This is a genomic window from Methanoregula boonei 6A8 (assembly GCF_000017625.1).
In the GTDB taxonomy this organism is placed as follows: Archaea; Halobacteriota; Methanomicrobia; order Methanomicrobiales; family Methanospirillaceae; genus Methanoregula; species Methanoregula boonei.
Genome location: NC_009712.1, coordinates 277,563 through 500,246, shown reverse-complemented (window position 1 = coordinate 500,246; position 222,684 = coordinate 277,563). Strand labels below are relative to the sequence as shown.

Below are 222,684 nucleotides of genomic sequence, written 5' to 3'. Positions count from 1 at the left end.
AACTGCGCTGCCCCAGATGAGCGTTGACAGGGCCCCGCTTCCTGATAACGCCCCGGATACAACAGAGCAAAGATCCGAGGTAAACGAGATGAGATGATCGCTTGCGATGGTTTGCTGGTACTGGACCAGGCCCCACTGGAGACCACACCGGATCCAGCCGGCACCATAATAGATATTGATCGGGAGGAGAAGGGCAAGGGAGGTAAAGATGAGCAGAGGATTCCGGGAACGGGTCATGGGGGATACCAATGCCATTATCGTGATTGGGTATTCAACGTGTCGAAATGGAGAGAGCGCGGGATATCCGGGTACCGCAATCTCACGCTATCAGCGCTGAAAGAATGCACCCGATAAAGATTGCGCCAAACATTCCTGATCCACCAATGCTAATCTGCGGCACTTCAAGGTCGCCTGCAATGGGCAGATGTGCAATGCCGGCACCCAGCAGGATACCAAACGTGGTACTGACAAACGCAATCACGCCCGCAGAAAGCCCAAGGCCCTGCGCAAACAGGATCCCGCAAAGGAGGGCCGCAATGCCCGGGACGAACAGGGGCGCACGCAGCCCGATCCCCACAACCGGCCGTGTCAGCACGTACGCTATGGCTGCAACTATCAGAGTTGCCGCCGCCACCTGAAGGTACAGCGTATCCCCTCCCATAAATGATGAGGCACGGTACAGGAGCATGCAGGCCATAGCCACGGGGATGATCGCCCCGCCGAGGTTCACGGCAATGGAGGTCTCCCAGAGACCACCGGTTTCGGTGGGCGCAAAGGCATCGGGAAACTGGTCTGCTGCACCATGCGGCATCCGGATCGTCTCTTTCCGGACCTTCCAGACAGGGATATTCACCAGACTGCAGAGCAGGATCAGAATCACAAGGGCTGTTGCCGTGAGCCATGACAAGCCGACAAGGTTGGTAAACGCCTTGCCCACGAGGCCCAAAAACAACAACGGTACAACAATGACCACAAGCCCGATGATGACCAGAAGCGCGATGATCGTCAGGGGACCGGCAGAATAAACGCGGATATTGTCTGGCATGGTACTTTTTTTCCGGAAACTGGTGAGTGTTATCTTGTGCACACGATAGCGGCGTGATCCTGGTGGTACGGGGCAAGCCAGGTACTCTCACGTACTGTGATCCCGGCAGAGATGAGGATATCGAGCGTGTCCCGGAAGATCTCTGCCGGCTCTTTGCGGATATCCACACTCCGGGTCTTGAGCATAAGGATGAGGTGTCCGCCGGGTTTGAGGAAAGCGCAGTTTGCAAGGGCAATCGCCGCCTGGTCGGGCTGGGCCACATCCTGGTAGAGGAGATCCACCGCTTCCACAAGCGGGGCATACTGCTCCGGGCGGGAAGCATCAGCCATTATTGGTATAACGTTGGTGCGCCTGCGGGCCACTTCCAGCAGGTCCTGCATGGGGCGCGGGGCAAACTCCACGGCATACACCACCTCCACGTAATCGGCAACATGGGAGACCGTGGTCCCGTTTGCTGCCCCAAGGTACAGGACTTTCATGCCCGGTATAAGATCAATACCGGTTCCCACCAGGTACAGGGCGGCAAGCTTGCTCCGGTACGGGTCCCAGACCCGGTACCCTTCAAGCATCCGCTCACCGTAGACTCCACCCTCACCTTTCGAGACAAGAATGTTACCGATACGGATCATGACCGCACCTCGCCCGGGCCGACTCCTGCCTGGTCGATACGTGCCTGGGCATTCTCAAGGAAAGCGGGATCCGGGTATCCCCGGTAATAATCCAGACGGGCGGCAATCGCCAGTTTCCCCGCAAGGACCCGGGCAACTTTTCCCCTCGTTTCCCGGGAGGCGTTATGCACCCGCCGGTGCTGGAAGATGATCCCATGCTTGGGTGAGGGGGCATTTGTCCTGATATGCGCAAAAAGGGCGGTCCGGGCCCCAAGCACCTGGATTACACTTGCAGGCAGCCGGGAGAGTTCCTTTAATCCCCCTGCCTGGGAGAGAAGCCGAGCCGCAACCAGCCCTCCAATAAGAGCACTCGTGTTGGGCATCACCTCGCAGGCCCGGGCCGATACCACCTTTGCAAGGGCAGTCCGGGTATCGGCAAGGCCGGTGATACCTGTCGCAACTTTCCCGAGAGCGCCCCCCCTTCCACCCATGGATCTGACCAGCACATGCGCCGGTGTCCTGCGGTATTTGCGGGAGAACGACGGGTGCCGGATCTGGTACCAGTCCGCGACCCGTTCGGACAGGAGGTTAATGACCGTGTCCATCTCGTCCAGGGTCCGCACCATCTGGAGCAGCTCCACATCCTTTGCCGCGTACTGCTCTTTTACCGCCTGCTCCGATCCTGCAATACAGACCTTCTGGAGCAGGATAAGGTATTCAGCACGGTCACGGCAGATCCCGCAGACCACGGCCTGCTGCCAGTCAATGGGTACAATGGCATCCGTGCTGGCCCGGAGCTCTTGGACACGGCGGGCGTATGCGGCGGCATCACCGGTAAACGGGGTGCATTTCCCTGCATCGATATCACCAAACCAGCAGGACTGCATGATACAGACTAAGGGGCGTCCGGCTAAAAAAAGAATGGCTCACGAATATCAGGGGATGGACCCTGCACACCGGGAATCAGACCCAGGCAATCCCAAACGAGTACAAGATTACCGGTACCATGATGGCCCCCATGCAGTAGACCCGCGAAACATTCGCAAGATGCGGCACGAGCCCGAGGATCGTTGCAAGGATAAGGACAACAAGCCCGAACGGTCCGGTGAGGACAATGCAGAGGCCCACCACAAAAAGGATCACAGCACGATTGAGCAGCCGGCCATTAATCCCATTGAGCCGCCCGGCAGAACGGGAGAGCCCCACGGTGACGATATAGGCAAGGCAGGCAGCAAGGACCCCGGCGACCGCCAGTTCGCTCATGGAAGGGAGGGGCAGTTCCGCAAGGGCAACCATCACGCCATTTCTCATCCGGGAAAGGGCAAAGAGCGCGGCAAGACCGATAAAGGCGTTGGCCGTATTTGCAGCGCTGGTCGCAAGGATGTAGGCACGGCGATCTTTCTCGTACCCGATGATGGATGCCAGAGCACCGTTCGCGGTGGCAGTCGAGAGCCCGGGAAGCCAGCCAACCGCAATGCCGGCCAGCGTACCAAGGGCCGAACTTTTTGCAATGGTTTTTGCATCCACCCGGAGGCCTAGGAAGTGCTGGGCCGGGAGCGCCCCCTGCGCGGCAACAAGCAGGACCGAGATCCCAAAAAGGCCGGTCAGGAGCGGCATGAGCACAGCCGTCTCCCCCCCTATCGTGTGCCAGCCGAGGAACGCGTAATGGAGGGTGAAAGCACCCAGCAGGCCGGAGACGGAAAAGATCGCAAGCGCCCACCCGGGGGATTCACTCATCACGATCATGTACCCGATAACGGCAATGATCAGGATTCCAATGCCCCAGTCAAAGAACGGCTGGAGTGCGGGAAGGAACAGGAAACAAAGAACGGAGAGGGGGACTGCAATAACCATGGCGCAAGCGCTCCCGAGCGCCGCGGTCCGGACCGCTTCCTCGCCGTTTCCTTCCAGGCAGAGAGCATGGGCCGGGAGGACGGAGAGTGAGGTATCAGCGTCGGGAATCCCCAGGAACGTGGAGGGGACGCTCTCAACAAACGTGTGCGTGATCAGGGCGGCAAAGAGCGTCCCGGCAAGGGCGAGCGGTCCCAGTACGTCAAGGAGGAGGACCTGCGCACCGAGAAGGGTACCGGCCAGGGTATTGACATGCACCCCGGGGATGAGTCCGCTTATGGTACCAAGGAGGACTCCCAAAAGCGTCCCGATCACGATCTCGATCATTATCCAGAAGGTACGGGAGAAGGGACATAAATCAACCGAAATGCATATCCTCATATCGTTCCGGGGTGAAGAATCCGTAAATGAAGATCGCAGTCACCCGTCTTGCAGGAAAGGAGGGCCGGGATGTGGCCCGGTGCGCAGCATTCGGGCATGCGTGCTACAGCATCCATCCCCTTCGATCAGAGATACGGGAGGATGTTGTTGCGGCATTTGCCGACGCTACCGACCGCGGGGAGTTCGACTGCATATTCTTTACGAGTGCACTGCCGGCAAAGATCCTTGCCCCGCGGCTTGAAAAGACCCCCCGGATCATCGCGATCGGCCCCGAGACTGCAAGGGAGCTGACGCAGTGCAGCATTGCCTGCGAGACCCTGCCCGGGTTCTATTCCCGGGATTTTGTCCCGTACCTGGGTGAATGGATCAAAGGGAAAAAGATCGGTCTCCCCCGGGCCGATGTCCCCAATGCCCCCCTTATCGATGCAATCGCAAAGGCAGGGGGGATACCACGGGAGTTTCGCTGCTACCGGCTTGTGCCCACCAACGAGTCGCTTGACCTGCACCCTGCAGAAGCCGTACTTTTTACAAGCGCAATGTCGTATACCAGTGCAGTCTGGACGCCGCGGCCAGACCTGCTGGTAATGGCAATAGGGGAAATTACTGCAGATGCGATGAGATGCGGGGGAACATTCCCGACCATCGTGGGGGATGGCTCGCTTGAAGGGACACTTACGGCATTGAACGAGTACTGCGGGAGGACCAGGATCATACGATGACCACAACGGGAGACTGCGAAAAAGCAGAAAAAAAGCCTGCCATGCCGCTCCGGCATGGCGCAGGCATCATCGTGATCGATAAGCCCCGGGGCCCTTCGAGCCACCAGGTTGCAGCGTGGGTGGGAACGATGCTCGGCTGCCCGGTGGGCCACGCGGGCACACTCGACCCCCAGGTTTCGGGCATCCTCCTTGTCATGCTCGGTAACGCCGTGCGCCTTGCGCCGCTGCTCTTAAAACACGACAAGGAGTACATCTGCCTGATGCGGCTGCATAAAGAGGTTGACCGGCAGCGCATCGATGCGATGGCAGAGGAATTTTCCGGCCGGATCTACCAGCGCCCCCCAAGGAGAAGCGCGGTCAAGCGCCTCCTGCGCATCCGTACCATCAAAAAACTGGAGATCCTCGACGTTCAGGGCCGGCTGGTGCTCTTCAAGGTGGAGTGCGATGCGGGCACCTACATCCGCTCGCTCTGCCACCACATGGGCCTTGCCCTTGGCACCGGTGCGCATATGCAGGAACTGCGCCGGACACGTTCGGGAGCCTTTGACGAGCAGTGCATGCACACGCTTCACGCGCTGCAGGATGCCTGCTGTGCTGCGGCCGCCGGGGACCGGGTCGCACTGGACTCGATGATCGTCTCAGTCGATGCCGCAGTCCCCGATCTCCCGGCGGTTACCGTGCGCGATACCGCAATCGATGCGCTCTGCCATGGGGCAGCGCTTGCAGGGGTGGGAGTTATAGATTGCGACGAGTTCAGGAAAGATCAAATCGTCGCTGTCCTCTCCCAGAAACGGGAATTTATCGGCCTTGGTAAATCACTCGCCCCGTCCGCCGCGTGGAAACCGGGGACACCCGGCCTTGTCGTTGCCATGACCACGGTTTTTATGGCGCCGGGCACCTATCCCCGGGGCTGGAAGAAACACAGCAGGCCGGAACAGGCCGGTTCTGCCCCTGCGAAAGGATAGCATTAAAAAAATACCCGGCAAATACATGGGATACACTTTTTGCTGAGGTAGTCTAGCGGTAGGGCGCAGGCCTGGAAAGCCTGTGGTGCGAAAGTGCCTCGGGGGTTCAATTCCCCCCCTCAGCGTTCTGACACTGGGTTGAGTTCTAATCTCAATTTTGGGCTTAATTTGCTTTTATTTTTATTTTAAATTTATGTGCATAAAAATGATCAGAGATACGCCTCTGATCATCTAGCGCGTTTTATCTTCTGACAGTATAAACCCTAAAGAGTGGTTGCTTCATTCTAGGCATTTTTTCTCATCAATGCGGAGAAACGCCCACAGAACCGCATGGCGGGGATCTTCTGCGGATTGTATGGCACCCACCAAAAAGAAACGAGATGTTATGATGGTGGTGTTATTGTTAAAGTCCATGGGCCGTTTGCAGTTACTTCTGCGTAATATGTATCGGTATCCAGATGCACCATTTTCGAATCAGTACTCGCATCGACAGTATTTGCAGCTAAACCAACCTCATATCCATTACTATCCTTAATCCAAACTACGAAATTTCCCTGTCCCGAATATGTGCTTGTAAATATATACGCTCCCGACTGCGGCGTGCCAAATTCCGTAATGTTGTCTCCATTCCCGGTCAGAACTAGGGGAGCACTTGAGGCGTAGGATGGCAAATTGTTTGGATCTACCGTACCGATTTTATAAGGGTTTTTGTTTTCAAGATCTACCCTATCCCATGAATCAACCGCATAAATAGTCGGATCTGTCCCGTGATACCAAGTCCCATCTAAACTCTGATCCACCCATGTAACAACGTAAGTATCGTTTGCTGGATTATATCCCTCGATAAGAGTTCCGCCCCCGCCCTCATTATCAGTCGAAACTATATCCCCTCTTTGGTATATTGGAGCTGCATGCGGCCCAATTTGTGCGGGTGATGGTATCGTTGATGCCGCCGGGTTTTCGCAAGTGTTAGTTGTGGAATTGTACGTGCTACCGGGATAATTCTTGGAACAATATGAATTCCAATCTTGGTTATTCCAGAGAGATATTGCGCCCGCAATTAGTATAACGACGACGATACAAACAATTACCCCATATAATATAATTTTCCGTCTTTTTCCGGCAGAACATGACGATATGATCGTTTCTGGTTGGGGGATTGGTGCAACCGGTGCCGAACGGAGATCCGCACCGCAGGAATTACAAAACGCGGCGTTGTCAGGATTCTCCTTTCCGCATTTCTGACAGAACATTATTTCCCACCTATTGCAGCTATTTCGGCCTGGAGCTCCTTGATCTCATTCTCCAGTTTCTTTTTCTCGTTTTCCCGGCTGGAACTCCACCAGATAGCCACTCCGATCATAATCGCACCGGGTATAATGTAAAGAAGTAAGCATGGGAGACCGAGCAGGCATAAAAGGATCGGACCAGTCTGGCTGATTCCCGCTATCTGGTCGCGTTTTGTCTGAATTTTAGCTTGGATAACTTTGTCTTTTGGTGATTCGCCTAATCTTACGATTTGTGTTCCGCACGAATTACAAAAAGCAGCATCATCGGCATTTTGTGCCCCACATTTCTGACAGAACATATTTCCTCGATGAATAAATTTGCCTGATTGAGAATCACCCTCGGAAAATATTAATGTAACTCATGTTAGTTACTTAAGCGAAACTTATGGTGATTATGTTGTACTGCCTGTGTTGTACAAATGAGCCGCAAGATGTCCAATGAAAAATCAAGGACTTCAACGGGTTATCGGATTCCGCCAGACATTGAAAAAAAGATGAACCAACTTATTGAAAGTGGAGAGTTTGATACCCGCGCGGATGTTATCACAACGTCCCTCCGTTTTTACTTTGATAATCGAAACAAAAACACAAAAGATGAAATAAAACTATTTCTCGCATCAAAAGATGGGCGTAAATTCATAGCGGATATCGTTGGCCAAATAGATCAAAATAAGAAAGAATAACCCCGTTTTCATTCATGGAACCATACATGATTCAAATCTAGGACTGATCTATCGCACCGAACATAAAGTACACTAACAAACAAAATTGCTCAACATAATGCAGTGCTATGCCACGATTTCGTCCTGTAACATTGACGGTCTGCATTTCTGTGTTTCCTTTTTTATGTACCCGCAAAAACTCAGGGTAGTACAAGTGTAGCGCTATCGATCGATATTCAGGGTATTTTCTGGAGTGGAATGAATCGAACCATGCTCCCCCAAAAAATATCCTGATAATCGCTACTTTCTGTATATTAAATGGGGACTTCATAGGGACAGTGTACCGCTATTGCACACCGTTGCGCGGTTCCAATCCGGCCTTACTTTTTTTATGGTGCCGTATAAATTCGGGATAAGATACCGCGAAATACTGCACGTTCCTCGTCTGTAACATCAATGGTTTACCGTTCCAAGATTCTTTTTATGGCACTCGGTAATTCGGGAAATTGCGCGCTATTGCGCGCTTCATACGCCGGATAAGTTGTCGCGATATGTCGCGTTATTGAACGATACTGAATGATATTTCGGGATTGTTGTCAGAAGGTAAACATATCATGAAGTCTTTTTTCTTCTGCGATCTTTGCCCGAATTGATGCGGGATCTAAGCTCTCTAGCGATGGTGCGCTGCTCCCTTTCAGAAGGGAATCATGGAGCGCGATGAGACTAACGAGAGTGCGCAGATATGCAAGCCGCTCCCTGTCTCCCTCCCGAACCCTGAACCGTTCACCGGATACCCGGTTATACGTCTCTTCGATAAGATCATCTGTCAGTTCCAATAATTTTTTCCTGCCAGAAATTACCTCCGAGGGTCTTGTTTCTAGAATTGCGTCTAATACCTGCGTTTTTACCTCTGTCGTTTGGCTCTTACCTGCCATTTGTTACCTCCTTTGAAACTGTCCCGAAATACCGCGATATTCCGCGAATCATCAGACGTAAAAATGTGTTTATTTCGATCCTCATTTCGCACCGCTCCGACTGAAGTGTTTTAAAATGGTTCGATATGGTTCGATTCATGAGACGTGAATAGCTGTTCATTGAATCGCTCCTGATGCGGTTGCCGGTGCCGGTCCCTGCTCCTGCTTGATCTCTGTCCCGGTCCTGAAGGATGATACAGGGGCACTCTTCGCTTTCTTTGTGCCGGTCGTGGTGCTGGTTTGCTGCTTTCCATCCCAGACCTTTGCCGCTTTCGTGTATGCGAGGTCTGTTTTTTTCTCGCACCTTGTCAACCGTTCCTTCATCCCCTGGATCTCTTTGAGTGCTTCCAACCCCACAAGACCCCCGGCTAGGGCATGGAAGAGCTCCGTTACCTCCCTAAGTGGTACTTCCCGCCTGTCTGCTATCTCCACCCTGGTGTAATACCCGTGCTGGTACGCTTTCAGGAGTAAGCCTTCGATGAACTGAAGGGAATAACTTGAATCTATCCGGTGCCTGTAGCTATCTATGTTTAGCTCCAAAGACTTGCATATCCAAGTATTATCCATGCCAAAATTCTTCAGATTGCCGATAAGCAGAATAGCCGCGTCCGGGCTGATGGGAGGTGCGCCATTTGCCGATATGCGGATAACCTGAGTGCCGTTCTGGTAATCGTCCCATGTTACCAGATGCCCGGTTTCTGTCTTCCAAGGAAAGGGTACGTTGGGGTGGGGTGTTGGTTGCGATAGGTCCGGGGGTGTCCCTTTTGTCTGTCCGAGTGCTATTTCAGAAAGGGACACTGCCCCCCCCTGTGCCCCCAAAGAGACAAACGTTAGGTTTTCAATTTTCCAGTTGCCGGATCGAACCAATGCTTGTAAACTGTCCTGCTCTTTGCACGGGTCATACTGGTACAATCCGTGTCCGACTTTTCGCACCGGACCAGATCCTTTTCTAGATGATGATAGGCGCAATAAGGTGCGTTTGACTGAGTTATAGCATCCCCCTGTCTGTTCAACCAGATCCCTGATCACATAGGCGCGTTCCGGCTCCGCTCGGAGAACCTCCACAATACACTGTGAAAGGGACAGTCCCCTTTTTCCGCTTTTGAGTGCCCCTTTTTCGTCCCCTTCCATGTCCTTTGGTGATGTTGTAGGGGATGCGGGAAGTGATTCCACCATGTCCTCAATCCGAAGCAAAATTCTCTATCAGTCTCCACCGACCGGTCCTGATGGCGATCTCTGCTGCTGCACGATGGAGTTCTGGGAGATGTTCCAATGTTTCTCGGTCGATGGTGAATCCAACAATTGGCCGGGGTTTTGGCGGTGTATTTATTGATTCAGAAGAAGCATTCTTCATTGTCCCTTACTCCTTCGTGGTGTACTGGACGGTGCAGCGGGCTGACTGGTTGGCGCTTGTTCAACCCCGCTGCATTCTTGTTCCACCTGATTGTCAGTGCTAGATAGGCATGCCGTTGTCTCGGTGATGGGAGCATTTTGGCCCCGTGCATAGCCTTCTTTAACTTTCTTTTCAAGTGCCGTTCTCAGCTCTTGAGACATTGATACACCCAGCTCCTTTGCGAGGTCCCTAAGCTGCCGGGGAATACTCACGTTCGTATGGATGTATTCTATCCCGTCTTTTCCGATTGTTACCGTTACCATTTCTCTACCCTGTGGAACACTCAAACCACTGTGATATGTATTATATTTAGGAAAGGGGTAACACTTCCATCCAAGAGATGATGTGTTAGATGGGAAGCACAGAGAAAAGCCACCCGAAGTTTCTGAAACATCGTTCCAATCCTCCGATAGAATTACCGGAAGAGATCAATAAATGGGAACTTTTTATTAATTCTCGGCGTAATGGACGGAAATTAGCTGAAGAAATACGTGATCTTCTTAACAAGAGTGAAACGCGGTTTGGTTGGGAGTGGGTTTCGTTCGCAGATATAAGAGAACATGTTAAAAAGTCTAACGATGTCACTGATGAGTGGATAGAGGCGATGTTGAAGGACATGCAGGAAGCACATCTCATAGAAAAAATGGCTAAAAATGATAAGGTATCATACAAAGACAAGGAAGGGACTTGTTTTCGGAAACGGCCTTATTATAGGTGGGCTATTTACGCCGAATTGAACCAAAAGACCGATAAGGGTTACATGAATGCTTATCGCAGATTGTTAACCGAAGATCGTGAATTGAAAAAAAGTTTTGACCTAGACGAATTTATCAAGAATCTACCCCCAAAACTGAGGAGGGGGCTAGATCAAATAAAACTTGATACCGGAAAGAGCGATTCTGAAATAATAAATTGTATACTGCAAGAAAAGGGAATAAAGCCAGAAACCGTGAGACAGATTGCAAAACAACTGATCGACAAAAAACAGGAGTAAAATAATTAATTTCCCGGTCTCTTTGCCTGCATCTGCAATAGTTCTGCCTTGAACCTGTCAAACATTGAGAAACCCCAGCACTGTGCAAATTGTAATACCGTGTGGCACATCATAGAAAATAAAATCAGGCTGATCCTTTCTGCATTGCGATGATCTGCTCCTGAAGATCTTTGATCTGTTTCTGCATCATAGCAAATTCCGGCAGCTGCTCAGCCTGTTGGGTCGCCGTCTTGACCTTCTCCGCTGCTTCTGGTGTCAATGCACATGAACACACCGGGCACCATTGCTGGGTCGGGCCTGCGATAGTGCCGCAGCGAGGACACTGCCGGGGCTCCAGAACCTTTGACCGGGGCTTGTCGTCAATCTGCACACCGGCGAGTCTTGCCATCTCTTTCTTGACATCTGACGGCCCGACATGCCCGTAGCATTTGTCCATCATATCAGTGCTGGTATGACCCCAGCCAAGGAGCTTGATCATCGATTCCTGGCATCCGTCTTGGATAAGATGAGTTATCTTGCTGTGGCGGAACAGGTGAGGAGTGATATGCTTCTTAATACCGGCGCGCTCGGCGATATTCCGGATCTGCTTGGCGATGCCTGAATACTGGAGCTGGTTGCGACCAGTACGATTGCGACCACCACCGGATGTCAAGAACACAAAGTTTTCTCCTATCGGTTCGCCTGGATAATCGTTGCGCCATTGTGCAAGGTATTCCCTCGCCATGAACAACGGGATCAGCCGGGTTTTCTCCGTCTTGAATTTGACCGTGATAGTGGCGTCGACATCGGTGAACACCACCTGATTCCACCGGAGTGTACCCAGTTCACCACAGCGAAGTGCTCCATCGTACAGAACGGCGATAATCGCCCTGTCCCTGCTGGTCTGGCAGGCTTTTAGCATTCCGAAGATATCCTCTTTCGTGAAGATCATGTCTGCTGTCTTGGTATCATACACGTAGTTGGGTGGTTTAATGTCCCTCAGTTTCTTCTCTGGGATCTCAGACTTTCCGTTCTCCGACAACCACATGAAAAATCGTTTCATGAATCGGATAAAATCGGCGACGGTATTTTGTTTGAACGGTGTGCCGCGTGCGGTTTTGGCCTGCTCAATCCGATCTCGGGCTGCATAGACATCCTTGATGACGCTCTCCCGGAACGGCTTCGGGAAAAACTCTCTCAAGCGAATCAGAACTGAGATGATCTTAAAATATCGTGCAGTGGTGATCTTCTTGCCGGTGGCCTTAGCTTCCTGCACAAATTCAAGGATGAGATCTGCATCATCCTGGGAGATCCTCTTGAGGTCTATAGCCTTCGTTAAGGCGCTGGATGAATACTCCCGGTATTTTGCTTCGGAAGTGTGAAAACGGCTAATACCGTCATGACTGGTTGGCGTAGTCATAAAAGATACTATGTCCAAGCAACTATATAAACTGCCCCGTTAGAACATAACCGTGTGATCATATGCTCCCCCTCAGCGTACCGCTGTTTTGCTCTGTTTCCTGCAGACATCCCCTCTTTTGGTTTCTGGCATCGGCCAGGAGGATCACTCTCTTCCATTCCTTCCCGGCCCGGGCGTCCCTTATCCCGTACTGGGGGGAGGGGGTGGGGGGCACCCACCCTCCCCATGGGACAAGATCACACACCCCTCCCCCCCACCTATCTCTTCTTTTCAGGAAACCACAGTATCGTCAAATTTTTCACAAAATCACCCGGGGATCCCAAAAACGGTAGAGGGGACACCCCCTGTATTCTGATGGCACGGGGGGGTGGGTGGGGTTGAGGGGGGCCCGTTAGATGCTAATGAGACCTCCCCCCCGCGCCGAAAAACAAAACCTGGATCAGGTACGGCCCGCCCTCAGGGCATCCCGGGCAAACGAGACATATTCCGGAACTACCTCAAAGCCAAGGAAGTGCCGGCATTCGTTGCGGGCCACTACCGCAACCGTCCCGGAACCAAGGAATGGATCGAGAACCAGATCGCCGGGATTACTGGAATACCGGATAATCTTCTGCACCAGCTCTTTGGGGAGCTTTGTCGGGGTCTTCTTCTTTCCCTTCCAGTATTCCCGGTTGATCACCCAGACATCCTCGGGATAATGGTCGAGTTTATTGAAGGTGTAGCGCTTCCTGTCTTTTACCACAAAGAGGATGTGGTAGTGGCTGGTGACGTACTTGTTTTTGGTAAACACCCCGAACTGGTACTTCCAGATCAGATGGTTGATCGTGACCAGACCTGCCGCATCAATGCCTTCAAGAATATCGCGGAGCCGGTTCCAGCCGGAAAACACATACATGCTCCCGGAGGGCGAGAGGGCCCGCGTCGCCTGTTTTATCCACCGGCGCGTGAATTTCCCATACTCCGCTGCCGGGATCTCCCGGTAGCCTTCGATCACGTTGCCCCCGGTCCGGTTGTAGTTGAGCCTTTGCGCGGTAAAATCGATGGCAAACGGGGGATCAGTCACGATGAGATCCACGGATCCCGCCGGGAGCTTCTTCAAGAGAGCACAGGCATCTCCCTCGTATAGGGTATCGGGCTCGAACGTGCCAAGCAATCCCATCAGTTCTTCCTGCCGGCCGCCCGCCCCATTTCGAAGGCCCGGGTATTCGCCTCGATGGTCTTTGGCGGGACCAGTTTTTTTACCGCTCCAAGCAGGGATTCTGGCTTTAAGGGGATCGACCACGAGGCCACACCGAGAATCACCACGTTCTGGGCAAGGATGCTGCCTGACTCTGCCGCAATCCGGTCCGCATCGATCAGGCAGGGATCAAAGCGCGCGAGCTGCCCGACGATCTCGTCTTCTGTCAGCACCGGGGCCTTCTGGGTAAAGACCGAAGTAGGAAGGACCATATGCCGGTTAACTACCATTTTTCCGCCGGCCTTGAGATAGTGGGAGTACCGCAGCGCCTCGAGCAGGTCAAATGAGATCAGGAGATCGGCAGTGCCGGGCACGATCAGCGGGCCGTACTGCCCGTCGATCCGTATATGGGTCTCAACCGATCCCCCGCGCTGCGCCATGCCATGCGTCTCTGCCCCTTTTACGGGCCGGCCCTCGCGGAGGCAGGCCTCGCCCAGGATGTTGGACGCAAGTATGGTCCCCTGCCCTCCGATCCCGACGATCAGGATATCGAAACCCGCGCTCATCTCCGCACCTCCAGGGATATCGCCCCGACAGGACAGAGCCGGGCACAGACCGCACACCCGCTGCAGAGCTCGTTGATCCGGGCCTTCTTGTCCACAAGCTCGATTGCCGGGCAGCCAAAGCGCACGCAGGTGCCGCAGCCGGTACAGATCTCCGGGTTGACGGCATAGCGGCCCCGTTTTACCCCGGTGCGTCGGGCCACGATCACGCACATCTGTTTTGCGATGATCACCTTAACGCCCTTTTTGGCCTTTGCATCCTCAAGCACCCGGAGCATGCCGGTCATGTCGTAGGGATCGACCGTTTCGACAAAGGTCGCCCCACAGGCGCGGCAAACCGCATCAAGGGAGACCGGAGGAGTCTCCACACCGGTAGCGGTTACCCCGGTATTCGGGTTGGGCTGGTGGCCGGTCATCGCGGTGATCCGGTTGTCGAGGATGATCACGGTCATGTTTGCACCGTTGTACACCGCATTCATCAGCCCCTGGATACCCGTGTGCAGGAACGTCGAATCGCCGATTGTGCAGACCACATCACGCAACGGATCGGAATGCGCGATCCCGCTCCCGACCGTGATGGATGCACCCATACAGATCGTGGTGTCCACTGCGCCCAGCTGGAGCCCCAGCGTGTAGCATCCGATGTCGCTTGGGTAGACTGCGGTCGGGCCAAAGACCTTCTTTGCCGCATAGAACGCCGCGCGGTGGTGGCAGCCGGCGCAGAGGATGGGGGGGCGCAGGGGAAGGTCCGGAACAGGGATGGGAGCGGCAAACGGGTTTTTCTCCAAAAACCCGGCCTTTACCATGATCCCGGCGACCACGCCCGGCGAAAGTTCCCCTTCGTACGGCGCGTACCCGTTGATCTTCCCAAAGACCGGAACACACCCGGCAACCTGCCGGACAGCCTCCTCGACCACCGGGGCAAGTTCCTCGATGACCAGGATCTTCTCGTGCTTTTTGGCAAATTCCCCCAACCAAGCCTCATCAATGGGGTATGCCCCGATCTTCATGAACGAAACGTTGGGAGGGAGGAGCTCCTGAACGTAGGCTGCCCCGATCCCGCTCGCGATGACAGCGGTCTTTCCGCTGATGGTGTACGCGTTGAGCCCCAGTTCGACAAGGCGTTTTTTGAGAGCGGGCTGCTTTTCGTTGAGTTTCTTGTGCAGGATCCGCGTGTGGGCCGGAATCACGACATATTGCCGGGGATCCTTATGGAACTCACCTTTTCGCTCATTCGGTACAACAGCGCCCAGCGCCACATCACCTTTGGAGTGGCAGATCCGGGTGGTGGGACGGAACAGCACCGGCAGGCGAAACTCCTCGGAAAGGGCAAACGCGGTACCGACCATATCGTGTGCCTCCTGCACACCTGCGGGATCGAGGCAGGGGAGCCGGGCAAAATGGGCATAGCACCGCGTATCCTGTTCGTTCTGGGAACTGTGTGCGAACGGATCATCGGCACTCAGGATCACAAGGCCACCGGTTACCCCGGTATAGGCGCTGGTCATCAGCGGATCAGCGGCAACGTTAAGGCCTACGTGCTTCATCGTGCAGATCGCCCGCAGCCCGCACCACGCGGCAGCGAGAGCATTTTCAAGGGCAACTTTCTCGTTTACCGACCATTCGAGATAAAAGGGCGGGTCTTTCTGCGCACGGAGCACATCGACCACTTCCGATGACGGGGTGCCGGGGTACCCGCTTACAAACCCGATGCCCGATTCAAGACAGGCGTGGGCTATGGCTTCATTCCCGAGAAGATAGTGTCGTTCCATGATCCCAGATCCGTTCAAGATTACGTAATTTTTGGCACAAAGCCCTATAGCATTATCCTGTCCGCCCGGCCATTCACAACCTATAAAAACTCTGATGGAATATCTAATAAGGTAAATTTCAGGCAATCCTTTTGGGCCCGTAGCATAGCCCGGTGGTGCGCCCGGCTGATAACCGGGAGGTCATGCGTTCGAATCGCATCGGGCCCATATCCTTGTTTTAATCTGTTTTTTCGATAAAAGAGCACGGGCTGTGCCAGGATTTTATGCAAAACTTTTACGAGAAAGATTCCAAAAAAGGTTCCCCGGTCAGGCCCGGGGTTTCGAGGCAAAAACAAAACCGATGACCTTTTCGAGAGCGGCAACAAGCTCCTGCTCGGTCTTGAGATACTCGTGCATGCCCTGGTACAGCATGAACAGGACATCATAACCGTACCGCTCAATGGCTGCCTTCGGCTCGATCTGGTTGAGGTACGAATCAGTAAGAAAACCATCGTTGCTGTACATCAGTTCGTACAACCTGCCCCGCTCAGAGAGGACGCAGAACTGGTCAGTGATCGTCTTTGCCGGGTCATCAGGACGAAACGGCGCCGGGTCGCACTTACCCAGAATGATCATCTTCTCTGTGAAATAATTAGGATCGTAGAGCTCACCCTTGGTGTCCTGCTTGCCGATCTTGAGCAGGTTGAGACCGACCGATTTGACCACCGGTTTTGCAAGCACGGTCATGCGCCTGAGGAGTTCCCCGTCGTTGGCCCGGATCTCCTCGGACATTTGGCCCTCAGTCTTTTTTAGTTCCTCGATCATTTTGGTCATTTTCGTAAAGCCGGCCTCAATCTCGTCCATATCATATCACCTTCGAATGCCACATGAGCGTAAAACAAGAGTGTAGTTTTTTGTTCCGGCTATAAAATCACTCGTCTTAATCGACCCCCCGCATATGAGATGGATCCCGGGAGAGGAGATCCCCCATAAAGAAGTACTTCCGGTCTTTTTTGAGCCGGACAACTGCAGCAGTCCCGACAGACAGCTCCTCACCGATGACGAGGCCCTGGTACGAGGCGGTCCGGGCCATGACCGAGCCGGGCCGGATCTTCTCGGTGACTACGCAGAAGACCATAGTCCCGAGAAGAGGACGGTTGAGTGCGACATACTGCTCCTCCGCGTACGCGTTCAGAATACGGGAGCGATCTTTTTTTACTGCATCCGGAAAGTCCTTTTCCTCAAACGGCCCGGTGAACGGCCGCGGCGAATATCGTGTCACATTAACCTTGGCGGGCCGGATCCGCCCGATCAGCTCAAGGGATCGGGAGAAGTCCTCTTCGGTCTCCCCCGGGAACCCTACGATGAAATCGGTTGCAATGGAGATATCCGGGTATCGCCCGCGGAATGCAGAGACGATCTCCTCGAATTCCCGGACCGTATAGCCCCGCCCCATCTGTTCGAGAATGCGATCGGATCCCGACTGGACCGGCAGGTGCACGAACCGGAAGAGCCGATCGCTGGCAAAGGCATCGATCAGATCGTCAAGGATACCCAGGGTAGTAGCCGGGTTCATCATTCCGACCCGGAGCCGGAAATTTCCCGGGATGGAAGAGAGAGCGGTAAGCAGATCCGGCAGGCGCTGCCCCGTATCCCGTCCCCATGCGCTGGTATCCTGTGCGGTCAGCTGGATCTCGTATGCGCCAGCCCTGACATATTCTTCGATTTTATTTCGGATCTCCTGGACAGGGAAACTCCTGAGAGGCCCCCGGGCCCTGCGCGTGATGCAGTAGGTGCACCGCCCAAGGCAGCCCTGGGCAATCTGGACGATCCCTACGCTTTCGGAGCCAACGGTCATAAGGGCCCGGGAGGCTTCGCGGATCGTATCCGGATGAATAATAACCGGTGAACAGACCGCAAGGATCGCTTCGCGCTGGACAAGCGGCATGCAGCCGGTAACAAAAAGCGGTTTCTCCTGCAATGCAGAAAGGCGGCGGAGCATGCGCCGTTCCGTAGGACCGACCACCGTGCAGGTATTGACCACGACCGCATCCGCGTCTTCCGGGGCAGGGACAACGGTACTTCCGTAGTGCTTAAGGACGGCAACCAGATTCGCCGTGTCGCCGAAGTTATAGCGGCACCCGTAGGTCTCGATATACACCCGTTTGCCGGCAAGACCGGCAAACAGATCGCCCGGATCAGGGCTGCCACGCGTAGATCGGTTCCCGTCCATCTGCTTCCCCGGATCGTTTTGGGCCCGGAGCAGTTAAAAGTCGTTTTCCTTTGAATTTTTTAAGGAGGATAACCATTAATCCATGACACCCATAACCTGTTTACTATGATGCGGATCGGGCTTTTGGGCTGCGGCAATATCGGGCATATCATCGCCCGGCACGCGGAAGGGTTCACGATCCCGGCAGTCTACGACACCAAACCTGAACGGGCAAAAGAGATCGCAGATCTCTGCAACGGGAAAGCATACGGGGACTTTGCAGCGTTCCTCGAAGCAGACACCGATATCGTGGTTGAGGCCGCTTCGGTGGGTGCGGCGCGGGCGCACGCACAGGAAGTTCTCGAACACAAAAAGAACCTCGTTATTATGAGCGTGGGAGCGCTTACCGATCAGGAACTCAGGGAGGGCCTTGTGGCTGTGGCACGGCAGACCGGGACAAAGATCTATGTCCCGAGCGGAGCGATTTTCGGGCTGGACAACGTAAAGATAGGGCAGATCTCCCCCATCTCGAAGCTGCTCTTAAAGACCACCAAGAGCCCGCAATCCCTTGGCCTCGATGCACCAATCCGCCGGCGGATCTTCTCCGGCAAGGCACATGAGTGCATCAAATTGTATCCCAAGAACGTGAATGTCTCAGTTGCCATGGGTCTTGCAGCCGGCCAGGATGCGGACGTGGAACTCTGGGTGGATCCGGCGGCAGACAAGAATATCCATGAGCTCTTCATTGAGGGAGACTTTGGCGAGACCTACATCCGGGTGACCAATGTGCCCAGCCCCGAGAACCCGGCAACAAGTTACCTTGCGGCACTCTCCATCCTCTCGCTCTTAAAAAACCTTGACAGCCCGCTGGTCATCGGGACATAAGAGAGGAAACGATCCGCTATGGTTTCGCTGGAATACCTGCTGAAATTTATTGATGAGGATGCGCCGTCCGGCGATGTGACTTCGGATGCCATTATTCCCGAGATAACCTGTCATGCAGTGATCCGGGCAGAGCAGGAAGGTGTTGCTGCAGGTCTTGAAGAGGCCGGGACGCTTTTTTCTCATTTCGGCGTGGAGGCGCGGCCGGAGACCAGGGACGGTTCAACCGTTAAGGCCGGGGAGGTTCTTCTCACGCTGTCTGGCCCGGCAAAGAAGATCCTGCTTGTGGAACGCACCGCGCTCAACATCATTGGCAGGATGAGCGGGATTGCCACGCAGACAAAAGCCATGGCAGATACGGTGAAGGCGGAAAACCCCCGCTGCCGGGTGGCCGGGACGCGCAAGACCTGCCCGGGGCTGCGCGCGCTGGACAAAAAGGCGATCGTGCTTGGCGGGGGTGATCCCCACAGGACATGCCTGAGTGATGGCATCCTTATCAAGGACAATCATCTGGCCCTCGTCTCCATCAGCGAGGCAATCGCCCGTGCCAGGGCCGCAAGTGCCTACCGTAAGATCGAGATCGAGACAGAGTCTGCCCACGATGCTGTCACCGCTGCCCGCGCAGGCGCGGATATCCTGCTTCTCGACAACATGTCTCCGGACAGTATCCGGGATACCATTGGCAATCTCGAATCTGTGGGTCTCCGTGACCGGGTCACCATCGAGCTTTCGGGAGGTATCACCGCAGGAACGATTCGTGATTATGCACAGACAGGTGCAGATCTCATCAGTCTTGGGGCACTCACCCACACCGTCAGGAATTTTTCGGTAACACTGGAAATCCGGAAATAATCTTTTTTTGTGCTGGACACTGCAAATTCGGCGTATTTGGCGGGATCATCTCCCAGGACGAACCTGAAACCAGGTACACTACAACGGAATTTACCGGATTTCCACAATATCCTCTGCCGAGTTAACGACAATCTCTTTCTTGCCTCGGTAGGTCTGGACCGTCCCGTAGAGCAAAACCGGGGTCCCTTTGGCAAAGGCCCGGTCACCCGCAACGATAGCGGGGATGAAGACCGAGGTATTGTTGACCGTGAGGATCACGTGACCCCCATTGGAGAGTACGGTCACCTGGTCAATGCTGCCCGTAAGGCTGACCAGGGTCCCATCTGCCACCTCATTGGAATACACTGTGGCAAACGGTGTTTTCCCTAAGGATAAGAGCACCACCTGCGCAAGAACGACCGCAAGTGCCACGGCGATCAACAGCAGAAGTGCGACCCTTTCCTGGCGACAGAACATAGGTGATGGTTGAAACCGGGGATATAAATTACCGACAGGTTGATATGTTAACACTGTTAACACTACGATCATGTATCAGCAGACATTACCCCCCTCATCACGGACGGTACTGGAGATCCTGGACATCGGGGGCGCCATGACCCACAAGGATCTGGTCACGAAGAGCCACCTTGCCCCGCGGACCGTGAGATATGCCTTAAAGAAACTCAAGGAACGCCACCTTATCATCGAGAAATTCAATTTCCGGGATGCGCGGCAGATTATCTACCAGAACAGGCCCGTAACCACCTCAGAATCCCAGCCGGCCATTGTATGACAAAGCATACCTGCACGCTCATGCACTGCGACAGCATGGTTCGTAACCTCCTGCCACCCATGAGGGCGGAGATGGTATCCAGGCTTGTCAACAACCAGGGCCTCAGCCAGAGCGATGCAGCAAAGAGACTGGGCGTTACGCGGGCTGCAGTGTCCCAGTACCTGAGCAGGAAAAGAGGATACGGTGCGATTGCGCTTTCTTCCGACCTTGATGCGATGATTGATCGCTGGGCACTTGCCGTGGTCACCGGAGAGAGCGATATCAACCTCTGCGATGTGTGCCAGTGCGCACTTAAGAAAGAATAGAATCTATCCCATCATCCCACATCGTGCGGTTCCGATTGCTGTTTTTGTTTTCGCTCAAAGCCACCTGCCAGCCCGGGCGCTCCATATAATACACTCATTCAAGACTTATCGCATATGCCGGTAATAATAGAGGAGCATAAGAAGGCCGATGACCGTAATGACACAGGCAATTTTCAGGTAATCGGTCGGGGGATGCGGAGAACGCACCGCAGGACTCCAGTCGGCATCGAAGACTCCGCGGAAATACATGGCCACCCCCGGTTGTTCAATAATCACACCAGCCTCCCGGTTGAAACCGGGAGAGTTTGTGTTCCAGTTAATGCTGCTGACAAGCACTGCACGGCCATCGACAATTACCCCTTTGTTATGGATCTTTTCAAGACCGGTTGCACCAAGATCTGCACAGCGTGCTTCAAGCGGCAGGTTTTCAGTTGCGGCGATCCGGTTGATGAGCGCCACCATCTCATCGTTATCAGCCTCGTCCTCTGTATTATACCAGTAAGAATCAAGGAGCACCCGCACCTGAACCCCGCGCCGTGATGCATTGATTGCTGTGGCAAGGTATGGGTTAAGACGGGTTTTCGACTCGTTGGTAATGTATGCCTGCTGGATCTCGATACTTTCCTGTGCGGAATTGAGGAGACCGGTGATCCCGGCGCTTGTATCCGGGGCGATGACCGGGGTCACCCGGGCCCCGGTAAACGTCACAGGTTCAAAGACCACCGGCCGGGAAATTATGGTGTAATTTTCCCCGGGTCCCGCTGTTCCATATACCGGAGTGATGGCCGAACCCGATGTATCAGTCTGGTACAGATCGGCAAAGTATGCCGCAAGACGGGGATCCTCCATCACGACTCCCCATCCCCGGTTCCCGGTCTCCCCTGCCGGGGGAAAACCGCTGTGCCCGAAGTTCTCGCTGGTCACCAGCACTGCGCGATCATCAATAATCACGTATTTTGCATGATCGTACCGGTACGGCACATGCCCTCCCTCAGATGAGGCCATTGCAAGAACAGGGATCCCGCTCTGGTTCAACACAGAAATTGCAGATTTCTCCGCTGCCGGGATCCCCCCTACCGGTCCACCCTCGACAAGAACAGATACATCCACCCCCCGTTTCCTGGCATAAGTCAGGGTATGGGTAATATTTGTGCTGGTCAGTTCGTAGACATTTGCCAGCACCCGGTGCTGCGCGGAGTCAACAGCACCGGAAAAGACCGCAAGGGAAGAATCAGGGGAGACAAAGGCGGTAACGGTCACATTTTCAAAGCTCGTCAGGGCCAGACGGGACTGGCCAAGCATGAGCGGCCGGGGATCCCAGGTACCTTCTTCGAGATAATGCACCTGGCCTTCCCGGGGCTTCACATCACCGGGCCAGGTGATCTTCTGCACGAGCCGGCTGTTCTCGTACACCAGCAGTTCGTCACGGGTGTTAGCCAGTCGAAGCTGGTTACCGGAGACAACATCCGGTACACTGGGAGAATAATCCTGCCATTCAAAATCCGGAGAGGTTCCATGAGTCTTTTCAAAGGCCGCACCATTCCGCGCGATCGTCAGGGTTCCATGGATAACCGTACCTTGCGGAAACCGGAAACCGCCGTGATTATCGGAGACAGCGACTCCATCAAGGGATCCATCCCCGGACAGGACAATGTACTCATCTGCATCATCGGGGAGATAGGGGTCCGGGCAGAATTCTATGATCTGCACGGCACTGCAGGTCACGACGCAAAAGCACAAGAAGAGGAAGGCAGCTGACAGGCGGGAAAAGGACACGGTACTTTCCTTTTTATAAGCAGGGGATATAATGGTTGGGAGATGAGATCGCAGGTCACACACGGGGGAGAAGAGGGAAGCGCACACCTTACGGTCGTAAAACTGGGAGGGAGCCTTGCACGCCATGCCAGGGAAATTATCCCGGTCATTCGCGCTGCCCGGCGTCCCTTGCTGATCGTCCCGGGCGGAGGGGTATTTGCCGATGCGGTCCGGCAATCGGAAGCCGACAGTGATACAGCTCACTGGATGGCATGTGCCGCCATGGATCAGTACGGCTGGATGCTCGCCGCGCAGGGAATAAAAACAACATCAAGGCTGGCATGCCCGGCAGGACCGCGTATCCTCCTGCCCTATTGTACAATGCGCCGCCATGATCCTCTGCCCCATTCGTGGGACGTGACCTCTGACACCATCGCGGCATGGGTTGCCGGCAGGCTCGGGGGGGATCTCCTTGTTCTCAAATCCGTTGACGGCATCACCGATGAAGGGAAACTGGTTCCCCGCATAAATAAGCCCAGGGTAACGGATGTTGTTGATCCCCAGTGTATTCCTTATGTACTCGAACACCGGATCCGGACCTTTATTCTCAATGGAACCGATCCTGCACGGATAGAACGATGGCTTCGCGGGGTTAAGGTCCCTGGCACCTGCATTGGTACAACCTTTTAAAGGTACTAAAAGAGATAGTATAGGAATCCATAAAGGGAGAGAATATTATGTCCGATAAAAAGTGTACATCCTGCAGCGCTCCGCTCGCAGAAGAGGGCTCAACGGCGTTCGCGTGCCCCGCATGCGGTGTCGAGATCACCCGGTGCTACCGGTGCAGGGAGCAGAGTATTCCCTACGTCTGCCCGAAATGCGGATTCGGGGGACCGTAAGGCATGGGAAGCGTTGTAGCCATTCTCAGGGTTATGCCGGAGTCCCCGGACATTGACCTTGAAAAATTAAAGAAAGCACTCAAAGATGCGCTGCCCGGTATCAAGGATATCCAGGAAGAGCCGATCGGTTTTGGGCTCAAGGCCCTCAAGCTTGCGGCAATTGTCAACGACGCCGGCGGCGAGACCGATGCTCTCGAAGGAAAACTCAACGCGGTTCCCGGTGTCGAGAGAGCAGAGATCATTGAAGTAACGCTGAATTAAAGCACAGGGATTTTCTGTCGTCCCTGGTACCAGGCTTTTTTCTCAAACCCCATCTTTAAAAACAGATAATTACACGCGGGTTTTTTTCTGCCGTTTCGGTGCTGCCGGTCCTATATCCTTATCGTTTTCCAGCTCGCCGATAATCTGGTGGATGGTGGCGCGGATCTTCTCAACCGATTCCCGGTAGGCAATAACCTCGGATTCATCGATCCTGATGGTCACCGGGAACGCACCGTTTTTGTTGATCCGGGCAGGAACGCCGATACAGACACCTCCGATCCCATGGACCTCGCTCTTCACATATGCAGATACGGTCAGGATCCGGTTCTCATCACCAAGGATGGTTTTAACCAGTGTCGCGATAGCCTCACCGGGGCCATAGACCGTGGAACCTTTGTTCTTGATAATCTGCTCACCGCTGGTCTTTACAGACTGGATAAAATCCTGCACCGGCAGATGCGCAAATGCCGGCAGGTTGGAGATCTTGATCCCGCCAATCGTGGTCGCTGACCAGAGTGGCACCATGCTGTCCCCGTGTTCCCCGATGATACGGGTATGGACCTCGCTGACATGCACTTTGAAATAACTTGCAATAAGTGACTTGAGCCGCATCGAATCCAGGTGCGTGCCAAGACCAAAGACCTGGTTTGGCTTAAGGCCCGAATATTTCAGGGCAACACAGGTCATCACGTCAACAGGATTGGTCACCATAATGATCTTGGTATCCGGGGCAATCGTGCCGATCGTACGGGCCATCGGGGCAATGATCCGCGCGTTCCCGAGCGCCAGGTCAAGACGATTCTGGCCCGGTCCGCGGGGAGTACCCGCTGTGATTACAACAATATCCGAACCGGCCACATCCTTGAGGCTCGTGGTCCAGGTAACCCGGATATTGGTTCCCCGTGCCGCAAAGGAATCGGCAAAATCCTGGGCAAGCCCTTTTAAGAAGGCTTCGCGCCCTTCACGGCCGTACAGCAGAATTTCATGAACATGGGGATCGACAGAAACTGCATAGGCAGCAAAGGTACCGACATTGCCGGTTGCACCGATGATGGTGACTTTGGACATAATATCACAAGAAACGGGGACGTGTCATCGGTCGACTGTACGTTGCTCCTTTCACCAAAGCACCCATCCTCCGCCCCGTTACCCCATGGGCGCCGGATGTCTGCGGTAAGTCTGCTCCCTTCCGGGCCTGAACCGGTTCCCGCAGCGACAGGTCGCCACTCCCTCCGGAATTTTGATCCCTGGCCATCGACCTCATGGGACGAGGTTTCAACGTCAGGACACACAGGATCCGGGAGATCGTTGCAGCCTTCTTCAGACTTCGCCCCCCGCGTACCGACGGTTTCGGGTAACAAGTGACGCCGAGCCACCCGGGCTAGTCCCCATATCACTTGAACTGCCGGTCAATAAATCCTTGGCATAATATGCGGGGAATTTTTCCCAGATAACTCCAAAGATCCGCCGGTTTCTCCCGACATTTCAGGGAACAAAGACCTCGCCGCCCACCCGGTCCTGCCAGTCGTGAAGAAGGGCAGCGACAGTGCCCCGATCCTGCTTGTCAAAAATGTCCAGCGCCGTTACCAGGTGCGTATCCCGGGGGATCACTGACATGAGGTGCCGGAAGTCTCCCTGGTACACCTCAAGGATCTGCTGCCCCCGGGCCTCGGCAATCTTTTCCGGCATCTGCACAACCGGACGGGTCGCCATCTCTGCGTACTGCACACTGATCTTCACGTCATCGATAGCAAAAAGGGCACGGTTAACACCGATATTGACGGCAGACCAGAACGCAGCGGCATACCACGCATCGTTCATAATGACATGCGGGACTCCAAGCCCTGCTGCGGCAAGGCCGAGCGTCCCGGGCCCCGAACAGGCATCGATAAAGAGAGGAACCGGGGGTTTTCCCGTATGGGCGGCGACTGCCCGTACCTTGGGATAGCCGGCGCGAGGAAACTCGACATGAATGACCGACTGCTGCTTGTACACGACAAGGGTACCCTCCCCCAACGGGAAGAGATCGGCCCGGACATCGCAGCCTGCAAGGAGCGTGTGGGCGCAAGGGACGGCACCCGGTTCATGGGATGCGAGACCCGGGATGCCCGGGATGGTTCTCACAACGCCTTTTACTTCGGGAACTTCGGCAACTATCCTGCGGGCAGTCTTCTGCGTTACCTTTCCCGAGAGCAGCAGGAGAGATTTTGTGGGGAGAAACGGGGGATGATCCAGGGCAAGCCCCGGATGGATGAGCGGGGAGCCGACTGCAATTAAGGGATCATGGGGCAGGAGATCGCCTTCCTCCCACATGATGACATACAGGTGTGCAAACACGCCATCGATAAATCGTCTCCCGCAGGAACAGGGTTCGGGATAGTCCAGTACCGGAAGAGGGGCACGTTTGTCAAGGACCTGCATCCGGCAGAAGGGACAGGGCACAAACAGCGTGGGAAGTGCTGCAAGTACCTCCTGCGCCGGACGTACACAGTCACCGCCACACACGGGACAGGCCATGAAGGTTGCTCTGTTGCCCGATCATAGATACTTTGTCAATTTGCCCGGGGCCAGCTGACGCTTTTTGCTGGCCCCGCACTTTTACCCTGCCTGACCCCCCACAGGTATTTCCCTATGTTACGAAGAAAAATCTTATATCCCGGCACTTTTGCACCACATGACCCCATGCAGGATCAGGCAAGACATGTGCAATTAACATGGAGATTACAGAAGAGAAATCGGTCTTCTCGTGCATAGGACTATAATGGGGGGTCACGCAGGGATATTTTGTTTTTACCCCGGTTACCTGCACCCGGCATGACGGAAAATGATACCGGAACGAACCTGCGGTCCCTGTCAGAAAAACTCATAAAAATGGGCAATGGGCCTGATGCGATTCGAACGCATGACCGCCCGGTTATGAGCCGGGCGCTCTAACCGGACTGAGCTACAGGCCCATAAGCGCCGCCAACAGGACTCGAACCTGTGACATGCTGGTTAACAGCCAGCCACTCTACCAACTGAGTTATGGCGGCAGCAGTTTCCTGCGCCTTAATAGATTCTTTGTGAGCCCTTTTAAAGGTAACGAAGGGCAGATCAGACCCGATCAACCGGCATCGGCAGTGATGCAGTGAGCACAAAATCAATAATCTGCGGGGGAATTGCCGGTCAGGGTCGTTTCATCGCGTTCACAAGGCGTATAATATCATCAAGATCCTCGTTTAAGTGAGCGAAGAGCTCGCGGGTCTGCGCAGTTGCGACTGCCCCTTCCGGTGACGCGCGGATGTAGCCCAGCTGTTCGAGCACATGGAGGGAATACCGGATACGGTGCGAGGGAAGGTCGAGGATCTCGGAGAGTTTCATGATGCCGATCGGCTGGTGCTCGGCTACGGTCCGGGCCACCTCAATGTGCCGGCTGAGAAGCTCGATCTCCTCCTTCATCTTCTTGAGCATACCCTAATCCTTGCGGAAACGCTCCCGCTTTACCCCTATAGTATTACCTTCATCTCAATGTTCATCAAGCCATGCCTTGGTCAAGCGGTAGCTCTTCACAAAATCCCAAGAGAGCACAAGGGCAAGGGCGAGCAGGACTATGAGTGCAGGGAGGCGGTACGGTTCCGGGGCAAGGAAAAAGAACAGGATCGCAAGCGCCACCAGAAGAATAATGGCATTGAGCTGGACTGCCAGCCGGTAGAATTTCCACTTGAACTGTTCCTTTGCAGTTTCGTCCATCACTCGTATGTTAGAATCCGGGAATAAAAGTACTTGACGTTTCAGCGCGTAGATGTATGGCAATGGATCCACTGGACGCTGCCATGAAGAAGTGCGGGGCGGATGCCTTTGTGCACTATGCTACAGGTGAAGAGGCGGACATGCGGTACCTTACCCGGTTCGTGATGCATGATCCCTTTGTCTTTTTTAAGCGGCGCAGGCAACCGGGCACCATCATCGTGCCCCAGATGGAGGCGGAGCGGGCATCACGGGAATCAACGACTTCGGTGATGACGCGCACCCAGGCAGGGCTCCCCGATATTGTCAAAAAAGAAAAGGATCCCTGGAAGGCCGCAGCAAAGATGATCGCCGGCCAGGCAGGAAAGAACCTGCTTGTTTCTCCTGCGCTTCCCGCCGCGCTCCTGCGCGCACTTGAGGAGCACGGCCATGTGATCGTTGACAATGGCACCGTAGAGAGAGTCCGGGCAATAAAGAGCCCCGGGGAGATCCGGCTCATGCAGGCTGTGCAGAAGAAGACCGAGCGTGCAATGGCGCTCGGGATCTCCCTCATCAGCCATGCCACCGTAAAAAAAGGCATCCTGTACCACAACGGCGCACCGCTCACCTCTGAACTTGTCCGTATTGCGATGCACAAGCAGCTGATGGATGAAGGGTGCCGCGCCGTGGAGACCATCATCTCGTGCGGAGAGGATACCGCCTTCCCCCACATTATCGGGAGCGGGGCCCTAAAGCCGCATGAGCCCATCGTGATCGACATGTTCCCACGGGATGAGGCATCGGGGTATTACGCGGATATGACCCGGACAGTCTCGAAAGGAAAGCCCAGCCAGAAGATCACCGAGATGTACGAGGCAGTAAAAGAGGCCCAGCAGATCGGTATTGCAACAATAAAAGCCGGGGTGTCGGGGGCAGATGTACATAACGCCGTGGTGGACTATTTCAAAAGCAGAGGATACGAGAGTGACACGAGGGGGTTTATCCATAATCTCGGGCACGGCGTCGGGCTTCAGGTCCATGAGCTCCCCACGGTCGGACCCGCAGGAGGCGCACTCGAAGCCGGGTCGGTGGTCACGGTTGAACCCGGCTTGTACTATCCCGGCGTCGGGGGCATACGGCTGGAGGATATGGGCGCAGTACGTGCCCGGCAGTTTGCCGGTTTCACGCAGTTTGAGGAGACGCTGATCGTATGAAAAAGATGAACGATGATGTACTGGATACGTATATTTCAGCAGGGAAACTTGCCTCTGTGATCCTCAGGGAAAGCGCACGTGAGATCAGGGCGGGGGGGTCCTTCCTGGAACTGGTCGAGTCTGTGGAGGCCCGGGTCCGGGAGAGCGGTGCTGACCTTGCCTTCCCTCTCAATGTCTCTTTAAACGAAGATGCAGCCCACGACACGGCTGCGCCGGGTGATGAGCGGGTCTTTGCCAAAGGGGAGGTGATCAAGCTCGATCTCGGGGTGCAGATTGACGGTTACATTGCGGACACCGCAACAACGGTCGACCTCGGGAACAACGCGCTCCTCCTTGATGCGTCCCGCGAGGCCCTCGAAGCAGCAATTCGCATTGTGAAGCCGGGAGTGACCGCAGGAGAGATCGGGGCAGTCATAGAAAAAGAGATTACCAGCCGGGGGTACCGGCCCATCGCCAACCTCACCGGCCATGGCCTTGGCCAATATATACAGCACCGGGACCCCACCATTCCCAACATCGCCATCAACGGCGGTTCCGTGCTTGAAGAGGGTACGGCTTTTGCAATAGAACCATTTGCCACAACCGGGAGCGGCCGGGTTGGGGAAAAGACCCGTATTGAGATTTATTCCCAGATCGCAGAAAAGCCGGTCCGGATCCCCTCTGCCCGCGCGGCCATGGAAAAGGTAAGGGAACGCCACGGGCTTCCCTTCTCCCGGCGCTGGCTTGACGATAAAAAGATGGTCCTGGCACTCCCCGGCCTCGTGCGCTCCGGGATCCTCCACGGGTACCCTGTCCTTGCCGACATCCCGGGCTCGCTTGTCTCCCAGCACGAGCATACCCTGATCGTAACTGCCGACGGCTGCATAGTCACGACCCGCTGATGGGATAGGTATAAGGATTCAGGCGTTAAATAATAAAGGTTACAGCCATGTCCGGAGATTTGGAAAGCCTGCGCATCATGGAAGTCCTGCTGACTGCAGAAATTTTCAACCAGAACCCGACTCTCGATCTCAATGACCTGACGCCGGCCTGTCGGGAGATCTTCTGCTCCGGGGATACCAAATCCATCAAACGGCCGGTCTATGTGAGCGACGGGCTGATGAAGCGCACGCTCAATATTGCGGATGCACACGATAAGATCGCTAAAAATCCGTTTGTCTCCTACGAGGAGTTCGGTCAGCGCCTGAAGATAACAACACTCCAGCCGGCGGCAGAATGGTTCCTTGCCCAAGGGGGAAAAGATCTCATCCGGCAGAACCCGGCGCTTGCCTTTTTCTTTGAATCGTTCAACGGTACGGGAGTTTCGTACCAGGATGTGCGCAAGGCCAACCCGCCCTACGAGGATACGCGGGCAAGCCTTGACACCAAACTCTCCAAGCTGATCGGAGAGGACGAAAAACTCCGGGGGGCGCTTGACCTGGTGATCGTGAGCGCGCCCGAAGAGATCGAGCAGCGCATGGAGGATCTCATCTGTTCACCGGAACAGACCGCGATTATCCACAAAATCCACCACGCACTTCACCACCGGGACTTCCTGAACCGGCACCGCATTTACGAGGTGGGAAAACTCCTGTTCGTTGGCCCACCCGGAACCGGGAAGACTTCCTTAGCGCTTGCCATGTCCCACTCCATGCACATGCCGGTCCTCGAGGTCAGGCTTTCGATGATCACATCCCAGTATCTGGGGGAGACCTCGAAAAACATCGACAAGATCTTCGAACTTGCAAAGAAACTTTCCCCATCTATTCTCTTTATCGATGAATTCGATTTTGTCGCAAAGAGCCGGGTCACCGACGACCATGGTGCGATGAAACGGGCCGTCAACTCACTCTTAAAAAACATCGATCGTATCAGCCTGGTAAAAAACGGTGTCCTCCTGATCGGGGCTACAAATCACCCGCAATTGCTCGATGAAGCAGCATGGAGACGTTTTGACGAGATAGTGGAATTTTCCCTGCCAAACGAGGAGATGCGCAGGGAGATCATAAAGAGCAGCACGTCATCCCTGTCCTGCACCTGTGATTACCAGGAGCTCGCGGCACTCACCGACGGATTCTCCGGAGCGGATATCCGGATAATGGTAAAAGAGGCACTGCTCTCGGCCCTCATGGACAAGCGCGAAAAGATCGACAGCGCGGACCTGGAAACAGGCATACGCATGATCAGGAACCGCGACGCGATCCGGAACCTGAGCTGGAAATAACATGAAAGTCCAGCTGCTGGGGACCGGGGATGCCATAGGCACACCCAAGATCGGGTGCGACTGCCCCCAATGCCAGCATGCACAGAAGACCGGCATCGGCCGGCTGCGGACCTCCCTTCTTATCGAACAGGACGGCCGCCATATCCTTGTTGACACCTCACCCGATCTCCGCCAGCAGCTGATCAGGTCAGGTTCACCCCATATCGATGCCGTGGTCTGGACCCACGGGCACTACGACCATTTCATGGGCTTTGGCGAGTTTTACCGGGTCCAGAAGTGTCCCCCGGTGTATGCCCCGGAGCCGGTGCTCCGGTACTGCGGCGGAACGTTCAGATTCCTTGAGTTCGAACAAAATCCGGTGGAGCCGTACGTACCGTTCGAACTTTTTGGTATCACGATCACGCCATTCCTCGTAAAACATCCCCCGGCATACACCTGCGGGTTTGTCTTTGAAAGGGGCGGTGTAAGAGTAGGGTACACCTCGGACACCAACCGGGATATCCCGCAAAAGAGTCTCAACCTGCTCGAAAATCTCGATCTCCTGCTTGTGGATGCACTCGTCCCCTCGCACATGACCATTACCAAGCATATGAACTACCTCGATGCCTGCACGCTGGCCGAAAGCCTGCACCCGAAGGCATTCCGTTGCATCCATATCAGTCATATGATGCCGTGGGAATACCCACACCTTGCCCATGATGGCGACATTTTTGAATTTCCCTAATGGGGCAGATTTTCTCCGCTGCCCTTCCCTGCTCACCCATACTTTAATAGTTCACAGGTTCCCAAACATAGGTGCATGATTGTAAAAGTACTTGAACTCGAAAAGGACAAGGCGCGACTCGTTATCCAGGGGGAGGGTCACACGTTCATGAACGCCCTTGTCGAAGAGATCCTGACCGACCCGGATGTAGACGTCGCAAAATACACTATCGAGTTCCAGTTCTCCGACCCCGAACTGCTGGTCACCACCAAAAACGCCAAGAAAAATCCCCTGACGGTCATAAAGAAGGCCTGCAAACGGATCTCCAGCAACTGCGACGATCTTCTCAAAAACCTTTCAAAGCAGAAGTAGATCCTGTAACAGATCTGCATTCCATACTTTTTTTAGAAGTGGGTCTGCACAAGCAGATATATTACTGTGATTATCTTTTTCTGACTCGCGAAAAAATGGGATGATGCCGGGCAGAAATTTAAAAAAAAAAGCCGGTTATAGGAATACTGCCCTATTCCGCTCTTTCGGTAAAGACAATCGATCCAGATATGCGGGAGATCTTGATCTTTACGCTCTGGCCGGGCTTTGCATTCGAGACATACATGATGTAACGGCCCATCTTCACGACACCATCGCCGCGCTTGGAGAGCGACTGGATCTCGACATCCAAAACCTGTCCCTCTTCAAGGTTTTCCGAAGCCGGTTCGGTTCTTGCCTTACGCTTCCGGACCGGGCGGTGACCGCCGCAGGCATCGCAGCGGAGGAGTAGAACCCGGTCGTCCTTGACCAGGCGGGTGTCCGGCTTGCCGCATTCAGAGCATATTACGTAATCATCCACGTAACTCTTGATGATCATCCGTATCTGGGAAATCTCGAACTTCCCGTTGAAGATCGCCCGGTTGCCCTCGATTTTGCCGGAGGTTCCCAGTTCACCGAGCATATACTTCATCAGGTGATCCTTGTCGCGACGGACGGTGTCAGCGATCTCTGCGAAATTCTCGAGGATCGTGGTCTTACCTTCCACGTAAGCCTTGGCCTCAGGGACCACAAAGCGCTCCGAAGAGGCACTTTTTTCAGAAATGTGGGAATAGGCTTTTTTCAAGAGATTTTCGTAGGAGTCCGTCATACCAGTATATTATAAGGGATGCCAGGGTGCAAAAGGCTTTCCCAGCATCCAAAAAAACGGGGCATTTGCCTGAATGGTACGTCAGTCCAGTTTTGGCACTGCGGATTTGACCAGAGTGATCAGCTCGGCATTTGCAGCAGCGTCCTCGATATCCTTCTCATTGACGGAAGTAAACCCGGCAAAATTCATTCCCCGTGCTTCGATCCATTTTTTGAAAACCTCACGGCTTCCGCCGGGTCTGCCGCCGCAGGTGACAAAGGCAACCGCCCGTTTTTTTTCGCAGTTCTCAAGCACATCGATGATGGAATGAATGGCCGGCGTTGGCTTGAATGCCCAGACCGGGGATCCAAACACAAGAAGGTCGTATTCTCTCACATTCAGGTGGGACGGTTCGATCTCAGTTTTATTCTCACCGCGTGCATCCTTGCACTGCGCAAGAAACCTGGTCAGTGCCATGTGCTGTGCGCGATCCGTTACTTCGACCAGGCGGCTGTCCGGGATGACCGAAGCTATATGCTGCGCCACATGCCGGGTATTGCCCGTTTCTGAATGGTAGATGATGCAGATCCTCATAAGAGTAATAGAACGTACCCCATGCCCAAAAACTTTTCATACAAATATCCAGCACGGATGAAACGGATTGTCGGGTAAAATCCAAACGTGAACCCGGGAAAAATGAGGATTTATTTCCTGAACTGGGGCATCATTGCCCGTACTTCTTTTCCGGTCTCCTCAAGGAGGTGTTCCTCATCAGCCTTCGTGAGCGCATTAAAGACCGGACGGTTAACCATATTCTCAAGCATCCATTCCTTGGCAAACTCGCCGCTCTGGATCTCGGCAAGGATCTCTTCCATTGCCTCGTAGGCCTCCGGCCCGATGACACGGGGTCCGCGGGTCATATCGCCGTACTGCGCCGTGTTGCTCACGTACTGGCGCATATTGGTGAGCCCGCCCTCATAGATCAGGTCAACGATCAGCTTGAGCTCGTGGCAGACTTCGAGATATGCCATCTCAGGTGCATACCCGGCATCGACCAGTGTCTCGAACCCCGCCTTGATAAGCGATGCAGTTCCGCCGCAGAGCACTGCCTGTTCACCGAAGAGATCGGTCTCTGTCTCCTCGCGGAACGTAGTTTCGAGAACGACTGCACGCGTTGCGCCGATACCCTTTGCATACGCAAGAGCTGTCTTGTGGGCTTTGCACGTGTGGTCTTGGTGGATGGCGATGAGTGCAGGGACTCCCTTACCCTCCTCGTACTGCCGGCGCACCATGAAGCCGGGGCCCTTGGGGGCCACCATGATCACATCCACATTGCCCGGCGGCTGGATCTGGCCGAAGTGGATGTTAAACCCATGGGAGAACATCAGGACCTTGTTCTCGGAGAGGTGGGGCAGGATCTCATTTTTGTAGACCGCTGCCTGGAGCTCGTCCGGCAGGAGGATTTGGATGATATCTGCTTTCTTTGCCGCTTCGGCAACGGTCATGACGTTCATGCCGTCCTTTGCGGCCGCATCCCAGCTCTTTCCCTTGCGCAGACCGATGATTACATCAAGGCCGCTGTCCCGTAAGTTCAGCGACTGCCCGCGTCCCTGTGACCCGTATCCGATCACTGCAATTTTTTTGCCCGAGAGCACCGAGAGATCGGCATCGGATTCATAGTATTTTTTCATCATAGGCTTATCCCTTTGATATCAGCAACAAAGCACATAAATATTATATGAAAAAACTAAAGAAGCACACTTGCGAAAACCAGCAGGGATGCGATGACCTATTAATCAGGTAACAGTGGATAAGGCCCCGGAACAGCCGTTCAGCGGGAAACTGCCTGACGTTCAGGCAACATCCCCCGATGTAAGGATTAACCTGACCAGGGTCGGGGTGAAAAATGTAAAAAAACTTGTCGAGGTTACCCGCCCCGATAAAAGACCGGTTGTTTTTATCTCGAACTTCGATGTTTATGTGGATCTGCCCGGAAGCCTCAAAGGTGCTAACCTCTCACGGAACTTTGAGGTGATCGATGAGGTACTCCAGCAGGCAATTGATGGCGAAGTCAACGAGATCGAGAACCTTTGCAGTGCTGTGGCACGCAAGCTGCTTGACCGGCATGAATATGCGGATCGCACGGAAGTACTCATGCGCAGCGAGTTCATGGTCAAGCGCGAGACACCGGTGAGCCACACAACATGCCACGAAGTGGTCAAGGTCCATGCCCGGGCAATTGCAAAGAGAACTTTCCGCGATCCCATTGTAAGAAAGAGCATTGGTGCCGAGGTTACCGGCATGACCGCCTGCCCCTGTGCGCAGAATATCATGAAGGAGCGGGCCAACCACGTTCTTGAAGGGCTGGGTATTGACCAGAAGACCATTGATGCCTTCTTTGCCGAAGTTCCCATGGCCACCCACAACCAGCGGGGCCGGGGTTTCCTCTGCATCGAGACCGATGACGACCAGCATGTGGACCTTGAAAAGATCATCAGGATCCTCAAAGAATCCATGAGCGCCGGCATTTATGAGCTCCTTAAACGCGGCGATGAAAGTGCCGTTGTGCTTGCCGCGCACAAAAATCCGCGATTTGTGGAAGACTGCGTCCGGGAAATGGCAAAGAAAGTTCTGAGCGGGTTTGATTACCTGCCGGGAGATGCCGTTGTCACCATCAAACAGACAAATGAAGAAAGCATCCACCAGCATGACGCGTACGCTGAACGGAGGGCAACGCTTGCAGAATTGCAGGATGAACTCAACGGCGATCACAAAACATCCTGCTGAAAAATACAAAAGAAATGAATAAAATGGCCCTGAGATAAAACAGGATCGCAGATATTCCCGGCCTTCCTGCGCGACAAAGAAAAACCGGCATTTTTTGTCTCTTTTTTATTTTAATTGCCAATTCTCCCTTTGATCTCCGTTTTCGGTACCGGGAAATTAAAACAAAAAACGTTATAAAATGGTTCGTTGTAGATACAGTTGAACGTACTTTGTACGGTCAATTATCTCTAGAGATGAGAGATGTATAGAGCAATTTTGTACCGCAATTCGAACAACGCAACATAACATGAGGCGATAATATTGTCGAAAGTTGTAGAGATTTCCCCAACCACAAGACATGAGGGACACTCCAAGATGGTCTTGAAGGTTAACGACCAGGGCATCATTGAGACGGGTAACTGGTGTTCCATTACCCCGGTGAGGGGCGTAGAGAAGCTTGCCGTCGGCAAGACCCCCGAACAGGTGCCGAAGATCGCATCCCGTGTCTGTGGTATCTGCCCGATAGCCCACAACCTTGCGGCTACCGAAGCGATGGAAGCATCGATCAAGTGCGAGATCCCCAAGGATGCAAAGGCGCTCCGTAATATCCTGCAGCTCGCAAACCGGCTGCACAGCATTGCGCTGCACGATATCCTGATCCTGCCCGATCTGTATATCCCGGGTACCGAGACCAAGATCAACCCGTTCACGGCAGAAGAGCCGGTGCGCACCGTTGCAAAGCGCATCCAGCGCCTCCGTGAGATCGGACAGACCATTGGCCAGATTGCTGGCGGCGACTGCATCCACCCGAGAAACACCCGTATCGGTGGTATGTACCGCAACTGCTCCGAGCAGGCCAAGACCAAGATGTACGACCTCGCCAAGGAAGGACTTGTCCTTGCCAAGGCCCAGATGGACTTCATGATCGCAGTCCTGAGGAACTACCAGGCACGCGAATCCGTCGATGTTGGCGGCATGAAGGTTCCCCTGCCCAAGACCCTCGGGTACCATAATCAGGGCTACATGGCAACCCATGCATTCTATGGCAGCTCGAGCCTTGACGAATGCCCCACATGGGACATCAACCGGTTCAAGGAAGTCCGGCCATGGGACTGGTACATGGGCGAGATGGAAGTTTCGCTCGAAGAGCCACGGTACCCCGTTGGCGGAACCACCAAGATTGGCACCAAGGTCAACCCCCAGATGGAGGCCTGCACCGGCATCCCGATGTACGATGGCCAGCCGGTAGAAGTCGGTCCGCGTGCCCGTCTTGCGACCTACAAGAACTACGATGAGAAGGGCACAGTAGGCCAGAATATTGCCCGTGAGATGGAGTACACTGACAGCCTGTACGAGATGATCGATCAGATCGATGCACTCGACACCTGCGGAAAGGTTGTTGCAGACTTTATCCCCGATGGCGACGGATCCCTTGGCTGGGCAACCAACGAGGCACCCCGCGGCTGCGATGCACACATTGCCCGTGTCAAGGACTGGAAGGTCCAGTACTTCAGCATGCTCGTACCGACCACATGGAACTTTGCAACCTGCAGTGCAGCCCTCACCGGCGCACCTTGGCAGCTTGCCGAAGTCATCATGCGCGGGTACGACCCCTGTGTATCATGTGCAACCCACATGATCGTACTGGATGAAGACAACAAAGTAGTGGCTCAGAAGCTCATCCAGTGAGTGTCACCTGATGATGCAGTCGGAGATCGTCATAGTAGGGTGTGGAAATCCCCTGTTCGGCGATGACGGTTTTGGTCCTGCGGTAATTGAGGAAATGGAGAAGCTCATACTTCCCGACAATGTAACAATACAGGACGGTGGCGCAGGAGCCCCGCACTTTATTTTTAATTTCCTTGATCCCGAAGTGACAAAGAAACTCGTTGTTGTTGATATATCAGATTTCAATGCAAAGCCGGGTTCAATCTCGAAAATCTCCGGGGATACCCTTAAGCCGGGTGCATACATTGACCCCCATTCATGGGACGGCGTAGATCAGCTCTGTCGTATCAGTGCAAAAATTGATACAACGGTTGTCATGTGCCAGCCGGCAAAGGCTATCAAAAAAGGAGATGCAGATGTTGAAATCGGGCTTTCCGAAGATGTGAAAAACGCGATCCCGAAGGCAATTCAGGTTATACTCGAAACGATTGGGGTGGATTATGGGACTACTATCAATCTTCAAAAAGAAGGAAGCCAGCGCGGAGCCGCAGAAACCTGTGGCCACCAAGAGCGCTGAAGTACCAAAACCATCAGAAACCAAAAAGGAGGTTAAGCCTGTGGCAGATAAGATTACAGTAGGTTACACACACCTGAGTGGGTGTACCGGTTGCACTGTGGCACTCGCAGACAACTATGCCGGATTATTAACACTCCTCGACAGATATGTCGACCTGAAATATATGCCGACCCTTGCAGATGTCAGGCACATCCAGAAGGTTGATGTCTCGTTCGTTGAGGGATCAGTCTGTATTAACGACAAACTCGCAGTAGAAGAGATCAAGGAGACCCGTGAGAAGTCCGCAGTGGTTGTCGCCCTCGGCGGCTGCGCCTGCTATGGCAACATCACGCGGTTTTGCCGCGGCGGCCAGCAGAACCAGCCGGCTCACGAGGCATTCCTGCCGATCGGCGACCTGATCAAGGTCGATGTGTTCATCCCCGGATGCGCACCCACGCCCCAGATGATCCGGAACGTCGCGGTCATGGCATACCTGCTCCTCAAGGGAACCAAAGAACAAAAAGACCTCGCAACTGCCTACCTGACCCCGCTCATGAAGCTCGCCGGAGGCTGCGAAGCATGCGCCTGCGACATCATGACCAGCGTGATCAACCAGGGCCTCTGCATGGGATGCGGCAGCTGTGCGGCAGCCTGCCCGGTCAACGCCATTACCATGGAGTACGGCAAGCCCCAGCTCGAGCGCGACCTGTGCATTAAGTGCGGTGCCTGCTCTGCGCAGTGCCCGAGAGGGTTCTTCAACACTGATGTTATCAGTGAGTACGAGGCGATCAACGAGGCCATTATGGCGGCACTCCAGTGAAGGTGATTGAAATGGGAGCAGAACTCGGTAAATACAAATCATGCGTCTCAGCCCGGAGCACCGACAAGGAGGTTCTCAAATACGCCCAGGATGGCGGCATTGTAACGTCCCTGTTCGGCTATGCACTCGACACGGGAATTATCGACGGCGCTATTGTTGCGGCAAACAAGGAATTCTACGCAAAATACCCGTCCAAGTGTATTCAGGACAGCTCAAACCTCGATATGATCGAGCCCTGGAGACCAATCCCGGCAATCGTCAACACCAAGGCTGAGCTGCTTGCAGCGGCCGGAACCAAGTACAACATCAGCCCGAACATTGCGCTCTTAAAGGAAGCAACCCGCAGCTTCGGTCTGGACAAGATCGGTATTGTCGGCACCCCCTGCCAGATGCAGGCAGTCCGCAAAGCCCAGCTGTACCCGGTCGGCATGCGTGACGTTGGCGCAAGCATTGCCCTTGCAGTAGGTATCTTCTGCATGGAGAACTTCCCGTACCAAAGCATCCTCCAGCTCGTGGAAGACCACGCGGCAATGAAGCTCGAGTCGGTCAAGAAGATGGAGATCGGAAAGGGCAAGTTCTGGGTCTACGGCAAGCGCGGACAGGTCGTTCAGCTGCCACTCAAGGTGACCCACAAGTACGAGCAGCCCGGTTGCCACGTTTGCCTCGACTACGTTGCAAACCTCGGCGACATCTCCACCGGTTCAGTCGGCAGCCCCGACGGCTGGTCCACGATCTTTGTCAGGTCAAAGATCGGTGAGGCAGTCTGGGCAAAGGCAATCGCAGACGGCGTCTTCGAGACCCAGCCGATCGAGAAGGTCAAGCCCGGCCTTGAACTTGTGACCAAGCTCGCAAACGAGAAGATCACAAAGAACAAGAACACGCTCGAGGCACGCAAGACCTTTGGTGTGGGCAAGGCTCTCCGGAACCCCTACATCTAACTTTTTTTATCCGTTCAACGGTAAACCGTGCTGAATAGCCGGCATACATAAAAGGAAAGAATCAAAAGACACTCCAGTTCTTGATCTCCCGGATCGAAGCGCCCGGCTTTAAGTGCAGGAAAAATCCCGCAACAGCGCCATTCAGCGCGGCTTCTTTTGAAGGATAGGTCCCCGAGTCACGATAATAATCGTTTGCGCCTTTCTCCCGCACGGCAAGGCTGGCAATTCCATAATACACACTGCCCGAGCGCAGGATCTTGATCCTGAGAGGAACTTCAACATCCTTTATATCTAGAGCATAGACTCCAACAAGCTCGCGCACATGCAGAACATCCGAGAATTCCCGGGTTAATTCGTCATCCGGTAACTGCATCACATTCGCATATGGACAGCCAAAAGAGAAAAAAGATCTGCTTTTGCACTTCAACTGCCCCGTTGCCAAAGGACTTTCCGGAAGATAGATATCCGGCCCGTACGCAAAATAAACCGCCGGTAGATTTATAATAACTATTGGTGTAACCAGCGTCTGTCCCTGGTAGAACGGGGAATGCACCGTCACAAAATCTGAAAACAGCAATTGCACCGGACACGACTGGACCAGAGTATTTATGGCAAACCGGCAGGTAATTTCTTAGAAGATCATGGCCAGGAAATGCAGGAACTGCGGAGCACCCGCCCCGGAAACCAATTCGAAGTTCTGCGATCTGTGCGGGGCACCGCTCATCGAAGAACCGGTAACACCGCAGGGGCTGCCGGTCTGTCCATCGTGTGGTGCCATTGTCTCGGATAAAAAAGCGCAGTTCTGCGATATCTGTGGAGCTCCTCTGGCAAAACAGGTCTGCCCTTCGTGCGGAACTCCAGCCCCGTCCTCCCGGTCAAAGTTCTGTACCCGGTGCGGTGCAACCTTTGGGCCGCCAGTTCCGGTCAAAAGCCGGGCAGGTACGATTTCTTCCGGTGCGGCAGAGCCAGAACCAGAGCCGGTGGTGGTCAGGTCACGGAAAGGACACAAGCCCGAACCTGGTCCTGTCCCTGCGGATGTTTCTGAGGAGTGGGACCCGTGGACCGACGGGGATCCGCTCTATGATGTCTCGGCTCCTCTGCCGATTCAGCCGCAACCGAGGCCGCTCACCGATCTTGAACGTATTGCCGCGGGAGTCCCCCGCCCCAAACCGGCCAAAGGGGAGAGTGAGGACCAGCACTCTTCTGGCCAACAGAAAAAGTATTCCCATCTCCCCCTGGTAGCAGATGAATTGCGCGAGGAGGCCGAACGCCGCCGCTCTGCGTACGACACCGGGGAGAGCAAGGGACCCAGCGGTCGCAAAGGAAAACAGGGGAAAAAAGGCGGGCTGTTTAAATTTTAACCGTAAGAAAAGATTTCATTCCACCAGGTCATCGAACAATTTTAAAAAAAAATTCAGAATCCACCCGGGCTTATTCAAAGTACCGGACGATATTTTTGAAGATTGCCATGTTGAGTGATTCTCCCGGGATCCGCTCACCCGATCTTCGCATCTGCTCCTTTAAGAGTGGCCAATCGTAAAGATTGGTAAACTCCATGGCCCGTTCAGGGTGCGGCATCATACCCAGCACCTTGCCGTCTTTTGAGGTAAGGCCGGCGATATCCTCCACGGATCCGTTCGGGTTGTAGGGATACTCGCCACCGGCAGGGCTCAGGTCATCCCGGCAGTACGTGAATGCGATCTGGCGATTTCTTTTGATTTCCTGCAGGGTCTCAGCAGAACAGGAAAGATTTCCCTCCCCATGGGAAACGGGGCACAAGATCTTCACAATCCCGTGCGTCCAGATAGTATCTGATGCAGGCCGGATCGTGACAAACCGGCACTCGAGCCGCCCGCTCCGGTTGGGCATCAGGGCGATTTCCCGTACGTACGACCGGTCAAAGGCAGGCACGAGGCCGAGGTTTGCGAGGATCTGGAACCCGTTGCAGATCCCAAGGACGAGGTTATCGCCATCAAGGAATTCCAGGAGATCATCCCAGAGGTTGTTTCTCACCCGGTTTGCATACGCATTGCCGGCACCGGTATCATCCCCATAGGAAAATCCGCCGGGAAAAACCAGGAGCCGGTAATCGGAGATGCTCACTCTTTTGGCAATCAGATCGTTGATATGCACAATCTCAGCATCCATGCCCGCCCGAAAGAGTGCCTCGCGTGTCTCCATCTCCGAGTTGATCCCGTACCCGCTCATGATCAGGGCTTTTTCCCCGATAAGACGCTGTGAAGGTGGTGCATGTGCAGATGGCATATCAAAACCCCCCAAATGATGACTTGTACGCCTTTTCCAGTGTAGCGATCTCCTGTTCGAAGAGGAACGTCCGGCCGGTGACCCGGAGCCGGCTTCCCCCGGTTGTTCCCAGCAACAGTGCATCGGCACCGAGCGCCTGCTCGAACGCACGCTTGTGATCCGGTGCCACCGTGACCACGAAACGGCCAAGCGTTTCAGAGAAGAGGAAGATATCCGGGCGCAGGGCACCGGGAAGGGTAATGTCCATACCGAGCCGGCCGGCGATAGCCACCTTTGCAAGGGCCACGCCAATCCCCCCGTGGCCAACGGGATATGCCGAGGACACGAGTTCATGGGCAATAGCATCAGAAAGTCTGAGGTACCGTACCCGTGCCGCCGCTGCATCGAGACAGGGCACCGTGCTCCCGCCGGCGCCAAGGAAGGCGAAGTACTCCGACCCGGCAAGCTCCTCCTCAGTAGTACCAATCACGTACACAAGATCCCCGGATATTTTGGCATCAAGCGAGACCGCTTTGGTCACATCGCTGTGGATACCTATGGAGGAGATGAGCAGGGTGGGAGGGACAGAGATCTTCACCCGGTTGTTCTCCGCATCGTATCCCGAGAAATCATTGAACATGCTGTCCTTGCCGGAGATGAATGGTGTCCCGAAGGCTTTGGCATAATCATAGCATCCGCGGGCCGCCTCCTTAAGCTGCCACAGGCGCTCCGGCTCATCGGATGAGCACCAGCAGAAATTGTCGAGGAGCGCAATCGACTCAGGGGAGATCCCGGTTGCGACCAGTCCCCGTATCGCAAGATCGATGGCAGCACCGGCCATACGGTACGGGTCGAGCTCTGCATAGGACGGAAAGAGTGCCTGCGAGAGCCCGACTGCCCTCTTCGAACCGGGCACGACTTTGGTGAGCGTGGCCACCGATTGTACCCGGCCTTTTCCCTGAACGGGGCCAAGCACATGGCCACCCTGCACTGTATGGTCGTACTGGATCGTTACAAATTCGGTAGAGCAGATATTCCGGCGCCCGATCATGGCCGCCAGCGTATCACCGAGCTGATCCGGGCAGGGGGGGAGGGGCCCGACAGCAGGCTCTGCCACCGGCGCCTGCCGGGTGACAAGATGCTTTTTGGGCAGGCCATCATGGAGGAACGCAAGCTCAATGTCCATCACGGTCTTCCCGCCATACTCCACCACGCACCGGCCCGTACCGGTAAATTTCCCTATAAGAGTGGCCTCGACTCCCCTCCGGGCACAAAGATCGATCAATTCCGCACTTTTTTCCGGGGAGACCGCAAGCGTCATACGCTCCTGCGACTCGGAGATCCAGATCTCCCAGGGGGCCATGCCGGGGTACTTTAAGGGAACCCTGTCCAGCTCCACATGGCAGCCATTGCATTCCTTTGCCATCTCGGCCACCGAGCAGGAGAGGCCACCTGCACCATTATCCGTAATGCTCCGGTACAATCCGAGATCCCGGGCTTCCTTGACAAGCACATCAGAGAACTTTTTCTGCGTGATCGGGTCGCCGATCTGCACTGCGGTTACCGGGCTGTTCGGGTCAAGGGCCTCTGACGAGAACGTAGCGCCGTGGATACCATCCTTTCCCACCCGTCCGCCCATCATCACGATGAGATCGCCGGGTTCTGCCTTTTTCTCGAAGAGGTTTTGGCCATTGTGTTCCCGGGGCATCACGCCGACCGTGCCGGCAAAGACGAGAGGCTTACCCGCATACCGGTTATCGAACCAGCAGAAGCCCTGCGGTGTGGGAATACCCGAGCAATTGCCTCCCACCCCGACTCCCCGCACAACGCCATCGAGAATCTGCCGGGGAGATATAATGGGATTTTTCCGGTCCCTGCCCCTGTAGAGGGCCGGCTCCGAAGCTGGGTCACCAACGCAGAACCCGTACACATTAATGCAGGGCTTGGCACCCAGGCCAAATCCGATCGTGTCCCGGTTCACGCCAACAATCCCGGTAAGCGCCCCGCCAAACGGGTCCAGTGCGGATGGAGAGTTATGGGTTTCAACCTTGTGGGTCACAAGATACTCATCATCAAAGACAATTGCACCTGAGTTATCGGTAAAAACCGTAACGCAGATATCGCGGTCTCCCTTCTCTGCCCGGATCTCGTTTGTCGCCGCCTGGATGAAGGACTTATACAGGCCTTTTGGGACATCATCGTCCATGGCCGATGCAAAGATCGTGTGCTTGCAGTGCTCGCTCCAGGTCTGGGCAAGGGATTCAATCTCCACATCTGTAGGCTTGCGCCCGGCCCGGTCGAAATAGTTACGGATCGCGTGAAGCTGGGCAAGATCAAGCGCAAGCGGACCCCGACGCTGGCCGGTCTGCGGATCAGAAATCCCCTCTTTCCCGAGCCTCAGCAGATCCTCGTCCGGGAGGGAGAGATCTACGATGCCCGCAGCGGGGATCTCGTGGAGCCGTACCTCCGGGATGATCCGATCCATACCTGTCTCGCCGTACTCCTGCCGGGTCTTGGTACTTACGCGGTTGATGAGCGGATTTGCAAGTGTGGCCGGGAGTTGGGCAAGGGCCTCAGGTGAAAGCCTGCCCCTGACCAGATAGAGCGAAGAGAAAGAAACCATCTCCCCCTCACCAAAAGTGATGCCCAGGTAGTCCTCGACCATCTGCCGGGCGGTTGTGCCCACGTTATCGGTCACGCCGGGAAGGAAACCGATCTCGATTGCGTAATCGAAAAGGGCATGCGTAGCTTCGTCCACCACGAAGTCCTGCACTACAGGGTTTGTGAGCCGGGCGCCAATCTCATCGAGTTCCGCCGGCAGGAGATCACGCTTGACCGTAGCGATCGTGTACACGTCCACGAGTTGCAGTACATCGATGCCAAAACCGAGCGCCCGGATCCTTTCTGTCCGGGTCTTCTCGCGGGGATCCTTTGAGTAGTGAACTTCTATGCGGTGGACAAAAGAAGCCATGCTTACTGGTGTACCGTAAAAGAAGAAAATACGTACCGTCCCCGGCCGGTATGTCTGCCGGCCCAATGGGGTGACATGATTATTGTTCTGACCGGGTGACGGTCACCTTATCGATCATCGCACTTATCACCAGATCAAAGGGCACTGTCCCGGTCCAGCCGGCCCGGGCAAACATGTCCTGGAAACAGACCCCGACCACTTTTACCCCGGTATGACGGGCGGCAAGGTCGCGGACCTGCTCTTTTGTCACCGGCATCAGGGGCATTGCAAGACCTCCCATGATAACAAGGACTTTTGGCCCGGTCACCGCAACCGGTTCTCCCCCGGCCTGCATCCCGACGTCGGGAACATCATGGATCGCGTGCGCTTTTGCCTCATCGAGCAGGGGTACGAACACCTGCCGAAGGTGAAAACCCCGGATCGCAACCGCGAGCAATTCGACAAACGGTGTGCAGGTTCCCACGCACCCGTAGTAAACAATCTGGTCACCCTCGTTGAGGCCAAGACTTTTTACATATTCCTTGAACGGACGCAGGATACCGGGAATTCCACGGAGGGCTTCACTTTCTGTCATAGTGTATCAGGGATCGGATGCAAAAGCAATGGAGCGTTCTCTTCCGCACCCTTCTGTATCTTCACTGGAACCGGTCGTCGGATTTCGCGTGCTGTGCATTATGCGCGACCGCACCAAGCCACCCGCTGCGTTCATCGGGATAGGAATCGAACGCCGGCACGTACGGCTTGATATCCAGAAGCGGTGTGCCGTCGAGGATATCGACATCCTCAATGGTAAGAGTACAATCGTCAATTCCCACGAGCCGCACAATGGAAAAGCCAATCGCATTCGGGCGCTTTGGCGATCGCGTAGCAAAGATTCCATGGGGTGTAGGGTCAAGGAATGGCGAGACTTTCAGGCTGTAACCGGTACAGCGGTGCAGGGAATAGAGCAGGATGATCCGGGAGAAACGCTCAAGATCGGCAAGCCCGCCCTTGAGATCGCTCCTGATCTCGATAGTGCCCCGAATGCCCCGGGCACCGGTGGGCTGGATGGGCATACCGACAATATCCTTAAATGGGGAATGTATCGTCCCAATAGGGGTATAGGTATAGTCTACGGGCTCCGGTTTCTCGCTCATGGAGAAATATCAGTGCGGTCTGGTAAAAAAGGCGATCCTCTCCCGGGAACTTCTTTAGGTACAACGATCAACGCTCCTTATACAGGAATGACCGCATGGCACGAGATACCTTTTACCGGGCAGATGGCCTCGAAATCATTAACGGGGATATTTTTTCCACCCGTGCCATCCCGACGCAGGGGATCGACCTTGTGGTCACCTCACCGCCCTACAATGTCGATATCCGGTACCACTCGCACGATGACGGGCTTACGTACGATGAGTACCTTGCATTCTCGAAGCGCTGGATGAAGCGCTGTTTTGGCTGGCTCAAGCCTGACGGACGGTTCTGCCTTAATATCCCGCTTGACAAGAACAAAGGGGGCCAGCAGAGCGTGGGAGCCGACCTCACTGCGATCGCAAAAGAGTGCGGGTTTGCCTACCATTCAACGATTATCTGGAACGAAGGGAATATTTCACGCCGGACCGCGTGGGGATCGTGGGCCAGTGCATCGGCGCCGTATGTGATTGCACCGGTGGAACTGATTGTTGTGCTGTACAAGGATTCGTGGAAAAAGACAAGCGGTTCGCGACAGTCCGACATTACCCGGGAAGAGTTCATGGAATGGACCAACGGCCTGTGGACGTTTAACGGCGAGCGCAAAACCCGGATCGGTCATCCCGCTCCCTTCCCGGTAGAACTGCCCCTGCGCTGTATGAAACTCTTCTCCTTTGTCGGCGACACCGTACTCGATCCCTTCATGGGAAGCGGCAGCACGCTCGTGGCCGCGTCCCGGTGCGACCGCAAGGCAATCGGGGTAGAGATCGATGCGCACTATTGCGAGCTCGCGGCGAAACGTATCGCCGCGGAGGATGAAACGAAATAAAATACTCAAGTGTGTCGTGCCGGTATATGCTGATGTAATGGAGTGATTTTTTTAAAATGTTTGGCGGATAAGCAACGCATTTTCCGGAATCTTTAGTGCGGGGCCCGCACATTTTTCAAAATCTTCGGCTGATAAGTCATTCTTTTTTGTAAATCCTCAGCAACAGCACCGGATTTTTTTGTGTACAATCGCTGGGGGCGTACGGGCTCCGGTGGAGAATGTGATGAGTATTAGTGGGTTGGCTGTTTTTGCTGCGAAACCATATCGATCTTTTCTGAGAATCTTCAGATTCCAACCTGCTCTTTTTTGAAAATCATCAACAGCGTGACCGAACATTTTTGAAAATCCTCAGCAGCTGAGCCGCATATTTTCCGGAATCTCTAGCTCCCGACCCGAGCTTTTTAAAAAAAACCGGAACATTTGTTACGATTAGAAAAATGGATAAGATCGCGTGTTTGAAATTACAGGAAAAGCACCCCCTAGAATCCGGACAGGTGCCACTTTCCGTCCTCGTCGCAAATAAAACCCTGTATAACTGCTCATTTTAAAAAATAAGCCCATTTTGAGCCCCATATAATGCCCATAATCGGCCACAGAAGCCCCAAAAACGGCCTCTGTTTGTGGGATCGACCGAACGTTTGAGATGAGATCAGGGCAGGAAAGGGCCTTTATGAGGTTCGTTAAAATCGTCCGATTGCAAAAATACGGCAGGATTAGGCTTATTTTGGAACGCGGGGAAACGGAGCCCGATAAGGGCTCCGATGGGATCCAAAAAGGGTCATCCGGGCTCAATTCGGGCCCGGATTAGGGCAGGTCTCTAATGGTAGATCGGGTCCGGGGGAGATATATGATACCTCAGGGAATAATAAGGCCGCACACCCTTTTCAGTAAAGATCCTGATCTTTTTCATTTCGATTTCTCATTGAGAGAGAACACCGAAAAAAACTTACAACATCATGAGATATATCACTATTATCATGGCCACAAATTCTGAATATGCAATTATTTTTTTCTTCCTTGCACTCTTTGTGGTTCTCGAATTTTCCCTTGTCATAATCCCTGCGATGCTCAACCGGTCAAAGATTAAAAGAAGGTACCGGCAGTCCGAATTCGATATCCCGCAGGTTCTCGAGCGGGGGGCATCCTTTGAAGATCGTGCAAGAATACGATCCTGGTACTTCGACCGGAATGACTCGCACTGGCATACCGGGACTATCCCCCATGCTCCACCTGCTCCGGTTCATTCCGGAGATCGGAATCTGGATTCCTTTGCCCTTCGTCCGGCACCCCGCCAGCTCAGTGCGGAGCCGGGAACGGTAGGGATAACCGCCAAGAGCCCCGACAGGGCAATTTCAAATGCACAAGCAGGAGTGCAACAGGCTGGTTTGGACGACCTGATGTGGATAGATGAGATCTCCGAGCTCAATCCACTTCTGTCCCCGGTAAAAAATGGTTCAGACGTTTCCGAAAAAAAACAATAATGATTCCCTTCGTGCTGGTTCCGAAGAGAGGAAAAGGTGCGCCGAAACTATAATTTCCTGTATACTATTGAGGTAAGCAAGGAAGCCTTCGTATATCTTCCCATAGAATCGAAGGATTTAATGACCGGAATATATAATAAACATTGATGGGGACCAAAGCCGATCCAACTCCATTCGATCAGAGGCTCTTTCTTATCTTCATTGTCACGTTTGCCTCGATGACGGCATTCGAGTTTATCGGCCAGTACCTCTATCCGTACGAGCCGGACTGGCGCTCGAACCTGATTATCAGCCTCTTTGCAAGTGGACTTGCGGTGATGCTTGCATACTTCCTCCTCAGCCCGTACTATGAGAATGTCAGTATCCTTGCAGAAGAAATAAAGAACCGGCACAGGGTGGAACGGGACCTGCGGGAGCGTGAGGAGCGCCTCCGACGGACTTTTGACCAGTCACCAGTAGGAGCCGCACTCTGTTCTCCCGATCTCCGGTTCATACGGGTAAATAATGCCCTCTGCACAATTTCGGGATATACCCCGGAAGAGCTCCTTACCCTGTCGATCCCTGCCATAACGGTTCAAAAAGAAAGTGCAGATCTTGCCGGTTGCGCTGAGGCCCTTATGTGTGGCAGGGCTGATCTCGATGAGCGCGACCTGCATCTGGTAAAAAAGAATGGCGACAGGATATGGGTGCGTCTTTCGGTCAGTCTTGTCCGGGATGTGGAAGGTGCTCCACTCTATTTCATCCCGATGTTTGTGGACATTCATGACCGCAAACTTGCGGAGGACGCTCTCCAGAAGACCAACAGGAAACTCTCGATACTCTCCTCCGTCACCCGCCATGACATAAAAAACCAGCTTACCGGCCTTGGCGTTTATCTGCAAATGGTAAGAAACGAGGTCCCGGACAACCCCATCCTGCAGGGATACATCAGCAAACTGGTGGCCTGCAGTGAAGCCATCGACCGCCAGATCGAGTTCACGCGCTATTACGAGGAACTGGGGACAGCAAATGCAGGATGGTTCGATGTATACCAGGGGATACTTGACCAGGCTATCCAGCTCCCCCTCGAGGGAGTCATGCTTGACCCGGGGAAAAAAGGTATCTATATTTTCACCGACCCGCTGATAGGCAAGGTCTATTACAACCTCATCGAGAACTCCATCAGGCATGGCGTGAATGTGAAAACGATCATCTTTGATGCACATGAGACAAATAACGGCCTTGTGATCCGGTACACTGATGATGGCATCGGGATCCCGGACGCGGAGAAAGAAAAGATTTTCCTCAAGGGATATGGGAAAAACACCGGCCTTGGCCTTTTTCTGATCCGCGAGATCCTCGCAACTACCGGAATAAGCATTGCCGAGACAGGCATGACCGGGAAGGGTGCACAATTCGAGATTCTTGTCCCCCGGGGGGAATACCGGTTATCCCCGAAGTAATATCCTGCGGCAGAATCCGGCAGGAAAATAAAAATGAACCGGTGCACCCTTACAGGGTAGCGGCCGGGGTTATCGTGGTTGTGGGTGAAGCGGTGGCAGTTGCTTTGGCCCGGTGCCCGGACCGGTAACTCTTGATGATACTTTCGAACTGCTTGTTGAGGGTTGCAAGATCCTGGTTTGCAGCCTTGATCGCGCTTTCATCGCGGTCAGTCAGTGCGGCATTTAATGCGGTTCCTTCCTGCTGAATCTGGTTTTCTACGGCCTGGGCACCAGAAACATCGATCCCCTTTGCGGTCAGGTTCGCAAGGACCCCGTTTCGTTTCTGGTCGTTTGTGGAAAACTCGTCCATGCGGGCGGTTTGCCGGTCCGTCCACCAGGTATTTTCCAGTCCCTGGAGGGTAGTTGCCTGCGCCATTACCGATGCATTGATGCTCTGCTCAAAGGCCTTTCCCGTTCCATTGTACTCCTTAAGATCGGATTTTGCCGTTGACATAAAGTCCGTGCGGTCAGTCTTGAGCTGTGACTCCGCCTGCTGGATCTGGGTGCCGGAGGTCATCGACTGGACCGAAGTCACCGTACCTTCAAACTGCGATTCGATGGAAGTGAGCGGGGTGGTGCCGGCACCGTTACTGATGGTACCGATGTAGCTGATCGCCCCATCCATCTGGGCCTGGCCCTTTGCGCCGGCGTACGCGACAAAGGCCTGCATTGCTGCAACGTGTTCAGTATTGGTGTTCCAAGCGTTTTCCCCGGTAGTGGGGTCTGCAGCTACCGGCATGATTGCCGCAACAAGGCAGATCATGCAGAGGCTGCCGATCAGGAAAATTCGTGTGTGGTTCATCTCTTTCTCACCTTGGTATTGTCTGGTGATGCCCCCGGCAATTTTTCCGCAGGGACGCATCTGCCCCTGATGTTGCCGGGTGGCGGGTATATATTTCCACGATTGCCCGGGTAGTGGCATTGAACCGGCAGGTTAGAGAAGATACGATCCGGGATATGCCACCGTTGAGGCAGGGTACAACGTGCATTTTACCGTTCCGGGTTCATTGGGGGCATCTTTTGCCGACAGGAAAGACTGTATACCCCCAAAGGAAACATAAAGGATCATGCAATACACAATCGTCCTCGAACCCGGCGACAGCGGCGGCATTGCTGCACGTTGCGTTGAGCTCCCGGGGACCGTCTGCCACGGTGCAGACAAAAAAGAAGCGCTCGCCCGGCTCAAAAAGGCGATCAGGAAGGTGCAGCAGACCTGGAAGACAGATCTGCACCACGCAATCCGGTCGCTTTCTTCCGAGATTATACGGATCGAAGTCACTGAGACTGCCTGAACGGGCGCGCAGGTACCGGGATGTTTCCCGGCAAAAATTTACAGCACTTTTTCAAGTATTTCTGCAGCGTCTCGAACGTACTGTGTACACTTTGTGCGGAAAATGTGGTTCTTCCGCGCAATGGCAAGCTGCTTTGGATCAGAGAGATTGAACCCGAGAAGATCCGTGCACCGGATAGCGTGATCCCGCCGCATGAATTCGGCGATGAACTCCTGGGCGACCGCGTAGGTTTTTTCTTTTCCTGCAGGGTTGCCCGCGTCCGTCATCCCGTACTTCATGCCGATCACCATGAGGGCACCGGTGACCGCGCCGCAGGAATTGTCCGTATGCGCCATACCTCCGCCAAAACTGCCAGAGAGCCGTAGCGCTGTTGTGCGATCAATGCCAAAGTCCTCCGCAAATGCAGCAGAGACCGATTGTGAACAGGAGTAACCTGCTGTAAAAAGGGCAGCCGCATCGTCCGCCCGTGTCAGGGTCATGGGTAGGAATTGTCTCCGAAAGGAAATAAGGCGTGTGAGGAGGGGATATTTGGGGAGGGACACGTTATTTGTACGGGAAGCGGCCAAAACATGTACAAAATGCCGCCCGATGATCCGGCCCGGTGAGACTATGACATTTGCCTTTGCCCGACGCATTCAGCATGCCCCGTCATCGTTTTTGGGGGAGCTGTTCCGGGTCTCTTCAGATCCGTCCATTATCTCGTTTGCCGGGGGGCTGCCCTCATCGGCGCTGATAGATACAGACGGGCTTCGCACCGCTGCACAGGATGTGCTTACCACCGACCCGCGCGCCGCCCTCCAGTACTCGACCACGGACGGTTACCGTCCGTTGCGGGAGTATATCGCAGCACGGTACGGGTCACGGCTGGGCGTCCCGGCCACCGCTGATGAGATCCAGATAACCAACGGCTCCCAGCAGTGCCTCGATCTTTTTGCAAAGATCTTCCTTGATCCGGGGGACTACGTGGGCATGGAGCGGCCGGGGTATCTCGGGGCTATCGAGGCGTTCTCGCTCTATGAACCGGCCTTTACTGCAGTTCCACTGGATCGCGAGGGTCCGAAACCGGAAGCATTTGCAAAGATGATGCACGATACACCGGTCAAATTCTTCTACGGCATCCCTAACTCCCAGAACCCCTCCGGCTGCACGTACTCACCGGAGCGGCGCAAGGAAATCGCGGAGATGATCGCAGGAACCAGTACCGTTTTTTACGAGGATGACGCGTTTGGCGAGCTCTTTTTTGACAAAAAATCTCGGATCCCGGTCAAAAAATTTATCCCGGAAAATACCGTTATTGCCGGATCGTTTTCCAAGATCATCGCTCCGGGGATGCGGATCGGATGGCTGTACGCCCCGCAGGAGATCCTGTCAGCCTTCAACACCGCCAAGCAGGCTGCCGACCTGCATTCGAATTTCCTCTGCCAGCAGATCCTGTACCGCTACCTCTCCACAAACGATCTTGACTCCCATATCCACAGGATCGTTGAAGTCTATTGCCGACAGTGCCGGTTGATGTGCGAGCTCTTCGATGACCTGATGCCGGCCCTTGCCCACACGACCCCGGAAGGGGGAATGTTCCTGACTGCCACGCTGCCACACGATCTGGACGCGATGGACGTCTTCTATGAGGGAATCCGACACAAGGTCGCGGTGCTGCCCGGGATGCCGTTCTTTGTAGACGGGGGAGGTACCGACACTATCCGGCTCAACTTCTCAAACGCTGACGAGGAAAAGATCGCGGAAGGAATGCACCGGCTCGTCGCGGTGATCCGTGAGCTGTCCTGACACCAGCCGGGTTCCCGGCAGTTCCATTCGATCAGGCAGGGACCCCTGACCTGCCCTAGTGAGACCGGAACGAATGTATCCGGTCTACATAAAATCCTATTTTTATTTATAGCATGATTTGCCAGATGTAATACTACAGGAAGGGAAACTGGTGAAAACAAAAGAGATTATCCTTATACTGGTGCTCACGCTCTGCCTGGTTGCTGTTGTCCCTGTTACTTTCGGGGACAACACTTCCGTGACCTATCCGCTGACACCGGTGATCACGGATGTTACCACAGAACCCACGTTTATGCCCACGGTAACCTCACCGGTCACGGAACCAACAACCATACCGACCACCGTTGAAACGACCAGTATGCCGGGACAAGACCAGGGCTGGATTGATGTATACTGTAATGTCGACGGGTCCCAAGTCTATTTTAACAATATTCTAGAGGGAACAACGGCCGGGGGCATCCTGTCTGTACAAGTGTCTGTATCGGGAACCCCGGTCCAAACGATCACTGTTACCCAGTCCGGGTATACCACCTGGACCGGCCGGCCATCCTCCATGCCGTCACCGGGCGGGCACGTCACGGTCTATGCAACCATAAACCCCCTCACCACCATCCCCACTACAATTCCCACTACTGTTCCCCCGGTTTCGACCGGCGCGATCTATGCCCAGTCAAATCCCGCAGGTGCAGCAATCTACATGAACGGGAACTTCTATGGGTACTCCCCCCTAACCATCCCCAACCTCGGACCGGGCACGTATTCGATGAAGGCCACGTTATCCGGTTATACCCCGGATACAACGCTGGTCAACGTGTATGCCGGGCAGACCGCTCCCTATTACCCGACACTCCAGCAGTCGCCCCAGCCCCGTCCGACCGGTTCGGTTAGTGTGACCTCAACACCTAATCATGCAGCGGTCTACATCGATGGGTCGTATTACGGGGTGACTCCGCTTACGGTCACCCTCTATCCAGGTACCCACCAATTCGTGCTCAAGTATTCAGGATATAACGACTATACTACAAATGTTGTTGTCTACGCCGGCCAAACCCAGGCCCTTCCGGTCTCGATGTCAACGGCCACCCAGGGAACCGTTGTGATCACGTCGATCCCGGGTGCGACGGTATACATTGACAGCAACGCAGTGGGCACAATTAGTTCCTCCGGGAGTCTCACGCTTGCCGGTATCAACATGGGCAACCACATCTTCAAGGTGACCGCAACGGGATACAATACGTGGCTCAATACCGTCTATATCCAGGCAAACACGGTCAACACGATCTCCGCACCCCTGACTCCACAGGGAGTCTCCCCGACGCCGGTCCAGCCAACAGGGAGTCTGGCAATCTCATCGTCCCCGTCAGGTGCGGAAACCTACGTGGATAATCTCTACCGGGGTACCACCCCGCTCACCGTAACCGATCTCGCATCGGGTGATCACCTGGTCCGGCTCTCGGAATCAGGCTACGTTGATTATACCACTACAACTACAGTAACAGCAGGTCAACTCATGCCGCTTGCGCTCACGCTGACCGCTGCCCCCACCCCAACTCCGACTCCAGTCCCGGCACCCGGGAGCGCACAGGTACTCTGCATTCTCGCTACCCTGGCAGGAATCTGCGGGTACATGAGGAGGAGATGCTGATATGGCACAAAACTGCTCACGAACAACAAAATGTATCGCTGCTGCCATTGTTGCGGTGGTGATAATCTCGGCGCTTACGGCGTTTGCCTACTACAAATCAAATGAAACGCTCAAAAATACCGCACAGTGGGGCCTTGAATCCACTGCCGGCGTCATGGCTACGCAGATCAACGCAAGCGAGATCCAGGATCTCAAACCGGGAGACGAGAACACGCCCCAATACCAGGCTGTTGCTGCAAAACTGAGGAATATGCGAAGTATGGACGACCACCTCCTCAATGCATATATCCTCAAGGTGAACACAACGGATATGTCAACCTCGTTCCTGGTAGACGATCTCTACCCGCTGGACCCGTCAGGATCCGCAAAGATCGGCGAGGTCTACAATCCGCCGGATAAGCGGGAGATCCTTGAGGCACTCTCGGGCCCGACCGCGTCTCCGGCCCCGTATACCGATCAGTGGGGTTCGTTTGTGTCGGCGTATGCCCCCATCGATGACTCTGCCCTGAATTCCAACGGCAACACGTATGCGGTCCTCGGCCTCGATGTATCGGCAGATGAGTACACCTCGGTAACAGACCAGGACACCTGGATTATTCTGTCCGGTGTAATCTCCATTATCGTTGTTCTTGGGTTAATCTTCATTCTTGGCCGCAAAGCAGCCGCAGATGAGACTTAGACCGGAACGCCCCTTTTTCCAAACTCTTTTTACGCCCGGAAAAGAACGGGTACCTCATGACGGCGCAATACCTGTTTATTGTCCTTGGCATTCTTACCTGTGCCCTGCTTTTTTCCTGCGGGTGCACTCAGCCTGCTACAACCCCGGTACAGACCGCAACCACTGCAGCACCGGAAAGTACCGTCTCAATATCTGCCCCAGATGCATGGGATCATGTCCTTCTTGAAACGAGCATGGGAAATATCACAATCGCACTTGATCCCGAAATGCCGATAACCGCTGGTAATTTCGAAAGACTGGCAAAAAGCGGGTTCTATGATGGTGTCATTTTCCATCGCGTCATCCCCGGCTTCATGATCCAGGGTGGCGACCCCACCGGCACTGGTGAAGGAGGACCCGGCTACACCATCCCTGACGAGTTTACCAGCCACAACCATAATCTCCGGGGCACGGTTGCGATGGCTAACACAGGAGAGCCCAATTCGGGAGGCTCACAATTCTTCATCAACCTCGTCAACAATACGTACCTTGATCCCAACTACCCGGTCTTTGGGACCGTAACCTCGGGAATGGACGTGGTGGATGCTATCGCGCAGGTTCCCACCGGGGAAAAGAACCGGCCGATCACGAACGTAACGATCCTCCATGCAGAGATGGTTTGAAAGGACAATCACACAGGAAAGAATACCTCAGAGAAACAATAATTCTTAGAGTAACCATGACATCCGTACAGGCACCCGAAAAAAGGGTACGGCTCGAAACGAACATGGGCACAATCATCATTGCGCTCGACCCGGATATGCCGATCACCGCAGGCAATTTCGAAACGCTTGCAAAGAAAGGATACTATGATGGCGTCATCTTCCACCGTGTGATTGCCGGCTTCATGATCCAGGGTGGTGACCCCACCGGCACCGGGAGAGGAGGACCCGGCTACGTGATCAATGACGAGTTTACCGCAAAGAACCGGAATGACCGGGGCACCCTCTCGATGGCAAACGCCGGCCCCAACACCGGCGGCTCACAGTTCTTCATCAACCTGGTCGGCAACAATTTCCTTGACGGAAAACACCCGGTCTTCGGGAAAGTCGTAGAGGGCATGGACATCGTAGACAAAATCGGGTCCACAAAGACCGACGCCGGTGACCGGCCCATCAGTCCGGTAAAAATCCTCCACGCCGTTGTAGAGTGACAGATCCCACTCTTTTTTTTGGCATTCCTCTTTTTTTTTTCATATGGTTTTACAAGGGCCCGGCTCTACGGTACTCTCCCGGGGGCACGAGCATCTCAAAACGTGCCCCCCGACCCGGTTCCCCGGTCTCCCGGATCGTAATGCCCGTGATCGCAAGGATCTCGCGGATGAAAAACAGGCCAAAGCCGGTGTTTTTCCCGTACCCGCGCTCGAATATGAGTTCCTTCTGGTTATGTGGGATGCCTGTACCGTCATCCTCGCAGACAACCATGAGCCCGGATCCGGTTTCGTAGGAGGAAAACCGGATCTGCCCAAGCCCAGGCCCACCATGCCTCAGCGCATTGTCCACGAGGTTGAAGAACACTTTCTGGAGAAGGGGATCGGCAAGGATCTCAAAGGACACCAGTCCCGTGGTCTCGATCTCTTTTCCGGTCAGATCCAAGCCTTGGATTCCTTTTTCCACGCAGCCGCAAACCTCCTGCCATACCGGATTGCCGGCTCCGAGCTCGCCATACTCCCGGGTAAAATCAATCTGGCGCCGGATGTTTCTGGCAATAAATTCCTCTTTTTCTATCATCGATTTTATTTCCGGGTTCTGCTCCATCATCTTTGAGAGGTCGATGTACTGGAAGAGGGCCGTGAGCTGGTTTCCTATGTCATGGCGGGTAATTCCCGTAAGGAGGTTGAGCATCCGGTTTGCCTGCCGGATCGCCATTTCTGCCCGTTTGCGCTCAGTGATATCCCGGGCAATGGCAAGGATTACCTTTTTTTTCTGGAGGGTAACCACACGGGTATTGATCTCGACAGGGATTACCGTACCGTCCTTTGCCACGAATTCAGTTTCAAATCGTGCCTGTCCCCGCGTACGCTGCTCCTCATAGATCTTTTCCCGAGGGGGATTGTGCTCTGCCGTTGTGATATCCTGCGGGGACCGTGCAAGTATCTCATCCCGGGTATACCCGAGCATCCGGCAGGCAATATCGTTAACGTCAGTGAACCTGCCGGGAGTACCGTCTGGCAAAATCTCATGGAGCTGGATGGCATCGGTAGTGTTATTGAAGATATCACGGAACTTCTCCTCGCTCTCCCGGAGTGCCTCTTCAGCCTGCCGCTGGCTGGTCACATCCTGGATGATGGAATGGAGGTACTGGTGGCCTTCCTGCGTGACAGGAGCACTGTATACCTCGACATCCCGGATCTCCCCGCTTTTTTTCAGGTGCCTGAAGCGGAAGACCGCCCCCTGCTCTACCTGAGCATGTGCCATATCTTTTTTTGTTTTGGCCGTATCCTGAACATTGATCTTTGTGATTTCCAGCCCTGCAAATTCCTGCCGGCTATATCCGTAGTACCGGCAGGCAGCGGCATTTGCATCCACGATCCTGCCGGCCACCGGATCAACTATGAACATCACGGCGTTGTTTATCTCAAACATATCTCGGTACTTTTTCTCACTTTCCCTGATGGCGGATTCTGCCTTCCTGCGTTCGGTGATATCCCGGCAGAGCGCAAGTATCTGAATGCCATCAACGGAAGGGATCACCGACGCGTTGATCTCAACCGGTATTATTATGCCCGATGAACCGGTGTAATCGATCTCGATATTGCGGACAAAACCATCTTTCAGGCATTGCCGGACCGCCTCCGCATTTCTCTCTTTATGGTACCCGGCAGTCCAGTCTGTCACCGTTCTCCCGGCAATTTCACCGAGTTCCTGGTGGCCGGTGAGGCGAATATACTCCTGGTTTGCATCGAGTACCTTTCCTGCACTATCGAGGATCACAAATCCTGTCCCGGTGGTTTCAAGCGCCACACGGTACTTCTTCTCCTGTTCCCTCCGGGCCCGCTCAGCTTTTTTATACTCAGTGATATCCCGGAGAATGACCAGTCCTGCAGGCTGGTTCCGGTAGCGGAAGAGTGCAACGGACGATTCCACCGGCACCGGTGTTCCGTCCATCTTCAGGTATACTGTTTCTTTGAGCCCAACCGGCTTGTGCTCACCGGTCACGATCCGGGCCCGTTCATGGATACCGGCGCGGTACTGCGGAGCGATGCGGTCATACAGCGACATGCCGATAAGCTGGTCAGCGGACACCGCACCGAGCAACCGAACCATGGCAGGGTTAACGTAAACAAAGCGCTCGCCAATGGAGATGTAGATGGCATCGGGAGCAGAAGTTACCAGGTTCTGGAAGTTCTCTGCATCGTCGCGAAGCTGCTGTTCGCTCCGCGCCAGCTCCTCATACTGCCCCCGCAACTCTTCCTCCGCTGCCGCAAGCTGCTCATAGGCTGTCTCACGCTCCCGCTGGGCTTTCCTGATATCCGAGATATCCCGGAAAATTCCCTCAACCCCCGCATATCTCCCCGCAGCATCGAGATAGGCATGGGAACTGGTGGAGACGGTGACGGGTGTTTTGTCCTTTCGTTTCAGCGTAATTTCCTGGTTGGTGACCACTCCCTCTTTTTTTATCGCAGTAAGAAAGAGATCCCGCTGGGCCGGATCTGCATAGTAATCCGTGGCTGGTCTCCCTATCATCTCACCGGTATTTGCGTACCCGAGAAGCAGGGCTCCCGAAGGGCTGAGCATAATGAGGGTGCCATCTTTATCCGTGCGGTAATAGATATCCTGAATATTATCGAGGATCGCACGGTACTGCTCTTCTGAGGCTGCAAGTGCTTTCTGGTTCTCTACCAGGGTATCGTACTGCCCCCGCAGTTCCTCCTCGGCAGCTGCCAGCTGTTCATTTGTTGCCGCAAGATCGGTCTCGATCTTCTTGCGCTCGGTGATGTCCTGGATGATGCCAAAGACTACCTGCTTTTCGGGGTCGTATGTGGCAACAGAGTGGATATCCCGGAACGTCCCGTCAAGCGGGCGCCGGATCCGAAAATCGATTCTGTAAGGTTCGCCGCGTTTGACCAGTCCATCGAGCGCCTGGTTCAGTGCCTGCCGGTATTCCGGGAGGGGGATTTCCAGGACATAAGCAATCGGCAGCTCGGTGGTATCCACACCATAGATCGCTGCAGCGTTTTCTGAGGCCGACATTGTTCCGGTCCCGAGGTGGAGCTCCCAGTGACCGATCCGTGCCACCTCTTCAGCCCGCCGGAGCCGGGACGTGCTTTCAGTGAGCATGCGGTACTGCTCCGCAAGCCTCTGCTCGGCCTTTTTTCTATCGGTGATGTCCCGGATGGATTCGATTGCCCCGGTAACCTGCCCGTTCTGATCATAGAGTGGTCCGGCCTTGCCCCAGAGAATCCGCGGTTTCCCCCGCACACGAGGAAGTTCGGTCTCAGCGGCAAGCATGGTCCCGTCCCGCACGATATGGGCATACTTTTTCCCGATCTCATCGGGAGGAGAGAAGATCAGGTCGATGAGGATCGGTCTGCGTTCCCCATACAGGGGCAGGGAGTACTCATAGTTCCCTTTTCCCACCATATCTGATGAGGGAATGCCGGTCAGTTCCTCGATGGCGCGGTTCCATGCAATCACGGTCCCGGTCGGATCGATAGCAAATGTGGCATCGGGCAGAAAATTGATGATATCGGCAAGCCTCTTCTCGGAGGCGATCCGCAGGATCTCTGCTGAGCGCCGGCCTACTGCCTGCCGGATCTTGTGGGCGAGCTCAGCAAACTGGGCCCGGGGGTCACCCCCTTTCTGGACATAAAAATCCGTGCCGCTGTCTATGGCTTTGATGACCACTTCCTCGCGGCCACGGCCGGTAAAAAGGATGAACGGGAGATGGCCATATCCCGATCGGATCATCTTAAGGAACTCAATCCCGTCCATCCCTGGCATCTGGAAGTCCGAGACCACGGCATCGTACGGTTTTTTTTCCAGGGCAGCAAGTCCTTCCTGTGCCGAGACCGCAGTGTCAAGGGAAAATTCACCGGTCGCCTCGAGGAAAAGCCGGCCTATGTCGAGGAGATTTGGCTCGTCGTCAACGTAAAGGACGCGGATCATGGCAACTCTGTATCCCTGTTGAGGGTATTAATCGACGGAAAATATAAAACGGTCGGTGTCTGCACGCGCCTTTTACCCAAAGGAACACCTATCTCCCGGGCGCGTGAGACTGTACGAGTACAGGAGCCATCATGAAAAAACATGCATCCGACCCGGATCTTGAAGCACATGCAACCGGGATCATCACCCGGCATCTTGCCCACAGGCCCAAAGCAAAAAAGATGTGGGCCCTTCTTTCAAAAGACCCGGAAGTGCAGACGCTCTGGCGGATGGCAAACTATGTTGCCGCTACAAAACTGGGGATGAACGACCATGGCCGGATCCATGCCACGGTCGCCACTGCGTCAGCACTTACTATGCTCGATTTGCTGGAAGGATCCTCTTTTACTCCGGATATCATCACCGGCGGGTTTGGCACCGGGGATGATGCGGCGCTCGTGGTAATGACCGCCATGCTCTGCCACGACCTGGGTAACACCGTCCACCGCGAAGATCATGCCGACATGAGCGTCGTGATCGTACTGCCGATCCTCGATCGGATCCTTCCGGAGATCTACGGCGACCCCGATCAGCGCATCGCAATCCGCTCGTTTGTCCTCTCGGCGATATACTCGCACCATGGGATCCCAAAGCCGCTTACCATCGAGGCCGCTCTTGTCTGCATTGCAGATTCCACCGATATGACCAAGGGCAGGGGCCGGGTAGCGTTCGAATCGGGCAGCATCACGATTCACTCGGTTTCGGCCCTGTCGATCGAGAAGGTGGAGATCAAAAAAGGGGAGGAAAAGCCCATCGCGCTCGTTATCCACATGTCAAGCCCGGCAGGGATCTTCCAGGTTCAGGAAATCCTCGCACCCAAAGTACGGGCCGGGCCGCTTGGGGACGCCGTGGAAGTGGTGGCTGTGACAACCGATGAAGCACATGCGGCGGGCAATGCGATCGTTTCCGGTATCCGTATGCAGGGAGGAAAGTTCGTGCCCCTGAAGGACGGAGCCGGCCGGTCCCGGAAGAGTGCGGCACACAACCGCTGAGGCCCGCCCCATTTTTTCAGGCCTTTTTCTCTGCAGTGTGCGGACGGAGCCGGCCCACGAACTTTTCGAGTCCTTCCCGTGCCCCGCGCCGATCTTTTGCTGAAACGGTCTTTGTCTCTGCTCCGGCGAAATGCTCCTGTGCTGCATCGGGTCGTGCGCCAACCTGGTTACATTTGTTGAGGAAAACGACAAAGGGGATCTTTTCTTCTTTGAGCGATGTGTGCAGGTGCTCCACGAACTCATCAACCGGGGACGTTGCATCTACGAGCAGGATGGCGCCGTCCATTCCTGCACCGATAATCTCCCGGGCAAACTCAAATCGTTCCTGGCCCGGTGTCCCATACAGGTAGATCCTTTTTTCCCCGAGCTGGACCCGGCCGTAATCGAGCGCAATCGTGGTTGTGCCACCGGCGCCCTCAGCCTCGATGTGCTTTGCCTGCGGATCAAGTGTCTGGATTAGCGTGGACTTACCCGCCCCAAATGCACCGAAAACGACAATCTTGTACTTTTCCTCTGCCATCATGTAAGTGGAGGGTATTGGGTGTGTTTATCGTTTCGGTCAGGAGGAACTACCCTTGTGGAAAGAAAACCCGCGGAAAAGAAACAGATTATATTAACTATAATTATAATAAATTGGACTTATGCCGAAATTCTGTCCTTCCTGCGGGATGCCCCTGCCAGATGAGAACGCACAGAACTGCCTTGAGTGCGGGGCGGTTGTCCGGCCTCCGGTACCTGAAAAAACAGAGATCCGCGATCCCTGGGTGGCGGTCATCCTGAGTTTTTTCTGTGCCGGATGGGGCCAGTGGTATAACGGGAGCACGTTAGGGGGACTGAAATTTTTCCTCGCCTCGCTGGGCCTTGGGATCCTTGCCCTCGCCCTGACCTTTACCAGCATAGTAAGCTCCCCGGTGTCCGGCATAATGGGCCTTGCATTCATCGCGGTCCTTGTCCTCCTCGGGGTCTGGATATACGGGATGTACGATTCCTGGACTATGGCAGAAAAAATTAACCGGGGTGAAACCGGATTTACCGGCAAGAGCGGTATGTTCTGGCTGCCGGTAATCCTGATTATCCTTGTCCCGGTACTCCTTTTTGTATCAGCTTTTGTTGCAACGATGGTCTTTGCCACGGCCGGTTCAGTGCAGCATACCAAGGTTGTGGCCGTGACTGCCTACCGGCCGGATGCAGGCCATATTGTTATTACGTACCAAGGTGGACAGGATGCTGCCTCCCTGCAATCGATCTCCGTTACCGATAACGGGGCAGTGGCTGGCGGGATAACTATCCCGGCAGGCAGGGGCCTTACCTCGCTCCCCGTGGGGATGAATACCACGGTTCCCGCATCCACGCAAGCGTCCAACCATATCGTGGTCACCGGCCTCTTCTCCGACGGAACAAGCCAGGTGATCCTCGATATTACATTATAACCGGGACGGGTACGTTTTTACCTTTTTTTAATAAACGTCCCGTTCTGGTACTCGGCAAACGCCCGCTGGAGTTCCTCCTCGGTGTTCATGACAATGGGGCCGCCCCATGCAATGGGTTCGCGGAGAGGCTTTCCCGAGACGAACAAAAACCGGACACCCTCTTTTCCGGCACGTACCTCTACCGATGTCCCGATATCGTCGTACAGGACCATGGCTCTATTGCCCATTGCCTTGTTTTGCTGCGGATCAAACTTTCCCGATCCCCCGGTGATATATGCTGCAGCCGCAAAACCGGGGTTCACCGCGTGGGAGAACAACACGCCGGGAGGGAGCGTGATGTCAAGATATTCCGGTTCGGCGATAATATCGCGCACAGGGCCGGTAACGCCGCCGATAGTCCCGCAGATGACCCGGAACTCAGCCCCGTTGTCCAGCGTGGCCCGGGGTATATCGATGGGCCCGATCTCCTGGTAACGCGGATCCGTCATCTTGTGGCTGCGGGGGAGATTTACCCAGAGCTGGAACCCGCCCATCCGGCCATGGACCGGCTTTGGCATCTCCTGGTGGACGATCCCGGAGCCCGCGGTCATCCACTGGACTCCCCCGGCCTCCACGCTGCCCGCATGCCCCATGCTGTCGCCATGCTCGACCTTTCCTTCAAGCATATAAGTGACCGTCTCGATCCCCCGGTGCGGGTGCCAGGGAAAACCCGCGAGGTAATCTTCCGGCCGGTCGGCCCGAAAATCATCGAGCATGAGAAACGGGTCAAATAGCGGGATCTGGGAGTAGCCAAACGCACGGTGGAGCCTGACCCCGGCCCCTTCAAAGGTCTCCCGGGAGACAAATACCCGGGAAATTTTTCGCACCTGTGGCATGATCCAGCCTTTGCAGACCGTAAGGATAAACATGGCGGAGATGCCAGGGGACCTGCTGACAGGATACCTTTAATGATATGATAGGGCAACAGGGAAGTATGGCCTTAATCTCATGGTCAGATGAACTGAGCGTCAGGGTAAACGAGATTGACGATCAGCACAAGAAACTCATCAGCCTCATGAACAACCTGCACGACGCTATGCGGGCAAAGCAGGGAAAGCAGGCTCTTGAAGCCACCCTCCAGGAGCTTGCAGCATACACCGTGTACCATTTCCAGACAGAAGAAAAATACATGCAGAAATTCCATTACCCGCAGTTTGCTACACACAAAGCGCAGCACGATGCCTTTGTCAAGAAAGTCTCGGACTTCCAGAAGGAGTTCGAGGCCAACCGGCTGGGGCTTTCCATCGAACTGATGAATTTCCTGAGGGACTGGGTCTCCAACCACATCAAGTCTACCGACAAGCAATATTCCGCAACCTTTGTCGAAAACGGACTCAAGTGAATCGAACTGAAATCCTGTCCTCACGTGTGACAGGACCGCGTGTCTTTTTTTGTAAAATCCCCTGAAAATACGCTCACATTTCCTTGATCGGATCGGGCAAACCGGTTCGCAAAAAAAGGAACATTTCCTTTCCCTTTACAAGAAAGTGCATCTTATGGGGTAATATCCCCCAGGTCAGTGCTGTCGCTTGACAGGTTCTGTGCCGCCGCCCCGGTGCTTGTATCAATCGGGGTATCAGATGCAAGCGTTACCTGACTCTGGTCCCCGGAACCGGGTGCACTTCCGGAATCATAGATGAATGCACTGTTATCTGAACCAGCCGACCCTGGTGTTGAAGCCGCCGTGGGGGTTGTGGTCACCTGCGGGTTTGCCGCGCTCGCAGTGGTTGTTTGTCCCTGGTCCGATCCCCCCGACTGAGATGTACAACCGGCGATCAGGATGAATGCGATAATGCACAAGGCGCAGATGCCGGTGCCGATTTTTATCAGTTTCATGCTCTTTTTCCTGCGAAAAAAATTATGAGGATCCGCTGGATGCGGTCCCGGTTGACCCGCCTGATGATCCACCGTTGTCGCGGTCATCGCGGATCTGCTGGCGGTTGTCCTGAATCTGTTCGCGGTCAGCCGCGTTTGTCTGCCGCAGCGAGATATCCTGCTGGCGGGTGGAATTGATCTGCGACCAGTCTTCGCGGCTTGCGTTCCTCTCATCGTGGATCTCCTCGTGGGTTGCGGCATTACCCTGCCAGTCCTGATGGATATCGGAGCGATAATCTGCGATCTGCTCTTCCTCGGAAGTCTGGTTGCCCGAATCATTCCTTATATCCTCGCGGTCAGCGTGGATGTCCTCCCGGTACCCGATATTATCCGAGCGGTTCTCAAGATCTGCCTGCTGATCGGAACGGACAGTGGCACGGTTACCCAGGATATCCTGGAAGATGTTTAGGTTGTCCCACCAGTTCGACTGGATCTGCTGGTCGTTAGCGTGGATGTCCTGTGTGAGGTTCTGGTCCTGGTGGCGCAGGCCAAGTATACTCTCAAAGGAGCCCAGCGGGTCAAAGCCCGGGACCGGGGCACTTGTGATGGTTGCGGCGGGCGTTACAGTCACCTGCGAGGCGTCATCGGCACTCGCAGGAAGCACCAGTGCAATCAGGAGCACGGCGCAGATGATGGATATGACAAACATGCGGGTTTTCATTTTGTTTCCCTCACTTTTTTTTGTACATATGCCCTTCTTCGGGCTTGCAATCAACCATGAGGCAGGATGTAATATATATTTGACAAATAGCCGGAGTAGTCCGCTCCAACCTGCAGGTTAGAGGGTATATGGCCGGGGATCTTCAGGAGCGGGAAGGTCCCAAGAAAGGAGTTGACGGTCGCCCGTTCCTCACGCCCGCAGCGTCCACCGGACGGTAATCGCTTGAACCGGGCAGAACTCATGGCACAAAAAACACATGCAGCAGAGCTGGCTCCTCTCCGGGTACACGCCATCCCCTTTGACCAATACAAAAACGCCCATCAAGCAGAGATCCATGCACTGGTGTTTTGTATGACAGTGACTGGACCGGTGACACAGGTACTGGTCAATGCACACTTCATTTCCTACCGTGATTGAGGGTCTGATCTCCACGAAAAATCTCCTGGCCTGCCCGGGCTCTTCGGTGATATGTGCCCGGCCTTCTTTTTTTAATTATTAATATATTTATTATGAATTATTATATCATCTTACTCTTGAATGAATATCCGCAGGAATTGTACAGAGCCAAAAGAAGGGGTGCGGGTCTGCGACACCGCATTACGGTTGCGCAGGCCGCCGGCCTTTCCAGAACCGGTAGCCGGCATACGCCACACAACCGACAATCGCGAGCGGCAAAACAGCGATGACAAAGACAATGATCGCGTCGATCACTGCAAAGAACCCGGCAATGCCCTCGTTTATTGCAGCAACAAAGTCATGGCCCTGCGTGCCTCCGACCGGTGCCGGTTCCTGCAGGGAGACGGAAATAGTTGAGTAGTCCACCTGGCTGTTGAGGTACTTCATGCGGCCATTCACCCGGTCCAGGCTGGTCTGCACCTGGTCAATCTGTTGCTGGACTGCCAAAACGTCCTCAACTTTGGTGGCATTCTTCATGATGAGATTGTACTGGGCGATCTGGTTTTGGTACGCGGTGATCTGAGCCTGTACATCCACGTACTCTTCGGTCACGTCCTGGCCCTGCGTGGATATGGATTTGACCGTCCCCAGTGCCTGCACCCCGGAAAGCGTGCTGTCGAAGTTTGCTGCCGGGATCCGTATGACCACGCTCCCGTATGGCTGGCCGGAATAGTCTGTCCCGATATTTGTGGTCGAGACATAGCCTCCCGCCCCGGTGCCAATCGCTGCTACGGTTGCCGCAGCGCTCGTGACATTCTGGACCTCAAGCGTGACATCCGCAGTCCGGATGATCTTGGTGTCAAAGCTTTGTTCATCTGCCCCAACGGAAGTAGGAACAGCTGTCGGCACCGGGGCGTATGCAACAAGTGACGTATCAGCCCGGGATGACGACCATGCCGGTGCGTCCCCGTACCCTGCGACGGCCGGGCCGCCTACGGGATTCGCAGGTTGGGAAGAACTGCCGCCCAGAAGAAGGGCAGCACCTGCAATCGCAGCTATGGCCGCGATGCATACGGCAATGATGACGAGGATCTTTTTCTGCATACCATCCTGTTGCTGTGCCGGATTAAATATACGGCGATAACTGCGAAAATTTCTGAAGTTATCACAGGATTAGGAACAATCCGGCCCTATTTTAGAGAGAAATTCCCACACGGCGGGATCCGGATCGCGATGCCGCTACGGAGGGAATCGTAAAGTACCGGCCGGGTCCCCGCAAAGAAGCGGTACCGCGAGGGAGACCTAAACAGGTATTTCATGTCCCATCAGGGTACCTTGAGCCTGTATGTGATGTGGTTTATCCCTGCATTCTTTTTTTTTAGAGCTAACCGTGCGGTTATCTTTTTCTCCGTTCGCGGGTTATGTTGCCGGCCATCCATGGCGGCAATATTTACGCAGGCCCGGACTTATTCATGGATCAAGCCTGCGGGAGTTCCCTGCAGGAAAAGGAACAAAAAGGTGAATTCCATGAGAAACACGGGAATACTCATCGCAGGGATTTTTCTGGCCTGCGTGGTATGCGCCGGTATCCCGGCCGTAGCAGCAGCAGATAATCCCCATGTCATCGTAAACACCCATATCACTGAGGTCCCGCAGGTGACCCAGCAGGAAGCCGCAACGATATCAACACCGGCACCCTGGTGGCAGACCCTGCCGCAGCAGGGAGCAGAGCAGCTCAAGACATGGTGGAACACTATCTGGCAGCACCAGCAGACAGCCGCCACACCCCAGGTGAGCGTCACACCGACCCCGACACCGGCAGCGCCACCGGACCCGCAAAAGGGATGAGCCCGACAGTATAAACTGGATTCTCGTAACCGCAGGTACCCGGCGAGCCGGAAAGCGTCCCGGCTACCGGGTCCGGTAAAGTACCGGCTACCATTACAAACCTCCTCCAGGATCGTATGCCTTATTTCAGGCCGGGCCCAATCCCCGGGCCCCGGCCACTTTTTCCTTATGCACACCTGCGAGTTCCTGTCGTTTTTTAATCACGGGGATCATAACCCAGTGGATTCAGACCGGCAAGTCTTATCATCTGAAAAAGTGCACCTCTTTTTTACGGCGATCAGGATGGCAAAACAAAAAAATAAAAAAAGCGAGAAAACAGAGCGCTCTTCCGGGGGCGGGGCGGATTTTTCCCTCACGGCGCTCAAGGAAAAACTGATCAGTTACGCCTGCCGGTATGATTTTCTTCTCCTTGGTATCATCCTCTACCTGGCATACAATTTCTGTACCGGGTTTGGCTGGATTAGCGGCGATGTATTCCCTGCATCCATCCTGCCAATAGCACTGCTGAAAAACCACAATGTCTACTTTGATTTTGTCGCATCATCCATTTCCAATCCGGATATCTCCTATGCATTCCCGTTCGTTAACGGGCATTACGTCTCCTTTTTCCCGATTGTCACCCCGGTCCTTGTCACACCCGTCTATGCTGCATCCTATATCCTGTCTGCCCTCGCCGGCGTTACTTCCCCAAATAATATGTATATCATTGCAAAATGTGCAGCCTCCTTTTTGGCCGCTCTCGCAGGAGTACTGATCTATCTCACCGGGAAAGAGATTTTTACCCGGAGAATTGCACTCCTGACTACCTTCATCTTCGCCTTTGCCACCAGCACCTGGTCGATCAGCAGCCAGGCACTCTGGCAGCAGGGAACGGTCGAACTTCTCCTGATTGCGCTGATATACCTTGCCGTAAAAAACGAAAGGCAGTCTTCTGCGGCGTATATTTTCCTTATGGGGATACTATCGGCACTCTTTGTCTTTAACCGCCCCCCCGAATCGATCCTCCTTATTCCGGTACTTGTCTATATCGTATGGTACCAGCGGGAAAAAATTCCCTGGTACCTGGCCGGAGGAGTTCTCGCGGGACTGCCGTTTCTGTATTACAACTACTCCATTTTCGGAAACGCCTTTGGAGGATATGCAGAAAACCTTGCCCTCTTTACAGTAAACACCGGTTTTATTGGGCATTACCTGGGGCTGCTTTTCTCGCCCAACGTCGGGCTCTTTGTCTACTGCCCGGTTCTCCTGTTGTCAATTGCCGGGATGTATTTTGTCTGGAAAGGCAGGGTATCCCCGATAAGGACTCTGGTTCTTGCAGCCGTGCCGGCGATTCTGCTTGATATTCTCCTGTACAGTTTCTTTGGCCCATGGTCTTCATCAGCCGAATTCTGCTACGGACTCCGGTTCCTGACCGGCCTGGTTCCGGTCCTCTGCCTATTTACAGGATTTTTCCTTGATGAATGGTTTGGCCATGGAAAGGCCAGGCACCAGAGCCAAAAAAAACCGGCCGTTATTGCCCTCGTCGCTGCCCTGGTGATCGTGTCCGTGGGCATCCAGTTTGTGGGAACATTCTTTTACGGCTGGAGTTCGACGTCAAACAAGAGCATGACCGATGAGCGTGCATGGAACGCAACAGACTCTGTCATTATCAGGAGTTACACCGAGGGATCTCCCAGAATTGCGGGAATATTTTGGTTCACCCTTCCCCCGGTTCCTCCGCTGGTGTATTTCCCAATAACGGGCGGATGAAATCCCGTTACTATTTTTCCAGCCATTCTGATTGTTGCCCCCAATACCATACAAGAAAAATACATTCACCACCAATGTTCTTTATGGCAGACATCTTCAATCTCTTCGGCCGCACATTTTTTGTATTCCTTCTTGGGGCCGGTATGGGCTATGCGATCATGGCAGAACTGCTCGAACGGACCGAACCGGAAGCAGCGCAAAACAAGAAGCTCATCCGGTACCGCGAGATCTTCATGATCGGACTCATTGTTCTCGCCATTATGTGCATGGGCCTGATCCTCTTTACCTGACCGGGCAGCCGGGTCCCCGTCACGATTCCATTCCCCCTCTCTCGTCCCGGGAGCCACGCGGATAACAAAGCTCACTCTCTCACCGGACATCCCGTTCTTTATTATTGGTTACCGGGGATCACGGGTATCTTTAGAGGATGTTAACTCAGGGCCGCAAGTGCAGATGCTGCCATGATCACGTTGACCGCATTGATGGCCATGATCGCCCGGGCTTTCGTGTGGTATCCCCAAGCGATCAGGATAAGGCCGCTTGCAATCCAGATAATAAAACCGATTTCCTGGGCCCCGATCGACCCGACCTGTCGGACGCCAAGCCAGCCCAGCATTCCCAGGCCGGCGCCCGAGTACTCGAGGAGAGAAGCGGGTGTGATGGGGATTATGGCTCTCCCCTCCATACTGCCCGCTTTTTTCTTTTATTATACCGGCAGCGTATGACAAAAAACCTCATGGATTATGAGATCGTTTCCTGTAATACGGGTATAAATTGGGAGGATGGCACCGGTTCTGTTCTGGGAACGGCGGGTTCGTTCCTTCCCGGCCCGGGATTTTACCTGAATAACAAATGGATACGCACACTCTATTAGCGGGAATGTCCCACTTAAGTATAACGTTGAGGACGCCATGAACACGCCTCCCCGGGACCAGTCATCGGTTAACCGCACCAAGGAGAAGACGGCACAACTCTCAGTTGCGTCCAATACCATTCTTGTGATCCTGAAGTTTGCGGTGGGCTTTGGTATCGGCTCGGTCAGTATAATCTCCGAGGCGATCCATTCGTCAATGGACCTGATCGCGGCGGTGATCGCGTTTTTTTCGGTAAAAAAATCAGCCGAGCCCCCGGACCATGTCCATGAGTTCGGGCACGGGAAATTCGAGGATGCCTCCGGCCTTATCGAAGCCCTGCTCATTTTTATTGCCGCAATCCTGATCATCTGGGAGGCCCTGAACAAACTCCTCTGGAATCAGGGAGAATCCTTTACCCCGGACTTTCTTATCTGGGGTATTGCAGTCATTGGGATCTCGGCCCTTGCCAACTGGTACGTCTCCCACCGCCTCTTTATTGTGGCAAAGGAATCGGAATCCATTGCACTTGAAAGCGATGCCTGGCACCTCCGGACCGATGTGTACACTTCGCTTGGGGTCTTTTTGGGGCTCATCCTGATCCGGCTGACCGGCATTGCGATATTCGATCCCCTCTTTGCCCTCGGCGTTGCGGTCATCATCCTGAAAGCCGCCTGCGATCTTGCGAAACGATCCCTTGGGGATCTCATGGACCAGAGCATGCCCGAGAGCGATGAAAAGCGGATCCGGGAGATTATCTGCGGACATGCCAGCACCTATGCCGGGTTCCACGATCTCAAGACACGAAGATCGGGCCCGGAAGTATTTATCGAATTCCACCTGGTCATGCCCGGGAACGAAACGGTGACCGTGTCGCACGATTTCACCGATCACCTGGAGTCCGACCTCAAACTCGAATATCCCCGCTCGACCATCACCATCCACGTCGAACCCTGCAGCGAAGGGAAGTGCGACCGCTGCGGGTCGTTCTGCACGTACCCCGGGAAAACCGGTAAGGAGAAAACGGGAGAACAGGTGCAGGAGTGATGCTCCGGCCTAATGATTATTACGAAATACTGCCCATATCCTTGCACAGAGCCCGCCTATGAAAACGATCTGCACCTTCTGCTCCTGTGTGGTTAAGGAGGGTAACTCTACGGAGGATCCGGTCAGCCATGGCGTCTGCCCGGACTGTTACGATCGGATCCTCAGGACCTTTGGGTTCAACGTGAAAAAATTCCTCGACGAGCTCGAATCCCCTGTCCTTCTGGTCGATGCCGATGTCCGGGTCCTGGCCGCAAACTCCCTGGCCCTTGATCTGGTGGGAAAACCGGTAGCTGCCGTACGGGGAACCCTCTGCGGGGATGTGCTCGCATGCATCAATGCGACCCGGCCCAAAGGCTGTGGCCAGACCGATATCTGCCCCGACTGCACCTTCCGGGAGTCGATCAAAGAAACCTACGCAACCGGCCTGCCGGTAAATCGCCGGGCCGCAATCCTTGTCAAGAAAGATGACGATATCCTCAGGAATATCCCCTTCAAAGTCTCGACACGCAAGGATGGCAATGTTGTCATGCTCCGGCTCGAACCCGTGCAGGGCGATTAAAGGACGAGCCTGCTTACGATCAAAATTACGTTTTTTCTCTTCCGGTTTTTTTGGCAACGCGTGCCGGGACGACACGGCCACCGGAGCCTGATCTTTTTTATGGAGAGGAAGGAGATCTTAAGGAGATAGCGGAAATCCCTCCGGTCAATTAAAAAAAAACGCCGGGTGCGATGTGCCCTTCCCCAATCCCTTCGGAAACACCCCAAAAATACGCCCTTAAAACGCTTCTTTTTGGTTCGCGTGGAAAATGCTCATTTTATTCGCCCCGTTTGCAGAAACACTCAAAATCTGAACCCCATATAATGCCCATAGCGGGCCATGGAAGCCCCAAAAACGGCCACTGTTTTTCGGATCAGCCAAACACCCATCCGGCCCCGTTTTCGGCCCGCAAAACGCGAATAAGTGAACCGTTTATTTCGTCCGATTGCAAAAATACGGCCCATTTGGGCTTTTTTAAAATCGGAGCCCGATAAGGGCTTTTTTGGGTGAGAAAAGGGGAAATCGAAGCTCAAATTGGGCCCGGATAGGCACAGGTCCCGGGCCCGGCTAAAGGGGATCGTGCACCTCTTGCCGCCACACTATGAGAAACAGGGGGAGGGCAAAAAATAGTGCCCGACCGGACTGATCCTGCCGGCGGTTATGCCCCAAGCAGCACAAGCAGCATGTCGATGAGTTTTATTCCGATAAACGGAGCGATCAGGCCGCCAACCCCGTAGATGAGAATGTTGTTCCTCAGCGATTCCTCAGCAGACATGGCCCGGTATTTTACACCGTGCAGTGCCAGCGGGATTAAGATCACAATAATGATCGCGTTGAAGATCACCGCAGACAGAATGCCGTCGTGGAGACCAAGAACGTTGAGCGCCCCGAGTGCCGGGTAGGTAGAGGCAAATGCAACCGGGATAATGGCAAAGTACTTCGCAATATCGTTTGCAATGGAGAACGTGGTGAGCGCCCCACGTGTCATGAGGAGCTGCTTTCCGATCTCCACGATATCGATGAGCTTTGTCGGGTTGGAATCCAGATCCACCATGTTTGCCGCTTCCCGGGCCGGCTGGGTCCCGGTATTCATGGCCACCGCCACATCGGCCTGGGCAAGCGCCGGGGCATCGTTTGTCCCATCCCCGGTCATGGCTACCATCCGCCCCCCGGTCTGGTACTCACGGATCAGTTTGAGCTTGCTCTCGGGAGTTGCCTCAGCAAGGAAATCATCAACGCCAGCTTCAGCAGCAATTGTTGCTGCCGTGAGCTTGTTGTCCCCGGTGATCATAACGGTCTTGATACCCATCTTCCGGAGCTGGGCAAACCTCTCCTTGATCCCACCCTTGACAATGTCCTTTAAGTGGATGACGCCAAGGGCCCGGCCATTCTTTGCCACAACAAGCGGGGTTCCCCCGGCTCGGGAGATCATGTCCACTGCAAGTTTCAGGTTCTCCGTAACTGTCCCGCCGTTTGATTCGATGTAGGCATACATCGCATCGGCGGCACCTTTCCGGATTCGGGTGCCGTTGTAATCGACACCGCTCATCCGGGTCTGGCTGGTGAAGGGGATAAATTCCATCTCCACACCGGACTCAGTCTCCCCTACACTCCTGCCACGGAGGCCATATCTCTCCTTTGCGAGGACGACAATACTGCGCCCCTCGGGAGTTTCATCGGCGAGCGAGGCGAGCTGGGCATTTTCTGCCAGTTCCTCTACCCTGGTGTCGTCGACCGGGATAAATTCTACAGCCTGGCGGTTGCCGAGTGTGATTGTCCCGGTCTTATCGAGCAGCAGGACATCAACGTCCCCGGCAGCTTCAATTGCCCTGCCCGAAGTCGTGATCACGTTCCTGCGGATCAGCCGGTCCATGCCCGCAATGCCAATGGCCGAGAGGAGCCCTCCAATCGTAGTCGGGGCAAGGCAGACAAAGAGGGCAACAAGCACCGTGATCGTCACTGTGGTCCCGGCCCCCACCGATTGGACGCTGTACGCCGAGAATGCATAGAGTGTGGCAGAGACTACGACAAAGATGGCGGTCAGGCCTACGAGCAGGATGTTGAGCGCAATCTCGTTTGGCGTTCTTTGCCGTTTCGCCCCTTCAATGAGGCTTATCATATGGTCAAGGAAACCCTCGCCGGGATCGGCACTCACTCGAACGATCAGCCAGTCAGAGAGGATCGTTGTTCCTCCGGTAACAGCACTGCGGTCGCCGCCGGATTCACGGATAACCGGCGCACTCTCACCGGTGATAGCGCTCTCGTTAACCGATGCAATTCCCTCGATCACCTCGCCATCGACCGGGATCGTATCGCCGGCTTTGACATAGAAGACATCGTTTTTCCGTAACTTCGACGAAGAGACAGTCGTGTAATCCGATGACCCTGGTTCCTTTCCTTTCTCCAAGCGGTAATCGGCGTTGAGTTTCTTTCCGGACGTATCCTGTCGCATCTTTTTTAGGGCCTCTGCCTGTGCCTTGCCCCGGCCCTCGGCCAGGGCCTCGGCAAAGTTGGCAAAGAGGACCGTAAACCAAAGCCAGAGGGAGACCGCCCCGATAAAGCTTGCCGGTGCCTCACCGGGTCCAAAGAGCGCCTGGATCCAGAGCAGGGTTGTAATCACACTGCCGATCTCAACCGTGAACATTACCACATTGTGGTACAACGTTCGCGGGTCGAGCTTGACAAACGAGTCGATGATGGCACGCCGGTATAAATCATACCTGTCCGATGCCGGGACCCGGGGGCCCAAATGTTCAGACATGGATAACACCTCTTCCCATCTGGATCAGGAATTCTACGACAGGTCCAAGGGAGAGCGCAGGCAGGAAACTGAGTGCACCGATGATGAGGATGGTAAATACCACCCAGATAATAAAAAGCGGACGGTGGTCCTGCAGTGTCCCTTCACCTGGCGGGACGATCTTTTTTGCCACGAACGCGCCAGCGAGCGCAAGCGTGATGATAGCGATCGCATAACGCCCCACAAACATGCAGAATGCAGTTGTAAGGTTATAGAACGTGTCTGATGACAACCCGGCAAACGCGCTGCCGTTGTTCTGGGAGACTGAACTAAACGCGTACAGGATCTCGGAGAAACCGTGAGGTCCGGGGTTCGCAGTCATCGATGTTCCTGCGGTTATCGATACCGCGATCGCCGTCCCGATCAGGATCAAAAAGATCGGGATGAGAATGTGGATGGTAGAGAGTTTCATCTCGTACGGCTCGATCTTCTTGCCGTACAGCTCGGGCGTCCTGCCCACCATCAGCCCGGCAATAAACATGGCGATGATGACAAAGACGAGCATGCAGTACAGCCCGGATCCGACGCCTCCAAACACGATCTCGCCCAGTTGGATATCGAAGATCTGGACAAGGCCACCGAGCGGCATGAACGAATCATGCATCGAATTGACCGCACCGCAGCTCGTGACCGTAGTAATCACCGAGAATGCTGCCGACTGGACCGGGCCGAAGCGTACCTCCTTTCCTTCCATGTTGCCACCGGACTGGAGGTGTGAGGGCGCCTGGCTGATCCCAAGCGGAGTGAACGCCGGATTTCCGCCGATCTCTGACCAGATCCCCAAGCCAAGGAGAGGAACAAAGAGAATCATCATCGCAATCAGGATGGCGATTCCCTTCTTTACCGATCCAATCATCTTCCCGAACATGAAACAGAGCGAGACCGGGATCAAAAGGATCGCAACAATTTCGACAAGGTCCGTAAACCACGTCGGATTCTCGAAAGGATGCGCCGAATTGGCATTGAAGAACCCGCCGCCATTGGTACCGAGCATCTTTACGGCAATCTGTGACGCGGCCGGCCCAAGGGAGATCAGCTGCGTGGTAATGATGTTGCCACCTGAGTCGTTTGTCGCGTTAAGAAGGGGAACGGTCACCGGCCCGCTAAGCGTCTGGGGCGCTCCCTGCGAGACAAGGACAAGGGCAATGACAAAACTGAGGGGAAGGAGGATCCAGATGCTGCGGAGGAGCAATACCCAGAAGTTCCCGATTGTATGTGACGACCTGCGGGAGAAACCGTAGATGAAGGCAACAAGCACCACCATACCCACAGCGGCAGACATGAAGTTCTGGACTGTAAGCCCGATCATCTGGGTCAGGTAGCTGACCGTTGTCTCGGGGACATAGAACTGCCAGTTGGTGTTTGTTGCAAAACTGACCGCAGTGTTGAGCGAGAGGTCCCAGGGCACCGCTGTGGCACCAAGCGGGTTGAGCGGCAGGAACTGCTGGACTTCCTGAAGGATGAATACAAATACGATACCGATGACGGAAAAGATCATCATCGCCACAGCAAAGGATTTCCAGTCCATTTCCTCGTCGCTGCCGGCACCGCATGCCTTAAGGATCCACGCTTCCACCGGTACAAACAGCGGCGAAAGGAAGGTCTTTTTTCCCGTGTAGACCCGGAACATGAACTCTCCTGTGGGAATAAGAAGGAGTGCGAGGATGACGCCGATCAGGACAAGGAATGCCCAGTCGTTTACGCTCACCCCAAAGAGCGTGTTTGCGGGTTGGTCTTTTGGGATTGCTACGGGAGTAACAGAGATTTTACCGGCACTCAGGTCATCGAGTGCGAGGTTGAGGTTGAGGACATTTACCGAAGACTCACCAAAGATCCCAAGTACCGGGTTTTTCGTGTTGGCAAGAACAAGGGCAGAAACATCCCCTTCGGAGAGGTTGCGTACCCGCGCCACCCGGGGCACCTGGTAATAGGCAGCAGCCGGGCTGATATCCGGGTCGAGCCCGCTTCCCGAAGAGGTTACGAGATCAACCGGGATGGGCTGTGTGTTGTCAGGATCGACTGCATGGAGCGCATCGATCCGGCCCTGGACCTCGATAATAAGCGCCGGGTTCTGCGGGCCGAGATTGGAGCCGCCGGATGCTTCGGCATTATACGGCACCGGCGTGGTTGCCGACAGCCTCCCCCAGAAATAGTCCGGCGATGAAAAGGGCTGGCCTATAAGGGAAGAACCGACAACGTTCCCGTCTTTTACAACGAGATCCCCGTTTGCCTGTACGGGGAAGATCACCTGAGCAATACCTGTGACAACCAGGGGGTAAACAATGCCCACGAGAATCGTGAGTAAAAGAAACATCACTACTGCTGGTTTTATCTGTTTTTTGATCAGCGACCAAAGAGCTGACGACGCCCCAATGGAAACACCTGCACCGTGCGATGCCTTTTCTGGCAAAAAAAGCATGCACATTAGCCGGGTGTCATTTTTCTATATAAAAGGATTACGGAAAGAAGTTACGGCCCCCATAATTTAAAAGTTATTCTTGCGACGAGGCTGGAAAAAACGAAACAACGCTGCGATCCGGGCCCGCACATGCCCGCGCCGCAAAAACCCGGGCCAGGTCCTCCCGGATCAGGATCCTGTAAGGTGCTCCCGGATGAGGCGATGAAAAACCCGGCCCAAAAAAGCTGAAGCACGCAAAAGATGAGAGACAAACGGGAGAATGGCACCAGAAGAATGTACGGATGAGGTCCGGATGCTGATCGTTTTTTCCGGCAACTGACCGGTTATCCCGGGGTTTTCTCCGGTGCAAGGAAATCTTTTGCCATTACCATGACCGGGCACGAGATCATCTGGACAACCGCATAGAATGCCGAGGGAATGACCAGTGCCCGGTCCAGTCCCATGGAATCCACAGCAGCCGGTGCAATCCCAAACTCCTTTGTACCGGCAATAAAGAGGAGGCAAAAGAAGGTTTCGCGGGAGAGCGAAAAGATCTTTTTTGTCAGGTATGCAACGCCATACCCAAAGAAGTTGAGCAGGAGTTCAGCAAGAATGAGCACCAGCGCAAAACTCCCAAGGGAAATTATAGACCCGGCGTTTGAGGAAATTACCACAAACAGGAGGACAAGGTAGCAGAGAGCAGCAAAGCCGGGCCATGCATCGCGGTTCCTCCGGATGCCTTCAGCATACTGGTTTAAGAGGATCCCGGCGATCAGGGGGACAATGATGATCCCGAAAAGTTCTGCCTCAAGATACCCGGTCGGAACCGGGAAGGTAATGCCCCCAAAGAAAGACAGGGCCGCAGGCAGGACAAAGGGCACGAGCACCATGGCAGAGACGAGCATCCCCATCCCAAGGGCCGTATTTCCCCCGACAAGAGAGACCATAAGGGGCGCAGAGATATCTGCAGGGAGCGCCCCGAGAAGGAGCTGGCCATCTCCAAGAGCAGGGTGTGCGGCAAACAGGATCTTTCCCAGCAGCAGCGAAAATGTGGCCATGAGCACGAACTGCAGGACAAGGCTCCACGCAATCACGAGCGGTTGCCGGGCAACCTCGCGCAGATCCGCAAAACCAATCGTTAAGCTGACAAGAAAAACCATCAGGGCAAGGACCGGCGCAACAGCCCACGAAAGGCCGGAGCCCGGGCCGGGAGCGAGCAGGGAAACGGCAACGATAATGAGCACGAGCCAGAGAAGATGATCCGCGATCCAGGCCAGTATTTTTACCATTGATCGTCTCTCCCGGATCGTGAGTGGTACCCTGAAGGATACACGTACAGGATATGTTGTGTCAGTCCGGTTTTTATACGTAGTTCCTGAGGCAAATTCGCGATAAGTGTACAATAGTAAGATTTTTAGTGTAGATAGTATAGTGATCCATCATCGGCGTTTGAAATTTGCCACTTATTGGAAAAGCAAATGTGCAAATAGAAACTTTTATTATACTTGGAAGGAAGGTACTTTCCATGGTAGATCAGCGCGGATGGGTAGCGACAATAATCCTCTCTCCTCCTGAAAACACCATCACCACGTGGATTAACTTTCAAATTCTGGCTCCTCACTACCGGGGGAATAGGGGATGACATCATCAACAGAAGCAAACCAGACTGCGGTTCCTAAAACCGGAACCATGAAACGCACGCTGAACCTGACCTCGCTTTTGGTCAACGCCATGGCGCTTATTGCGCCGGGAGCTTTTCTTTGGACTACATTCCAGGTGCAGGCAGCGCAGACCAATGGCGGGGTGACAACTGCCGGGGAGATGTGGACTGGCCTTTTGGCCGCACTGGTCCTTGCATTCTTAACCGCCATATCGTACGCGGAACTGGCAAACATCTATCCAAAAGCCGGCTCCGGTTCGTCCTATTACTACGCGGAAGCCTCATTTCTTGAAAAAGAAAAAGCAGAACATCGTAAATGGGCAAGGATAGTCAAATTCCTTGTAGGCTGGATATCACACTTGTATTACTGGATTTATCCCGGTATCATGGTGGCCTTCTCTGCCATCCTGATCGTGTACATCTTCGGCCTCTTTGGGATCAATCTCTCGATCCCGGAGCAGATCCTTGTTGCCATCGTCTTTGCGGTCCTCAATGGCTACATCGCGTACCGCGGCATCACCGGGTCAACGATGACTGCGATCATCATCAACACCATCCAGCTTGCGGCCCTGATCGCGTTCTCGATCCTTGCCCTCCTGTACCGCCAGGCGCACCCGAACCTCGCCTATGCGCAGTCCGTTTCGACAATCCTCATACCGCACAACTTCACAAACCTGCTCTTCCAGTCAACCATCGCTATCCTGCTGCTGGTCGGCTTTGAATCAGTCACATCGCTTGGCTCGGAAGCACTCAGGCCAAAACAGGATATTAAAAAAGCGATCCTGCTCTCGCTTATCATCCAGGGAGCATTCGCCTACCTGTTCGAGTACTTTGCTGCCAACTACTTCGTCGGGCCCCAGCTGACCGGGACCGATCCCACCGGGGCTGCGATCTCAGGCTATGCAGCTGCAGCCGCATCCGGTGCCCCTATCGGAGATATGATCCGGGTAATCGGCGACCAGATGCTGGGAGGCACCGGCTTTGCACTGGTGTTAATCATGGCAGCAACGGTGGTCCTTGCCCTGATCGGGACAACGCTTGCCTGCCTTAACACCGGGGTCAGGATCACGTACGCGATGGGCAAAGACAAAGAGATGCCCACCCTGCTTGGGATCCTTCACGGAACATATGACACACCGCACTATGGCATCTGGATCCTTGTCGGGGTATCTGCAGCCCTTGGGGCATACGGTGTCCTCAATGTGGATAACCTGACCCAGATCACGCTTGCATCCAATACCGGGACATTCCTCCTGTACGGCCTGACAAATCTTATTGCACTCTGGGCATTCTTCCACCGTCCGGATGCAAACCTCCTCAAACACCGGATAGTACCGCTGCTCGGATTTTTGGCAAACTTCGTCATGCTTGCCGCAATAGTCTGGCTTGGGATCAGTGCCGGTGGCAGCTCCGCAACCGACGCTCTCATTGCAATCGCCATGGTTATAGTCTGGCTGGTTGCCGGCGTAATCTGGTTTATCTCCAACACGAAAAAACAGCAACGCCCCATTATGACCGGGAACCTGCCCCAGGCAAAAGGGCTGGAAGTTGACGACGCCTAATCTTTCGGAGAGTATGATGAACAGCACAGGAACAGCCGGGAGGCAGACAAAGGAAAAGTGGATCCGGGAATGAATCGTTCCGCAGCAGCCCTGCGGATCCCGGCATTCTTACCTTTTTATCGTTAAAGGCGGCGGGCATTTTGGGAGAGACTGGCACAACTGAACCTGCAGGAAAAGTACCGAACCATCTTGTCGGTGTAATCGTTACCTGGAGGGCTATCACCCATCAGGGCCTGACGCGATCGCAGAACGAGGATGCGCACTGGGTTACCCATGTAGTCGAAGGAACAACCGGCACCGAGTCGGCCTCACGGTATGTCTTTGTCGTGGCCGACGGCCTTGGAGGGCACCGGGGCGGTGCGGTTGCAAGCAGGATGGCAATCAAGGCCATAAAAGAGGAGATCCACTCGTGGCACGGCGGGAATGCAGAGCGCACCATAGAACGTGCAATCCAGAAAGCAAACCAGAAAATTTTCTGTGTTGCCCAGACCGACCCGGAACTCTTCCAGAAGATGCAGACAACGATCACCCTTGTTGTGTTGGAAAACGATTCGCTTGTCTGCGGCCACGTAGGCGACTGCCGGCTCTACCGCATGCGGGAGGGACAGGTAAACGTGCTGAGCCGGGACCATACCCTGGCAAGCGACATGCTCCAGCTCCACCTGATCTCCGCAGAACAGGCCGCAGAGCACCCGGGCCGGCACCAGCTCACCCGTTCTGTCGGGGGTGATCCGTTCTTAAAGACCGATGTATTCCGGCAGCAGGCAATGCCGGGTGATACCTATCTGCTCTGCAGCGACGGGTTATGGTCAGAATTAAAAGAAGAAGAGATCCGGGCCGCACTTGAGGGGCCCGATATCAGCCGGGAATGTGAAAAACTGGTCAGGTTTGCCCTGTCCGGGGGAGCCCCGGATAATATCACGGCGATCATGTTCCGTATCGATGTTGTTGGAAAACAGGCTGCGTCCCCGTTCTCCTGGCGCTCACTTCTGGGGAAAGGATAACCGGCCGGACCGTTTAAGGGAGGCATGATGACCCCATGAAGATGATCTGGGCCATAATCCGGCCCGAATATTCACAAAGAGTGATCGATGCACTGGAAAAGACCGGCATTTCGGCAATGACACGCATGAATGTCACCGGCCACGGTGCCGAGACAGAGTTAATGGCGGGCCTTGTGAACTATTCCGAGATCCCAAAAGAGATGCTCATGATCGTCCTGCCCGATATCGACGTGGCCCGTGCGGTCAGGATCATCAGCACCGTGGCAAAGACCTGGCAGAAGGAGAACCCGGGCCACGGGGCGGTTGGCGACGGCAAGATCTTTGTCACCTATGTCGATGATGCGCACACGATAAGGACTGCAGAAAACAAAAAGAGAAGCCCGGGTCTTCCGGCAACCACCGGTCCTCCCGTATGAAAAAGATCATCGCGATCATCAGGAGCGAGAATGTGGAGGAGACCAAGGCAGCGCTCAAAGGTCTCGGCATAAACGGTGCCACCTTCCTGCACGTGACAGGAAGAGGTATGCCCGAAGGATTGAGCCCGGCCCGGAGCCTGAGCGAGGAACGGCCCGCTGCATTCAGGGCCCCGGACGAGAGGCAGGACGGGCTGCCGGTTCCCAAAGGTGCGACCCTCCCCGCGTCCCCGCCAAAAACAAAGCCGGGGCCTGCCGGGTTCCTGCCGCAGAGAATGCTTATCATCGTGGCACATGACGCCGATGTCCGACCCATTATCAACACCCTGGTTGCCGCAAACCAGACCGGTCGCCACGGGGATGGGAAGATCTTTGTCTGCCCCATGATCAGCGCAATCCGGGTGAGAAACGGGGAGCAGGGAGATAGTGCACTTGCCTGATCGTAGCCCCTGTTCTCTCCATGGTCCGGGGCTTTGTCCCGGCACCGGCGCCGGCATGCTCCCGCCCGGAAAAACCGGATATGACCGGGGGTGCAAAAGAAAAAGGGCCCCGTGTACGGCAGGAAAACGCAGGTAGCATTATATTACCCGGCATCACCAGTGGGTTTGAAAAGAATACGGCAAGAATGCAATAAAAACAAAAAAGATGGTTTTCATGAAGATGGTCCAGGCAATCATCCGGTCAGAAAAACTGGATAGCGTAAAAAAAGCCCTTGAAGAAAAAGGGTTTGTGGCAATGAGTATCATTGAGATCACCGGCCGGGGAGAGCAGAAAGGCATCACACTCGAATACCGGGGGGCAACCGTGGAAGTGGACACCCTTCCCAAGATCATGATCCAGATGGCAGTCAAAGACGAGGACGTCGATCCCGTCATGGCGATCATCCGGTCTGCAGGACGGACGGGGAATTTCGGGGACGGGAAGATCTTTGTCTGGCCGCTCGATCTTATGGCAAAGGTCCGGACTGACGAGGTCTGGAGATAACATGACCGGGCCTGCAGGCGGCAGGAACCAACGGGTAAAACAAGGGAAGTGCACGGGGTTTTTGAAAACAGGGTGCGGTGCCGGCTATGCTCAAAGAAGGTGACCGGATCGGCGATTACACCATTATCGGCCTCCTTGGCCAGGGCGGATTCAGCCAGATCTACAAGGCGCTCGCCCCGGACAAAAGCCAGGTGATCCTCAAGTTCCCGGACGTATCCCTGCTTGGCGACCAGGCCACCTACGAGCGGTTCCGGCGCGAGGTTGCCATCGGGCAGAAACTCTCCCACCCGGCGATCCCAAAAGTGATCAGCTTTGTCGAAGGTGCAGACTCGATCTACCTAGTAATGGAATATATCGAAGGGCCCTCGCTTCGTAACTACTTAAACGAAAAAGCGCCGCTCCCCATTGACGAGGGGCTCTCTTTTGCCGGCCAGCTTGCAGAGGCCACAGACTACCTGCATGCGCATGGCGTCTGTCACCGGGACCTCAAGCCGGAGAATATCATTGTCGGGCCGGATGGCAGGATCCATATCCTGGATTTCGGGAGCGCGTTGCTTGAAGGATCCCGCCGGGTTACCTGGCGGTGGGCATCCAATGCATTTGGGACCCCGGACTACATGGCACCCGAACAGATCCAGGGAAAACGGGGCGACGAGCGTACCGATGTGTATGCTCTCGGGATGATCGTGTACGAGATGCTTGCCGGGGCGCTGCCTTTTGAAGGGGATAATCCGTTGGCGGTCATGAACCTGCACCTGACCGGCACACCGGTCCCGCCCCGCCGGTTCCGGCCGGAGATCCCGGCCGGTGTGGAAGCGGTCATCCTCAAGGCGCTCCGCCGCGATCCCGATGAGCGCTACCGCTCGGCGGGCGCCATGAAAAAAGACCTGGACCATTATGCCGAACTCGATCTTTCGGAGTTCCCTTCCGATCCCGAGGCAGCCGTGGGCGGCGGGATGCTCACCAACCGCCAGATCTGGGTAAGGACCATTCTTGTCTTTGTCGGGTTTCTGGTGATTGCCGCCCTGGTCGTACTTGCCGCGTACCTGATGCACAAGCACTGACACCCACCAGGTCCGGTCTTCCGGTGCTATGGTGAGCAATCCTGCCCAAGATGCGCAGATCGCTTCCTGCCGGCCGGTCCGGCGGACCACGGAACCGCGGCCACTTTCACCCCCCGCACGGCCGGATCCTTATCTTTTCGGGTACAGCAGGGATCCGGTGCTATGCAGACCGCAATCCAGACCGGAACAAACCTGCTGCCGGGCGTTTTTTGTGCAACAATGGCACCGGAACGGCCGGTGATCACATCCCTTGATTCGCATGAGGCCCTGCGCAGTTCCTTGTCCCCGGTCTCCGGGCCACACCCGCGGGGTCGGCAGGCACGGGAGGTGGAATAAATGGGCCGGAGTTTTTTGAGCGTCCGCCAGGGCGCAAACCTCATCTCGGCCCGGTGGATGCAATGGGCCAGAAAACTCAGGCCGGAGGACCGGAAGTACGGCGAGCGGCTCGCCATCCTTGCAAAGATGCATTCGAGCGAGGCGTTTGCCGGGTGCGATGATGCGCTTGAAGCCGTGGTTTTTTCAGTGATGGTGGAAGTGATCAGGGAGCAGGAGAGGGCAGGAGAGGAAAAGAAAGACCCGGCGCACTGAGTGCCGCTTGAGGGGTACAATAACCCCCATGTCATGATGAAAAGAACGATGAGCCCTGTGGGAGAGTTCTTTTAGGAAAATCCTCCCGGGGATCCGGAGCCTGTCCCTATGAAACTCGCACAGTGCCCGTTCTGCAATCCGCTTGCTGAAGAGATCGTAGCAAGAAACGATCTCTGTTACGCCCGCTGGGACCGGTTCCCGGCGAGCAAGGGACATCTGCTCGTCCTCCCGTTCCGGCACACGCCGTACTTTTTTTCAATGACAAAAGAAGAGCGCCGGGAAATGATCGCACTCATTGAAGCGTGCAAACAGGTAATCGAGGAGAACTTCGTGCCTGACGGGTACACCATCGGCATAAATGAAGGACTTGCGGCCGGCCAGGTTATACTGCACTGCCACTGCCACTGCCACCTGATCCCCCGGTATATCGGGGATGTACCGGATCCCGCAGGAGGGGTCCGCAAGGCTCTTGCAGGGACCAAAAACCCGCAAAGGGCCCCGGCTGTCACCCTTCTCCCCGGTAGTACCCCGTTTAATCGATCAGCAGGAGCGCCATAAGCTCCGGGTGTCCCTCTACCGGGAACCGGATCGGCATACCTGCCTTTTCTGCGGTCGCAACCATGTTCACGCCCACCGCATGCTCCGGGATCCGTGCCCGTGTGGGGTGGATACAGATGCCGCCTTTTGTATTGCAGGTCTCGCAGAGCCGGCATGAGCCGTTCACAAATGCAAGGGCAAAGGGGTTGCCGGCATTAAAAGCGATACGCTCCAGCTCAAGCATCGCAGGAGCAAAGGAACCGGTGCCGGTGCGGTGGTCGGCCCAGAATTTTTCTGCCTGCTCTTTTTTATCGGCCGGGGCCGCGGGATCGAGCCAGTACTTATAGATCGAGCAGATCACGTCGGGTTCTGCTTCTGCCGGCGAGATAAATTTCACGAGCAGGGCAGAATGGTACTCAAGAAGGATCTTCCTGAACTCATCCGGGGTCGGGACATACGGCGGGCAGGTGAGTTTTTTGCCGTAACTGATGCAGCCGGCCCGGCACTTTAAGGATACGCGGTTTTCGACAACAATATCCGATGCGGCAATGATTTTCGCATCCGCAGCGCCGATATTGCGGGCAGCCTTTTCAAGAAATGCATAATCCGCAGGTTTATCCTGTGCGTTTTTCATGGTGTTTTCGTTCCCGCTGTTTTTTTCGCTAAGAGGAGTATGTGTTCCGGGCACTTTATTTCTTTACCGGGTTTTTTGACTCGCAGGGAACTTTTGTCTGGCAGAGCCCGCACCCGTAAATGTCGATGTTGTACTTTTCTAGGATGTACGGCTTTGTGACGCCGAAGAGGTACTCCCGGCACCGGTTCTTGTCGTGCCCCTGTTTGGAAAGTGCCCCGGCCGGGCACCGCTGGATGCATGCTTTGCAGGTACCTTTGGCATAAAAGAGGCACCAGTCGTGGTGGCCCGCGTAGGGCCGGGGTGTAGGCGGTACCGCGATGCGTGCAATGACCGAGCCGCAGCGCATGGCCTTCCCCTTCTTTGTAATGAGACCATCGCAGAGGCCAAAGGTTCCAAGGCCCGAGACAAACGCTGCATGGCGTTCCGACCAGGAGGTTGCCATCCCGTATTTTTGTGAAATCCCGGCTCTGGCTGCCGGGGAAAGCGACGGGACAAGGGCATCGGTTCCCTGTGCGTTCAGTATGCCGGCCACGTAGTTTGCAAGGGCCACGTTGAACTTTTCCCCGAAAAGCCGGGTCCGTGCCCAGCGTTCCGAGGGCTGGGCTGTTTCCTTCCGGTTGTCGTTTTTTGTCTGCCGGGTAAGCGGCAGGACCCATGCGATGACAGAAAGATCTTCTGCGGTTATCGTGCGGTCCAAAAAAGCGGCCCTGAAATGATCGATTGGCGTTGTATAGGGATCGCCGATATCTTTTTTGAAAAATGCATACAGGGGATCGGCTGCAGAAGAAAAACCAACCAGCGGTTCATCGAACATGGGTTCGGATGCGGAAAAGAGCAGGTCGTTTTCCGGCGAACTGCGGCAGAACTCCCGGATAATCTCTTCGATTGCGGGGCCGGGGTCCTTTTGGGGTTTGAGGGGTTCAGGGGACACGGTACTTTCCACTTGTGCGGGAGTTTCGTAAAACCTTTTGGCATGGGCAAAAAATCCGGGTCACGGGCCCGCAGGGTACACCCCGGGTGCCGGTTGATCCGTTCCGGGATTACTCCGTTGTTCCCGGGAACAGCAGATTGTTCAGGCTCTCCTGCAAACTATCGGGAACATCCGTCCAGAGGATCTGTTCCGGCAGCCGGCCAAGGCCGATCTTTACTGCATGCCGGATACAGGGATGGTACCAGACCGGGACCTCCCGGAGGGTACTGACATTCTGGTTCCCGGACAGGAGCATTTTCTCGGCCGCGGCCGGAAGGAACGGGACTCCTGCCTTATGGTGCTTAAGGAATGCAAGGGCAAATGCCTCCACGGCAACCGGGTCAGAACCGGCAAAGACAAGCCCGGGATCGGGGGAGACCACATATGCCTTTCCCAGCCGGAACGGTCCCATTCTCATGGCAGAGCAGTCCGGCCCAAACGTGGCCTGCAGCTTTGTGGCAACAAAGAGCGTGCCCCGGAGCTTGTCCTTTACCGCGTCACTGATCTCAACGATCTTTTCCAGGAATTTTCCCGAACCGTCATCGCGGGACGCAAGCGTGCTCCCCTTTGCCGCGTTTTTGATAAATTCATTAAACGGCCCGTTTGCGTGAAACTCCATCCGGCTGTCCTCCCGTAGCAGCCCCACCATGCATTTCAGGCCCAGAGTGGCGCCGGCCTGGCTGTGGGTGCTGACCCGGGGAAGGCAGACAATGTGATCTGCTTCCTGTACCTGTTTTGTGATAAAAAATCCCGATTTCCATGACGCAGTCCGGGGGGACCGGTACCGGAAAAATCCATTGTCCCATCCTGCGTCCTCGAATGCGACAAACGGGTCCGCAAGCCCGCCCATGCCCGAACAGGTGTAATTTGCCCGCGAACTCCCGCGTATGATCCCGTTTTTATGGTGGAGGACATGCTCTATCCCGGACTGGTCGCCGATCATGACCCGGGCGCCCCGCTCAAGAAGAAGACCGGCCACAGCCCTGACCGCAAGAGGATGCGTGGTTGCAGGATAGGGATCAGGAGAGTTGAGCGCCGGCTTGATGAGCACGAGATCATCCTTTCTGAGCCACGAACAGTTGTCGGCAGCCCAAAGGAAAGTTTTGCGGATGATCGGTTCAAGGGAGGCTTCGTTTCCGGGGGCCCCGGTGCCATGGGCAAAGACCGGCTTCATTACCGGAGACGTGAGGCGGCATGGGGCAAAAAAGGTAGCTTTTGTACCTGCCCTTTCGCTGCCATCCTCACGCGTACTTGCTCATGTTCAGATCGCCGTTATTTGAATAGCCCCGCTGCTCCCAGTACCCCTCGTAATTCGGGTTATCGGAGAGTTCAATCTCGTCGACCCACTTGATCCACTTATATCCCCACTTGTCCTCGGCTACAAGCCGGAAGGGATAGCCATGGGCGGGGTCCAGGGTGAGATTGTTCATGGTATCGGCAAGAAGGATGTTGTTGTCTGTTACGTAACTGAGCGGGAACGAGGTGGTGTACCCGTCCGTGGCATGGAAGATCACGGTGTTTGCCCGGGGATCGGGGCCGGCATCTTTGATAAGATCGGAGACCCGAACGCCTCCCCAGAGGATCGTGGCGCTCCAGCCTTCCACGCAGTCGAGCGTGACTACCTTGGCATAATGCGGATGGTTGTCGAGGACTTCCTGGTAGGTGGAGCTGGTATTGTTCCTGACCAGGCCGTCAACGGTGAGCCGGTAATCGGATGTGTTGATGTACTGGGTGCCGCTGATGGCATTTTCCGGCACATTTGCAATGGCCGAGAGGTCGGTGCCCTGGTACGACCGGACTTCTGCTGAGGGAAGAGAAGTTACTCCTCCTGCACCCGGGGGAGTCGTGATTCCGGGGAGGAAAAAGATCACAAAAGCCACGGCTGCGATGATGACCAGGATACCGGCAAGGATCGCCACAGACCGTATGTTCATGCGCAGAGCTGTTCTGGCAAGCTATAAAAACGTCCGTTCCGTACCAAACGATCCCCGTGTGCGGCACATTTTTCCTTTTTTTTACAGCCAGCGGGGTGCCCGGACCATGTACAGTTCAGCCCTTTTTGACCGGTGTGAAACATCCGCAGGTATATACACAACAACACCAAACGCTCCCGATAACCACCTGCCGCTTTATGCCTGCCGTCAGCATACAGAACCTGACAAAAACCTACGGCACTCTTTTGGCCGTTGATAACCTCAGCCTTGAGATCGAAGAGGGCGAGGTCTTTGGGCTTCTTGGCCCTAATGGCGCGGGAAAGACCACCACGCTGATGATGCTGGTCACGCTTATCCCGCCCACATCCGGCTCTGCATCGGTAAACGGCTTTGATATTGTTACCCGGGCTGAACAGGTGCGAAAATCGATCGGCGTTGTCTTCCAGGACCCCAGCTCCGATGAGACCCTGACCGGTTACGAGAACCTCAACCTGCACGGTATGCTGTACGGCATGCCTGCGGTTTTGCGCGAACAGCGGATCGAAGAAGTCCTTGCGCTTGTCGGGCTTACACAAAGAAAAGACGACGTGATGAAGAAATATTCCGGGGGAATGCGGCGGAGGCTTGAACTGGCCCGGGGTCTCATGCACCATCCAACAATCCTCTTCCTGGATGAACCCACCCTGGGTCTCGACCCCCAGGCACGGGAACGTATCTGGGAGTACGTAAAAAACCTGGCAGAGAAGAAAAATATCACCATTATCCTTACCACGCACTACATGGAGGAGGCAGACCGGCTCTGCAACCGGATTGCAATTATTGACCGGGGAAAAGTGGCAGCACTTGGCTCCCCGGCCCGGCTCAAGCAGGAGATCGGCGGAGACCGGGTTTTTTTGGAGGGGGCTCGTGGCGACGGCAAAGATCTTCTGGATCTCGAATTTGTCCGGCGGGCCGAGCCGGTCAGCGGCGGCATCAGCCTTGTCGTTGAGGACGCACGCCGGCACCTGCAGGAGATCCTTAGCCGCTCGGGCCCGGTGGAGTCTGTTGATATCCGGCCGGTCACGCTCGAGGATGTGTTCCTGCATCATACCGGAAGAGAGATGAGGGAAGGTTCGCCGGATGGCAACTGGGCGGATAAAGCAATCCAGGCAGGGTTACGCAGATGAACGATCTTCTGGGGATCTACGCGCTCTGGTACCGGGAGTACAAGGTCTTTTTACGCGAGCGCTCCCGGCTTGTTGCATCCGTGGTAAACCCGGTCCTGTGGCTGCTTATTATCGGAGGCGGGTTTGGATCCGTTGTCTCGTTTGGGAACGTGAGCTTTTTGACATTCCTCTTCCCGGGAATCCTTGTCCAGCTCTCGCTCTTCTCTGCGATCTTTTTTGGGGTGTATATTGTCTGGGACAAGAAGATCGATTTTCTAAAAGAGGTTCTTGTCTCCCCGCTCTCCCGGACCTCGATCTTTATCGGCAAGGTCCTTGGCGGGTCCACCGATACCCTCATCCAGCTTGCCATCCTCCTCGTGCTTGGCTACATTTTTTCCCTTACAGGAATCATGGAAACACTCCCGCTCTCCGTGAATGCAATCGTTCTGGTGCTCGCATTTTTGTTTGTGATAACCGCGGGCTTTGCGAGCGTCGGCCTTATCTTAGGGTCCCAGATGGAGAGCCCGGAAGGCTTCCAGCTCATCAGCAGTTTCCTTGTGACGCCCATGTTTTTCCTTTCCGGGGCGCTCTTTCCCATTGATAACCTTCCCGGCTGGCTCATGCCGTTTGTCCTTTTGAACCCGGCCACCTACGCAGTGGACGGGATCCGGGGAGTCCTTGTGGGGCTGCACCAGTTTTCCATCGGTTTTGATTTTCTTGTGGTCTGCCTCTTCTCCGGGGTTATGATCCTTGCCGGGACGTATGCGTTTGAAAAGATGCGGCTGTGACTCCGGAAAAAATTCTTTCTTTGGTCTTTTGTTTCCTGAAGGGATCACGTACCTGCGGTCACCCGTTGCATCCTGTATTACAAAAAAGGAAATACCCGGCAAAAATGGGCGTAAAATCAGGGTATATACCAGCGGCCGGTCCACATGCATATGTTCACTCTTTCGTGAATCAGGAGCACAGATGTATGACTACCCTTCCCAGGTATGCCCCGCAGCCTGCAACCGTTTCCCGGAGAACCGGTGGCGCTTATGGCACTTCCCGTCCCGGCGCAGAACCGGCCGGGGTTGTAGTAAGGCTGGGCGGTATCCGGAGCTCCGGGCAGTGTTGTAGGCAATAACCAGGTACATGTGAGAAACCGACAGGAAAGAATCTGCCATAATCCCCCGTCTTCCCGGGCAGGGAGACGGTTATGCCATTTCCTCTCATTTCCCAACGATTCCTCCCGGGGCCGGCGACCTCATGCACCGGCCGGGGTCCTGTCTCCTCATAAAAAAAAATACTCTATCGGATCCTTCACACGCACATCCGCCCGGGGGTGCAGTCCCCCGGGTATCCCTCATCGGTACACAATACCACTATTCTTTTTTTTAGCAGGATTCCCGGCAAAACCAGAAGCGGCCTGCAGTGAACGGTTCCTGCGCTAACGATCCGGCCCGGGCGGGTTTTTGGGATCCGGGCATTGGGGAAATGAAAAGGGATCAGTACGGCATTCCCGCTTTCGTGCTTTCCTGCTTTTTTTGGTAAGATGAGCGCGCACGGCATAATATTCGTGCGGGTGTTATTTTCGCGAGTAATAAAAATACGACCGCTGTGCGGTTATTTTTCGCTTTTTTTCACAAATCCGGAATGATAGCGGCAAAATTTGCCTTAATTATCCCGATTGATTTATATTACGTGTCATTGACCTCAAGGATAGACAAAAAATCCCTCCAGGTGGAAAATAACATGAAGTCAATGATGAAAGCGTCCAAAATGGAAAACAACTGTTGCGATGGATCGATGATGATGAACTGCATGGACATGCGCATGGAAAAGGCGATGTGCGACCTCCAGGCCATCATGTCGCAGTGCGTGTCCCAGTGCATGACCTCGCACTCCACAAAGCCCATGCCGATGGACAAAGCCATGCAGAAGTCCATGAACGGCTGCATGACCATGATGTACCGCTGCATGTCCCAGTGCATGACCATGGCACCCATGACCATGCCGATGAACCCGGCTATGGCAAAATCCATGAAGAGCTGCATGTCCATGATGACTGCCTGCATGAAGGCAATGCCCGCGATGGACAAAACCATGGGAAAGTCCATGGAGGACTGCATGATGATGATGTCCACGTGCATGGAAGCAAAGTGCATGAACTCGGCCATGATGAAGTCCATGTGCGACTGCATGATGATGATGTCAGAGTGCATGGAACCAAAGAGCATGGACTCCTCCATGATGAAGTCCATGTGCGACTGCATGATGATGATGTCCACGTGCATGAACCAGTTCATGGAGATGGCAACCATGGGCATGATGCAGATGATGGCACCCATGATGAAGTCCATGTGCGACTGCATGATGATGATGCCCAGATGCATGGAAGCAAAATCCATGGATGCCGCCATGATGAAGTCCATGAGCACCTGCATGATGATGATGGCAAAGTGCATGGACAGCATCTGCATGAACACAAAGTGCATGGAAGCTTCGTGCCCGGATGCAATGTGCATGGACTCCTCCATGATGAAGCCGATGAGCGAGTGCATGATGATGATGTCAAAGTGCATGGGCATGTTCCGTAAATCAGTCTGCAAGATGGTCCCGGACATGCCATCCGGCTGCATGGAGTCCCGGATGAAGAAGTCCATGGGCGACCTGCAGATGATGATCCCCTGAAAATAAGACGCGAAGGGATATACCGCTAAAAAAAAGGAAAGATCTGTTCCGGTTGACAGATTTCCAGGTACCGGTCCTGCCAAAAAAAGGGGATCCACGGGTCTTTTTCCCTCTTTTCCGGTGACCGCGTTTTCTTTTTGGGGCAGGAACATCCCCCTGATGCAATTTTTAAGAAGGTATTGATCGTAGTCCGGCCCGTTGCCCGGGCGTTTAGGTTTTTTTGCAAAAAAAATTTCACTTAACGACGGTGCTATGAGTCTGTACCAATAACTCTCTCCCGGAGATCCAACCGGAGGTGAGCGGGATGGAATGGGATACCTGGTTACTCCTGGGCCTTTGCGGGGTACTGTTTGTCATTGCACTCGTCAGCGTCTTTACGTAATTTGCAGGTGCAGTCGCAGCAGCTGCCGCTACCGGGCCAAAAGACAGAGCATGACCGGGCTCCTGCCGGGGTTACCGGATACATTCCCGGCCGGCACCGGTCAGCGAATAAATAATCCAGTTCCCGTGAGGGACGCCTTCGATGAGCCCGCACTCTTTGAGGATATTGAGATGGTAGGAGAGTTTTGGTCCTGAAATTTTGAGATACCAGATTATGACACAGACACAGAGCGGCTGGTCGCGGACAAGATAAAGGATTGTCAGCCGGATAGGGTCTGCAAGGGCATGGTGGAGAGCGCTTTGTTTGTCCAGTTCCTTTTGTGCAGGTATCTTCTTTTTGAGGGCAGCAGGCCCGCCGAGACGGTCGAGTTCTTCCCTGACGGGTTCCGGGATCTCCCGGAGTTCCCGGTCGTTCCCCGGCCCTGTTCTTCTGCTGCACCCGCCCGCACGCTTAATCATTTCAAATTAATCTGAAATGCCAAGGTATATAATCCTCTCCTGCCCATGATATTTCAATAAAATTTGAAATGGGCGGACACTATGGCAAAAGGACACTGTTCGTGCGATTGCTCACCGCAGGTTCCCGGGGGAGTACAGGAATTCCTGTACGCAAGCCCGGCGATCACCTTTGCCGACCGGTGGGACCACTTCAAGGCACGCTGGGGCGTACACCGGATGGGCCACATTGTACAGCCCGGCCTGTACAAGCTGGGGCTTGCCACCCCGGAATCCCCGGTGATAGTGACTGCAAACTATACGCTCAGCTTCGATGCGGTCCGGTCCGCTCTTGGCAGGACCGATGCCTGGATCCTTGTCCTTGATACAAAAGGCGTAAATGTCTGGTGCGCTGCCGGGAAAGGGACTTTTGGGACCGGGGAACTCATCCGCCGGATTGCACTGACCGGCCTTGCATCGGTTGTCAGCCACCGGACGCTCGTTCTCCCCCAGCTTGGCGCTCCCGGGGTCTCGGCCCACGATGTGCAAAAATTCACCGGGTTCCATGTGGAGTACGGCCCGGTCCGGGCACGCGATCTCCCGGAATATCTCCGGACACGCATGGCAACCCCGGCGATGAGGAGGGTGGAGTTTACCCTCCGGGACCGGCTCGTGCTTACGCCGGTAGAGTTTGTTTTTGCTGCGCTCCCGATGGTGATTGCCGCACTTGTCCTCTTCTTCCTTGCCGGTCCCATTGCAGCGCTTGCCGCAGTGGCAGCAGTCCTTGCCGGCACCGTCCTCTTCCCGGCCCTGCTCCCATGGATCCCGGCAAAGGACTTTTCCACCAAGGGCTTCCTGCTCGGGTTTGTGGTCGCCCTTCCGTTTGCAGCATTCTTCTCATCCCGCGTGCCGGCGACCGACGGCCTGCCCGTGATCGCAGGACTTATCCCGCTCTTCCTTTTTTCGGCCATTGTCGGGTACCTTGCCCTCAACTTCACGGGCTCGACCACGTTTACCTCGCGGACCGGGGTAAAAAAAGAGATCTTCCGGTACGTGCCGGTCATGGCGCTGCTTGCAGGCCTTGGCATCGCCTGCTGGGCAGTGGCCGGGCTTCTCCTGTACCTGGGGGCCGGCCATGCCTGATTCCTACGCGGAGAATACGCTCCGGTTTTATGCGGAAAAGTGCATCAACTGCCGGCGCTGCACGGAGGTCTGCCCCCACGGGGTTTTTGCAGAAGGAGAGAAGACCGCGGTGCTTGGAAACCCCCGGGCCTGCATGGAGTGCGGGGCATGTGCGAAGAACTGCCCGGTGCAGGCAATTTCCGTGCAGAGCGGGGTCGGATGTGCCTCGGCCATGATTCGTGCTGCCCTGAAAGGAAAGGATATGGACGGCGCCGAATGCAGCTGCGGGGGACCGGGTGCATCCTCGTGCTGCGGCGGTGAAGCGTGCGAAGAGGGTTGCAGGACGGATTCCCAGGAAAAGGCGGTGTAAGGAAAAAAGGGTGTGTCTGGTTCCGTTACTCCGCTGCAAAGAGGTCCGGGATACTGAGGTAGCGTTCACCGGTATCCGGCAGGATCACGACAATGGTCTTGCCTTTGTTCTCTTTTCGTTTTGCAACCGTAAGCGCTGCATACAGGGCCGCACCGCTTGAGATCCCGGCAAGGATCCCTTCCTGCTTGGCGAGGTTTCGTGTTGTTTCGAACGCGTCCTCGTTTTTGACCTGGATGATCTCGTCTACCAGCTCGCGCTTGAGTACGTCCGGGACAAAGCCGGCACCGATCCCCTGGATACGGTGGGGACCGGGCTTTCCGCCCGAGAGAACGGGCGATGCTTCCGGTTCAACAGCGATGGCACAAAACGAGGGCTTCTTCTTCTTGATGACTTCAGAAATGCCGGTGATCGTCCCACCGGTACCCACCCCTGCAATAAGGATATCTACGTTTCCGCCGGTATCACGCCAGATCTCCTGGGCCGTGGTCTTCCGGTGGATCTCGGGGTTTGCCAGGTTTTTGAACTGCTGGGGGATGTAGAAGTAGTTCGGGTTTTCTGCGGCAAGCTGCTCAGCCTTTGCCACTGCCCCTTTCATCCCTTCCGCACCGGGGGTGAGGACAAGTTCTGCACCAAATGCCTTTGCGAGTTTCCGGCGCTCGATACTCATGGTCTCGGGCATAACAAGCGTGAACCTGTATCCCCGGGCCGCACTCACGAATGCCAGTGCAACGCCGGTATTCCCGCTCGTGGGTTCAAGGATGATGGTGTCTTTTTTGATAAGACCGGCCTTTTCTGCCGCATCGATCATTGCAACCCCGATGCGGTCCTTGACGCTGCTCATCGGGTTGAAGGATTCGATCTTGGCAAGGATTGTTGCACCGGACTTCGGGGCGATACGGTTGAGCCGGACAAGCGGGGTGTTGCCGATTGTCTGGGTGATATTGTCATAGATTTTTACCATGGGCTTGCTCCAAAAGATCTGGAACGGTTGGACAGGGACAAAGGCCACAAGACAGCCTTCATTCTCCAAAAAACATTCCGGATGTATAATTTTTAATTCTCACTACTATCATAATAATCAGGATATCGGCAAAATTTTCCTTAACTTAGCCGGATTTACTCCGGAATCTGGCAGGAGTGTGCACCGTTGGTCCGGCTGCAATCCGGGCGGACTGCCCTGTCCTGCCCGGCACATCTCGTCAGGTTTATAGCATCCCGCGATCACCGGAAAGTATGAAGCCGGGGTTTCTTGTGATCGGTGGCGTTCTCCTTTTCCTGCTCATGGTGAGCGGCCCGGCTGCTGCCCTGGACCCGTCGGGCCCTGCACCGGTGATGAATGCGACACCGCCGTCCCCCGCCGGTGCGTCCCTGCCGGATACGGGGGCAAACAGTTCCGGAGAACTCCTGGTTGTAACGGCCACCCCGGTACCAACGCAGACTGTCAAACCGGCCCCGACACCGCTCGTGATCTCCTTTAAATGGACAGCAGCAGATTCAACCCCGGCTGCAGGAGTGTCCAATGATGATGACGAGCCTGATGATTCCGTTAACCCCGGGGGGGCGCAGCCCTGGTATGCGGCGGCTGCATCCCTGTTTGCCAATATCACCGGTTCTGATGAGCCGGAGCCGGATACTTCACCCTCGGGATTTGGGAGCATAGCCTCCCAATGGGCTTCGACTGCAACAGCGAACGCCGGTATCCCCAACTGCGCAATGATGAGCCGGTTGCGCGAGGGACTTAACGAATCCGATGTTGAACGGTACAACTCAACCGCAAACGACCTGCTGCATCCGGCCCATGCTTTTCTGAAGGGATTTACCCCCGGCCAGTTTGCGGCCATGCAGCGAACGTATGCAGAAGACCAGGGATTTATCGACACCTGCTATGATCTCAATCCCACTCCCTACTGGGAGATCTTTACGGTAAATGGCAAAATCATGACCATGAATGTCCGGCCGGCAAACTTCACGTCAACCCTGTATGTCTATTCCAATGGCGCAAAGATCCCGGCCATCAATGCCACGGACGTCTACTACCCGAACCGGCTCTACACGTATGTTGTTTATGTCCCGGTACGGAGCAGCCAGGCCTCCATGATCGATGCCATGGACCTTGAATTTGTGAGGGCTTCCTGAAGGATTGTCCCAACGTCCACCCTGGTAAAAATCCGCAAGAGAGTATTCCCATGGTTTGTCCAACACTGCAACCGGTAAAAAAATGGATCGCCCCGCTGCTGGTCCTCGTCGTCATTGCGGCGGTCATGTGCGGGTGTACGCAAAACTCCTCCCCGGGAAGTTCGCCGGCAGCGCAGCCCACGGCGGCCATCACCACTCCTGAACCGGCCGTTCCGCAGGTCACCACGCCGGAAATCGCGCCCCCGACGGCACCCGAATCACTGAACGCCCAGGATACCGAAAACGAATCCGATGAAGATACCGCAGGCCCGGCAATCTCTGCGGCAGGGCTCCCGGCAACGATCACCGGGCTTGCAGGCAGCGCCGGTGGCCCGGTGGACAACTGTGTCATGACACACACGCTCCCCGATATCCTCACGGATCCGGACTACGGGCTCAACAGTGCAGCCACATCGGAACTGGCCGGGTTCTCCCCGGGGCAGTATGCAACCATCCGGCGCGAGTACAGCGAAACATCATCGACCATCGACTATTGCGGAGAAGGGGCAGTAAAAACGCCCATCTGGACCTGGTATACGATCTCTGCCACGATAACGCCCAACGGGCACACGCTGCAGACCTACAACATCACCCTCTATGCCGATTACCTGTCAACCAGGATCACGGTGGTCAGCACGACCGGGACACTCTCCCCGGGACTGGACTACCCGTACCGGGCATACGTCCCCATGCGGCTCGACGACCTGGAAAAGAACGTGCATTTTGAACTGGATGCTCTGCCCCAGACAAGCTAACGGGGAATGAGTGGGAACTTTTTTTCCGGCCGGCGGTTGTAACAACAACGGCCCGGAATATTTTTCCTGAGGGATTCTTCCAGGGAAAAAAGCGTCCGGGTATTCATGGGTGTGGTTTCTTTTCTACTTACCTCGCTGGTAAAAGGGGATTATACCCGGACAACGAGCAGCCAGAGGGTAATAACCGGCAGGATGACGGACACCACCACCCCGTACCGTTTGATGGTACGAGTTCGGGTCTTTCCCCTGGTGCCGGGCGGGATACCTGAACGTGGTACTCACGAGGGTCATGGCAGGGAACACGTACACGGAGATCATGAAGTTATCGAAGAGCTTAAGCACCCCGGGATGAGGGTGAGCTGGCCGAAGGGGTACTTGACCTCGGAGATAACCATGGTTTGCAGAAAGGGTGTACCGCAGGCTGAGGAGACCCGGTTGCCACCCGTATATTTTTCATACATGCCGGCGTTATTATTTCCGGTACCATGGCTTCCCCTGTCCGCATCGTCCGCGTCCTTTTGTATGCACTTGCGATAACCACACTCGTCCTGTCTGCGGTCTGCATAAGCGGCTGTGTGGGCAGTTCCGGTACGTCACCGGGTGAAACGGCTGCCGGTCCCGGTACGGCGCCGGCATGGCGAATCGATCATGCGGTCATTGTCGTGGATAACCTCACGGAGGCCCGCGAGCGTTTTGCAGCTGCGGGTTTCTCCGTTGTCGCCGGCGGCGAGCACGGGGGCAATGACACCGAAAACGCCCTTGTGCCGTTTGAAGACGGCAGTTATCTGGAACTCTTTGCCCCGGTGAACCCTGCAATGGCAACAGAGATGAAGGCGCTTGTTGCCTCGGGAACGTTTGATGCCGCCATGCAGCAGGAGAATGCGATGGACTCGCGCTTCATGCGGCATCTTGCCGACGGGCCGGGCCCCGAGGACTTTGCCCTCTCCTCTCCCGGGCTCAATTTGTCCGCTGCACAGGCCGATGCAGGGCAGCAGGGAATTATCCTTGCCGGGCCGATCCCGATGTCAAGGACACGCCCGGACGGGATCGATGTGAAATGGCACGTTGATGTCCCGGTTTCCGGGGACACCGCGGCCGTGCCGTTCCTTATCGCAGACGACACTCCCCGGTCCTACCGGGTGCCGGGCGGTGCGGATGCAATGCAGCCCAATAACGTGACCGGGATCAAGCGCATCGTTATCAGGACACAGGACCAGGAAAATGTCACCCAGTGGTACGATACGGTGCTTCCCGGTGTGCCGGCATCCACAAACGGTTCGGCCACTACGTACATGCTGAACGGTTCGACAATTGAGGTCCGGCAGGGAGCGGCCGGGACGCAGCAGGACGGGATTGCCGAAATTGTGCTTGCACAAGGATCGGGCGGAGAGCTCGTTCTCGATAACAGCACCTGGGAGTGAGTGGTCCCGGGAAATTATGCGGAGGAGATGACGGTTCCTGCAGTTGCCGGGAGGAGGCAGGATGCTCCCGTGCGAGGGGAGGTCCCGGTACCTGAACGGAATGCCCACAGGAAAGAACCCGGGAATTTAATGTATGGGGAGATCAACAAAGAACCTGTACAGGAACAGTCATCCGGGAGGAATGTATGAGCGACACGAAGCAGGCAGATCTTATCAAAAGTTTTGTGGATTACCTCATTTCGTCACAGAAGATTGAGGTGTTCAACTATTCGATCTTTGTAAACAAGGAAAAGGATGCTTTTTTTGTCAATGCCGTACCCCATTTTCCCCTTGTCCGGTTAAAAGTCGACAATGACAAAAACAAAAAGACCATCGAGGTGGCGCTCAAAATTACCGGGAGCGCAGCAGACCCGCCTGCGGATCTTCTGGACCGGGTCTGTACCCTTGGAGTCAGCGTTACCATGGACAAGGACGGAAAACTCCGGGTCCATACGGACCTGGCACAGGACGCCGTGTTCGCACAACTGCCGGCCCCGGTCACGGATGCGATAAGGAATATCTATTCCGAACTTGAGAAGGGCAATGCAGCGCTCCAGAGCCAGCTCCAGGCATGGTACGATGAGCACACCCGGTGAACCGGCACCGTGCTTATAACCTCCTGCCGGCACCGTTTTTTACCACGTTGGTTTTTGTTGAAAAACGTAAAAGGACATTTTTAAAAAGGTATAACCGGGGAGAGCTACGCCATTGCAAGCAGCAGCCAGAATACCCCCACCGGCACAAGGATGGAAACTGCCAGGCCGGACCAGTTGATGCGTCGCGCCAGGTCGGGCCGCTTCCAGGTGTATAGCGAGATATAACAGAGCGTGGTCACGACAATAGTTCCCGCAAGGAAGAGGTACACGGAGATCATGAATTTTTCAAACAGGGTGAGTCCCCCGATCCCCGGCAGGGAGGCCAGCTGGCTGAAATTGAACATGACTGCGGAGATGAACATGCTGGTCGTAAGACCATACCGGAGGGCGATCAGTTCGCGGTGCTCCTCGCTCAGGAAAAAGGAGATCAAAGCGACTATGCAGAAGATCAGCGGTGGAATAAGCGTCTGGACCACCGCGTCTGTCGGATTTTTGGTTACCGGGACATTGAAGGTCAATTGTGAGAAGGATTCGCCCCACGGGTAGGAATGATTGATTACGGAAAACCCCGGTACACCAATTGACCATCCCGGGAGCTCAAACACGGGATCGACACCGCTCTCATTTACGAGAGGGACATAGATCATATCTGTGGTATCGTGGCTGGAATCTTCAATAACGATCGGCAGGCTGCCGGATTCAAACGGGTAATTCCGGTTATTGGGCGCAATGGTAAAATCCGACCTGACCCGGTACCATTCTTCTTTTTCTGGCCCGGATTTGTCCTCATAGTTCTCCACCAGGGCATTTGCCCCCGAGGGTTGGCCGTTCATGACCTCGAACCGGGAGGATGAGATCGCAGGGTCCGTCCAGCGGAAATGGACATAGTAGTCCATGGTGTAGGTCCCCCGGGCAAAGTCGAGATTCTTGATAGAGTTGACAAAGATCCCGACTTCCACCTTTGCGGGAGTGGTGTTTGCCGGGACTGCAGGAGAGGGTGCAATGTCCGCAGCAAAGACCGGGGGGAGAAGGAAAAGTAATGCCAGTACTACAATGATAAGGAGGAATGCGATCTTCCGTGGGATGTGCCGCATAGTAAGATGCTCTCCCCGGGAAATAAAGAGTTTGCGGGTTTTTCCTCATTTTTTTACCGGGCAACTCCCTATACCCGGCGTGGTCGAACGGTGGGTTTGAGCTCATGGCTCTCCCAGGGGAACCCATGAGTCATGAAATGACTTTTCCGGGGTTAATGATTATGATGGTACACACCTGATAAGTCCGCTCAGCCGTTCCTGTACCTGCACGGGTACATCATCGAAAACTATCTTTTCTGGCATCTCGCCAGGGCCGATCCTTATGCCGTGCCGGATGAACGGGTGGTCGCGGACAGGTACGGGTCAGGTGAGGTCAGCGCCGGTTTGAGGAGCCCCGTATCCCCCTTTTGAGAGCCATGAGAGGTTATCTGTCGCCTTGAGGATGACTCTTTTCTAGTCCTGACGCTATGACAATGGCGTGAGGCAGATTAAACAGTATCGATTGAGGAGAATCTGTTGAATCTATGCAATCTGCAGGCGTGATGTTCTGCGGGGGGGTTATACGGGGATACGGGCATAAATTCGTCGGAATCCAAAAAAAGGGCACCCGATCCGATATGACAGTTCCAAAAGGGTGTACCAGTGTGTTGAAGTAAACCCTCTCTCCCGGATCTTTTGTTCCTGTTTTACTTATGAGAACGCAGGGTTTCTTCGAACAGATATCATCAACATTTATACATCGTCCCTGCATATTTTGAAAAGAGGGAATCGGTCTTGGCAACCGGGTATAGCATTCTCTATGTCGATGACGATACGACTCTTCTCGAGATCGCCAAGATGTTCCTGGAGAGATCCGAAGATTTCACCGTAACGACTGCGATAAGTGCTGCCGAAGGGCTCCGGTTGCTCAAAGGGGGAACATTCGACGCAATCATCTCAGATTACCAGATGCCACAGACAAACGGCATTGAGTTCCTCAAAATAGTGCGGGAAACGTATGGGAATATTCCCTTTATCCTTTTTACCGGTAAAGGGCGTGAAGAAATTGTTATCCAGGCACTCAATGAAGGGGCGGACTTTTATCTCCAGAAGGGAGGCGATCCAAAGGCGCAGTTTGCTGAACTCACCCATAAAGTCAAGAGTGCCGTAAATCATCACCAGGCCGCAGATAATCTCAACAAGAGCAGGCATTTGGTCACAACTATTCTTGAATCGTCTCCGGATCTTGTCTATATCTATGATCTCAACGAGCGTCGTAATATCTATGTCAATAGAGAAATAGCGGTTTTTCTTGGATTCACTCAAGAACAGATCAATGGGTTCCCGGTTGTTCGAGATAATTTTACATCCCGATGATTTGCAAAAGGTCTTGCAGCACCATGAACGGATGAAGTCAGCCAAGGATGGTGAAATAATTGAAGCCGAATATCGGATGAAGCATGCAAATGGCACATATCGCGTCCTTCGCAGCCGGGATATTCCATTTCGTCGCGATTCTTTGGGGGGAGTTACCCAGATCCTCGGTCATGCAGAGGATATTACTGATCGCAAACACATGGAAGATGCACTTCGTGACAGTGAACGGCGTTTTGCCCTCTTTATGGAGAAACTGCCGGCGGCGATGTATCTTAAAGACCTCGATGGCCATGTTGTTTTCAGCAACCGCTTCCTCAACGAGCTGTTCGGTTGGACGGATCCTGTGGGTAAATCCACGTTCGATCTCCTCCCGGTGGATGTTGCTCAGCGGATGGCTGACGATGACCGAAAAGCCTTTGATCAGGGTGTAATGTCAACCGTGGAGGCCGTGACTGATATCCATGGACTGAAGCGATACTTTAAAACCACCAAGTTTTCCGTTCCGGATTCCGGTGGCGCGTCACTCATGGGCGGTATTTCTCTTGACATCACCGAACAAAAGCAAACCGAAGAGGAACTCCGTCAAAGTGAGGAAAAGTATCGGACTCTTCTGTTTAGTACGGGTATCGGAGTCGGATACTGGAGTCCGGACGGTATCCTCCTGTACATCAATGAGATCAGCTTAAAGCGCCTCAACGGAATAAAAGAAGATTTTATTGGCAAACATATCCGTGACCTTATTAAACATGATGATGCAGAAAAATACCTCGAACGTATCCACAATGCGGCAATCTCGCCTCAACCGTCAGAATACGAGGATTATGTCACCCTGCCCACCGGAAAAAGCTGGTATTTGACTATCTACGCAAGAATTGTCGATTCGAGTGGAACGGTGATTGGAATTCAGGTGTTGTCCATCGATATTACGGAACGCAAAAAGGCTGAATTGGCCCTTGATGTTGCAAGAAAGAAACTGAAGATGCTCAACACGATCACCAGCCATGACATTCAGAATAGTGCGTTTTCCCTGTCCGCGTATCTTAGTTTGGCAAAAAAAGAATTCAATGACAAGAAAGTCCACGAATATCTCGATAAGGAGACGGATCTTGTCCAGAATATTATCCAATGCCTGAATGTGACTAAAGAATTCCAGGAACTGGGGACAAAACCGCCCATATGGCAGAACGTAGAACTTGTTTTTTGCCTGGCCATCTCTCATCTGGATTTCGGTACTATCTCACAGCATATATCGCTCGATGGCCTTGAAGTTTATGCCGATCCTCTTCTGGAAAAGGCGTTTCTCCACATGATGCAAAATACGCTCGCTCAAGGTGTCCGGGTGACAGAAGTCAGTATCTCCTGTAATGAAATCGAAGGAGGGATCCGGATCATCATTGAGGATAATGGTGTTGGCGTACCCGGGGAGGAAAAAGAGCATATCTTCGAACGCGGATATGGAAAATGCGGGATACCCGGGCTTTTCCTTGTCAGTGAGATTCTCGCTATCACCGGCATCACGATCCAGGAAACCGGGGAGCCGGGAAAGGGTGCACGGTTTGAGATCACGGTGCCAAAAGATGTATACCGACTTGCCGGCAATTCTTAAATTACCGGAAAAAAAAGTACGATCTGGATTATCCCCCCATCCCCGTAATCACCCCCACCCCCTGCCGGGCCGTCTCCGGGTCCAGCACTCTCGCCAAAACCAGTCCGGCCATCGAGACAAACATGGTCCAGAAGACTTTTTTCACCTGCTCGTTTTTCCCGAACGTCTCGATCGCTGCATCCACATCCGCCTTCATCGCCCAACGGATGAGCTTAGGCAGGAACACGAAGAGTGGAAGGAACAGGACCGCAGCACCGATAAATGCAAGCGTAATCTCCGCCCGGCCCGCAAGAAAGATCCCGAGCGGCACGGCAAATACGCCGGCAAGTATGGATGCCATCGCAATCTCGCCAAACCAGAAGTACTGCCGTTTTTCGGCGTAATTTTCCCGCTCTGTACCGGTCAGTGCGGACAGGTCAACGATGCCTATCGCTGAAAGCATCCCGTTCCAGACCGCGTGGATTTCCCCCGGGTCGGCAACAAGACCGAGGAAGAGCACCGCGACCGGCACGACAAGCAGGATGACCGGGAAATGCGCAAGCAGAAAAATTGCGCCGAGCAGGATCCCGGTGCCGCAGATGGCACACCGGGTCTGCACTTCGTTCTCAAACATTGGTTTCCTCCGCGATCCGGAACGTAAAAACCGGACTTGTCGAGCCGCCATTTTCCAGCGAGAAATCCCGGCTCCTTCCGATCTGTGCTAACTTCCGGCAGGCAGCCCGGATCTGGACCGTGTGAAGACCCGGGGCACGCGGGTATACCCGGCGGCCATCAATATCGTGCATCTCATCATACGGCGGGATGTTGAACCAGTCCGGCCAGAACCGGACACCGCGCGGGAGGTCGGTGCCCCGGTACAGGTCCTGCAACCGTATCGGTGAGAGGTTGTCGTAGATCAGGTCAATGATCAGGTTTTCGTTCGCGTATGCGTGGTTGAGGTCGAGCTCGTAGAAAACCGGGTACCTCCGTACCTGGTCCTGCGTGAGCGGCGTGCTTTCCGTGAGCGGCACGAGGCCGGCAAATGTTCCCCGGTACAGGCCGGTAACCCGGGCAACCGGACGGGGAATTCCGTCATCGCTAGGTGTTGTTTCAGTTTTCGGTTCCATGGCAGTTCTCCCGGAAATGCCGGTGCTCGTCCCGGAGTTTTTTGAACTCCTCCACGATCTCATCGTACCGGCCGATCTTCTGGTAGATGGCAAAGAGCAGCGGGTAGAGCGGGAGAACGAGCCCGACAATAATTCCTAAAAATTCGTTGTCCATAGTGGACCTCTTAAAAAACGGTCAGGAGAGAGGGTTAACCGGGGAGGTTAATCCCCGGACCCCGGCCGTTTTTGGCACGATTTTAGGCCAGTTCCGGCACGCTGTCCGTCCAGGTCTCAACCTTAGTGAGGATCGAATCATCCTCGTAGGACGAAAGCGTCACCTTATCTCGGGACAAGAGGAGGCCGTAGATTTCACTGTTCGGGTCGCTGCACTTGATCGTTGCCGAGAATGTGTCGTTCTCGATATCGTGGGCGGCGATGCCGCCGTGTGCAGCGGACAGGGCCGTATCTGCAAGAAGTGCGGAAGCCCCGTTGTTGTACCCGGCAAGGCTTTCGAACCGGTGCATGCCGTTCCCGACAATATTTGCCTCATTGTCCTGGTAGATGAGCCGGACCGTGTAGGCTTCCTTGGTCTTTTCGATACCGGGATGGGACACCCCGGCGCTCATATACGATACACACCCAAGAGGGTTGCTTGCGATCAGGGACTCGACGATCGAGTTGAACGTTGCAATGTCCTGGATCGGGGTCGTGAGAGTCCTCACCGACTTCTTGATCTCGTTTGTCTGAACAAAGTCAGTCATGGTTTTTCCTTCACCCTCGGGCGCCTTTGGGTGAATCAGGATTGGAGCTTGGGGTACTTAGCCGTGACTGAACCAAAAGGGGGGAGGAACAGTAAGGTTTAACGACACCGGATTTTTTTCCGGTGAAATATACCCTCAACTAAAAAAATCATAAAAAAAAAGAGGAGGTCACCCCGCCTCAGGGCCCCTCCCGGGGCACGGCGGGGCAAGTGCGGTTTTTCCATTCCTGATCCGCCGCGGGGGCGTTCTTACGGGGGCGGCGGCGTCCAATATACATTTACATCTCCGATGCATTCAGAGCAATTTTACGAAAATGCTCAAGGATAACTTCTGACTCTTTCTCATCCAAGTCCTTGAAGAGTATTTTGTTTATTCCCAGCCCGATTTGTTCAAGCTCCGGAATAAGTTCCCTGCTTTTATCCGTGAGATACAGCCGTTTTACCCGTCTGTCTGATGGATCGGTTTTGCGCCGGATGAGATCTTCCTCTTCCAGTTTCACAACAGATTTTGCAATCATGGTTTTGTCAAAACCCCGTGACAATGCAAGATCGTCCTGGCTGCTTCCTTCATTATCGTACAGGGACATAAGGATCACAAAATGTCCCCATCCAATATGATAGGGTGCAAGTTCTTTTGCAAATTTTTTCTGGAGAGCGCGGTAGGAATATGAAATCAATGGCGCCGGAATTTTAATATCCTGAATCCATCGGGTAACTGAATTATTTTCTATCGGGCTCACAGTCTGCTAACCTCAAAATTAGTTGAACAATCAACTATTTATAGGTGCACAACTCTCATCTATTAGTTGACTAATCAACAATTTCGAGGAGTCACATTCCATGAAGGTCATAAAAGTAATTGGAATAAACGCAAGCCCCCGCGGAAAGGACAGCAATACCCTCCGGCTCACCAGAGCAGTGCTCGCCGGGGCAAAAGAAGGGGGTGCAGAAACGGAATTAGTTGACCTCTATTCATTGAACATCAGGTACTGCACGGCCTGCGGGACCTGCTATACGACAGGCGAGTGCACAATGCTCGACGATTTCTCCGATATCTTCGACCGGATGATGAACGTCGACGGGATTGTGCTTGGGGCCCCCAACTACATCGACAGCGTGCCGGCGCCGGTGAAGGCGCTCTTTGACCGGATGGCGGACGCGATCCACTGCCAGATGTTCACTGGCAAGTTCGGGTGCTCGGTCTGCACGGCCGGAGGATCCGGTGAAAACGAAGTGATCGGGTACATGAACAAGACGCTCTCGACACTGGGCGCAAACATCGCAGGCGGCGTGGGGGTTGCAATCGGGCGCGACCCCTCTGCCCTCAGGAAGGCTGAAGGGGAGGCCCAGGATCTTGGAAAAACACTCGTGAGAGCCATCCGGGGAGAGGTCTCCTACCCGGATCAGGATGCACTCCATAAACAGAAGCGGGAGTACTTCTGCCAGCTGGTGAAGTACAACAAGGACCGGTTCGCCCACGAGTACGAGTGGTACGAGCAGATGGGCTGGATGAAGTAAGAAGAGGAGATGACAACAATGGAAAGCATCATCGCGCAAAAAGCCGGCCTCATCAACGAGCCGATGGCCATTCTCTGGAGTAACACTAAACCCGAAGGAGCACTTCAGATGAAACCGAACACATTTACCTGTGTTTTGCCGTTTATTGCACAGGTAGCGATCAAAGGAAAAACCGTGGTTTTCGATCGCGAAACCTATGGCTGCCCGGGTGCCCGGGCCGGGCTGGGTTTCGGAAATGGGTTCTACGATGCCTTTGGGGGTGCCGGGATAGATTTTATGTCGGCTTTCTTTGCTAAGGGAATCGAAAGTAGCAAGGATCCGGATGCTTACAAAGCAATTTTGAAGTACATCCCCGAACGGGAGCAGTCAAAGTTTATTCACGGCGAACGTATTCATAAAAATCAGGAAAAAGCCAAACAGTATATGATTAATTTCCCGGTCACGGATATCGCTGAAAAGTACGTAATTTTCACCCCCTTGGGAAAGGTAAAGCCGGCTGAGAAGCCTGTTGCTGTTATTTTTTTAGCCGATCCCATCCAGTTATCCGGTCTTCTGTGTCTTTTGGGTGCAATCCGCGATGAATTGGACCCGGTTTGGGTTCCTGCCCAAATGGCGGCATGCCAGCAAATTGCGGCCGCCGTGTATTTCGAGGCAAAAAAAGAGCATCCCCGCGCCGTGCTCGGGTATACGGATATTGCTGCACGGGAGAATGTAGGAAAGACCATTCCCAAACAGATGTTTACCTTCGGGGTGCCGTACTCTCTATTCCTTGAGATGGAGGAGGAGGCGAAGGATGGGGTATTTGACGGCCCAATCTGGAACGGGCTTGCAGCGGAACAAAAGGGAACACCTGCATGACGAACACGAATTTCCGCGAGATCGGATCGAAACTCGCTGCAGCGTTTTGCCTCTCCACTCGTCCCTTGGCGGTGTACGGGTCAGAAACACTCCCTGCCGGCATCTCCCCCATGGCCGGGATCAACCGGTGCTTTGCAGTCTCCCTGTACCGGATAGCGACCGGGCGAGAGATCCCGGGGAGCTACATCGGGGCCGGTGCAACGGAAGGCTGTTGCATGGGCGGGCTGTTTCACACGGGATACATCACGGTGCCTGAAGATATCAAATACTTCGTCTCGACCGGCAGGAAGGATGTCCGCGGTGGGGCAGCGGAGTACCTGAAAGCAAGCCCGGATCTGGTCGACCGCTGCTCGGCGGCAGCCGGGCCGATCCACCCGCCGGGGAAGTATCTCGTTGTCCAGGCCTGCGAAGCTCTCCCTGATCCTTTGCCAAACGTCCTCTCCCTCTGCATCTTCGGGAATGGCGAGCAGATCCGGAACATGGCGGCGCTCATCCATTTCGACCGGGACGACCCGTTCTCTCCGGTCATTGTCCCGTGGGGGTCGTCCTGCTCAACGTTCATCACCTTCCCGGCCGGCCTTGCAGAGAAAACGCCCAAAAACACAGCCTTCATGGGTCCGCAGGATCCCACGCAAAACCATTCGCTCCCGCCGGAGATGATGGCGCTTGGAATCCCTGCAGAGATGGCCGTGCGGATGGCAAAGAATCTCGATGCTTCGTTTATTACCCGGCGGCCTTATGTCGCATTTCCCCGCCATGCGGCAAAGTAAGACCGGCAGGATTTGAAAAAAAAGAAAGGAAGGTTACAATATTATGGGACGTCTCGATGGAAAAGTGGCTTTTATCAGTGGCGGTGCCAATAGCCTTGGTGCCGCAAATGCCAGCCTCTTTGCTGCTGAAGGTGCCAGGGTTATCATTGCCGATGTACTCGAAACAGAGGGGAAAAATCTTGCAAAATCTCTTGGCCCCCGGGGTACTTTTGTTTTTCTTGATGTAACCGACCCTTCCGGGTGGATACGTGCAGCAGAGATTGCAGAAAATGCATACGGGCCGGTGAATATCCTCGTGAATAATGCAGGAAGAGTAAACCACGTGCCGTTCGATGAATGTACCAACCAACAGTTTGGAGAGATTATCGAGGCAAATCTTTACGGGACTTTTTACGGTATTAAAACGATTATCCCCTCAATGCAAAAAGCGGGAAGTGGCACTATCATAAACATCTCTTCGGTATCCGGACTTCGTGGCTACCCTATGATGCCCGGATGTGTCACTGCACATTGGGGAGTACGCGGCCTGACGAAGTCTGCCGCCCTTGATCTCGCCCGTTACCATATTCGGGTAAATTCGGTTCATTCCGGGGAAGTCCTGACCCCAGCCACCAAATCAGGTGATATTGAAACCGGACATGTTGCTATGAACCGCCCGGCTACCCCTGATGAGATCGCCCGTGTCGTAGTATTCCTCGCCACTGATGAATCCAGTTTTATTACCGGGGCAGAGATTGCCGTTGATGGCGGTGAAAGTGCTGGTCTCGCAAATTGCAGATAATAATTCGAAACACCACCAACACCGTCGGGCAGGCCCCGGCTCTTTCTTTCCCGATCCGCCACGGGGGCGACTCTTAGAGAGCGGCGGCGTTTATCGTAATCGTGGAGATATTCCCTTCCGCTCCCTCGCATAACACCCGCCGCACAGTGTTACACCCGTCTCTTTCGATCCATTCCATCTTTACCACGCCCCGGCACCGGGGAGCCTACGATATCCGGGCAAGTCCCTTGTGAACGGTAAAAAAGGTAGTAGTGCCGCGCTTAGGGTACCAGGAGAGCCGGCAGTTCTGCCAACCGGTCTGCACCGTACGAAAACTCATATGGAATCAGGTAAGACATGTCTTACTGATCTGTTATGGATGTTGCAATAACCAAGATGAGTTCCAAAGGCCAGATTGTCATCCCCGCCTCGATGCGAACCGATCTTCCCGAAGGCGAAAAGATCCTGATCATCAGGGAAGGAGAACGGATCATCCTCAAACCACTTACTGAGATTGAACCGGCGTTACGGGAAGATATCCTGTTTGCAGAAAAAACCGAAACTGCATTCGGGGAATATGCGAAAGGAAACTTTACGAAGAAAAAAGCAGGTGACTTCATCAAAGAGATGGATTCATGGTAACGGTTGCTTACCACCCGCATTTTGAGAAGACAATCCGGAAGATCAGTGATGCCCGGGTCAGGGAGCATGTGAAGCAACAGATCATCAAAGTTATTGAGAATCCGTCGACAGGAAAACCGATGCGGTATTGCCGGAAACAGACCCGCGAAGTTTACATTCCCCCGTTCCGGTTATCGTACTGGTATGATAAGCGCCAGGACACGATTGTCTTTCTCGCACTCTATCACAAGGATGAACAGTAGTCACTCCATCCCGGGGTAGTACCCTCAGGACTATTCCTGATGATCCCGGAGGATTGACGTTTGATCGGGTCTTGTCCCGCAAGCGTCCCGTTGATCCTGGCGCACCGGGCACCCGCTTTTGCGTCTTTTTGTGCCATGCAGCCGGTCGGGGAACCATTCCCGGTTCGGAGTCTCTCATAACACCGCCCGCTCAGGCATCACCCCGCTCTCCTCATCGATTCATTCCACTTTCGCTCAGCTGCACACCGGGCATTTCCCGAGATCCTTGGACCCCCGTTCCATCTCCGGGAGATCGAACGTCCCCGGGAGTGAACCACACGCCTCCTGCTCTGCTGTTACTGCCGCTTTTTCCGCCAGGCTTCGGGCGGCACGAGAATCTCAAAACGGGCGCCTTTTCCCGGGGTACCGGTCTCCCTGATCGTAATGCCCGTGATACTGAGGATCTCCCGGGCAAGGAAGAGGCCGGACCCGGTCTTCTGGCCAACCTCCCGCTGGAAGAGGTGGTCCTTATCCCCGGCTGCTATTCCCACGCCGTCATCGGCGACAGCAATGATCAGTTCCGGTGCGGACAGGTCTGAGGTTATATGAACCGTGGTAAGGTCAGGGCCCCCGTACTTAAGGGCATTGTTAACAAGGTTATAGAGCACTTTTTCCAGCAGGGGATCAGAAAAGATCTCCACGTTATCACAATCATTGACGATACCTGCCTTTGTACGGGGAGTTGCCGGGAGGATCCGGGAGAGGAGCACATTAACGTCCTGCCAGAGTGGTGCATGCACCCCCACTTCCTGGTAGCGTCCGGTGAAATCGATCTGCTGCCGGATAATACCGGCCCGGTCCCGGATCTGGGAGAGGAGGTGCGTGCATTCCCCGCTTGTGCTCAGTGATGCAGCCTTATCCACAAGCCCCTGGAGGCCGGTGAGGGTATTTAGGATATCATGCCGGGTAGTTGAGGAGAGGAGGTTGAGTTTTTTGTTTGCGAGCTCCAGGTCCCTCTGCGCTTTTGTCTCTTCGGTTACGTTGCGTACATATTCGATGACTCCGGTCATCTCACCGGTAGCTGAATCGATCACAGGATAGCTGTACAGATCGAGCCAGCCGGTGACTTCCCCGGCATCTACCAGCGGGACACGTTCCTTTGCAGGTTTTCCCTCCTTAAGTGTATGAAGAGTGGGGCAGATATCGCAGGGCCCGGCCCGTCCATGGTATACCTCCCAGCATTTGCGGCCGATAAGGGGCATTTCATGCGAATACCATTCCTCCATTGTTTTGTTGACGCGGATGACCGTCATCGTCTTATCAAGGAGAGAGATGCCGTCTTTGATGCTTGCAAACGCATCGTTGAGGATCTGTTCCTGTTTCCGGAGGGCATCCTCGATCCTTTTCATATCGGTGATATCAACGACCATCGTAAGGACGATCGTCCTTGTGCTCAGGACAATGGGTACGGCGGTAAAAAGGATATCTGCCTTTCTGCCATCCCACATTTTTGCCGTCAGGGGCTTCTGCCGGATGCCACCTTCCCGGATAAACTCTTTTAAGAGCAGCTCATGTTCTTCCGGGGGGACAAAACCGATCTCAGCAGAGGTCTTCCCCAGGATCTCTGATGCTGCAAGCCCGGACCCCTGTTCAAAGAGCGTGTTAACAGAGAGATATTTTCCTGTTGCGCTGTCGGAGATGGCGATAGCATGGGGCGCTTCTTTAAAGATTGCCCATAACTGGGCTTCCCGCTCTTTTAACTTCAGGTCACCGGCGGCCAGTTCCTCGTACTGGCCCCGGAGTTCTTCCTCGGCAGCTGCTATCTGTTCATATGCAGCCTGGAGTTCTTTTTCAGCTTCCTTGCGTTCAGTAATATCCCGGATTGACTCTATTGACCCGGTACATTTTCCTTCTTTGTCAAACAGACGCCCGGCGATCCCCCAGAGATAGCGCAGAGAGTTTCCCCTGATTTGTACGGGCCCTTCAGCGGTGATGCCTGTACCGGCACGCCTGACATTGGTATAGGTTTTTTCTTCAAAGGAAAAATCGGGATTGAGGAGAAGATCGGCAAGCATTGGCCGTCGTTCTCCATAAAACGCCATGCCATCTTCGTAATTTCCTTTGCCTCGGATGTCTTCAGCCGGGGTTCCTGTCATCTGTTCCATTGCCCGGTTCCATGCAATGACCCTTCCCGTTGTGTCGATCGCAAAGGTTGCGTCGGGGAGAAAATCGATGATATCGGTAAGCCGCTGCTCGGAATCTTTTACTGAATCTATTGCCCTGCGGCGTTCTATCGCTATCCGGATCTTGTGTGCCAGCTCGGCGAATTGTGCAGTCGGCTGGCCGCCCTTCTGGAGATAAAAATCTGCCCCGCTGTTGATGGCCTCGATAACTACTTCCTCTCTTCCCCGGCCGGTAAAGAGGACAAACGGGACATCCTTGGTACGCTTCCGGATATTTTTTAAAAACGAGATCCCGTCCATCCCGGGCATCTGGTAATCGGATATGATGGCATCGAATAACAGGATCTCAGGAGACTCCAGTGCCTTTTCGGCAGAGGTCAGTGTACTTACGTCAAATTCCCCGGTGCTATCCAGGAAGAGTTTGCCGATTTCAAGGAGTCCGGGTTCATCATCGACATAGAGGATCCGATACATCTGGCCTCTTTTAAGAGTATATGGTATTCTATGAAAACTCATTTGATATAGTTTTATGTCCGAGCGACCGTCAAGACCTGCAGACAAAAAAACCGGCAGAAAAGGGAGACATTTGTCCACCGGATTTTTTTTAGATTGAAACGGGCAGCAAAACAGCCGGCAGTGTTACATCAGCCTGCTTCCCCCTCCCATAACACCTCCCGCACAATTTTATCCCGCTCTCCTCATCGATCCATTCCACTTTTGCTAAGCCGCAAGACCCGGTCACCTGTAGTGTCCGGCATAACCCTTTGTGAAGGCAAACGAGGAAGGCCCTGTTCGTGGCCGGCTAAAAAAAAGTCAATCCTATTTCCGGAACAGCGCCGGGTTCTGCCTTTCTATCCACCAGCGCCCCCGATAAAAAAAACGGCCACGACGAGTATTGCGATCGCGATACCCGCAATAAGGGAGAGGCCCGGTAATTCGCTGCCGGGACCCGCCCCTTTTGAGAAAATGATGGCAGTACGCCCGGCTCTGTTACCTTATTGTGAGAGGATCAATTTTTCTATGCCCGAAAAACACACTATCTCTCAACAAGTGAACAGAGCCCCGGAATAAAACGAAAAATCGATGAGGTAGTTGCCCGGTTTTTCAGGGATCCGTATCAATCCTATTTCCGGAACAGCGCCGGATTCTGGCGACGGATCCACCATCTCCTCATGACTATGGCGATGACGATAAGGATGACGACCAGGACGATCCAGGCGAAGTACGCCTGGAGCAGCGCTCTGATCTGGTCAGGGAGGGTCGGCACCGGGACCGGGGTTGTGGGGATCACCGCAGGAGTCATTGTCGGGGGGACCGGAGTCGGCGGGATTGTTTGTGTGAGGCTCGGGCCAAACCCCAGCGGCGTGGGCTGTGTTCCCACGTACCCGACATCATTTGTGCCGGTCTTTACCCAGTAATCGGTGCGGCCGCCTCCGCCACCACCACCGCCGGATGATGACGCTGCAGTGACCGAAACATTGACCGAGACGTTAAAGCCGTCAACGGAAGCGTTGACCTGTGCGGTCCCGGCCGCCGGCGATGAGAACGTTGTGGCAGCCGCGTGACCTGAGGTCAGGACCTGGCCTGAGGATAGTGCCGACCCCGCCGGCCCGGACAAGAGGGTAAAGATGACCGGTATGCCATCCGGGAGGATGTTGTTTGCCGCAATTGCGCCGGTACTGTCGTAACTGAGGTTTGCCCGGAGGGAACTGGTCTGGGCGGTGGTGATCCCTGTCGGCGTGGCGGTAATCCCGAGGACCAGGTATGCGGAGGGTATCGAGTGCCCTTGTGTCAGTGTCAGGAAATCCGGATTGTTTGTTCCCCACCAGTTCTCGTTCAAATCTAATTCGTTGGCATGTCCGGATGAGCCTCCATCAATAATACTCCCATCACCAGAGGTGACATTCCCGAACCGGCAGAAGTTCATTACCCCCCCCTGGGTTGCATAAACTGCGCCTCCGGAACCCGAGGCAGAACAGTTGGTGAATGATGACGAATTGACAATAACAAAAGCACTCTCGTCGCCGGATAGAGCGCCCCCCTGACTTGAATGGCACGCAGTGAAATTTGATCCGGTAACCGTGAGATTCTGGCCATCAGTATGGATTTCAACAGCCCCGCCTTTTCTGCTGTTATCCGTCGTATCGTTAATAAAATCTGACGAGACGATGGTTATACTTGAATACGTGCCCAGGGCACCGCCAATATTTGACTGAGTTGAATAACCATTCCGCAGTGTCAGGTGTTTAAAGGTAAGATTCGTAGGTCCGGATGATGAAATATTCCAGAACATTCCATAATTTCCACCGAGCCCGTCAATAATGGTGTTCTGGGTCGTGCCCGACGTTGAATTTGACTGAAAGATGAGATTATCTTTCATGATAATAATATTATTCAGGGCGTAATATCCCGGGTTAAAGACAATCGTATCGTAATTATCCAATGGAACCGGATCCTGCACTACACTTGATCCATTCATAAATTCCTGGAACGTGACATTGGTAAATTCACCCGGAGTGACAACGTGAGTCGTATAACTCCCCGCTACCGGCCCGGCCACTATGGACAGGAGCACAACCACGATCAAAGCTGCAACAAAAAACGCACGGAGATTCATCTTTGTATATCACACCCGGTAAAACTGGCCTTAACAATCGGATCCTGCACTGGAAGATAGTACAGGAGTGTAAGAGGGGAAGTATATATTAATGCCGAAATTACGCCCCGGGAGAGCCGGGCGCATCCTGGACAGGATCCTGTCATAAAGGAAAAATGAACAAGAACAACGGATCCCTGTGCCAGCTCAGTCATGCATCAGCCTTTTTTTCGCGTGCTCTTTCCATGCATTGTTTGGGTTCTCGTAATCGATCCCGATTTTGGCTTTCCGGAAAATAATCTGATCCTTATCGGACGGGATTGCCGGGAGGAGCGGGAGCTTTTTTGTCCCTGTCATACTTCTCCAGCGATTTCGCGGATACGTACCCGGCGCTGATCGGGTACTTTTCTCTGGTGTTTGATGAGCGATTCAAGGTATCCTTCGATGGCTTCCCTGGCATTTGCTTCCGATTCTGAGATCGTTTTTCCCTGAGTGATACAGCCGGGCAGGGCCGGAACAGTGACCACCAACCAGCCGTCCTCGCCGGGTTCAATGACAACCTGGTATTTTTTCTGCACAGCCCGTTTCCCCTTTGATCTTTCAAGTGGGGGTTCGCAGGTAGTAAAGGTTGATTGGGGAGATGCGAGAAAAGGGGCAGGGGCCGCAAGACGAGGGGGCCGTTCCTTTCCCTCATTATAGGCCTGTATCCATCGGGCCCGGATTGAGCCGGGGGTTCTTCCCTGGTTCAGATGTTATATATAGTTATATAACAAAATCCCGGTGATGATATCCGGAACAAAAACCGCCCATTCTCCTCAGTTAGACACCGTACTGATGGTGGAATCGTTCATACAGGAGCACAGCGGGGAATACAAAAAGCGGGCGTTGTGGGAAAACCTTCCGCGAAAGATGATGTACCAGACATTTTCCACGATCATCGGGTATCTCACTGATTCCGGGAAGATTGCAGCGGATAAAGAGGGAAAAATCTGCTGGATCTATAATCCGGAACTTATAAAACGCCTGCTCGACAACAGTGATCTGAAGATCCGATGAGAGCCGCCGTTTTTTTCGCTGACGACCGGATCAAAGAATCTTTTCTTGCACTTGCAGCTTCAACGGCAGAGGATGCCGAAATCTATCGCTGCCTTAATGAAGCGTTCGATGCACTCGCTCTCAATGCATTTTGTGGGATCCAGATCCCAAAGCGCCTGATCCCCAAATCTTATATCACAAAGTACGGAATCGATAATCTCTGGAAATACAATTTTCACAAGAACTGGCGACTGATGTACTCAGTTGCCGGTGACGGGAAAACGGTCGTTGCCCTGATCCTTGAATGGCTTCCCCACAAAGAGTACGAGCGAAGGTTCGGGTATTAACCAAAGGGATCTCAATCCCTTCCCTGACAACCAGGCCCGGGGTTCTTTGCACCCTTTACGCTCCCCCCTCTTCCACTGCGGTATACCCCTCGTACCACCTGCCCAAATCCGGGCCCGGATTGAGCCCGGATGACCCTTTTTGGATCCCATCGGAGCCCGTATCGGGCTCCGTTTCCCCGCTTTCCAAAATAAGCCCACTCCTGCCGTATTTTTGCAATCGGACGATTTTAACGGACCTCATAAAGGCCATTTCCTGCCCGGATCTCATCTCAAACGGGTTTTTGGTCGATCCCAAAAACAGAGGCCGTTTTTGGGGCTTCTATGGCCGATTATGGGCATTATATGGGGCTCAAATTTGGCGTATTTTGGCGAAATATGCAATTAAAACAGTTATTTTCCACGCGAACTGAAAAGAAGCGGTTTACAGGTATTTCCGTGAGGGGTCGGGATCAGAAAAAGGATATTGGAACCCTATACGGGGCCGGATTGGATTGGGTTGAACAGGAGAATAAACCTGAATCCGGCAAGGATAGTCCCTGATATTCTACTTTAGAAAAATGGTAAATATTATATGGTTTCCACGGTAAACAATATTGTATACTATGTCAACTAAACCCCATGACGCTCATCGTGATCCACAGATCTCAAAACTCTTTCAACAATGGAACCGGATTACCAACAAGATACTCCGAAGTGAGAGTGCTCCCCAGGATTTTGGGACTGGCGGTCTGCTCTTCTCTTCCGAGATCCACACAGTCTGTGCAATCGGTAACAATCCCGGTATCAATATCACTGACCTCTCAGCTCAGCTCGGAGTAACAAAAGGGGCAATTTCCAAACTGGCCAAAAAAATGGAAGAGAAAGATCTGATCGAGAGGTACCATAAACCCGGCAATGACAAGGAAATCCTGCTCAGCCTTACCCCAAAAGGAAAAAAAGTACACATTGGGCATCGGGAATATCACGCAAAAGAGTTTGAACGGCTTTCGGTTGAGATCGAAAAACTGACCGAAGAACAAGTCAGGTTCCTGTTCGAGGTTTTTGGATTTATCGAAGAGATGATCGACTCTACACTTCCTAATAGGGAAGGTACATCATGAAAAACGGCGGCGTGCTTCTTGGTTTCCTCCCGCTGGTTATCTATGGAGTTATTGCCGGGATTGCCGGGACTTCCGTCTCCGGTGTCATGATAGCGCTTATTGCGGCGATTGCCGCATTTCTTATTGTCGGCCGATCCGACTTGCGCAAAGGTATGATGATGGCATGGGTGAACGTGGCGATCTTCAGCGTTTCCCTGATTGCGATCGGTGTGTTCGGCATAGCTTGGCTCATTCCCTACATGGGAATACTCATCTATACAACACTCGCTGTATTCACCGTTGGATCGATCCTCATCGGCAGGCCGTTCACGCTGCAGTACGCCCGCGAGATGGTGGATCGGACGCTCTGGGAAAAACCACGCTTTATCCGGGCAAATGTCCTGATAACTGGTGTATGGGGAGGCGTTTTCCTGGTTAATTTAGGGTTCTGCGGCATTGCGTTTCTTACTCCGACACTTATTGGGCGCATTGCACAGGTGAGCACGTATATTTTCCTCGCGGCCGCGGCGCTATTTACCTTCTGGTATCCGGAACATGTTCGGAAAAAAATTCCGGTGATGGTTCAATGATATATCCCCGGCGGAAAGCAGAGGGGAACAGATCCGGTGCTGATGCCGGGAGTGGACCAGATACGGGCCCGGCAAACCGTATTTTTTTCATCGATAATCTCAAAATACTACTTGCAACTCTCGTGGTGCTTCACCATGCGGCCCAGCCCTATGGCCCGGGCGGCTGGTGGATTATACCCCAGGAACCTTCCGGTTTTGTTGACTTTGTCGTCCTGGGTATCTTCATGACGGTAAACGCGTCGTTCTTCATGGGCCTTTTCTTCATGCTCTCCGCATATTTCATACCGGCATCTTTGCAGAAGAAAGGCGCTGTCCTGTTCATGAAGGATCGCCTGGTAAAACTTGGCGTGCCGATACTTGTATTCATGTTTATTGTCTTTCCCGTGATGGGTATTCTGCTGCTCGGCTATCCTCTGTTTTCCCCGGGACACCTGTGGTTCGTGGCACTGCTGCTTGTATTCTCGGCGGCATATGTTGCATACTGGCTGGTGAAAAAGCCGTCCCTCACTGAACTGCGGGATTTCCCCGGGACTAAAGCGGTTCTTGCCTTTACCGGGGCCATGGCACTCCTCTCATTTGTCGTACGGATCTGGTGGCCGGAGAATTCCTGGGTGGCATTCAACCTGTTCGAACCGTACCATATTGTCCAGTACGTGATGCTCTTTATCGCGGGTATCGTGGCATACCGGGAGGGATGGATTGGCGCAATTCCGGCATATACCGGGAAGCTGTGGTCGGTGATGGCCGTGATCATGGTGGGATTGTTCCCACTGGTTTATTTCGTTACTAATGGCGCCATGTTCTCAGGGGGTCTCACAGTCACTTCCCTGATCGGATCGTTCTGGGAAGCGTTTATGTGCGTGAGCATGTGCATTGCGTTGCTTGCACTCTTTAAGAAACGGTTCAATAAGGGGAGTCCTCTTACCAAGGCACTTTCAGAGAATACCTACACGGTCTACCTGATACAGTTACCGGTCGTTGTCTTCCTGCAGTACCTGCTGATCGGTGTTGCGATGGACTCACTCATCAAGTTTGCTCTTGTTGGATCCATTGGCGTACTGCTTTCATTTGCCCTCAGCCATTTTGTGATACGACGGCTGCCATATGCAAAATATGTTTTAGGATAGAGATCCAATGCCCTGTGCATGGAGAGGTATATCCGGATATACCGTGGGAATTCAAGGAAGATTCCGGCTTCAGGGGAAATAAAACAGAGCTCAATTTGCCCGTTTTCATCCGCCCTGCGTCGAAGAAAAAATCCTCAATATTCGCGTTTTTAAGGCCGATCAGGGAGTCAGATGGGTAAAAGTAGGGGTCAAAATTGACCTCGATCCTAGGGCCTTTGGCGGCCAATAGCTGACATCGAAATCGGGCGAATTTCGGCAATTAAAGCCTTATTTGAGATCCTTTTCCACGCGAACTAAAAAGAAGCGATTTACGGGTATTTCCGTGAGAGGCGGAGATCCAAAAATCAGAATCTGAGCCCAATTCGGGCTTATTTTCACTCGCCCCTCTCGACCCCTGTTTACAGGGTCTCGCGGAGGGCTGAAAGATCTTTTTCCATTTTGCGGATAAGTTTCTCGCCTTTGTCGTTTTTCTTTTCTGAATTTTTTATTCTCGGGTGCCGGGAGATTTCGTACTTCACAAAAACTTCTCCATCGGTATTGACGTAAATGCTATGAAGGATCTGCGCATCCCGGAGATTGTCAAAATCTGTTATTCCGCCCTTTGCCAGGTTGTCGCGGATCTTTCTGGCTTTTATTTGTTCGTACGGGCTCAGGTTTTTCGATCCTTTGGGGCGTCCTCGTGGCATGATAAAAATCATTTTAACTTTTTGTATAAAAACATTCGGAGAAAATCGTGAAAAAAATGTTCCTCCGGCTTTGAGGACTGAATTATTTTCACCGCTTAACGGTGGGCGGTGAAACCGCGCCGGACCTCGAAGCTCTTTGAGGACCGGTTGATGCCGGCAAGGATGCGCGAGTAATTTCCCCCGATGTAAAGGAAGAGGAAACACTGGAGGTCCGCGTGGCTGTTGAGTGCGTCAATCATCATCTTTTCGGGTGCAATGACTGCGGAGAAGGTACCCGGCTGAAGTGCCAGATCCTTGCGGAGCTCGATCTGCATAGGCCCGGATCCCTGATTCGCTGAGGGGGATAAGGATCCGGGCGTGGGCGGGGCGGAAGTGTTTTTCACCGAAGACCAGCGAATGCTGGTTTCTTGAATGCAGGTCATTCGGTATAAAAGAAAATACCAAGAGATTCATTAAAGACTATAACTAAACGACACTTTGGCGACGAAATGAAAACAAAAATATCTGATAATAATCTCCGAGGGAGGGATCTTGGACAGGGTTTGGTACGGAAGGAATCACTGACGGACTCTGTTGATGACATGACCAAACGCATGTTGGTTGATGCCGGCATAGGTCCCGGAATGCATGTCCTTGACGTTGGCTGCGGTAGTGGCGATGTCTCACATTTGCTCGCAAAACTGGTTGGCAAGGAAGGACACGTCATCGGTATTGATCGGGACGGGCCATCACTGGAGATCGCACGGGACCGGATTCGCAAGCTCGATCTCCCGAATATCACTTTCATTCAGAGGGACATCTGCGAACTGTCGCCAGAACCGGGCCAGTTCGATGCCGCTGTCGCCAGGCGCGTGATCATGTATCTGCCCGAACCGGTAGATGCCATTCGAAGGATATCTGCAACATTGAGACCCGGCGGCGTAGTTGCGTTCCTGGAACACGATAACACTATGGTCCCCGGCAGACTGAAGCCTCTACCTCTTCAAGAGAAGGTAAACGGTTGGATCCGGAAAACAATCGAGAAAGAAGGCGCTAACACACACATAGGGTTCGACCTTCCGTTCATCCTCGAATCGGCTGGCCTTACGGTTGAACACATCCGCGCCGAATCAATCATTCAAACCCCTCAAACTAACTACCCAACAGTAGCTATCATCCGTGCGATGCTTCCCCGGATTATCCAGAAGGGCGTTGCCACGGAAGAGGAGATCGATCTCGAAACGCTTGAACAACGTCTTATTGACGAACGGACAAAGGCCAGTTCACTCTACGTGAGCGATATGGTTTTTACTTTATGGGCACGAAAACCTGGCATTCCCGAATAATCGATAGAGGGGTTCTGACAGATTAACGGGAGCCTGTGAAAAATGTGATAAAAAATTACGATATAAAGATTAGAAGGAATCCCTCAAAATCCTGATACGACAACTCATCAGGACCGCTAAAACTTCCATTATATCCACGTCACTTTGAGTGGCTTGCTTCGTTCCGGGATGCGCACCGGTTTATATTTTGGATACCCAGCCAACATCGCGCCGGCAAGCTTGCGGTTGTCCGGGATGTGGAGGGCTTCTTTTACGGGACGGTAATTCTGGGCAACACTGACCAGCCGGCCAGCCCAGCACGTTCCGAGCCCGAAAGCCGGGGCGGTGATATCGACATGGGTAAGTGCGATGATTGCATCGGTCTCTACCAGACCTGTGGAATCCGCTGTGCCCGTGGGAACATGGGCGCCGATAAGAACCGGGGCGCCCCGGCAGACAATATCGATCCCTTTGTTCCAGTAATCAGTGAGTAACGGGATGTATCCACTGATAGGATGATCACTTTTCCCCGATTCCTGTAAATAATCCATGGTAAGTGCGGCTATGGTATGGACTTTTTCAGCATCGTTCACGATTACCCATTCGACAGGCTGGTAATTGCTCCCGGTCGCAGCATAGCGGGCGATGCCAAGGATCTGCATAAGGGTTTCATTGGCCACCGGATCGGGACGGTATAACCGGATCGAGCGGCGACTTTTAAGGTAGGTACCAAGAGTTTCCGGATTGATCGATCCCGGCGCTGCTGCATGTCGGAGGTGCACACCTTCCTTGTGTTCGCGGGTCAGCGCCCCTGTCGGACAGAACACTTCGCAATGTCCGCAGGACAGACACCCTGCCTCCTTCGAGAACGGGATTTCCGGAAGCGCAGTATCGTTCTGTGCCCGTGCTATAATCTGCGTTGTGCAAACCTCAGAACAGATCCCGCACCGGGTGCAGAGATCACGATCAACGGTTATTCCGATCATAAGGATACCCCTCCTGAAAATGTGAGATCGGCATTGCCGTCAGTTTCTTCAATTTTTCTCATACCAGATTTGAATCGTTTACTTTGCATACCCAAAAGTATGCATGGGCATAATAAATAGTTTGTTAGCCTAACTAACTAATTTTATTGATTCACTCTTTCTCCTCTGATGAGCACTCAATCATAATCCGAAATGCTTTGATAAGGGTTTTTTGCTGGTTTTCTGTTGTGTTTTTCTCAATCTGCTCTATAAATGCCTCAAAAACCCGCCGCTTGTGTTTAAAAACCTGGCAACCTTTTTCGCTCAGGGTCAGGAGGAATTTACGTTGATCAACATCGGACCGGGTCCGGACAACAAACCCGTCCTTCATGAGTTTTGTTATCGCGGCGTTGGCCGAAGGTTTTGAGACGCCGAGTTTGTGGGCAAGCTCAGTTAAGGTGATACTGTCGTTGTGCTGGATGCCCCGTAAATAATAGAACTGGTTGAGGGTAAGATCACAAAAGCCAATCTTTTCCTCTTCGATCTTATCTGCCTCAATGGTAACATGTTTGTACCGTTCGATAAACCGGGCAAACAGATCCCTTAACTCCATAGCAGTACATAGAACCAGTTCAGACATTAAGGTAATGAGGGATTAATTATCATGGAAAATCCTGCTATACTTTTGCCAGAGCCATGATTTTCCTGTCGGCAATGACAATAAGCAGTCCCACAACGCTGAGGATCACCAGTACTGCAGCAATTGAATGCAGGCTCTGATCGCTGACATCGGGATTAAAGAATATCGCGATAAGGGCCGACGATGCAACCGAGCCAAAATACCCAAAAGTACGGAACAGGCCTGAAGCGGTACCGATCTGATCTGCGGTTACCTGGGTGTAAAATGTTGTCTGGTTCGCACTGGCACACATCCCCATGGTAATCCCGAAGATCGCCGTGATTATAACGATCCAGAGTATCGGCGTCGCCGTGGTGAATAAAAATACGCCCGCAGAACCTGCCAGGCAGGCAACGGCAGACACAATAAGGGGAGTGCGCACGAGGTTCAGCCGCGAGACCAGCCACGCTAGCACAATGGATATGAGACTCATGGGCAAAATGATGAATCCTGCATCAGCGGACGAAATATTTTTGTCGATCTCAAGCCATTGCGTGACACCATACATTACGGTGTAGACGCACAGCATCGCAAGGGCAAAGCGCACATAGGTGAGTATCAATGGCCGGTTCGTTCCTAACAGACGGAGGTCAATAAAAGGCTGGCTCACCTGTCCTTCCCACCAGACAAAGGCCAGACCGAGCAGAATAACTACGCCTAAAACAACCCAATCCGGATCCGGCAGTGACATGAGAAAGACCAGAAGGGCAATCATCGCGCCACTAAAGACCGTGATGCCGGCCAGATCAATGCGGGTTGCCAGGTCACGGAGCGTCTTTATGCTCCTGCATGGCGGATCCCGGGGGATCCAAGATGCAGCCATAATGAGCGCCACGAGAGCCAGCGGGACGTTAATAAAAAACACGCTCTGCCAGCCCCAGGCGGCGACGAGGAATCCGCCAATGGGCAGACCTATAACCGCAGTCGCCATTCCGGCAATCACAAGGCCGCCAAGCACTCCTCCCGGGGGCCCGGTCAGCCCGGCCGATTCGGCCCGCTGTCGGATCAAAAGCATTGCCGAAGGATATCCGGTCGAGGTGCCCACACCAATCAGGACCCGTGATACGATCAGCGTTGCGAGGTCATGGCCTAATCCACCCAGCACTCCTCCGGCAAGTACTGCGAGAATACCTGCAAGGAACACCCTCCGTGGCCCAAATGCCTCCGATAATTTTCCGGCTGCCGGCTGGGCAACGATACATGCGATATAGAGTGCCGCGACAAGAACAGCAGTCTGTCCGACCGGAACGTTGATGGCCGCTGCAATTGGCACCAGGGCAGTGGCAATGAACGAAGTGTTGACAGGATTGAGGGCGGAGCCGATATACAGCGGTGTTACAAACCGCCAGTCGAACGCTATTTTACTTTCGGCGGGTTGAGGCAAGTTGGATGTATTCATTCATCATCCCCGGGAACCGGCAAATAATTTTCTAAAAAAGTCTCTCTTTTCATTTTCCCGGGGATCCATTTTTCCAGGTATTTCTCTTTGCGAACTCCCTGATCTTTACCGATGCCTCGGGTCGCAGAGGTATTCCATGTCCCGACAACATGATATCGAAATCAATTGCGGCAATTTTATTGATTGATTTTTGTTCCTCACCCTGGTCTAAATTGAGGGGTCCCATTTTGATGTTAGTCCCGTCAAACCTCAACAGATCCCCTGCAAACAGGATTTTTGATACCGGATCAAAAAGACAGATACTTCCCGGTGTATGTCCGGGTGTATGAAGGGTGGTGAGACCAGCGATGGTGTCACCATCGTTGAGATATATATCCGGTTCAACAGGCCTTGATCCGAAAAACAAGGGGATGAGAACTTTAACGATCATTCCCTTAACACCCCTCGGGACAGGTGGGGTTTTCCTGCCGGAAACGTAGTCCGCATCCTTTTTGTGAATAGCCACTTTCGCGCCGCTCAGTTTTTTGAGCTCGCTCGCGCCGCCCACGTGATCGATATGAAAGTGTGTCAGGACGATCGTTTTGATGTCTGTTGGTTTCCGCTTAAGAACATCCTGAATATATGTTATTATTTTTGTGCTGTTTTTGGGCATTCCCGTATCGATAAGTGTCAGTTCGTCCCGGACAATAATAAAACAATTACCATTTACCCCATCAATCTGGTGAATTCCCGGTACTATCTCCATAACCTTTCAGCTCCCTTTTTGTGTTTCTTCACTACAAAGATCCCATGTATGTCAATTTATAGGGGATACTAACAATTTTAGCCTGTGCTCACAAAATGTATAGTGACTGTAATGACGAAGAACGATGATTTTTGGCGATGGATTGAGGCTGCACTGAATGTGATCGGAGGGAAGTGGAAACTGCTGATCGTTATTGCATTAAGGGATGGGACCCAGCGGTTTAGCGAGATCTCGCATAAGCTTCCGGCAATCAGCGAGAGAATGCTCGTTAAACAGCTCCGTGAGATGGAGCACGACGGTATTATTACAAGAAAAGTTTATCCGGTGGTCCCTGCGAAGGTTGAATATTCGCTTACGCAGTCTGGTGAAAAACTGATTCCGGTTTTGAAGATTCTGGGCATATGGAGTATAATCTACCTTGGATCCGATGTTGCCGGTAAGGGGTTGTCCGAGCCAGTGAAAGTGGATCCCGGCAAACTCCGTCAACTGCTCGAAGATCTCGACGGTATCCTTCAGGACGCCGACAAAAAAATAAAACGACAAAGCAACAGAACCAGCCAAACTATATCCATAAACTCTGGAAAAAATTAATTATTAGGGGATATTTTCCCTGATATTTACATTCACCCCCCCACCCCCGTAATCACCCCCACCACCTGCCGGGCCGTCTCTGGGTCAATAACCCGAGCGAGTACAAGCCCGGCCATTGAGACAAACAGGGTCCAGAAGACTTTTTTTGTCTGCTCATTTTTCCCGAACATCTCCATCGCGGCATCCACATCCGCCTTCATCGCCCGCTGGATCAGCTTGGGCAGGAAGACAAAGAGCGGAAGGAATAGTACCGCAGCACCGATGAACGCGAGGGTCACTTCCGCCCGGCCCGCCAGAAAGATCCCGACCGGGACCGCAAACAGGTCTGCGAGTATCGAGGCCATCGCAACCTCGCCGAACCAGAAGTAATGCCGTTTCTCTGCGTAGTTTTCCCGCTCTGCATCGGTCAGCGCGGACACATCGAAGATGCCGAGCATGGAGAGCATCCCGTACCAGACCGCGTGTGTCTCCTCCGGGTCTGCAACAAGGCCGAGAAAGAGAATCCCGACCGGCACGATAAGCAGGATGACCGGGAAATGTGCGAGGAGAAAGATGGCACCGAGCAGGATCCCGGTGCCGCAAATCGCACACCGGGTCTGGGTCTCGTTCTCAAACATTGTCATCACCCGCGATCATAAACTCGAAGACCGGGCTTGAAAATCCCCCCATCTCCGGGCTGAAATCCCGGTTCCCGCCTATCCGGGCCCGCTTTTGGACGCCGGTCCGGATCTGCACGGTGTGGATCCCCGGCGCCCGCGGGTAGACCCGGCGGCCATCTGTGTCCCTCATCTCCCGGTACGGCGGGATGGAAAACCAGTCCGGCCAGAACCGGATGCCGTGCGGGATATCGGTTCCCCGTATCAAATCCGGGAGTCTCCGTGGGGACAGGTTGTCGTAGATGAGATCGATTATCAGGTTCTCGTCTCCTCTCTCCGGGTTCAGGTCCAGCTCGTAGAAGATCGGATTGCGCCGGACCTCCTCCTGGATCAGGGGTTTGTCGATCGTAAGCGGTTCGAGCCCGGAGAATTTTCCCCGGTAGATACCGGTCACCTTCGCGACTGGTTCTCTTGCGGGGTTATCCGGCATGGCGCAGCCCCGACAGTTGTTCGTGTTCGTTCCGGAGTTCCTTAAACTCCTCAACGATTTCGTCGTACCTGCCAATCTTCTGGTAGATGACGAGCAGAAGGGGATAGACCGGGAGCACCGCTCCAAGGACGATCCCCAGTATTTCAGTTTCCATGGCTTAACCTCCTCATGTAGTTTTTTTTGTAAAATCAGCCCGGCAGCGAGGAGAGGAGACCGTGACCGGTCTCCTCTCTTCCCTGCAATGGACTGGCGGGCAGAGGGCAGACTGCTTTTTTGTGATCCGGGGATCTCCTCACGCAAGCGCGGGAACCGTATCGGCCCAGGCCTCGACCTTTGCCCGGATTGCATCATCCTCGTACGAGGTGAGGGACACCTTGCTCCGGGTGAACGTCAGGTCGTAGAGCTCCCCGTTCTGGTCATGGCACTTGATGGTCGCCGAGTACGTCTCGGATTCGATATCCCGGGCGGGGATGCCGCCGTGGGCAGCGGCAAGCGCGGTGTCGGCAAGGAGGGCTGCGGCACCGGCATTGAAACCGGCAACGGTGTTGAACTTGCCGGAATCGTTCCCGACTACCTTTGCCTCGTTGTCCTGGTAGAGGATCTTTACAACGTAGCTCTCTTTTGCCTTCTCGACCGGCGCATGTGTCACGCCGGCGCTGATGTAGGGCACGCAGCCGAACGGGTTCGTTGCGATGACCGACTGGACAAGTGCGTCGAAGCTTGCGATATCTTCGATCGGGTCTGCGAGTGTGCGGATCGCGGATTTTACTTCCGTGTGTTGTACGAAATCTCCCATGTGTGTCAACTCCTTTTTTAGGCCGGACCCGCTCCGCGGATCCGGCATGGTTCCCGGCAGGGTCTTCGCGCATCTCCTGCCGGCCCGGGATTTTTCCCGGGGTCTCTGGGGCCCTTTTGACATATTACTCTACGACGTAAGAGAGGATATCTCTGGCTGAATAAATTTCCGGGAGGCAAAACAGGGCAATTTGCGAGGGTTTTAGAGCAATCCGGGGCAGGAAACTCGCCGGACAATTTCGCAAAAATGGGAAGGGGGGGTTCTACGTCGTAAGAGGGGTCATTTTACCAGAAAGGGCATATCTTCGTTTCCAGGCCCTGTTTATTCAAGAATGGGCTAAAACACGATCGACCCAAACTTTCGCCGCTATAATGCTGCTATCTGTTACCTCTGGTTCTCCAGCGTAAAAAGGGGTGTTTCCGGCCGAATTATTACCGTTTTTTTCGGAATTATTACCTCTGGAAGAGAGGTCAGGGGTAAACGGAGCCCGATTTGGGCGTATTTTTGAGCCATTCCAAAAAAAGGGATGAAGGGTACCCCCCCGGGGAATCCGGGACGGTGAAAAAAGGACACGTTTTAAACCGAGGAAAAGGGGGCGGGTTCCTCCCCGCAGGGGAGGATCACGCTAGTGAACCTTGTGCGGGGAATAGCCCCCTTTTAGGAAAAAATTACTTTTTCCCGGCTGTACAGGTTTTTTGCCGCGTTTCCCCCGGAGAGGAGCATGCCGTCCTGCCCGAGCTCGATAAGAGAGTCTGGCGTGAGGCGTAAGAACCGCCACGTGCCATGCCGTGAGCGGAGCCAGAGTTCACGCGAAATGTCCGTATGCACCGGGATCCGGCCGAGCCTGAAAAGCTCGTCCCGGAACTCGTTTACGAGCTCTGCGGCCGGTGCATGAATCCGTGAACAATAGGTGACACGTACAAATGCGAGAGGGATTGCCGAGACGATCGTAAAATCATACAGGTTTTCCGGGGCACGCACCGCGGCCTGGGTTGTGCCGCGCCTGCGTGCAATGGGAAGAGCGTCAGAGAGGGCCCGGTACGGAGGCGAGCCCCGTTTCATGCCTCACATCCCGGATCCGGTGTACCGTCATCATTCCGGTATTCCTTTGGGGGATGCCCGGAATGTGCCGGTCCCGTACCACTCCCCGGGGCGAGTTCCTTTGGCAGGGATCGTGTCCGGACCGAGATGTTGTAATGGTGCCAGTGCGTGCGTTTCACGCTGATCCGATATACGGAGTCACCTATCCTGTTGATCTGGTGGGCGAGTGCCCGGGGCAGGAGGTAGAGCGGGATTTCGCTCTCTGTCACGGATTTACTCTTCGCCATCTTTATGCCTGCCTCCGGGTACCGGGCGATATACCGGCAGTTCCCGAAAAATTGCCATCACCATTCCTGCCGGGTCTCTTTTGGGAGGATATCCGGACACCGGTTCCCGGTATCGCCGTCCTCCGGAGTACGATCCGGTCCTGGGCAAACCGTTGTTCTTCTTTGCTAACCTTGATGGCATCCTTCCGGGAAACGTCAATGCCATCCTGTCTTATGTGCATGGATCCTATGCTATCACTTCCTTTATTGTCGGCCCGGGAAGCGAGAAAATTTCAAAAAACTATGGTAAGTGAAATTATCATGTATCCGCGGGCGGACCGGGTCCGATCCAGTTCGTCACCTGGATAAACCCGTTCATGCATTTACGGGACAACCCCCGGCTGTCCACGAATGGGGATTTTATTCTGCGATATATATCGATTCTAACGCTCGCGTCTACCAAAAACAGGATGCCTAAAAAGGGCAAAATGAGACCAGTCCTCTCTTGCATAGTGACCGTAAGAAATATGCAGCCAGTTATTTTTCTTGTGCAAAGGATTCCAGTATGACTACAAAAACCCTGAAATCACATGGATTGCTATCCATAACAACACAAGGAAAATACAAAATTTTGAACCGGTTGGCCAGTCCGCGTTTCCCACGACAAAAAATTCTCCTTCGAATGCGTTCCGGAGAAAAAAAACCGCAGATACAAGAAATACGAAACCCACTCCAAGACTCGCTAGAACAAGAGGTTCAAAAATCAGGATATGCATAATCTGGTAAAGTGGATTGTCCCAACTGAGATAGTATCTTTGGAGACCTGTATTCTGGAGACCGATACTCACGAATAGTGACCCCACTGCAGCACAGAGCAATGCCGATATAAGAGGGGCAATCTTTTCTTTTTGTATTCCTACGAAGTCTTTGTTTGTCATCAGATTCCTCTCAAATTTGTACAGTTTAAGGAAAATAAAAAATTGAATGGTTTAATCCGGTTCACACATATGATGTGAGATCATTCGTCCAGGTACCTCCGATTGACTGGCCCGCGGGAATATTATTTACGGGGATATAACGGTTCTAACGCAGTCATCTACCGGATTTACCGGGAAAACCGGCGTGATCGACGACTGATTAATTGAAAGGCAACCGGCAAGATCCACCTTAAAAAACGGACGTACCCGGCCCGGCTATCTCCCGTAACAGACAGCCCGCAGAATTATTATTGACAAAACCACTCCAGGAGCTATTTGCCGGATAATGAAGAGGCGTTATCACAGGATACGGGATATCGACGAGCGCTACCTTTCCATCGTAGGTCACAAAGACATTTACTCTTCTGTTGCTGCCATCCAGCACTTTTATCGAAATATAGTATACTTTATCCTGCGTTTGTGTGCCAACACCCAGATTCGCAGTGCTGACTTCATACATTATAGGCACGGTTATCCATTGCCTGAATGGTTCTGGTGTCGGTAAGGGCAATGCAGATCGCTTCATCTTTGCTGATTTTATTCTCTGATACACAACCGGCAGCGGCCATGAAAATAATTAAGATGGCAATCAGTGCACCTATGTTAAAAAATGTTTTTGGGTTTTTCCTTTTCATAGCAGCCTCCGGGTTTTAGATCCAGGTGGTAATTTTGTACGAATTGGCCCCTGAAGGTAGTGTCATGCTGTCCTGTACCGGAGATATTGAGTAATGCTTGTGTGGTTTTTGGGTAAATTCCAATAAGGGACCCGGGAGTAACCAGGACGATCTTATAATTACGCTCCATTATCCGAAAACCCATCAGAATTTTCCTTTTCGATTTAACATAATCACGATACCACAACCCACTGCAAAGACCAGGATGATGGGGAAGACTGAGCTCTCCTTTGGCGTTTGGGGAACCTGACCTGAAGCGTGCACGGTCTGGATTGGCGTAAGTGCCGTGCTTTCTGTACGGGGAACCGGTTCCATGGCCGGGATAACGATCAGGTTTTGTTCAGTTCCGATAATGATGGATTTTCTGTCCGGAGAAACACCAATGGATCGTACTTCGCTGTCAACGGGATATTCATCCAGGCGATTCCCGGTTATGTTGAACATAGCGATAGCCTTGCCATCCCCGAGAACCAGACTGTTTCCCGTGTCGGTGATCGCGATTCCCTGCGATCCGGATTCAAGGGATGCATTCCATACGATAGAGCCGTTGCGATCAACGCCGTATACAAATCCTTCCAGGGTCCGGACAACGATCAGATTCGCGTCTCCTGACATAACAATTGCCGAAGGTGTCCCGGCAAATGAGCGCTCGATCTGTCTGCCACCAGTCCGGTTAAACAGCAAAAGGTTGCCGTTACGCTCGTTCAGGACGGCGGTTACCGATCCGTCGTCACTGATCGCAGCAGTGTTCGTCCCTCTGGTCTGGTAATTCCAGAGCAGCGTACCATTTTTGTCCAGTACAAAAAGGTCATGGGGATTGAGCGGTTCGCCATATATTTTGTTAGAATAATAATTACTCTCCCCTGTTGCCACGATAGTGCTACTGTCGGCGGAGGTCGTGAGTGAGAGCACCGGTGCGTCTACCCGGGCTGTCCAACAGGCGGTGCCTTCGCGATCAAGATTGATGATCCGGCCATCATTCATACCAATAAAAATATTCTGGTTATCGTAGGAGATCGTTGATGTGAGCGGCGGGCTGTATGTAGGATATTCCCACGATCTCGCACCGGACCTGTCAAAAAGGATTACCTTGTTTGATGAAGTATTTGTAACAGAGCCATGGCAACAGGCAGGCACAAGCTGGGTAACGATAAGATACTGCCCGTCAGGAGCAACACTGACTGACGAGATCCAGGGAGATTGTTCGGCGGATAAGGTGGCATTCCAGAGGAATGATCCGTTCCCGTCATATACGAAAAAATTTGGATCATAAGGGTAATTCACGGTTACAAGGTTCCCGTTATCTGCGATGTGGATCAGAGGAGACTGGTTACCACTTGGACTGGTTAATGGGAGCAGGATATCATTGGTTTGTTGTAATGTACGTGATTGTCCCACTACCGGAGCGGAACAAAACAGTGTAAGAAGGATCACAAAGAGGACGGTTATGGTTATTTTCTTTTTCATAGGTGACACCATAAAAATAAAAAAAATAAATTAGTTCCTTACATAAAGGATTGCGTGCACAGGATTAGGCTGTCCCGAGAAGACATTCCAGTTCTCCCAATATACCGCGCCCGAGGTTGTTGGCCACGGATCATAAATGTACAGATACTGTGATACCGGAGTCGTCGTAGTATAGGAATATCCTGTGATCGCTCTTGCATGATAGGATGACGTCTCATACCGGTCAGTGTGTATCGGGCGATTTGAGTTCATCTCACTTACAATATTATCATACGTGAACATGCCGGTGTAGCTGATTGAGGTTCCCATTTTAGCCAACCCGCCGTTTGCAATCGTATTAAGATAATAGTTGGAGCGTGTGGTCTCGATCGATGCACCATCATCAGGATTCGCTATACCCATTGTTGTTGCAATGCCCCGCTGGGTTCGTGAATAGCCGTAGTATGCAGAAATCATTTTTGCAGTTGCAAAGCTACACCAGTTTGTGCTTTCCTGTGGATAAAGAGTGAAACCGTTAATCGTTTTTGTCACTGTTGCCATCGGAGAGAGAGATTGTGCACTTACGGTTTTAAGAGCAGTCTGCTCGGAATCCCACCGTGCTGCACGTCCTGCCAGATCTGCAGGAGGAATTGCATTATAGAATGAGACCTGGCCGGCCGCGGGTATAATTGAATAATCATAGGCATCGATTACCAGGGAAGTACTTCCGGATCCTGCCGCTGTGAATCTGATTATTGCCCCTATATTCGGGTAATTGTAGCATACAAGATCGATCGAATCGATTTTTGCGTTCTTGTACTGCTGATTGAGAATTCCTGTTGCTTTTGATCGGATATTTTTGAGATCGATTGCCGGCGCTCCCGATCCGATTGTTACAACAGATGATCCGAGTACTTTACTGGCGGCAATTTTGATCTCTCCAATCCGGTTTCCTTTTTTCTCCACGGAGAATAAATAAAATAACTTCTTCCCATTTACATCAAAGATGATGTTTGGTTTCGGATTGACCGTTGCACCATTCCAGTTTTCATCAAGTGCATTTCTGCCGATAAAGTCTTTTACGGCCGCGGTCGCTGACTGGAATGCAGTATCAGGAGACACGTAATTACTCTCTATTGCCGTTGCGACATCCGGAGTAATTGCTGTTCCCATTGCGCTCACCATCGGTACCATCGCCATCGCTGCCAGCAGCAGTGCCAGCAGGATGATGCCGTATTTTATGGGTTTCATTTTTTCCTCCTTTTTACATACGCTCCGCTCGAAAGGACATGGCGAATCATCATAAATCACGATAATGTGCTCATGCCACGGAGAGCGGGGCCGGGCCCGGCAAAGTCCGTCGTCTTGCAAGACCCGGTATTTTGGGACAACCCCCGGCTGCCCCGCGGGAAATCTCATTTCAGGAGATATAACGGTTCTAACGCCCGGGTCTACCGGATTCCTGATCGGTAGACGCTTGCGTTAGAAGCGTTAAGAGCCGGATTCCAAAACCCGCTAAAACGGTATACTATGAAAGTATCCGTAGCGACCCTCGCAATCCTGGTCTGCGCCATCGTGCTCATATCGGGAGTTTCTGCACAGGATGTCGACAAAAGTGCCGGGTATTCCGTAAGCCCGGCCGGAAACCTGCGCCTGCCCGCGGTTGTGTCTCCCATGACCGCCGGTTCTATTTCCCAGGGGGAAACGGACTGGTATTCGGTCAGTGTCCCTTCGGGAAAGTCCTCCCTTACCGCTGACCTCAACTGGGGATATGTCCCCGATTCCCTCTCGCTTTCGGTTATCGCCCCGGATGGGACGCTCGGCCCGTATTACGATGCTTCCGACAGCGTAAAGGATGGGAGAATTTTCCTTACATTCAGCAGGACCGGCGGAATTGCACCCGGCACATGGAGGTTCAAGGTGTACGGGGAGACCGTTCTCGGGATCCAGGGTTATAATTTTGTCACGTATTAACACAAAACCATAAATCTGATATTCATCCGTGAGAACCATTCATCCATGAAACCCTGGCCGGTGAGGGCAGTTGCCCTCATTATTTTTATCGCCCTTGCCTGCGTGCCGGCTGTTACCGCCAGTTATGGCGGATACAGCGTGGCCCCGGGCGGGGCCGGCGCCGTACAGGGTCAGCCCCAGGATCCTGTACCGATATCATTCTTCGATCTCACCCTGCGGGAGATGCTCATTGCTGTGGCGCTGTCGTTTTGCCCGGTGCTTGCCTACCCGGTCGAGATCTTCTTTTACCTGAAACTTCTTGCAGCCCTCGGGTACCGGAAGGTCGGGCAGAATGCCATCCTATGGAACCGGAACCGCCGGGAAATCTTTGCGTGCATTGCGGCAAACCCGGGCGTGAGGTTTACGGCCCTCGAACGGATGACCGGGATAAAGGAAGGCACCCTGAAGTACCACCTGCTGATCCTTGAGGCAAAAAGGAGGATTGTATCCTTTGGCAGCGGCAGGTCGCTACGGTATTTCGAGAATAACGGCCGGTACAGCGAGCTTGAAAAGAAGGTCTTTTTCCACCTGCAGAACCCGACGACAAGGAGGATTCTTGAAATTCTTGCCGCGTCTCCCGAGGTCTCAAGGAAGGATATCGCCGGGATCGTGGGCATTGCCGGCCCGTCGATCACGTGGCACACGAGGCGATTAACTGGGGACGGGATTATTTCCACCAGCAAAAAGGGAAAGGCTGTCCGCTATACCTTTTGTCCTGCCGGATTGAATGTGTTCAGGCAGTTTACCGGGGAAGGTGCCGGAGCGTCATCCGGGAGCGCGGACAGCCGGATGAGCTGGCGGGAACAATCGTCTAAACATAACCCATGAGGGAGTGATACTGCCAATAAAATTTCTTTATGTGTTTTTACTTTGGGGACATTATGGGAACTAACGTGAAGAGGGAGAACACCTACAAGTCATTACCGGTAATGTCTGATTTTTTAGATATATGTCCGGTTTTTTGGCGCTCCAGATACCAGGTTTTTGGGAAACGGATTTTTTTAAAAATGACCGGGTGCTGTATTGTTGCCGGGTTTTTGGTTGAGACACATACACTTTTTTATACCCATTACCCAACAACAGGTACTAAAGAGAACAACTATGGTGCCGCAGGTAATCCCGCAAAAGAAACTGAAGAGTCCGGTATTTATGAGACTCGGTCATGCGGTACCCTCACTCCGTTCACGTTTCGGCGTAAAAAGAATCGGGATATTCGGATCCTTTGCCCGCAGTGAGGAGAAGCGTACCAGCGATGTCGATATACTGGTGGAGTTTGCCGACGGGCAGGCAACCTTTGATAATTTCATGCAGTTGGTTTATTTTCTTGAAGATCTCCTGGGCAGAAAAGTGGATCTCCTGACGGTGGGAAGTATTGACAAATATATCCGGTCCCGGGTTGAACGCGAGGTGATCTGGATTGAAGGATGACCGGGTATATCTCCAGCATATCCTGGATGAGATCGAATATCTGGATTCTCTCCGGCCGACGATAACCTATGAATCTCTCCTGAATAATAAAACAACTGAACACGCGGTAACCCGTTCACTGGAGATCATTGGTGAAGCTGCAAAGAATGTCCCGGACAGGATCCGTAAAGAGAATCCGAAGATCCCATGGAAGTTCATGGCCGGGCTCCGCGATAAGGTCATCCACGGCTATTTTGCAATCAATTATGAAATTGTATGGGATGTGATCAAGAACAAACTGCCCGAACTTGAACCTGAGATCCAATCCCTTTGCGATGCAATGGGGCCGGATGTGGATTAATCCTTACCGGTTCTGATGTTTTTTAGGATACCCTTTAAAAAGCGGGTGGATACAGCCGATCTTTTTTCCTGGCACCGGGCGTTATTGAAGAGAGAATTTGCATTGTGCTTAAAATTCCGGTGGCTGGTGAGATTTTTCCGGAAAAACCCGGGCGCCCTTGTCCAGAATGATATTTTGGAGCCGGGGGGTAAGCGCCCGGGATTACTGTATCGATCCGGGTTGACGAACATGAGTCACCAGACACCGGATGAGATATATGCCGGCGGGGCGGATAAATTTGTCGACTATAGTCTGCGATAAACACATCCCCCATTCTTGGCAACGATTTCACTAGTGACATCGGAACGAGAAGAGATCTTTGGCAAAATTATCCGGGAAGAACGAAAAGCCAAAGAGATATCCCAGGAAAGACTTGCCAGACTCACCGGTCTCGATCGGACATTCATTAGTCTCATTGAAAACGGCAAGCGAAGCCCCACCTTCTCCACGATTTTGAAGATTTGTTCGGCCATTGAAATCGATCCTTCTGAACTCTTCTCGATTTACGAGAAGAAGGATCCGGATTACCACGTCAGGAAACGGGGGAAGTAACGCTGATCCACCCGGGTTTTGCCTGGTGCCTGTACTGGCGGTGACTCCCTTTTGTTGCAGCAAGGTACCATCCATCGGCCCGTTATTCTTCCTTCATGAGTTTCCCGATCTGAGCCTTAAGCACCGGCAGTTCCTCATGGATGCTGGTCCACAAAAGATTCCAGTCTACCCGGAAATACCGGTGCGTAACAATGTCCCGGATACCGGCAAGACCGCTCCAGTCCACTTCCGGGTGGCGGGAAATAAGTTCCTGGGGCAGATTCTTAGAAGCTTCGCCAATGATCTGGATATTGCGGAGAATGGCATCCTGTGTGCGTTGATCCTCCATGAGCAGATCAAAAGAATAACCGGCACAGAATGTTTCGATCTTTTCTATAGCCTGGAAAATATCGTATAGCAGGAGCGCAGCAGTACGTTTTTCAGGCATACACAACCTCATGCATCACCCGGTCGCGGATGAGCGGGTGGAGGCCGTCTGGTGTGACAAGGTCGATCCGGAGATTGAACTTTTGGGAAAGCAGGTCTTTGAGGTGCACAAATGCCAGCATCCCGATCGGCCGGGAGAATTCCACTACGAGGTCGAGATCGCTCTCGTCTGTCTGCGCTTTTTTTGCGTACGAGCCAAAGATCCCGATCCTTTTCACATGGTACTGCTCTTCGAGCTCGTGCCTCATGCCCCGCAGCTGGTCCAGTATCCCGGCAGTGTCCTGCATATGCTTAGTGGGAGATATGGGCATTTCCCCTATATGAGCGATATGGCAGGAAGAAGGGACGGGAGATAAGGATTTTTGCCGGGGATATCCCGGCCAGGGGCTGCCGGCAAACCGTCTCTTACTGTTTCCCGCCCAGCATTCTGCCGATCCTGAAAACAGGTAGACGTACGAGTTAGAATCCTTATATTTGCCGTCGCGAATCGCACAAGCGTGGACAGCCGGGGGGTTGTCCCAAAAATGAAGGTTCGGGTTCACCCCAGTCTTTGCGAAACCGAATGAACCCGTGACCGCCCGAAGGCATGGGATTATTCCCCCTGATTCTATGAAGGTTTTCCCATGCCCTCCGAGCGGAGCAAAAGGAGGAATGGAAAAATGAAAACATTGAAAACTGGCGGCATGCTGCTGGCATTGCTGTTGGCGGCGATGGTACCGATGGTGAGTGCAGACGATTCCGCGGCACAAGGAGATACTAGTGATCAAAATATTGTCTCCTTATATCAACCGATTCACAATGAAATCCAGATCAATGTCTCCACGGCCATAAACGAAAGAATCACAACCCATGATCAATACTACAAAGACCTGTCTAGTAGCTTGGTAAAAAAGTATCAGACAAATCTAGATTCAATTATTGATATTCTTGAAATTAAAACGGGGCAACAACTTTCGGCAAAGCAACGGGACACGGTAAAACAGATCATAGTTGCAGAAGATCTGAATAAAGTCGTTCAAGAGAATCGTAAGAAAGAACTGGGAGTGAACGCCACCCAAATGCGCATACTACAAGTTCAACCGGATAACGTCCAAATGAAATCAGGTAATCTCCAACTTACCGCTCTTCCGAATTCACTCACCCTCATCCAAGTGGCTGTGGATGTAAACGGAGGCACTGGACGTGACGGGAATAATATTGCCTACACGGTAAATGGGGGAAATCAACTCTACAGTATAATCTACAACACCCATCCCGGGTCATATACGTACTATGAATGCCATTTTCGGGATGAAGATGTACCCGATTCTGCTTCAAGTGATGCAGTATACGATGCGTATCGTTTGGCAGTTTACGGCACCATCGAAGATACTCAGAGTTTTATTGTCTATTCGAATGGGACCATCGAGTTTGGCAGCAACCGGGATAATGGCTATACCTACGGATATATTATCGGGCAGCATGGGAGTATTACTCGTCCGTTTGGATCGTCTACCCGGATATACCTAAGCAATGTATGGAATCATGCTATGGACACCTATGACAGAAATTCCAATATGGCGAAAATTACCTATTCCTACTAAAAATATTATTTATTTTTTTGACGGCAGTGATGATTATGACGAGCAAAAATATGATCGCACAAACCGAAACAATCTTGAAATACTGCGTGCTTGGACTTCTCATAGTCTTTGCGCTGGCCACCTTGTTTGCATTTGTCATCAACTGGGAAACCTGGTTTTTTGGGAGAAAACTCGACGGGCTTCCGGCCGGGATCGCCCTTGGAGTAACGTGGCTTGCAGCAGCCCTGCTTGCAGCCGCATTGATTAAATTCCCCCGGATGGACCCGTTACTCGGGGGATTGACGGCGGTCTATTTTGGATTCCTGTTTGTCAATTCATCTATGACGATCCAAAAAGTGTCGTACACTCACCAGGGTTTTTCACCGGTTCTCGCGGCATTCGCAATCCTTTCAATTGCTTTCTTCATTGTCGCTCTAATAAAGAGATATCAGGAGAACTCCAAAATACGCCCGTAAAACCGTCCGATCCCACAGGAAACGAAAAAAGGCAAATATAATGTCCCATTTGCCGAAATACGCCAAATTTGAGTCCCGTATAATGCCCATAAACGGCCCATAGACGCGATTCTACGGCATCTTTTTTCGGGAATGGTCAAATGCCTGTTTGAGGTGAGATCAGGGCAGGAAAGAGCTTCTATGAGGACGTTCTATTTCGCCCGATTGCAAAAATACGGCCTATTTGGGCTTGGATTTATTTTCCGGGAAACGGAGCCCGATACGGGCCCGGAAAAGGGCAATCCGGGCTCAATTTGAACCCGGATGGGATGAAGTGGTACGAGGGGATACCGCGATCCAATCCGGAAAGGAGGAGATCACCCGGTATGCCGGAGTTCCTCTTCACACCAGTCAAGAACCGTCCCTGAAATTGCGATAGCCCTCTGGTATTCCTCTTCGCGTACCGGTCCCGAAACATGCGGATACCGCGTGGCAATGGCAAACCGCGTGAGTTTTGCTGCTTCCTTTACCGGTTCCGGAACAGCAACGCCATTTTTCATCAGGAGAGTGACAAGAGCGGCCATATCGTGGATGTAGGGAAATTCAATCCGGTGCCGGATGCAGACTGCCTTTAATCCTTTCTCGGCGGCCTGTTGTGCATTAAAACAGAGATCTTCCCGGTAAATGGCTGCGTCACACCGGTTTTTGGCAATCGCGAGATTGGAGCGTGCCCGATTGAGCCATTCTTCCGGATCTTCAGGTGAGAGCCTGTCCTGCATGGTAGACCTCCGTGCCCTGCCGGAATGCCGGGTACACCACAAAGTAGGGCGAGTTGCGGTACCGCTCGGCATCCCGGGATGAGATAACGATGACATCGACGGCCCGGCCGATTCCCACAAGATGCATGTAGATCTCTTCGGTCAGCGCACCGGGATCAAATTCCCCGTCCTTTATGACCAGGAGATCGATATCGCTTGAGGGCCCCATCTCTCCCCGTGCCCCGGAGCCGAAAAGGATGATCTTTTCCGGGTGTGCACACGCAACAATGTTCCGGATAATCTCGCCGAGCTCCCGGGGGTCCGCCGATCCCTGCGTCATCTTTTCCCTGCGTGGTCCCGATCTGGTCTTCGCATAATGATTACCTTTGTACTACCGGTCTATTAATCTTCATGGTCTCCAGGGGGTACGAAGCCGGCAGGAGACTTGGGAACTCCGGGACGTTTCAACAGGGACATACCCCCCACGGCCTGAAAGGGGATAAGGCCCGGTCACCGGACGAATTCAACGTCTTCGATATCCTCAAATTCACGATCCCCCGTGAGGAACGGAATTTCTTGCCGGCGGGAAACAGCGTAGCCGACACAATCGATCGTAGAAAGTTTTTTGCCGGCACCCGTTGTTTTTCTTCTCATGGCCGCACCCTCGCAATAATCTCCATCCGTGGTTGACAGAAGGGTGACCATCTTTCGGACACGGGCCATCACCTGCCGGGTTTTGTCCGGGTAGTCCCTGCACACGGCAAATGTAACTTCGCAGATGTTGAACTCTGTTGTTACCAGATTCCCGTTAATGTAGGGAATGTAACGTTCGTTTCCTTTGAGAATCTCAATGAGTGCGTATGAATCCGCAAAAAAAGATGCCATCTCTAATCGCGCATTTCGTCCCGGAATTCCTGCGTATCGATCTTCCAGTCGGGGAGCAGCCCGAAGATCCCTTGTGGGGATATCTTTCTTTTGGCCCGGTTTTTCTTTGCCGCTCCCGCAGAAGCCTGTATGATCGCGGGGTTATGGATGACAGATGTCATAGACACTTACCTGATGACTATGTGGATTTTTCACCAGAAATACGTTTCTTTGGGCGGCGGGGATTTTTTAGATAACACTCGTCGATGCTCTACCCCACCATTTGCCGATCGGGACTCCGGTAGACGTACGCGTTAGAATCCTTATATCTGCCGTCGCGAATCGCACAAGCGTGGACAGCCGGGGGGTTGTCCCACAATCAAGAGGTCGGGCCCGCCCCACGTCGAATTGCGGCTGGACCCGGTCCCGCCCGCAGGCATGGGATTATTCCCCCCTGATCCTATGAAGGTTTTCCCATGCCCTCCGAGCGGAGCAAAAGGAGGAACGGAAACATGAAAACATTGAAAACTGGCGTCATGCTGCTGGCATTGCTGCTGGCGGCGATGGCGATGGTACCGATGGTGAACGCGGCGGATATACAGGCAGCTGATGCCCATCAAGCGTCATCTGACGCTGTAATCGATTCATCTCTCAAGGGAATTGTCATACAGACAGATCCCTATACCTATGTCTTCACTGGAAAAACTGACAACAAGACGGCAAGCGTCGACCACCTGATGACAAACCTGAACAAAAAGACGAAAAGTGTTGCTACGGCAAGCTCCGGAACTCCGGTATCCGGTGCGAACAGCGCCAGCCTGCCGCTCTTTGGCAGTTCCATCTACCAGAGGACTACTATTACCGGATCATATGATGGGGGATGGACATCTCCCTACAGCAAGTACGTAAGTGGAAATCTCCTTTCCAATTGGCAGGGGACAAGCCCGTATTATGCGGACAAGATTACCCTAGCATCCCAAGTATCCGCATCCGGTGTCGGTGTCTCAATTAGCATGCCGGGCGGCAGCATGGGGTACCAGGATATCGGCGGTAACAGGCTCGCCTATTCTGACTACTGGACAAATGCATATGCAGTCACTCATAGCTACACAAACTTCCTGGCACAGAGCTGGGCAACTATTCCCTCAATCCAGGAAAGTGATTCGGGTACCTTCCGGTTCAGTTACTCAGATTATACGGTAAACACATACGTGTCAGTCTAAATTTTTAAATTTTTTTTGGGGTATATCCATGTCAATAAAACGGGATATCGGAATATTGCTCATTATCACATGCCTTGTCGGGATTTGTGCTTTTTTTATCATAAATACAACTACACCAACATCTTATGAATCTTGGAATGAAAAAACCGTGGAAAAGATCGGTTACTCCCGTGCACCTGAAGGGGGATATGCGGATTTTGCTCCTGATGATCCCGATTTGTATTCTACATATTACTTCTCTCTGGCATTGAAAAATGAGCATATTGGCTTGATGCAGAAAGAACAGACAGAGCAATGGTTGTATTCCCGTGAACAGGATTTCCTCAGGAATACTTCTGAGGTTTCTCTCAAAGACCTATATTACCTGACCGGCTGCATGAAAAACTACGATATCCCTCCGGAAAATCAGTCTGGCATCATATCCCTTGTTGAACAATTCGGGAAATCAGATGGCTCTTATGCAGACAGGCCGGGATTTAATGGATCCTCCCTGGACACCGCAAGGGCTTTGAAAATCTTGGAGTTTACCGGAAACAATGTAGTAACGGCAAATATTACCCGCGAGTGGCTTATGCAGCAGTGGAAAAGCGATCAGATATCCACTGATGAGGACTACCTACTAGCAGAAACAGAAATCCTGGTCCCGGCATTTCATCTGGCAAATATCGATCCAAATGAGTTTGAGATCGACAGTTCACAAAAAAGTGTAGAGGAACAACATGCCTTGATATGGAAATCCCGATTGGGGGATCTACCCGAAAAAAAAATTGATCTGTTCACTCTTAATGCTCTTGAAACAGAATTGCGTACATCCGGAGGGCTCACACCGGATATCTCAAGAAAAGTACAGGATTACGTGTACTCCCTGGAATTACCTGATGGAGGGTATAATGCGATCCTGAATAACTATGGCGACGCCCAGGGAACATATCTGGCAACAAAATTGTTATCTGACATTGGAAGTCCGGTAAACAACAGGACGATTAATTTCATCAAGCGGCATGAGAGCCGGTACGGAGGCTTCCACCCTGCATTTAAGATCACTCCATCTCCCAAAGATACCTGGTTTGCAATCCGAGCATTGACTCTGCTGGATCCACGCAACCCTACGGTTTCTGAGATCAAACCTTGGCTTGACACCCAGCTTAGTAGTCCCCACCTTTCTCCAGAAAACCAGTACTATGTTGTGATGACATATGGGGAATTGGGGGAATCGGTTCCCAACGCAGCCTCCATTAGGAGCACGCTTGAACAGCAAATTACAACAATTTCCGGATCCGCTTCTGGGCCGGGAGATATGGAACAGATTTTTTACCTGCTAAATATGGCAAAAGTGGTAGATCTCTCTTTAGACTCTGTGCAGAAAGACCGTTTAATCCGAAAAATCAACGAAATTCAGAATGCTGATGGGTGTTACGGTCGAGAAAGATCGGATCTTGTGACTACATATTATGCTTTAGGCTCGCTGGATGCGCTTTTGGCAACACCTTCAAATCCAGATGCGTGTGCCGCCTGGATAGAACAGGGGTATACACGAGATGGGGGATACCGATATCGTGGGGAAAACTGGTCCACGAATTTTTCCTACATATCGCCAACTTGGTTGTCTATTTCATCACTAGATTATCTGCACAAATATCCAAAAACTGCGGGTAATACTCTCCAGTGGATCAACAGTAGCAGATATCCCAATGGAGGTATCCAATTGATGCCGAAACAACCGGAAACCGAAGTCAATGACGCCACATTCCGGGAAAGCCTCGAATACACCGTTCAGGGCCTAGAGACCGAGAGAATCTTACTGCATAATGGTGGTTTTTCAAGAGGTTACTGAAATGATAGCCAAAGGAAAGATGGGCACACCCCCTCTCATGGTCAAACCTTGTGTGAACGGAACAACCGTGAGGGAATGAATGGACAGGCGTCTTCCGGCAAGATGTTTCAGAGTATCCGTGCCGTACAGGCAGGAGGGTCCAACAGAAAATGCATAATGAAATGAGTGCTTGTTGATCATTATTGTACAGGAGGTTCATACGCATGAAAAGAAACCGGCTTATCATTTTCACGATTATCTGCGCAGTCATAGCCCTGCTCGGGCTAATCACCTATCAGCGGTTTTTGGCCGTTGGCGTTATCGTTTTATTCTGCCTGGCTCTGTTTGTCTGGTATGTAATCGAAAAACTGTCAGCGATCCAGCAGAGTCTCGAAAAGATTGAGCGGCATTTGGATGAGATACGAAGATCTAGGCCGTGAGCCGCGCGAAGTTTTCCGCTGCCGGCGCAGTTACCGGGAGAGAGTTCTTTTTTTGAGGAAACCCTGGAAAGCGGTCGGGTACAACCGATCTTTTTTCCCGGCACCGGGCGTTATTGAAGAGAGCATATGCATTGTGCTTAAAATTCCGGTGGCTGGAGAGATGAGATAAACCAGCGGATCCTGGGAAGAAACCGGAGAGTTATGATACTATCATCAATCGTCTGATTGAATTTTATTTGGAACATCCCCATAAGTGGACCGATTTTCTTCTTTTTGAGAATAGCAAAAACCTTCAGGATTTCCCCGAAAAAATCATTTTACCACAATGGCAGGAAAATAATCCCTTCTCTTTTTTGCCAATGCCGGAGCAAACAGCAATCGCCAGAGCCGGTATCCCGCGTGAATCGTAATCGCTGCAAATGCCCCCATGAGCGCGACGGCGGCCGGGTGAAAACATCCATATTTTCCGGCGAGATCGAACAGAAAAACAATTGCCATAACGCATACCGGGATCTGCAACGTGTAACCCATGACCAGAAGGAATGAGGGGGGCTCATCAGGCATAACCCGTAATCTGTAAGCAGATATCATTTTCATCTCCTGCAGGGCCTAAAATTCCGGTGGCTGGTGAGATTTTCCCGGAAAAACCCGGGCGCCTTTGTCCAGAATGATATTTTGGAGCCGGGGGGTAAGCGCCCGGGATGGTTGTATTGATCCGGGTTGACGAACTCAGGTCACCAGACACCGGGGAAGTATTTGTCGGATACGAGAATAAACTTATGCACATAATGTGCGTTAAGCCCTAAATGTGCATGACCCATATTGAAATCTAATGAACGAGAAAGAAAATACCGTCAAGTCACGCCTTCATTACGGTACTGATTCTCTCGATCTTACTATCCCCACCGATATCGTCAAGTCCAAGAAGGTTAATCCCGGCGATGTCTTTCGACTGATCGTGAAGGAAGAAAAAGGCAATCTTATTTTACAATACGAGCGCGTCTACAAGACGAAAACGTAAGATGGTGGTGGAAACACATCACGACTTCGCCCTTTATTGCGGCAGATTGAACCCGAGAAGTGTCGAAGGGTATTAAAAAAGTTCACTTTCCCTCAAAAAAGTAAACGTCCAAAACTAAAATAGAAACTTCCATATGTCTTGTTTCACATAGTTAATTTTCATGAAGGTTGCGGCGTTAGATGAAGTTGATGATCTGGAGACTGCGGTATTTTCTTTTCCTGCAATTCGCGGCACTCAAGCGGGTAGAGAATATTATTCCGCTATGGTTCAGCTGAAGCTCGTTCCGACAATTTTTCGATTCAACGAATCGGAAGTTCCAGCACAGGTTAGAGCACAACGCGTTCTGAATCACGCACGGATTCCAGAAATTGCACACTATATTATAAGCAATCCCCACGACTACGTTTTTTCATCAATTGCAGCGTCAATAAGTGAAGTTCCGGTAAAATTCGTTCCCGCTCCACAAGATAACCCGAATAGCAGAGTCGGAAAAATTATCATACCCATGGGCGCGAGGGTTCTCATCAATGATGGGCAACACCGAAGAGCGGCAATCGAATCAGCTCTTAAAGAGCGGCCAGAGCTTGGCAATGAAACAATATCCGTGGTTTTTTTTATAGATACAGGATTGAAGCGCAGCCAGCAGATGTTTTCAGATCTGAACCGTCACGCTGTGAGACCGACAAAATCTATAAGCATTCTTTACGATTCACGAGAGGCATTCGCTCAATCTGTACGTGATATCGCAACTTCACTTCCAATTTTCAAAGATCTCACCGAATTTGAAAAAACATCAATCTCAAACAGATCAAGAAAAATGTTCACGCTCTCTACGATTTATCAAGCGACCGCTGCACTTCTCGGAAAGAAGACTAAAGTAAAAAAAATAACAAATGATGAGGAAAAACTTGCCTCCAAATATTGGAATATAGTGGCTGATAATATTCCCGAGTGGCAACAATTGATCCGAGGAGATGTTGCCAGCAGTTCACTTCGTAATGATTTCATTCACGCCCACGGAATCGCTCTTCATGCACTCGGTCTTGCGGGTCATGCCCTCATTGAAGAATATCCTGATACTTGGGAAGAAAAATTGGAAAATCTTCATAAGATTGACTGGTCTCGTTCAAATGCAGAGGTCTGGGAAGGGCGTGCAATGAATAACGGAACTATATCCAAATCCCAGATGAATCTCGCATTAACCACAAACTACCTCAAATATATCTTAACCTTACCTCTTACGAAAGAAGAAGAAAAAAATGAAAAGAAATACCAGACACAAGTTCGTGGAAAGTTAAGATGACCTCCAAAAAAACTCCTAACGGAACGACCGATTCAGTATTCGATAAAAAAGGTTTGCAGAACATTTATCGCGAGATTCGAGAAGTTTACCTTAGTGACAGCCGCCCGTGGGTTATTGGTTATAGTGGTGGAAAAGATTCAACAACTGCTCTTCAACTCGTTTGGTATGCAATTGCAGAATTACCGGAAGAAAAAAGAACAAAACCGGTATTTGTCATTTCCTCTGACACCCTCGTTGAAACGCCGGTAATTGTGGACTATCTTACAACAACTCTGGAGCGGATCAATAAGACGGCAGCAGAAAAGAAAATGCCATTCAAGGCATTCAAACTCACCCCTCGCATCATTGATTCATTCTGGGTGAATCTTATCGGAAAGGGATATCCAGCGCCAAGCACCCAGTTCCGGTGGTGCACGGAACGATTGAAGATCCGTACCGCAGACCGGTTCATTCTTGAAAGTGTCACAAAATACGGCGAGGTCGTCATGATCCTCGGCGTACGAAAAGGGGAAAGTGCAACCCGTGATCAAGTGATGAACCTGTATAAAATCGAAGGATCAAAACTCTCTCATCATTCCCGATTTCCTCAGTCGTATGTGTACACACCGATCGAAGAATTTTCAGTTGACGATGTCTGGACTTACCTGCTGCAAAAACCATCGCCCTGGGGGAACAACAACCGGGATCTTCTCGCGCTCTACAAAAGTGCTCAGGATGGGGAATGCCCTCTTGTTGTTGACACTGAAACAGCTTCCTGTGGGAACAGTCGGTTTGGATGCTGGGTCTGTACAGTCGTGCAGAAAGACCGGAGCATGGAAGCACTTATTGAAAGTGGGGAAGACTGGATGGAACCCCTTCTTGATTTCCGAAATGAGTTAGCTGAAACCCAGATCCCGGAGAAGAAACTCGAATACCGGGATTACCGTCGGATGAATGGAAAAGTAAAATTCATGCAGGCCGGTGATTCCAAAAAAGTTATTCCTGGTCCCTATACCCTTGAATACTCAAAGATATTACTAAGAAAATTGCTTGAAGCACAGAAGAGTGTGCGTAAAAATGGTCCCAATCCAAACTTTTCGCTGATCCTATTGGAGGAGCTCCAAGAAATACGTCGTATCTGGATGACACAGAAGAGCGATTGGAATGATTCGGTCGTAAAAATCTACGAGGAGGTCACAGGAGAACGTCTCGACTGGACGAAGGATGATCTCGGCTCATTTTCCCAATCTGAACAGGATCTCTTAAAGAAAATCTGTGATGATCAAAAATTACCCCTCCGTCTCGTAACAAAACTACTGGATGTAGAGAGGCAGATGCAGGGAATGACCCGCCGTTCATCGATTTATAATCGAATCGGTGAGGTGCTGTCTGAAGATTGGATTTCAGAGGACGAAGTAAAGAAGGCTCTTATAAATCCAAAAGCAGTTGATACAAAACGCCGAAGTCTCCGATATGTGTGAGGTTTTGTCATGTTATTACACTCACTTACACTCGAAAACATCCGAATTTTCAAAGGCAAAAATAGACTAGATTTCACACCGATCCTTACTTCGGACGTAAAAAAACCTATCATTCTAATTGGAGGGAAGAACGGTGCCGGGAAAACTACTCTCTTCGAATCCATTCTTCTCTGTCTCTACGGTCAGCATGCCCCTGGCAGTTTGATGTCAAAAACAAAATATGAGCAGTACATCCGACAGATCGTTCCACGGAGTAAAAAATTAGAAGCCGAGCTTATTCCAGCAATTGAAATTGTGTTTGAATTTACTCATTCGGGAATACGAAACACCTATGGTGTTCGACGTGAATGGTCACTCGGGCCAAAATTTTCCGAGAATTTGACAATCACATGCGAAGGAAGTATACTTTCAGAGCTCGAAAAGGACCAATGGCAGGATCTTCTCAATGAACTCATCCCCCCCCGGTTTGCTCGACTCTTCCTGTTTGACGGGGAGAAGATCCAGAACATCGTAGATGATAATGACGAAAATAATTATCTTCAGGATTCTTTCAAATCATTGCTTGGCCTTGACATCGTTGACCATCTCAAAGCTGATTTAGGAATTTATTTAAGCCGTCATCTAAGGAGTTCAGATATAAGTGCGATCAATAAACAGATGAAGGAAACTACTTCTGAAATAGGGAAAATCGAGGAAGAAAAGGAATATTTGGAACAGGAACGCGCCAAGGTCCAGGGCCAGAGTGAGAGAGTTCAATTGGAAATTGGAAAACAAGAACAACTCCTTGCAAGCGAGGGCGGTGGCTTCGCCCGAATACGAGATGATATGAAAGCCGAGAAGGTACGGCTTGATCAATTTGTGGTAAAAACGGAGAATGAGATAAGTGAATTATGTGAAGGTTTGTTTCCTTTCGCGATAACACCAAAATACTGTGAGTCCCTTAAAAAAACTCTGATTGAGGAGGACAAAGTCCAGGCTCATGCGCTTTCGCAAGAAATAATTCATGCAAATATTGAAGAATTGAACAAAATCATTCAATCCCCCGCCTTTTGGTCGGATGTGTCTGTTCCCTCATCCCAGAAAGAAAAAGTACGGGAGAAACTTGTCGATCTAATGTATCAGCACTTGGTTACTGATGATAGCGTGAAGAAAAAGAAGTTAGTTCATCATCTTTCTCAACACGAATACAAACAACTCCTGCAATGGATCGAAGAGGCAACGAAGACAACTCCTAAGAAGATGAAAGAGCTATCTGAACAACTTGAGAAATTGACTGCACAGCGCCTCAAGATTGCCGAAATGATCAATAAGGCCCCTTCGGATGAGGTGATAGCTCCACATATCACTAAGCTCAATGAATTAAATCAGAAAATTGGCCAATGTTCCGAGCAACTCAGGTCGATTAACGAATCAATTCGACAGATTGATCTACGACTAAATGAGCTAAACCGCCAACGGAAAAAATTTGAGGAAGAAATTCAAGGAGCAAAGGGCGGCTCGATAAAGATGGAACTTGCCCTGCAGGTCACTACAGTTCTAAACGAATACGCAAAAGAACTCCAGAAACAGAAGATCAATTATCTCGGTGATAATATCCTGTCATGCTTCAACCGCTTGATACGGAAAGACGATTATGTCCAGAAAATTCTGATCGACGAGAATTACAATATTATCTTGTATGATGCCGACGGCAACACTATTCCAAAAAATCTACTCTCCGCTGGAGAGAAAGAGATCTTTGCCGTATCTTTGCTTTGGGGGCTCACCCTTACTTCTGGACGACAACTTCCATTTATCATTGACACTCCACTTGGGAGGCTCGATAGCGAACATCGAGGAAATCTTGTAATGGATTTCTTCCAACATGCTGGCGACCAAATGATCATCTTCTCCACGGATACCGAGATTGACAAGGAATATTTCCGGATCCTTCAGCCACAGATTGCCCGGGCATATCATCTCGACTATTCCAAGAAAGAGCGCCATACATCAATCTCACCGGGCTATTTCTGGCAAGAGGTGGAATCATGAGAAGCAGTTTCTATCGTCTCCGGATCAGTGAGAAAGCCACATTCAGGCTCAGCCAGTTGAAAGGAAAAACCGGACTAACACCGAATATCATCTGTCGAATAGCAATTTGCTATTCACTTAATGATCCCTCGATTCCCAACCCTGCAGATTACGATGAAAGAGGGCAGGAAATCAACCGTTATTCCCTGACAGGGGAATGGGATACCTTCTTTATTGCGCTCGTAAAAGAACGATGTATTCACGACAAACTTGACCCGGAAGAAGATCTGTACGATCAGCTCCGAGCACACCTGAACAGGGGTGTATTCGGGATCTTCCCTCAAATCAAGAGTCTCGGAGATTTCCGTATCCTTCTGGTACATCAGGCTGCGGGGATCAAATCTGGTATGTTATCCGAGGGGCATTCGCATGGAAAAAATTAACCGTCCAATATACATGGACTCTCACGCCACCACACCGGTGGATCCCCGTGTACTTGAAGCAATGCTTCCCTATTTTTCCGATATCTTCGGGAATGCTGGCAGCATCGACCATGCATATGGAGCTGTTGCTGCCGAGGCCGTGAAGAAAGCCCGGGAACAATGTGCCCACCCCTTGAACGCCCATCCCGAGGAAATCATTTTCACAAGCGGGGCGACCGAGGCAAATAATATCGCCATCCTTGGGACCGCTGAGCAGTACGCCGAGAAGGGTGATCACATCATCACCTGTGTTACCGAGCACAAGGCAGTTCTCGATACCTGCAAACATCTCCAGAAAACTGGGAAGTCTGTGACGTTCTTACCGGTCGATCAATACGGCCTTGTCGATCCGGGTCAGGTTGAAGATGCCATCACGGACAAGACTGTTCTGATCTCCATCATGACCGCCAATAACGAGATTGGTACGATTGCTCCCATCAAAGAGATTGGAAAGATCGCACACGAGCATGGCGTGATCTTTCACACCGATGCAGCGCAGGCAGTCGGGCATATTTCGATAGATGTTAAAGAGATGAATATCGATCTCCTCTCATTTTCCGGTCACAAGATCTACGGCCCCAAAGGGATCGGGGGGTTGTATATCCGGGGCAGCAATCCCCGAGTAAAACTGGCACCAATTGTTTTTGGCGGTGGGCAGGAGAAAGGGCTCCGGTCAGGTACGCTGAATGTGCCGGGAATTGTTGGGCTCGGAAAGGCGCTTGCAGTCGCCGAGAAAGAGATGGCAAAAGAGGAGAAGCAATACCGCAAATGGACCACGCAGATGTTCGATGCGTTCAAAGATGCGTATCCCTCTGTGATGCTGAACGGACATCCCACGAAAAGACTCGCTCACAATCTGAATGTATGTTTCCCCGGCATTGAGAGCAAGGCGCTGATTCATCTGTTGAAGGATGACGTGTCGATCTCTGCCGGGTCTGCGTGTACGACAACAAGTGTTGAACCGTCGCATGTGTTGTTGGCAATTGGGCGGACAGAAGAGGAGTCGCACTGGGCGGTGCGGTTTGGGTTAGGGAGAGGAAATACAGAAGAAATTATTGAATATACGATAATCACACTAAAGGACGATTTAAATAAAATAAAAAAAATTTCTGATATTTGAGTCAAAAACGGGATTTTTGAGTTAACTACCCTTTTAAGATCAAACAGATCACAATATCTATTTAAACAGATGGAAATAATCCATCCATATGGATTTTGAATTTAAACAAGGTCTTAATTTGTTAAATTATTTGTTAGACCTTGGATTTAAAACTCGCAAATCCGATGAACTTGAATGTATATCATATAATGTGAATCTAAACCTTGCTATTCGTCTCTTCTCTGAATATCCACATATTAGAAAAATCATTTTTCATGCAAATTCCCAAAATTTTTCCATTTCAACGGAACAAAGGGGTCAACTTTTAAAATTAATAGAATCAGAAAAAATTGTGATCAATCACATTTCAAGAAACGAACTTTGTATTCATTCAAAGGTATATCGTTTCAAAAAAGATGGAAATTTCACATTGGGGGCAATAACATCAGCCAATTTTTCCGAGAATTCCAACCTTAATTTTGAATCAATGTATATTAGCGAAAGATTAGACTTCATCGAAGACCTTGGAAGTGGAGTAGCTGAAAAGTTACAACTATATGAAATAAAAGAGAAAAAATCACTTCCTGAATCAATCGTTCAAATACTTGATTCGGATCGAAAAATTGATAAACGATTTGTTGAGGGGCTGTGGGTTCATCAGCAGGCAATCCTTGAATGGCTTGCCCTTCGACGAAAAGGGATTGTCAATATTCCCCCGGGTTGTGGAAAATCTCGGATAGCAATAAGATATATTCAGTATTTATTTAACCGAAACAGAAAAACAACAGTGATAATCTTAGTCCCTACAATTACTTTGATCAATCAATGGAAACAAATTTTAAAAAATGAGGGAATTGATGCGTTCGAAGTAGATATGGATATGAATAATATCGGTCAGTACTTTGCAAATCCCACTGAAAAAGTGATTATAACACTTTATTCAAGATTTTTTGAGAAATATCCGATAATTTTACAAAAAATCAGTATGTTCAAGCCAGACTTATTGACTATTTCTGATGAATGCCATAATCTTTATAGCAGCCTCGAAGATCTCGAACGCTATTATTCTCAAATTTTGAGGTCTGGTACTCCGTTTAAACAAAGTTATTTCCTCTCATTATCAGCTACCATTGATTCTTTTATTCAGGAAAATGTTGACCGATTTATTGCATTAAATGGTGGCGAACAAAATCGTTTTTCTATCTCAATACCCAGTTTCTATAGTTATTGGAATAACCTCAATAAGACACCCTGTTTGAAGCCCATCATGTATCAACCCCTGTATTATAACTTAAGCCTTTCAGAGATGCAAAAATATCTAGAGTTAAGCCGGTTTGTGGGGATAGAATCTCAAAATGTCACACTCCAAGGAGATAATTCATTTGACGCTGCGATTAGAAGGGCACAATATGTAAGGGGTCTTGAAGGGAGTTACAAAATATTAAAAAGTTATATTCAAACACATATCGAAGCCTTCAATCGCGGTAATACAATCATTTTTGTCCCAACACATGAATTTGCTGAAGAATTAAGAACATTTTTAGTTAATACTAAAGGATGGAATCCAAAATCTTCTGCATATGTATACGATTCAAAAAAATCCGATATGTATCTTCAACATGCGTTAGAACAATTCAAAAATAATCTTGGTTTTTGCTTGATTTCAGAAATCATGTTGTCAGAAGGATTCGACATCCCAGTGATATCCCGGGTTGTTTTACATGGATCGCACAAATCACAAAGAGACTGGATCCAAAAAATAGGAAGGGCAATTCGATTCGATCCAACAAATGAGAGTAGCCTTGCTGAAGTAATTGATTTAGTTTTTTGCAATCCCACTGGGAAAGTGTTACCTATTGAAGAAGAGAGATACGAAACATTAAAGTCGATTTCTAAATAATTTACAATATAATTGGGGGGAATTAGTACGGGTTCAGATAAACCAATTGTCATTCAAGAGAGAATAAATCAAGTTCTAAACGAGGAATTTACAAAATTGTTACGGGAAAATGAGGATGATTTGCTTCTAAAATTTCTCATTAACGACGAACTCAAAAATTATACAATCGATCAACTTAAAGAAATTCTGCCAGAGGTAAAATAATGGCCCAAGATGTTTTTTTTGAATTCATCGACATTAAGGGATATCGAGGAAGGAATTTCGAATTGAAAATGAACCCTCCCGGTGAGCATACCGTATTCATAATGGATGGAAATACCGGCAAGACCACGACAATCGAACTTATTCGTTGGTGTTTCAAGCATAAGGAATCGGAAGCTGTTGGAAAATTTCGGCACATGTGGATTGAGCCTGCACATGTATTAGATATGATGAAACATGGCCCACAAACCTGTACAATCAAAATTTCTTTTTCAGATAAGAAACATCGTTACTTATTCACGCGTGTGACCAAAGGCGAATATCTTAACGAAATCGACGATAATAAAAAAATCATAGGCGACCGGATTAACGAGGTCCTTGATACACTGGAAATTGATTCCGGTGCCGATGTAATCTCTGGAGATCGAGTAAACCAATATCTACGCGAACAATTCCGATTCGGTCAATCTGTTGATTATTTCTGTTTCGACGGAGAGAGAGCCCGCGACCTTTTAATTAAAGCATCCGATGTCGATAATCTCGACTTTTTAACATCCTTGATCAATACGCGGGCAACTCATCCAATATTGAATCATTATAATGAACAGCTGGAAGCGTTGAAACGAAAAATCTATACAAAAGCGAAGTCGCGAGCCCCAGATAGAAAAATTAAAGAATATATTGAAAAAATTGAGGATAAGGAAGGTGAACTCAAAGCTGCGAGGGATTTGTTAAGATCAAATCGGGATGAACTTGCCCCGATTATAGAGGCAATCAGACTTAAAAATGATGAAATTTCTGAATTGGATAAAAAACGAATTCAAATCCAATCAGAAAAATATTCTGAAAAACTAGATTATGAACGACAGATAGATTCAATCAAACAGAAATGGAGAGATAAGCGTAAATTTTATTACGAAAACTCCTTGAACTGGCTTTCACATATTGATACTGAATATCTCAATAAGTTAAAACATCACGTTCGGGAGGTTGGGAAATTACCGGAGCCCTACAGGAAAGATCTTATATACGCTTGTTTGAATCATAAACCGCCTATTTGCCAGATTTGCGGACGCGAGCTGGACGACGACGCTAGTTATAATCATGTGAAAGAATTAGAGAATCTAGTCGCGAGCCACGAAGTTCAGTCGTTTCTTGCAGATAAGGTTAAAGTGGATAATATCATCTTTTTCCCTGAAAAAGAATATGAATTGCTAATTGCTCAATATCAGACATTCAAGGAAACGGAAACTTTAAAAAATGCCATCGTTCTTTCTGATGAAGATAACGAACTTGTCAATCATCTAAATACAGCTAAAAACGCTCTCGAAGCGTTGCTTTCGAGAAAAAGAGATTTTGAATCGAACATTCAATTTTTATCCAATGAAGTAATCAGACTCGAAGGTGAAAAACAGGAGTTAGAGAGTAATTTGGGATTCTTCAAAGAATATCAGAATGTTCTGAAAAATATCGAGAGAACACAGGACACGATCATTACAACTCAGGAATCAATGAAAGAAAAAACAATTGGAATTATTAGTTCAGTTCTCTCAGAGAGTATTTCCTCAATATTAGGGCCATCCTTTTCAGCAAATTTTTCTAAGGATCACGGTCTCCTATTAGGTGAAAATAATAAATTTTCTCCAGAGATCGGAGGTATGTCAGGGAGAATCATCTTAGCATATTGTTTTGCAGAAGCAATGACCTTAATAGATCCAATCATTATCGATACACCCTCGGGAAATGTCGGTACTCATCGTGATCCTTTAGGTCAACATCTGAATGTTAACCATAACCAGGTTATTTGTTTGTGCCTACCACATGAAACTTTAAATTTTGCACCCCATATTTCGAAGAATCCCATTGAAATTGAAAATCGGGGGGAGTAAATGGTCGAAGTGGAAATTGGTATTCTCCAAATGCCAAAAGAATTGTATGACGTAATAATTCGTCAAAAAAATCAGTACGAGGATAGAGAGCATGCCGAAAAACCCGATGATTTTTCAAAAGATCTCTATAACGATACAAGTTACCTCACCTCGTTTAAAAGATATATCGATATACCCCTAATCTGTTTGTTTTATGGATTATACAAATCGAGAGAACTACCTCCAGAAAGATCCACAGAAATCTCATTTGGGTACACTCTAGAATTTGGGGCGAAGGCCACAGATCAAATTGATTTATTCAATAATTTGTTATTTGCATTATGGGTGGAAAAAAATCCCGTACCAAACGAATATTCCGCACTTATCGGTTATCGGCAACGCCTATACGGTTTCCTCGATAGACTCCAAGATCTCCGCTACATAACTAAGGTTATGATTCCGTTTTATCTCCAGAAAGCAAATGAACCGAACGATGAAAAATCGTTTGTGAATAGGTTGAAATTTAGTGAATACGTAAAATATGAACCAATCGATTTCTCTCCCGAATATCTGGCATTGGAATTTTTTAATGTTCAAAAAGAATTTATGAAATATCTCAAAATTGAAGAAATCGATAAAGGTGCGCAATCCATTGATATTGATAAAATTGCAGAAATGAAAAAGGTTGGAATAACTGATCAATTAGAACGACGCGTAGATAACATTGAGATCCGACTAAGACAACTTATTAAATCGCAAATCACCACCAAAGATGCTCAATTTTGGGATAAAATAATGAATCATGAATTAAAAGAGGATGTAGAAAATCGAATCAGATCGAAATTACATGCTAATCCAATGATCAAAGAATCAGATATCGATATTTTCGATTTCTTTACTATCTATAATTACAAATCAATTATGTCCGAATTCTGGATAATTTTTGAACCAATTTTCAGATCAAAAAGTGACATGAAAGGACAATTTGAAGAATTGACTAACCTAAGAAATGCGCTGAAACATAACCACAAATTAACCCCATTTGAAATGAAAAAAGGAGATGTAACCCTTATGTGGTTCGAAGAAATATTGAAGAATTATTGATTTTTATCATTCTTTTCTTTTAATGCTTTCAAACGTGCTTCCCGCATTCTTTGTTCTAATAGTTTTACAAAGTCTTCAGGTTTATCAATAGATTCCACATCGATTTTATGATAAAGTTTTGAAATTTCAATTATTCTTTGAATTTCATCAAAATTTCCATCGTTTTCTATATATTTCCTGATTTTTTCATAACTACTTCTGTACAGATCATCCCCCTTGATGTGTTGAATGATATAAGCCAAAAGACCGATCAATTCCCTTTTTTCTCTTGCCACCGTTGCGTATCTTTTGGGATATACTCCAGAATATTCTTCAAGAGAGAGTAGAGAGAATTTGTAAAGACCAACTTTTTGAAGTATGTTTTTCGAGAGGGGTCCGACAATCTCGCTCGCTTTAATAAAAACATCATCGATTAATTGGAGGATATCTTCTTTTCTGCTCCAGTTACGGAGAATAATTTCAGGAGACTGAGTAACCTTGATTTCATTAAGGACGTAGGTTACAAGATATAAATCATCGACATAACCATTTTCTGCAATATCGGGAATAACATCCTCTTCAAGAACAAAATATCCTAATGCCGCACTTATCATAATTTTCGTGTGCCAATCTACAAATTTGTCGTTGATAATATTTGATAAGAGTTCAAAAAATATTGGACAATATTGTTGAAGTTCCTTGTTTGGACCGTTGTATATTTTAATATTTTTTGTGAGAAAATCCAAAAACGATATTTCCTGATTCTCAACATCCGTAAGGGACTCGATAATAGAATATCTTAACCGAGGTATTTTTCGATTTTTAATTCCTATGTCTATTTGAGGGTAATCATTTTGTTTGTCCATCATACAACACCCGCCCCATCCTTCACAATCAAATCTTTCGTATTAACCTCGGTAATCTCCCTCACTCCCGCCCCCTTCAACGCCTCGTACGTACTCTGCATCCCAATCTCCGGTGGCACAAACACAATGAATCCGTCCCGGCCCCGGGTCAACACCACCCGATAACTATTCACCCGCAACTGGTGCGGGTCCTTCGCCTTCGAGCGTTTCGCCGGGGGACTCTTCCAGATGCCATCCCAGACAAAATCATCTCCCCAACAGACAATCGGGAAATCCAATTCCAGCCCTTGACACGAGAACTCCGTTGCAACATCACGGAACGCACAGCAGGAATTGAATGATGAGGGGGGATCGGTGTACCACGGTCCTTCTCGCATATTCTTGGTGTAATTGTATTCGTTGTGGATGCCCCACGTGGGGAGATTCTTCGCCTTTGAGGATGCGAGGAGGCCGTAGCGTTTGTCCTCTTGATCCTTGTATCGCTCCTTCACGTAATTCGTTGCAACATTGATGTCCTGTGTGAGGTAAACGTCAAAGCCTTGGCTGGTGACGCTTTCGGACAAGGTTTTCGCATGAATGAGATCGCCTTCGAGTAGGGCAGAGATCCATTGGGCGACATCTTCGGCCAGATGGGACCGAAGAGAGACGGAGAGATCGAGGACATCGCTTGTTGCCAATTTTTTTGCTGCGGTAAAGGTTCCAGCAATTTTCTTGGGGCAATGAACGATCCACGGCTTCTGCATTTTGGCGAGTGCATCATTCCATTGCGGTAATCCCGATTCTTCTCCAAGATGGATCTCCTGGCCTTCGCCAATGAGCGCGACCATCAAACCCCACGAGTTCATCCGTTCCGCTATTCGCAAGAAATCTTCCGGCTCACTCGTGGCATGGCCTCGCTTCTCACTCACCCGCTCAGCATCCCATGCCCGTTGCGCTTCATCATAGACCCAGATGTGTTCATGGGGAATCTTTGCCGTCTCCCCGCCATACTCCTTCAAAAATCCATGAACGTCTTGCACAAAAATTTTGTATTTCAAGGCATGTTGAAGGACTTTCACCAAAGGACCATTGCCCGAGAGAAACACTGCGGTATTCTGGAGGTCGGAACCTTCCAGATGATTCTCATACACCAGTTGAATCCCAACAAGCGTCTTTCCCGCCCCAGGCACACCGGTCACAAGCGCAAGATGCAGCTCATTGTTTGCCTTCGCCGCTTGTGCAATGGAAAGCAACTCAGCAATGGTCTGCGGAATGCCGGCGCTCAACGCTCGTTTGATCTGGGGCAATGGCTGCTTGTTCCAGATCGTCCGGGCTGCTTCGATGAGCGAGGGCAGCGGGGAATATTCTGCAGCGATCCAAACCCGCGGATCAATGAGCGGGCCTGCTTCCAATTCAGATGAAAGGGTAAACACATCGACGATATGATCCGGTGAAAGCACAATCACGTTCTCATTATCTGTGATCTGATCCTTGGCCCGTGCAAGAATGAGGAATGAAAGAACACAATACGGTTGAGAGCCCGCATGATAATTTTTCAAATCCCGAGCATACGCCGCAACCTGATCGCTGTGAGCTTGGAGCAGTTGAGCGTAATCCTTGAATTCCAAAACGAAAACACAGGGGCCTAAAATAATGACATCTGGCCGTCGTCCCCGTTCACGGGGCAATTCGTATTCAAAAATAATCGAGTAGTTTCCAATTTCAGGTTTGATCTGGACGAGCTGTTTTAGTTCTCGTTGAAGAATGTCAAACGAATGATCCCACGCGAGAATTTGACTTTGATCTGCCGGAGAATTCATGCATCGTTGATGATGTGCCTGCAATGACGAGAGCCAATCAGATTTAGAGAGCGAGAGAAACGTGTGAATAGATCCGGACCAACCGCAGGGATCGTTTAACGTCATCTGATCAACATCTCAAATTTATTATAATAATAAAGAATGGCAGGACCGATAAAGATTCCTGATGATCTTTTACATCGACAACTCAAGGGTGATTGGGCAATGATCAGACCCCGCAATCTGCGGATGAGAATCTGATTCACCGGGATGATACAACATTTCTGATTCTGTAATTGAATCCTTCAGCCCAGCACTTACAAAGAAATAATCCAAACGCCAACCGAGATTCAATTCCCGGGAATTATTCTGATATGGCCACCGACTGTACCGAACGAGATTGGGGTGTTTATAACGAAATGCATCAACAAAACCCAATCTTTCTAATTCATTCAATTTTTCTCGCTCTTCCGGATAAATACCGACTATGAGTGGTGTCGTTTTTGCGTTGACAAGATCCTTATCCTTATGAGCGATATTGAAATCCCCACAAATAATGACATTTTTCTTTTGGCTCAACAGTTCCTTTACAAACCCGAGAAGTGTATCATAGAACTCAAGTTTGTGAGAGAGCGTATCCGGCGTATCCGGTTTTCCAGCTCCAAGAGGGAAATAAATATTGAGAAGCGTGAACCGGTCATATTCTGCGATGAGGATTCTCCCTTCTTTATCGAACTTCGTTCCTCCAAAATTATCGCTGATTTGCCTGCACTCGATCTTTGAAAGTATACCAACACCGGCAAAACTTCCCTTCTGAACCTCGGAAAAATGGGAATAATATTTTTTGTCGGACCTGATCTCTTGCGGAATATCTAACTCCGGCGTTTTTGTTTCCTGTAGGCAGAGTATGTCAAAATCCACTTGTAATAATTTTATGAACTGTCCAGCTTTGCATCGGGCCCTGAGGCCGTCAACATTCCATGATATTAATTTCAGTTTTTCCATTCTCTGTCGATTGTTTCTGCCGGAATGAAAATTTTGTTATTTTGTTAAGTTGAAACACGCTATCCGGCCCCAAGCCCACCCCCCTTTCCTCACATCCCCCCCCAAAATCTCCCCGTAAAACCGTCCGATCCCCTCCCCCGAAAATCCCGCATCAATTCAAGCCCCATTCGTCAAAATACGCCCAATTTGAGCCCCATATAATCCCCTTTAGCGGGCCATGGAAGCCCCAAAAACGGCCTCTTTTTCCGGGATCGGACATAAACCCATCCGGCCCCGGTTTCGGCCCGCAAAACGCGTTTATGAGAACGTTTTATTTCGTCCGATTGCAAAAATACGGCTTATTTAGGCTTGGATTGAAACGGAGCCCGATACGGGCTCCGATGATATCCCAAAAAAGGGTCATCCGGGCTCAATCTGGGCCCGGATGGGATGAGGTCGGCAAAGAGACCTGCGGGAAAACAGCAGGATCGGGAGGATGTCCGAAGAGGGTAGGGTCCCCGGAGAAGAAGGCGGATGTTACAGGCGGGCCTTGAGGGAAAACGATTATCCTCTTCTCTCACCAAAAACACACTAACGAGACTCTGGCAGTGGCCGGGATCGTAAGGCCGGAGATCTGTGGAGGAGTGTGGGAAATGAAGATTTACATGGATGTCTGCTGCCTGTGCAGGCCGTTTGATGACCAGACGATGGGGCGTATCCGTCTGGAAGTAACCGCAGTCCAGGAGATCATCCGTCGATGCGCATCGAGAGAATATATTCTGGTCACAAGTGAAGCGATAACAGAAGAGATCTCAAAAATCCCGGATATCTGGAAACGGCTTCGCGTGGAGAAGATTGTATCCGTTGCAATAGAACAGGTACTCATTGACGAGGATATTATAGCCCGTATGCATGAAATCATCGCAATGGGTGGAGGTGCGATGGACTCACTCCATATTGCCTGCGCAGAACGTGCCGGAGCAGTCCTTCTCACTACAGATGACGGTATGATAACATTTTTTAAGATGCATCAGAACATACAGGTACACATAGGAAACCCGGTTACCTGGTTAAAGGAGGAAAACAAATGAGCGCCAGAACATTGCATCAGATCCAGCAGGAAGGACTCGACGTGCTGGTCGAAAAACTTGGTCCTGACGATGCGATCCGTTTCCTCCAGATCTATGAAACAGGCAGCGGTGACTGGACAAAAGACCGGAAAAAGATCCTTGAAAAAGATCCGGATAGAATTATCAAAAGCATCATGGCGCGAAGAAAAAAAGTCCCGGCTCCATGAATACAAACTCCTTTTTTCCCCAGCTTGCGTGGTACGAGGTGGTGACGGGAAATGAAAGTAAAGACACTCCATGAGATTCACGATGAAGGAATGAACGCTCTCTTAAGAACACTCGGGTCCCGGTGCACCAGCACCTTCCGGCTCCATCCGTTCTGGAGGGTCTGCCTGATGTACCACTCACGCCCCCTATCCTAATTCCTCTCCCCCAAAATCTCCCCGTAAAACCCTCCTTTCCGGCCCCCCCTGGAAAATATCCATTTTAATCGCCCCATTCGCCAAAATACGCCAAATTTGAGCCCCATAGAATGCCCATTAGCGGGCCATGGAAGCCCCAAAAACGGCCTCTTTTTCCGGGATCGGACATAAACCCCATCCGGCCCCGGTTTCGGCCCGCAAAACGCGTTTATGAGAACGTTTTATTTCGTCCGATTGCAAAAATACGGCTCATTTGGGCTCTGATTAAAACGGAGCCCGATACGGGCTCCGAGGGTATCCCAAAAAAGGGTCATCCGGGCTCAATCTGGGCCCGGATGGGATGAGGTCGTTGAGGGTATGGGAGGGCCGGACCGGGATTCCTGGAGGATATGGGTGCGGTGCATGAGTACTGATCGGGTAAAACTGTCCCCGGAAAAAAGGGATCACAGGGATGAACCACAATGGTAAGAACCGGTACATGCCTACAGGAAATGAGATATGGACGTCCTTGCCCTGCTCCGGGAACACGAACCGGAAATAAAAAAGCGGTTCGGGGTTGCAACCATCGGCATCTTCGGCTCTTTTGTACGCGGAGAGGAGCGGCCCGAAAGCGACGTGGATGTGCTTGTCACCTTCCGGAAAGGGGAAGAGACGTTCGACAACTATATGGACTGCAAGTTCTACCTCGAAGACCTCTTTTCGCGCAAGGTAGATCTCGTCATGAAGGGTGCGATTAAAAAACGGCTCAGGCCCTACATCCTCGGCGAGGTTGTCTATGCATAGGACAGCCCTTCGGCTCCTCGATGATATCCATGAATCAACAGAAAAAATTGAGAAATATATCCACGGGATCAGTTTTGATGAATTCACGTCCGGTGAGATGAGGAAGGACGCCGTTATCCGGAATTTAAAAGATCATTGGAGAAGCGATCAAGAACCTGCCGGCGGGGCTTAAAGAAAAATACCCGAAGACCGACTGGAAAAAGATCGCCGGTTTCCGCGATGTTCTCACCCATGCCTATTTCGGGATCAAACCCACGATCCTGTGGGATAACGCCACGAACAAATTACCCCTCCTCAAAAAAGAGATCCGGCAGATCTTCAAAAACGAAGAATCGCGAAAGTAACCGGGATCGATAAAGATTCGGATCACCTCCCGGGGCCTATCACCCGGTCCCCACTCAATCATATCTGCACCCTCCCCCTTTTCCCGATGCCTTAATATACCTCCCATACCAACACTACCATGTATCTTACAATGCAAGATACTGTGCAACACAACTGAGAACACCGGCCGGTGACCGGGCGCAAAGGGGAATCATAACGGGGATGCCATGAATATCCAGTTCAAAAAAGGAGTGCTCGGGATCTGCGTGCTCTGTGTGCTTGCAAAAAAAGACTGTTACGGGTACGAGCTCGTGGACGAGATCTCAAAAAAGATCGACATCGCAGAAGGCACCATCTACCCGCTGCTCCACCGCCTGAAAGATGAAGGCCTGGTAACCACCTACCTGCAGGAATCCGGTGAAGGCCCCCCACGGAAATATTACCGGCTGACCGACGCGGGAAGGACAAAAGAACACGAACAGCGCGATGAATGGGTCCACTTTGCTGAATCCGTCAATGCGCTCCTTGAGGAGAGATCACATGGTGACAACTGAAAAAGAATACCTGGACACGCTCAGGGACCGGCTTACCGGGTATCTCACCGGTGAGGACCTCGATGAAATCCTGGAAGAATATGCCGGGCATTTTGCCATCGGGAAATCCCGGGGCCGGACCGAAGAGGAACTCTGCCGGGCGCTGGGCTCGCCAGAAGATGTTGCAAAAGAGATCCGGGCCGCGTACCTGATCCATAAGGCAGAGCAGACCAAGAGCGCCGGCACGATCTGGCGGGCAACCCGGGCAACGACTCACATTCACGGCCTTAACTTCGTTGCCGTGCTCGTGCCGTTTATCCTCTTTGCCGTGGTCTTTGGCCTGGTCTTTATCGCCGGCCTTGCACTGATCTGCGGAGGAGCAGTCCTGCTCCTTTTGGCACTCATCAAACTGCTGGGACTTTCGCTCACTCTTCCCTGGCACCTCTCCCCGGCACCGGGGGTTCTTACCTCCCTTGGGCTCTTTATTGCCGGTATCATCGTCGTGGTCCTGGACATATGGCTGGCACATTTCTTCGGCCGCCTGACCATCCGGCACCTCAGGAATAAACTCCCGGCAAAAAAAGATGCAGGATTCTTTTCGCCGCAGCAGGCAATCCCCCAAACTATTGCGATTGGCAGGGACGGTGCATCGGCACTCGACCTCCAGGTGCACCTCAGTGCCGGCCAGCTCACCCTCGGAGAAGGTGCCGGGGACCCGGTCCTGATGAACCTGACTGCCGGCAACGGGAGCAGCACGGGCCCCCTGGCGTATTCCGCCTCTATGGACGGCACAACAAAAAAAGTCTGGATCTGGAACCGCCACGGTTGTTTCTGGTGGTCCGGACACGACTGGCCCGCAAACGAACCGGCGTACACCTGGGATATCCGGGTAAGCCGGGATGTCCCGGTCGCGATTGACGCAAAAAACCACGCCGGCCGTACCCGTCTTGCCCTTGGGGAGCTCAACCTCTCTTCCCTGACCGTCAAAAACAGCGTCGGCGAGACACAGATCGACCTTACCGGGTACCATGGCGGGGATTTCAACGCCACCATCAAAAACGGTGTGGGGGAGCTGACCCTGCGTATGCCAAAAGACGCTCACCTGAGTGTAGAGATCCACGGGGGCATCGGGGCCACGAATGTGCGGGGCTTTGTGGTAAACGGGAATGTCTATACCACCAGTTCGTCACGCCCGGACGCACCCCGGATCACGTGCCGGATCAAACAGGGAGTTGGCTCGATCACCGTAGAGGCGGTGTAATCACCATGAAGACGGTTATCTACTATTTCACCGGCACCGGAAACTCGCTTGCCGCGGCAAAAAAGATCGCAGCAGACCTTGGGGACTGCGAACTTGTTCCCATTGTATCGTTTAAGGATACCACTGAGGACATTGTCCCGCCGGCAGTACGTGTCGGGATTGTCTGCCCGGTGTATGACGCTGGCCTTCCCGTGATCGTTTGGGAATTTGCACAACGGCTCAGCCTCGCAGGCACCCGGTACGTCTTTGGCATCGTAACCCTGGGCGGGTCAGGAGGGACCGCTGCATTGCGGCAGCTCGACCAGAGCGTAAAACAACAAAACGGCCGCGGACTTTCTGCCGCATTTTCCGTACGGATGCCCGGCAATTTCCCGCCGGTAAGCCGGCCCCCGCAGGGGAAAAAGAAAGACGGGATCCTTGCCGGTGCAGATGCACAGCTAAAAGAGGCGGCCGGCCGGATAAAAAAAGGCGAACAGGTCCCGCCCGGATTCTCGCCGTTTGCGTGGCTCATGCACGCTGCCACCTACCGGTTTTTTTCCGGGTCGGTCCATGCCGGGGACAAGGACTTTTCTGTCTCTTGCGCCTGCACCTCCTGCGGTACCTGTGCAAAAGTCTGCCCGGTGGGAAATATCAGAATGGAACAGGGCAGGCCGGCCTGGCAGCACCATTGCGAGTTCTGCTGTGCCTGTCTCCATTTCTGCCCGGTCGAGGCGATCGATCTCCACAGCATGCGGGGCACAAAAGGACGGGGACGGTACCGCCACCCGGCCGTAACGCTGGAAGACATGAAGGTCCAGGCAGGAAGATAAGGGCACCGTTCCCTTTTCTTTTGTCTCCCCACAACTCTTATCTCCCCGCTCCGCAACCACCCTTATTGATCGCATATGCCCGGCCATTCCCCGCCAGCCGCGGATAGTAAAGAGAGCATCATTGTCGTCTCGGATGTCCATCTCGGGGGAAACATCGGATCCCATCACGACAAATTCTGTGATTTCCTTGCCTGGATCACCACGTTCCCCCAAAAAATTCCTGCAGTCCCGTGCGATGAAAAGGAGGATGCCCGCCCCGCAACGCTGGACATCGCATTTGACCCGCTGACAAAACTGGTCCTGCTCGGGGACATCATCGACCTCTGGGATCCAAAAGACCAGGACCGGAAAAACGTTATCCTTGAATCAGTCAGGCCCCTGTCCCTTCTCCATGCCCTGCCCTGCGACAAGGTCTATGTCACCGGGAACCACGACGCCGATCTCTGGGAGATGGTAAAAGACGATGCTTCCCCGGACAAACGGAGTTTTCCCTGGAAAGACGGATACGATTTTTCGATCTACCCCCGCCATTACCCGCCCTCGGAAAAAACCGCAGCAAAAGTAAACCGGGGCGTCCCGGTAAACCGGACGCATTACACCTTCCTCCACGGCCACCAGTTCGACGGCGAGCAGGTCACCTATGTCATCAGCGAGATCCTAAAGGAGCCCTTTGATCCCATCGACACTCTCATGGACCTGGCCAACATGTCCGTAAGTAAAATCTTCCGGATCCCCGCAGATATCCTGGTGTTCTGCCTGTGGGTCCTCTCGCTTGTCCTGGTGACCTGGACGGTCCCGTACGATGCCGTGGTAAAAAATGCCTTTGTGCTCGTGCTCTCCCTTGCAGTCGCCGTCCCGCTCCTCTTGAAATTTCCCGCGGCACAAGCGGTGCTCGGGGAGAGAAAACCCAAAGTGTGGGAACGGGCCCTCATCGGGGGATTGTTCCTTGGTCCGTTTGTAGCGCTCGTCATCTATGGTGCGGCCTTTGCCGCAGGGCCGGGCATCCTTCCCGCACCGGCATCCTTCCTCCTCCCGGCCTATGCGGTAATCCTTACCCTCTTTGCCCTTATTATCGTTGTACCCCGGCTCATCGGCTGTGCACAGCGGAAAGTGTACGGCCTTTTTGCATCCCGGGACAAAACCGTTGAAGACGTTCTCGATGACGGGTTTGTGGACGAACGCGACACCATCAGGGCCGAAGTGATCGTATTCGGGCATACCCACCGGGCCGGGTACGCAAAAAAGACCTTTGCACCCCCGGGCAATCCCGCACAGGAACGGTCGCCGGAAAAACTCTTTGTCAATACCGGGTGCTGGGCAGACACGGGCGACACCCGGCCGGTCGATACCTTTGTGTACATCAACCGGACCGGGCTGTACCTGCTGGAATGGAAAGGGCCCGGAAAAATAAACTGCCTTTTCCATGCTCCCCACGAACGGCTGCATACCTTTGCACCATGAGGGGGTGCCGGGGGAGGGGCACACGTTTTCATTGCAGATCACGGGCCATAACCCGTTTGATCATCTCCATTGCTTCCTGGATGATGTCCCGGGCATCCTCCCGCTCGATCCGGTAGAGTTTCTGCAAGGGACCAAGGGCCCGGGGATCCCCGAGCAGGCCCAGTGCATACGCAGCTTTTTGCCGGACCCGTGCATCGTCATCCCACAAGGTATCGATCAGCGGATCCACGGCACGGGGATCTCCCAGCCGTCCCAGTGCTTCTGCTGCATTCCACCGCATCCCCTCATTGTCATCCGAGAGCCGTTCGATTAAGCCTTCAAGGGTACTGGACATGGTACATCACCGTTTACCCGGCCATGGGTTGTTCCTGTTTTTCGCGCCCCATGTAAAAAATGTCCCGCTCAGTTTCCCCGCCCGGTTCACGCCCCGGAGTACCAAAAAACGTATCATCGACCCTGCCTGAGGATAAACTCCGTCATCGGGTTAGATTCCTCAAAAAAAACGGGGATTTCCCTGAGAAGAAGGGAGATCCACAGGGATTCGGGAAAGATACACCGGGCTCCCGAACAGCCCCCGCAAATCCCGGTAAAGATCCACAGGACCGCCTGCGTTGTGAGTCCTGCACGAAAAAATTATGGGGTGGATGTATGATGGACAGGGAGAAACAGGTTATTTTGGGACATGTTCCGGCGGGGTGGTCATACCGGCCCCTGCCTTTGGATGGTCCTTCTTATACTCGCCCTTGTGTGACGGACGTACTGACGATTTTACGTGTTTTGCCGGGGAGGAGATCACTTTTGGTGCCACCGCAGACGGGTGCGCACTCATACCCGGCCCGGATTTTTTGGATGCGGTTTCCTGCAGTTTTGTATCGGTCATCTTTGTATCGTGTGTCGTAGTATTCGGCATAAGTATTCAACTCCTTTCATAACTCAAATGCTGATATGAGGATTTTTTAAAGGCTTTTTTAGGAAATAACCATCCTGACAGCCGGTTTTGCGTGTTATTTCATACCAGACAAAGGGAATACATGGCTTGTGAGTATAGAGACCTGCCTGTTGTTTACAAAATCTGCTTCTCATTTTCCTTTTTTTATCCATTCTTTCCGGAAACGGGGCGGGAGGGATGCGGTGCAGGAAGTGTTACAGGAGAGAACGGCAGGATGAGAGAACGGGGTGGTGGCGGACAGGAATTTAAAAAAAATAATCCAAAAACCGATCCTCATCACGGATTCACCGGGATCCGGTCCCGGTGGCCACCGTTCCCGCAGGTATCCGATCGGCCATATCCCCGCTTCCTCAATCCGTATCTTTATGGGATCGGGAGGGTGATTGACCAGCATGCCACTCAAAGAGCAGATCCTGGAAGTGATTAGCGGCCCTCATCCCACCGCTGTTGCAACGCTGGACGGCAAACACCCGGTAGTCCGGTTCATGGTGCTTGCCGGTTTTCCCGACATGACGTTTGTCGGGGCAACCATGAAGTCCTCAAAGAAAGTCGGGCAGCTCAAAAAAAGCCATGACACGGCCCTTGCTATCTGGTCGGGAAAGGAATTCTCCGATCCCTACGTGGAGATCAAGGCAAAAGGCGAAATTCACGAAGATGTTGCCACAAAAAAGAAGTACTGGAACCCCATGTTCGAACAGTTCTTCAAAACCCCCGAGAATCCCGATTTCGTGGTGCTCGTCTTTACCGCAAGCGAGATCACGTATCACGGGAAGAACATGTCAAGCGTGGACGTCTGGAAACGCTAAAAACAGAAACGTTCCTATTTTTTAAAAACCCTATCCTTTTGCCTCGCCCTTACCGGGGGATGGGGTATTTTTCTTGTGGCAGAATGCCCGAACGATCCCGTCGGGCTTAAATCGTAAATCATTTTTTGGGCCTGGCAGCAGCATACGGACTTTTTTTGCGGGGACAGGCCTCCTTTTTACCGGCAGTTTTTTCTCCGCAGGCAGGGGGAGCTGCACGGGATATAAAGGTATATCAATAGAGTTCGCGAAAAATACTATAGATTTTTACCAAAGAGGCCTGATGTACCGAATCCTCTATGTTGACGATGAACCCGGACTCCTTGAGATAGCAAAGCTCTTCCTGGAGAGGTCAGGAGAATTTGATGTCACGACCATGACATCCGTCGGGGAGGCCGTAAAATCTCCGGATGTACTCTTGTTTGATGTGATCGTATCGGATTACCAGATGCCGGGCATGGACGGGATCGCATTCTTAAAAACAATCCGGGAGAAAACAAAAGACCTCCCCTTCATCCTCTTTACCGGGAAAGGGAGGGAGGAGATCGTTGTTGAGGCAATCAATAACGGTGCCGATTTTTACATCCAGAAAGGCGGCGAGCCAAAGGTACAATTTGTTGAGCTCGCCCATAAAATCCGCCAGGCCATTCGCCGGAGAAAAGCAGAAAACGCCCTTGCTGAAAACCGGGATTATCTCAACCAGATATTTTCCTCGGTAAAAGCCGGCATTCTCGTGATAGACGCAGACACTCACCGGATCCTTGACGTCAATCCGACTGCCGCTGAATTGATGCACGATTCCCGGGAAAATATCATCGGGAAAGAATGTCACCGGTATGTCTGCCCCGCAGAAAGAGGAAAATGCCCGGCTACGGATCTCGGCCATCCTGTGGATAATTCCGAACGCGTCCTTATCACCTCGGATAAAAAGCAGGTGCCCATCATAAAATACGTCACCTCTGTCATGCTGTCGGGTAAGCCGGCCCTCCTTGAAACATTCATCGATAATTCCGAGAGAAAACAGAGCGAAGAAGCATTGCACCTGGCGTACGGGGCATTGCAGAAAGAAAGGAGGGAGTTACAGGCGGCCTATGAACAGATAGCAGCAGCCGAGGAAGAACTCCGGGGACAGTATGACGAACTTGCAAAAAGTAATGAGCACGTTCGCGAGAGCGAGGAAAAGTTCCGGACGCTCTTTGAGGGAGCAAACGCTGCCATCTTCATCATGGACCGCGGGAAATTCCTGGAGTGCAACCAGCGTACCCTGGAGATATTCGGGTGCTCCCGGGACCGGTTGATCGGGCATTCGCCCCGGGAATTTTCTCCCGAGTTCCAGCCGGATAAAAGACCGTCGGCAGAAAAGGCCGGCGAAATGATCGATGCTGCCATTTCCGGGAAACCGCAGGTTTTTGAATGGGTTCACCTGCGCTGCAACGGGACGCCATTCTTTGCCGAGGTAAGCCTGAACCGCTTTTCGTTCCAGGGACACTACTATTTACATGCAATTGTCCGCGATATCACGGAGCGCAAAGAGGCAGAAGAGAAGGTAAAGGAGAGCGACCGGATGATCCGGGCCGTCTTTGACTCCACCTTCCAGTTCACCGGCCTTCTCTCCCCGGAAGGAATCCTCCTTGATGCAAACCGCACTGCGCTCGAATTCGTCGGCCTGTCCTACCATGAGGTTGTCGGCCGCCCGTTCTGGGAAACCCCGTGGTGGCAGGGAGATGAAAAAAGAGTGCAGCAGCTCCGGCAGGCTGTCCGCGATGCAGCCGGAGGGAAGTTTGTACGGTACGAAGCAGGGTTCGAGAGTGTTTCCGGCGCCTGGATCGTGACCGATTTTTCCCTCAAGCCGATCCTTTCTGCTGAGGGGAGCATCATCCGGCTCATTGCAGAGGCGCGTGATGTTTCCGGGCTCAGAAAGGCAGAGGGTGCATACCGGGAGGCTAACGGGAAACTCAGTATCCTTGCCAGTGTCACCAGCCATGATATCAATAACCAGCTCACGGCACTCGATGGATTCCTGGAGCTTGCAAAAGCAGAGGGGGAAAACCCAAAAACCACAGGGGAGTACCTGCAAAAGGCACAAAAAGCTGTTGAGCGGATCCGGTACCAGGTCGGGTTTTTGAGGGAGTACGAGAGCCTCGGGAGTCATACAGCCACCTGGCAGGACGTATTGGCCTGTGCCCGGTCGTCCGCCCGGGAGCTTGACTTTTCCGGGATCAGCCTGGAGGTTTCCAGGGTTTCCGGCCTTGAGATCTACGCCGATTCCCTGTTCCCAAAAGTGTTTTTTAACCTCTTTGACAATGCCCTGCGGTACCGGGGTACAAAGATGACGCGTATTACCCTTTCAGCCGAAAAGTCTGAAAATGCCCTGCTGATCGTCTGCGAGGATGACGGTGATGGCGTGGCTGCTGACGAGAAGGAGAAGATCTTTGAACGGGGTTTTGGGAAGAATACTGGCCTTGGGCTCTTTTTGGTCCGGGATATCCTCTCTCTCAACGGCATCACAATCAGAGAGACCGGAATGCCGGGAAAAGGCGCACGCTTCGAGATCCTTGTGCCGCCCGGGGGATGGCGGAAGCAGCGGGCAGGATCATAAAAAAAGTACCGGGCCGGCAAATCCGGTGTTACGCTGTAGCTCTTTTTTTTAGGAATGGGAGCGGTTACCAAGGAAAGGCCCTGATGTGGAGAAGCCGCATGCAGGGCAGGGACTTCTCAGGCTCCTACTCCCCGCCGCTGAACCGGTATGCCCCTTTTGGCACGATGATCTCAAAACGTGCCCCTTTCCCCGGCTCGCCGGTCTCGCGGATCGTAATCCCGGTAATATGGAGAATGGCGGCAGACAAAAACAGGCCAAGGCCGGTATTTTTGCCAAAACCCTGCAGGAAGATTTTTTCTTTATCTTCTGCCGGTATTCCTTCGCCATCGTCTTCGCACACGATCCGGTAATCGTTACCGGATCCCTCAAGAGAGAACCGGATAAAGGTAATCTTTCCCCCGTACCGGGCTGCATTATCCATCAAGTTGTAAAACACCCTGACAATGAGCGGGTCGGCAAACACCTCCGTCCCGGGGGGGAGATCGTTTTTTACCGGGACCTGCCCTGAATGGACCTGTTGTGCGGCAGTATCGACAAGGGTGCGGCAGTCCTGCCAGGCCGGGGCACGGATGCCGATATCCTCGTATTCCTTGGTGAACTGGATGATCGAGGCAATACGCCGGGCAGCAGCAGACATCTTCTCAAAATGTTCAAGGAAGGGAGAGTCGGGCTCCTTCTTTTTCATGAATGCCAGGCGGCCTTCAAGGATAGTGAGCTGGTTCCTGATATCATGACGGGTAATCCCCGAAAGAAGTTTGAGTTTCATGTTTGCCGAAGCGAGCGCCTCTTCAGTCTTCCTGCGTTCAGTTATATCGCGTGCAATCCCCATGATTGCAGGCGAGCCCTGGTACATGACCATGTCCACAACAAATTCACAGGTCCGCGACGTGCCGTCTTTGGTCAGGAGCCGGGCGGTAAACTCATGGGGTGGCGGATTGCCGGCCAACCGGTCCCGGTTATTCCGGATAAGGATCTCCCGGTCATCGGGGTGCACGAGGTCCCAGAGCCGGATGGTTAAGAGTTCTTCATGGGAGTACCCGGTAAGAACGGAGGCCTGCCGGTTTACAAAGAGGAGCCGATCGGACTGGTGGATGTAGATCGCATCCCTGCTGTCTTCAACAACAAGCCGGTATTTTTCTTCACTCTCCCTGAGGGCAGCAATCGCAGATTCCCGCTCTTTCTGGTGATCCAGCGTTGCGAGCGCAAAGGCGATATCGGCAACCAGATCGTTTGTCAGGGAGATGATCTGGTCGTTGAAAAACCCGAGTTCTGACGCATAGAGCACCAGGACCCCGGGGTTGTTGGATCCACGGCCGAACGGGAATGCAGCACAGGTGTTGTAACCCCGTTTCAGGGCTTCCTTCCGCCATGGTTCCATGCAGGGATCGCTTACAATATCGTTACAAATACAATTTTTCCCTTCCCGGTACGCTTTCCCTGTGGGCCCGCATCCGCGTGTTGAATCATCCAGGGCTACCCTGACGATCTCAAGGTAACCTTCAACCTGCCCGGCGGAGGCTACCGGTCTGATTATCCCCTCTCCGGGATCAGGAATGCCGATCCAGGCCATGCGGAATCCTCCGGTTTCCACCAGGATCCTGCAGACCTCCGATAAGAATTCACTCTTTGTGCGAAGCTGGACAATTGCCCGGTCAATCGCGGAAATAACCAGGTACAGCCGGTTTAAGGACTGTATTTTTTCAGCATTACTGCGATGTTCTATCGCAAGGAGAACCTTGTGGGTCAGTTCCGCAAACTGCGCTGTCGGATCCCCGCCTTTCTGGAGATAGAAATCGGCCCCTTCATTTAAGGCCTGGATGACAACCTCTTCCCGCCCCCTCCCGGTAAAAAGGATAAACGGGATAGTATCCCCCAAAGCCCGGACATTTTTTAAAAAATCGATGCCGTCCATCCCGGGCATCTGGTAATCCGAGACAATGGCATCATAGGTCTTTACCTTCATTGCGGCAAGCGCCTCGGGAGCAGAAGGCAGAATGTCAACGGAAAACTGCCCGCTCTGCTCAAGGAAAAGTTTGCTTATCTCAAGCAGATCGGGTTCATCATCGACATAAAGGACGGTATACATGATTATGGGTCAATGGCACTAGGACACTGTCTGGGAGTCCCTATTTATATATTTGAGGAAATGACCCGGTGCCGGTCTGCCCCGGTGGCCGGGCGGGTGCCTGCCCGGGTCACAAATCCGGCAACAATGCCGCAGGTGACAGGAGGAATGACCGGGAACAGGGGATAATCCCGGCATTACCGGGTCTTCCCTGCATTTACCGGCAGCACCTTGTCAGGAGATCCGGCTGGTACCTGCAAAAAGCAGCAGGGAAAAAGATCAACCCATCATACCGTGGGAAAGTCGTTCCTGCATAAGATGAATCAGGTCATTGAGGTCCCTGCACTGGTTGAGTGCTTCTGTGCCCACAAGGACCGCGATATCTGCTCCGCTCTGGATAAGTACCACCGGGAATGTGGTGTGCAGGTCGTGGAACTCCCAGGAGAACTCGTTCCGGTCAAGGAGCCTTGACGGGATTTTGAGATCTTTTAAGAAACGTTTCCACTCTTCCTTCATTCCCCCCGGTGTGGTGGTGATCGCATTGAGGGGACAAGCCGGGGTTACCGGCGCAGACGCCGTGCCTGCACAATAATCCATGAAGGATTTTAACACGCCGTTGTTGGTATTATAGATAAAAAGAAGGGTTTTTGACTCAGCCATAATCGGTTTCTCTCTTTTTTTGGTTATCCTCCGGATTCGCTGTGTTTTGTGGGATCCGGATTATACTTTTCCTGCCTTCGGGCTTTTCGTGCCCGGCTATCGTGCATCTCCGAAATTTTCGGCGATGTGACCCTTGTTATGACTTTACGAACGTAATATCTGAATACTGCTGACTCGTCCGCCATTTCATCTCCCTGCTGGTGCATGTCATTGCCTTTTTTAGTTGAACCATTCCGGTCACTGCTACGGGAGCGCTGCCGGGACTCCGGCCGCCTCCCTGGTTTTCATCGGGAGTTATTCCGGCGGCAAGGATGGCACCATGTACATGGGTTTTTATGAGGATCTCCGGGTCCCGGAACCTCTGTGCCATGTGGTCTGGTTACCAAAACCTGCGTGGCGGGCGCCAGACCAGCTGCCCTGATGGCCCGGGATGCCGGTAGTATTTCCATGCCACGCGGTCCTGTTGCCGGTCTGGCCCGTAGCATTCGTCGTGGGGTGTGCCGCGTGGTACGCCGCCATCCACTGCAGGGCTGCGTTTGTATTACCGGAAGCAAGATCTGCCTGTACCTGGCTCACGTCAACACCGGTCTGCCCGAGTTTTGTGACAAACGACTGGATCCGGCCGGTCGTCCTTGTGCTGTTGAACGCATGCTGGCGGGAACCGGTTGCCCGGGTGCCCGGGTTATCCTTGTGGTAGGCGGAAAGCCACTGCATTGCTGCACTGACATTGCCTGCTGAAAGATCGGCCTGTGCCGGGCTTACATCCACTCCCTGTGCGGTGAGGTTTGCAAGTACTGCCTGGAGCCGTGTGGTCGCCTGTGTTGTGTTGAACGCGTGGTGACCGGCAAAGCCGCCTGTCCATCCCCCCGTCAGGGAGGTTGTGGCGGGAGTCGCGCTTGCCGGGCCCATGACAAGCCCCATCACCGATACGGCGATTGCAATGAGGGCAACTGCCCGGTAACTTATGGTAGGTAATTTCATCCTGTATCATCCCCTGGGATAGGGTTCTCGTGCGGGAACCTGTGTCCCCGCATGTTGTAAAGTATATGTTACATTTTGTATTATATACTTTATGTTAACGGCAGCGGGAAATACTCGGGGAGGGGCAGGGCGGGTTATGGGATGACGGCAGGGTTGCCGGTGCAGGATTCGGGTACCGGTACATCCTGCCTGAACCGTAATCCCGGGGAGTCTTGAGGAGGGCGAGATCAGGGAACGCCGGGAATTCCCCCAAGGGCAGAGGTGGGGGGAGGATCACGGGGGTGGGAGGATAAACCCGGCGTCCCCGGGATTACTCAGGATATGACAGATTTTTTTCGGAAGGAGTTGTTCATTTTTTGGATTTCGCAAGATGCGGGAAAATTGCTGCAAACGCACCAATGCCTGCGGTTACTATCCCGATCAGTGCGGCAAGAATGGTCGGATTACTCAGCAGGTCCCCGGATGAGGTCGTCGTTGTCTGCACCGGGACCGTTGTTGCCGGGACACTCGTCACGGCCGGTGACAGGCTTGCCGATGGGGATGACACTGAAGCACTTAATGGCGGGAGCGTCCCGAAAACATCGGTTACCTGATCGGGAATGACATACACGGTTCCCTCGTAGTCATAGTAACCGCTCAGGGTCAGCCGGATGATATGGTTTCCCGAGGAGATGCCGGTTACATTCCGCGGAGTGGACCCGTAGAGGACTCCGTCAATGAGGATGTCTGCCCCCAGGGGAGACGAGGCCACGCTCAGGTTACCGGTCGACGGGGCACCCGTATTTCCTGTGGGTACTGCGGCAGTCTCCGTGGGAACGGTGGTATTCGTTGCTACCGGCACGGCAGTTGCATTTGCAAAAACCGGGGTTGCGGTCGTATTTACCGGGTATGCAGGAATCGTTGTTACGATTGTTGCCGGGGTGGCCGTTATAGTCGTTATGTTTGTTCCATTGGCACCGTCCGCGAATACGGGAGTCACCATCAGGAGTACTAGCTGGAATACAATAAGCGGCACACAGATCTTTTTCACAATTAAGATCTCCTCTGATCTTTTTTTTACTTCATGATCCCCGGGAACACCGATCTCCCCCGTGCAACAGGGTTGCTTTTGCCGGGGGACTTACAGAAGAGCGGTTTTCCTGTCGGGGAGGGTTGTTTTTCCTTTTTTGCGGATATTACCTGCCAGGGGCGGGACCGCCTCCTTGCCTAAAGATATGAGACAGGGACAGCCCGGGCATATCCGTTCCGATGAAATCGTCCCGGACATGCCCTCTTCTTTTTCCTTCTTTTATGTCGATTGCGGGCAGGAATTGCCGTCAGGTTATTTCTTTACGATTGAGGAAAGGACCTGGTCCATAATTGCCTCGCTGCGGTTTTTCAGCCCGAATCCCACAATAATTGCGATTGCGGCGCCAAGGCCGATACCAATACCCCATGCAATCGGCGTAACAAACGTGTAGATGATGGTGAGATCAAGCTGCAGCTGGGAGAGAGCAAGTACTGCCGTTACAAAATACAAAAATACGCGGACCAGGACAAGGACCGGTGTGATGAACTGGACATTCTTCTGGGCGTAGTAGCGGTTGAGGAAATCGATAAACGCGTCGATAAGCAGGAAACCTACAACGAAGATGATCACGAATGCAACAATGTGCGGGATGTACTCAACAATCATCATCATCAGTTGGCTGAGATAATCCAGGTTCAGGATATTTACCGCCGCAAGGATGGCAACCAGGTATACTACGATGCGGACCGCAACATCTCCGATATATCCGACGGTAACCCCGGCATTCTTGAACGATCCGCGGATCGATACCACATCGGCGCCTTCTTCCACGATATGCTGTTCGCTGATCTTGTCAAGGACAATCCGTACTGCCCTGCCAAGAAGGCGGCCAACGATCCAGCCGATAAGCAGAACAACGAGTGCACCCACAATGCCGGGAACATACGTAATCACAGTACTGTTCCATTGATCTAACAGACTACCAAATACAGGGTTCATGTAACTTTCCTCATTTGCGATACGTATTACAAAAAGATATTAAATCTTTATCCATATAATTATTTCTCTTATTTACGATACATATCGATGATTATCAACAATTATAAATTCTAATGATACAAAGAGGGACTTTACAGACAGTGGATACGGACATGGTGCACCCCAACGGACAGGACCTTCACCTGATAAAGAGCATTCTCAAGCAGAGCCCGGAAGGGATGAGCGTCTCAGAAATTGCACGGGCCCTCCGGAAAAACAAAAATACCACCGGCCGTTACCTTGATATCCTTCTGATCTCCGGCCAGGTGGATATGCGGACTTATGGTATGGCCAAGGTCTATACCCTCTCCCAGCGAGTCCCACTCTCGGCCATGCTCAGTTATTCAAAGGACCTGATCGTGGTCCTTGACCGGGAATCCCGCATCGTCCAGATCAACGATAATTTCCTTACCCTCCTGCGTCTCACGCGAAAAGAAATCATCGGAAAGGACTTTGCCTCAATCACCTCTACCGATATTGATCTCCATAATCTTCTTACTCCGCCCCCCTCCACCCGCTCTGAAGAAACGGAGCGGATCGTGTCCACCCGGCTTGGAACAAAAGAACGCATCTTCAAGCAGAAATCTATTCCCACGGTTTTCGACGACGGAGCCCGGGGGATCACGGTCATACTTTCTGACACTACTGAGGAGATCCTGCAGGAACGGGAGATCCAGATCCGGGAGGAACGGTTCCGGATGATGGCAGAGAATATCCAGGATGCGCTGTTTATCGTCGAGAATGAAAAATGTACTTTTGCGAACCGGCGGTTGGCCGAGATCACCGGATATACGTTTGAGGAATTGTGGGACATGGACCCCATGAAAATCATCGTGCCGGAGGATCGAAAAAAAATAGAACCACTCGTAGATATCCGGGAGAAGTCCGTACTTGGACCGGTGGAATTCCAGTGCAGGATCCAGAGGAAAGACGGTGTGAACCGGCAGATGTATATCCGGATTAGCAGCTTGAACCGCGGAGAGGCACAGTATCATTTTGTCATTTTGACAGATGTCACCGACCTCCTCTCAAAAGATATGGCACTTGCAAGGAGCGAGCAACGGTTCCGGATGATGGCAGAGAATGTCCAGGATGCCCTCCTTATCATAGAATCCGGCCGGATCACCTACGCAAACCGGAGGGCCTGCGAAATCTCAGGATATTCGGCGGAGGAGATGTACAGCCTGCATTCGAGAGAGATCATACCTCTGGAGGCGCGGAGGGTTATGGGTGAAACCTACAAAAAATCCCTCGCGCCCGGAGAGCCCGCGATAAAATTCCAGAGCTGGATCCTCTGCAAAAACGGGGAGAAGCGGTGCATATACGGGCAGATGAATTCGGTGCGCCACAGCGATGCAATAAGTACGTACATTACGCTGACTGATGTAACGGCCTTTGCAGAACACGAGCAGGACCTTATGGACCGGATAGCCGGACTCGAACAGGGAGGGGGTTGCATATCTCCTCCCCATCCTGACGCGGCACCAGGATTTCCGGGACAGAAATAACCGGGGTTTGAAAAAGGAGTGAGACCCGCCGATGATTCACCTCCTGTATGGGGATGACGATCAGGATATCTGTACGATCATTGCCACGTTCTGCGAACGGATCGGGGCGTTTTCCGTGAAGAGCCTTAACTCAGGGGAAGCTGCCCTTGACTGGCTGAGAACGGCGTCGCCCGATGTCATTGTCTCTGATTACAGTATGCCCGGGGGGATGAACGGGATGAGGTTCCTTGAGGAACTGCGTTCCCGTGGCAATACAACCCCGTTTATTTTCTTCTCTGCAACAGAGGACCTGGAGGTAAAAAAAGAGGCTTACCGGGAAGGCGCATTCAGTTTTATCTGCAAGACCCCCTCAGGGAAAATCCCAATCTACCAGCTCATCAGGGCCGTCGGCTGGGCGGTGGCCCGTACATCCCCGGAACCGGGGAAAAGACAAAACCCGGGAAAAAAAGTGGTACATGAAACACCAGACCCATGAATCTCCGGGGATACCGGCAGCAGTGAAGAAAATGAAGTTTGCAAAAAATCCTGACAGAGATGGAAATGGCTAAAACGCGTGCATTTCGTTTGCCCTCTCATCCACCTTCACAGGTCTTACATTTTCTTTTAAGATACATGCTGAAAAAACGACGATCCCGGGGAGGGATACGGCAATCTTCAGTCCGGATCCCGGGGGTGAATTTTCATGGTACAGATCCCGGTTCGGGCAAGAGGTCCGCCGGGGATAATTTATTTCCGGGAGGGCAAGATCTGCCACCGGGTACTTTCACACTTCCCGCCCTTACGTCTTAATAGTCCGATGTTCGATTATGTTTCACAAAATCCCGCCATAAGACAATAAATGGCGGAATAACAAAAGCCCGGATCGTGAAACACGATTATAAATACCGGGGAGATTTGCAAGAAAACCGGGATCATCCGGCGACCGGCGCGACGCCGGGAAATGCCCCGGCATAAATTCCCCTTTTGTACAGGATCCCATCTACCCTTGAGCCTGCAGGGTATCCGGCGGGACTGATGTCCCCGTTCTCCTCCATTCTTCTCTATATAAAAACGCTTATTGTTACAAACAGCCTTTTTTCTAAATACATCCAGGGTGCCGGGCAGCAGCCATGATCCGGGTGAAAAAAAACATAAGGGAAAACCTTTCCCGGGTCCGGGAGATGTACCGGAAATAAATCCCGTTCCCGGGCCGGGCAGATCCGGACCCGTATTAAAAAAATTCCCCCGGAAAAAAAAGGTGTACGATGTCCGAGCCAATCCGCGTCCTGCTGGTTGATGATGAATCCGCTCTTCTTGAGGTCAGTGCGCTCTTTTTGGAAAGCTCCGGGGATATCACGGTAAAAACCGTTCTTGGCGCTCCCGAGGCAATGCAGCTGCTTGAACGGGAACGCTTCGATGTCATTGTCTCCGACTACCAGATGCCGGTCATGGACGGCATCGAGTTTCTTACCGAAGTGCGCAGGCACTTTGGGCAGATCCCCTTTATCCTGTTTACCGGGCGCGGAAGAGAAGAGATCGTCATCCTCGCCATTGACCGGGGCGCAGACTCGTATGTCCAGAAAGGCGGGGAGACAAAATCGCAGTTTGCCGAGCTGGCCCACAAGATCCGGATGGCGGTAAAAAGACGGGTGGCCGAATCGCAGACCGCAGAATCCAAGGAGTTTCTCAAAAACGTGATCGCCGACGCAAAAGAAGGGATCATCGTGTATGACCGGGACCTCAGGATCATGCTCTGGAACCGGTTCATGGAAGATCTCACCGGCCTTCCGGCAGCAGAAGTCCTCGGGAAAAACACGCTTGAACTCTTTCCTTTCCACACTGAGAACGGAAACGACATCCTCATGAAACAGGCGCTTACCGGCATCACCACAGAGACACAGGACTTTGCGTTTGTGATCCCGTCAACAGGGAAACGGGGCTGGGTAAAGAGTGTCTTTTCGCCCAACTACGATCTTTCCGGCGCAATCAAAGGGGTGATCGGGATTGTCCGGGATGTCACCGAAAGAAAACAGGCAGAGGTGGCATTGCAGGAAAGCGAGGAGCGGTACCGGAAGATATTCGAGAACAGTCCCCTTGGCATGATCCTGCTCACCCCCGACCTGCGGTTTTTCCGGGTCAACCCGGCATTGGCAGCCATGACCGGATATTCAGAAGAGGAACTGCCGGGTATGTCCTTTGCAGATATCACGCACCCGGACCATCTCACCAGTGACCGGCAGAGCCTTGAGGATCTCACTGCAGGAAAGATCCCGGCCTACACAACAGAAAAACGCTATATCCGCAAAGACGGCAGCGTCATGTGGGGGTCGGTGAGGGTCACAAGCATCCTTGACGACCATGCCGCCCTGAAATATTACGCGGCCCAGATCGAGGATATCACTGAGAGGAGGCTGACCGCCGAGGCGCTCCGCACAACAAACAAGAAACTCAACCTTCTCTCGGGCATCACCCGGCACGACATAGCAAACCAGCTCCTTGTCATGAGTGCTTATGTTTCTCTCCTCAATGACCAGCAGCCGGATCCCGCAGCCGGGGAATACCTCGGGAAGATGGACCGCTCCCTCACCCGCATGAACGACATGATCGGGTTTTCCCGGGAATATGAAAAGGTCGGGGTCGCAGCGCCGGTCTGGCAGAACTGCCATTCCCTTGTCGATATCGCCGCAAAACAGATCCTGATGGGAGACACGATTGTAAAAAACGATCTTCCCCCCCATTGCGAGGTGTTTGCCGATCCCCTCATCTTCAGGGTCTTTTGCAACCTCATCGACAACGCAATGCGGCACGGGAAAACGATCACCACGCTGCGTTTTTCTGTTGCCGACCGTGCGGGAAGCCGGGTAATTGTCTGCGAGGATGACGGCGTAGGGGTCCCGGCAGAGGAAAAAGAGGTTATCTTCGAACAGGGATTTGGGAAGAATACCGGCATGGGCCTCTTTCTTTCCCGGGAAATCCTTGACATCACCGGTATTACCATAAAAGAGACCGGGGAACCCGGCCGGGGAGCGCGGTTCGAGATTATCCTGCCGCCGGGCGCATTCCGGGCAGCGACAATTCCTCACGCCGTGTGAGCGTGCGGACAGGTGTCCATTCCCGGGCACGAGGCATACCCGGCCGGTTCCATTACCTTCATCAGTCACCTTTACCTATTGATCGTTTATTGCCCGGCACCCGGGCAGGAAACGGTGTACCTATGACCAGAAGAACCCTCGATATCCGCGGGAAAGTCTGCCCGCACTGCCTGATTGCAGTAAAAAAAGAGACCGACACCATGAAGCCCGGCGACGACCTGGTGGTTACCTGCGATCACCCGCCGGCAGCAACAAAGAACATCCCGCTGTACGCAAAGGAGAACGGGATGTCGGTGGAGACCAAAACGACAGCTCCCGGAACATGGGAGCTTCATATTACCAAAAAATAACCCGGGCCCGGCAAGCAGGCCACGGGTCCCCTTTTTTCCCGTTACGCATGAACAATGCGGGAAGCACCCTGCATTACCGTAATTTCGAACCGGGCTCCCTTTCCCGGCTCGCCCGTTTCCCGGATGGTGATACCGGTTATTGCCAGGATCTCGCGCGAGAGGGTTAGCCCAAGGCCGGTATTCTTCCCGAATCACCGCTCAAAGATCAGCTCCTTCTCGTCTGCAGCCACGCCGTCGCCATCATCCTCGCAGACAATGATGCACAGTTCCCCGGCTTCCTGGAAGAAAAACCGGATGGTCGTGATCTTCCCTCCGTGACGTGCAGCATTATCGATCAGGTTGTAAAAAACCTTTGCAACCAGCGGATCCGCAAAAATCTCCAGTCCGGCCGGAAGATCGTTTTTCACCAGCACGTTCCCCGGATCAGCCTGTCGGGCTGCACGGTCAACAAGGAAATGACAATTCTGCCATGCGGGATCTTTGGCGCCTACCTGTTCGTATTCCTTGGTGAACAGGATTATTTTGGCCATCCGGTCACTTGCCGCAGTAATGCGGGCAAAGTCTTTCTGCACAGAGGGATCGCTGATATTTTTCCGGATAATTTCCAGGTACGCATTTATGGTAAAGAGCTGGTTGTTGATGTCGTGCCGGGTGATGCCCGAAAGAAGGTTGAGTTTTTTATTGGATATCCGGAGTGCATCCCCTGCACGCCTGAGATCCGTTATGTCATTGACCGCCACGCGGACGGTCGGGGGTCCGTCACGGGTACCGGGAATCCGGATACATTCAAGACGGGCCGGGAAGACAGAGCCGTCGCCCCGCATGAGACTGAGGGCACAGACCTGTTTTCCTTCAAGATCCTGGACTTTTTTGAAATAACGGTACCATGTGTCACCGTCGGATTCAGTGACAAATGTACTGAACCGGGCCCGGATCAGGTCCTTGCGCACAAAACCAAGAAGAGCAGCACCCGTAAGGTTGACTTCGCAAATAATCCCCTTATCGGAAAGGGTGAGGTACCCCAGCGGGGCAAATTCGTACAGGTCGAGGTACTTGTCCCGGGATTCTTCAAGCGCCCGGTAGGCCTGTCGGAGTTCTTCTGCCTGCGTCTCGAGTTCGATCTGGTGGACCTGCAACTCGTGGATGAGCTCTTCGGGAGTATGCCCGGCAAAATCAGGAGCATTCGTTTTTGTGCGTGCAAGCTGCTCTTCAGCATGCGTTCTTAGTGACGGATCAACGTTATTGGTATCGGGTTCATTCTCGTTTTTGTCTTTTTTTCCAAAAGCCATCAGGCCCTTCCCCGGCTCCCCCGGACAGGTTTTTTATCCGCTCCCCTTCTTTGGGGAGTAATATCTTCCATTACAAGCAGGATATGGTGAATACTCCCCGTGTCGTCAATAACCTTTCGGCCATTTAAGACCATGACCCGCTGCCCGATACCGGGGAAATCATGCCGGACTTCGAAATTTTCAAAGGTCGTACTCTTTGGCAGGACTGTCTCCAGCAGCTCGTGGAGTTCCGGTATATCCCATTGCCGGTTGCCAAGCGCAAAAAGGGATTTCCCCAGGGTCTTTTCCGGTGTCACGCCAAAGGTCCGGTAAAATGCCCCGCTTGCCGAAACCACTTCAAAGGCAGAATCCAGGACCACGAGCGGCTCCCGGATCGTATCGACAATGTTCTGTGCATAGTCGCAGGCTGCCCGGGCCTCGGCTTCCACTGCTTTTAACGCGGAGATATCGGAAAACGTCATTACTACGCCGTCGATTACGTTCTCCAGCGTGCGGTACGGCATAATGCGGACAAGGAACCACTCGCCACCTGCCGTGCGAACCGGTTTTTCCCGGGGTATGAGCGAGTCAAGTACTCCTTGTGCATCGGCAATAAGGTCCGTATCCGGGATGTTCGACCGGATATCCGCAAGCGGCCTTCCCGTATCGGCGGCAGCAAGCCGGAATACCCGCTTTGCCTCGCGGGTGAACCTCCTGATGGCAAGGCTTGTGTCAAGGAAGATAGTACCGATGTTGACGTTTTCGAGAAGGTTTTTCATATCGTTCTGGACTGCCGTGAGCTGCTCGATCTTTGCCTGCAGCTCTGCGTTAACCGTCACGATCTCTTCGTTAACCGACTGGAGTTCTTCCTTTGAGGTTTCCAGCTCCTCGTTTGTGGACTGGAGTTCTTCGTTTGTAGACTGGAGTTCCTCGTTTGAGGACTTGAGTTCCTCGTTTGCTGCCTGCATCTCCTCGATAGTGGCCTGCAGGTTTTCTTTTGTATAGGCAAGGTCCTGCTCCAGCTGCTCGATGCGCTGCGATCCCTGCTCCCCGGTCCCGGAGGATTTGCCCGACCGGCGTTTTTTTGCGGGAGGCTGCTTTGTCTCTTCAAAACTGATGAGCAGCAGTTCCCGTGCCGGCTCAAGGTCGGTAAGCGGGCGTACCGTGAGGTCCACTCCCCTGATACCGTCGTTCGTCCTGACTCGCAGGCCTTTTACGACAACCGTAGTCTTCTTTGCAGATGCTTTCTGGATCGCACTCCTCACATCCAACTGCAGTCCCTCGCGGGCCATGTCGATGACACTGGTGCTGATCTGTCCCGGTGCCGGCTGGAGATACTTGCCGGTGTCCCCGTGCACATAGATGATGCTCCCGTTCTCATCGGTTATGACCGACGGCGGGGCAAAGGACGCAAGGAGCACGCGCCGGGTGAGTTCGGCAAAATTTGTCTTGTCGGAGGGGAGGAAAACCTCGCCCGGTTCCTTTTTTGACGGTTCGGTGGTCCATGCAAAGCGCTGGGCCACAAGCGCCCGGGCGGACAGACCCGAGGGTTTGGCCCGGTAGATCTTCCACTTCTTGTTGACGGGACTAAAGAGATCGGTAAAATTCCCGATCCCTTCCGAGGGGCTCAAAAAGAGTATCCCCCCGGTGCTGAGCGCGTAATGGAAGGCCGGGATCACCCGGGCCTGGAGCTCGCTTTCAAAATAAATCAGCAGGTTCCGGCAGGAAATAAGGTTCATCTTGGTAAACGGCGGGTCTTTTATTACGTTCTGGACGGCAAAGACCACCATCTCCCGGATCTCTTTTTTGATCCGGAACCCGGTCTCCTCTTTAGTGAAAAACCGCCGGAGCCGTTCGGGGGAGACATCAAGGGAGATGTTGGACGGGTACATCCCCGCCCGGGCTGTTGCGATCGCATCGTCATCGATATCGGTTGCATAGATCTGGACCCTGAAATCCTGCCGGAATTCATCTATCTTCTCCTTAAAAAGCATGGCAAGCGAATAAGCTTCTTCGCCCGAAGCGCACCCCGGCACCCAGATCCGGAAGATATAGTTCTCCGGTTTTTCCTCAAAAAGCAGGGGCAGGGCTTCTGTTTCCAGCGCTTCGAACGCTTCCTTGTCCCTGAAAAAGCTGGTCACGTTGATGAGCAGCTCCTTAAAGAGGATGGCGACCTCGGCAGGATTTTCCTGGAGGTAGCGTGCATACGTGTCCATGTCGCTGAGATTATGTACCACCATCCGCCGTTCGATCCTGCGCTGGATCGTGCTCTGCTTGTACTGGGAGAAATCGTTCCCGGTCTTTGACCGCATGAGCATCAGGATCCTTCGTGTGGCATTCACCGCTTTTGACGCCATAGGAACCGGGTGGACGCCGGTCTGGGCAAGGTTCTTTACATAACTGACCAGTTGTCCGGTTATCTTTTCCACCGGCAGGATGTAGGTGGCAAGACCGCTCTGGGACGCGCTTGTGGGCATGCCGTCGTACTTTGCCGTGGAAGGATCCTGCACAAACGAGACCCCGCCCGCCCCGTGGACTGCACGCAGGCCAAGGGTGCCGTCAGACCCGCTGCCGGAAAGAATCACGCAGATCGCCCGCTCGCCCTGGTCCTCGGCAAGCGACCGGAAAAACGAATCGATCGGGAGCCGCATCCCCCGGACCTGTTCGGGAGTGCTGAGCTGGAGCACCCCGTGGAAGATCGCCATGTCCTTATTGGGCGGGATGATGTACACGTGGTCCGGCCGGATACTCGTCTGGTCTTCTGCTTCATGGACCGGCATCGTGGTGTTGCGCTGGAGGATCTCGGAAAGCATGCTCGCATGCCCGGGATCGAGGTGGGGGATGAGCACAAACGCCATGCCGCTGTCGGCCGGCATGGTCTTGAAAAAGAGTTCAAAGGCTTCGAGCCCGCCCGCCGAAGCGCCGATCCCGACAATAGGGAACAGTGCCTCACCCTTTTCCGGGACTGCCCCATTATCAGGAGAGGATTTTCTCTCCGGTACATTCTTTTTTACCGGGCCGGATTTTGGTTTTGGTTTTGTCATCATTCACATCGTCTGCGCATATCCTGATGACAGGCGCATACACGTTTTTTGTTCTTTTTCACATCCCGTTCATGCCTTATGGGTGGCATTCCAGTCTTCCCGGAAAATACTGCCATGATTCCGGTGGCTCCCGCGCTTTTTGTTGCTCCTTTTTGCTTTAAGCGTCCGGACGTGCAGTCTGTTTTGTTGATCCGGACTACCGTAGTTGATGAATGGCGGTAAACGGTCTTAATGATTACGAGAAGGGTTAAGACGATCCGTTCCGGGAAAGACCGGGGGCACAAGGGATCGCAAAAGGGGAAAAGCGGCGCGGAGTGCGAAATCGCCAGAGGTCCGGTTCTGCCGGGGGCAAAAAGAAAGGCCGGTGCGGGTGAGATGCCCATTCTCAGCCGGCAATATCTGTGGTCCCGGCTGCCGTTTTCTTTTTTTTCCATGCCGGCAGGGGCATACGTGCATCAGGAAATCTTTTTTCGTATTTTGTGGCCTAAAAATCCACCCGGGGCGGGATCCCGTGTTAGGATTTTTGCCGGACTTATCGTTCTTTTTGGATCAGGTTACGTACACCAGAAAGGGCCCCGGGGTTCCGGCCGGGATCGGGCATGCCCGGGCCATGGACCCGGTAACAGCGAGAAAACAGTTTTGTGCGGACAATCACACCGGGATAAGAGGATAATCCCGGCACGCCGTACGTATCACGTGAGGTGAACGTATCCCCTTTAGGGAACTCCGCCTTCCCTGTATTCAATGGTTAGATCGCCGGCGAGTTCAACCCGGCGTTCAAGGTCGGCGTCAGAAAATTCTTCCAGTTTCAGGGCCACTTTTCTCCCGTTCCTTAAGGTCACGACCGCAATCTTATCGCCACGGTTCAAGGGGGATAATTTTACCGTAATCCATCTCCCGTCACGGGTGGGAACAGGCACAACCCGGTCCCCTTTTTTCACCGGAACAAGGCGTACTCCCTCATTGTCGCCGGATGCCGGGACGATAAGCACCCTCTCATCTTTTTTTAACATAGTCCGCACCATGATACCTCCAGCGATAAACTTACCCCTCAGGTCACAAAAATAGTTTTACTTCCCATAAACGATCTGCACCCGACCAACGGGTTTGTATGGCCTAAAAAAAACTTTTGGGGTGTTTATGTGCGTTTCTTGGCATTCATTCTTCGGGTGATGTACCCGGCAACGCGGTTCCGGACACGCTTGCTTGGGATACTTGCTGATACTTCCAGCTGTTTCTTGTTCTCATCGAAATTTTTGGTAAAGTACTCCCGCTGCTTGGCAAGAAGCGAGGTACCGAGATTTTTGATGTACGACGGTTTGATTCCCATAACAACATTCCTCCGGATTGCTGGTCACTTAAATGCGGTAAGAGGGGATAATGCTATGGTAAACATATCTGGCCGGATCCCTGCCTGCTTTTGCGTTGCCCCGTACATACACCGGGCGCATGCCGGGGTGCACCTCTGCAGCACTCCGGTAAACGATGCAGGTGCGGCCGCTTCTTCCCCGCGTACAAGGGGAGGGCGTTTTGTTTTGTTTTTTTAGCGCATTTGAAAATGCCGGACCGGGCAACACGAACCCATGATAGATGTTATCCATTAGCCTTATGCTCCAACGAACAGCATAAGAGGAGAAGATGGCTGGTCAGAAGTACGAATCCCTGAAAATTGAAAACATCGTTGCATCCGGTGCCATTGCAGATTCCATCGATATTGTTGCGTTTTCAGAGAAGACAACGAATTGCGAACTCAACAAGAAACGGTTCCCGGGTGCGGTCTATCGTATAGAGGACCCAAAGATTGCATCCCTCCTCTTTTCTTCGGGAAAGATCGTACTGACCGGTATCCGGAACAGCGAAGGGCTCAAAAAAGGGCTTGCAGTTATTGTAAAATCACTCAATGACGCGGGGGTTGAGACCCTCAAAGAGCCCCGGGTTGCAATCACCAACATGGTCTGTTCCTATGATCTTGCCCGGTATATCAATCTCAACAAGGTTGTTGTCACGCTCAACCTGGAAAATATTGAATATGAACCCGAACAGTTCCCGGGCCTCGTGTACCGGATCAACGACCCCCGGATCGTTGTTTTGATCTTCTCTTCGGGAAAACTTATTCTCACCGGGGGCAAAAATATGGAAGACATCAAAAAGGGCCTTGATGTCCTCACCAAGAAACTCGAAAGCATTATGTAAAAAATATTTTTTTGTATTGCCCCTTAAAAAAAACGTTTTTACTGGCCCTGCCCGGGTTATTGCCGCAGTAAAAGAGAGATACGCCATACGAAAACCAGGCAAAAAATATCACCGGGTACTATATGGGGTGGGCCGTACCAACAGGTATCACAGGCAAATCGCGTTGCCACCGGATACATACGATCAGATATCCCGGATTTGAACCTGAAAAAAAAGGAGAAGATACTCACACTTATGGAAAATTCTCTTCGTGATGCCGGCGAGGAACGCGTTGCAGCACTGGAAAAAAAGGTCAGCGGGGTGGGAGTGCTTGTGGGGGAATTCACACAGGAACTTCTGGATCTCAAGGCCATTACCCGGGAAATGTCCCAAAAAAACAAAGAACACCGGCTGCAGGAACCCGGACCCATGCAGGAAGCAGGGGCCCGTGAGCCTGAAGCCGCAGGCATCCCGCAGTCGCATGAGGGAAGCAGGACCGGGGCAGGAGAGATTCCCGTGCCCCCGGCCCCGGATGAGCCGCTCATGGTCATGATCATGCAGACCGACGGGACAATGAAGCCCGAGGTCCGGCGCGGGAACCGGGACTGCACCTTTGCCCCGGTTGGCTATGGCGCCTCGGGAGGCTCTGGCAGGTACACAAAAAGCATGCCAACCCGGCCCGGGCAGAGCAGGATTACCGGTACCTTTGAAAAAAAGCCCTCCGGACAGTGAGGAGTTTGCATAACAATGAGGAACTCCATGGAAAATCCGAAAGTTCACTACTACAACGAAGGCCTCGATTTTGCCAACCTCGGCCTGTATTCAGATGCGGTAACCTCGTTTGACAAGGCAATTTTTGCCCGCCCGGACTGTGCCGAGGCCTGGAGAAAACGAGGGAGCGCCCTTATCAGTCTCGACAGGTATTCAGACGCGCTGGCATCGTTTGACAAGGCGATTGCGATCAACCCGGAGTACGCAAATACATGGAACAACCGGGGAGTCGCGCTCGGGCATCTTGGCCGGCATTCTGAAGCGGTGGTCTCGTTTGATAAGGCAATTGCCCTCAGCCCGGGATACGCGAATGCATGGAACAACCGCGGGAACGCGTATGCCCGGCTCGGCCAGCGGGACTACGCGGTCGCATCGTTTAACCGGGCACTTGACATCGACCCGGGGTACACCGTGGCAAAACAGAACCGGGCCACTGCATTGAAAGGCAAACCCGGTCCCGCCTGATCGAACCTGTCGTGGCTGCACGATGCCCTGTGGCCGGTTTTTTTTGCTCCGGACAAAAAACCCGGATCACCGACAGGCATATGAGGTAACAGAGCAACTCCTGCCCATTACGGGTGTTGCAGGGGAACCGGTGTCCGCGGGCACAACAACCCTCCCGGATACACCGTGATGCACAAGAACGGGGAATCCCCGGTACAGGAGTACCCGGGGGAGCCGGGCCAACATTGCGATCGGCTCTGCCGGAACTTCCCGGAACAAAATAAAAAAGTGAGGTTTATACAATGTCACAACAGCTTGGCGGACAGCCAATAATTATTCTCAGGCAGGGGACAACACGGAACCGCGGCGAGGAAGCCCAGCATTCGAATATCATGGCCGCAAAGGCAATCGCAAACGCGGTCCGGACCACCCTTGGCCCCCGGGGCATGGACAAGATGCTTGTCAGCTCAACCGGGGATATCGTGATCACAAACGACGGTGCCACCATCTTAAGTGAGATCTCGGTCCAGCACCCCGGCGCAAAGATGGTAGTCGAAGTGGCCATGACCCAGGACGACGAGGTCGGGGACGGGACCACGACTGCCGTGGTCATTGCCGGGGCTTTAATGGATCAGGCGGAAAAACTGCTCGCCATGGGACTCCACCCGACCGTTATCTCCGAAGGGTACCGCATGGGTATGGAAAAAGCCCTCAACATTACCGAATCCCTCTCGTTCAAGGTCGACCCGGCGGACAAAAAGACCCTTAAAAAGATCGCCGGCACAGCGATCACCGGCAAGTCCATAGAACTGATCCGGGAAAAACTGGGCGGCATTATCGTGGAGGCCGTGGTGGCCATTACAGAAAAGACCGGCGGGAAATACAGTGCGAATGAAGACGACGTGCTCATCAAGAAGCAGAAGGGCAGGTCCATGGATGACTCCGAACTTGTCCGCGGGGTTATCCTTGACAAAAAACGGGTAAGCGAAGATATGCCAAAGAAAATTGCCGGGGCAAAAGTCGCACTCATCGCCATGCCCATGGAGATCGCAAAAACCCAGGTAAAGGCCAAGATAAAGATTACAAGCGCTGAGCAGATGGCTGCATTCTCCCAGCAGGAGAGGGATACGTTAAAGAAACTGGCTGATGCCATTATCAACGCCGGTGCAAATGTCGTGCTTTGCCAGAAGGGCATTGCCGACCCGGTCCAGTTCTTCCTTGCAAAGCATGGCATTTTTGCAATCGAGGATGTCCCGGAAAAAGATCTCAAGTATGCAGCACGTGCACTCTCCGGAAATATTGTCAACAAGCCCGAAGACCTCACCGCAAAGGATCTCGGCCATGCAGAGGTCGTCGAAGAGGACAACGATATGGAGATCACGCGGATTTCCGGGTGCAAAAACCCAAAGACCGTCAGCATCCTGCTCCGGGGCACAAGCGACTATCTGCTGGACGAGCTGGAGCGTGCAGTTGTTGACGGCACCCGCGTAGTGATGGACGCAATTGAGGACGGCACGTACGTGGCCGGTGGCGGTGCGGTAGAGACCGAGCTTTTCATGAAACTCCGGGATTACGCCGGGACGGTCGGGGGACGGGTGCAGATCGCAATCGAAGGATATGCTACCGCCTTTGAAACCATTCCCCGGACCCTCGCAGAGAACTCGGGGTTCAACACCATCGACAAGCTGGTGGCCCTTAAAAACGCCCACGCCAAGGGCAAAAAGACGGCCGGCCTCAATGTCTATACCGGCGAAATCATCGACATGCTTGATGAGGGTGTGCTCGAACCGCTCCGGTCCAAGCGCCAGTCCATCAAAAGTGCATCCGAGACCTCCATCATGCTCGTCCGTATCGATGACATGATGATCACGCAGTCCAAAAATTCCGCCGGGTCAATGCCGGGCATGGGATAATCACTTTTTTTGATTTCTTTTTTCAAAGGGCAGATCGCCAAAAAGAGGGCAACTCTGTCTTTTCACCGGAAACGGAGACTGCCGGCCCCGGACCTTCGGGAAAACAGGCATTACCCGATGTTATCAGAAATCCGTCGAACCCCTGATGGGGATCATTCCCCAGAGATTCCCTTTCACCCGGCATTCGATACCGACTTTAAGTTCGGGGGGAACGTTTTTGGGAGTCTGGACAATGAGGGAGAAGACCGCCAGCATCTTCTCCCCGGTAAGTACACTATCCCGGGGAGGCATCGGGGGATATATTTCCCAGGACACATCATGGGTGTTTTTGAGCATGCCCTGGTATTCCAGCAAAAAAAAGCCGGGTATATCAAGGGAGTACCCGGTTTTTTTGTCGTAGGTGCCGGTAATTTTTTCCCCGGAACCAACCGGGATTCTGAACCGGTTTTCCTTACGCGCCACGGGAGTTTTTGTATTCCGGGACTCAGGTACCAAAAAAAACAGACCCGGGGAGATGGAGATCGTTCCACCGCATTTTTCCATAAGTGCGGTAATGCTGCTCTTGTCTTTTGGGGAATAGTCGAGAATTTTTATCTCATAAGGAAAAGCCACATCGATTGTTCCGTTAATAAAACGGGTGGTGGGTGGATCGCCCAGCCGCATACTCATCGTGAGTATCATTGTGTAAAAATCATGGGTGGCCGTAGTTGCCGGGGGGTCGTCTGGATCTTCCCCGAGCAGGGATCCAATCTCTTCGTCCGGAGTCCGGTTTGATGTTTTTGTTACAAAGACCCGGGCATTCGGCCCCGCATCTCCCTCCTCCAGATAGGGATCCCCGGAAACGGGGGGATAGGCATCCTTTATCATGGTTGCAGAAGACATTCCGATCTCAGACAATAACAGTACCTCAACAGATTCAACAAAAATCTCATTGTCCGCCATGACCGGTCCTCATCATGTATCTCTTCAAACAGGGGAGTTATAAAGAATGGGGTGCTCGTACCTTCCCGGGACGCAGCATACTTTTTCACCTTTATTATGGCGTGAAAATTCCCGGTTTTCCCGGTTTTTTTTCAAACGAAGTCCTCTCTACCGGTTAACCGTTCCGTGAGGTCCGTGGGGTTTACCGGGGTATCCGTCAGTTCACTTCGTTACCGGGTTCAAAACAGGGTAACAACGTAAAGCAGACCCGACGGGAATTATAACAGCGGTTCCGGTTGCTTTTTGCAGCTCACCGCAAATCGGGTCGGATCCAGGAAAAATTTTTCATCCGCTTCAAGTACCCGTTTCATGATGAGCTCTATTCCCCGGTGGGTAAGCGCAAAGATAGGGATGACTGCCCCCACCTGGAGAAGTGCTTTTTTTCTCCCGATTGCCCGGATGGTTTTTGATGCACACCCGGTGACAAGATCCGAGACCGCAACGATCCGCCGGGCTCCTTCCCCGGTAATCCCGCTCAGATGAACGCCGAATATAAGGGCGGCGGGATAGAATGCCCGGATGGTTTCTGCAATTTTTGGATCGGATACAGGGACGGCAATACGGGAAAAACCCCTCCTGTGTGCGAGCAGGGCACCTCCGACGGGATCGAGGCGGGCGGTCGCCCGGTCAAAAACAACCCCGCCGTTTTCCTCAATACTATCCATTACTTCAGGGATGGGAGTGGTAAAAATAAGTCCTGACAACAAGCCGCCTATCCCCAGCACCATGGACGGGTTGGTGATAATAACGGTACCTGCCCCATCGCAGGGAATAACTGCAGCATCGATCATCCCGCTGCGCAGGCCGCATGCAAGCAGCTCCGCCGGCGCGAAACCAAAGAACTCCTTGTCGGAAATTACCTTCCGGCGGGCTGTGCACATCCCAAACGAGCGGATCCTGCGCTCGATGGTTTTTTTAATTCCTTCTTTGGATATTTCATCAACGGGAATTTCAAACCGTTTCGCCAAGGGGCAGCCTCTAATCCGTGGTTCGCCGATCTCCACGACCTGCCCGTTATGCACTTTTATACGGCATTTTCCCACGGTCTCAAAAATATGTTCATCGACAGGAGGGTTATCCATTATTCCAGCTCCCCACAAATACCATTCCTGATGTCCGGACAACCGGCAGATCCCCGGATTTTTTTATCCCGGAAAAGGGCCCCGGTCCACCGGCACCGTAGCAGAACCGCCCGACCGTTGCTTGTTTGCTCCTCAGTCGCCATGGTTCCTGTTTCCTCCCGTATACAGTTTTTTTTATTTTCTGCCAGAGCCTGTCCCGATAGAACGGGAAAGCGGATAAGCCTGTGCTGATGGTGCAAAAGATGTTTCAATTTTTGCTTTTCAGGTAACAATCTATTAAGTCCTTTCTCCAGAATCCCGGCTGGTGATTAAAAACTCATGTCCCAGATAAAAAGCAGAGGACCCGTTATCCCCTCCCGGACTGCCGTGGCTGAACAATCCCGCCGGATCCGGGGCAAACCCGCCGGCAAAGGAGACCACCCCCTCCCGGAATTTATTGATAAGGAGAGCCTGGATACGCTAAGCCGGTTTGGCGAAAAGTTCCGGCTGGCAGGAATCGAAGGCGAACCCTGGGAGTTCCACGAATTAACGGTCTTCAATGCATTTTTGGAGGCCCATGTCCGGCCGAACAGTACCCAGTCTGTCCAGTGCATGCTGCTCTGGAGTAAGTGGGTCCGGGTTTTCCAGCGCCAGACCTCAGGATTTCCAAAACTGATCCGTGAAAAAGAGTTCAGCGCGATCATTCGGGACACGTTTGGCGTAGCGATTGCCAACAATGATGCCCAGGGTAAAATTTTTCCGGGCATAAAGTTTGTCCCGTAACTGCCGTGCAAAGGAGAACCGGTCCTTTGGATCAAAACCTCTCCGCATTTTATCACCGGCAAAGGATTAAAAAAAAAGTGACCAACTTTTGGAGTTGCAGGAGAGAGACAGATGTTAGAAGAGATCTTTACAGGGAACAAAAAATTTCAGGAAACCTTTTTTAAAGATAATATCGCCCAGTACCGGGAGCTGGCCGGGGGTGAAAAACCTAAAGTTCTCTGGATTGGCTGTTCTGATGCAAGGATCCAGACCGGCCACATCACCAATGCACCCCCCGGTACGCTCTATATTCATCGTAATATGGGCAATATTGCACCGAATCATGACTGGAACTTTGCAGCCGTCCTCGAATATGCAATTATTCATCTGAAAGTAGAGGATGTTGTCATCTGTGGTCACTCAGAGTGTGATGCCATACGGGCTCTTGATGAGGATCTCAAGGACGCATATATTCCTCTCTGGCTCAATGAAGCCCGCGAGGCAAAGAACCGGGTGGATTCGTGGATTGCACCTCCGAGAACCCAGGATGAGATGAAAGAGCGGTGGAAGCAGATCGAAATGGAGAATATCCGTGTCCAGGTTGAGCACCTGACCGCGTACCCGTTCGTAAAAAAGGCTGCGGATGAAGGCAAAATTAAGATCTACGGGATTTACTACGACCTGAGTACGGGCGTCCTGTCCAGGATCGTGTGAACGGCGGTCTCCGGAAAGGGACACTCTTTTTTTTGCAACTGCGCAAGGAAGAACCGGTTCTGACCGGGTGAATCCTTCTTTTGAGGTAAAAAAATTACAAAAACACAATTTTTATCCTATCATTCCGGGTTTTTCTCTGCATTCAGATTTACGCGTACGTATACTCCATGAAAAGGATTTTCGCGGTGCTGGCCCCGCCCCCCGGACAAAAAAGGAGGAAATGGGCGGTTACCCGTGAAAGCAGGGTGTTGAAATGGTTAAACGTTCCCTGCACTGCCGGCATGAAGCGTCCCGGGATGCCTTGAAAAAATCCCCGGCGGTCCTGTTGATAATTTTATTTTCTGCATAACATGAGGGACAGATCCACCGGATGATGTATCCGGATTGTGCTCCCGCAACTACCGATCGTAATAATTGTTTAGCCATAATGTACTCTTGTGATCTGCGAAATCCACCCTAGACAAAGGGGGGTTAATAGTCTCCCATTCCCGGGGGCATCTGGCCCATCCCGCCGGGTGGCATCCCGCCATGCGGGGCTGAGGATTTCGACGAGGAGATGACATCGTCGATGCGCAGGATCATGACCGCCGCTTCTGTTGCGCTCGTGATCGCCTGGGTCTTGACCCTCAGCGGCTCAACAACACCGGCCTTAAGCATGTCAACAGGTTTTCCCGCGTACACATCAAGGCCGAACGTCCGGTGCCCGGATTCATGCTCAGCCCGGATCGCAACAAGCAAATTGATAGGATCAAGGCCGGCGTTCTCGGCAAGGGCACGGGGAATAACATCCATTGCTGAGGCAAATGCTTCAATGGCAAGCTGGATACGGCCCCCGATGGTCGAGGCATAATGCCGCAACTGGAGCGCAAGCTCGGTCTCGGGAGCCCCACCCCCGGCAACGATTTTTTTGTCTTTTACGACAACGCTGACGACCATGAGCGCATCATGGAGGGCACGCTCGATCTCATCGATAACATGATCGGACCCGCCACGGATAATAATGGAGACTGCTTTTGGGTTTTTGCATTGTGCGACCATGATCATCTCTTCACCGGAGAACTTCTTTTCCTCCACAAGGCCGGCAGTCCCGAGATCAGAGGGGGAAATGGCATCGATGCTGTTGACAAGCGCTGCACCGGTAGCACGGGCAAGGTTCTCCATGTCGCTCTTTTTTACCCGGCGAACTGCAAGAATGCCGGCTTTTGTGAGATAGTGCTGGGCGAGGTCGTCAATGCCTTTCTGGCAGAACAATACCGTCGCACCGCTTGCAATGATCTTTTCTGCAAGGGCGTGCACCATCTGGGCTTCCTCGTCAAGGAAGGCCTGCAACTGCTCGGGACGGGAGATGTTGATCTCGGCGCTGACCTCGGTCTTTTTGAACTCGACTGCCGCGTTTAAGAGGAGAATCTTTGCATCCTTTACCTTTTTTGGCATGCCGGGGTTTGCCCGCTCCTTGTCAAGGACCATGCCTTCGATAAGAACGGTATCTTCCACGGCACCGCCGACTTTCTTTTGCACATTGATGTGTTTGATGTCGACAGTCCCGTCAGGGTCGGCAATAGAGGAGACCGCTTTTACCACCATCGCACAGAGCAGTTTTTTGTAGGCCTCTGCACCCTTGCCGCTGATCGCCGTCTCTGCAACTTTTTCAAGCATCGCGGTATCGGCGGGTTGTACGGCAATAGCAATTCCCGCGAGGATCTCCTGTGACTTTACGGCCGCCTGCCGGTACCCTTCCGCAATAACGGTCGGGTGAACATGCGACTGGAGCAGTCCCTCTGCCTGCTTTAAGAGTTCACCGGCGATGACAACGGCCGATGTGGTCCCGTCGCCGACCTCGTCATCCTGGGTCTTTGCGATCTCGATCATCATCTTTGCGGCGGGATGTTCAATGTCCATCTCTTTTAAGATGGTTGCGCCATCGTTGGTGATGACAATATCACCCATGCCGTCGATGAGCATCTTGTCCATGCCTTTTGGCCCAAGGGTCGACCGGACCGCAGTTGCCACTGCCTTTGCTGCGGCAATGTTGCTTGCCTGGGCCTCCTCGCCCCGATTCCGTGTTGTCCCCTCCCGGAGAATAATAATTGGCTGTCCGCCAAGCTGTTGTGACATTGTATAATCCTCATTTTTTTATTGTCTACCAGACATGCTACCATGGAACGGGAGAGAGGTTAAGCCTGTGCGGACGTTGCAAAAGGTGTGCCAATTTTTGCTTCTCAGGGAACACTTTATTAAGTCCTTTTTCCCGGTGTCCGTCCGGTTCCAGGGGCAGGGGTCCGGGCACGGTTACCTTGCCATGAAATAAAAAATGCCGGATCCAAAAACGATTTGAATAATTTAATTGCCTGTTCTGATCATTTTTCCTAAAGAATAAAGAGGCCACGGTTTCATCCTGCGCCAGGTGAGCAAAAAATGAGAAAACAAATAATTCTATTCGTAGTTCAGTCTCATGCGCTAATCCAGTTGTCTTAACCGGATATCACCGACGAGATCTAAATTTGTATTTAAGATAACTTTTGCTTCCCATGCAACAGCACCAATTCTTGTAGCCAGTGCTTTTACGTTCCTTTGCTCTTTCGCGGATAAATATGAGGGTTCGTCAAAAATCGCCGATTTTACCTGGACAAGGATTTTACCCTCTCTGCTATGCGCTTCGATGTTTGCTGTACCCAGAGTATGAGTATCCCATTTATCGATGGTGAATCCTTTTCCTTTAAACAATTCGACTGCACATCCCTCTCCGGCCTTTCCTATTTCATGTGGTGTTGGCATTTTTGTTGTCCCTGATAAGGCGAGTACATGGCTTATGTGTATAGAGACCTACCTGTTGTTTACAAAATTTGGATCACAACGGGAATGTCAGGTTTGTTTCAGGCCCCTTGATGTTTCATCTTTGTGAGGATTGTCGGTTACTGCCCGGTCCCCCAAGGGAGATACAGAATCAAACCATAATTGCCCAGATTTTTAATTATGATGCGAACCTGAAGCATGGCACAGAGGACAGGCATGTTTTCTGGTATTACACATTCTGGAATTCCCGGGCGATTTTTTTTAATACGGGGGAGGAGAGAGAGTATGCTCTTTTATGTGTTCCTCCGGGCAAATGCCAGCAGTGCAACACCGGTTATGGCAAGTACTGCCACGACAACTGCTATTCCCATGAGGGGAAGCCCGGGTGAAGTCTGTGCCGATGTTCCCGCTGCAGGAGTCTGGACCGGTGCCTTCTGGGCAGATACAGGTACTACTGCCGGAGTGTTCACATGAATTCCTGCCGGTGTCAGAGGAGCCCGGACAGGCGCCAGCTGGAAAAATTGCAGGAGACCTACACTGCCACTGCCGCCGGAGGAACTCCCTCCGGAGAGAAAGCCCCCTTCACTTGCGCCAGAAGAGCTGCCACTCCCGGGTGCTGCAGTCACTGGTGATGCAAACAGCCCGTAGGCGCTCAGATGCGTGGATGTGGTCGATATCGTGTGGCTGGTGGTATCGAGGGTACAGGGAAGAACGGTCCAGGTGTCGGTTGCAGGGTCGAAGAATTCGATTACAAGGTTTGCCTCGGTGACACCTGCCGGGAGGGGGGCCGGTTCCTGCATCGTTATGGTTACCGAGCTGACATTTGCTTCCAGCCCCTGTGCGGAGATTGCAATGTACCTGCCTGCAGCAGTAAATGCCGGAAGTGACATTTCTGGAAACGGCGGGCTGGAATATTCGGTCACGGTGACCGGTGTACCGGCCTGTACGCTGTTGTTTGTCGTTATATCGATACTCGTCCCGGCCTGCGCTGAAAAGTCAAGAGTCGTTGTTGTTCCCGGGCCGATCGCTGATGTCCTGAGGGTATTGGATCCCAGCGCATCCGGCGGCGCACCCACATCGATAATTTGTGCTGCTCGTGACGAATTGCCGGACATTGTACCAACGGTCAGCAGAACCGTGTATATGCCCGGGGTCTCGAAGATGTGCACCGGGTTCCGGACGGTATCCACAGCCCCGTCCCCGAAGTCCCATTTCCAGGATACCGGCATGTCTGTGGACTGGTCGGTAAATGCTACCGGAAGCAGTGCAGGTCCCTCCGTGACGTTTGTGGCAAACCAGGCTGATGAGACAGGAACAATTCGTGCGGTCAGGACGATCGTGAGTTTTGGATCTCCGGCAACCGCCGGGGAGAAGAAAAGAAGAGAAGTGATGAGAACGACAATAAAAATGCCACGGATTATTTTTCCGCATCTTCTGGTTAGTATCGTATCCGGGTGCATAACATAGGACCAATGACCCCAGCAGGCTGCGGGATCCACAGGCAGAATCAACCCGTATTATCCGTATCTTTGATCATGCCCTGTTGTCAATTCAGGATGTGGGTATTTAATACTTTATTGTTGTTTTTGCAATGATTAAAACGATTATATATTCTCCCGGAGGTATCACAAAGCATCCGGGGGTCCGGATGATGAAGGTTTGAATTATGAAAAAAATCCTTTTACTGTTTTTAATCCTTGTGTGTATCTTTGCGTTTCCGCAGGGAGCGATAGCCGCATCGTCTACAACATCAGCAATCCTGACGGCAGATCAGATGTCAGCCATAGAAATCACCGTTACCGGAACAGAATCGCCATGGGCACTTTCTCCCGGGACCACATTTACAGAAAATAATACTTTACAGGTCGTTGTCAACAGTACGGCGAACTGGGGGGTCGGCGCCAGTGATGCAGATACAACGAATACGAATGGTTTTATGACAGACTGGAGCGGGAGTGCATACGTACCTGGTACCAAACTCGCACATGCGTTACAGGTTAATGCAAACGGAGGCTCCTATGTTACCTTACCTGCTGGCGGATCTCTCCTCACCGGGACTGCCGGTACGTCACAAGTCTCATATCCCCTCGGGTTCCAGCAGCAGGTAACCTATACCGATCCCCTTCTTCCCAACCCCAATGTGTATCGTATTGTGGTGACGTTAACAGGTACAACCATATAACCCATGTTTCTTTTTGTATTTCCTGCGAGAAAAAACCAAAAAAAATGATGGTATCCCGTATACAATGAGAGCACCGGTGTCCGGAAATATACTGAATTGTGGAGTGACGCATTCCCGGGAGTGTCCAAAAAATGCAGGGTGATTCCACACCCCAAGATGCTGTTTACTTCAAATTATGATGTACTGAACCGGGGAATAGCCCGCTATTAAGGAGTTTGCCGGGTCCTCCATAGAGCAAAAGATGAAATAATCAGGGGAATATATCCCCTGCATAACCAATGCCCCTCCCGGAGTATACCATGCATGGTACAAAAAAAAATACCGGAAAACGTTTCTCCATTGTATTTACCCTTGCGTTAATCGGGCTCGTGACTGCCGCGATAATTCCCGGTGTAGAGGGTGTTTCAACCGTGAATCTTGGAGCAGCCGGTAATTATACGATCCTCGCAAAATCTGCAATCTCAACCACGGGAACCACATCAGTTGGCGGGGATATGGGGATCAGCCCTGCCGTTGCGACGTACATAACCGGATTTGGGCTGACGCTGGACTCCTCGGGCCAGTTTTCAACATCGTCCCTGGTGACGGGAAAGGTCTATGCAGCGGACTATACGGCTCCCACTCCTGCTGACCTCACCTTAGCGGTAAGTAACATGGAGTCAGCGTACACGGATGCCTCCACACGATCTCCCCCGGATTATACGGACATTGGATCCGGCGGGGAAATTGGCGGGCTGACACTCGCCCCGGGTCTTTATAAGTTCACCGGTGCCGTGACAATATCAAACGATCTTGTCCTCAATGGAAGCGCGAGTGATGTATGGATCTTCCAGATACCGGGTGCTCTTGGTATCAGCTCCGGTAAACACGTTATCCTGAGTGGCGGTGCACAGGCAAAGAACATCTTCTGGGTGGTCGGTGGCGCCACGACACTGGGAACAACATCTGTTTTCAACGGGAATATCCTGGATTTCACCGCGGTTACGCTCAACAATGGCGCAACATTAAACGGACGTGCACTGGCACAGACCGCGGTTACCCTTGACGGGGATACCCTGTCAGTACCAACAGCTACACCAACGCCAACTCCAACACCTACCCCTACACCCACACCAACGGTAACAGAGACTTCATCTATTGAAATATCAATTACCGGAACAGAATTGCCATGGGCTCTTTCTCCCGGAACCACCTATACGGAGAATAACGTATTACAAGTCGTTGTCAACAGCACGGCGGATTGGGCGGTCGACGCCAGTGATGCAGATACAACGAATACGAATGGTTTTATGACAGACTGGAGCGGGAGTGCATACGTACCTGGTACCAAACTTGCACACGCGTTACAGGTTAATGCAAATGCAGGACCGTATGTTACCTTACCGTCCGGCGGATCTATCCTCACCGGGACGGCCGGTGCGTCACAAACCTATCCTCTCGGATTCCGGCAGGAGGTAACCTATGCCAATCCGGTTCTTCCCAGCCCCCATGTGTACCGTATTGTTGTGACGTTGACGGGTACAACCCTGTAATCGCGTCTCTTTTTTTTCTCCTGCAATAAACACGGTGTGCTCTCCTGCAGGGTTGATCGCGAAGTCAGCGGGGAGTATGCCGGCAGCAGCCCCCAAATAAAAAAATGCGGGAGGTGTTCCCGTACATACATATTTTAACAAAAATTAAAAAAAAATTACCGTTCTCTTCTCTTCCATGCCCCGAAGATTACGACAGTCAGGCAAAGAGAGAGAAAGACCGTTGTTACATCCGGGGCAAGGATACCTTTGGACTGTCCACCGGTTTGTGTACCCGGTGTGGAAGACGCGATGACTGCCCAGGTGCTGAACTGGTTTGTTGTTGCAGACAGGGTCGTTGTATCCTTGTTCACGGTTGTCGGGAGCAGGGTCCACGAGCTGCCGGACTGGTCGTACCGTGCAAGAACAAGTTTCGATGCGTCTCCCCCGGCAGCATCAAGATCTGAGCTGGAGTAGTTGACACTGATCATCGCATCTTTTGAGAGAAGTCCGGACAACCCGTCTATCTCGAAACACGTGCCACCGGCTGTTGTTCCGGCAGGCAGTCCGGGAAGCTGATCCAGTGAGAACGGTTTTAACGTAACCGTGACATCCGATATGACCGCACCGGCCGGGAAACTAACCGCTATCCTCCCGTCAGAAGATGCCAGTACCGCAGGGTTTTTCGGGGTCAGGGCGACACTTGTTTCCTGCACAGGAGCAGTGTAGCTGCTGTTCACTTCAAAGCTGGCAGTCTTTGAATCGAGGAGTGTACCGTCCTTTAGGGATACGTTGGACAGCATCGTGTACGTTCCCGGCGACAATGCAGCATTGAGATTCACGACAAAATTGACCGTGTTACCGGGGATAATCGAGTACAGTGTAGGATCGGTTGACAAGAGGGCAACCTGTTTTCCGCTGCCGTCAGTGACCTGCACATTGTTGATGGTATTTGCATAGTGGTGATTGCCGGTATTTTTAAATGAGGTTATAAGAGCAAGCGGTTGGCCTGCAACAATAGTTCCCGTAGTTAAACCCGTTATCGTCCCTGTCTGGGTAATACCGGGACTGTCGATCGTCATCATCACCGGGACATTTATCGCTGTAACAACGAGTGTGGATCCTGTACCGTTCGGCAGACCGTGGATGGAAATAATTGCATATCTCCCGCCGGGACCGGCATCACCCGGCACGGAGATCGTCGCATCAACCGTTTCCGAAGCACCGGGATCAAGATGGAATGTCCGGTTATCGATTGAGATGTAGCTCCGGGCCGAGTAGGGACTGGTATCAGAAGACGGATCAAGGGCCACATAACTCTTATCCGGGGACTGCCCGAATCCCATGACATCCACTACCATATCCATGGGGGGATCATTTGCACCCAGGCTTATGGTCATCGGAAAGATAACGGTCTGGCCGGGCGAGACGTTACCGGTATAAATGGAACCGATCACTTTCAGGCCGTCAATGGGGACAGGCAGGAGTATGAGACAGGCAAGGGCCGCAATGATCATACCGACTGCCAGACGTTTTTCAAACCGGGGTTTCATACACGTTCCACTTCGTTGTATACTACACGTCCCGTGCTATAAATATATCCAGATTTTTTATATCCTATCATTCAGGGTAAAAAGCGAAGATGCTGTGCAAAAAGGTGGTGGAGCATAGGGGATCCCCGTTCAGTTCAGGCACTTCTCCCTCCGGGAATAACGCGTGATGCCCGACAGATAATGTATTAATTTTGGGGAACGGTGATGTAATGTCGGGGGGGGACCGGTTCAGGAAAAAAATTCAAACTGTCTCCTAACGCCCATGGGGACGCTGGCACAAGGGGATCATTTCTGTTAAAATTCCGGAAATGCACCAGCACTCTGCGAGAGCCGGTTTTTTTATTACGGATCCATGAACCGGAATGCTTCGTTTGGGACCGCAATCTCAAACCGCGCTCCGGTGCCCGGGACACCTGTCTCACTGATGGAAATACCGGTAATCGACAGGATTTCACGGGCGAGAAACAGGCCAAGCCCGGTATTTTTCCCAAAACCGCGTTCAAACACGTGCGGTTTGTCTTCCCCGGGTATTCCTTTTCCGTTATCTTCAACCGTGATAATGAGTCCGGCGCCGCTTATATGGGGGGATATAGTTATCCGGGTCACTCCTCCGCCGTGCTGCCGGGCATTATCGAACAGGTTATAAAAGACCTTTATCAGAAGCGGGTCTGCATAAATTTCAAGATGATCGGTGGAAAATTCAAAGGCGATGGTATTATCTGGAACCTGCGATCCCGCCAAGCGAATAATCTCCGGTAACTGCTGCCAGACCGGCGCCCTGACCCCGAGATCCTCATATTCCCGGGTAAACGCGATCTGGTGGCCGATGGTTGCGGCTATACGCTCCTCATTTGCAATATACCGGGAGAGCGCAGCAGGGTCAGCAAGTACCTCTTTTGAGAGTTCCAGGTATTCACTCAGGGCCTGGAGCTGATTATTGATATCGTGCCGGGTTATCGAGGAGAGGAGGTTGAGTTTCTTACTGGCAAGGGCGAGTGCATCTTCAGCACGTTTCCGTTCGGTGATATCCCTGATGTTGCACTGGATGATATTCTTTTCACCAACGGCATAGACATTACTGATGAATTCCACGTGCATAGGCGTGCCCTGTTGTGTTTCAAGGGGCAGATCCTCATACCGGATATACTTCTGAGTTTTCAATCTCACAAACGCATCCTGTGCAAGGGATTTGTTTTTAAGAAACCCGAGTTCCCAGAGGTGCTTTCCGAGGAAATACTCAAGCGGGTATCCCAGCATATCGAGAATAAAGGTATTTGCATCGATAACTTCACCGGTATCCCCGTCAAGGATCAGAATCGCATCCTGCGCAGTTTCAAACAGCCGCCGGTACTGGAGTTCTGATTTTTTTAAGTGGTTTTCGGCTGCTCTTCGCTGCTCTTCGTGGTCAAGGGTCTGGAGAGCAAACGAGATATCCCCGGATTGTTCTTCGAGAAGCCGGATGATCTGGTCGTTAAAAAATCCCGGTTCAGAAGCATAGAAGGTAATCACACCTGCATTTCGGGAACCGGTTGCAAAGGGGAACGCAGCAAGCGAGCGATAGCCCCATTCGAGTGCACCTTTGCGCCACGGATTCGCCTTCTTTGAATCACGTTCGATATCATTACAGACATTGAATGATTTTTTGCGGAATGCAGTTCCGGTCGGGCCCCTCCCGGTTGGTGTGTCATCGGTCGATATGGTGATCGTACCAAGGAAGCCCTTATCCGAACCTGCTATCGCAACGGGTTCTATGCTGTGGGTTTGGGTATTGGCAATGCCGGCCCAGGCCAGGGAAAAGCCACCGGTATCAACAGCAATCCGGCAAATCTCGCTCAGTAATTCCTTTTTGTCATGAATATGGATGATCGCCTTGTTGGTTGCGGAAAGCGTTGTATAGAGCCGGTGGAGGGTAGTGACCTGGACCTCCGCCCGCCGGTGGTCAACGACAACCTTGAGCTTTTGCACCAGCTCGGCAAACTGCGATTTTGAATCCCCCCCTTTCTGGATATACGAGTCAGCACCGTTTTCAAAGGCTTTGACCGCGATCTCTTCCCTGCCCTTGCCGGTAAACAAAATGAACGGAATGGTCTTGTCCTTTTCCCTCACCCGTTTTAAAAATTCAATGCCATCAATGTCCGGCATCTGGTAATCGGAAACAATGGCTTTGATACTGTTGGATTTTAACCGATCGAGTGCAACAGACGCGGATGGTGCAGTGGTGACGGTAAATTCGTTTGTCCGCTCAAGATACAGCTTGCCAAGCTCGAGCAGGGAAGGCTCATCATCCACATAAAGAATGGGTATCATAAGAACCATCTGCGGGAAATATACCTTTTATGGGGAATGCATGTCACAGTTAAAATTAGGTACTACATGTTTCATTTTTTGGAACGAACAGTTTCTGCACAAATGTGCGAGCCGGTTTCCTCCCTCATTACCTCGCCATGAACCCGGGAAGATATCAGAACCTTCCAAAAAAAGAAAATGACCATTCCTGACGGAGAGCTGATTATGATCTTGAAATAATTCCCAAATGACACTCCACAGGTGAGCGGATTTCAGGTACATACACCGGGGCACAGGAAGGAAACTGGATAACTGTTATCAGGATGATGCGGCAAAGACGGAAATATCCTCATTCGTTTAGCGTAACGGACAGGATTGTTTTGGATAATTTTTCAGGGTAATACCACGCAACATGGGGATGCCAACCTGAACTTCTCTTCCAAAATACGTCCGTAAAACCGTCCGATTGTCCTGCCTGGAAATCCGTGCCCATAAATGCCCCTGTTTTAAAAAATACGCCAAAATTGAGCACCATATAATGCCCATTAGCGGGCCGCAGAGGCCCCGGGAATGGCCCCTTTTTTCATTCTCGACCAAAAACCCATACGGGCATGAGATCGGGCCGTAAAACGCGTTTATGAGAACTTTTTATTTTGTCCGATTGCCAAAATAAGGCCGATATGAGCTTATTTTTAAACGGAGCCCGATACGGGCTTTTTTTAGGTCCGGGAAGGGAAATCAGAGCCCCATATGGGCCCGGATGGGATGAGGTCTTCCAAGATGGAACGCATATGACTGGCCCGCGGATGAAGCGGCCTGCACCGGGGACATTCGGGTAAGCCGGGAGGCTCGGATCATGTTCGGGATCAAGCACGCATTGGCGCAATCACCGGTGGCGCGGTGTAAGAATAACGATGATTGTCATCTGCTGTTTCACCGGCACCGGCAAACTCGCTCTTGCTGCGGTAAAACATAAGCATCCTAAAAAAAAGAAAAAAAAACCGGATAACCCCCGCCCGGCTACCGGGATTTATTTTTCCTGCGCCCAAGGAACAGGACGACCAGGGCACACCCGGCAACCGCAACGAACGAGGTAAAGCCCGGCAGAAGTGAGGGCGGCTGGCTTTCGGCGTAGATTGAAGTATTCATAAGATCGGCGCCGCCAAAATGCCACTCCGCCTTGTTGTTATTTACGACTGTGGCCGAGGTGTTGACGATCTTTCCTGGCATCTCCAGGTAATAGTCCACCGAGACCCCGGAAAGCATCGCCCCCATCATCTCCCGCTCCTCAGAGGCATTGAACAGCGGGACTGCCGGTGTCGGGGTAATCTCGACCTGTTCATACTTTTGGAGGGAGCTGTTCCAAATCCATTTGGTAGGTACCGGGGTCGGGGTTATAGTAATGAGATCATAACCATGGGTCGTTGCATTATACACCAGCGCCGAGGTAGGGGCCGGCGTTGGTACAGGAGTTGTAAGAGACGCGGCGGATTCTCCTGCCCCAAGGGACTGCAAGGCTTGTGGTGAATAAAAGGTATCATCCTGGTACACGAGATTGTCGCCATCTTTCCGGATGCTTATTTTGGAATCGGAAGGAGGGGAATAGGTATCCGTACTGGAAAACGAGAGCGTTACCTTGTTGTTCTGGTTATCCCATGTTTCAGTGTAGGACACATTCCCCGGGCCAAGGGTCTTTGTGAGATTTCTCTCCAGAAGTGCCTGTACCGAATCATAGCCTTCGTGTTCTGCCCCGAGTTTAAGAAGGTTATACGTTGAACGATCCATGTTCAGGTCATATTCCGCATGGGTGATCTGTGCATCCTGGCTCACGGTGTATTTCTCAGTCATTGCAAGGTTCATACACCCGGCAGCAACGACAAAAAAAAGAAGGATAAACGCCAGAACAAGGAGAATTCCCGTTTTTTTCATAGATGAATAATTTATTTAAACCAAAATAAATATTCCGAAATGATAATACGGGGGAAATCACGCTGGAAAGTGCGATCCGCAGGCTACAAAAAAAGTAAACTTTAAAAAAAAAGATCCCGGGTGACCCCCCTTACACGGGCCAAAACTCGTCCCTTCCGGCAAAACAGGCCGGGCAGGTCCAGTCCGTGGGCAGGGCCTCAAATGAGGTTCCCGCCGGGATATTCCCTGCTGCGTCCCCTTTCTTCGGTACGTACTTGTGGCCACAGGCCTGACAGACATAAGATTGCATAGTAAACCTCTTTTATAGGGTAAATGCCCGAAGTTCCCCGCCGTAATTCAGGTGTTTTTTAGTGTCGGCCGGATTTTTCCGGCCAAAGAAAACGAATCCTTCTTTTAAGTCTCCGCGATCCACTCTGCGGTGGAAAGCACCCGGGAAAAAACCATCTGCTGGGTGACGAGGATTGCCCGGTGGAGATCGGCAGCGGAGACAGACCCGGCAGTGTTTGTAATCGACAGCGTCCCGGTGGCATCGGAGAGGAAGTTCACGGCATAGCCTTCGTGGAATGCCTGTCGGGCGGTCGTATCGCAGCACATCTGGGTCATGTATCCTGCAATCGTCACGGTGGTGATCCTGTTTTCCTTAAGCCACGCGGAAAGCTCCGTCCCGGTAAAACTCCCGGGATAGTGCTTCTCAATTACGAGATCTGCCTGACGCTTTTTGATCTCCGGGTGGAGATCTGCGCCCGGCGATCCCTGCCCAAATGCCGGCGCACCCGGGGCAGGGTTTGTGTGACGGATGACGACCACCGGCATGCGGGCGCTGTGCGCATGGTCCATGGCTTTTAGGATATTCCCAAGGCTGCCCTCCGGGTACGTGACTGGCAGGGCCCCGCTGAAATATTCGTTCTGCACATCGATGACCAGCAATACCTGTTTCATAATCCCTTCTCCTTTGGTAAAATCTTCCCGGGTGATCTCCATTTCAAAGAATGCTACAGGATCTCCCTGGATCTCCTTGACCAGTTCCCCGGTCCGTACAAAATGCAGGGAGGTATAGAGGGCCTTTGCCCGGAAATTGTTCTTTCTTACAATCAGCCGGATCCGTGCAGTCCCCGGGCAGGAAAACCCTCGTGCGAGCGTCAGGCGTACGATCGTTCTCCCGAGACCGCCCCCGATCCGTTCAGGGTGGAGCGCCACCATGAACTCGGACACCCCTTCAAGGCCCTGCACCAGGAGCGAGAAGCCGACAAGTTTACCGTTCTCTGTTGCTGCAAAGACCACGGTACCGGGTTCATTCCGGTGCGTGTCCAGCCAGCCTCCGTCCCGCAGGCTGTAGTCCAGCCCGGCAAATTCCGGCGGATAATGCGGCCAGGATTTGATCACCGGAATATCTGCATCGGCAAGAAGACGCAGGACGATCATAGGTACAGGAAAAGATGGGTGAAGGAAAGCAAAAAAGGTGGCAGTCAGGAGGGGGGCCTTATTCCATTTCAGAAAGCAGCCCGGAGGTAAGCAGCCACTGGAGCTCACCGGATGGGGAGTGTTCGAATGAAAAGTGCCGGATCTTGGCAAGGCCTCCTTTCCCGAGCGCAACCGAAGCGCTGCCTTCCCTGGCAATGACCCGCGAGATCAGGCCGGCAAGCGAGGGCTCGTGGCCCACAAGAAGGAGCACTGCATCATCGCCGTACTGCGAGGCCTGGTAGCACAAGGTATCCGGGTCGCCGTTGGGGGCTAGCTCGTCCCAGATTGCCGGGTCCTCTTTTGCGCCGGTCACTTTTGCCACGATCTCCGCAGTTTCGCGGGCCCGGAGCAGGGGGCTTGTTGCGATCCCGTCAAACCGGATCTTCCTTTTCTTAAGGAACCGGCCTGCGTTCCGGATCTCCTTTTTTCCTTCCGCGGTCAAAGGCCGGGTGTTATCGTCAAATCCGCCCGGGGACTGCCCGGCTTTACCGTGCCGGAGAAGATAAAGGTCCATGTTCCTGCCACCTCCTTCTGGTTATGCGAACCTTGCCGCTGCCGGCATATCACTTTTGCGAAAAGGATGCGATCCTGAAATATCCGGGAAAAAAGAGTTGCTGCAAAGAGTGGGGTGGTGGAAGGTTGTCTGATGGATCCCCATGAGGGGAAATCCGTATGGTGCTTCCCCATTCTTTTGGGGAGTCCCGCTCAAAATGGTGTTAATCTGCGGATGAGAGGGGTTCCCCAAGAAATGTACTTCCATCATATGGGCAATAAAAACTTCCATCTCGCACAGGACTCACACTTGTTTGCGCAAGATCCCGGCACACGACAACGATTAATGCCCGTACCGGTAATCACCATAGGTAATCGTATATGCCCTCCCCCCTCTCCGAACTCGAAACCCGGCTCGGCTTCACCATCAAAGACCGCACCATCCTTGATGCAGCCCTGACCCGGCAGGCGTACATTAACGAAAATCCCACAGCCGGAAATGACTGCATGGACCCGCTTGCCACTGTGGGCGACGCGGTGCTCGGGGCCGTGGTTGCAACCCGGCTGTACGAAAGCGGCATCCGGGACAAGGGTACACTCACCTCAGAAAAGATCCGGGGAGTCAACCGCGACAAGACCCGGGCATTCGCAGAAAAATTCCAGCTCCACAAATTCATCCGCTGGGGAAAAGGCGAGGAGAAAAATAAGGTCTGGGAGCAGGGGAGCCAGGCGTTCGACGCCGCATTTGAGGCACTCATTGGTGCCGTCTTCCTCGATACCCGTAGGCAGGGAAAAGACGGGCTTGCAGCAGTACAGGTGTTGCTCGAAGGCCTGAAGTTTTTTTAATACACCCCACGTTCCAAAGTAAAAAAAAATTGCGGCCGCCGGGAAAAACCTGTGATGCAGGCCGCCCGGGTCACACCCGCTGGAGCGTATCGATTGCCACGCCGATCTCTGGGCCATCGTTATGCCAGTCAAGCTCGATCTCGTTTCCGTTGACAAATGTCCCGGTCACATAGCCGAAATTCTTCTCAACAAGCACAAAACTCTGCCGGTCCTTTGCCATGATGCCGGCGATCGGGACCGTGTACAACGTCCCGTTGGCCTGGATCACCATGGTACCGGAGAAGAGCCGGTCCTTTTCACCGGTTACTGCCATGCTCATGGTCCGGTTCCCATTATCTGCATAGCCCGTACCTTCGTCATAGCTCACCATTGTCCCGGTCCAGTTCCCCAGAAGCGTGTTGCCCGGAGGGGTGAGGACCTCGTACGGGGTTGGGGTGGCAGTCGGGGTTGTGGTCGTAACCGAAGAGATACAGCCGCCGGCAAGGATCGCTGCGGCAAGTGCGCCAAGAACAAAGAAGGAAACGATCAGTCGCATATCCTGTGATGTGCCGGGCTGCAGGATAAAGACAAAGGATCCGGTACGGGGGTGTTTAGATCCCTGTCAGCACCTTCTGCTGGATCATCAGGACCGCGATAAAGATCAGCATTACTCCAAAGAACTTCCTTATGTGGTCCGGGTGGATCCGGGGGGCAATATACGCACCAAGGCATGCTCCCATCCCGGCCCCGGCTCCGTACAGGACTAGGAACGGGACCGAGACATGCCCGAGAAATGCATGCACGGATGCCCCGGTCACCACGGTAGGAATGACGGCAAGGAGTGAGGTGGCCACCGCCCAGTGCACCGGTACTCCCAGAGCAACAAGCGCCGGGACAAAGTACGCCCCTCCGCTTGTCCCGGTCACACCGCTTACAAATCCCCCAAATGCCCCCCATACCACAAGATGGGCGTACGGGATTTGGATAATCTTCTCTGTCCCGTCAAGATCCCGGCAGGAAAGGGCCATCAAGGGACCGATCCCGATCTTCCGGATCAGGTGCAGGGCAGGGATGAGCATCTCAAACGACATGGCAAGGAGCGCCAGCGCAAAGAGCGCGATGATAAGCCGGGTGTCGATGTAACTGGAGATCACCGAGGCCAGCATCGAGAATGCAATGCTTGGGATCGCGATCACGGCAGCGGCCTTGTACAGGACCCGCCCCTGACGGCGGTACACCACGGTTGCCGCAAACGAGGAAAAAACCATCACGGCAAGACTGGTTCCCACGGCAATGCGTGGATCGAATCCGAAGATGAGGGTGAGGGTGGGGACATACAAAAACCCGCCCCCAAGCCCGATGACCGCAGCTATAACACCGATGCCGCACGAGATCAAAAACGCTGCAAGCGAAACTATCATCTGTTGGCCCTGCCGGTTTTTTGGGGAGGGGAAGAGTCCCCGGTGATCACTGCTCTTTTTTTAGAGGAAATGCCGCGCCAGTCAGACAACTTGAGATGCGGGTACATCCGTGCCGGGGAGCGATTGCAGGTGCCGGGTAAGCGAGTACCCCGCTATTTCCTGTACGCAATTATAGAGTTTTTACTTAAAGTATATATTCGTCCGGAAGAGAAACAATCCTAATGGATGCAGGACCGGAAAAAAACAGCTTGATCAGATCCCTTTCCTGATACGGTAACGATTCCGCTGCTACAGTACCTGCCGGAAAAATCTCCTCGTCTCCTGCGCTCAAAGGAATAGCAGAAACGCGGGGAAAAAGGGTATCCCGACACAAGGAGATAGTACTATAATGACCACAAATCGACAGGAAGATCACAATGCCCTCACGATTATTGCCGGGGTAATAAAAGGTGCCGGCCCGCTCATCCATTCTTTTGGGGATGCCATGGATAAGGGCGATTATACCCGGGCGCACGAGGTCGCAACAACGCTCTGCACGTATATCGACAAAGTCCTTCCCGAAATCCAGAACGCAACCGGGATTTCCGGGACGGCAAAACCCGCACTTTTGGAGCTCGAAAGCGGACTGGCAGAACTGCGTACCGGTGCAACAGACACGATCGCGTGGATCGACGAATACAGTGTCTTAAAGAAAAAGGTAAAACCCATCGCAGAGAAGGTCTGTTCGGCTACCGACCATATCAACAAGTCCGTAGTACTTGCCCGGGATGCTGTTGCAGGCCGTATAGCAAAAGACTCCTAAACTAACGTTGTCGGGGAAAGCAGGTTTTATCGCACCGGCCCCCTGCACCTTTTTTATGCCATGGAAGTGACAGATAAAAGAAACAAATAATCTTTGCAAAATCTGAAGGTGTCCCGGCACCGGCTGCCTGCCCCGGGTATGAGGTCAGGCTTTCCCTGTGAAGGATGGACGATGGTGCTGATGCACCGGTGCCGGGTTGTATCTAACCTGCCAATCGGGTCTGTCCGAGGTTTATCTCTTCAGGAATTCGGTATCTCGTGTGTGCTCTTTGTGTTGTGTGCATGTGTCCGGTTGGTGCGTGCGTTCCAAAGGGACACTATCCTATTGAACCCTCATCTATATCAACTTTTTTTATTTGACAATTTAGTAATATTAATTGAAAATGTTTGATGACGAGAACCAGGAAAGGCCACGAGGCGAGGGCAAACAAAACTGAGGGCGATTGCCTCCAGGACTCACTGGTACCCGGTTACCGTGATGAGAAGGACCTTGCATTCAATCGACTGCCGGACCAGCCGGGCCGGGTTCAGTGCGTGGGCAATTGATGCATACGTATCCCAGCTGACCGGTGCATAATACTTCCGCACACCGTCAGGGAACGCCACAACAAGCTGTTCTTTTTCGAGGTCCTATCCCAGTTCGCGGATCTCGTTTGAGAGTCTCCTGCTCCAGACTAACGCCATGTATGTTTCTCGCATATACCCGGTGGCGGCTTTAGCATTAATCCCGTGTGCAGATGGGAGTTAAATACCGGCCAGATAATCCAGAAACCGGGCAGGAAAAATGCCGGTACTCCTTCAAGAGGGATCCTGTACAACGGGATCGCCTTCCAGAAGCCTGTAGATTACGGGCTCGGAAAAGGGCAGATCGGCCGGCTCGTACCAGACTTCAAGGGTATTCTCGCCGAGCACCGCCCGCATGTTCATGCTCGGTGGGCGTACCAGGGTAAAGAAGGGTTTTTTGAGAAATTCCATTACGTTTGCCGATCCAAATGAGGAGAAGCTGCATGCGGTCTCTTTGGTAAACGGGTCCGAGAGCAGGTATTCTTTTTTGACCCGGCCATCGGCACAGTTCTTAAAATTCTTTTCACGCACTATGGACACTGTCTGCCACCTCGCGAATGGCTGCTGCAGCGCTCCTACACGTTTCATCAGGAGTCAAAATGGATGGGCTGATCCGGACGCAGCCATGGCCCCCATCGATCCTGTCGTGGATGAGCGGTGCACAGTGCAGGCCGGTCCGGGTGACGATCCCGTACATGCGCCGGAGGACAAAACCGGTATCCTCATTTTCGAGATCCCGCAGATTAAAAGAGATCACCGGGAGATCAGGATTTGTGTTGTACACCTGGATTGTATCAGTCCCGGAAAATTCCCGCAGGAAAATTCCGGCCTGCCTTGTGATGCTCCGGGCGATCGCATCAGCCCCGGTCTCCTCCAGAAATGCGATCCCGGCGGCAAGTGAGACAAGGCCCGGGTAGTTGTGCGTGCCGGCCTCAAACTTCTCCGGCATCCCCTGCGGCTGGAGAGGATACCGCGAATCCGTTCCGGTCCCACCCTGTCGGGTTGAAGCAGATTTTTCCGGGTCACGGATGTAGAACCCGCCAGTGCCCGGAAAACCGAAAAGGTACTTGTGGCCCGTGAAAACAAAGGCGTCGAGCGGCAGCCGCCCGAGATCGATTTGTGCAAGGCCCGCGGTCTGGGCCCCGTCAGCAATAAAGAAGACACTCTCGTCCTGCAGAAGTTTCCCGATAGCGGAGATATCCTGTACCGAGCCAAGGACATTGGACCCGTGGGAAAGGACGGCGAGGCGGGTGTCGGGCCGGAGCGCTGCAGCCACAGCATCCGGGTCAACCCGGGCTCCCGTGGAAGGGACTACCGTAACACTGCACCGGCCCCCGGCTTCCAGCGTGCGCAAGGGGCGGATCACGGAATTGTGCTCGAGATCGGAAATGATCGCGTGGAACGGACCGGCCTCATTTATTGCAAAACCCGAAATGAGCGTATTGAGAGCGTCGGTAGCGTTTGCGGAGAAGATCACGTGATCTGTTTCGGGTGCATGGAAATACCGGGCCACCGCTTCGCGTGCATCGGCCACGCAATCTGATGAGAGACCCGCTGCAGACCGGCCGGCCTCACCAAACGGCAGGGCAAGTGCGTCATTGACCGCGGCGATCACACCAGGCGGCTTTGGCCAGCTCGTGGCCGCATTGTTGAGATATATGAGGGGTGGTTCCATGGCCGGCTTCATCCTTGAGGTATTGATGCGGGGATGAGATACCCTTTGTGCGTCCGCATGACCGGAAAAATGTTGGATTGTAAAGTATTTAGTATAAACATGATGGAAGAATACTTCCATAATATTTTAATAACATAAACTGAGAATACCGGATACGCATGAGTATTCCCTGCCACGAGTCCCTCCGGTACACATCCCATCCCCCGGATCTCTCCGCATATCGTGAGCAGAGGAGGCAGTTGTTAACCGGTGACTGATATGAAACTGGTCATTGCCCTGATCCGGCCGGAACGGTTTGGCGCCGTAAAAAAAGCGCTCGAAGACAAAGGCTACATCGGCATGACCACCGCGGAGGCAAAAGGACGGGGAGCACAGAAAGGGATCGCCCTTGTGTACCGGGGCGGGAGGCTTACTATCGATATCCTTGTCAAGGTCAGGATCGAGATCGTGTCCCATGACCGGGACGTTGAAGATCTCGTTTCGACCATCAGGGAGAGCGCCTGGACCGGGGCGAATGGGGACGGGAGGATTTTTGTCCTGCCGGTTGAGCAGGCGATCCGGATCCGGACCGGGGAGATGGAAGGATAACCACGCAAAAAGATCAAAAAAAGATCAGAAATCAAAAATTATCGCCGCCGACCCAGGGTTATGGCCGGACCTTCCAGACCATCATGCCCAGGAACATCTCGTTTTTAAAGATGCATTTCCCGTCAACTGCCGTCTCTTTGTAGTACCGCTGGATCGCCCGATTCATTGCCGGGGTAACGGTCTGATCGTGGCTGATGATATCGATCGCATGGGCGGCAGCCTTTTTTGTGTCAAGCGTTTCGTTCCACCTGCGGCGGGAAAAAGTAACCTCCGGGCGATAGCCTTTGAGGTACAGGTACATGAACGGGAAGAGGAAGCCCATGGGAGGACGGCGGGGTGAGGGAATTTTCCCGATCCGTGAAAGCAGATCTGATAGAATCGCATCCCTGCCGCCGGGAAACGAGCCGATGTAGAAGCAGGAAGCCCGCGAACAGGTGATCATCCGCTCAAGCGTCTCTGCATCCTTTATTGCCGGGGTCATGGAACTTATCACGAGATCGAACTTTTCACGGAATCCCAGACGGTCGATATTCGCGGTCCACCACGAACCAGCAATGGTGGTGACCGAAAGTCCCTCGCGGTCCGCAACGCGTTGTACCTGGGCAAGCATGCCCGGGGATATGTCAAACGAGGTGACCTCTGCTCCCGCACGGGCAAGGGGCAGGGAAAGAGACCCGGCCCCGCAACCGATATCGAGAACCCGTGCGCCCTCTGCGCAAAACCCGGAGGCCTCAAGCAGCGCAATGTTCTCCCGTGAACGCTTCCGGCCCCCGGCTGTTGCGATCTTGTCTGCGAAATCCTCGGAGCGCTTGTCCCAGAAGGAGACAAGGCTCTCTTCGTCCATGAGATCGGATGCGGGATTGGTCCGGTTCCAGTAATCAATCCAGTAGTTCAGGTTGGTTTTTTGCGGCACGTTATTTTCTCTCCTCAAAGTACATTGTAGTCCCGGCCGGTTTTGTAAAAAGTTTATTTTTCCGGTATTTTAACTAAAACCATTGCACCCCCGAGACTTAAGCATGCAGGCGGCGGGATCGATCTTTAGACAAAGAAGATGCCTACATGCATCCGGTGCGCCGGCGGCAACCGGTGCAGGAGGCAGGCCACAAGGATGCAACGCACCAGGCCGGCTGTTTCTTGCGTACCGGATCCAGTACCCTCAATCTTTATCCGCAAGGCGGTATGCTCCCCGGGGCACAGAAAGCACAAACATTGCTCCTTTGCCGGGTTCACCGTTCTCGGTAATTGTGATGCCTGTAATACCGAGAATCTCACGGGTCATAAAAAGGCCAAGGCCGGTATTTTTCCCGATCCCCCGCTCAAAGATCTGCTCCTTCTCCTCAGAGGAAATGCCCACGCCATTGTCTTCGATAATAAGGGAAAGGCCGGCGGGGGAAAGATCGAAACGGGCGGAAATGGTGGTGAGCGTGTCCCCGTACCGAATGGCATTGTCGATCAGATTGTAAAACACTTTTTCAAGCAGGGGGTCTGCATAGATCTCAAGCCGGTCCAGTTCGACGGCAAACTCAAGCCCGGACCGGGAAAAATTCGGGATCACACGCTCGATAACCGCTGCCACCCGCTGCCACTGGGGCTCTTGGATCCCGACTTCCTGGTACTGCTTGGTGAAGTTGATTTGGCGCTGGATAATGCCTACGAGATCCTTGACATCGTGGAGCAGCTGTACCCGCTCCTCCTCACATGAGGTGGCGTTTGCCATATCGATAAAACCGTACACACCGGTGATCGTGTTGAGGATATCGTGCCGGGTGACATTGTTCATCAGGTTGAGCTTGCGGTTTGCAAGCGCGATCGCATCTTCTGCGTGTTTCCGATCCGTCACATCCCGGAGAATCCCCAAAAAACTCAGGGGTTTTCCTGATGCATCGGTCTGCAGGGTACTTTTGCCTTCCAGCCAGTGGATATTTCCGTTACGGGAAAAGATCCGGAACGTGGAAATGGTGTGGACCCGGTCCTGTGCTTGAGAGGCAAGAGACTTTCTCACACGGGAAATGTCCAGCGGATGGATGAATGCGGAAAGCGGCATGCTGATCACCTCTTCCTGCGTGTACCCGTACCTGCTGACCTGCGGGGAAACATAGGTAATATTCCCGTCCATATCCACGGAATAGAGGACGTCCCCTGTGTTTTCCGTGAGGGCCCGGTATTTTTCCTCGCTCTCTTTTAAGGCTGTTTCAATCTTTTTTCGCTCCGTGATATCACTGACCGCTCCCACCCAGCCGGTCAGCTGCCCCCCATCATCGATAACAGGTACGGAATGATTGAAAATCCAGCGGACGGTGCCATCGGGCCTGATAATCCTGGTCTCGATCTCGCGGGATACTCTTCTTTTGGCAATTTCCTCGATCTCATCGGCGATGCGGTCGCAGTCATCAGGGTGAAGGATAAGGGAATAATACTTTCCCTGCACCTGGTCCGGGGCAAACCCGGTAATGGCTGACCAGGTCTCGTTCACGTACACGTAATTTCCCTTAGTGTCCGTCATGTGGAACCCAACCGGGGATGCCTGAAGGATCCCAGAGAGGAACCCGGAAGTTTCCAGGAGCTCCCGCTCCAGCCGCATTCGTTCGCTGACGTTTATAAGGGTAACAATACTCTGGGTGCTCCCGGGGAAACTGCCCTTGTTTATGAGAACATCGATAAATTCACCACCGGCAGTGTGGATCTGGCCGGAGGAGAGGTCCGGGGGCGAGAGATCGTCCCGGGGAGCGGCGTCATCACTCAGGGGATCGCAGATCATTCCGTCGAGGTAATCGCAGATGTTCTTTTTACTCTCAACATCTCCTCGCATTTCATGGATGAGGAGGCAGAAACTATTGTTTGCAAGCGATATTGTCCCGTCTTTTTCTATAATCACTTTCGGATTGCTATCCTGTTCAAAGAGGGTCTGGTACCGCTTTGCAAGATCACCTGCGGTCCGGTTCATTAAGGAATGGACAGCCTGACGGTCAAGGATAGCCCGCTGAAGCTTTCTCTCCTGGAGCTCGGCGTGCTTTTCTATGCGGCGGAGGATCTTTTCTATACGCTCTGCATCGCGAGTTTCAACATGCGCCAATACCGGGCCAATGAGTTCCCTGAGTTCGTCAGTCGGCTTCATGAGCGTCATCTGAATTTGAGCAGGGCAAGGGAGAGCGTCTCGTTAAAAAGATCGCATTTCCCTGAAGGTGAATGCCCGATCTCGCCATACGTGAAAAAACCGATGACCGGTACCTTCCAGAGATCGGCGATGGCGGAGATCTCGTCGTTTACGTAGGCACCGGCGGCCTGGTGGCGGGCACAGCAGTCAAAGAGGATGACCAGATCAGCCTCGGGATTCTTTTCATAGTACGCGATCATTTCACGGATAGTTTTTTCAATGGTCTCAGTACCAAAGGAGCTCGAAAACCGGATCTTTGATCCTTCAGGGACACTCCCGGCATAGATCAGGGCACCGGTTGTGTAATCTGCGGAAAGTGCAGTCCTGAGCACTTCGCTTCCATCGGGCCGTTGTACCAGCATCGGAAAATTCAGCGCCGTGCTGACCACAACCTCTTTACTGATATTGAGGTAATCTGCAACGAGATCGAGCGGGTTTTTTCCGTCGATTTGCCGGACAATGTTGCCGGCGGAAGACATAACTGTCATTTCCACACCAATACCGGTCCACCCGCTCGTGGTAAAACTGGAAAGGGAGACTCGGGCGGTGTCAAATGCCAGCACTACAATACCATCGCTTGTTAGGGAGGTTGCCGTAAAGACCGTAGTTTCAAGAAACGCCGTGTCATCAGCGGCAACGCCCCCGGCAATCACCGTGCCTGTCGGGAGATGTTTTTCCATCCCACGGATAATCGCCTCGGCGTTATTGGTAAGCCCCGAAACCGCCAAAAGAATAGCCGGCTGTGCAAAACAGCCGGCTGCCCAGCGGCCTGCCTGCTCCCCCAGTTCAAATGGGGGGACGTCGTTGCGAGGAAAGAGACGGACCGCAAAGATCGACGGGTCCGGATCGAGCAGGCAGCAGGTGGCGGACTGCTCAAAGACCTTTGAAGCCCCGGCACCGGTCAGGATCTCCCCTGCAGTTGATGCACCAAAAACATCACATCCTGATCCTTCAAGGGCCCGGACACAGGCCCCCATATCGAGCGACGGAGAAGAGAAAACAATCGCAAGAGTCGGGGTAAAACGTGATTGCTGCTCACGGATCCCATGCGAGAGCTCATCCGGAGAGTCCGCCGTGAACATGAAGGTATGCATATGTCCTTTTTTATTCTTGGGCCCTTCATTAACCTGTTGGTGGCAGGCAACAGGTTTTCACTGCAGAGTCCAAAAAAAAACGGACGGCAAAACCATTAAGAGTCCTTTTGGAGATTATGAAGTGAGGAACCCTATATGGCAAAACTCACCGCAGAAATCAAAGAATCGCTTGCAGCTACAAAAACCGCTTACTTTGCCACAGCTGCAAAAGACGGCACCCCCAATGCCGTCCCGATCGGGGCATACAAGCTCCTGGACGATGAGACGATCCTGGTCTCTGACCAGTACTTCAACAAGACACTTGCCAACATAAAGGAGAACCCGAGGGTCGCCCTCACGTTCTGGGGCGAGAAAGGAGGCTACCAGATCAAGGGCACCGTTACTATCCACACCAGCGGAACGATCTTCACCGAGGATGTTGCATGGGTCAAGTCGCTTAAGGCCACGCTTGAGCCCAAGTCGGCAATAGTCATGAAAATTACCGGCGTGTACACCATCAAGCCCGGCCCGGATGCAGGAAAAAAGATCCTGTAAGAGGATCATCATCCACTTTTTAAAAGAAGATCTGTCACTTCAAGGAGGGAACACGCTTACGCCGCCATGCCTGTTCCGGCACAGTAATCTCGAAGCAGGCGCCTTTGCCGGATATCCCGGTTTCCCGGATCGAGAGCCCGGAGATTCCAAGAATCTCCCGGGCCAAAAAGAGGCCAAGACCGGTGTTCTTCCCGAACCCTGAATCAAATATCCGTTCTTTTTCTGCATCCGGAATCCCCGGCCCGTCATCCTGGCAGGTGATGATGATGCAGGAACACTCCGTGCGGACAGAAAGAGCGATCCTGGTGAGATCCCCGCCGCCGTACCGGAGTGCGTTGTCGATGAGATTAAAGAAGACCTTTTCAAGCATCGCATCAGCGTAGACTTCCAGATCCTTGTCAATTGTTATTTTGAGAGCCACCGGTCCGGGATTTGCCGGGTCCGCCGCCCTTGTTACCACAGCATGAAGGTCCTGCCATTGCGGTGCATGCACCCCGATATTCTGGTAATCACGGGTAAAGGTGATTTGCTGCTGGATGCGCTTTGTACTCTCCCTGATCTCGTCAAGAATCTGACCGGTTGCGGTTGGATCCGATAACCGGGTTGCGGCCATATCCTCAAGGCCCAGAAGACCGGTGAGCGTGTTGAGGATATCGTGACGGATAAGGTCATTGAGCAGGTTGAGTTTCCGGTTGGAGAGCGCGAGCTCTGCGAGCGTGGAATCGCGCTCCATCATCTCAAGCGCAAATGAGATATCATCGGTGAGCTCCCGCAAAAGTGCCAGCTCGCGATCATTAAAGAAGTTACACTCTCCCGAGTAAAACCGCATGGCACCGATAATTTCGTTTCCGTCCCGGAGCGGAAACGAGGCCGACGAGCAGTACCCGCGCCGTGCAGCTTCCTCGCGATAGTCTTCCATCCGCGGATCGGACAGGATCTCGTTGCAGACCATCGGGCACCCTTCGCGGATGCAGGAGCCGGTCAGCCCCATTCCCTGCGGCACATTGTCTACGGTAATAGAAAGCAGGCTCAGGTACCCCGCCTCGTACCCGCAGGCTGCAACCGGGCGGACCTCGCGGGTTGCCGGATCCACGATACCGATCCAGGCCATCAGGAATTTTCCTTCCTCCACCGCGATCCTGCAGGCCTCGTCAAGGAGCGCCTGCCGGTCCCGGATGTGGATGGTCGCCCGGTTGGTCCGCGAGATCACCGAGTACAGACGGTTAAGGTGAATGATCTCTTCCTGTGTCCGCCTCTTCTCCACAGAGTCCTTTACAGTATGGATAAGCTCGGTAAACTGGGACCGGGGGTCGCCGCCTTTCTGGATATACCGGTCTGCTCCGCTGTTGAGGGCTTCAATAGCAACCTCTTCCCGTCCCCGGCCGGTGAAGATGACAAAGGGAAGTTTGGGATACCGGGTACGGACGACTTTTAAAAATGCGATCCCGTCCATCCCGGGCATCTGGTAATCAGAGATGACGATATCATAAGGTGTGGTCCTGAGTTTGTTCAGGCCTTCTTCTGCGGATAATGCAGTTTCAATCCGGATATTCCCTGATCGCTCCAAAAAGAGCCTGCCTACCTCAAGCAGGTCGGGATCATCATCCACGTAGAGTGCAGAGATCATGGAAAGCAGGACCCGTCAGAAAGTAGATATTGAATAATTTCCATCTGGCAAATTTAAGGGTTCTGGTACACGGGTGCTGCCAAATACCCGGTATCGCCGCAAATGATCGGTTTTTAGAAAAATCCTGCATCTTTCCTGTAAGGTACCAGGTATGGATCGGCAACTCCGCAGGTGAATTCCTGCACCTGGCCGGGATTACAATGGAAGTAAGTATCGTGCCGATCGCAGCCCGCTAACTTCGGCGCCGGCGGAAGCGTGGCTCCCTAAAAGAGACGTAAGTGGAAAAATTACCGGAACCCGGCATCCGGTTCTGGCCTAGAATCTTTATCCTCTTCGGCAAGACGGATGAGATTCTCCCGCCCTTTTTTTATTTTTTGGATCTTTCCCTGGTGGTGGAGATCGTTAAGCGTAGAGCTCACGGTTGATTTGGGCAGGCCCAGTTCCCTGACGATCTCCGACTGAAACCGCTCCCCCCCATGTGCTTTGAGGAGGCCAATGATCCGATCTTCAAGGCTTGCAAGATCTGCACTGGAGAGGACAGGAGACAGATCACCGGGTTCATCGGGTTCCGCTTCCGGTTCCCGGGGAGAGCGTTTTCTGCGGTAAACCGCAAACCCGGCCACGGCAACAAGGATTACAGCGACAATAAGTGCGATCAGCGGAAGGAACGGGAGAGAAGGGGCCGCAAGTACGACCTGAGGCTCGCCGGCACCAAACTCCCGTTCGCCGTACCAGGTAAGGCTGTTGCCCGACTGCTGGTCAGGGGCCGGGTCGGCAGAAGTAACAGAATAACCGGGCGGGTACCGGAGGATCAGGGCAGAATCCTTGTCCAGATAGAGTCCCCCGGCAAAGGAATCACCGGCAACAAGGCCGCCCTCCGGTACAGAGAAGTTTGTCCAGGCAAACGTGTACGTCACGACGCCGAACTGCCCGGTCGGGGAGGTCTGGACTACCGCATTGCCGGAAAAATTGCCAATGCTCATAGGACGGGACGTGGCAGTTGCAGCCTCTGATGAGGAGTGCTGTATGAGGTCTTCGAGCTGAGGGAGATACACGGAGGTTATGTTTGCCGAGTATTCCTGGAAGTCGGCAATATCGCTTTCCGTGGAAAGTGGGGTGCGGTACTCCACGGTCCAGAGCGCCGATCCATCCGGCTGCAGCGTGATCGTATAGGTGGTGGCATAATCTGAGGGGGTGGCAGCTGCTGCAATCGGCAGGATGCAGAAAAGAAGCAGGATCGTTATTGCCACGTACCGTTTCAGCATATCCATCGTAACCCGTTTGTTGATCGTTGTCCTGTGCGATATAAAAAATACGCGAGCCGGCCAGCAACCGGCTGCGGGGAGGAATGGCAGTTACGGGAACCGGTGCTGGTCATCCCGGCCATTGTTTTGGTAGGTGTTCCGGTTGTCAGAACCGGTGGAGCTGGTGTTCCTGTACCGGTATGCCTGGTTGTTTGCGGGATACTGTCCGTTGCTGTTGTTAACCTGGGAAGTGTCCTGCCGGTGCTGGTCAACCCAGTTCTGGGTTGTATGATCCGTATTCTGGCCATTCCCGGTGTAGGTGACCGTGTTACGGGTCTGGTTCCAGGAGTTCGTTGTGGCGATATGATTCCGAACAACAGGGTTCAGGACGACGGGGTGGAAGATGACGTGGTGATCCGCAGTACGCTCGAGATCGAAATGGACCAGCGTCCTGTCTTCAAACCTCTTTTCCGCATCAACGCTTGTGTTGTATGCACGGGCAAGCGCACTGTTATCGGGATGCACGTCGAGAAGGTGCTGCAGGATATCCTGGTGCAGGGCGATCTGCTGTTGCGCGGCGATCATGGCTGCAGCATTGGGGGGCTGCGGGGAGCTGGCACGGTGCGATTCATCGGGGAGCCCGGTACCGGTAGAGTTCCGGTAAGACCCCTGCTGAGGACCAGTGC

235 protein-coding genes, 4 tRNA genes, 1 other RNA gene and 2 pseudogenes (2 of these 242 running past the window's edge) are annotated in these 222,684 nt (G+C 52.7%); 119 read left to right on the top strand and 123 right to left on the bottom strand.

Features of this window, described 5'->3' with window-relative positions:
* The 5 genes from MBOO_RS02695 to MBOO_RS02675 all read right to left on the bottom strand — a co-directional run.
* On the bottom strand, positions 1-255 hold the beginning of the coding sequence (locus MBOO_RS02695; RefSeq protein ID WP_012106058.1) for a hypothetical protein. Its footprint begins 1,551 nt before the window's first position; only the first 255 of its 1,806 coding nucleotides appear in the window; the start codon lies at positions 253-255; the stop codon falls past the left edge of the window.
* Between the two features lie 64 nt (positions 256-319).
* Positions 320-1,045, bottom strand: coding sequence for a DUF1614 domain-containing protein (locus MBOO_RS02690; protein ID WP_012106057.1), 726 nt, complete (start codon positions 1,043-1,045; stop codon positions 320-322).
* A 29-nt stretch (positions 1,046-1,074) separates the two neighbouring features.
* Positions 1,075-1,674 (bottom strand): fibrillarin-like rRNA/tRNA 2'-O-methyltransferase, encoded by a 600-nt coding sequence (locus MBOO_RS02685; protein WP_012106056.1) that lies wholly within the window; start codon positions 1,672-1,674, stop codon positions 1,075-1,077.
* Positions 1,671-2,540: an NOP5/NOP56 family protein gene (locus MBOO_RS02680; protein ID WP_012106055.1), complete on the bottom strand. Its 870-nt coding sequence runs from the start codon at positions 2,538-2,540 to the stop codon at positions 1,671-1,673. Before MBOO_RS02680 ends, MBOO_RS02685 begins: the two co-directional genes overlap by 4 nt.
* Before the next feature lie 76 nt (positions 2,541-2,616).
* Positions 2,617-3,831 (bottom strand): tripartite tricarboxylate transporter permease, encoded by a 1,215-nt coding sequence (locus MBOO_RS02675; protein WP_048068562.1) that lies wholly within the window; start codon positions 3,829-3,831, stop codon positions 2,617-2,619.
* Positions 3,832-3,911: 80 nt separating this feature from the next.
* Here MBOO_RS02675 and MBOO_RS02670 point away from each other — a divergent pair, with 80 nt between their 5' ends.
* The 3 genes from MBOO_RS02670 (at position 3,912) to MBOO_RS02660 (ending at position 5,694) form a co-directional block, all read left to right on the top strand.
* A complete protein-coding gene (locus MBOO_RS02670; protein ID WP_012106053.1) occupies positions 3,912-4,604 on the top strand; it encodes a uroporphyrinogen-III synthase in 693 nt (230 codons plus the stop codon).
* Entirely contained in the window at positions 4,601-5,569 is a 969-nt protein-coding gene (locus tag MBOO_RS02665; protein ID WP_012106052.1) for an RNA-guided pseudouridylation complex pseudouridine synthase subunit Cbf5, read from the top strand. The genes MBOO_RS02670 and MBOO_RS02665 overlap by 4 nt, the downstream gene beginning before the upstream one ends.
* Positions 5,570-5,610: 41 nt before the next feature.
* A tRNA-Ser gene (locus MBOO_RS02660) sits at positions 5,611-5,694 on the top strand.
* 258 nt (positions 5,695-5,952) lie between these two features.
* On the opposite strand, the gene MBOO_RS13350 is transcribed toward MBOO_RS02660, so the two are convergent.
* Together MBOO_RS13350 and MBOO_RS14245 are read right to left on the bottom strand one after the other, a co-directional pair.
* On the bottom strand, positions 5,953-6,822 hold the full coding sequence (locus MBOO_RS13350) for a zinc ribbon domain-containing protein (protein ID WP_012106051.1): 870 nt from the start codon (positions 6,820-6,822) through the stop codon (positions 5,953-5,955).
* Between the two features lie 272 nt (positions 6,823-7,094).
* Positions 7,095-7,157, bottom strand: a pseudogene (locus MBOO_RS14245) (zinc-ribbon domain-containing protein); the annotation flags it as partial.
* 132 nt (positions 7,158-7,289) lie between these two features.
* On the opposite strand from MBOO_RS14245, the gene MBOO_RS02650 reads away from it, so the two are divergent.
* Positions 7,290-7,541, top strand: coding sequence for a hypothetical protein (locus MBOO_RS02650; protein ID WP_157677573.1), 252 nt, complete (start codon positions 7,290-7,292; stop codon positions 7,539-7,541).
* A gap of 575 nt (positions 7,542-8,116) precedes the next feature.
* On the opposite strand, the gene MBOO_RS02640 is transcribed toward MBOO_RS02650, so the two are convergent.
* The 3 genes from MBOO_RS02640 to MBOO_RS14240 form a co-directional block, all read right to left on the bottom strand.
* The gene (locus tag MBOO_RS02640; RefSeq protein ID WP_012106047.1) at positions 8,117-8,455 is read right to left on the bottom strand and encodes a hypothetical protein; all 339 of its coding nucleotides are present in this window, start codon (positions 8,453-8,455) and stop codon (positions 8,117-8,119) included.
* Positions 8,456-8,611: 156 nt separating this feature from the next.
* Positions 8,612-9,670: a hypothetical protein gene (locus MBOO_RS02635; RefSeq protein WP_012106045.1), complete on the bottom strand. Its 1,059-nt coding sequence runs from the start codon at positions 9,668-9,670 to the stop codon at positions 8,612-8,614.
* A 174-nt stretch (positions 9,671-9,844) separates the two neighbouring features.
* Complete coding sequence (locus MBOO_RS14240) at positions 9,845-10,150, bottom strand: type II toxin-antitoxin system CcdA family antitoxin (RefSeq protein WP_048068235.1); 306 nt, start codon at positions 10,148-10,150, stop codon at positions 9,845-9,847.
* 89 nt (positions 10,151-10,239) lie between these two features.
* On the opposite strand from MBOO_RS14240, the gene MBOO_RS02625 reads away from it, so the two are divergent.
* Positions 10,240-10,881, top strand: coding sequence for a hypothetical protein (locus tag MBOO_RS02625; RefSeq protein ID WP_012106044.1), 642 nt, complete (start codon positions 10,240-10,242; stop codon positions 10,879-10,881).
* Positions 10,882-11,005: 124 nt separating this feature from the next.
* Here MBOO_RS02625 and MBOO_RS02620 read toward each other — a convergent pair whose 3' ends face one another.
* The 4 genes from MBOO_RS02620 to iorA form a co-directional block, all read right to left on the bottom strand.
* Positions 11,006-12,280 (bottom strand): tyrosine-type recombinase/integrase, encoded by a 1,275-nt coding sequence (locus MBOO_RS02620; protein WP_012106043.1) that lies wholly within the window; start codon positions 12,278-12,280, stop codon positions 11,006-11,008.
* A 439-nt stretch (positions 12,281-12,719) separates the two neighbouring features.
* Positions 12,720-13,439, bottom strand: a complete 720-nt coding sequence (locus MBOO_RS02615; protein ID WP_012106042.1) for a DNA-methyltransferase — start codon at positions 13,437-13,439, stop codon at positions 12,720-12,722.
* A complete protein-coding gene (locus tag MBOO_RS02610) occupies positions 13,439-14,023 on the bottom strand; it encodes an indolepyruvate oxidoreductase subunit beta (RefSeq protein WP_012106041.1) in 585 nt (194 codons plus the stop codon). The genes MBOO_RS02615 and MBOO_RS02610 overlap by 1 nt, the downstream gene beginning before the upstream one ends.
* Positions 14,020-15,792, bottom strand: a complete 1,773-nt coding sequence (gene iorA, locus MBOO_RS02605; protein ID WP_012106040.1) for an indolepyruvate ferredoxin oxidoreductase subunit alpha — start codon at positions 15,790-15,792, stop codon at positions 14,020-14,022. Before iorA ends, MBOO_RS02610 begins: the two co-directional genes overlap by 4 nt.
* Before the next feature lie 133 nt (positions 15,793-15,925).
* Here iorA and MBOO_RS02600 point away from each other — a divergent pair.
* Positions 15,926-15,999: transfer RNA gene (locus MBOO_RS02600), tRNA-Ile, on the top strand.
* Between the two features lie 99 nt (positions 16,000-16,098).
* On the opposite strand, the gene MBOO_RS02595 is transcribed toward MBOO_RS02600, so the two are convergent.
* Together MBOO_RS02595 and MBOO_RS02590 are read right to left on the bottom strand one after the other, a co-directional pair.
* On the bottom strand, positions 16,099-16,635 hold the full coding sequence (locus MBOO_RS02595; RefSeq protein WP_012106039.1) for a hypothetical protein: 537 nt from the start codon (positions 16,633-16,635) through the stop codon (positions 16,099-16,101).
* 76 nt (positions 16,636-16,711) lie between these two features.
* On the bottom strand, positions 16,712-18,004 hold the full coding sequence (locus tag MBOO_RS02590) for a tRNA (N(6)-L-threonylcarbamoyladenosine(37)-C(2))-methylthiotransferase (RefSeq protein WP_012106038.1): 1,293 nt from the start codon (positions 18,002-18,004) through the stop codon (positions 16,712-16,714).
* A gap of 105 nt (positions 18,005-18,109) precedes the next feature.
* Between MBOO_RS02590 and nadX the strand changes: the two genes are divergently transcribed.
* A complete protein-coding gene (gene nadX, locus MBOO_RS02585) occupies positions 18,110-18,868 on the top strand; it encodes an aspartate dehydrogenase (RefSeq protein ID WP_012106037.1) in 759 nt (252 codons plus the stop codon).
* 18 nt (positions 18,869-18,886) lie between these two features.
* A complete protein-coding gene (nadC, locus tag MBOO_RS02580) occupies positions 18,887-19,717 on the top strand; it encodes a carboxylating nicotinate-nucleotide diphosphorylase (protein ID WP_012106036.1) in 831 nt (276 codons plus the stop codon).
* Positions 19,718-19,807: 90 nt separating this feature from the next.
* Here nadC and MBOO_RS02575 read toward each other — a convergent pair whose 3' ends face one another.
* On the bottom strand, positions 19,808-20,173 hold the full coding sequence (locus MBOO_RS02575; protein ID WP_048068234.1) for a hypothetical protein: 366 nt from the start codon (positions 20,171-20,173) through the stop codon (positions 19,808-19,810).
* A 70-nt stretch (positions 20,174-20,243) separates the two neighbouring features.
* Between MBOO_RS02575 and MBOO_RS02570 the strand changes: the two genes are divergently transcribed.
* A complete protein-coding gene (locus tag MBOO_RS02570; RefSeq protein WP_012106034.1) occupies positions 20,244-20,489 on the top strand; it encodes a MarR family transcriptional regulator in 246 nt (81 codons plus the stop codon).
* Positions 20,486-20,794, top strand: coding sequence for a transcriptional regulator (locus tag MBOO_RS02565; protein ID WP_048068233.1), 309 nt, complete (start codon positions 20,486-20,488; stop codon positions 20,792-20,794). Before MBOO_RS02570 ends, MBOO_RS02565 begins: the two co-directional genes overlap by 4 nt.
* Positions 20,795-20,899: 105 nt before the next feature.
* Here MBOO_RS02565 and MBOO_RS02560 read toward each other — a convergent pair whose 3' ends face one another.
* Positions 20,900-22,519: a phospholipase D-like domain-containing protein gene (locus tag MBOO_RS02560; protein WP_232385619.1), complete on the bottom strand. Its 1,620-nt coding sequence runs from the start codon at positions 22,517-22,519 to the stop codon at positions 20,900-20,902.
* A 93-nt stretch (positions 22,520-22,612) separates the two neighbouring features.
* Between MBOO_RS02560 and MBOO_RS02555 the strand changes: the two genes are divergently transcribed.
* Genes MBOO_RS02555 through MBOO_RS02550 form a run of 3 tightly spaced genes read left to right on the top strand, consistent with a single transcriptional unit; the run spans position 22,613 to position 23,709 of the window.
* Positions 22,613-23,239 (top strand): amino acid kinase family protein, encoded by a 627-nt coding sequence (locus MBOO_RS02555; RefSeq protein ID WP_012106031.1) that lies wholly within the window; start codon positions 22,613-22,615, stop codon positions 23,237-23,239.
* 47 nt (positions 23,240-23,286) lie between these two features.
* Positions 23,287-23,448 carry a zinc finger domain-containing protein gene (locus MBOO_RS13345; protein WP_012108039.1) on the top strand — a complete coding sequence of 54 codons (162 nt, stop codon included), beginning with the start codon at positions 23,287-23,289 and terminating at the stop codon, positions 23,446-23,448.
* A gap of 3 nt (positions 23,449-23,451) precedes the next feature.
* Entirely contained in the window at positions 23,452-23,709 is a 258-nt protein-coding gene (locus MBOO_RS02550; protein WP_012106030.1) for an elongation factor 1-beta, read from the top strand.
* Positions 23,710-23,778: 69 nt separating this feature from the next.
* Here the strand turns inward: MBOO_RS02550 and MBOO_RS02545 are convergent, their stop codons facing one another.
* The 7 genes from MBOO_RS02545 to MBOO_RS02520 all read right to left on the bottom strand — a co-directional run bounded on the left by MBOO_RS02545 (position 23,779) and on the right by MBOO_RS02520 (position 27,438).
* Positions 23,779-24,777, bottom strand: coding sequence for a malate dehydrogenase (locus tag MBOO_RS02545; RefSeq protein WP_012106029.1), 999 nt, complete (start codon positions 24,775-24,777; stop codon positions 23,779-23,781).
* A gap of 13 nt (positions 24,778-24,790) precedes the next feature.
* Positions 24,791-25,101: signal recognition particle sRNA (gene ffs / locus MBOO_RS13340), an RNA gene on the bottom strand.
* A 93-nt stretch (positions 25,102-25,194) separates the two neighbouring features.
* Complete coding sequence (locus MBOO_RS02540) at positions 25,195-26,226, bottom strand: hypothetical protein (protein ID WP_012106028.1); 1,032 nt, start codon at positions 26,224-26,226, stop codon at positions 25,195-25,197.
* 362 nt (positions 26,227-26,588) lie between these two features.
* A tRNA-Ile gene (locus MBOO_RS02535) sits at positions 26,589-26,663 on the bottom strand.
* Between the two features lie 5 nt (positions 26,664-26,668).
* Positions 26,669-26,741 (bottom strand) — tRNA-Asn (locus MBOO_RS02530).
* 133 nt (positions 26,742-26,874) lie between these two features.
* A complete protein-coding gene (locus tag MBOO_RS02525) occupies positions 26,875-27,159 on the bottom strand; it encodes a hypothetical protein (protein ID WP_012106027.1) in 285 nt (94 codons plus the stop codon).
* 54 nt (positions 27,160-27,213) lie between these two features.
* Complete coding sequence (locus MBOO_RS02520; RefSeq protein WP_012106026.1) at positions 27,214-27,438, bottom strand: hypothetical protein; 225 nt, start codon at positions 27,436-27,438, stop codon at positions 27,214-27,216.
* 56 nt (positions 27,439-27,494) lie between these two features.
* Here MBOO_RS02520 and MBOO_RS02515 point away from each other — a divergent pair, with 56 nt between their 5' ends.
* The 5 genes from MBOO_RS02515 to MBOO_RS02495 all read left to right on the top strand — a co-directional run bounded on the left by MBOO_RS02515 (position 27,495) and on the right by MBOO_RS02495 (position 31,906).
* Positions 27,495-28,628, top strand: coding sequence for a M24 family metallopeptidase (locus MBOO_RS02515; protein ID WP_012106025.1), 1,134 nt, complete (start codon positions 27,495-27,497; stop codon positions 28,626-28,628).
* Between the two features lie 5 nt (positions 28,629-28,633).
* Positions 28,634-29,509 carry a type II methionyl aminopeptidase gene (gene map, locus MBOO_RS02510; protein WP_048068558.1) on the top strand — a complete coding sequence of 292 codons (876 nt, stop codon included), beginning with the start codon at positions 28,634-28,636 and terminating at the stop codon, positions 29,507-29,509.
* Positions 29,510-29,556: 47 nt separating this feature from the next.
* On the top strand, positions 29,557-30,831 hold the full coding sequence (locus MBOO_RS02505) for an ATP-binding protein (protein ID WP_012106023.1): 1,275 nt from the start codon (positions 29,557-29,559) through the stop codon (positions 30,829-30,831).
* Between the two features lies 1 nt (position 30,832).
* A complete protein-coding gene (locus MBOO_RS02500; RefSeq protein WP_012106022.1) occupies positions 30,833-31,555 on the top strand; it encodes an MBL fold metallo-hydrolase in 723 nt (240 codons plus the stop codon).
* A gap of 75 nt (positions 31,556-31,630) precedes the next feature.
* The gene (locus MBOO_RS02495) at positions 31,631-31,906 is read left to right on the top strand and encodes a DNA-directed RNA polymerase subunit L (RefSeq protein ID WP_012106021.1); all 276 of its coding nucleotides are present in this window, start codon (positions 31,631-31,633) and stop codon (positions 31,904-31,906) included.
* 151 nt (positions 31,907-32,057) lie between these two features.
* Here the strand turns inward: MBOO_RS02495 and MBOO_RS02490 are convergent, their stop codons facing one another.
* The 3 genes from MBOO_RS02490 to ilvC all read right to left on the bottom strand — a co-directional run bounded on the left by MBOO_RS02490 (position 32,058) and on the right by ilvC (position 34,345).
* Entirely contained in the window at positions 32,058-32,672 is a 615-nt protein-coding gene (locus tag MBOO_RS02490) for a translation initiation factor IF-2 subunit beta (RefSeq protein ID WP_012106020.1), read from the bottom strand.
* 81 nt (positions 32,673-32,753) lie between these two features.
* On the bottom strand, positions 32,754-33,245 hold the full coding sequence (locus MBOO_RS02485; RefSeq protein WP_012106019.1) for a flavodoxin family protein: 492 nt from the start codon (positions 33,243-33,245) through the stop codon (positions 32,754-32,756).
* Between the two features lie 110 nt (positions 33,246-33,355).
* Entirely contained in the window at positions 33,356-34,345 is a 990-nt protein-coding gene (ilvC, locus tag MBOO_RS02480; RefSeq protein ID WP_012106018.1) for a ketol-acid reductoisomerase, read from the bottom strand.
* A gap of 112 nt (positions 34,346-34,457) precedes the next feature.
* Here ilvC and mptA point away from each other — a divergent pair, with 112 nt between their 5' ends.
* The 5 genes from mptA (at position 34,458) to frhB (ending at position 39,399) form a co-directional block, all read left to right on the top strand.
* Positions 34,458-35,438, top strand: a complete 981-nt coding sequence (gene mptA, locus MBOO_RS02475; protein ID WP_012106017.1) for a GTP cyclohydrolase MptA — start codon at positions 34,458-34,460, stop codon at positions 35,436-35,438.
* Between the two features lie 300 nt (positions 35,439-35,738).
* A complete protein-coding gene (gene frhA / locus MBOO_RS02470) occupies positions 35,739-37,106 on the top strand; it encodes a coenzyme F420 hydrogenase subunit alpha (RefSeq protein WP_048068232.1) in 1,368 nt (455 codons plus the stop codon).
* Between the two features lie 10 nt (positions 37,107-37,116).
* Positions 37,117-37,662 (top strand): coenzyme F420-reducing hydrogenase, FrhD protein, encoded by a 546-nt coding sequence (frhD, locus tag MBOO_RS02465; protein WP_012106015.1) that lies wholly within the window; start codon positions 37,117-37,119, stop codon positions 37,660-37,662.
* A gap of 40 nt (positions 37,663-37,702) precedes the next feature.
* A complete protein-coding gene (gene frhG, locus MBOO_RS02460) occupies positions 37,703-38,461 on the top strand; it encodes a coenzyme F420 hydrogenase subunit gamma (protein WP_012106014.1) in 759 nt (252 codons plus the stop codon).
* A gap of 11 nt (positions 38,462-38,472) precedes the next feature.
* Positions 38,473-39,399: a coenzyme F420 hydrogenase subunit beta gene (frhB, locus tag MBOO_RS02455; protein WP_012106013.1), complete on the top strand. Its 927-nt coding sequence runs from the start codon at positions 38,473-38,475 to the stop codon at positions 39,397-39,399.
* A gap of 61 nt (positions 39,400-39,460) precedes the next feature.
* On the opposite strand, the gene MBOO_RS13760 is transcribed toward frhB, so the two are convergent.
* The gene (locus MBOO_RS13760; RefSeq protein WP_012106012.1) at positions 39,461-39,772 is read right to left on the bottom strand and encodes a hypothetical protein; all 312 of its coding nucleotides are present in this window, start codon (positions 39,770-39,772) and stop codon (positions 39,461-39,463) included.
* Between the two features lie 268 nt (positions 39,773-40,040).
* Here MBOO_RS13760 and MBOO_RS02445 point away from each other — a divergent pair, with 268 nt between their 5' ends.
* Positions 40,041-40,760 carry a zinc ribbon domain-containing protein gene (locus MBOO_RS02445; protein WP_012106011.1) on the top strand — a complete coding sequence of 240 codons (720 nt, stop codon included), beginning with the start codon at positions 40,041-40,043 and terminating at the stop codon, positions 40,758-40,760.
* A gap of 70 nt (positions 40,761-40,830) precedes the next feature.
* Here the strand turns inward: MBOO_RS02445 and MBOO_RS02440 are convergent, their stop codons facing one another.
* The 4 genes from MBOO_RS02440 to tsaA all read right to left on the bottom strand — a co-directional run bounded on the left by MBOO_RS02440 (position 40,831) and on the right by tsaA (position 45,750).
* Positions 40,831-41,664 carry a phosphoribosylformylglycinamidine synthase subunit PurQ gene (locus MBOO_RS02440; RefSeq protein WP_012106010.1) on the bottom strand — a complete coding sequence of 278 codons (834 nt, stop codon included), beginning with the start codon at positions 41,662-41,664 and terminating at the stop codon, positions 40,831-40,833.
* Position 41,665: 1 nt separating this feature from the next.
* Positions 41,666-44,614, bottom strand: coding sequence for a phosphoribosylformylglycinamidine synthase subunit PurL (locus MBOO_RS02435; protein WP_012106009.1), 2,949 nt, complete (start codon positions 44,612-44,614; stop codon positions 41,666-41,668).
* Positions 44,615-44,693: 79 nt separating this feature from the next.
* On the bottom strand, positions 44,694-45,188 hold the full coding sequence (locus MBOO_RS02430) for a DUF2124 domain-containing protein (protein ID WP_012106008.1): 495 nt from the start codon (positions 45,186-45,188) through the stop codon (positions 44,694-44,696).
* A 61-nt stretch (positions 45,189-45,249) separates the two neighbouring features.
* Positions 45,250-45,750 carry a tRNA (N6-threonylcarbamoyladenosine(37)-N6)-methyltransferase TrmO gene (gene tsaA / locus MBOO_RS02425; RefSeq protein WP_012106007.1) on the bottom strand — a complete coding sequence of 167 codons (501 nt, stop codon included), beginning with the start codon at positions 45,748-45,750 and terminating at the stop codon, positions 45,250-45,252.
* Positions 45,751-45,845: 95 nt separating this feature from the next.
* On the opposite strand from tsaA, the gene MBOO_RS02420 reads away from it, so the two are divergent.
* From MBOO_RS02420 to MBOO_RS12960, 3 genes are all read left to right on the top strand, one after another.
* Positions 45,846-46,616 carry a DNA-methyltransferase gene (locus MBOO_RS02420; protein ID WP_012106006.1) on the top strand — a complete coding sequence of 257 codons (771 nt, stop codon included), beginning with the start codon at positions 45,846-45,848 and terminating at the stop codon, positions 46,614-46,616.
* Positions 46,617-47,593: 977 nt separating this feature from the next.
* Positions 47,594-48,097, top strand: coding sequence for a hypothetical protein (locus MBOO_RS02415; RefSeq protein WP_157677571.1), 504 nt, complete (start codon positions 47,594-47,596; stop codon positions 48,095-48,097).
* Between the two features lie 146 nt (positions 48,098-48,243).
* Positions 48,244-49,539, top strand: a complete 1,296-nt coding sequence (locus MBOO_RS12960; RefSeq protein ID WP_012106004.1) for a PAS domain S-box protein — start codon at positions 48,244-48,246, stop codon at positions 49,537-49,539.
* Between the two features lie 49 nt (positions 49,540-49,588).
* Here the strand turns inward: MBOO_RS12960 and MBOO_RS02405 are convergent, their stop codons facing one another.
* Complete coding sequence (locus MBOO_RS02405) at positions 49,589-50,380, bottom strand: hypothetical protein (RefSeq protein ID WP_012106003.1); 792 nt, start codon at positions 50,378-50,380, stop codon at positions 49,589-49,591.
* Between the two features lie 265 nt (positions 50,381-50,645).
* Between MBOO_RS02405 and MBOO_RS02400 the strand changes: the two genes are divergently transcribed.
* Positions 50,646-50,870: a type II toxin-antitoxin system HicB family antitoxin gene (locus MBOO_RS02400; RefSeq protein ID WP_048068229.1), complete on the top strand. Its 225-nt coding sequence runs from the start codon at positions 50,646-50,648 to the stop codon at positions 50,868-50,870.
* Positions 50,871-50,908: 38 nt separating this feature from the next.
* Here the strand turns inward: MBOO_RS02400 and MBOO_RS02395 are convergent, their stop codons facing one another.
* The gene (locus MBOO_RS02395) at positions 50,909-51,349 is read right to left on the bottom strand and encodes a C-GCAxxG-C-C family protein (protein WP_012106002.1); all 441 of its coding nucleotides are present in this window, start codon (positions 51,347-51,349) and stop codon (positions 50,909-50,911) included.
* A gap of 130 nt (positions 51,350-51,479) precedes the next feature.
* Here MBOO_RS02395 and MBOO_RS02390 point away from each other — a divergent pair, with 130 nt between their 5' ends.
* From MBOO_RS02390 to MBOO_RS02370, 5 genes are all read left to right on the top strand, one after another.
* On the top strand, positions 51,480-52,655 hold the full coding sequence (locus tag MBOO_RS02390; protein WP_012106001.1) for an aminotransferase-like domain-containing protein: 1,176 nt from the start codon (positions 51,480-51,482) through the stop codon (positions 52,653-52,655).
* A gap of 151 nt (positions 52,656-52,806) precedes the next feature.
* Positions 52,807-54,300, top strand: coding sequence for a PEGA domain-containing protein (locus tag MBOO_RS02385; RefSeq protein WP_012106000.1), 1,494 nt, complete (start codon positions 52,807-52,809; stop codon positions 54,298-54,300).
* 1 nt (position 54,301) lies between these two features.
* Entirely contained in the window at positions 54,302-54,979 is a 678-nt protein-coding gene (locus MBOO_RS02380) for a hypothetical protein (protein WP_012105999.1), read from the top strand.
* A gap of 56 nt (positions 54,980-55,035) precedes the next feature.
* Positions 55,036-55,641, top strand: a complete 606-nt coding sequence (locus MBOO_RS02375; protein WP_012105998.1) for a peptidylprolyl isomerase — start codon at positions 55,036-55,038, stop codon at positions 55,639-55,641.
* Positions 55,642-55,697: 56 nt separating this feature from the next.
* On the top strand, positions 55,698-56,171 hold the full coding sequence (locus MBOO_RS02370) for a peptidylprolyl isomerase (RefSeq protein WP_012105997.1): 474 nt from the start codon (positions 55,698-55,700) through the stop codon (positions 56,169-56,171).
* 49 nt (positions 56,172-56,220) lie between these two features.
* On the opposite strand, the gene MBOO_RS12955 is transcribed toward MBOO_RS02370, so the two are convergent.
* Positions 56,221-60,126, bottom strand: a complete 3,906-nt coding sequence (locus tag MBOO_RS12955) for a hybrid sensor histidine kinase/response regulator (protein WP_012105996.1) — start codon at positions 60,124-60,126, stop codon at positions 56,221-56,223.
* 131 nt (positions 60,127-60,257) lie between these two features.
* On the opposite strand from MBOO_RS12955, the gene MBOO_RS02360 reads away from it, so the two are divergent.
* On the top strand, positions 60,258-61,157 hold the full coding sequence (locus tag MBOO_RS02360) for an HD domain-containing protein (RefSeq protein ID WP_011991464.1): 900 nt from the start codon (positions 60,258-60,260) through the stop codon (positions 61,155-61,157).
* Positions 61,158-61,173: 16 nt separating this feature from the next.
* Here MBOO_RS02360 and MBOO_RS02355 read toward each other — a convergent pair whose 3' ends face one another.
* Positions 61,174-61,680, bottom strand: a complete 507-nt coding sequence (locus tag MBOO_RS02355) for a GTP-binding protein (RefSeq protein WP_011991463.1) — start codon at positions 61,678-61,680, stop codon at positions 61,174-61,176.
* Between the two features lie 118 nt (positions 61,681-61,798).
* Here MBOO_RS02355 and MBOO_RS12950 point away from each other — a divergent pair, with 118 nt between their 5' ends.
* Positions 61,799-62,587 (top strand): zinc ribbon domain-containing protein, encoded by a 789-nt coding sequence (locus MBOO_RS12950; RefSeq protein ID WP_011991462.1) that lies wholly within the window; start codon positions 61,799-61,801, stop codon positions 62,585-62,587.
* A gap of 17 nt (positions 62,588-62,604) precedes the next feature.
* Here MBOO_RS12950 and MBOO_RS02345 read toward each other — a convergent pair whose 3' ends face one another.
* Positions 62,605-63,462 carry a pirin family protein gene (locus MBOO_RS02345; RefSeq protein ID WP_048068553.1) on the bottom strand — a complete coding sequence of 286 codons (858 nt, stop codon included), beginning with the start codon at positions 63,460-63,462 and terminating at the stop codon, positions 62,605-62,607.
* Positions 63,463-63,560: 98 nt separating this feature from the next.
* On the opposite strand from MBOO_RS02345, the gene MBOO_RS02340 reads away from it, so the two are divergent.
* The gene (locus MBOO_RS02340) at positions 63,561-63,968 is read left to right on the top strand and encodes a bacteriohemerythrin (protein WP_011991460.1); all 408 of its coding nucleotides are present in this window, start codon (positions 63,561-63,563) and stop codon (positions 63,966-63,968) included.
* 152 nt (positions 63,969-64,120) lie between these two features.
* Here MBOO_RS02340 and MBOO_RS02335 read toward each other — a convergent pair whose 3' ends face one another.
* The 4 genes from MBOO_RS02335 to MBOO_RS02320 all read right to left on the bottom strand — a co-directional run bounded on the left by MBOO_RS02335 (position 64,121) and on the right by MBOO_RS02320 (position 66,662).
* A complete protein-coding gene (locus tag MBOO_RS02335) occupies positions 64,121-64,462 on the bottom strand; it encodes a hypothetical protein (protein ID WP_048068228.1) in 342 nt (113 codons plus the stop codon).
* A 22-nt stretch (positions 64,463-64,484) separates the two neighbouring features.
* On the bottom strand, positions 64,485-65,162 hold the full coding sequence (locus MBOO_RS02330) for a hypothetical protein (RefSeq protein WP_011991459.1): 678 nt from the start codon (positions 65,160-65,162) through the stop codon (positions 64,485-64,487).
* A gap of 189 nt (positions 65,163-65,351) precedes the next feature.
* Positions 65,352-65,594 carry a 4Fe-4S ferredoxin gene (locus MBOO_RS13755; RefSeq protein WP_011991458.1) on the bottom strand — a complete coding sequence of 81 codons (243 nt, stop codon included), beginning with the start codon at positions 65,592-65,594 and terminating at the stop codon, positions 65,352-65,354.
* Between the two features lie 165 nt (positions 65,595-65,759).
* Positions 65,760-66,662 carry a DUF4349 domain-containing protein gene (locus MBOO_RS02320; protein ID WP_011991457.1) on the bottom strand — a complete coding sequence of 301 codons (903 nt, stop codon included), beginning with the start codon at positions 66,660-66,662 and terminating at the stop codon, positions 65,760-65,762.
* Between the two features lie 423 nt (positions 66,663-67,085).
* Here MBOO_RS02320 and MBOO_RS02315 point away from each other — a divergent pair, with 423 nt between their 5' ends.
* From MBOO_RS02315 to MBOO_RS02305, 3 genes are all read left to right on the top strand, one after another.
* A complete protein-coding gene (locus MBOO_RS02315) occupies positions 67,086-67,406 on the top strand; it encodes a hypothetical protein (protein WP_011991456.1) in 321 nt (106 codons plus the stop codon).
* A 282-nt stretch (positions 67,407-67,688) separates the two neighbouring features.
* Positions 67,689-69,155 carry a glycosyltransferase family 39 protein gene (locus MBOO_RS02310; RefSeq protein WP_157677570.1) on the top strand — a complete coding sequence of 489 codons (1,467 nt, stop codon included), beginning with the start codon at positions 67,689-67,691 and terminating at the stop codon, positions 69,153-69,155.
* Positions 69,156-69,238: 83 nt separating this feature from the next.
* Complete coding sequence (locus MBOO_RS02305; protein WP_157677569.1) at positions 69,239-69,445, top strand: hypothetical protein; 207 nt, start codon at positions 69,239-69,241, stop codon at positions 69,443-69,445.
* A 140-nt stretch (positions 69,446-69,585) separates the two neighbouring features.
* Here the strand turns inward: MBOO_RS02305 and MBOO_RS02300 are convergent, their stop codons facing one another.
* Positions 69,586-69,840 (bottom strand): hypothetical protein, encoded by a 255-nt coding sequence (locus MBOO_RS02300; RefSeq protein WP_011991453.1) that lies wholly within the window; start codon positions 69,838-69,840, stop codon positions 69,586-69,588.
* A 226-nt stretch (positions 69,841-70,066) separates the two neighbouring features.
* On the opposite strand from MBOO_RS02300, the gene MBOO_RS02295 reads away from it, so the two are divergent.
* Together MBOO_RS02295 and MBOO_RS02290 are read left to right on the top strand one after the other, a co-directional pair.
* Entirely contained in the window at positions 70,067-71,053 is a 987-nt protein-coding gene (locus MBOO_RS02295; protein WP_011991452.1) for a cation diffusion facilitator family transporter, read from the top strand.
* 58 nt (positions 71,054-71,111) lie between these two features.
* Positions 71,112-71,612, top strand: a complete 501-nt coding sequence (locus tag MBOO_RS02290; RefSeq protein WP_011991451.1) for a nitrogen regulation protein NR(II) — start codon at positions 71,112-71,114, stop codon at positions 71,610-71,612.
* A gap of 637 nt (positions 71,613-72,249) precedes the next feature.
* On the opposite strand, the gene kdpB is transcribed toward MBOO_RS02290, so the two are convergent.
* The 3 genes from kdpB to MBOO_RS02275 all read right to left on the bottom strand — a co-directional run bounded on the left by kdpB (position 72,250) and on the right by MBOO_RS02275 (position 78,078).
* The gene (gene kdpB, locus MBOO_RS02285) at positions 72,250-74,352 is read right to left on the bottom strand and encodes a potassium-transporting ATPase subunit KdpB (protein WP_011991450.1); all 2,103 of its coding nucleotides are present in this window, start codon (positions 74,350-74,352) and stop codon (positions 72,250-72,252) included.
* On the bottom strand, positions 74,345-76,810 hold the full coding sequence (gene kdpA / locus MBOO_RS02280) for a potassium-transporting ATPase subunit KdpA (protein WP_083756164.1): 2,466 nt from the start codon (positions 76,808-76,810) through the stop codon (positions 74,345-74,347). The genes kdpB and kdpA overlap by 8 nt, the downstream gene beginning before the upstream one ends.
* A 323-nt stretch (positions 76,811-77,133) precedes the next feature.
* On the bottom strand, positions 77,134-78,078 hold the full coding sequence (locus MBOO_RS02275) for a bile acid:sodium symporter family protein (RefSeq protein WP_011991447.1): 945 nt from the start codon (positions 78,076-78,078) through the stop codon (positions 77,134-77,136).
* Positions 78,079-78,427: 349 nt separating this feature from the next.
* Here MBOO_RS02275 and MBOO_RS02270 point away from each other — a divergent pair, with 349 nt between their 5' ends.
* The 9 genes from MBOO_RS02270 to MBOO_RS02235 all read left to right on the top strand — a co-directional run bounded on the left by MBOO_RS02270 (position 78,428) and on the right by MBOO_RS02235 (position 84,622).
* Complete coding sequence (locus MBOO_RS02270; RefSeq protein WP_011991446.1) at positions 78,428-80,011, top strand: APC family permease; 1,584 nt, start codon at positions 78,428-78,430, stop codon at positions 80,009-80,011.
* Positions 80,012-80,151: 140 nt separating this feature from the next.
* The gene (locus tag MBOO_RS02265; RefSeq protein WP_011991445.1) at positions 80,152-81,015 is read left to right on the top strand and encodes a PP2C family protein-serine/threonine phosphatase; all 864 of its coding nucleotides are present in this window, start codon (positions 80,152-80,154) and stop codon (positions 81,013-81,015) included.
* 35 nt (positions 81,016-81,050) lie between these two features.
* On the top strand, positions 81,051-81,431 hold the full coding sequence (locus MBOO_RS02260; protein WP_011991444.1) for a P-II family nitrogen regulator: 381 nt from the start codon (positions 81,051-81,053) through the stop codon (positions 81,429-81,431).
* Positions 81,428-81,868, top strand: coding sequence for a P-II family nitrogen regulator (locus tag MBOO_RS02255; RefSeq protein ID WP_011991443.1), 441 nt, complete (start codon positions 81,428-81,430; stop codon positions 81,866-81,868). Before MBOO_RS02260 ends, MBOO_RS02255 begins: the two co-directional genes overlap by 4 nt.
* Before the next feature lie 214 nt (positions 81,869-82,082).
* Positions 82,083-82,412: a P-II family nitrogen regulator gene (locus MBOO_RS02250; protein ID WP_048068552.1), complete on the top strand. Its 330-nt coding sequence runs from the start codon at positions 82,083-82,085 to the stop codon at positions 82,410-82,412.
* Positions 82,413-82,498: 86 nt separating this feature from the next.
* A complete protein-coding gene (locus MBOO_RS02245) occupies positions 82,499-83,476 on the top strand; it encodes a serine/threonine protein kinase (protein ID WP_011991441.1) in 978 nt (325 codons plus the stop codon).
* A gap of 162 nt (positions 83,477-83,638) precedes the next feature.
* Positions 83,639-83,812, top strand: coding sequence for a hypothetical protein (locus MBOO_RS13750; RefSeq protein ID WP_157677568.1), 174 nt, complete (start codon positions 83,639-83,641; stop codon positions 83,810-83,812).
* A gap of 15 nt (positions 83,813-83,827) precedes the next feature.
* On the top strand, positions 83,828-84,064 hold the full coding sequence (locus tag MBOO_RS02240; RefSeq protein WP_198324442.1) for a hypothetical protein: 237 nt from the start codon (positions 83,828-83,830) through the stop codon (positions 84,062-84,064).
* Positions 84,065-84,172: 108 nt separating this feature from the next.
* Positions 84,173-84,622 carry an HIT family protein gene (locus MBOO_RS02235; RefSeq protein ID WP_011991439.1) on the top strand — a complete coding sequence of 150 codons (450 nt, stop codon included), beginning with the start codon at positions 84,173-84,175 and terminating at the stop codon, positions 84,620-84,622.
* Here the strand turns inward: MBOO_RS02235 and MBOO_RS02230 are convergent.
* The 4 genes from MBOO_RS02230 to MBOO_RS02215 all read right to left on the bottom strand — a co-directional run bounded on the left by MBOO_RS02230 (position 84,597) and on the right by MBOO_RS02215 (position 88,139).
* Entirely contained in the window at positions 84,597-85,235 is a 639-nt protein-coding gene (locus MBOO_RS02230) for a DUF2284 domain-containing protein (protein WP_011991438.1), read from the bottom strand. The two genes, MBOO_RS02235 and MBOO_RS02230, sit on opposite strands and share 26 nt — an antisense overlap.
* A 55-nt stretch (positions 85,236-85,290) precedes the next feature.
* Positions 85,291-86,166, bottom strand: coding sequence for an epoxyqueuosine reductase (locus tag MBOO_RS02225; RefSeq protein ID WP_157677567.1), 876 nt, complete (start codon positions 86,164-86,166; stop codon positions 85,291-85,293).
* Between the two features lie 109 nt (positions 86,167-86,275).
* Positions 86,276-87,379: a DUF362 domain-containing protein gene (locus MBOO_RS02220; RefSeq protein WP_011991436.1), complete on the bottom strand. Its 1,104-nt coding sequence runs from the start codon at positions 87,377-87,379 to the stop codon at positions 86,276-86,278.
* A gap of 67 nt (positions 87,380-87,446) precedes the next feature.
* Positions 87,447-88,139 carry a molybdopterin-dependent oxidoreductase gene (locus MBOO_RS02215; protein ID WP_011991435.1) on the bottom strand — a complete coding sequence of 231 codons (693 nt, stop codon included), beginning with the start codon at positions 88,137-88,139 and terminating at the stop codon, positions 87,447-87,449.
* Between the two features lie 197 nt (positions 88,140-88,336).
* Between MBOO_RS02215 and MBOO_RS02210 the strand changes: the two genes are divergently transcribed.
* Positions 88,337-89,305 carry a daunorubicin resistance protein DrrA family ABC transporter ATP-binding protein gene (locus MBOO_RS02210; RefSeq protein ID WP_011991434.1) on the top strand — a complete coding sequence of 323 codons (969 nt, stop codon included), beginning with the start codon at positions 88,337-88,339 and terminating at the stop codon, positions 89,303-89,305.
* On the top strand, positions 89,302-90,072 hold the full coding sequence (locus MBOO_RS02205; protein ID WP_011991433.1) for an ABC transporter permease: 771 nt from the start codon (positions 89,302-89,304) through the stop codon (positions 90,070-90,072). The genes MBOO_RS02210 and MBOO_RS02205 overlap by 4 nt, the downstream gene beginning before the upstream one ends.
* Before the next feature lie 891 nt (positions 90,073-90,963).
* Here MBOO_RS02205 and MBOO_RS02195 read toward each other — a convergent pair.
* Positions 90,964-91,848, bottom strand: coding sequence for a hypothetical protein (locus MBOO_RS02195; RefSeq protein WP_157677566.1), 885 nt, complete (start codon positions 91,846-91,848; stop codon positions 90,964-90,966).
* A gap of 562 nt (positions 91,849-92,410) precedes the next feature.
* A complete protein-coding gene (locus MBOO_RS02185) occupies positions 92,411-92,797 on the bottom strand; it encodes an ArsR/SmtB family transcription factor (RefSeq protein WP_011991430.1) in 387 nt (128 codons plus the stop codon).
* An 81-nt stretch (positions 92,798-92,878) separates the two neighbouring features.
* Here MBOO_RS02185 and hgcA point away from each other — a divergent pair, with 81 nt between their 5' ends.
* Together hgcA and hgcB are read left to right on the top strand one after the other, a co-directional pair.
* Complete coding sequence (gene hgcA, locus MBOO_RS02180) at positions 92,879-93,916, top strand: mercury methylation corrinoid protein HgcA (protein WP_011991429.1); 1,038 nt, start codon at positions 92,879-92,881, stop codon at positions 93,914-93,916.
* Positions 93,909-94,265: a mercury methylation ferredoxin HgcB gene (gene hgcB / locus MBOO_RS02175; protein WP_011991428.1), complete on the top strand. Its 357-nt coding sequence runs from the start codon at positions 93,909-93,911 to the stop codon at positions 94,263-94,265. Before hgcA ends, hgcB begins: the two co-directional genes overlap by 8 nt.
* 25 nt (positions 94,266-94,290) lie before the next feature.
* Here hgcB and cysK read toward each other — a convergent pair whose 3' ends face one another.
* Complete coding sequence (cysK, locus tag MBOO_RS02170) at positions 94,291-95,226, bottom strand: cysteine synthase A (RefSeq protein ID WP_011991427.1); 936 nt, start codon at positions 95,224-95,226, stop codon at positions 94,291-94,293.
* Positions 95,227-95,498: 272 nt separating this feature from the next.
* On the opposite strand from cysK, the gene MBOO_RS02165 reads away from it, so the two are divergent.
* From MBOO_RS02165 to MBOO_RS02145, 4 genes are all read left to right on the top strand, one after another.
* On the top strand, positions 95,499-96,401 hold the full coding sequence (locus MBOO_RS02165; RefSeq protein WP_011991426.1) for a hypothetical protein: 903 nt from the start codon (positions 95,499-95,501) through the stop codon (positions 96,399-96,401).
* A 50-nt stretch (positions 96,402-96,451) separates the two neighbouring features.
* The gene (locus tag MBOO_RS02160; protein WP_011991425.1) at positions 96,452-97,195 is read left to right on the top strand and encodes a RodZ family helix-turn-helix domain-containing protein; all 744 of its coding nucleotides are present in this window, start codon (positions 96,452-96,454) and stop codon (positions 97,193-97,195) included.
* Positions 97,196-97,680: 485 nt separating this feature from the next.
* The gene (locus MBOO_RS12945; protein WP_011991424.1) at positions 97,681-98,616 is read left to right on the top strand and encodes a VOC family protein; all 936 of its coding nucleotides are present in this window, start codon (positions 97,681-97,683) and stop codon (positions 98,614-98,616) included.
* Between the two features lie 185 nt (positions 98,617-98,801).
* Positions 98,802-99,251, top strand: a complete 450-nt coding sequence (locus MBOO_RS02145; RefSeq protein ID WP_011991423.1) for a hypothetical protein — start codon at positions 98,802-98,804, stop codon at positions 99,249-99,251.
* Positions 99,252-99,355: 104 nt separating this feature from the next.
* On the opposite strand, the gene MBOO_RS02140 is transcribed toward MBOO_RS02145, so the two are convergent.
* Positions 99,356-100,345, bottom strand: coding sequence for a ligand-gated ion channel (locus MBOO_RS02140; RefSeq protein ID WP_011991422.1), 990 nt, complete (start codon positions 100,343-100,345; stop codon positions 99,356-99,358).
* A gap of 714 nt (positions 100,346-101,059) precedes the next feature.
* Between MBOO_RS02140 and MBOO_RS12940 the strand changes: the two genes are divergently transcribed.
* Positions 101,060-101,641: a response regulator gene (locus MBOO_RS12940; RefSeq protein ID WP_052291884.1), complete on the top strand. Its 582-nt coding sequence runs from the start codon at positions 101,060-101,062 to the stop codon at positions 101,639-101,641.
* The gene (locus tag MBOO_RS02130) at positions 101,577-103,247 is read left to right on the top strand and encodes a PAS domain S-box protein (protein WP_157677565.1); all 1,671 of its coding nucleotides are present in this window, start codon (positions 101,577-101,579) and stop codon (positions 103,245-103,247) included. The genes MBOO_RS12940 and MBOO_RS02130 overlap by 65 nt, the downstream gene beginning before the upstream one ends.
* A 28-nt stretch (positions 103,248-103,275) precedes the next feature.
* Here MBOO_RS02130 and MBOO_RS02125 read toward each other — a convergent pair whose 3' ends face one another.
* The 5 genes from MBOO_RS02125 to MBOO_RS02110 form a co-directional block, all read right to left on the bottom strand.
* Entirely contained in the window at positions 103,276-103,860 is a 585-nt protein-coding gene (locus MBOO_RS02125) for a hypothetical protein (protein WP_011991421.1), read from the bottom strand.
* Complete coding sequence (locus MBOO_RS02120) at positions 103,853-104,353, bottom strand: hypothetical protein (protein ID WP_011991420.1); 501 nt, start codon at positions 104,351-104,353, stop codon at positions 103,853-103,855. Before MBOO_RS02120 ends, MBOO_RS02125 begins: the two co-directional genes overlap by 8 nt.
* Entirely contained in the window at positions 104,337-104,507 is a 171-nt protein-coding gene (locus tag MBOO_RS14040) for a hypothetical protein (RefSeq protein ID WP_011991419.1), read from the bottom strand. The genes MBOO_RS02120 and MBOO_RS14040 overlap by 17 nt, the downstream gene beginning before the upstream one ends.
* A gap of 82 nt (positions 104,508-104,589) precedes the next feature.
* Positions 104,590-105,093: a hypothetical protein gene (locus MBOO_RS02115; RefSeq protein WP_011991418.1), complete on the bottom strand. Its 504-nt coding sequence runs from the start codon at positions 105,091-105,093 to the stop codon at positions 104,590-104,592.
* A 277-nt stretch (positions 105,094-105,370) separates the two neighbouring features.
* Positions 105,371-105,832 carry a MarR family winged helix-turn-helix transcriptional regulator gene (locus tag MBOO_RS02110; protein WP_011991417.1) on the bottom strand — a complete coding sequence of 154 codons (462 nt, stop codon included), beginning with the start codon at positions 105,830-105,832 and terminating at the stop codon, positions 105,371-105,373.
* A 100-nt stretch (positions 105,833-105,932) separates the two neighbouring features.
* Between MBOO_RS02110 and MBOO_RS02105 the strand changes: the two genes are divergently transcribed.
* From MBOO_RS02105 to MBOO_RS02080, 6 genes are all read left to right on the top strand, one after another.
* Entirely contained in the window at positions 105,933-106,610 is a 678-nt protein-coding gene (locus tag MBOO_RS02105; RefSeq protein WP_011991416.1) for a flavodoxin family protein, read from the top strand.
* A gap of 18 nt (positions 106,611-106,628) precedes the next feature.
* Positions 106,629-107,468, top strand: a complete 840-nt coding sequence (locus tag MBOO_RS02100; protein ID WP_011991415.1) for a DUF169 domain-containing protein — start codon at positions 106,629-106,631, stop codon at positions 107,466-107,468.
* Complete coding sequence (locus MBOO_RS02095; protein ID WP_011991414.1) at positions 107,465-108,238, top strand: DUF169 domain-containing protein; 774 nt, start codon at positions 107,465-107,467, stop codon at positions 108,236-108,238. Before MBOO_RS02100 ends, MBOO_RS02095 begins: the two co-directional genes overlap by 4 nt.
* A gap of 43 nt (positions 108,239-108,281) precedes the next feature.
* Entirely contained in the window at positions 108,282-109,019 is a 738-nt protein-coding gene (locus MBOO_RS02090; RefSeq protein ID WP_011991413.1) for an SDR family oxidoreductase, read from the top strand.
* A gap of 354 nt (positions 109,020-109,373) precedes the next feature.
* Positions 109,374-109,640 carry an AbrB/MazE/SpoVT family DNA-binding domain-containing protein gene (locus MBOO_RS02085; protein WP_011991412.1) on the top strand — a complete coding sequence of 89 codons (267 nt, stop codon included), beginning with the start codon at positions 109,374-109,376 and terminating at the stop codon, positions 109,638-109,640.
* Positions 109,634-109,882 carry a type II toxin-antitoxin system RelE family toxin gene (locus MBOO_RS02080; protein WP_011991411.1) on the top strand — a complete coding sequence of 83 codons (249 nt, stop codon included), beginning with the start codon at positions 109,634-109,636 and terminating at the stop codon, positions 109,880-109,882. The genes MBOO_RS02085 and MBOO_RS02080 overlap by 7 nt, the downstream gene beginning before the upstream one ends.
* A gap of 335 nt (positions 109,883-110,217) precedes the next feature.
* Here MBOO_RS02080 and MBOO_RS12935 read toward each other — a convergent pair whose 3' ends face one another.
* The 4 genes from MBOO_RS12935 to MBOO_RS02065 form a co-directional block, all read right to left on the bottom strand.
* Positions 110,218-112,518, bottom strand: a complete 2,301-nt coding sequence (locus tag MBOO_RS12935; protein WP_011991410.1) for a response regulator — start codon at positions 112,516-112,518, stop codon at positions 110,218-110,220.
* 649 nt (positions 112,519-113,167) lie between these two features.
* Positions 113,168-114,661 carry a hypothetical protein gene (locus MBOO_RS02070; RefSeq protein WP_011991409.1) on the bottom strand — a complete coding sequence of 498 codons (1,494 nt, stop codon included), beginning with the start codon at positions 114,659-114,661 and terminating at the stop codon, positions 113,168-113,170.
* A 186-nt stretch (positions 114,662-114,847) separates the two neighbouring features.
* Positions 114,848-114,997: a hypothetical protein gene (locus tag MBOO_RS13745; protein ID WP_157677564.1), complete on the bottom strand. Its 150-nt coding sequence runs from the start codon at positions 114,995-114,997 to the stop codon at positions 114,848-114,850.
* The gene (locus MBOO_RS02065) at positions 114,994-115,218 is read right to left on the bottom strand and encodes a type II toxin-antitoxin system HicB family antitoxin (RefSeq protein WP_011991408.1); all 225 of its coding nucleotides are present in this window, start codon (positions 115,216-115,218) and stop codon (positions 114,994-114,996) included. Before MBOO_RS02065 ends, MBOO_RS13745 begins: the two co-directional genes overlap by 4 nt.
* A gap of 256 nt (positions 115,219-115,474) precedes the next feature.
* Here MBOO_RS02065 and MBOO_RS02060 point away from each other — a divergent pair, with 256 nt between their 5' ends.
* The 5 genes from MBOO_RS02060 to MBOO_RS02030 all read left to right on the top strand — a co-directional run bounded on the left by MBOO_RS02060 (position 115,475) and on the right by MBOO_RS02030 (position 118,818).
* Complete coding sequence (locus MBOO_RS02060) at positions 115,475-115,696, top strand: hypothetical protein (RefSeq protein WP_232385618.1); 222 nt, start codon at positions 115,475-115,477, stop codon at positions 115,694-115,696.
* Complete coding sequence (locus tag MBOO_RS02055; RefSeq protein WP_011991406.1) at positions 115,693-116,022, top strand: hypothetical protein; 330 nt, start codon at positions 115,693-115,695, stop codon at positions 116,020-116,022. Before MBOO_RS02060 ends, MBOO_RS02055 begins: the two co-directional genes overlap by 4 nt.
* A gap of 602 nt (positions 116,023-116,624) precedes the next feature.
* Positions 116,625-117,122: a MarR family winged helix-turn-helix transcriptional regulator gene (locus MBOO_RS02040; protein WP_011991404.1), complete on the top strand. Its 498-nt coding sequence runs from the start codon at positions 116,625-116,627 to the stop codon at positions 117,120-117,122.
* Complete coding sequence (locus tag MBOO_RS12930) at positions 117,119-117,691, top strand: hypothetical protein (protein WP_011991403.1); 573 nt, start codon at positions 117,119-117,121, stop codon at positions 117,689-117,691. The genes MBOO_RS02040 and MBOO_RS12930 overlap by 4 nt, the downstream gene beginning before the upstream one ends.
* A complete protein-coding gene (locus MBOO_RS02030; RefSeq protein WP_011991402.1) occupies positions 117,688-118,818 on the top strand; it encodes an acyltransferase family protein in 1,131 nt (376 codons plus the stop codon). Before MBOO_RS12930 ends, MBOO_RS02030 begins: the two co-directional genes overlap by 4 nt.
* Before the next feature lie 398 nt (positions 118,819-119,216).
* Here the strand turns inward: MBOO_RS02030 and MBOO_RS02025 are convergent, their stop codons facing one another.
* Together MBOO_RS02025 and MBOO_RS02020 are read right to left on the bottom strand one after the other, a co-directional pair.
* Positions 119,217-119,504 carry a hypothetical protein gene (locus tag MBOO_RS02025; protein ID WP_232385617.1) on the bottom strand — a complete coding sequence of 96 codons (288 nt, stop codon included), beginning with the start codon at positions 119,502-119,504 and terminating at the stop codon, positions 119,217-119,219.
* Between the two features lie 95 nt (positions 119,505-119,599).
* Positions 119,600-119,818: a hypothetical protein gene (locus MBOO_RS02020; protein ID WP_011991400.1), complete on the bottom strand. Its 219-nt coding sequence runs from the start codon at positions 119,816-119,818 to the stop codon at positions 119,600-119,602.
* A 174-nt stretch (positions 119,819-119,992) separates the two neighbouring features.
* On the opposite strand from MBOO_RS02020, the gene MBOO_RS02015 reads away from it, so the two are divergent.
* On the top strand, positions 119,993-120,829 hold the full coding sequence (locus tag MBOO_RS02015) for a class I SAM-dependent methyltransferase (RefSeq protein WP_011991399.1): 837 nt from the start codon (positions 119,993-119,995) through the stop codon (positions 120,827-120,829).
* Between the two features lie 128 nt (positions 120,830-120,957).
* Here MBOO_RS02015 and MBOO_RS02010 read toward each other — a convergent pair whose 3' ends face one another.
* The 4 genes from MBOO_RS02010 to MBOO_RS01995 all read right to left on the bottom strand — a co-directional run bounded on the left by MBOO_RS02010 (position 120,958) and on the right by MBOO_RS01995 (position 124,596).
* Positions 120,958-121,794, bottom strand: a complete 837-nt coding sequence (locus tag MBOO_RS02010; protein WP_011991398.1) for a nitroreductase family protein — start codon at positions 121,792-121,794, stop codon at positions 120,958-120,960.
* A gap of 151 nt (positions 121,795-121,945) precedes the next feature.
* Positions 121,946-122,386, bottom strand: coding sequence for a MarR family winged helix-turn-helix transcriptional regulator (locus MBOO_RS02005; RefSeq protein WP_157677563.1), 441 nt, complete (start codon positions 122,384-122,386; stop codon positions 121,946-121,948).
* 64 nt (positions 122,387-122,450) lie between these two features.
* Positions 122,451-123,851, bottom strand: a complete 1,401-nt coding sequence (locus MBOO_RS02000) for an MFS transporter (RefSeq protein WP_011991396.1) — start codon at positions 123,849-123,851, stop codon at positions 122,451-122,453.
* 49 nt (positions 123,852-123,900) lie between these two features.
* Positions 123,901-124,596 carry an MBL fold metallo-hydrolase gene (locus MBOO_RS01995; protein ID WP_011991395.1) on the bottom strand — a complete coding sequence of 232 codons (696 nt, stop codon included), beginning with the start codon at positions 124,594-124,596 and terminating at the stop codon, positions 123,901-123,903.
* Positions 124,597-124,707: 111 nt separating this feature from the next.
* On the opposite strand from MBOO_RS01995, the gene MBOO_RS01990 reads away from it, so the two are divergent.
* A complete protein-coding gene (locus tag MBOO_RS01990) occupies positions 124,708-125,187 on the top strand; it encodes a winged helix-turn-helix transcriptional regulator (RefSeq protein ID WP_011991394.1) in 480 nt (159 codons plus the stop codon).
* Positions 125,188-125,219: 32 nt separating this feature from the next.
* On the opposite strand, the gene MBOO_RS01985 is transcribed toward MBOO_RS01990, so the two are convergent.
* From MBOO_RS01985 to MBOO_RS01930, 10 genes are all read right to left on the bottom strand, one after another.
* Positions 125,220-125,804 (bottom strand): hypothetical protein, encoded by a 585-nt coding sequence (locus MBOO_RS01985; protein WP_011991393.1) that lies wholly within the window; start codon positions 125,802-125,804, stop codon positions 125,220-125,222.
* Positions 125,797-126,273 (bottom strand): hypothetical protein, encoded by a 477-nt coding sequence (locus tag MBOO_RS01980; protein ID WP_011991392.1) that lies wholly within the window; start codon positions 126,271-126,273, stop codon positions 125,797-125,799. The genes MBOO_RS01985 and MBOO_RS01980 overlap by 8 nt, the downstream gene beginning before the upstream one ends.
* Positions 126,263-126,427, bottom strand: a complete 165-nt coding sequence (locus MBOO_RS14035) for a hypothetical protein (protein WP_198324441.1) — start codon at positions 126,425-126,427, stop codon at positions 126,263-126,265. Before MBOO_RS14035 ends, MBOO_RS01980 begins: the two co-directional genes overlap by 11 nt.
* Before the next feature lie 138 nt (positions 126,428-126,565).
* Positions 126,566-127,069 (bottom strand): hypothetical protein, encoded by a 504-nt coding sequence (locus MBOO_RS01975; protein ID WP_011991391.1) that lies wholly within the window; start codon positions 127,067-127,069, stop codon positions 126,566-126,568.
* A gap of 657 nt (positions 127,070-127,726) precedes the next feature.
* Positions 127,727-128,131 (bottom strand): hypothetical protein, encoded by a 405-nt coding sequence (locus MBOO_RS01970; RefSeq protein WP_011991390.1) that lies wholly within the window; start codon positions 128,129-128,131, stop codon positions 127,727-127,729.
* Complete coding sequence (locus MBOO_RS01965; protein WP_011991389.1) at positions 128,128-128,397, bottom strand: hypothetical protein; 270 nt, start codon at positions 128,395-128,397, stop codon at positions 128,128-128,130. The genes MBOO_RS01970 and MBOO_RS01965 overlap by 4 nt, the downstream gene beginning before the upstream one ends.
* A 548-nt stretch (positions 128,398-128,945) precedes the next feature.
* Positions 128,946-129,314 carry a hypothetical protein gene (locus MBOO_RS01950; protein WP_011991388.1) on the bottom strand — a complete coding sequence of 123 codons (369 nt, stop codon included), beginning with the start codon at positions 129,312-129,314 and terminating at the stop codon, positions 128,946-128,948.
* 491 nt (positions 129,315-129,805) lie between these two features.
* A complete protein-coding gene (locus MBOO_RS01940) occupies positions 129,806-129,988 on the bottom strand; it encodes a hypothetical protein (protein ID WP_048068212.1) in 183 nt (60 codons plus the stop codon).
* A gap of 183 nt (positions 129,989-130,171) precedes the next feature.
* Positions 130,172-131,494: an outer membrane protein assembly factor BamB family protein gene (locus MBOO_RS01935; protein WP_011991386.1), complete on the bottom strand. Its 1,323-nt coding sequence runs from the start codon at positions 131,492-131,494 to the stop codon at positions 130,172-130,174.
* A 30-nt stretch (positions 131,495-131,524) separates the two neighbouring features.
* Positions 131,525-132,724 carry a C39 family peptidase gene (locus MBOO_RS01930; RefSeq protein ID WP_011991385.1) on the bottom strand — a complete coding sequence of 400 codons (1,200 nt, stop codon included), beginning with the start codon at positions 132,722-132,724 and terminating at the stop codon, positions 131,525-131,527.
* Positions 132,725-133,003: 279 nt separating this feature from the next.
* Between MBOO_RS01930 and MBOO_RS01925 the strand changes: the two genes are divergently transcribed.
* The 5 genes from MBOO_RS01925 to MBOO_RS01900 all read left to right on the top strand — a co-directional run bounded on the left by MBOO_RS01925 (position 133,004) and on the right by MBOO_RS01900 (position 135,845).
* The gene (locus MBOO_RS01925; RefSeq protein ID WP_011991384.1) at positions 133,004-133,447 is read left to right on the top strand and encodes a pre-peptidase C-terminal domain-containing protein; all 444 of its coding nucleotides are present in this window, start codon (positions 133,004-133,006) and stop codon (positions 133,445-133,447) included.
* Between the two features lie 45 nt (positions 133,448-133,492).
* A complete protein-coding gene (locus MBOO_RS01920) occupies positions 133,493-134,314 on the top strand; it encodes a winged helix-turn-helix transcriptional regulator (protein WP_011991383.1) in 822 nt (273 codons plus the stop codon).
* A gap of 321 nt (positions 134,315-134,635) precedes the next feature.
* Positions 134,636-134,914: a nucleotidyltransferase family protein gene (locus tag MBOO_RS01915; RefSeq protein WP_157677718.1), complete on the top strand. Its 279-nt coding sequence runs from the start codon at positions 134,636-134,638 to the stop codon at positions 134,912-134,914.
* Entirely contained in the window at positions 134,904-135,254 is a 351-nt protein-coding gene (locus MBOO_RS01910; protein WP_011991381.1) for a HepT-like ribonuclease domain-containing protein, read from the top strand. The genes MBOO_RS01915 and MBOO_RS01910 overlap by 11 nt, the downstream gene beginning before the upstream one ends.
* Before the next feature lie 333 nt (positions 135,255-135,587).
* Positions 135,588-135,845, top strand: a complete 258-nt coding sequence (locus tag MBOO_RS01900) for a helix-turn-helix domain-containing protein (RefSeq protein ID WP_157677562.1) — start codon at positions 135,588-135,590, stop codon at positions 135,843-135,845.
* On the opposite strand, the pseudogene MBOO_RS14235 reads toward MBOO_RS01900, so the two are convergent.
* From MBOO_RS14235 to MBOO_RS01890, 3 genes and pseudogenes are all read right to left on the bottom strand, one after another.
* Positions 135,826-135,912: pseudogene (locus MBOO_RS14235) on the bottom strand (hypothetical protein); the annotation flags it as partial. The gene MBOO_RS01900 and the pseudogene MBOO_RS14235 sit on opposite strands and share 20 nt — an antisense overlap.
* 15 nt (positions 135,913-135,927) lie before the next feature.
* Entirely contained in the window at positions 135,928-136,272 is a 345-nt protein-coding gene (locus MBOO_RS01895; RefSeq protein ID WP_011991378.1) for a HepT-like ribonuclease domain-containing protein, read from the bottom strand.
* A complete protein-coding gene (locus MBOO_RS01890; protein ID WP_048068211.1) occupies positions 136,265-136,558 on the bottom strand; it encodes a nucleotidyltransferase family protein in 294 nt (97 codons plus the stop codon). The genes MBOO_RS01895 and MBOO_RS01890 overlap by 8 nt, the downstream gene beginning before the upstream one ends.
* A gap of 372 nt (positions 136,559-136,930) precedes the next feature.
* Here MBOO_RS01890 and MBOO_RS01885 point away from each other — a divergent pair, with 372 nt between their 5' ends.
* Positions 136,931-137,854, top strand: a complete 924-nt coding sequence (locus tag MBOO_RS01885) for a hypothetical protein (protein WP_011991376.1) — start codon at positions 136,931-136,933, stop codon at positions 137,852-137,854.
* A gap of 35 nt (positions 137,855-137,889) precedes the next feature.
* Complete coding sequence (locus tag MBOO_RS01880; protein WP_011991375.1) at positions 137,890-138,309, top strand: hypothetical protein; 420 nt, start codon at positions 137,890-137,892, stop codon at positions 138,307-138,309.
* 356 nt (positions 138,310-138,665) lie between these two features.
* On the opposite strand, the gene MBOO_RS01875 is transcribed toward MBOO_RS01880, so the two are convergent.
* The 4 genes from MBOO_RS01875 to MBOO_RS13740 all read right to left on the bottom strand — a co-directional run bounded on the left by MBOO_RS01875 (position 138,666) and on the right by MBOO_RS13740 (position 140,092).
* Positions 138,666-139,067, bottom strand: a complete 402-nt coding sequence (locus MBOO_RS01875; protein ID WP_011991374.1) for a HEPN domain-containing protein — start codon at positions 139,065-139,067, stop codon at positions 138,666-138,668.
* Positions 139,045-139,386 carry a nucleotidyltransferase domain-containing protein gene (locus MBOO_RS01870; protein ID WP_011991373.1) on the bottom strand — a complete coding sequence of 114 codons (342 nt, stop codon included), beginning with the start codon at positions 139,384-139,386 and terminating at the stop codon, positions 139,045-139,047. Before MBOO_RS01870 ends, MBOO_RS01875 begins: the two co-directional genes overlap by 23 nt.
* Before the next feature lie 170 nt (positions 139,387-139,556).
* Entirely contained in the window at positions 139,557-139,931 is a 375-nt protein-coding gene (locus MBOO_RS01865; RefSeq protein ID WP_011991372.1) for a PIN domain-containing protein, read from the bottom strand.
* Positions 139,932-139,933: 2 nt separating this feature from the next.
* Positions 139,934-140,092, bottom strand: a complete 159-nt coding sequence (locus tag MBOO_RS13740; RefSeq protein WP_157677561.1) for a hypothetical protein — start codon at positions 140,090-140,092, stop codon at positions 139,934-139,936.
* Between the two features lie 330 nt (positions 140,093-140,422).
* On the opposite strand from MBOO_RS13740, the gene MBOO_RS01860 reads away from it, so the two are divergent.
* The 3 genes from MBOO_RS01860 (at position 140,423) to MBOO_RS01850 (ending at position 143,386) form a co-directional block, all read left to right on the top strand.
* Positions 140,423-141,133 (top strand): hypothetical protein, encoded by a 711-nt coding sequence (locus MBOO_RS01860; RefSeq protein WP_011991371.1) that lies wholly within the window; start codon positions 140,423-140,425, stop codon positions 141,131-141,133.
* 28 nt (positions 141,134-141,161) lie between these two features.
* A complete protein-coding gene (locus MBOO_RS01855; RefSeq protein ID WP_011991370.1) occupies positions 141,162-142,967 on the top strand; it encodes a prenyltransferase/squalene oxidase repeat-containing protein in 1,806 nt (601 codons plus the stop codon).
* 203 nt (positions 142,968-143,170) lie between these two features.
* The gene (locus MBOO_RS01850) at positions 143,171-143,386 is read left to right on the top strand and encodes a hypothetical protein (RefSeq protein WP_048068208.1); all 216 of its coding nucleotides are present in this window, start codon (positions 143,171-143,173) and stop codon (positions 143,384-143,386) included.
* Positions 143,387-143,698: 312 nt separating this feature from the next.
* Here the strand turns inward: MBOO_RS01850 and MBOO_RS01845 are convergent, their stop codons facing one another.
* Complete coding sequence (locus MBOO_RS01845; RefSeq protein ID WP_048068207.1) at positions 143,699-143,950, bottom strand: hypothetical protein; 252 nt, start codon at positions 143,948-143,950, stop codon at positions 143,699-143,701.
* Positions 143,951-144,567: 617 nt separating this feature from the next.
* Between MBOO_RS01845 and dndB the strand changes: the two genes are divergently transcribed.
* From dndB to MBOO_RS01800, 8 genes are all read left to right on the top strand, one after another.
* Positions 144,568-145,710, top strand: coding sequence for a DNA sulfur modification protein DndB (dndB, locus tag MBOO_RS01835; RefSeq protein WP_011991368.1), 1,143 nt, complete (start codon positions 144,568-144,570; stop codon positions 145,708-145,710).
* Complete coding sequence (gene dndC / locus MBOO_RS01830) at positions 145,707-147,170, top strand: DNA phosphorothioation system sulfurtransferase DndC (RefSeq protein WP_011991367.1); 1,464 nt, start codon at positions 145,707-145,709, stop codon at positions 147,168-147,170. The genes dndB and dndC overlap by 4 nt, the downstream gene beginning before the upstream one ends.
* A gap of 9 nt (positions 147,171-147,179) precedes the next feature.
* The gene (dndD, locus tag MBOO_RS01825; RefSeq protein ID WP_011991366.1) at positions 147,180-149,201 is read left to right on the top strand and encodes a DNA sulfur modification protein DndD; all 2,022 of its coding nucleotides are present in this window, start codon (positions 147,180-147,182) and stop codon (positions 149,199-149,201) included.
* Entirely contained in the window at positions 149,198-149,623 is a 426-nt protein-coding gene (gene dndE, locus MBOO_RS13335) for a DNA sulfur modification protein DndE (RefSeq protein ID WP_011991365.1), read from the top strand. The genes dndD and dndE overlap by 4 nt, the downstream gene beginning before the upstream one ends.
* 13 nt (positions 149,624-149,636) lie before the next feature.
* On the top strand, positions 149,637-150,782 hold the full coding sequence (locus tag MBOO_RS01815; RefSeq protein ID WP_232385616.1) for a cysteine desulfurase family protein: 1,146 nt from the start codon (positions 149,637-149,639) through the stop codon (positions 150,780-150,782).
* Positions 150,783-150,870: 88 nt separating this feature from the next.
* Positions 150,871-152,661, top strand: coding sequence for a DEAD/DEAH box helicase (locus tag MBOO_RS01810; protein WP_011991363.1), 1,791 nt, complete (start codon positions 150,871-150,873; stop codon positions 152,659-152,661).
* A 203-nt stretch (positions 152,662-152,864) separates the two neighbouring features.
* Positions 152,865-154,751, top strand: coding sequence for a hypothetical protein (locus MBOO_RS01805; RefSeq protein WP_011991362.1), 1,887 nt, complete (start codon positions 152,865-152,867; stop codon positions 154,749-154,751).
* Complete coding sequence (locus MBOO_RS01800; protein WP_011991361.1) at positions 154,752-155,834, top strand: hypothetical protein; 1,083 nt, start codon at positions 154,752-154,754, stop codon at positions 155,832-155,834. It begins immediately after the preceding gene.
* Here the strand turns inward: MBOO_RS01800 and MBOO_RS01795 are convergent.
* The 3 genes from MBOO_RS01795 to MBOO_RS01785 form a co-directional block, all read right to left on the bottom strand.
* Positions 155,828-156,682, bottom strand: a complete 855-nt coding sequence (locus tag MBOO_RS01795; RefSeq protein ID WP_011991360.1) for a YkvA family protein — start codon at positions 156,680-156,682, stop codon at positions 155,828-155,830. The genes MBOO_RS01800 and MBOO_RS01795 overlap by 7 nt on opposite strands.
* Entirely contained in the window at positions 156,679-158,583 is a 1,905-nt protein-coding gene (locus tag MBOO_RS01790; RefSeq protein WP_011991359.1) for a DUF2075 domain-containing protein, read from the bottom strand. The genes MBOO_RS01795 and MBOO_RS01790 overlap by 4 nt, the downstream gene beginning before the upstream one ends.
* 69 nt (positions 158,584-158,652) lie before the next feature.
* Positions 158,653-159,462 carry an exodeoxyribonuclease III gene (locus MBOO_RS01785; protein WP_011991358.1) on the bottom strand — a complete coding sequence of 270 codons (810 nt, stop codon included), beginning with the start codon at positions 159,460-159,462 and terminating at the stop codon, positions 158,653-158,655.
* A 632-nt stretch (positions 159,463-160,094) separates the two neighbouring features.
* Between MBOO_RS01785 and MBOO_RS01780 the strand changes: the two genes are divergently transcribed.
* From MBOO_RS01780 to MBOO_RS01745, 10 genes are all read left to right on the top strand, one after another.
* Positions 160,095-160,532, top strand: a complete 438-nt coding sequence (locus tag MBOO_RS01780) for a PIN domain-containing protein (RefSeq protein ID WP_011991357.1) — start codon at positions 160,095-160,097, stop codon at positions 160,530-160,532.
* Positions 160,529-160,738: a hypothetical protein gene (locus MBOO_RS01775; RefSeq protein WP_048068204.1), complete on the top strand. Its 210-nt coding sequence runs from the start codon at positions 160,529-160,531 to the stop codon at positions 160,736-160,738. Before MBOO_RS01780 ends, MBOO_RS01775 begins: the two co-directional genes overlap by 4 nt.
* A 51-nt stretch (positions 160,739-160,789) precedes the next feature.
* Positions 160,790-160,933 carry a hypothetical protein gene (locus tag MBOO_RS13735; protein WP_157677560.1) on the top strand — a complete coding sequence of 48 codons (144 nt, stop codon included), beginning with the start codon at positions 160,790-160,792 and terminating at the stop codon, positions 160,931-160,933.
* A 498-nt stretch (positions 160,934-161,431) separates the two neighbouring features.
* Positions 161,432-161,716: a nucleotidyltransferase family protein gene (locus MBOO_RS01770; protein ID WP_011991356.1), complete on the top strand. Its 285-nt coding sequence runs from the start codon at positions 161,432-161,434 to the stop codon at positions 161,714-161,716.
* Positions 161,709-161,888: a HepT-like ribonuclease domain-containing protein gene (locus tag MBOO_RS14215; protein WP_332306246.1), complete on the top strand. Its 180-nt coding sequence runs from the start codon at positions 161,709-161,711 to the stop codon at positions 161,886-161,888. Before MBOO_RS01770 ends, MBOO_RS14215 begins: the two co-directional genes overlap by 8 nt.
* Positions 161,848-162,060: a HepT-like ribonuclease domain-containing protein gene (locus MBOO_RS14115; RefSeq protein ID WP_332306254.1), complete on the top strand. Its 213-nt coding sequence runs from the start codon at positions 161,848-161,850 to the stop codon at positions 162,058-162,060. The genes MBOO_RS14215 and MBOO_RS14115 overlap by 41 nt, the downstream gene beginning before the upstream one ends.
* A 207-nt stretch (positions 162,061-162,267) precedes the next feature.
* Entirely contained in the window at positions 162,268-162,594 is a 327-nt protein-coding gene (locus MBOO_RS01760; protein WP_011991355.1) for a PadR family transcriptional regulator, read from the top strand.
* Positions 162,581-163,834, top strand: coding sequence for a DUF1700 domain-containing protein (locus MBOO_RS12925; RefSeq protein ID WP_011991354.1), 1,254 nt, complete (start codon positions 162,581-162,583; stop codon positions 163,832-163,834). Before MBOO_RS01760 ends, MBOO_RS12925 begins: the two co-directional genes overlap by 14 nt.
* Positions 163,835-163,839: 5 nt before the next feature.
* Entirely contained in the window at positions 163,840-164,643 is an 804-nt protein-coding gene (locus MBOO_RS01750; protein WP_011991353.1) for an EFR1 family ferrodoxin, read from the top strand.
* Positions 164,644-164,718: 75 nt separating this feature from the next.
* A complete protein-coding gene (locus tag MBOO_RS01745; RefSeq protein WP_011991352.1) occupies positions 164,719-166,104 on the top strand; it encodes a UDP-2,3-diacylglucosamine diphosphatase in 1,386 nt (461 codons plus the stop codon).
* A gap of 28 nt (positions 166,105-166,132) precedes the next feature.
* Here the strand turns inward: MBOO_RS01745 and MBOO_RS01740 are convergent, their stop codons facing one another.
* A complete protein-coding gene (locus tag MBOO_RS01740; protein WP_011991351.1) occupies positions 166,133-166,438 on the bottom strand; it encodes a HEAT repeat domain-containing protein in 306 nt (101 codons plus the stop codon).
* Between the two features lie 336 nt (positions 166,439-166,774).
* The gene (locus tag MBOO_RS01735; RefSeq protein WP_011991350.1) at positions 166,775-167,014 is read right to left on the bottom strand and encodes a hypothetical protein; all 240 of its coding nucleotides are present in this window, start codon (positions 167,012-167,014) and stop codon (positions 166,775-166,777) included.
* 431 nt (positions 167,015-167,445) lie between these two features.
* Here MBOO_RS01735 and MBOO_RS01725 point away from each other — a divergent pair, with 431 nt between their 5' ends.
* Together MBOO_RS01725 and MBOO_RS12920 are read left to right on the top strand one after the other, a co-directional pair.
* Complete coding sequence (locus MBOO_RS01725) at positions 167,446-167,859, top strand: pyridoxamine 5'-phosphate oxidase family protein (protein ID WP_011991349.1); 414 nt, start codon at positions 167,446-167,448, stop codon at positions 167,857-167,859.
* A gap of 280 nt (positions 167,860-168,139) precedes the next feature.
* Positions 168,140-170,455, top strand: coding sequence for a PAS domain S-box protein (locus tag MBOO_RS12920; protein WP_011991348.1), 2,316 nt, complete (start codon positions 168,140-168,142; stop codon positions 170,453-170,455).
* A gap of 124 nt (positions 170,456-170,579) precedes the next feature.
* Here MBOO_RS12920 and MBOO_RS12915 read toward each other — a convergent pair whose 3' ends face one another.
* From MBOO_RS12915 to MBOO_RS01690, 5 genes are all read right to left on the bottom strand, one after another.
* A complete protein-coding gene (locus tag MBOO_RS12915; protein WP_011991347.1) occupies positions 170,580-172,541 on the bottom strand; it encodes a PAS domain S-box protein in 1,962 nt (653 codons plus the stop codon).
* A gap of 258 nt (positions 172,542-172,799) precedes the next feature.
* Positions 172,800-173,180: a hypothetical protein gene (locus MBOO_RS01710; protein ID WP_011991346.1), complete on the bottom strand. Its 381-nt coding sequence runs from the start codon at positions 173,178-173,180 to the stop codon at positions 172,800-172,802.
* 333 nt (positions 173,181-173,513) lie between these two features.
* Complete coding sequence (locus MBOO_RS01700) at positions 173,514-174,161, bottom strand: hypothetical protein (protein ID WP_011991345.1); 648 nt, start codon at positions 174,159-174,161, stop codon at positions 173,514-173,516.
* Positions 174,162-174,510: 349 nt separating this feature from the next.
* Positions 174,511-175,191: a PEGA domain-containing protein gene (locus MBOO_RS01695; RefSeq protein WP_011991344.1), complete on the bottom strand. Its 681-nt coding sequence runs from the start codon at positions 175,189-175,191 to the stop codon at positions 174,511-174,513.
* Between the two features lie 291 nt (positions 175,192-175,482).
* Positions 175,483-176,169: a mechanosensitive ion channel family protein gene (locus tag MBOO_RS01690; protein WP_011991343.1), complete on the bottom strand. Its 687-nt coding sequence runs from the start codon at positions 176,167-176,169 to the stop codon at positions 175,483-175,485.
* 152 nt (positions 176,170-176,321) lie between these two features.
* On the opposite strand from MBOO_RS01690, the gene MBOO_RS01685 reads away from it, so the two are divergent.
* From MBOO_RS01685 to MBOO_RS01665, 4 genes are all read left to right on the top strand, one after another.
* Positions 176,322-177,716, top strand: a complete 1,395-nt coding sequence (locus MBOO_RS01685; RefSeq protein ID WP_157677558.1) for a PAS domain-containing protein — start codon at positions 176,322-176,324, stop codon at positions 177,714-177,716.
* Between the two features lie 31 nt (positions 177,717-177,747).
* Complete coding sequence (locus MBOO_RS01680) at positions 177,748-178,191, top strand: response regulator (RefSeq protein ID WP_011991341.1); 444 nt, start codon at positions 177,748-177,750, stop codon at positions 178,189-178,191.
* Positions 178,192-178,960: 769 nt separating this feature from the next.
* The gene (locus MBOO_RS12910; protein WP_011991340.1) at positions 178,961-180,787 is read left to right on the top strand and encodes a hybrid sensor histidine kinase/response regulator; all 1,827 of its coding nucleotides are present in this window, start codon (positions 178,961-178,963) and stop codon (positions 180,785-180,787) included.
* Positions 180,788-180,909: 122 nt separating this feature from the next.
* The gene (locus MBOO_RS01665) at positions 180,910-181,137 is read left to right on the top strand and encodes a sulfurtransferase TusA family protein (protein WP_011991339.1); all 228 of its coding nucleotides are present in this window, start codon (positions 180,910-180,912) and stop codon (positions 181,135-181,137) included.
* Between the two features lie 191 nt (positions 181,138-181,328).
* Here the strand turns inward: MBOO_RS01665 and MBOO_RS01660 are convergent, their stop codons facing one another.
* The 4 genes from MBOO_RS01660 to MBOO_RS01640 form a co-directional block, all read right to left on the bottom strand.
* A complete protein-coding gene (locus tag MBOO_RS01660; RefSeq protein WP_011991338.1) occupies positions 181,329-182,426 on the bottom strand; it encodes a PAS domain-containing protein in 1,098 nt (365 codons plus the stop codon).
* Positions 182,426-185,449: a chemotaxis protein CheB gene (locus MBOO_RS01655; protein ID WP_157677557.1), complete on the bottom strand. Its 3,024-nt coding sequence runs from the start codon at positions 185,447-185,449 to the stop codon at positions 182,426-182,428. Before MBOO_RS01655 ends, MBOO_RS01660 begins: the two co-directional genes overlap by 1 nt.
* 716 nt (positions 185,450-186,165) lie before the next feature.
* Positions 186,166-186,462 carry a hypothetical protein gene (locus tag MBOO_RS01645; protein ID WP_048068198.1) on the bottom strand — a complete coding sequence of 99 codons (297 nt, stop codon included), beginning with the start codon at positions 186,460-186,462 and terminating at the stop codon, positions 186,166-186,168.
* A 125-nt stretch (positions 186,463-186,587) separates the two neighbouring features.
* Positions 186,588-186,779, bottom strand: a complete 192-nt coding sequence (locus tag MBOO_RS01640; protein WP_011991334.1) for a 30S ribosomal protein S17e — start codon at positions 186,777-186,779, stop codon at positions 186,588-186,590.
* 308 nt (positions 186,780-187,087) lie between these two features.
* On the opposite strand from MBOO_RS01640, the gene MBOO_RS01635 reads away from it, so the two are divergent.
* From MBOO_RS01635 to thsA (MBOO_RS01620), 4 genes are all read left to right on the top strand, one after another.
* A complete protein-coding gene (locus MBOO_RS01635) occupies positions 187,088-187,642 on the top strand; it encodes a TATA-box-binding protein (RefSeq protein ID WP_011991333.1) in 555 nt (184 codons plus the stop codon).
* Positions 187,643-187,876: 234 nt separating this feature from the next.
* Complete coding sequence (locus MBOO_RS01630) at positions 187,877-188,353, top strand: hypothetical protein (protein WP_011991332.1); 477 nt, start codon at positions 187,877-187,879, stop codon at positions 188,351-188,353.
* Positions 188,354-188,380: 27 nt separating this feature from the next.
* Positions 188,381-188,857 carry a tetratricopeptide repeat protein gene (locus MBOO_RS01625; protein WP_052291882.1) on the top strand — a complete coding sequence of 159 codons (477 nt, stop codon included), beginning with the start codon at positions 188,381-188,383 and terminating at the stop codon, positions 188,855-188,857.
* 281 nt (positions 188,858-189,138) lie between these two features.
* Positions 189,139-190,749 carry a thermosome subunit alpha gene (thsA, locus tag MBOO_RS01620; RefSeq protein ID WP_011991330.1) on the top strand — a complete coding sequence of 537 codons (1,611 nt, stop codon included), beginning with the start codon at positions 189,139-189,141 and terminating at the stop codon, positions 190,747-190,749.
* A 123-nt stretch (positions 190,750-190,872) separates the two neighbouring features.
* Here the strand turns inward: thsA (MBOO_RS01620) and MBOO_RS01615 are convergent, their stop codons facing one another.
* Together MBOO_RS01615 and MBOO_RS01610 are read right to left on the bottom strand one after the other, a co-directional pair.
* Entirely contained in the window at positions 190,873-191,691 is an 819-nt protein-coding gene (locus tag MBOO_RS01615) for a hypothetical protein (protein WP_011991329.1), read from the bottom strand.
* A 257-nt stretch (positions 191,692-191,948) separates the two neighbouring features.
* Positions 191,949-192,812 carry a methanogenesis marker 8 protein gene (locus tag MBOO_RS01610; RefSeq protein ID WP_011991328.1) on the bottom strand — a complete coding sequence of 288 codons (864 nt, stop codon included), beginning with the start codon at positions 192,810-192,812 and terminating at the stop codon, positions 191,949-191,951.
* Positions 192,813-193,178: 366 nt separating this feature from the next.
* Here MBOO_RS01610 and MBOO_RS01600 point away from each other — a divergent pair, with 366 nt between their 5' ends.
* The gene (locus tag MBOO_RS01600) at positions 193,179-193,574 is read left to right on the top strand and encodes a hypothetical protein (protein WP_157677556.1); all 396 of its coding nucleotides are present in this window, start codon (positions 193,179-193,181) and stop codon (positions 193,572-193,574) included.
* A gap of 111 nt (positions 193,575-193,685) precedes the next feature.
* Positions 193,686-194,267 (top strand): carbonic anhydrase, encoded by a 582-nt coding sequence (locus tag MBOO_RS01595; protein ID WP_011991326.1) that lies wholly within the window; start codon positions 193,686-193,688, stop codon positions 194,265-194,267.
* 471 nt (positions 194,268-194,738) lie between these two features.
* Here MBOO_RS01595 and thsA (MBOO_RS01590) read toward each other — a convergent pair whose 3' ends face one another.
* From thsA (MBOO_RS01590) to MBOO_RS01580, 3 genes are all read right to left on the bottom strand, one after another.
* Positions 194,739-196,382, bottom strand: coding sequence for a thermosome subunit alpha (thsA, locus tag MBOO_RS01590; protein WP_011991325.1), 1,644 nt, complete (start codon positions 196,380-196,382; stop codon positions 194,739-194,741).
* A gap of 342 nt (positions 196,383-196,724) precedes the next feature.
* A complete protein-coding gene (locus MBOO_RS01585) occupies positions 196,725-197,042 on the bottom strand; it encodes a PDDEXK family nuclease (protein WP_011991324.1) in 318 nt (105 codons plus the stop codon).
* A 311-nt stretch (positions 197,043-197,353) separates the two neighbouring features.
* Complete coding sequence (locus MBOO_RS01580; protein ID WP_048068195.1) at positions 197,354-198,520, bottom strand: PKD domain-containing protein; 1,167 nt, start codon at positions 198,518-198,520, stop codon at positions 197,354-197,356.
* Between the two features lie 206 nt (positions 198,521-198,726).
* Between MBOO_RS01580 and MBOO_RS01575 the strand changes: the two genes are divergently transcribed.
* Positions 198,727-199,242, top strand: a complete 516-nt coding sequence (locus tag MBOO_RS01575; protein ID WP_011991322.1) for a hypothetical protein — start codon at positions 198,727-198,729, stop codon at positions 199,240-199,242.
* Positions 199,243-199,541: 299 nt separating this feature from the next.
* Complete coding sequence (locus MBOO_RS12905) at positions 199,542-200,774, top strand: ice-binding family protein (RefSeq protein ID WP_011991321.1); 1,233 nt, start codon at positions 199,542-199,544, stop codon at positions 200,772-200,774.
* A gap of 155 nt (positions 200,775-200,929) precedes the next feature.
* Here the strand turns inward: MBOO_RS12905 and MBOO_RS01565 are convergent, their stop codons facing one another.
* The 6 genes from MBOO_RS01565 to sixA form a co-directional block, all read right to left on the bottom strand.
* Positions 200,930-202,303 carry a COG1361 family protein gene (locus MBOO_RS01565; protein ID WP_011991320.1) on the bottom strand — a complete coding sequence of 458 codons (1,374 nt, stop codon included), beginning with the start codon at positions 202,301-202,303 and terminating at the stop codon, positions 200,930-200,932.
* Between the two features lie 342 nt (positions 202,304-202,645).
* The gene (locus tag MBOO_RS12900; RefSeq protein ID WP_011991319.1) at positions 202,646-204,619 is read right to left on the bottom strand and encodes a response regulator; all 1,974 of its coding nucleotides are present in this window, start codon (positions 204,617-204,619) and stop codon (positions 202,646-202,648) included.
* A 990-nt stretch (positions 204,620-205,609) separates the two neighbouring features.
* Positions 205,610-206,518 (bottom strand): hypothetical protein, encoded by a 909-nt coding sequence (locus tag MBOO_RS12895; protein ID WP_011991318.1) that lies wholly within the window; start codon positions 206,516-206,518, stop codon positions 205,610-205,612.
* A gap of 130 nt (positions 206,519-206,648) precedes the next feature.
* Positions 206,649-206,807 (bottom strand): rubredoxin, encoded by a 159-nt coding sequence (locus tag MBOO_RS13325; RefSeq protein ID WP_011991317.1) that lies wholly within the window; start codon positions 206,805-206,807, stop codon positions 206,649-206,651.
* A 104-nt stretch (positions 206,808-206,911) separates the two neighbouring features.
* The gene (locus MBOO_RS14110; RefSeq protein ID WP_011991316.1) at positions 206,912-207,940 is read right to left on the bottom strand and encodes an isochorismatase family protein; all 1,029 of its coding nucleotides are present in this window, start codon (positions 207,938-207,940) and stop codon (positions 206,912-206,914) included.
* A 58-nt stretch (positions 207,941-207,998) separates the two neighbouring features.
* Positions 207,999-208,493: a phosphohistidine phosphatase SixA gene (gene sixA, locus MBOO_RS01545; protein ID WP_011991315.1), complete on the bottom strand. Its 495-nt coding sequence runs from the start codon at positions 208,491-208,493 to the stop codon at positions 207,999-208,001.
* Between the two features lie 359 nt (positions 208,494-208,852).
* Here sixA and MBOO_RS01535 point away from each other — a divergent pair, with 359 nt between their 5' ends.
* Positions 208,853-209,317, top strand: a complete 465-nt coding sequence (locus MBOO_RS01535; RefSeq protein ID WP_011991314.1) for a ribonuclease III domain-containing protein — start codon at positions 208,853-208,855, stop codon at positions 209,315-209,317.
* Positions 209,318-209,387: 70 nt separating this feature from the next.
* Here MBOO_RS01535 and MBOO_RS01530 read toward each other — a convergent pair whose 3' ends face one another.
* Both MBOO_RS01530 and MBOO_RS01525 read right to left on the bottom strand, forming a co-directional pair.
* On the bottom strand, positions 209,388-209,852 hold the full coding sequence (locus MBOO_RS01530; RefSeq protein WP_011991313.1) for a hypothetical protein: 465 nt from the start codon (positions 209,850-209,852) through the stop codon (positions 209,388-209,390).
* A gap of 55 nt (positions 209,853-209,907) precedes the next feature.
* Positions 209,908-210,717: a sulfite exporter TauE/SafE family protein gene (locus MBOO_RS01525; protein WP_011991312.1), complete on the bottom strand. Its 810-nt coding sequence runs from the start codon at positions 210,715-210,717 to the stop codon at positions 209,908-209,910.
* A 388-nt stretch (positions 210,718-211,105) separates the two neighbouring features.
* On the opposite strand from MBOO_RS01525, the gene MBOO_RS01520 reads away from it, so the two are divergent.
* A complete protein-coding gene (locus MBOO_RS01520; protein WP_011991311.1) occupies positions 211,106-211,519 on the top strand; it encodes a hypothetical protein in 414 nt (137 codons plus the stop codon).
* 455 nt (positions 211,520-211,974) lie between these two features.
* On the opposite strand, the gene MBOO_RS13725 is transcribed toward MBOO_RS01520, so the two are convergent.
* The 3 genes from MBOO_RS13725 to MBOO_RS01510 form a co-directional block, all read right to left on the bottom strand.
* Positions 211,975-212,124, bottom strand: coding sequence for a hypothetical protein (locus MBOO_RS13725; RefSeq protein WP_011991310.1), 150 nt, complete (start codon positions 212,122-212,124; stop codon positions 211,975-211,977).
* A gap of 192 nt (positions 212,125-212,316) precedes the next feature.
* The gene (locus tag MBOO_RS01515) at positions 212,317-212,622 is read right to left on the bottom strand and encodes a hypothetical protein (RefSeq protein WP_011991309.1); all 306 of its coding nucleotides are present in this window, start codon (positions 212,620-212,622) and stop codon (positions 212,317-212,319) included.
* Positions 212,606-213,757, bottom strand: a complete 1,152-nt coding sequence (locus MBOO_RS01510) for an aminotransferase class V-fold PLP-dependent enzyme (protein ID WP_011991308.1) — start codon at positions 213,755-213,757, stop codon at positions 212,606-212,608. The genes MBOO_RS01515 and MBOO_RS01510 overlap by 17 nt, the downstream gene beginning before the upstream one ends.
* A 258-nt stretch (positions 213,758-214,015) precedes the next feature.
* Between MBOO_RS01510 and MBOO_RS01505 the strand changes: the two genes are divergently transcribed.
* A complete protein-coding gene (locus tag MBOO_RS01505) occupies positions 214,016-214,345 on the top strand; it encodes a P-II family nitrogen regulator (RefSeq protein WP_011991307.1) in 330 nt (109 codons plus the stop codon).
* A gap of 58 nt (positions 214,346-214,403) precedes the next feature.
* Here MBOO_RS01505 and MBOO_RS01500 read toward each other — a convergent pair whose 3' ends face one another.
* From MBOO_RS01500 to MBOO_RS01490, 3 genes are all read right to left on the bottom strand, one after another.
* Entirely contained in the window at positions 214,404-215,258 is an 855-nt protein-coding gene (locus MBOO_RS01500; protein ID WP_011991306.1) for a class I SAM-dependent methyltransferase, read from the bottom strand.
* Between the two features lie 243 nt (positions 215,259-215,501).
* Positions 215,502-217,460: a PAS domain S-box protein gene (locus MBOO_RS12890; RefSeq protein WP_198324440.1), complete on the bottom strand. Its 1,959-nt coding sequence runs from the start codon at positions 217,458-217,460 to the stop codon at positions 215,502-215,504.
* Between the two features lie 5 nt (positions 217,461-217,465).
* A complete protein-coding gene (locus tag MBOO_RS01490; RefSeq protein WP_011991304.1) occupies positions 217,466-218,593 on the bottom strand; it encodes an FIST signal transduction protein in 1,128 nt (375 codons plus the stop codon).
* A 135-nt stretch (positions 218,594-218,728) separates the two neighbouring features.
* On the opposite strand from MBOO_RS01490, the gene MBOO_RS01485 reads away from it, so the two are divergent.
* On the top strand, positions 218,729-219,127 hold the full coding sequence (locus MBOO_RS01485; RefSeq protein ID WP_011991303.1) for a pyridoxamine 5'-phosphate oxidase family protein: 399 nt from the start codon (positions 218,729-218,731) through the stop codon (positions 219,125-219,127).
* Positions 219,128-219,161: 34 nt separating this feature from the next.
* Here the strand turns inward: MBOO_RS01485 and MBOO_RS12885 are convergent, their stop codons facing one another.
* The 3 genes from MBOO_RS12885 to MBOO_RS01465 form a co-directional block, all read right to left on the bottom strand.
* Positions 219,162-220,754, bottom strand: coding sequence for a hybrid sensor histidine kinase/response regulator (locus tag MBOO_RS12885; protein WP_011991302.1), 1,593 nt, complete (start codon positions 220,752-220,754; stop codon positions 219,162-219,164).
* 287 nt (positions 220,755-221,041) lie between these two features.
* Positions 221,042-222,025, bottom strand: coding sequence for a helix-turn-helix transcriptional regulator (locus MBOO_RS01470; RefSeq protein ID WP_011991301.1), 984 nt, complete (start codon positions 222,023-222,025; stop codon positions 221,042-221,044).
* A gap of 84 nt (positions 222,026-222,109) precedes the next feature.
* Positions 222,110-222,684, bottom strand: the 3' portion of a protein-coding gene (locus tag MBOO_RS01465) for a DUF5667 domain-containing protein (protein ID WP_011991300.1). Its footprint extends 409 nt past the window's final position; 575 of the gene's 984 nt are visible here — the last part of the coding sequence; its start codon lies off the right edge, out of view; the stop codon is at positions 222,110-222,112.

What these genes read in the sequence shown, in the direction of transcription:
- MBOO_RS02690 (WP_012106057.1), bottom strand. Translation starts at nt 1,045, where the DNA reads ATGCCAGACAATATCCGCGTTTATTCTGCCGGTCCCCTGACGATCATC.
- MBOO_RS02685 (WP_012106056.1), bottom strand. Translation starts at nt 1,674, where the DNA reads ATGATCCGTATCGGTAACATTCTTGTCTCGAAAGGTGAGGGTGGAGTC.
- MBOO_RS02680 (WP_012106055.1), bottom strand. Translation starts at nt 2,540, where the DNA reads ATGCAGTCCTGCTGGTTTGGTGATATCGATGCAGGGAAATGCACCCCG.
- MBOO_RS02675 (WP_048068562.1), bottom strand. Translation starts at nt 3,831, where the DNA reads ATGATCGAGATCGTGATCGGGACGCTTTTGGGAGTCCTCCTTGGTACC.
- MBOO_RS02670 (WP_012106053.1), top strand. Translation starts at nt 3,912, where the DNA reads ATGAAGATCGCAGTCACCCGTCTTGCAGGAAAGGAGGGCCGGGATGTG.
- MBOO_RS02665 (WP_012106052.1), top strand. Translation starts at nt 4,601, where the DNA reads ATGACCACAACGGGAGACTGCGAAAAAGCAGAAAAAAAGCCTGCCATG.
- MBOO_RS13350 (WP_012106051.1), bottom strand. Translation starts at nt 6,822, where the DNA reads ATGTTCTGTCAGAAATGCGGAAAGGAGAATCCTGACAACGCCGCGTTT.
- MBOO_RS02650 (WP_157677573.1), top strand. Translation starts at nt 7,290, where the DNA reads ATGTCCAATGAAAAATCAAGGACTTCAACGGGTTATCGGATTCCGCCA.
- MBOO_RS02640 (WP_012106047.1), bottom strand. Translation starts at nt 8,455, where the DNA reads ATGGCAGGTAAGAGCCAAACGACAGAGGTAAAAACGCAGGTATTAGAC.
- MBOO_RS02635 (WP_012106045.1), bottom strand. Translation starts at nt 9,670, where the DNA reads ATGGTGGAATCACTTCCCGCATCCCCTACAACATCACCAAAGGACATG.
- MBOO_RS14240 (WP_048068235.1), bottom strand. Translation starts at nt 10,150, where the DNA reads ATGGTAACGGTAACAATCGGAAAAGACGGGATAGAATACATCCATACG.
- MBOO_RS02625 (WP_012106044.1), top strand. Translation starts at nt 10,240, where the DNA reads ATGGGAAGCACAGAGAAAAGCCACCCGAAGTTTCTGAAACATCGTTCC.
- MBOO_RS02620 (WP_012106043.1), bottom strand. Translation starts at nt 12,280, where the DNA reads ATGACTACGCCAACCAGTCATGACGGTATTAGCCGTTTTCACACTTCC.
- MBOO_RS02615 (WP_012106042.1), bottom strand. Translation starts at nt 13,439, where the DNA reads ATGGGATTGCTTGGCACGTTCGAGCCCGATACCCTATACGAGGGAGAT.
- MBOO_RS02610 (WP_012106041.1), bottom strand. Translation starts at nt 14,023, where the DNA reads ATGAGCGCGGGTTTCGATATCCTGATCGTCGGGATCGGAGGGCAGGGG.
- iorA (WP_012106040.1), bottom strand. Translation starts at nt 15,792, where the DNA reads ATGGAACGACACTATCTTCTCGGGAATGAAGCCATAGCCCACGCCTGT.
- MBOO_RS02595 (WP_012106039.1), bottom strand. Translation starts at nt 16,635, where the DNA reads ATGGACGAGATTGAGGCCGGCTTTACGAAAATGACCAAAATGATCGAG.
- MBOO_RS02590 (WP_012106038.1), bottom strand. Translation starts at nt 18,004, where the DNA reads ATGGACGGGAACCGATCTACGCGTGGCAGCCCTGATCCGGGCGATCTG.
- nadX (WP_012106037.1), top strand. Translation starts at nt 18,110, where the DNA reads ATGATGCGGATCGGGCTTTTGGGCTGCGGCAATATCGGGCATATCATC.
- nadC (WP_012106036.1), top strand. Translation starts at nt 18,887, where the DNA reads ATGGTTTCGCTGGAATACCTGCTGAAATTTATTGATGAGGATGCGCCG.
- MBOO_RS02575 (WP_048068234.1), bottom strand. Translation starts at nt 20,173, where the DNA reads ATGTTCTGTCGCCAGGAAAGGGTCGCACTTCTGCTGTTGATCGCCGTG.
- MBOO_RS02570 (WP_012106034.1), top strand. Translation starts at nt 20,244, where the DNA reads ATGTATCAGCAGACATTACCCCCCTCATCACGGACGGTACTGGAGATC.
- MBOO_RS02565 (WP_048068233.1), top strand. Translation starts at nt 20,486, where the DNA reads ATGACAAAGCATACCTGCACGCTCATGCACTGCGACAGCATGGTTCGT.
- MBOO_RS02555 (WP_012106031.1), top strand. Translation starts at nt 22,613, where the DNA reads ATGAGATCGCAGGTCACACACGGGGGAGAAGAGGGAAGCGCACACCTT.
- MBOO_RS13345 (WP_012108039.1), top strand. Translation starts at nt 23,287, where the DNA reads ATGTCCGATAAAAAGTGTACATCCTGCAGCGCTCCGCTCGCAGAAGAG.
- MBOO_RS02550 (WP_012106030.1), top strand. Translation starts at nt 23,452, where the DNA reads ATGGGAAGCGTTGTAGCCATTCTCAGGGTTATGCCGGAGTCCCCGGAC.
- MBOO_RS02545 (WP_012106029.1), bottom strand. Translation starts at nt 24,777, where the DNA reads ATGTCCAAAGTCACCATCATCGGTGCAACCGGCAATGTCGGTACCTTT.
- MBOO_RS02540 (WP_012106028.1), bottom strand. Translation starts at nt 26,226, where the DNA reads ATGGCCTGTCCCGTGTGTGGCGGTGACTGTGTACGTCCGGCGCAGGAG.
- MBOO_RS02525 (WP_012106027.1), bottom strand. Translation starts at nt 27,159, where the DNA reads ATGCTCAAGAAGATGAAGGAGGAGATCGAGCTTCTCAGCCGGCACATT.
- MBOO_RS02520 (WP_012106026.1), bottom strand. Translation starts at nt 27,438, where the DNA reads ATGGACGAAACTGCAAAGGAACAGTTCAAGTGGAAATTCTACCGGCTG.
- MBOO_RS02515 (WP_012106025.1), top strand. Translation starts at nt 27,495, where the DNA reads ATGGCAATGGATCCACTGGACGCTGCCATGAAGAAGTGCGGGGCGGAT.
- map (WP_048068558.1), top strand. Translation starts at nt 28,634, where the DNA reads ATGAACGATGATGTACTGGATACGTATATTTCAGCAGGGAAACTTGCC.
- MBOO_RS02505 (WP_012106023.1), top strand. Translation starts at nt 29,557, where the DNA reads ATGTCCGGAGATTTGGAAAGCCTGCGCATCATGGAAGTCCTGCTGACT.
- MBOO_RS02500 (WP_012106022.1), top strand. Translation starts at nt 30,833, where the DNA reads ATGAAAGTCCAGCTGCTGGGGACCGGGGATGCCATAGGCACACCCAAG.
- MBOO_RS02495 (WP_012106021.1), top strand. Translation starts at nt 31,631, where the DNA reads ATGATTGTAAAAGTACTTGAACTCGAAAAGGACAAGGCGCGACTCGTT.
- MBOO_RS02490 (WP_012106020.1), bottom strand. Translation starts at nt 32,672, where the DNA reads ATGACGGACTCCTACGAAAATCTCTTGAAAAAAGCCTATTCCCACATT.
- MBOO_RS02485 (WP_012106019.1), bottom strand. Translation starts at nt 33,245, where the DNA reads ATGAGGATCTGCATCATCTACCATTCAGAAACGGGCAATACCCGGCAT.
- ilvC (WP_012106018.1), bottom strand. Translation starts at nt 34,345, where the DNA reads ATGATGAAAAAATACTATGAATCCGATGCCGATCTCTCGGTGCTCTCG.
- frhD (WP_012106015.1), top strand. Translation starts at nt 37,117, where the DNA reads ATGATGCAGTCGGAGATCGTCATAGTAGGGTGTGGAAATCCCCTGTTC.
- frhB (WP_012106013.1), top strand. Translation starts at nt 38,473, where the DNA reads ATGGGAGCAGAACTCGGTAAATACAAATCATGCGTCTCAGCCCGGAGC.
- MBOO_RS13760 (WP_012106012.1), bottom strand. Translation starts at nt 39,772, where the DNA reads ATGCAGTTACCGGATGACGAATTAACCCGGGAATTCTCGGATGTTCTG.
- MBOO_RS02445 (WP_012106011.1), top strand. Translation starts at nt 40,041, where the DNA reads ATGGCCAGGAAATGCAGGAACTGCGGAGCACCCGCCCCGGAAACCAAT.
- MBOO_RS02440 (WP_012106010.1), bottom strand. Translation starts at nt 41,664, where the DNA reads ATGCCATCTGCACATGCACCACCTTCACAGCGTCTTATCGGGGAAAAA.
- MBOO_RS02435 (WP_012106009.1), bottom strand. Translation starts at nt 44,614, where the DNA reads ATGGCTTCTTTTGTCCACCGCATAGAAGTTCACTACTCAAAGGATCCC.
- MBOO_RS02430 (WP_012106008.1), bottom strand. Translation starts at nt 45,188, where the DNA reads ATGACAGAAAGTGAAGCCCTCCGTGGAATTCCCGGTATCCTGCGTCCG.
- tsaA (WP_012106007.1), bottom strand. Translation starts at nt 45,750, where the DNA reads ATGAGCGAGAAACCGGAGCCCGTAGACTATACCTATACCCCTATTGGG.
- MBOO_RS02420 (WP_012106006.1), top strand. Translation starts at nt 45,846, where the DNA reads ATGGCACGAGATACCTTTTACCGGGCAGATGGCCTCGAAATCATTAAC.
- MBOO_RS02415 (WP_157677571.1), top strand. Translation starts at nt 47,594, where the DNA reads ATGGCCACAAATTCTGAATATGCAATTATTTTTTTCTTCCTTGCACTC.
- MBOO_RS12960 (WP_012106004.1), top strand. Translation starts at nt 48,244, where the DNA reads ATGGGGACCAAAGCCGATCCAACTCCATTCGATCAGAGGCTCTTTCTT.
- MBOO_RS02405 (WP_012106003.1), bottom strand. Translation starts at nt 50,380, where the DNA reads ATGAACCACACACGAATTTTCCTGATCGGCAGCCTCTGCATGATCTGC.
- MBOO_RS02400 (WP_048068229.1), top strand. Translation starts at nt 50,646, where the DNA reads ATGCAATACACAATCGTCCTCGAACCCGGCGACAGCGGCGGCATTGCT.
- MBOO_RS02395 (WP_012106002.1), bottom strand. Translation starts at nt 51,349, where the DNA reads ATGACCCTGACACGGGCGGACGATGCGGCTGCCCTTTTTACAGCAGGT.
- MBOO_RS02390 (WP_012106001.1), top strand. Translation starts at nt 51,480, where the DNA reads ATGACATTTGCCTTTGCCCGACGCATTCAGCATGCCCCGTCATCGTTT.
- MBOO_RS02380 (WP_012105999.1), top strand. Translation starts at nt 54,302, where the DNA reads ATGGCACAAAACTGCTCACGAACAACAAAATGTATCGCTGCTGCCATT.
- MBOO_RS02375 (WP_012105998.1), top strand. Translation starts at nt 55,036, where the DNA reads ATGACGGCGCAATACCTGTTTATTGTCCTTGGCATTCTTACCTGTGCC.
- MBOO_RS02370 (WP_012105997.1), top strand. Translation starts at nt 55,698, where the DNA reads ATGACATCCGTACAGGCACCCGAAAAAAGGGTACGGCTCGAAACGAAC.
- MBOO_RS12955 (WP_012105996.1), bottom strand. Translation starts at nt 60,126, where the DNA reads ATGATCCGCGTCCTTTACGTTGACGACGAGCCAAATCTCCTCGACATA.
- MBOO_RS02360 (WP_011991464.1), top strand. Translation starts at nt 60,258, where the DNA reads ATGAAAAAACATGCATCCGACCCGGATCTTGAAGCACATGCAACCGGG.
- MBOO_RS02355 (WP_011991463.1), bottom strand. Translation starts at nt 61,680, where the DNA reads ATGATGGCAGAGGAAAAGTACAAGATTGTCGTTTTCGGTGCATTTGGG.
- MBOO_RS12950 (WP_011991462.1), top strand. Translation starts at nt 61,799, where the DNA reads ATGCCGAAATTCTGTCCTTCCTGCGGGATGCCCCTGCCAGATGAGAAC.
- MBOO_RS02345 (WP_048068553.1), bottom strand. Translation starts at nt 63,462, where the DNA reads ATGCCACAGGTGCGAAAAATTTCCCGGGTATTTGTCTCCCGGGAGACC.
- MBOO_RS02340 (WP_011991460.1), top strand. Translation starts at nt 63,561, where the DNA reads ATGGCCTTAATCTCATGGTCAGATGAACTGAGCGTCAGGGTAAACGAG.
- MBOO_RS02335 (WP_048068228.1), bottom strand. Translation starts at nt 64,462, where the DNA reads ATGAAACTGATAAAAATCGGCACCGGCATCTGCGCCTTGTGCATTATC.
- MBOO_RS02330 (WP_011991459.1), bottom strand. Translation starts at nt 65,162, where the DNA reads ATGAAAACCCGCATGTTTGTCATATCCATCATCTGCGCCGTGCTCCTG.
- MBOO_RS02320 (WP_011991457.1), bottom strand. Translation starts at nt 66,662, where the DNA reads ATGCAGAAAAAGATCCTCGTCATCATTGCCGTATGCATCGCGGCCATA.
- MBOO_RS02315 (WP_011991456.1), top strand. Translation starts at nt 67,086, where the DNA reads ATGAGAAACACGGGAATACTCATCGCAGGGATTTTTCTGGCCTGCGTG.
- MBOO_RS02310 (WP_157677570.1), top strand. Translation starts at nt 67,689, where the DNA reads ATGGCAAAACAAAAAAATAAAAAAAGCGAGAAAACAGAGCGCTCTTCC.
- MBOO_RS02305 (WP_157677569.1), top strand. Translation starts at nt 69,239, where the DNA reads ATGGCAGACATCTTCAATCTCTTCGGCCGCACATTTTTTGTATTCCTT.
- MBOO_RS02300 (WP_011991453.1), bottom strand. Translation starts at nt 69,840, where the DNA reads ATGGAGGGGAGAGCCATAATCCCCATCACACCCGCTTCTCTCCTCGAG.
- MBOO_RS02295 (WP_011991452.1), top strand. Translation starts at nt 70,067, where the DNA reads ATGAACACGCCTCCCCGGGACCAGTCATCGGTTAACCGCACCAAGGAG.
- MBOO_RS02290 (WP_011991451.1), top strand. Translation starts at nt 71,112, where the DNA reads ATGAAAACGATCTGCACCTTCTGCTCCTGTGTGGTTAAGGAGGGTAAC.
- kdpB (WP_011991450.1), bottom strand. Translation starts at nt 74,352, where the DNA reads ATGTCTGAACATTTGGGCCCCCGGGTCCCGGCATCGGACAGGTATGAT.
- kdpA (WP_083756164.1), bottom strand. Translation starts at nt 76,810, where the DNA reads ATGCTTTTTTTGCCAGAAAAGGCATCGCACGGTGCAGGTGTTTCCATT.
- MBOO_RS02275 (WP_011991447.1), bottom strand. Translation starts at nt 78,078, where the DNA reads ATGGTAAAAATACTGGCCTGGATCGCGGATCATCTTCTCTGGCTCGTG.
- MBOO_RS02270 (WP_011991446.1), top strand. Translation starts at nt 78,428, where the DNA reads ATGACATCATCAACAGAAGCAAACCAGACTGCGGTTCCTAAAACCGGA.
- MBOO_RS02260 (WP_011991444.1), top strand. Translation starts at nt 81,051, where the DNA reads ATGAAGATGATCTGGGCCATAATCCGGCCCGAATATTCACAAAGAGTG.
- MBOO_RS02255 (WP_011991443.1), top strand. Translation starts at nt 81,428, where the DNA reads ATGAAAAAGATCATCGCGATCATCAGGAGCGAGAATGTGGAGGAGACC.
- MBOO_RS02250 (WP_048068552.1), top strand. Translation starts at nt 82,083, where the DNA reads ATGAAGATGGTCCAGGCAATCATCCGGTCAGAAAAACTGGATAGCGTA.
- MBOO_RS02245 (WP_011991441.1), top strand. Translation starts at nt 82,499, where the DNA reads ATGCTCAAAGAAGGTGACCGGATCGGCGATTACACCATTATCGGCCTC.
- MBOO_RS13750 (WP_157677568.1), top strand. Translation starts at nt 83,639, where the DNA reads ATGCAGACCGCAATCCAGACCGGAACAAACCTGCTGCCGGGCGTTTTT.
- MBOO_RS02235 (WP_011991439.1), top strand. Translation starts at nt 84,173, where the DNA reads ATGAAACTCGCACAGTGCCCGTTCTGCAATCCGCTTGCTGAAGAGATC.
- MBOO_RS02230 (WP_011991438.1), bottom strand. Translation starts at nt 85,235, where the DNA reads ATGAAAAACGCACAGGATAAACCTGCGGATTATGCATTTCTTGAAAAG.
- MBOO_RS02220 (WP_011991436.1), bottom strand. Translation starts at nt 87,379, where the DNA reads ATGAAGCCGGTCTTTGCCCATGGCACCGGGGCCCCCGGAAACGAAGCC.
- MBOO_RS02215 (WP_011991435.1), bottom strand. Translation starts at nt 88,139, where the DNA reads ATGAACATACGGTCTGTGGCGATCCTTGCCGGTATCCTGGTCATCATC.
- MBOO_RS02210 (WP_011991434.1), top strand. Translation starts at nt 88,337, where the DNA reads ATGCCTGCCGTCAGCATACAGAACCTGACAAAAACCTACGGCACTCTT.
- MBOO_RS02205 (WP_011991433.1), top strand. Translation starts at nt 89,302, where the DNA reads ATGAACGATCTTCTGGGGATCTACGCGCTCTGGTACCGGGAGTACAAG.
- MBOO_RS02195 (WP_157677566.1), bottom strand. Translation starts at nt 91,848, where the DNA reads ATGCACTTTGACATCATCATCATGCACTCGCTCATCGGCTTCATCATG.
- MBOO_RS02185 (WP_011991430.1), bottom strand. Translation starts at nt 92,797, where the DNA reads ATGATTAAGCGTGCGGGCGGGTGCAGCAGAAGAACAGGGCCGGGGAAC.
- hgcA (WP_011991429.1), top strand. Translation starts at nt 92,879, where the DNA reads ATGGCAAAAGGACACTGTTCGTGCGATTGCTCACCGCAGGTTCCCGGG.
- hgcB (WP_011991428.1), top strand. Translation starts at nt 93,909, where the DNA reads ATGCCTGATTCCTACGCGGAGAATACGCTCCGGTTTTATGCGGAAAAG.
- cysK (WP_011991427.1), bottom strand. Translation starts at nt 95,226, where the DNA reads ATGGTAAAAATCTATGACAATATCACCCAGACAATCGGCAACACCCCG.
- MBOO_RS02165 (WP_011991426.1), top strand. Translation starts at nt 95,499, where the DNA reads ATGAAGCCGGGGTTTCTTGTGATCGGTGGCGTTCTCCTTTTCCTGCTC.
- MBOO_RS02160 (WP_011991425.1), top strand. Translation starts at nt 96,452, where the DNA reads ATGGTTTGTCCAACACTGCAACCGGTAAAAAAATGGATCGCCCCGCTG.
- MBOO_RS12945 (WP_011991424.1), top strand. Translation starts at nt 97,681, where the DNA reads ATGGCTTCCCCTGTCCGCATCGTCCGCGTCCTTTTGTATGCACTTGCG.
- MBOO_RS02145 (WP_011991423.1), top strand. Translation starts at nt 98,802, where the DNA reads ATGAGCGACACGAAGCAGGCAGATCTTATCAAAAGTTTTGTGGATTAC.
- MBOO_RS02140 (WP_011991422.1), bottom strand. Translation starts at nt 100,345, where the DNA reads ATGCGGCACATCCCACGGAAGATCGCATTCCTCCTTATCATTGTAGTA.
- MBOO_RS02125 (WP_011991421.1), bottom strand. Translation starts at nt 103,860, where the DNA reads ATGTTTGAGAACGAAGTGCAGACCCGGTGTGCCATCTGCGGCACCGGG.
- MBOO_RS02120 (WP_011991420.1), bottom strand. Translation starts at nt 104,353, where the DNA reads ATGGAACCGAAAACTGAAACAACACCTAGCGATGACGGAATTCCCCGT.
- MBOO_RS14040 (WP_011991419.1), bottom strand. Translation starts at nt 104,507, where the DNA reads ATGGACAACGAATTTTTAGGAATTATTGTCGGGCTCGTTCTCCCGCTC.
- MBOO_RS02115 (WP_011991418.1), bottom strand. Translation starts at nt 105,093, where the DNA reads ATGACTGACTTTGTTCAGACAAACGAGATCAAGAAGTCGGTGAGGACT.
- MBOO_RS02105 (WP_011991416.1), top strand. Translation starts at nt 105,933, where the DNA reads ATGAAGGTCATAAAAGTAATTGGAATAAACGCAAGCCCCCGCGGAAAG.
- MBOO_RS02100 (WP_011991415.1), top strand. Translation starts at nt 106,629, where the DNA reads ATGGAAAGCATCATCGCGCAAAAAGCCGGCCTCATCAACGAGCCGATG.
- MBOO_RS02095 (WP_011991414.1), top strand. Translation starts at nt 107,465, where the DNA reads ATGACGAACACGAATTTCCGCGAGATCGGATCGAAACTCGCTGCAGCG.
- MBOO_RS02090 (WP_011991413.1), top strand. Translation starts at nt 108,282, where the DNA reads ATGGGACGTCTCGATGGAAAAGTGGCTTTTATCAGTGGCGGTGCCAAT.
- MBOO_RS02085 (WP_011991412.1), top strand. Translation starts at nt 109,374, where the DNA reads ATGGATGTTGCAATAACCAAGATGAGTTCCAAAGGCCAGATTGTCATC.
- MBOO_RS02080 (WP_011991411.1), top strand. Translation starts at nt 109,634, where the DNA reads ATGGTAACGGTTGCTTACCACCCGCATTTTGAGAAGACAATCCGGAAG.
- MBOO_RS12935 (WP_011991410.1), bottom strand. Translation starts at nt 112,518, where the DNA reads ATGTATCGGATCCTCTATGTCGATGATGAACCCGGACTCCTTGAAATC.
- MBOO_RS02070 (WP_011991409.1), bottom strand. Translation starts at nt 114,661, where the DNA reads ATGAATCTCCGTGCGTTTTTTGTTGCAGCTTTGATCGTGGTTGTGCTC.
- MBOO_RS13745 (WP_157677564.1), bottom strand. Translation starts at nt 114,997, where the DNA reads ATGACAGGGACAAAAAAGCTCCCGCTCCTCCCGGCAATCCCGTCCGAT.
- MBOO_RS02060 (WP_232385618.1), top strand. Translation starts at nt 115,475, where the DNA reads ATGGTGGAATCGTTCATACAGGAGCACAGCGGGGAATACAAAAAGCGG.
- MBOO_RS02055 (WP_011991406.1), top strand. Translation starts at nt 115,693, where the DNA reads ATGAGAGCCGCCGTTTTTTTCGCTGACGACCGGATCAAAGAATCTTTT.
- MBOO_RS02040 (WP_011991404.1), top strand. Translation starts at nt 116,625, where the DNA reads ATGTCAACTAAACCCCATGACGCTCATCGTGATCCACAGATCTCAAAA.
- MBOO_RS12930 (WP_011991403.1), top strand. Translation starts at nt 117,119, where the DNA reads ATGAAAAACGGCGGCGTGCTTCTTGGTTTCCTCCCGCTGGTTATCTAT.
- MBOO_RS02030 (WP_011991402.1), top strand. Translation starts at nt 117,688, where the DNA reads ATGATATATCCCCGGCGGAAAGCAGAGGGGAACAGATCCGGTGCTGAT.
- MBOO_RS02025 (WP_232385617.1), bottom strand. Translation starts at nt 119,504, where the DNA reads ATGCCACGAGGACGCCCCAAAGGATCGAAAAACCTGAGCCCGTACGAA.
- MBOO_RS02020 (WP_011991400.1), bottom strand. Translation starts at nt 119,818, where the DNA reads ATGCAGATCGAGCTCCGCAAGGATCTGGCACTTCAGCCGGGTACCTTC.
- MBOO_RS02015 (WP_011991399.1), top strand. Translation starts at nt 119,993, where the DNA reads ATGAAAACAAAAATATCTGATAATAATCTCCGAGGGAGGGATCTTGGA.
- MBOO_RS02010 (WP_011991398.1), bottom strand. Translation starts at nt 121,794, where the DNA reads ATGATCGGAATAACCGTTGATCGTGATCTCTGCACCCGGTGCGGGATC.
- MBOO_RS02005 (WP_157677563.1), bottom strand. Translation starts at nt 122,386, where the DNA reads ATGGAGTTAAGGGATCTGTTTGCCCGGTTTATCGAACGGTACAAACAT.
- MBOO_RS02000 (WP_011991396.1), bottom strand. Translation starts at nt 123,851, where the DNA reads ATGAATACATCCAACTTGCCTCAACCCGCCGAAAGTAAAATAGCGTTC.
- MBOO_RS01995 (WP_011991395.1), bottom strand. Translation starts at nt 124,596, where the DNA reads ATGGAGATAGTACCGGGAATTCACCAGATTGATGGGGTAAATGGTAAT.
- MBOO_RS01990 (WP_011991394.1), top strand. Translation starts at nt 124,708, where the DNA reads ATGACGAAGAACGATGATTTTTGGCGATGGATTGAGGCTGCACTGAAT.
- MBOO_RS01985 (WP_011991393.1), bottom strand. Translation starts at nt 125,804, where the DNA reads ATGTTTGAGAACGAGACCCAGACCCGGTGTGCGATTTGCGGCACCGGG.
- MBOO_RS01980 (WP_011991392.1), bottom strand. Translation starts at nt 126,273, where the DNA reads ATGCCGGATAACCCCGCAAGAGAACCAGTCGCGAAGGTGACCGGTATC.
- MBOO_RS14035 (WP_198324441.1), bottom strand. Translation starts at nt 126,427, where the DNA reads ATGGAAACTGAAATACTGGGGATCGTCCTTGGAGCGGTGCTCCCGGTC.
- MBOO_RS01975 (WP_011991391.1), bottom strand. Translation starts at nt 127,069, where the DNA reads ATGGGAGATTTCGTACAACACACGGAAGTAAAATCCGCGATCCGCACA.
- MBOO_RS01970 (WP_011991390.1), bottom strand. Translation starts at nt 128,131, where the DNA reads ATGAAACGGGGCTCGCCTCCGTACCGGGCCCTCTCTGACGCTCTTCCC.
- MBOO_RS01965 (WP_011991389.1), bottom strand. Translation starts at nt 128,397, where the DNA reads ATGGCGAAGAGTAAATCCGTGACAGAGAGCGAAATCCCGCTCTACCTC.
- MBOO_RS01950 (WP_011991388.1), bottom strand. Translation starts at nt 129,314, where the DNA reads ATGACAAACAAAGACTTCGTAGGAATACAAAAAGAAAAGATTGCCCCT.
- MBOO_RS01940 (WP_048068212.1), bottom strand. Translation starts at nt 129,988, where the DNA reads ATGAAAAGGAAAAACCCAAAAACATTTTTTAACATAGGTGCACTGATT.
- MBOO_RS01935 (WP_011991386.1), bottom strand. Translation starts at nt 131,494, where the DNA reads ATGAAAAAGAAAATAACCATAACCGTCCTCTTTGTGATCCTTCTTACA.
- MBOO_RS01930 (WP_011991385.1), bottom strand. Translation starts at nt 132,724, where the DNA reads ATGAAACCCATAAAATACGGCATCATCCTGCTGGCACTGCTGCTGGCA.
- MBOO_RS01925 (WP_011991384.1), top strand. Translation starts at nt 133,004, where the DNA reads ATGAAAGTATCCGTAGCGACCCTCGCAATCCTGGTCTGCGCCATCGTG.
- MBOO_RS01920 (WP_011991383.1), top strand. Translation starts at nt 133,493, where the DNA reads ATGAAACCCTGGCCGGTGAGGGCAGTTGCCCTCATTATTTTTATCGCC.
- MBOO_RS01915 (WP_157677718.1), top strand. Translation starts at nt 134,636, where the DNA reads ATGAGACTCGGTCATGCGGTACCCTCACTCCGTTCACGTTTCGGCGTA.
- MBOO_RS01895 (WP_011991378.1), bottom strand. Translation starts at nt 136,272, where the DNA reads ATGCCTGAAAAACGTACTGCTGCGCTCCTGCTATACGATATTTTCCAG.
- MBOO_RS01890 (WP_048068211.1), bottom strand. Translation starts at nt 136,558, where the DNA reads ATGCAGGACACTGCCGGGATACTGGACCAGCTGCGGGGCATGAGGCAC.
- MBOO_RS01885 (WP_011991376.1), top strand. Translation starts at nt 136,931, where the DNA reads ATGAAAACATTGAAAACTGGCGGCATGCTGCTGGCATTGCTGTTGGCG.
- MBOO_RS01880 (WP_011991375.1), top strand. Translation starts at nt 137,890, where the DNA reads ATGACGAGCAAAAATATGATCGCACAAACCGAAACAATCTTGAAATAC.
- MBOO_RS01875 (WP_011991374.1), bottom strand. Translation starts at nt 139,067, where the DNA reads ATGCAGGACAGGCTCTCACCTGAAGATCCGGAAGAATGGCTCAATCGG.
- MBOO_RS01870 (WP_011991373.1), bottom strand. Translation starts at nt 139,386, where the DNA reads ATGACGCAGGGATCGGCGGACCCCCGGGAGCTCGGCGAGATTATCCGG.
- MBOO_RS01865 (WP_011991372.1), bottom strand. Translation starts at nt 139,931, where the DNA reads ATGGCATCTTTTTTTGCGGATTCATACGCACTCATTGAGATTCTCAAA.
- MBOO_RS13740 (WP_157677561.1), bottom strand. Translation starts at nt 140,092, where the DNA reads ATGACATCTGTCATCCATAACCCCGCGATCATACAGGCTTCTGCGGGA.
- MBOO_RS01860 (WP_011991371.1), top strand. Translation starts at nt 140,423, where the DNA reads ATGAAAACATTGAAAACTGGCGTCATGCTGCTGGCATTGCTGCTGGCG.
- MBOO_RS01855 (WP_011991370.1), top strand. Translation starts at nt 141,162, where the DNA reads ATGTCAATAAAACGGGATATCGGAATATTGCTCATTATCACATGCCTT.
- MBOO_RS01850 (WP_048068208.1), top strand. Translation starts at nt 143,171, where the DNA reads ATGAAAAGAAACCGGCTTATCATTTTCACGATTATCTGCGCAGTCATA.
- MBOO_RS01845 (WP_048068207.1), bottom strand. Translation starts at nt 143,950, where the DNA reads ATGCCTGATGAGCCCCCCTCATTCCTTCTGGTCATGGGTTACACGTTG.
- dndB (WP_011991368.1), top strand. Translation starts at nt 144,568, where the DNA reads ATGAAGGTTGCGGCGTTAGATGAAGTTGATGATCTGGAGACTGCGGTA.
- dndC (WP_011991367.1), top strand. Translation starts at nt 145,707, where the DNA reads ATGACCTCCAAAAAAACTCCTAACGGAACGACCGATTCAGTATTCGAT.
- dndD (WP_011991366.1), top strand. Translation starts at nt 147,180, where the DNA reads ATGTTATTACACTCACTTACACTCGAAAACATCCGAATTTTCAAAGGC.
- dndE (WP_011991365.1), top strand. Translation starts at nt 149,198, where the DNA reads ATGAGAAGCAGTTTCTATCGTCTCCGGATCAGTGAGAAAGCCACATTC.
- MBOO_RS01815 (WP_232385616.1), top strand. Translation starts at nt 149,637, where the DNA reads ATGGACTCTCACGCCACCACACCGGTGGATCCCCGTGTACTTGAAGCA.
- MBOO_RS01810 (WP_011991363.1), top strand. Translation starts at nt 150,871, where the DNA reads ATGGATTTTGAATTTAAACAAGGTCTTAATTTGTTAAATTATTTGTTA.
- MBOO_RS01805 (WP_011991362.1), top strand. Translation starts at nt 152,865, where the DNA reads ATGGCCCAAGATGTTTTTTTTGAATTCATCGACATTAAGGGATATCGA.
- MBOO_RS01800 (WP_011991361.1), top strand. Translation starts at nt 154,752, where the DNA reads ATGGTCGAAGTGGAAATTGGTATTCTCCAAATGCCAAAAGAATTGTAT.
- MBOO_RS01795 (WP_011991360.1), bottom strand. Translation starts at nt 156,682, where the DNA reads ATGATGGACAAACAAAATGATTACCCTCAAATAGACATAGGAATTAAA.
- MBOO_RS01790 (WP_011991359.1), bottom strand. Translation starts at nt 158,583, where the DNA reads ATGACGTTAAACGATCCCTGCGGTTGGTCCGGATCTATTCACACGTTT.
- MBOO_RS01785 (WP_011991358.1), bottom strand. Translation starts at nt 159,462, where the DNA reads ATGGAAAAACTGAAATTAATATCATGGAATGTTGACGGCCTCAGGGCC.
- MBOO_RS01780 (WP_011991357.1), top strand. Translation starts at nt 160,095, where the DNA reads ATGAAGATTTACATGGATGTCTGCTGCCTGTGCAGGCCGTTTGATGAC.
- MBOO_RS01775 (WP_048068204.1), top strand. Translation starts at nt 160,529, where the DNA reads ATGAGCGCCAGAACATTGCATCAGATCCAGCAGGAAGGACTCGACGTG.
- MBOO_RS13735 (WP_157677560.1), top strand. Translation starts at nt 160,790, where the DNA reads ATGAAAGTAAAGACACTCCATGAGATTCACGATGAAGGAATGAACGCT.
- MBOO_RS01770 (WP_011991356.1), top strand. Translation starts at nt 161,432, where the DNA reads ATGGACGTCCTTGCCCTGCTCCGGGAACACGAACCGGAAATAAAAAAG.
- MBOO_RS14215 (WP_332306246.1), top strand. Translation starts at nt 161,709, where the DNA reads ATGCATAGGACAGCCCTTCGGCTCCTCGATGATATCCATGAATCAACA.
- MBOO_RS01760 (WP_011991355.1), top strand. Translation starts at nt 162,268, where the DNA reads ATGAATATCCAGTTCAAAAAAGGAGTGCTCGGGATCTGCGTGCTCTGT.
- MBOO_RS12925 (WP_011991354.1), top strand. Translation starts at nt 162,581, where the DNA reads ATGGTGACAACTGAAAAAGAATACCTGGACACGCTCAGGGACCGGCTT.
- MBOO_RS01750 (WP_011991353.1), top strand. Translation starts at nt 163,840, where the DNA reads ATGAAGACGGTTATCTACTATTTCACCGGCACCGGAAACTCGCTTGCC.
- MBOO_RS01745 (WP_011991352.1), top strand. Translation starts at nt 164,719, where the DNA reads ATGCCCGGCCATTCCCCGCCAGCCGCGGATAGTAAAGAGAGCATCATT.
- MBOO_RS01740 (WP_011991351.1), bottom strand. Translation starts at nt 166,438, where the DNA reads ATGTCCAGTACCCTTGAAGGCTTAATCGAACGGCTCTCGGATGACAAT.
- MBOO_RS01735 (WP_011991350.1), bottom strand. Translation starts at nt 167,014, where the DNA reads ATGCCGAATACTACGACACACGATACAAAGATGACCGATACAAAACTG.
- MBOO_RS01725 (WP_011991349.1), top strand. Translation starts at nt 167,446, where the DNA reads ATGCCACTCAAAGAGCAGATCCTGGAAGTGATTAGCGGCCCTCATCCC.
- MBOO_RS12920 (WP_011991348.1), top strand. Translation starts at nt 168,140, where the DNA reads ATGTACCGAATCCTCTATGTTGACGATGAACCCGGACTCCTTGAGATA.
- MBOO_RS12915 (WP_011991347.1), bottom strand. Translation starts at nt 172,541, where the DNA reads ATGTATACCGTCCTTTATGTCGATGATGAACCCGATCTGCTTGAGATA.
- MBOO_RS01710 (WP_011991346.1), bottom strand. Translation starts at nt 173,180, where the DNA reads ATGGCTGAGTCAAAAACCCTTCTTTTTATCTATAATACCAACAACGGC.
- MBOO_RS01700 (WP_011991345.1), bottom strand. Translation starts at nt 174,161, where the DNA reads ATGAAATTACCTACCATAAGTTACCGGGCAGTTGCCCTCATTGCAATC.
- MBOO_RS01690 (WP_011991343.1), bottom strand. Translation starts at nt 176,169, where the DNA reads ATGAACCCTGTATTTGGTAGTCTGTTAGATCAATGGAACAGTACTGTG.
- MBOO_RS01685 (WP_157677558.1), top strand. Translation starts at nt 176,322, where the DNA reads ATGGTGCACCCCAACGGACAGGACCTTCACCTGATAAAGAGCATTCTC.
- MBOO_RS01680 (WP_011991341.1), top strand. Translation starts at nt 177,748, where the DNA reads ATGATTCACCTCCTGTATGGGGATGACGATCAGGATATCTGTACGATC.
- MBOO_RS12910 (WP_011991340.1), top strand. Translation starts at nt 178,961, where the DNA reads ATGTCCGAGCCAATCCGCGTCCTGCTGGTTGATGATGAATCCGCTCTT.
- MBOO_RS01665 (WP_011991339.1), top strand. Translation starts at nt 180,910, where the DNA reads ATGACCAGAAGAACCCTCGATATCCGCGGGAAAGTCTGCCCGCACTGC.
- MBOO_RS01660 (WP_011991338.1), bottom strand. Translation starts at nt 182,426, where the DNA reads ATGGCTTTTGGAAAAAAAGACAAAAACGAGAATGAACCCGATACCAAT.
- MBOO_RS01655 (WP_157677557.1), bottom strand. Translation starts at nt 185,449, where the DNA reads ATGACAAAACCAAAACCAAAATCCGGCCCGGTAAAAAAGAATGTACCG.
- MBOO_RS01645 (WP_048068198.1), bottom strand. Translation starts at nt 186,462, where the DNA reads ATGTTAAAAAAAGATGAGAGGGTGCTTATCGTCCCGGCATCCGGCGAC.
- MBOO_RS01640 (WP_011991334.1), bottom strand. Translation starts at nt 186,779, where the DNA reads ATGGGAATCAAACCGTCGTACATCAAAAATCTCGGTACCTCGCTTCTT.
- MBOO_RS01635 (WP_011991333.1), top strand. Translation starts at nt 187,088, where the DNA reads ATGGCTGGTCAGAAGTACGAATCCCTGAAAATTGAAAACATCGTTGCA.
- MBOO_RS01630 (WP_011991332.1), top strand. Translation starts at nt 187,877, where the DNA reads ATGGAAAATTCTCTTCGTGATGCCGGCGAGGAACGCGTTGCAGCACTG.
- MBOO_RS01625 (WP_052291882.1), top strand. Translation starts at nt 188,381, where the DNA reads ATGGAAAATCCGAAAGTTCACTACTACAACGAAGGCCTCGATTTTGCC.
- thsA (WP_011991330.1), top strand. Translation starts at nt 189,139, where the DNA reads ATGTCACAACAGCTTGGCGGACAGCCAATAATTATTCTCAGGCAGGGG.
- MBOO_RS01615 (WP_011991329.1), bottom strand. Translation starts at nt 191,691, where the DNA reads ATGGCGGACAATGAGATTTTTGTTGAATCTGTTGAGGTACTGTTATTG.
- MBOO_RS01610 (WP_011991328.1), bottom strand. Translation starts at nt 192,812, where the DNA reads ATGGATAACCCTCCTGTCGATGAACATATTTTTGAGACCGTGGGAAAA.
- MBOO_RS01595 (WP_011991326.1), top strand. Translation starts at nt 193,686, where the DNA reads ATGTTAGAAGAGATCTTTACAGGGAACAAAAAATTTCAGGAAACCTTT.
- thsA (WP_011991325.1), bottom strand. Translation starts at nt 196,382, where the DNA reads ATGTCACAACAGCTTGGCGGACAGCCAATTATTATTCTCCGGGAGGGG.
- MBOO_RS01585 (WP_011991324.1), bottom strand. Translation starts at nt 197,042, where the DNA reads ATGCCAACACCACATGAAATAGGAAAGGCCGGAGAGGGATGTGCAGTC.
- MBOO_RS01580 (WP_048068195.1), bottom strand. Translation starts at nt 198,520, where the DNA reads ATGCACCCGGATACGATACTAACCAGAAGATGCGGAAAAATAATCCGT.
- MBOO_RS01575 (WP_011991322.1), top strand. Translation starts at nt 198,727, where the DNA reads ATGAAAAAAATCCTTTTACTGTTTTTAATCCTTGTGTGTATCTTTGCG.
- MBOO_RS12905 (WP_011991321.1), top strand. Translation starts at nt 199,542, where the DNA reads ATGCATGGTACAAAAAAAAATACCGGAAAACGTTTCTCCATTGTATTT.
- MBOO_RS01565 (WP_011991320.1), bottom strand. Translation starts at nt 202,303, where the DNA reads ATGAAACCCCGGTTTGAAAAACGTCTGGCAGTCGGTATGATCATTGCG.
- MBOO_RS12900 (WP_011991319.1), bottom strand. Translation starts at nt 204,619, where the DNA reads ATGGTTCTTATGATACCCATTCTTTATGTGGATGATGAGCCTTCCCTG.
- MBOO_RS12895 (WP_011991318.1), bottom strand. Translation starts at nt 206,518, where the DNA reads ATGAAAAAAACGGGAATTCTCCTTGTTCTGGCGTTTATCCTTCTTTTT.
- MBOO_RS13325 (WP_011991317.1), bottom strand. Translation starts at nt 206,807, where the DNA reads ATGCAATCTTATGTCTGTCAGGCCTGTGGCCACAAGTACGTACCGAAG.
- MBOO_RS14110 (WP_011991316.1), bottom strand. Translation starts at nt 207,940, where the DNA reads ATGATCGTCCTGCGTCTTCTTGCCGATGCAGATATTCCGGTGATCAAA.
- sixA (WP_011991315.1), bottom strand. Translation starts at nt 208,493, where the DNA reads ATGGACCTTTATCTTCTCCGGCACGGTAAAGCCGGGCAGTCCCCGGGC.
- MBOO_RS01535 (WP_011991314.1), top strand. Translation starts at nt 208,853, where the DNA reads ATGCCCTCCCCCCTCTCCGAACTCGAAACCCGGCTCGGCTTCACCATC.
- MBOO_RS01530 (WP_011991313.1), bottom strand. Translation starts at nt 209,852, where the DNA reads ATGCGACTGATCGTTTCCTTCTTTGTTCTTGGCGCACTTGCCGCAGCG.
- MBOO_RS01525 (WP_011991312.1), bottom strand. Translation starts at nt 210,717, where the DNA reads ATGATAGTTTCGCTTGCAGCGTTTTTGATCTCGTGCGGCATCGGTGTT.
- MBOO_RS01520 (WP_011991311.1), top strand. Translation starts at nt 211,106, where the DNA reads ATGACCACAAATCGACAGGAAGATCACAATGCCCTCACGATTATTGCC.
- MBOO_RS01510 (WP_011991308.1), bottom strand. Translation starts at nt 213,757, where the DNA reads ATGGAACCACCCCTCATATATCTCAACAATGCGGCCACGAGCTGGCCA.
- MBOO_RS01505 (WP_011991307.1), top strand. Translation starts at nt 214,016, where the DNA reads ATGAAACTGGTCATTGCCCTGATCCGGCCGGAACGGTTTGGCGCCGTA.
- MBOO_RS12890 (WP_198324440.1), bottom strand. Translation starts at nt 217,460, where the DNA reads ATGAAGCCGACTGACGAACTCAGGGAACTCATTGGCCCGGTATTGGCG.
- MBOO_RS01490 (WP_011991304.1), bottom strand. Translation starts at nt 218,593, where the DNA reads ATGCATACCTTCATGTTCACGGCGGACTCTCCGGATGAGCTCTCGCAT.
- MBOO_RS01485 (WP_011991303.1), top strand. Translation starts at nt 218,729, where the DNA reads ATGGCAAAACTCACCGCAGAAATCAAAGAATCGCTTGCAGCTACAAAA.
- MBOO_RS12885 (WP_011991302.1), bottom strand. Translation starts at nt 220,754, where the DNA reads ATGATCTCTGCACTCTACGTGGATGATGATCCCGACCTGCTTGAGGTA.
- MBOO_RS01470 (WP_011991301.1), bottom strand. Translation starts at nt 222,025, where the DNA reads ATGGATATGCTGAAACGGTACGTGGCAATAACGATCCTGCTTCTTTTC.